Consider the following 230,686-nt stretch of genomic DNA (forward strand, 5'->3'; position numbering starts at 1 on the left):
CGACGTCGGCGCCGCGCTCCGTCGGCGTGGGCCGGTGATGATCGCGGTGACCGGGGAGCCCGGCGAGACGGCGCTGATGACCGCACCGGATGTCGTGCCCGGCTATCTTCGTTTGGTTCCCGACGGTCAGCCGTTCACCAACGCGGTCGCGGCCCGCGTGGCGCTGACGATTCCGCTGCACCATCCGGGACGGGCATTGCGCGAACTCACCTGCCCGGTGCTGGTCTGCGTGTGTGACAAGGACTCCGTCGCGCCGCCCCGACAGACCGTGCGCTACGCGCGGCAGGGACCGACGACCCAATTGATCCGCTACCCCGAGGGACACTTCGACATCTACGTCGGGGACGCCTTCGAGGAGGTCGTCGCCGACCAGGTGGACTTCCTCGATCGGGTGGTGCCGCTGCCGGAGTAGGCGTGCGTTCGCCGCCTGCTCGAGTCATGCGAGCCGCTCCACCCGGTGATCGTTTACTCCCGTGATCGCGTGGTTCGAGCCGTGTGCTTCCGGTGATCGCGTGGTTCGAGCCGTTTCCCCCGGCTGATCGAGTAGTCCGAGCCGTTTCCCCCGGTGATCGCGTGGTTCGAGCCGTTTCCCCCGGTGATCGCGTGGTTCGAGCCGTTTCCCCCGGTGATCGCGTGGGTCGAGCCGTTTCCCCCGGTGATCGCGTGGGTCGAGCCGTTTCCCCCGGTGATCGAGTAGTCCGAGCCGCTTCCCCCGGTGATCGAGTAGTCCGAGCCGCTTCCCCCGGTGATCGAGTAGTCCGAGCCGCTAGGCGAGGACGTATCGAGATCTCGTGACCTGATCTCGACACACCGCCTCGCTGACGCTCGCCGGCTGCTCGATCAGCAGTTGGGGACATAGCTGCTCGATCAGCGCGAGGTGCACGGTTACCCGATCAGCCGATGACCCGTTCGGTCGCCGCGTAGGTCTGTTCGACGGCCTGTTTGGTGGGCTGCCACCAGTCGGGGTGGTCGCGGTACCAGTCGATGGTCGCCCACAGTCCGGCGCGGAAGTCCACGTACTGCGGTCGCCAGCCGAGTTCGGTGCGCAGCCGGGTGGAGTCGATGGCGTAGCGGCGGTCGTGGCCGGGGCGGTCGGTGACGAAGTCGAACGCGTCAGCGGGCTGGCCCAGCAACTCCAGGATGGTCTCTACGACAGTTCGGTTGTTCACCTCGCCGTCGGCGCCGATCAGGTAGGTCTCGCCGATCTCGCCGCGCTCGATGATGGTCCACACGGCATCGTTGTGGTCGTCGACGTGAATCCAGTCGCGCACGTTGAGGCCGTCGCCGTAGAGCTTGGGCCGCACCCCCGACAGCACGTTGGTGATCTGACGCGGGATGAACTTCTCGATGTGCTGGAACGGGCCGTAGTTGTTCGAGCAGTTGGAGATCGTGGCGCGCAGCCCGAACGAGCGCACCCACGCCCGCACCAGCAGGTCGCTGCCTGCCTTGGTCGACGAGTAGGGGCTCGACGGGTTGTAGGCGGTCTGCTCGGTGAAGCGGGCCGGGTCGTCGAGGTCCAGGTCGCCGTACACCTCGTCGGTGCTGATGTGGTGGTAGCGCACGTCGTGGCGGCGCACCGCCTCCAGTAGCGAGAACGTGCCGACCAGGTTGGTCTGGACGAATGCGGTGGGGTCGGCCAGCGAGTTGTCGTTGTGTGACTCCGCGGCGAAATGCACCACCAGGTCGGTGCCGGCCACCAGACCGTCGACCAGGTCGGTGTCCGCGATGTCACCTTTGACCAGGTCGATGCGGTCGCCGACGGCGTCCAGTGTCGCCGGGTTGGCCGCGTAGGTCAGTTTGTCCAGCACCGTGACCTGCACGTCGGGCCGCTGCTCGAGGGTTCGCAGCACGAAGTTCGCGCCGATGAACCCGGCGCCCCCGGTGACCAGAACCCGCATGAACACACCCCTTCGCAGACGCCGATCACTGTACCGGTGGGCGCCTGACCGGGTGCGTTGCGGCGCCGCTGTCTGGACACACCACTACGCTGTGACGCATGCGCGGCATCATCCTCGCCGGCGGGACGGGCACCCGCCTGCACCCGATCACCCAGGGCGTCAGCAAACAGCTCGTACCCGTCTACGACAAGCCGATGATCTATTACCCACTGTCGACCCTCATGCTGGCCGGCATCCGGGACATCTTGATCATCACCACACCGCACGACAGCGCCGCTTTCCAGGGGCTGCTGGGCACCGGCGAGCAGTTCGGCATCAACCTCACCTATGTCACGCAGCCGTCACCTGACGGTCTTGCGCAGGCGTTCATCCTCGGCGCCGACCACATCGGAGACGAGTCGGCCGCACTTGTGTTGGGTGACAACATCTTCTACGGACCCGGATTGGGCAGCCAGCTGCAGGGATTCGAGAACGTCGACGGCGGAGCGATTTTCGCCTACTGGGTGGCCGACACGTCGGCCTATGGAGTCGTCGACTTCGATGACAACGGCACCGCGGTGGCGTTGCAGGAGAAGCCGGAACATCCGCGCTCCAACTATGCGGTGCCCGGGCTTTATTTCTACGACAACGACGTCGTGCAGATCGCCCGTGACCTCAAGCCCAGTGCCCGTGGCGAATACGAGATCACCGACATCAACGCGCACTATCTCGAGCAGGGCAAACTGGCCGTGAAGGTGTTGCCCCGCGGCACCGCCTGGCTCGACACCGGCACCTTCGACTCCCTACTCGACGCAGGCAATTTCGTTCGCACGGTGGAGCAACGGCAAGGACTCAAGATCGCGGTGCCCGAGGAGATCGCGTGGCGGCGCGGCTTCATCGGCGACGACGAACTGCGTTCGCGTGCAGAGAAACTGCGGAAATCCGGATACGGCAACTACCTCCTGGAACTGCTCGAACGCGGAAAGGGCTTCTGATGAAACTGCGCCCGCTGGCCATCGACGGTGCGTGGGAGATCACGCCGGTGCAACACGGCGACGACCGGGGGCTGTTCGCCGAGGTGTTCAAGGGTGACCTGCTGGCCGAGGCCATCGGACACCGGCTCGACCTGGCGCAGGTCAACTTGTCGGTGTCGGCGGCCGGCGTGCTGCGCGGCGTGCACTTCGCCGACGTCCCGCCCGGGCAGGCCAAGTACGTGACCTGTCCGTCCGGTGCGATCCTCGATGTCATCGTCGACATCCGGGTCGGCTCACCCACATTCGGCACCTACGACACCGTGCTCCTCGACGACGTCGACCGCCGCGCCGTCTACCTGTCCGAGGGACTGGGCCACGCATTCTGCTCGCTCGCCGACGGCTCGACGGTCACCTACCTGTGCTCCACCGGCTACAACCCCACCGCCGAACACGGCATCAACCCGCTGGATTCGGAATTGGGCATCGCCTGGCCGACGACGGCGCGCGACGGCAGCCCACTCGACTACGAACTGTCCGCGAAGGACACCGCCGCACCAGGTTTGTCGGAGGCCAAGCAGGCAGGGCTGCTCCCCGACTTCGGCGACGTCACCGAGTACGTGCGCGAGTTGGCGAGTTATCTCTCGTGATCTTCGAGACCTGGCGAGTTATGTCTCGTGATCTTCTCGGCGGGCATCTTGGAGGGCAACCGCTCTCGCCAGCCGGGCGTACTTGATCTCCAGCTCGCGGAACCGCAGGTAGGTGGACACCGTGGTGAATGCGAAGGCGATCACCAGCAGGAACAGCACCAGGTCCAGGCCGCGCTGGATACCGATCTTGTTGGCCATCCAGGTGACGTCGTTCTGGCGGAGCATCGCGTAGACGCCGAACACCACGAACGCGACGAACAGCAGCTTCACACCCGCCGATGACCGGGCGGTGCCGCGGTTGATGATGAAGAACGTGACGAGGGCCACGATGCCGAGGATCGTCAGGATCTGCAGCCAGATCATGTCGGTGTCATCTCCTCATCCGGGTGTGGAACAGCCCGTCGGCGACGATGTTGACGCCGTTGATCAGCGACTGTCCCTTCGCGCGCGAGTAATCGGTGTACAGGATGGTCACCGGCTGTTCGGCGACCCGCCAGTGGTAGTGGTCGATGAGGGCCACGAACTCCGACGCGTGGCTCATGCCGCTCATCAACAGGTCGAGTTGATCGGCCACCGTCTTGTTGAATGCACGGAGTCCGTTGTGCGCGTCGGTGAGTCCGAGCCTCCGGGTGCGCGGGCTGAGGAACACGATGACGCGCAACGCGGTCCGGCGTAGCAGCGGCACCGATTCGCTGCGGCCCTCGGCGAACCGTGTGCCGACGATGATGTCGACCGGCTCGGTGCGCAGTCGTGCGATCATCGCGACGACGTCCTCGACACGGTGCTGACCGTCTGCGTCGAAGGTCACGAAGAATCGGGCTCCCGGCTGGGCACGCGCATACTCCACGCCTGTCTGGATCGCGGCGCCCTGCCCGAGGTTCACCGGGTGCCGGACGAGGCGTGCTCCGGCTGCCGTGATCTCCTCGGCCGAACGGTCGCGGCTGCCGTCGTCGACGCAGACGATGTTCGGAAAGGTCCGCCGGGCCTCGGTGACGACCCCGCGGATAACCTCCGCCTCGTTGAAGACGGGTATCACCAGCCACACATCATCGTTGCTGGTGTCCCCGGAGGTCATGACGGTAACCCTAGCGGAGCCGCGGCGGGTCGCCGATGAGCCGTTGTCCTAGTCTGGGCGGGTGCCGATCGACGTGATGATGCCGTTCTACGGCGATGTCGGACAGTTCCGTCAGGCGGTGCGCAGCGTCCTCGATCAGCACGACGGCGACCTCCGTCTCGTCGTGGTCGACGACTGCTATCCCGACCCCGAACCCCGCGAGTGGCTCGAGTCGCTGACCGATCCTCGGGTGCACTACGTGCGCAACACCAGCAACCTCGGGGTGAACGGCAACTTCCGGCGCTGTGTCGAACTGGTGCAGGCCGACCATTTCGTCGTGATGGGATGCGACGACGTCATGCTGCCGGACTATCTCGGAACGGTCCGCTCACTGACCCGCACCCATCCCGAGGCGTCGGTCATCGCGCCGGGCGTCGAGGTGATCGACGATCGCGACCGGGTGGTCCGCCCGCTGGGTGACCGGATCAAGTCGCTGCTCGCCCCCCGCACGGGCGGCGAGGCGCGGGTGCTGCGTGGCGAGGCGATGGCGACCAGCCTCTACCACGGCAACTGGACCTACTTCCCGTCACTGCTGTGGCGCACCGATCAGGTCCGCGACATCGGGTTCCGGCCCGGCCTGGAGATCGTGCTCGACCTGGCGTTACTGGTGGACTTGGCGGCCGACGGCGGCGTGCTCGTCCACGACCCGACGGTGGTGTTCCGCTATCGACGCCACGACGCGTCGGTCAGCTCGGTCCAGGCCGTCGACGGCCGGCGATTCGCCGAGGAGAACAACTTCTTCGCCGGCGAGGCACGGCGGTGCGCCGAGCGCGGGTGGTCCACCGCCGCGCGGGCCGCGCGTCTGCACGCGACGTCGCGGCTCAACCACGCTCAATCGCGGGCGGTCGCCGCCGTCGGCCGGTTCCGGCGTCCGAGCGCCACACCGTGAACGACCATCCCGACGACGGGTCCGCCGATCAGCGCGATCGCGACCCGCGTCTCGACGTCCGCGGGTGACAGCAGCAGCGCGACCGACGCGAGCGTGGCGATCCACCACCCTGCCGCGAACCAGCGATGGGCGTGCATGGCGATCGTGGCGGCCCCGGTCACGGTCAGCAGGGCCAGTGCGGTGGCGCCCAGTGTGAACGCGGCGAGGGTCGCGCCGGCCAGGCGGAACTCGGCACCGAAGACCGCGGCGAGCAACCAGGGACCGATCAACCAGGCCGCGACCGAACCCACGACACCGATGGCGGCGACCGCCGCGGCCGGCGCCCGCAGCGCGCTCCACAGATGGTCGCGCCCGTCGACGAATCGTGTGATCAGGACACCCTGAAAGCTGTTCAGCGGAACCAGGAGCGGAGCTCGGGTCAACGTCACGGCCAGCACCACCGCGCCGACCGCCGCGGTGTCGGCATCGTCGCCGCCGGTCGCGTTGATCAGCACCGGGAATCCCATCACCAGCACCGCACTCGCCGCGGCCGCGGCCATCGCGGTCACCGTGTTGGTGCCGAATCGTCGGGACGCGACGTCGCCGGGTAGGCCGACGGCCGCGCGAGCTGCGCGCGACGTCAGCAGAAGGATCATCCACGACACCGACCCGATCACCGTGACAACCAGAAACGCGGTCACGCCGGCGTCGAGCACCACGGCCATGATCGCGCCGACGAGTCGGATCAGCGCGTCCACCGACAGCAGCGTGGCGAAGGCGCCCCAGGACACCGCGCCCGACAGGGCTCCCGCGAGATGCGCGTAGACGCCGAAGGACGCCACCCCGACGGCGAGCAGCAGCACCGACAGCCAGCGGTGCTCGGTGAACACCTGCCCGCTCCACAGCGGTGACGTCACGGCGACGGCCGCGCCCAGCGTCACCCCGATCGTCGCGTTGACCAGCCACGGACGCACGCGCGTGGTGACACCGGAGTCGATGCCGGCTCGCACTGCGCGGGTGGTCTCCTGCAGCTGACCGTTCTGCGCGCCGGTGACCATGCCGTAGGCCGCCCAGAACACCGCGAACACCGCGTAGCCCGCCGCACCGAGATGCCGGGCCGCGATCAGCAGGACCAGGTACCCCGATGCCGCGGCGATGAGCGTGGCGATGGTGACGCGGCCGATCGCGCCGATCGCGCCGGACGCGGCGGACCGCACGGGTGGTGCGTCGGTGTCGTCGGACATCGGGCTCGGACGGCCGGTCAGGACGGTCCGGGAAATGGCGGCAGCGCGGCGCTGAACAGCCAGTCGTCGAACAGACTGCCGAGCGACATCGTCGAGTAGTTGGCGGCCAGCGTGATGAAGTCCTCGGTGGTGGCCGATCCGTAGCGGTACTTGTCCGTCCAGCGTTTCAGCAGGGCGAAGAAGTTGCCGTCGCCGATGGTGAGACGCAGTGCGTGCAGGGTGAGCGCGCCCCGCTTGTAGACCCAGTCGTCGAACATCCGGCGCGGTCCCGGATCGGCCAGGGTGGCCCGCACGGGATTCGCGGCGAGTTTGTCGTAGTAATGGCGGGCCCATTCGGTGGCACTGTTACCGCCGGACCGCTGGCTCCAGAGCCATTCGGCGTAGCAGGCGAAACCTTCGTGCAGCCAGATGTCGCGCCACCGGTTGAGCGTCACCGAGTTTCCGAACCATTGATGGGCCAACTCGTGGGCGATGAGTCGTTCCGCGTGGCCGGTGCCGTCGCAGTGGTTGGCGCCGAAGGTGGACAGGCTCTGGGCCTCGACCGGGATGTCGAGTTCGTCGTCGGTGACCACGACGGTGTAGCCGGGGAACGGATAGGGCCCGAACATCTCGACGAACACCTCGATCATCTCCACCTGCCGACCGAAGTCGATGTCGAAGGTGCGCGTGAGTCGTGGCGGGAAAATGGCCGACACCGGAACGGGTTTGGTGGCCAACGTCTTCTTCTTGTACATGCCGATCTGGACCGACGCCAGGTAGGTGGGCATCGGTTCGACCTGTTCGTAGATCCAGGTGGTCTGGGCGGCGCGGGTCCGTTTCGATTGGAGGACACCGTTGGCGAGGGCGTAGTACGGGCTGTCGGTGGTGATCGAGATGCGATAGGGCGACTTGGCGCTCGGGTGGTCGTCGCACGGGAACCACGACGCGGCGCCATTGGGCTGGTTGGCGCACAGCGCGCCGTCGGTGAGTTCCTCCCAGCCGACCTCGCCCCAGGAGCCGCGGATCGGTCGCGGCGATCCCGCGTAGCGGATCACGATCGTCATCGCTCCGCCCGGTGGGATGGGGGAGTCGGGTGTGACGGCCAGTTTCCGGTTCCGATGACGGTGGCGTGCCTGTTTGCCGTTGACCGTCACTTTCGACACCGACATCGTCGACGCCAGGTCCAGCGTGAATCGCTGCAGATGGATGAACGACGTTGCAGTGAGCGTCGCCACACCGGATAGTCGGTTGGGTGACACCTTGTATTCGAGGTCGAGGTCATACCGCGAGATGCGGTAGCCGAGGTTGCCGTTGTCGGGCAGATACGGGTCGAGGGCATCCAGCGGCGCACCGAGGAGGGGCTCACGTGGACCCTTGGCCGACTTTCCCGGCACTGACCCTCCCGTCTGCTCGAACGCGGCGCGTCGTCCCACATCGACCGTATGCCGTCGCGGACACTCAGGTTACCTGTCCCGCCGGAGATGCACCGGGCGGTGTCGGTGTGAGACGCTAGGCGAAGAACCGGACCGCGGTCCGGTTATTTTGAGGGGTCGGGACGAAAGGGAAACTGATGTTCGGCATGCGCAGTGTGACGTTCTTCTTGGCACGACTGATTCTCGGTTACATCTTCATCATGCACGGCTGGCAGAAGCTACACACGAACGGAATCGGCAATACGGAGAAGAGCTTTGACGCCATGGGTGTACCGGCGCCGAATCTCGCCGCGCAATACGCGACCTGGGTCGAGTTCGTCGGCGGCATCTTGCTGATCCTCGGGCTGCTGCTCCCGTTGGTGTCGATTCTGTTGATCATCGACATGATCGGCGCGATCATCTACGCCCACTGGGATGCCGGGTTCTGGAGCGCCGACGGGGGTTACGAATTGCCGTTGGCGCTCATCGGCGGTCTGCTCGCGGTCGGCTTCGCGCAGGCCGGCAGCGCTGCCGCGGACCACTATGTGTTCCGGCGTCGGCGGCGGGCGGTCGTCGACTGAGGCTCTGCTGATCGGTACGCGGTTCATCGTTCGCTGATCGCGTGGGCGAGTCGCTAGGCCCGCTGATCGAGTAGTCCGAGCCGCCGGTCTCCGCTGATCGAGTAGTCCGAGCCGCTAGGCGAGGGCGTATCGAGATCCCGTTCGATGCAAGTGATCTCGATACGGCGCCTCGCCTAGCGGCTCGGTGCCTACTCGATCAGCGAAAAGAGCGAGTGCCTGGAGTCGCCTCGATCAGCGAATAGGGGCGAGTGCCTGGGGTCGCCTCGATCAGCGAATAGGGGCGAGTGCCTGGGGTCGCCTCGATCAGCGAATAGGGGCGAGTGCCTGGGGTCGCCTCGATCAGCGAATAGGGGCGAGTGCCTGGGGTCGCCTCGATCAGCGAATAGGGGCGAGTGCCTGGAGTCGCCTCGATCAGCGGGTGCGGCTGGTTGCCGCCTCGAGCAGCAGCAGTCGCGGCCTCACGCACTCCACGGGGCGATCGGATTGCCCTGCCACCGGGTGTGCGCGGGCACCACGTCGCCGCGCATGACCAGCGATGCCGGGCCGACCGTCGCCGATTCGCCCAGTCCGGACGCCGGCAGCGCGACGCAGTGCGGGCCGAGGGTGGCGCCGGCCTCGAGGACCACTTCGTCGATCGCCATCACCCGGTCGTGGAACAGGTGGGTCTGCACGACGCACCCGCGCTGCACCGTCGCGCCGTCGCCGAGGGTGACCAGGTCGGCCTCGGGCAGCCAGTAGGTCTCGCACCAGACACCCTTGCCGATGTGGGCGCCGAGCATCCGCAGCCACAGATTGAGGATCGGGGTGCCGGTCGCGGCATTCGCGAACCACGGTGCCGCAACGGTTTCCACAAAGGCATCGGACAGCTCGTTGCGCCACACGAACGAGCTCCACAACGGATGCTCGGAGACCCGGATCCGGCCGACGACCAACCATTTCGCGGCCGCCGCTATGCAACAGGCCGCGGTGCCCGCCACCAGCAGCAACAGGCCGCTGACCAGTGCGGCCACCCAGTAGTGAGAGTTCTGGGCGATGTACTGCAGGCCCAGCAGCATGTACAGCCCCAGCCCGAACGACACCATCACCGGGATGATGCGCAAGGTCTCGACGACCGCGCGTGCCACCTTGAGACGTAGCGGCGGATCGAAGGTGCGGGACGTGTCGGTCTCGGCGGCCGTCCGCCGCAACCGGACCGGTGGGCTGCCCAACCAACTCGACCCCGACTTGGCGCGGTCCGGCGTCGCCGACAGCACCGCGACGAGACTGTTCTTCGGCACCTTGCGACCGGGTCCGGTCATCCCCGAATTACCCAGGAACGAGCGCTTGCCCACCTTCGCCTCGTCGATGTGCAGCCACCCGCCACCGAGCTCGTAGGACGCGACCATGGTGTCGTCGGCGAGGAACGCCCCTTCGCCGATGGTGGTGAACCGCGGCAACACCAGTGCGGTCGAGATCTCGGTCCCAGGCCCCACCTTCACCCCGAGCAGCCGGAACCACCATGGCGTGAGCAGACTCGCGTACAGCGGGAAGAGGTACGTGCGCGCGGAATCGAGTAGACGCTCGGTCATCCACACCTGCCATCCGACGCGCGAGCGGACGGGGTAATAGCCCTTCGACAGCCCGATCGACAACAACCGCACCAGGCCGGCGGTGATCACCGCGAAGATCAGCAGGCTCGTCACGGTGGCGACGGGCAGCAGAGCGAGGCAGCGCAGCCCGACGCTGCCCAGCGTGTCTGCGTGGATGGCCCACGAGCCCATGACTGCCAGGCCGGCGCCTAGGGCGAACAGCGGGATCGCCGCCAGCAACATCGACGAGATGCCATAGATCGGCACCCACCAGCTGCCCCGCGGTGGCCGGTGCTCCGGCCAGGGGTGCGCCGCCTTGCCGGCCTTCACCGCGGGCGAGCCCGCCCACAGCTGTTGCGCTTTCACCCGGCCGCGCACCGCCGAACCCGGGGCGACCTCGGCCTCCCGGCCGATGACCGCGCCGGGCATCAGTGTCGACCGGGCACCGATGGATGCGCCGCGCTTGATGACGATCTCTCCGATGTGCACCATGTCGCCGTCGATCCACCATCCGGCGATGTCGACCTCCGGTTCGACCGAGGCGCCCTCGCCGATGGTCAGGAATCCGGTGACCGGCGGGATGGTGTGCAGGTCCACGCCTTTGCCGATGGTCGCGCCCAACGCCCGGGCGAGGTAGATCATCCACGGCGCACCGGACAGGTTGGCCGCGCCACTCGCGTCGAGCAGGCGCTCGGCGACCCACAGTCGGATGTGGGTGCGGCCACCACGTGGATAGGTGCCCGGTGTGACGCCGGCAAGCAGGAGCCGGGCGCCGGTCGCCGCGATCACCATCCGACCGGGCGGTGTGATGAACACGAGGAACGCGACGAGCAGGACCCACCAGTTGACCGAAACCAGCCACGGCACGTTCCGGTCGGCCTCGTCGACCACCGCGACGGCGATGTTGTTCACCACGCCCAGCCATGTGGCCCACTGCAGGCCGGTGAGGGTGGTCAGCGGCACCGACAACGCGATCTGTGCGAGACCGGCGCGGCGGGGCGTCGGGGTGACGTCGCGCGGTTGGACGACCGTCGTCGGAACCCGCCCGTCGAGCAACTCTGCCAGCGAGCCGAGACGTGGATGGTCGTAGAGGTCGGCGACGGTGATGTCGGGATAACGGGCCCGCAACGCGGTCACCAGCTGGGCAGCCGCGAGCGAGCCGCCGCCCTCGGCGAAGAAGTCGGCGGACGGGTCGTCGACGGTGACGCCGAGGACATCCGTCCAGCATTGCGCCATCCACGCCTCGGTGTCGGTGAGTTCGTCGCCGGCCTCCGACGGCCCGCTGCCCGGCAGCGGCCAGGGGAGTGCCGCGCGGTCGACCTTGCCCGAGGTCCGGGTCGGCAGTTCGTCGACCAGTGCCAGTCGCGGCACCATCGGGGCAGGCAGACGTTCGACCAGCAGGGCGTGCGCAGCGGCGACGTCGAAATCCGGACGGGGCGACACGAGATAGCCGACGAGCAGGCTGTTGCCGGCCGCGGACTTGCGCACCGCGGCCGCGGCGCCGCTGACACCCGGAAGTTGTTGCAGCGCATTGTCGATCTCACCGAGTTCGATGCGCCGACCGCCCACCTTCACCTGGTCGTCGGCACGGCCCTGGAACAGTAGACCGGCCGGGTCGAGCCGCACGAGGTCGCCGCTGCGGTAGGCCCGATCCCAGCCCAGTGTGGGCATGGGCGCGTACTTTTCGGCGTCCTTGGCCGGATCGAGATAGCGGGCGAGGCCCACCCCGCCGATCACGAGTTCACCGACCTCGCCTTCGTTGACAGGCTGCCCGTCGGCGCCGACGACGGCGAGATCCCAACCGGGAAGCGGCAATCCGATGCGGACAGGTCCCTGGCCGTCGAGCGGTGCCGCGCACGCCACCACCGTGGCCTCGGTCGGGCCGTAGGTGTTCCACACCTCGCGACCCTCCACGGCGAGCCGCTCGGCCAATTCGGGGGGACACGCCTCGCCGCCGAAGATCAACAGCCGCACGGCTTCCAGCGCCTCCGGCGGCCACAGCGACGCCAACGTCGGCACCGTGGACACCACGGTGATGTCGCGCTGGACCAGCCACGGACCGAGGTCCATGCCGCTGCGAACGAGTGAACGTGGCGCGGGGACCAGGCAGGCGCCGTGCCGCCAGGCCAGCCACATCTCCTCGCATGAGGCGTCGAATGCGACCGACAGCCCGGCCAGGACGCGATCGTCGGGGCCCAGCGGGTCGTCGAGCAGGAACATTCGCGCCTCGGCGTCGACGAATGCCGCGGCATTGCGATGGGTGACGGCCACGCCCTTGGGCGTTCCGGTGGACCCGGAGGTGAAGATGATCCAGGCGTCATCGTCGGGGGTGGGCCGATCCGGGGGTGGGAGAGCGTTACCGCGGCCGCTGCCGGGACGGATGCCGTCGGCATCGACGATGGCATCCACCTTGGCCTCGCCGAACACGAGGTCGGCGCGCTCGTCCGGATCGTCGGCGTCCACCGGGACATATGCCGCCCCCGCGTACAGGGCGGAGAGGATGGTCACGTAGAGATCACGGCCGCCTGACGGCATTCGGACGCCGACACGCCCGCCGGGCCCGACCCCCGACTCGCCCAGTCGCTCGGCGCCCCGACGTGCCAGCGCGACGAGTTCGCCGTAGGTGAGAGCTCGGTCACCATCATCGATCGCAGGCGAATCGGGGAACTCGGCGGCGGTCTTGTCGAGAACGTCGCACAGCGTTCGCGGCGCGCTGGCCTGCGACGACAACAGGAACTGGGACGGAATGACCACGTATTACCACCATCGATTCGGCACGAAGCGAGAAATATAGCCGACGAAGCCGAGCGGCGTCTGTGACGCAGGTGAACAACGCGTGGCGCAAGCCTCCACGCGCCACCATCGAGGGTTTGCGCGCGAATACACTCCGTTGAGAACCATTGCCTCGGCTAACAGGTGTATTTTTCGCACTGACGTATCTCAGCACGTCCCGGGCCGTCAGGAGTTGCACCGCGGTCCGACGCGTGTTGACGGTCGCCTGATGACGAGGATTGAGCAATGCCGATCGTGCACCACCGCAAACCGAGCCTCCTGTCGTATCCGATGTGGCTCGGCACCCGAACCGTGTTGCGGCCGGCGCTGTCGCTGTGGCCGCTGAACAGGCCCGGCATGGCGGGTCTGTTCCTGATCGACCGCGTCCTCGCGGTGGGTCCCAAGCCGAGCGGCGTCGTCCGCGAGCAGATGATGCTGGGCGGGCGTGGCGTCGAACTCATCATGCCCGTCGGGCCGTCGCGCCGCGATTCCGAGACGGCCGTGCTGTATCTGCATGGGGGAGCGTTCGTGGTCTGCGGCCTCGGGTCACACCGGTCGATCGCGAGCCGGCTGTCGCGGTCCTGCGAACTGCCCGTCTTCTCCCTCGAATACCGCCAGCTCCCGGCAGCCGGTGTGGGGACGTCGGTCGCCGACGCGATCGCCGCCTACCGCGAATTGGTCGGCGAACGCGGCTACCGGCGGGTCATCGTCGCCGGCGACTCCGCGGGAGGATTCCTCGCCGGCAAACTGGTGGAGGCCGCGGGACGCGAAGGACTGCCCACCCCGGCTGCGTTCGTCGGGATCTCGCCGCTGCTGGACCTCGACGTCGGGACCAATCCCGATCGGTCCAGCCGGTCGGACGCCTACATTCCGCGCAGCAAGATGGCGGAGCTGGCTCCGCTCTTCGAGCGAGGACCGATCCCGCTCACCGGGGCGCGACGCATAGCGCAGATCGTGGACGAGCACTTCCCGCCCACAGTGATCGTCACCGCCGAGAACGAGATGCTCGAGGCCGATGTGATCGACCTCGTCGAGACCCTGCACGAAGTCGGCGTCGACGCCGTGGCGCACAGCTACTCTTGGCAGGTGCACGCGTTTCCGGTGCTCACCACGCGTCATCCGGAGACGGTGCACGCCATCGACGTGATCGCGGCGTTCGTCACCCACGCCATCGGAAAGGCCAAGAACACTGACGACCGAGCGGACCAACGAGCCGGCTGAACCCGGAGCGGTCGATCCGACCGACTCGCCGCCGGCGGTGCCCGGGGCGATCGACGCGCGCTTTACGCTGGCTGCCGAACGCACGGTGCTGGCCTGGGTTCGGACGGCGCTGGGCTTCATGGCGGCCGGGGTCGCGGTCGTCTACGTCGCCGCCGACATCGCCCATCCCATCCTCGAGACCGCTCTGGGCCTGGTGATGGTCGCCCTCGGGTGCGCCATCGCATTGCTCGGCGCCTGGCGGTGGCGTAAGACCATGCGGGCCCTGCAGGGTGGCGGTGAGATGCCGGGGCCGTCGCACCTCACGTTCCTCATTGTTGGGATAGTGATCATTGCCGTGGCCATCGCCGTGGTGATCGTGGTCCAGACCTGAGATGAGAGCTTTTCGATGATCAACAACGACTTTGCACGCGGAGCGCAGAGCTTCTCCCGCGGGATGACCATCGTCGGGTCGGTGATCCTGATGTTGTGCGTGGCGCTGCTGACCGTCAATTGGTGGCGGGAAGGCCGGTGGGTGTGGGTGGCCATCGGCATCGCGATCGTCGTGGTCAACATCGCGTTGGTGGTCCTGCAGTTCCGCCGCCGCAAGCTGACACCGCCGAAGCGTGATGAGCCGCCGGCGTCTTCCTGAGCCGCTGGGCGCCGACAGAACCCGCAATCGCGCCGACGGAACCCGCAATCGCGCCGAGAGAACCCGAATCGCGCCGACGGAACCCGCAATCGCGCCGAGAGAACCCGCAATGGCGCCGACGGAACCCGGAATCGCGCCGACAGAACCCGCAATCGCGCCGACAGAACCCACAATGGCGCCGACGGAACCCCGAATCGCGCCGAACCGGCAATGAACGACGGGTCATCGGGCTTCCCATCGACCAGAATGCGGGCATGACTTCCGCGTCCGAACGGTTCGCATCCGCGAGGGTCGCACGGCTGGCCACGGTCGACGCAGACGGTGCCCCGCACGTCGTGCCGATCGTGTTCGCCTTCGACGATGGAATCGTCTATTCCTGCGTCGACCACAAGCCGAAGCGGACGAGCCGACTCCGGCGACTCGCGAACATCATGGCCAACCCCCGGGTGTCGTTGCTTGTCGACCACTACGCCGACGACTGGTCGGCGCTCTGGTGGGTCCGCGTGGACGGTCACGCCGAGGTCGTCGACGCCGATTCCGACATCGGGACCACCGCGATCGACCGCCTCGCCGTCAAGTACGCGCAATATCGGTCCGATCGACCCGACGGTCCGGTCATCGTGATCCGCGAATTGCGATGGCGGGAGTGGTCGGCGAGCTAGTGGGTCCGGTTCCTTGCCTTGCGAATGACGATCGGCTCGTCACAGCGTTCTGTCGGCGCGATCTCGGGTTCTGTCGGCGAGATTCGAGGTTCTCTCGGCGAGGGTCTGGGTTCTGTCGACGCGGTCAGGCGGTGAGCTCCTCGCCGTCGCGGGATTCGTCGGCGAACTGGGTGCGGTAGAGCTCGGCGTAGCGACCGTTGCGCGCGAGCAGGGTCGCGTGGTCACCGCGCTCCACGATCCGCCCGTGTTCGAGGACCGCGATCTCGTCCGCGGCGCGGATGGTCGACAGTCGATGCGCGATCACGATCGACGTCCGACCGACCAGCGCCTCGGAGAGCGCTTCCTGCACAGCGGCTTCCGATGTCGAGTCCAGATGGGCGGTCGCCTCGTCGAGGATCACCACCGACGGTTGGGCGAGCAGCAGGCGTGCGATGGTCAGACGTTGCCGCTCACCGCCGGACAACCGGTACCCGCGCTCGCCGACGACGGTGTCCAGACCGTCGGGCAGCGACGCGACCAGGTCGTCGAGACGGGCCCTCCTCAACGCATCCCAGATCTGCTGCTCGGATACTGTCGGGTTCGCGAGCGCCAGATTGGCGCGCACGGTGTCGTGGAACAGGTGACCATCCTGGGTCACGAGTCCGACGGTGCGATGGACCGACGCACTCCGCAGATCCCGCAGATCCACCCCGTTCAGCTGAACGGACCCGGCGTCGACGTCATAGAGGCGGGTCGCCAGGTTCGCGATCGTCGACTTGCCGGCGCCCGAACTGCCGACCAGCGCCGTCATGGTGCCGGCAGGCACGTCGAGGTCGATGTCGTGCAGCACTGTCGACCCGCCGCGGTTGTCCAGCTGGGCAACCTCCTCCAACGACGCGAGAGAGACCTTGTCGGCGGACGGGTAGGCGAAGGACACGTCGTCGAAGCGGACCGACACAGGTCCTTCCGGCACCGTCACCGCATCGGGCTTGTCGGCGATCAGTGGAGTCAGGTCGAGGACCTCGAAGACCCGCTCGAAGCTGACCAGCGCGCTCATGATCTCCACGCGTGCGTTTGCCAGTGCGGTCAGCGGTGCGTACATCCGGGTGAGCAGCAATGCCAACGACACGACCGCGCCCGCGGAGAGATGTCCGCCGACCGCGAGCCAGCCACCGAGTCCGTAGACCAGCGCCAACGCGAGCGCCGACACGAGGGTCAGCGCCGTCATGAAGTAGTTCTGCAGCATCGCGCGCCGAACCCCGATGTCACGCACTTGATCCGCACGCGCGGCGAACTCGGCGGACTCCATGTCGGGCCGCCCGAACAGCTTCACCAGGGTGGCGCCGGGCGCCGAGAAACGTTCGGTCATCTGGGTCGACATCCGCGCGTTGTACTCGGCGGCCTCCCGCGACAACGCTGCCATCCGTTTGCCCATCCGTCGGGCCGGCACCACGAAGATCGGCAGCAACACCAGCGCCAGCAGCGTCACCTGCCAGCTGATCGCGATCATCACGCCGAGCGTCAGGACCAGGGTCACCGCATTCGACACGACGCCGGACAACGTGTCGCTGAACGCTCGCTGCGCCCCGATGACGTCATTGTTGAGCCGGCTGACCAATGCGCCGGTGCGGGTTCGGGTGAAGAACGCGACCGGCATCTTCTGGACGTGATCGAACACGGCGCGTCGCAGATCCAGGATGAGACCTTCGCCGATGTTCGCGGAGAACCAGCGCACCGCGATGCCTGCGCCCGCCTCGACGAGTGCGATCAGCGCGATCAACACCGCCAACCCGGTGATCGCGCCACCGCTCCCACCGCCGGTGATCAGATTGACCACCCGACCTGCGAGGAGGGGAGTCACCACGGTCAGCAGGGCCATCAGCACAGACAGCACGAGGAACACCGCGATCCGCCGACGATGGGGCCTGGCGAATCCGCCGATTCGACGCATCGTGGCACGTCGGTCCCCGCGCAGGGACCGCGCCTGCGGTGCGTTCATCGACTTGTACATGGTGTCCCATGCGACCGATTGCATGCTCATGACAACCACGGTAGAACTTCAAGTTAGCTTTAGGTCTAATCGGCCGTGCATATTTCGCGACCGGCGAAACTTCTCCGGGCCTTGTCGACGCCTTGTGGTCGGTGAGGTGAGACACCCGTCACGACGCGCTCATCGTGGCTGAGTAGGTTGGTGGCAAGAGCGATCGATCGGTGAAACGCCCGCGCGAACGTACGCGGCCGGTAAGAGCGAGGTGGACACGTGGCAGAACTCAGGCTCGGTTTCAAGGCATCAGCGGAGCAGTTCGATCCCCGGGAGCTGGTGGAGATCGCGGTCGCCGCCGAGGAACACGGAATGGATTCCGTCGCGGTCAGCGACCACTTCCAGCCATGGCGGCACAACGGTGGCCATGCGCCGTTCTCGTTGGCGTGGATGGCCGCGGTCGGTGAGCGGACCAAGCGGGTGCAGATCGGGACGTCGGTGATGACCCCGACGTTCCGCTACAACCCGGCGGTGATCGCGCAGGCGTTCGCGTCGATGGGCTGCATGTATCCGGGACGGATCATGCTCGGCGTGGGGACCGGTGAGGCGCTCAACGAGTATGCGACCGGCTTCCAGGGCGAATGGCCGGAATTCAAGGAGCGCTTCGCCCGCCTGCGTGAGTCGATCAAGCTGATGCGTGAGCTGTGGACCGGCGAGGAAGTGAACTTCGACGGCGAGTACTACAAGACCCAGGGCGCCTACATGTACGACGTCCCCGACAAGCCCATCCCGGTGTATGTCGCGGCCGGTGGGCCGGTGGTGGCGCGCTACGCCGGCCGGGCCGGTGACGGTTTCATCTGCACGTCGGGCAAGGGTGCCGAGCTCTATCAGGAGAAGCTGATCCCGGCGGTCAAGGAAGGTGCGGAGAAAGCCGAACGCGACTTCGAGACCATCGACCGGATGATCGAGATCAAGATCTCCTACGATCCGGACCCGGAGTTGGCATTGGAGAACACCCGGTTCTGGGCGCCGCTGTCGCTGACCGCCGAGCAGAAGCACAGTGTCAACTCGTCGACGGAGATGGAACGGCTCGCCGACGAACTGCCGATCGAGCAGGTCGCCAAGCGCTGGATCGTGGCCTCCGATCCCGACGAGGCCGTCGAGAAGGTGAAGTTCTACACCGACTGCGGACTGAACCATCTCGTGTTCCACGCCCCCGGCCACGACCAGCGCCGGTTCCTGGAGAACTTCGAGAAGGATCTCGCGCCCCGCTTGCGCAAACTGTCGGTCTGAGGTCGGGGACGACTCTCGTTCCTGCGGAGCGCCGGGCATCTGCCTCCCGATACCTGGGGAGCCTCCGAGTTTGCGGGCGTCTGCCTCCCGGTCCGTGAGGAGCGTCCGTGTTTGCGAGGATGCTTCACGAAGGGCCCTTCGTGACGGTCCTCCGCTAGCGCTCCGGTCCTCCTCAGGGAGCGGGGTGGTCGCGGGTCCTTCTCGGCTTACGGGTGGGGGTCAGGGCGTCTGACTCCCGGTTTCTGAGGAACCTCCGTGTTTGCGGGCGTCTCCCTCCCGGTCCCTGAGGAGCCTCCGAGCTTGCGAGGATGCGTCACGAAGGGCCCTTCGTGACGGTCCTCCGCTGCCGCTCCGGTCCTCCTCATGGAGCGGGTGGACGGTCCTCCGCTGGCGCTCCGGTCCTCCTCAGGAGCGGCTGGACGCACCTTCACTGCCGCTCAGGGACCGGGTTGGACGCACCTCCGCTGCCGCTCCGGACCTCCTCAGGGAGCGGATGGATACGCTCCTATGCCGGGCGGGTCTCGGTGGCGACCGCATGGGTCCGTGCCACCGACGCCCGGAGCAACTCCACGATGCGGTCGACTGCTCGGTTGTCCGCGACGCGCTGGTGGCGACGCACCCAGATGGATCGCGTCGGGGTCGGATCCTCGACCCGAACGGCGACCACGCCGTCGGGCAGGGCAGCGAGCGCGAGTTCGGGGACCACGGTGAGGCCGACGCCGGCCGCCACGAATCGGATCGCCGTCGGGTAGTCCTGCGTCTGCACTGCGAAATCGGGCGTGAAGCCGACGGCGGTGCACGCGTCGAGCAGGGTCTGCCGGCAAGGTCCGCGCGCGATGTCGTTGTCCACCCAGGATCGGCCACTCAGGTCCGCCAGGGCCACGGTCTCCAGACGGGCCAGCGGCGATTCCGCGTGCACCACGGCGTAATAGGGCTCGGTGACCAGCGACTCGCAGTCGTAGCCGGCCAGGTCCGTGGTCGCCGCACCCTGCACGTAGACCTCGACGTCGGGTCCGGTCCGGCCCTCCTCGGTCAGCTCGATCAGACGCAGATCGAGCCGGATGTCGGGGAATTCACGCGTGATCGAGGCGACTATCGGTGGGATCCAGGTGGTGCCGGCCGAGGCGAAATAGCTCATCGACAAACGACCCGCCCGCCCTTCACGCAGGTCGTGCACCACCCCGTCGAGGTGTGCGAGACGGTCGAACACGCCCGCCGACTCCTCGGCGAGGATGCGGCCGGACTCGGTCGGCAGCACGCCACGGCCGTCCCGCTCCACCAGCGACAATCCGGTCTCGCGTTGCAGGGCGGCGATGTGCTGGCTGACCGCCGACGACGTGTAGCCGAGTGAGGTGGCCGCGCCCCCGATGGACCCCTCGGCGACGACGGCGCGGAAGACACGGAGACGATGCGGATCGATCATGATCTCACACTACAGTCACACTTAACTGTCGCCAATAAATAGTCACTTGTGCTAATCACTTGTCGCCACGCATGCTGGTCATATGCTCAAGCGTGGCACCGACCCGATGTACCGCCCGGCCATTGCCGCGACGATCACTGTCGCGCTCTGGGCCTCGGCATTCGTGGTGATCCGTGACCTCGGGCCGGTGTTCTCGCCCGGTGCACTGGCGTTCCTGCGCCTGCTCTTCGGGGTCATCGCGTTGACGGTCGTGCTCGCCGTGACGCGACGACGGACACCCCGCCCCGCCACCTCGGGCCCACGGTGGCCGCGAGGACGAGCGTTGGGGCTTGTCATCGCCTACGGCGTCGCCTGGTTCGGTGCCTACAGCGTGGTGCTCAACTGGGCCGAGCAACATCTCGATGCCGGCACCGCGGCATTGCTCGTGAATCTCGCGCCGATCATCGTCGCCGTGTTCGCCGGCTTCTTCCTCGGGGAGGGCTTCTCGCGGATGTTGGTGGTCGGGATCGCCATCTCGTTCAGCGGCGTCGTCCTGATCACCGTCGCCGGCGGCGACGCGCACGCCGACTGGCTCGGTCTGGGCCTCGGCGTGCTCAGTGCGGTCCTCTACGCCGGTGGCGTACTGCTGCAGAAGGTCTCGCTGCGTGAGGTCGATGCGGTCACCGCCACGTGGCTCGGAGCTGTGGCCGGACTGGTGGCCACGCTGCCGTTAGCACCGACAGCCATCGCGGAGTTGACCGCAGCCGATCCGGGCCAGATCGCCTGGCTGATCTACCTCGGCGTCGGTCCCACCGCGATTGCCTTCACCACCTGGGGCTACGCCTTGGCGCGCACCGATGCCGGCGCGCTGGCCGCGACGACGCTCGCGGTGCCGGCGATCGTGATCGTGCTGTCGTGGCTGTTCCTCGGCGAACTGCCGTCCGCTCTGCGGATCGTCGGCGGCGTGCTGTGTCTCACCGGCGTCGCGATCGGCCGTGGACTCCTGCGGCGACGGCGGTCGCGTCCCGTCGTCGACGCAGCTCTGTCGGGTTCGGTCGCAACTCGATAACCTGGAGGAAAGCGGCTGCGCCGAGCGGACGAATCGTCCGTTCGGCCAACCGCGGTCGAGGAGTGGTCGGATGCGAAAGTTGACGATGGCGATCGCGGGTGCGGCGATTGTCGCGACCGGGACCGGACTCACCGCGCTGGCCGTCGGGCCGCCATCGACCGAGGCGGCACCCACGTCGCAGGCCTTCTCCTGCGGCAAGTTCGAGGGCGACGGACCCGTGCCTGACTGTGTGTTCCGGGTGTTGGACCGTGTGGTGCGTGTCGAGTTGCGCAACAACGGGACTCGTCCCGACCCGGTGGTGTGCACACTCGGGCCCGTCGGGGCACAGCAGCCGACCGATTCGACGACCATGGGTCCCGGCAAACGTGGTTTCCTGAGCGCGACATCGGCGGTGACCGGTTCGCGGGCGTACGTCGTCGACTGCCAGAGCGCGGTGGCATCGGGCAAAGAGGTCTCCCGGCGGGCGGTGTTCACCGTGACCTTTGCCGCGCCCGATCGGGCGCCCTCTACGTCGAAGCCGTTCGCGGGCTCGGTGCCGACGCATCGGTCCCTCCCGAAGCCGGTGCACCCGAAGTCGGCGCCGACGATCACACCCACCGCGCCGTCCCGGTTCCTGCCGTTCGCGCCGCACGCGCCCGGGACGACGACGACCACCACGACCACGCCGGTCCGCTGACCTCGGCCGGGAGTCGGGCCACTGTCGGATACCGTGATTAGCCATGGATCGTGACCGCATGGTGGATGTCGGCGTGGCCGTGGTGTCCCGTTTCGGTGCGAAGGCGTTGAGTCTGACGTCCGTCGCGCGCCAGGCCGGAGTTGCGCGCGCGACCGCCTACCGGATGTTCGGCGGTAAGGACGCGCTGATCGCCGCCATCGTCGAACGGGAGGTCGTCACGCTCCGCGCGAAACTGCGCGAGTGGGCGGACACGGAATCCGACGCCGCGGGCAAGGTCCGTGCGCAGGTCCTGAACGTGTTGCCGTACATCCGTGAACACGAAGCGTTGCAATACGTCCTGCGCAACGAGCCGGAGGAGATCGTCCGTGCGTTGATCGCCACGAAGGATGCGCCCGAGCAGACGTTGATCCACCAGATCGTCGCCCAGGCATTGCCCGATCTGCAGCCCGAGATCGCCGCTGAACTGCGCCCGAATCCCCAAGGCGCCGCCGAATTCCTGGTGCGAACCATCTACTCGCTGATGCTGATCCCCGACAGTGCGCTCTCCGACGAGGAGATCGCGGATCTCGTCGTCCGTGCCATCGTGCAGTGAGTCACCACCATCCGGCATCCGATCAGCGGTGCTCACAGCAGCCACCCGCGTGACAGTTAGGCTGAATGTGTAACGCCGCTCCCCGAGGAGGTAGTCGATGGTGCACGAGCCGGCCGCTGGTCCTGCCGATGGTGACGATGAGACGGCACTGCCGGTGGTCGCGATGCACAGACCGCGCTGGGGCGACCCGTCGACGCCGGGCGAGCTACCGGCGGTGGCCGCCGCGCTTGTCGGTGCCGACTCCGCCGCGAATCCGGGCGTGAACCCCGACGACGTGCTGCTCGCCGAGTCCACCGTGCCCGCATCGGTGCGGGCCGCACTCGTCGACGCGCTCGGCATCGGACACGTCAGCGACGCGCACCACGACCGCGTCGACCACACACGCGGCTTCTCCACCCCCGACATCCTGGCGCTACGCGGCGGCGACGGCAGCGATGCACCTGACCTCGTGGTCACTCCCGGTTCCCACGACGACGTGCTGCGCGTTCTGCAGATCTGCTCCGAACACCACGTCGCAGTGGTGCCGTTCACCGGCGGCACGTCCGTGGTCGGCGGTCTGGCACCCGACCGTGCCGGCTTCGCCGGCGTCGTCACGGTCGACCTACGCCGCCTCGATCGTCTGGTCGAGATCGACGAGGTGTCGCGCACGGCCACCCTGCAGGCCGGACTGCGTGGGGTTCGCGCCGAAGAACTGTTGCGGGCGAAAGGGTTCACGCTCGGGCACTTTCCCCAGTCATACGAGGGCGCGGGAATCGGCGGATACGCCGCCACCCGCTCGGCCGGACAGTCGTCGGCCGGATACGGCCGTTTCGATGAGATCGTCGAGCGACTGGTGCTCGCGACACCGCGCGGCACGCTCCACGTCGGCACCGCACCGAGGTCGGCGGCCGGACCGGACCTGCGACAGCTGGTCCTCGGCTCCGAGGGTGTGCTCGGCATCATCACCGAGGTCACCGTCCGCATTCACCCCGCGCCGACACACCGTGTGTTCGAGGGCTGGCGGTTCGACGACTTCGCCGCCGGGGCCGCGGCGCTGCGCAGGCTCGCGCAAGACGGCCCGATGCCCACGGTGCTGCGGCTATCCGACGAGGGTGAGACGGCCGTCAACCTCGCCGACCCCGGCGAACTGGGCGTCGCCGCCGGGGGCTGCCTGGCCGTCGTCGGCTACGAGGGCGTGCCCGACGAGGTCGAGGGTCGCCGCGCCGCGGTGACCGCGATCCTCGAACGGGCCGGGGGAGTGTCGGCCGGGACGGCTCCGGGTGAGGCCTGGCGCGCCGGTCGGTTCCGCACACCGTACCTACGGGATCCCCTACTCGACGCCGGCGTGCTCGTGGAAACCCTCGAGACCGTCACCTACTGGTCTCGGCTCGACGAGCTGAAGGACGCGGTCACCGCTGCGCTCACCGACACCCTGACCGACCAGGGCACCCCGCCATTGGTGATGTGCCACATCAGTCACGTCTACGCGGCGGGTGCGTCCCTTTACTTCACGGTCGTGTGCCCACAGACAAACGATCCCATCGCCCAATGGTCAGCGGCGAAGGCGGCGGCGAACACGGCGATCCGGGCTGCCGGGGCGAGCATCACCCACCACCATGCGGTCGGCCGGGACCATCGCAGCGGCTATCACGACGAGATCGGTCCGCTCGCCCTGGACGCGTTGCGTGCAGTGAAACGCACACTCGATCCCGCTGCGGTGTGCAATCCCGGAATCCTGCTCTGACCATGATTGTTCGACCTCGATGCGCTGTGTCGTGCCCCGGATGACCGTTGGCCGATAGGCTGAACCCATGGGTGCAGACACCGTCACGTCGAGCAGCATCTACCTCGCCTCCGCCGAAGGCGACACCGGAAAGTCCACCGTGGCATTGGGCCTGTTGGCGTTGTTGTCCGCGCGCGGTGGGCGGGTCGGTGTGTTCCGGCCCATCTCCCGCGCATCCGCGGGCGAGCGGGATTACATCCTCGATCTGCTGATGGATCGGGACTCGCTCGACCTGCCGTACGAGGATCGCATCGGCGTCACCTACGACCAGGTGCACGCCGATCCCGAGGGCGCCATCGGCGAGATCGTCGCGCGATTCCACGTGGTCGAGGAGCGCTGCGACACGGTCCTGATCGTCGGTTCGGACTACACCGACGTCGGCAACCCGTCGGAGCTGAGTTACAACGCGCGGATCGCGGCCAACCTGTCCGCCCCGATCCTGTTGGCGATCAAGGCAACCGGGCGCACCGCGACCGACCTGCGCGCCATCGCCGAACTACTGTTGACCGAGATCTCGGCGGTCCACGCCACCACCGCCGCGATCGTCGTCAACCGCTGCATCCCTGGTGAGATGTCCCGGGTCGTCGCGGAGGTCGAGAAGGTCGGCGTGCCCACCTGGTGTCTCCCCGAGGAGCCGGTCCTGTTCGCGCCGACGATGGCAGAGCTCAGGGATGCTCTCGGCGCCGAGATGTACAGCGGTGACAAGGAACTGCTCGACCGGGAGGCCCTCAATGTGATGGCGGGCGGCATGACCGTCGAGCACATCCTGGAACGCCTGACCGAAGGCACGGTGGTGATCACCCCGGCCGATCGCTCCGACGTCCTGCTCGCCTTGGTCAACGCCAATACGGCGCAAGGTTTTCCGCGGCTGTCCGGGATCATTCTGAACGGCGGTCTGCGCCCGCATCCGATGATCCAGGCGCTCGTCACCGGATTGAAGCCGTCGCTTCCGATCATCTCCTGCGAGCAGGGCACGTACGAGACGGCACGCACGGCGGCCCACACTCGCGGGCGAGTCGGCCGGGACTCGTCGCGCAAGATCGACGCCGCGCTGGCGTTGATGGAGCGCCACATCGATTCCGAAGCCGTCGTCAAGGTTCTCGACGTCCGCACGCCGGAGGTCGTCACCCCCCAGATGTTCGAGTACGGACTCATCGCGCGGGCGCGGTCGGAGTCCAAGCACATCGTGTTGCCGGAGGGCGGCGAGGATCGCATCCTCCGCGCCGCCGCACGGCTACTGCTGCGCGGGGTGGCGCGGCTGACCCTGCTGGGCGACGAGGACCAAGTGCGCACGCGTGCACAGGAACTCGGCCTCGACATCGGCGGTGTCGACGTGATCGACCCGGCGACGTCGGAGCTGCTGGACGACTTCGCCGCGCAGTACGCAGAACTTCGCAAGCACAAGGGGATGGATACCGAACGTGCCGCCGAGGTGATGCGCGATGTCTCCTACTTCGGCACGATGATGGTGCACACCGGGATCGCCGACGGAATGGTGTCGGGGGCGGTACACACCACCGCGCACACGATCCGTCCGGCCTTCGAGATCATCAAGACGAAGCCCGGGGTCTCCACCGTGTCGAGCGTCTTCTTCATGTGTCTGGCCGACAAGGTGCTCGCCTACGGCGACTGCGCGGTGGTGCCGGACCCGACCGACGAGCAGCTGGCGGACATCGCGATCTCGTCCGCGCAGACCGCTGCGCAGTTCGGCATCGAACCACGGGTGGCGATGCTGTCGTACTCGACGGGACAGTCGGGATCAGGCGCCGACGTCGACAAGGTCCGGGTCGCCACCGACCTGGTCCGTGAGCGTGCGCCCGAGATCCTTGTCGAGGGGCCGATCCAATACGACGCGGCGGTCGAACCGAGTGTCGCGGCCACCAAGATGCCGCAGTCGTCGGTGGCGGGGCAGGCCACGGTGCTCATCTTCCCCGACCTCAACACCGGCAACAACACGTACAAGGCGGTGCAGCGCAGTGCGAACGCGATCGCCATCGGCCCGGTGCTGCAGGGTCTCAACAAGCCGATCAACGACCTGTCGAGGGGCGCGCTGGTCTCCGACATCGTGAACACGGTGGCGATCACGGCCATCCAGGCGCAGGACACACCGGCCACGACTGCGGAGGTGACCGCGTGAGCACGGTGTCCGCGGGCGGGGCGGTACTCGTGTTGAACGCCGGCTCGTCGTCGCTCAAATATCAACTCCTGCATCCCGGTACACAGCAGGTGCTGGCCGACGGGATCGCTGAGCGGATCGGTGACGATGAGTCGTCGATCACCCACGAACAGGACGGGGAGAGCGCGAGCGAGTCGCTGCCGATTCCCGACCACCGTGCGGCCATCGAACGTGCGATGCAGTTCTTCGCCGACCACGGAACCGATCTGAAGACCGTCGGCCTCTGCGCCGTTGGGCATCGTGTCGTGCACGGGGGACGGAGCTTCTACGAGCCGACCCTGATCACCGAGGACGTGATCGCCGAGATATCGCGCATCTCCAGCCTTGCGCCACTTCATAATCCGGCGAACCTGATCGGTATCGAGGCGGCGCGGGCGTTGTTGCCCGACGTGCCGTCCGTGGCGGTGTTCGACACAGCGTTCTTTCATTCACTGCCCGACGCCGCGGCCACCTACGCGATCGATCGCGATGTTGCGGGCGAGCATGCCATCCGGCGGTATGGATTTCACGGTACGAGCCATGAGTACGTGTCCGGCCAGGTCGCGCAGTTCCTCGAGCGCCCGATCGACGAGCTGAATCAGATTGTGCTGCACCTCGGTAACGGAGCGTCGGCGTCGGCGATCGAGGCGGGGCATCCGATCGACACCTCGATGGGGATGACGCCGTTGGAGGGGCTGGTGATGGGTACCCGCAGCGGGGACATCGACCCCGGTCTCGTGCTGCACCTGCATCGCGTCGCCAAGCTTCGAGTGGACGAGATCGACACGCTGCTGAACAAGCAATCAGGTCTGAAGGGTTTGTGCGGGGAGAACGATTTCCGGACCATCACGCTGAAGATGGATTCGGGCGATGAGGGTGCGCGTCGGGCCTACGAGGTTTACATCCACCGCCTCCGCCGGTACATCGGGGCATACATGATCGAACTGGGTCGCGTGGACGCGATCACCTTCACCGCAGGGGTGGGGGAGAACGCGGCGAGCGTGCGCTCCGACGCCCTCGCCGGACTCGAGAACTATGGCATTCTTGTGGACCCAGAACGAAATGCTGTGCGAGCCAAGCATCCCCGACGGATCTCCACCGACGACAGCTCCATCGACGTGCTCGTCGTCCCCACCAACGAGGAGCTCGCGATCGCACGACAGGCGGCCGAGGTGGTCGCCCCTTCGTGACGCTCGCCTTAGGGCGTCGCTTGCAGGCGTGCTTTAGGGGTTGTGCTGTGTTCTTGTCCGATCCCTGAGGAGTCTCCGAGCTTGCGAGGATGCGTCACGAAGGGTGGCCCTTCGTGACGCGTCGCTCGTTCCTCGCGAGGCTCCTCAGGGGGCGGTGGTGGCGGATTGCTTGTTGCTCGCGGCGCGCCTTGGGGGTGGGCTTTGCTTGGGGGCATGTGCTTTTGGGGGTTGTGCTGTGATTTTTCCCGATCCCTGAGGAGCCTCCGAGCTTGCGAGGATGCGTCACGAAGGGTGGCCCTTCGTGACGCGTCGCTCGTTCCTCGCGAGGCTCCTCAGGGACCGGTGGTGACGCGTCGCTCGTTCCTCGCGAGGCTCCTCAGGGACCGGTGGTGACGCGTCGCTCGTTCCTCGCGAGGCTCCTTGGGGACCGGTGGTGACGCGTCGCTCGTTCCTCGCGAGGCGCCTTGGGGGGTGGGGTTGCTTGGGGGCGTGTGCTTTTGGGGGTTGCGCCGTGACCTTTTCCGATCCCTGAGGAGCCTCCGAGCTTGCGAGGATGCGTCACGAAGGGTGGCCCTTCGTGACGCATCGCTCGTTCCTCGCGAGGCTCCTCAGCTCAGGGACCGGTGGTGACGCGTCGCTCGTTCCTCGCGAGGCTCCTCAGGGACCGGTGGTGTCGGATCAGCTCGTTCCTCGCGAGGCTCCTAAGGGGGCGGTGGTGGCGGTGGGAGCGAGGGACAGGGCCGAGCGAGGAGCGGTGGTGGCGGATCGCTCAGAAAAGCGTGTCGGGCCGGACGTAGTTCGCGAGATCGACGAGCATGAAGCGGTGTTCACGATTGGACCGTGTCTGGCGTGCCAGCAAGCGTAGCGACCGTTCGGTTCCGGCGCGCAGTCCCTGCTCGGTGAACGGATAGCCGAGCAGTGTGGTCGGTTGGCGATTCGGATCGGACTCGGGATTGTCGTGCACCCAGCCCAATGCTGTGCCGAGCACGATGAGTCGTAGCCGTTCCTTGCGGGGTTCGCCGTCCGGCATCGCGGCGACCCGGCGTGCCGCCTCCACGACCTGCTCCCGGGTCACCTCGGCCGTGGGGCGGCCGTGGACCAGGGCGAGCACGGCTGTCGCCCGCGCGGTGTTGAAGTGCCGGCTCGTCGGTGGAACCTCGTCCAAGGGGGCGATCGCGGCGTCGACATCACCGGTCGCCACCGATAGCCGCGCCAATCCGAAGGCGGCGGTCACGATGCCGTGATCGGTCAGCCATAGGTCGTGATAGTGGTGTGCCGCAACATCGAACAGGGCGGCGATCTTCTTCGCGTGGCTCTCCGAGTGCGCCGCCTCGTCGGACATCCACCGTCCGATGAGCTCGGCGGTACCCGCGACGGCAAGTTTGGGGGCGACCTCACCGGGCATCGCCTGCAACACATCGCTGAAGCGTTCATAGGCCAGTTCCGGCTCGTCGTTCATCAGTGCGCAGATGGCCAGGTACCACTGCACCCGCCAGGAGTCACCGTGATGTGCCGAGACATCGCGCAGCAGTGCGAGGGCGGTGTCCACGTCGTCGAGTTCGAGATGCGCTCGCACCTCGGCGAGGTCGATCTCCAGCGACGGATGGTGATTCTTGCTGCGCCGGCCGAGCAGTGCCGAGAAGCCGTCGGCGCGGGCCGCGTGGATCGAGTCCAGGGTTTGCCGCGGGTCGGAAAGGGCTGCGGAGGTGAGCATCCCGGCCGCCGGGTCCATCGGGTTGACGAGTGGGAGTGGCAGCGCCCGGGCGATGTCGACCGGATCGTAGAACGCGGCTTGTTCCGGGTCGAAGAACCCGTCGACGGGCGCAAGTAGCAGGTCGGTGCCGAACGTCGAGCGTTGCGGGGTGAACACGGTCGACATCGACGGCCGGGGGACGCCGGTGTGCACGGCGACGATCTCGCGCAGCACATTGAGGACCTGCGTGGTCATCTCGTCGGTCGTGGCGAACCGGTCTGCGGGATCAGGTGCCGTGGCACGTTGCAGCAGAAGGTAATACGACGGATTGTCGCGGAACACCGGGCATTTGTCCGGGTCGGGCAGACCATCGAGGTAGCGCCCGTCCTTCTTCGGCATGTCGATGGTCAGCGCTGCCAGGGTGCGGCCGATGCTGTAGATGTCGGTCACCACTTGCGGACCGGTCTTCACGATCTCGGGGGCCTGGAAACCCGGTGTGCCATACAGGTGGCCGTAGCCGTTGATCGACGACACGGCGCCCAGGTCGATCAGCTTCACCTCGTCGCTGCCGACCATGATGTTCTCCGGCTTGACGTCGTTGTAGACCAACCCGACCGAGTGTAGGTAACCCACGGCGGGCAGGACTTCCAGCATGTAAGACATCGCGTGTTCGACAGGGAGCAAACCGGTGCCGCCCTCGTCCTCGGAGGTGATCTGCTTGAGTGTCTGGCCGCCGATGTACTCCATGACGATGTAGCCGAACCGGTCGTCGTACTCGTTGACGTGCTCGACGAAGTTGTAGATCTTGACGATGCCGGGGTGGTTCACCGATGCCAGGAACTGCCGTTCGGCGACGGCCACCGCCTGCGCTTCGGAATCAGACGAATTGAGCAGGCCCTTGAGCACCACCGGACGGTCCGAGACGTTGCGGTCGATGGCGAGGTAGATCCAGCCCAGACCGCCATGGGCGATCGCACCGACGATCTCGTACTGATCGGCCACCAGTGTGCCGCTTTCCAGGCCGGGTACGAACGAGTAGCGGGCGCCGCAGTGCGGGCAATCGCCGGTCAGATCGCCTTTCCCCGGGCCGGCGGACCGGCCCACCGGTTTTCCGCATCGCCAGCAGTTACGTTTGCGCTCGGCGATGATCGGGTGGGTCAACACCGCGTCCGCGGGTTCGATGTCGGTGATCTTCGGCAGCTCGACCAACCCGCTGCCCAGACGCCGGTCGTGCACCATCGAACGATTGCGGGGCACCAGGCGCCGCCCGCTCCCCAGCGAGTTGATCACGTCGGTCGGGACCGTCGGCCCGGATCGGCCGGACACGTGGTCGGTCGGGGCGTCGTCGTCGGAGTCCTCATCCTTGACGTCGAGGTCCTCGAGGCGTGCCTTCTGGGTACCCACGTCGAGTTCCTCGAGAAGTGCCTTCTGCGTCCCGACGTCGAGGTCGTCGAGGCTTGCCTTCTGGGTGCCGATGTCGAGGTCGTCGTCGGTGGCGGCCTGCGTCCCGACGTCGGGCTCGTCGCGGGTCGACGCAGGTGTGGACTCGTCGGCTTCCGTGGAGAGCACCTCGCCCACCTCGGTCATGCCTGTTTCCGCGGGGGTCGTCGCGAGGTCGTCGGTTCGGGTGCCGTTCACATCGTCACCGCACAGTTCGTCACGACTGACCGCTTGCGTGCCCACATCGACGGCTCCCGCATCCTGCGCGGAAGTCGTCGTGTCGCTGCGGCGTTCGTGCTCGGTCATCTCACCCGGTCGATCCCTCTGTCACTCGTCTTCTGTCACTCGTCTTCTGTCACTCGGCCTCTGTCACTCGGTATCGACATCAGTCACGGCGGCTAGTCCGTGTACACCGGCTGCGGTGGTCCGTTGCCCGGGCCCAGGATCGACAGCCATCGGTCGTACATCCGCTGCCATTCGCCGCTCGTCCGTAGCTGTTGGAGCACCCCGTTCACGAACCGCACCATGTCGTCCTGGCCCTTGGGGATACCGACGCCGTAGTACTCCGCGCCGAGACTCGGGCCGACCAACTCCACCCATGGATCCTGCTCGGCGAGGCCGGCGAGGATGGCGTCGTCGGTGCTGACCGCATCGACCTGCGCTTGCTGCATCATCACCAGGCAGTCCGCCCACGTGGTGGTGGTCACCATTCTGACACGCGGTTGGATCGCCTGGATGCGTCCGATGGAGGTGGCCCCCCGGGCGGCGCACACCCGCTTACCCGCGAGCCCGTCCGGTCCGGTCACCCCGGAGCTCCGTGTCGACAGAATACGTTGGTAGGCAATGTAATACGGGCTGGAGAAGGTCACATCGCGACGTCGGTCGCAGGTGATGCTCATCGTCTTGACGACCACGTCCACGGTGTGGTCCTTGAGTGCCTGCGTGCGTTCGGCCGAGCTGAGAACTTTGTATTCGATGTTTCCGGGCTCCCCGAAGATGGCCGCCGCGATCGCCCGTGCGATGTCGACGTCGAAGCCCTGGATGTCCCCGCTGATGGGGTCGCGGAAGCTGAACAGGTTGCTGCCGATGTCGAGTCCGACGATGAGTCGACCGTGGCCGAGGATCTCGGCCATCGTGGTGCGCTGCGGCATCTGCGCGGGAGTGGGCATCGGGCCGGGTCGCAGACTGGCTGTGGCGTCGCAGTCCTGTGAGTTCGGGACGGGTTCGCGCGGCACATTCGTCTCGGCACCTTCGGGGGTGGGACGGGGGCCGAACGCGATCGGAGGTGGTGATTCGGGAGCGGGGAACGACACGCAGCCGGTCGCCCCGACAGCGACGAGGAGAGCCACGATGATCGCTCCGACAAGTCGGCGACGCGTGTGTCGAGGTGTTGCTGTCTGCGTCATCGGTACTCCCGGATACGCGGGATCAGGCCCATCACCACGGCAGCCGCCGCGAACAGCGTCAGCAGCAGGATGCCGGTGCCGGTGTAGCCGAGGACCCGCTGCGCGGTGTTGATGTCGTCACGGAAGACGTTGCGCGTGGTGGTGATGGTGTCGACGAGAGCGCGGTCGAGGTCGCGATAGGCCTGCGCTGTGGTGTCGGCGCCGTCGCCGACCGTGGTGGTGCGTGCCTGCGCGAAATTACCGCTGCTCATCATCCTCCTCACCTGTGCATCCCGCTCCTTCCACTCGTTGAGGACATAGTTGGCGTTGTACAGCTGTGACTCGGTGACCGCGCTCGAGTCGCCGCGGTTGTTCCCCACGCGTTGCAGAGTGCTCCCGATCTCCGCGGTCGTCTCGGCGAAGGACCGATCGAGGTCACCCTGATCGCCGCGCCGGACAAGTGACAGGGTCTCCGCGGAACGGGCCTGCTGGGTGAGGATGCGCGCCGTCGTCAGCTCGCGCAGCGGTGTCGCGCCGTCGACGCGGGCATTGTTGGTGGCCGCCACCGACATCAGCCCCGACGCGAGCAGCCACACCGTGCCGACCACGACGGCGAACAACGCCGACACGACACCGATGTTGAATCGGCGTCGGGTCCGTTTCGCGAGGTAGCGACTGGTCGCCGCCAGTCCGATGATGACCGCGATGAGCGCGATGTAGACCCCCCACGGCGGTTTCGTGAGGGCACTCTGCGGGTCGGCGATGGCCATCGACCGACGCTGGTAGAGGCGTTGGGCGGCAGGGAGGATCTTCTCCTGCATCATCGTCGACGCCTGCCCGAGATAGGCGGAGCCCACCGGATTACCGAGGCGGTTGTTGGTCCGCGCGACCTCGATCAGGCCGGAGTAGACGGGGATACTCACCGCGAGGGTGTTGAGGTCGGTGTTGATCTCCTTCGTCACCGCGGTGCTCTCGGTGTCGGCGCCCGGCTCCTGCGAGGTGCCGGCGGCGATGATGAGCGACGACGAAGCCGTCGCCAGCGCGTCCGAGTAGCGGGTTCGCAGCTCCGGGGACTCGAGCCCACCGGAGATGAACGCCGAGTTTGCCGAGGCGTCGGCGATGGAGAGTGAGCTGTAGAGCACCTGCGATGCCTCGGCCAGGGGTTCGGTCCGGTCGATCATCTCCCGAAGCGTCGCGGTGCGCTTCTCCAGCGTCGTCGACGCATACAGCCCGGTCGCCACGCAGCCGATCGCCAGGACCACGAGGATCAGGATCAATTTGCCGGGGCTCGTGACGGCGTAATGCCGCACCGTGGACAACGGTGATTGCGCGCGTTGCCGGGCAGCCGTGACGAGATCGCGGCGGTCCGAGAGGACCTGCCGTATCGGGGGAGCCGTCGGACCGGGCCGGATCGTCCGGCCCGCGCGGGTGAGCGCGGTCCGCATGGGCGAGACGTCGCCGGTCACGTCAGGTTCCTTCCGAACTCTCCATGGCTCCGGCGTCACTTTCCGATCGTGCCGGTTCGACCGGCGTCGGGCTCACTGTCTCCACCTTGTCTGTCGTCGAGGGCAGTCCATACGTTTCGCCCAACCAGTGGGCGAAACCCGGTGGTCGGACCGGCGCTGTCACGTGTGTTCGCCGGAAAGACCATCTGTCTCAACCCTAGACCTCAGCTGCGCGGTGGGCGCGGCGTGCGGGGCCGTGTCGTCGTCGCGGTGAACGGTCCGGTCGACCGACCCCGGGCCCGTCCTGTGGCCACTGTCGGGTGTGTCACATACCGTGGACGTCATACGGGGTCGTTCGGGGTTTTTCGAGTAGCAGGAGGCGCGGTGCGCGGAGACGGTGACGGCTGGGTGATGGATCCGGACGGTTCGCGTTACTGGGGTCGCAACGGGGCAGCGGGTCTGCTGCTGCGTGCGCCGATGGCCGATGCGTCGACGGGGATCCTGCTGCAACATCGGGCCGTGTGGTCGCACCAGGGCGGTACGTGGGGGCTGCCCGGCGGAGCGCGCGATTCCCACGAGAGCGCGATCGACACCGCCATCCGCGAGGCCGACGAGGAAGCCGGTATCGGCGGCAACGATCTGCGTGTCGTCGCCGCGGTGGTGACCCATCAGGCCCCCAGCGGATGGACGTACACGACCGTGATCGCCGAGATCGACGAGCCGATCGACACCGTCGCCAATTTCGAGTCCGCGGAATTGCGCTGGGTCCGGGAGGACGATGTCGAGACGCTTCCGCTGCACCCCGGGTTCGAGCGGGCCTGGCCTGTGCTGCGGGCGCGGATCACCGCACTTGACCTGCACGGCTGATCGGGGACGACCCGGTCGCCATCAATTCGTGCCGAGCAGACGGTTGGCGCCGGCGATGAGGGCGTTGATGTTGGCTTCGTCGCCGGTGGTCCCCGAGCCGCAGGCCCAGCACTGACGGTCGTCGCTCTCACACAGCAGGAACGTGGTGACCGATCCGTCGACCTGGTGCTGATGCAGGCCGACGATCTGCACCGATATCCCCAGGTCGTGCAGGATCGTCGTCATCGCGCCGATGGGTCCGGACGACGTCGCCTGCATCGAGCGGATGCGGTCGGCGAAGGCAATGGTGGCCCGGCAGGTGATCGTGTCGTCGCGGCCGAGGGTCGTGTTCCAGGTGCCGAGCCGCAGAGCACCCTTGGGTGCGTAGGTGTCGAGGAAGCGTTGCCAGCTCATGCCCTTCGCCTCGTCGCGCAATCCGCGCGGCAGCGGTCGGCCGAAGTGCGATGCGCAAGGGTCGGACGACGAGGCGTCGTCGCCGCTGAGGTGAGTGGTGTGCATTGGAGATTTCGATTCTCATCGGAAGGAAAGTGACCGACGAGGAAGAGAAGCGCAACGACCCGCAGCGGGGGGTCGGTCTGATTCAGACCCCGCTGCGGCGGGTTACGAGCTTGCTCTTCGTGCACAACATGATGTGTTCAACGATAGACCTGCGCCGACGACGACAGCAAACGGTTAGTGCCGGTGCTGCGACCGACCCCAGGCTTCGATAGCGTCGACGATGTGGACCGAACGAGGGCTCGGTCGTACTTTTCTGAGGGAGTGTGTGCATGACGCAGAGCGTCCAGGTCGAAGCGATGACAGTGCTCGAGGAGCTCATGGACAAGCGGTGGACCTGCCGACAGTTCCGCCACGACGCCGTGCCGCGCGACGACATCGAGCGGTTGCTGCGACTCGCGCAGCGCACGCCCTCCTGGTGCAACACACAGCCGTGGCAGGTCATCGTCACCGAGGGAGCGGGTACCGCACGGGTGCGGGAGGTGCTGCTGCGCCATGTCGACGGCGGCGGTGAGATCTCCTCCGACATCGCGTGGCCGCCCGGCTACCAGGGCGTCTACCAGGAGCGTCGGCGCGAGTGTGGAATGCAGCTCTACGAGACGCTCGGCATCACCCGCGAGGACAAGATGGGCAAGGCGCTGCAGATGCGCCGCAACTTCGAGTTGTTCGACGCACCGCATGTCGCCCTGATCACCACCACCGACACGTTGGGTACCTACGGCGCCGTCGACTGCGGTCTCTACATCGGCACCTTCCTGCTGGCCGCGGAGGCGATGGGGCTCGGCGCTGCGCCGCAGGCCGCACTCGCGTCGTACTCCGACGTCCTGCACGAGGTCCTCGACATCCCCGCCGACCGTCACGTCGTCGCCGGCATCTCGTTCGGTTACGCCGACGTCGATGCGCCGGTCAACACCTTCCGGACCACCCGTGCCGATCTCGGCGAGGCGGTGTCGTTCGTCACCGAGTGACCGGTGATCACCGATGACCGACGGCGGGTTCCTCGACCTCAGAGACGTTGACGCAGCGTTCTCGCCGCCGACTCCGGGTCGTCGGCGCCGGTGATGGCGCGAACCACGACGACGCGGTTGGCTCCCGCCGCGGTCACCGCCTCGAGGCGATCGGCATCCACGCCGCCGATCGCGAACCACGGTTTGCCGGATGGGGCCGCCGCAGCCGCCTCGACCAGCCCAAGCCCCGGCGCGGTGCGTCCGGGCTTGGTGGGTGTCGGCCAGCACGGGCCGACGCAGAAGTAGTCGACGTCGTCGTCGGCGATCGCAGACCGTAACTGTGTCGTGTCATGGGTGGAGAGCCCGATGACGATGTCCGGGCCGGCGATCCGGCGGACGAGGTCGGCGGGGAGGTCACCCTGCCCGACGTGCAGCACATCCGCGCCCGCCAGCGCTGCGATGTCGGCGCGGTCGTTCACGGCGAGCAGGGCGTCGTGATCCCGGGTCAGGTCGCGCAGCCGGGCGAGGATCTGCAGTTCGTCGCGGGCCTCCAAGGTGCCGAAGGCGGATTCGCCCGGTGAACCCTTGTCGCGCAGTTGCACGATGTCGACACCACCGGCGAGGGCGGCAGCCACGAACTCGGTCAGGTCGCCACGTTCGCGGCGGGCATCGGTGCACAGATAGAGACGGGCGTCGGCGAGACGGGCGATTCTCGACTGTCGTGAAGCGGTCACGGCGGTAACGGTAGGCTGGATCGCGAACGACACGGGAGCCCGGGGGTCCGCCGGGCTGAGAGTGCAGGTCGACCCCTGCAGACCGTTTGACCTGATCCGGGTAATGCCGGCGAAGGAAGGATGCGCTCTGGTGCGTAGTGACACTCATGATGGGATTTCGCCGACACTCGCTGTCGTCGGCGGTGGTGTGATCGGCCTGACGTGTGCGTTGGCCGCCGTCGACGCCGGATATCAGGTCCGGGTCCACGACGACGGGCCGCGGCGGCGTGCGGCGTGGGTGGCGGCCGGGATGCTCGGCTCGTTGGGTGAGGGCCACCCCGGTGAAGACGAACTGCTGCGGCTGTCGGTGTCGTCGGTGCGACGGTGGCCGGACCTGGTGGCCCGGCTCGGGGATCCGATGATCATGACGGCGAGCGAGTCGCTGTTCGTCGCCGCCTCGGCGGCAGACGCCGAACACCTGACCACCCTCGCCGAATTCGTGTGGACGCGGCAGCCGCGAGCGTCCGAGGAACTGCATCGGGTGGATTCCGCCGAGATCCGACGTATGGAGTCGGGACTGAGTTCGCGTCTGCACAGCGGATATCTGGCAGTCGGCGAGGGTGCGGTCGACAATCGGCGCCTGCTCACCCGGCTGCAGGAGGCCGTCGTCGGCGGCGGTGGTGAGGTCGTCGATCACCGTGTCACCGATCTCGACGATCTCGACGCGGACGCGATCCTGGTGTGCGCGGGACTCGGCACGCGATCGTTGCTGCCCGGTCTGTCCCTGCACGCCGCGAAGGGGGAGATCCTCCGGCTGCGACGCACCCGCTGGTCGGTGCCGCCCCCGTCCCGGGTGGTGCGGGCCCGCATGCATGGACGCTCGGTGTATCTGGTGCCGCGGACCGACGGCATCGTCGTCGGCGCAACACAATACGAGCCATTCGACGAGAAGAGCACAGATCCTGAGGTCGGTGGCGTGACCGACCTGCTTTCCGACGCAGTGGAGCTGATGCCCGGCCTGCGGACCTACGAGCTGACCGAGGCGGGCGCCGGCCTGCGTCCGTGTTCGCCTGATGGTCTGCCGATCATCCGTCGCGTGAGTGAGCGCGTCATGGTCGCCACCGGTCATGGTCGAAACGGAATCCTGCTGGCGCCCTACACTGCCGACGCGTTCCTGGCGATGATCGCCGACAGCGCGGATCTTGGACCTGCGGCCGTCGGAGCCGGCCCTGAAGGAGGGAATCGATGATGACGATCGTCGTCAACGGCGAGACAACCGACCTCGAGTCCGACGCTTCCGTCGGCGAACTGGTTGCGACCATGGGACTTCCGGATCGCGGAATCGCCGTCGCGATCGACGGGGAAGTGGTGCCACGTGGTCTGTGGGATCGTCTCCTGCACGCGAACGCCAGCGTCGAGATCGTCACGGCGGTGCAGGGTGGATAGCCGGCTGATGACGCAATCGGATGCGCCACTACGCATCGCCGACCGCGAGTTCGAGTCGCGGCTGATCATGGGTACCGGCGGCGCCGCCAATCTGGCGGTACTCGAACGTGCGTTGGTTGCGTCCGGCACCGAGTTGACGACCGTCGCTCTGCGGCGGGTCAGTCCCGAGTCACGGACCGGCATGGTCGAATTGCTGCGGCGTCTGGACATCGCGATCCTGCCCAACACGGCCGGCTGTCACACCACGGCCGAGGCGGTCCTGACCGCCCAGCTCGCGCGCGAGGCCGTGGAAACACATTGGGTGAAACTGGAAGTGGTCGCCGACGAGCGCACACTGCTGCCCGACCCCATCGAGCTGGTCGACGCGGCCCGCGCGCTGGTCGACGATGGTTTCGCCGTGCTCGCGTACACCAACGACGACCCTGTGCTCGCCGCACGGCTGCAGGATCTCGGCGTGGCGGCCGTGATGCCATTGGGTTCACCGATCGGAACCGGGCTGGGGATCGCCAATCCACACAACATCGAGATGATCGTCGAGGCGGCGCAGGTGCCGGTGGTACTCGATGCCGGGATCGGCACCGCCAGCGACGCCGCTATTGCGATGGAACTCGGTTGTGATGCAGTCCTTCTCGCGTCTGCCGTGACCCGCGCCGACGATCCCGAACGGATGGCTGCGGCCATGCGGCACGCGGTGCTGGCCGGACGGTACGCCGCCGCTTCCGGCCGGATACCGAAGCGTTTCTGGGCGCAGGCGTCGTCGCCCGGCCGCTGATCAGGCACGGCGAGAACCCGCACGCTGATCGAGGAGTGCCGAGCCGCCCGGCGAGTTGCGTATCGGGATCTGTGTCAGGGGGTTTCGATACGCGACTCACTTCGTTCGCTGCTACTCAACCGGCGAGTGGTGTAATCGCCGCTGCGACGTCAGGCGTCGGGCACCGGGGGTGCGTCGTCCACGAGTTCGTGAGTGACGCCGTAGGACGCCCGCATCCGGGTCATGGCCTCCTCGCGGAGGCGGTAGCCGCGCCGCGACACACGTTCTCGGCCGCCACCGATCGCCATCCGGGTCCGGCCTGCCACGGCCATCGCCGGTGCCGCGAAGCGGATGACGTGTTTGAGTCGCGTGTCCGGAATATGCAGCGCGTCTGCGTCGTCGTCGCCGAGGAACACCCGTTGCAGTGCACACATGACCTGCCTCGCAACAGCTTCGCGGACGTTCGGCGGACCGGGCAGCGTGTTGGCGATCTCGGGCACGAGGTAGTCATCGGTCAGCGCGGACACGAACTCACGATCTCGGTCGTCGGGCCCGGGAGAGGTCAGCCGGTAGAGCTCTTCGATGCGGACATGATCGGCTTCATCGACGGGATTGAGGCGTTCGTCCATGCCGATGACGTGGCCGACATAGCGCCAGAGATGGTAGACGGCATCGAGATCGTCGTCGCTCAGACGCACCCCGAGTCGGTACATCGCGTCGAGTGCGATGTGCCCGAACTCGGCCATCGTGAAGGCCATGTAGGGCTGCGGAATCGGGACGCCCCAGGCAGTTTCGGTCCAGTCGCCGAGCTCGTACATCGCGCGGCGGACGTGCGCGTGGATCAGCCGGACCCGCACCGTGTACGCGAAACCGTCACCGTCACGGCGCATCCCGCCCGGCGTGATCACCTGCCGTAGCCACTCGCCGACCTCGACGGACCGGATGGCCGGCATCGTGGCGTAGCGTCCGGTCAGCACCAGCGGCTTTCCGGCGATGCTGTTGCCGGCACCGCGCAGCAGCGACGCTGCGCCGAGCACGATGCCCAGCGCTGCGGTGTGCCGGATCAGCGCGTCGGCGGCCCGGTCGAGGCGCGCATGATCGACCCAGTTGGGTTCGTCGTCGAGGAATGCGAACAGCGATCGCAGCGAGTCGGGTGCGTCCTGCACCGCGTCGATGCCGTCGGCGAGCGCGGCGCGGACTGCCACCGTCGCCGACGATCCGGGGAAGGCGTCGGACACCACCGCGTCGGCCAGGTCGTCGGCCTGCCACATCGATGCCACCCAGAGTTCCCCGGCCGTCCCGTATCGAGATATCGCCCGCTCGACGTTCACGAGTGCTGTCGGAGCTTCAACTACCACGCAATCAGTCAAACACGAGGAATCCTCACTTACTATTCACTTTCATGGCCGCCGCGAATCGCCGACCTCCCCGACCGCCGACACGAGCGCGCCCGCAGCAGGTTCGCAGCGTTGAGATGCGACGACGTCTCCTCGACAGCACTGTGGAGCTTCTCCGGCGCACTCCCGGCACACGTCCGACGACGGCCGCGTTGGCCGATCATGCTCATGTCAGCATCGGGACGATCTACCGCTATTTCGCCGACATCGACTCGATCGTCGACGAGCTGCGTGCCGCCGCGATCTACGACATCACGACGGCGCTGGCAACCGGGGTGGGACGGGCGATGGACGCCGAGCCGATGTCGGCGATGGTCACCATCGTCGAGACACTCACCGGAGCCTTCGAGAAACACGACCCGGTGCTCCGGGTCTCCTACTCGACGGCGGAGGCCGAGTTCGGGGAGGCGTGGGCCGACGTGGAGGAGCCACTGATCCCGTTGGCCCGGATTCTGCCGGCCCGCCTGCGCCCCGACCTCGATGCGCAGGCGCTCGACGATCTGGTGTTCATCACCATGGGCGCGACTGCCAACCTGTGTCTACGTATCGCATTGTTGCGGCCGGCGAGGTCCGACCGTGCGGCGATGATCGCGACGGCGGCGCGAATGCTTCTGGCGGCCTTGGACCCCGGGTGAATGGAGCGCGTCATCGCGGTTGGACGTCATCGAGTTCGACCTGCCACATCTCGGTGCGCGCCACACAAGCGTCACGGCGGTCGGCCATGGCGACCCGCCGCGGATCGGCCAGGTACTGCTGTAGCGCCGCGTCATCGGCGAACTCGATGAGCTGGGTCTCGGCCGGCTGCGGGTCGGAGTCCACACTTCGTGCGCGGGCCAGAACGCGGCCGCGATGTTCGCCGACCAACCGTAGGACATCGTCCTCGTAGGCATGCAGTTCGTCGTCCTGACCTGCTACAGGCCACAGCAGGACGGTAAAGGTGACCGGCACGCGCCTCAGTCTATCGACGCCGCCCGGGGCGACGGCGTATATGGTCGAGGCGTGCTCAGAGTCGAGAATCTGACCAAGGTCTACGGCCAGGTTCGCGCCGTCGACGACCTCACCTTCGATGTCCGGCCCGGCGTCGTGACCGGATTCCTCGGTCCCAACGGCGCCGGGAAATCCACGACGATGCGGATGATGCTCGGGCTCGACAATCCAACCGGCGGTAACGCCACCATCAACGGGCAGCCCTACCGCGACCTCGATCATCCGCTGCGACAGGTCGGTGCCCTGCTCGACGCCGGATGGATCCACCCGAACCGGAGTGCGCGGTCGCACCTGCGCTGGATGGCGGCGTCCAACCGCATCCCGATGCGACGGGTTGACGAGGTTCTCGAGATCGTGGGGCTCTCGTCGGTCGCCTCCAAACGTGCCGGCGGTTTCTCGTTGGGCATGAAGCAGCGGCTCGGCCTGGCGGGCGCGATCCTGGGTGATCCACACACTCTGCTGTTCGACGAACCCGTCAACGGGCTCGATCCCGAGGGGATCGTCTGGATTCGTGGCTTCATGCGCAACCTCGCGCAGCAAGGCCGGACGGTGTTCGTCTCCAGCCATCTGCTGACCGAGATGTCGCTCACGGCCGATCACCTCGTGGTCATCGGCCAGGGCCGCCTGATCGCCGACAGCTCGGTTGGCGACTTCACTAGCCGGGCGTCGTCCAGCGTCCGCGTCCGCAGTCCGTACCTGCCCGAACTGCACCGGGTGCTGGCCGAGGCGGGACTGGCGGTCACGCCGGGTGCCGCATCCGACGGTCGACCGATGCTGACGGTCGCCGACGTGACCACCGATCAGGTCGGCGATCTCGCCGGCCGCGCCGGCATCGTCGTGCACGAACTGACCGGCACGACCGCATCACTGGAAGAGGTCTTCATGTCGATGACCGCGAACGCGGTGCAGTACCAGGGTGGTGGGCAACAGCAACAGGCTCCGTCGCAGCACCATCAGGCCGGCCCGCCACAGCAGCCCGGGTTCGGCGGTCCGGGTGGTGCGCGATGATCGGCGCGATCGATGCCGAGCGCATCAAGCTGATGTCGACGCGGTCGCCCTACTGGTGTGTCGCGATCGTCGCGATTCTCGCGATCGGCGTTGCTCTGCTCACCGGACTGACGGCGGGCGGGCCGGTGGCGTCGACACCGGGGGACTCCGCAGGTACCGCACTCGTGGGGCTCAACGCCTTCGGTGTGCTGGTCCTGATGATCATGGCCGTTCTGGCCGTCACCAGCGAATACCGGTTCGGTACCATCCGGACCTCCTTTCAGGCCGTCCCCACCCGATCGACCGTCCTCCTTGCGAAGGCGGCGGTGTTCGGTGGGTTGGCGTTCGTCGTGACGCTCGCCCTCGCGGTGATCGGGGTAGTCCTCGCCCGGGCGACCGCCGGGTCATCGAGCGGAATCGAACTCGGCGACAGCGGTGTCCTGCGACAGCTCTGGGGAACCCCGGTGATCGCCGTGCTGTACGTGCTCATCGGTCTGGGCGTGGGGGCGATCGTCCGGCACACCGCGGGTGCCATCGTCATCGTGCTGATCTGGAACCTGGCGATCGAGTCGATCTTGTCGGTCCTGCCCAAGGTGGGTTCACATATCGGCCCGTTCCTGCCGTTCGCGAATGGCACCCGATTTCTCCACGGAGCGGACGGCAGCAGCGATTTCCACTGGAACATCTACGGTTCCCTCATCTACTTCGCCGTTTTCGCGGTGATCATCCTGGTGATCGGGATCGTCGTGACCGATCGACGCGACGCCTGAGTTTCGCAGGGTGCTTGCGCAGGGCGCCCCTTCGTGACGCATCGCTCGTTCCTCGCGAGGCTCCTCAGGGAGCGGTGGAGGTGCTCGCACGCTCGCTCTCCAGGTGCAGGGGGAGCCAGGTCATGAGCCGAAGGTGACGGTTGTGGCGGCAACAGACCCGATCGCTCAGGCGCCGGGTGGAAGACCCACCACTCACGGTCTCCATACCGTTGGGTACCCCTGACCTGTGCCAGGTGAGGGGCCTACGGACTAAGATCACCGCCATGTCCTCCGACTGGCCGCTGGTCGAGCGTGAGAAAGAGTTTCGCATCATCGAAGCCGCTCTACGCGGTGAGACGGCTGCGTGCGGTGTTGTGCTGACCGGTGATTCGGGCGTCGGCAAGACCACTCTGGCCAGGCACGTCACCGCGGCCCTGGACGGCGGTGTGCGCTGGGTGGCGGGTACCGAATCGGCCCGCAGCATCCCCCTCGGCGTCTTCGCACATCTGGTCGGCCCGGCCACCTCGAGTGACCCGGTGACCTACCTGGCGGCGGCACGTGAATCGTTGCTGGCCGACGGCAATGTCGTGATCGGTGTCGACGATGCGCATCTTCTCGACGAGTTGTCGGCGACCCTGCTTCATCAGCTGGCCATCGACCGGGCCGTGCACATCGTCGCGACGGTGCGCTCCGGCGAATCGGTGCCGGACGCCGTCACCTCCCTCTGGAAGGACAATCACCTCACCCGGATCACGTTGTCGCCGTTCACCAAAGATCAGAGCGTCGAGCTGATCGAGTCGGTCCTCGGTGGTCAGCTGGAGGGTCTGTCCGCCGATCTCATGTGGGAGGCGTCCGGCGGCAACGCCTTGTTCCTACGGCATCTCGTCGAGGGCGCCCGCCAGGCAAACACACTGCGTCAGGTGAACGGCGTGTGGCAGTTGCGTGGGCGGGCGGCGATCACCTCCGAGCTCGCATCCCTGCTGGAGAGCCGGATCGAGCAGCTCGACGATTCGGTGCTCAACGTGCTCAAGTACCTGGCGCTGTGTGAACCCCTCGACATCGACATCCTGGCGGAGCTGGCGGGTGAGGAGGCGGTCGAGGAGGCCGAGATCGCCGGTCTGGTGCGTATCCTGCGCGACGGCCGCAGACTGAACGTCCAATACACTCACCCGCTGTTCGGAGAGGTCGTCCGCCACCGGCTGGGTCTGGCGTCGTCGAGACGGCTGCGCGGCCGTTTGGTCAAGGCACTGCAGTCCCGGGGAGCGCACACTCCGGCCGAACGTATCCGCCTGGCCGACCTCGCGCTCGAGAGCGATGTCGCGGTCGATGCCGCTCTGATGAGTGCCGCGGCGCGCGACGCTCTCGGTCTGGCCAATGCGCCGCTGGGTGAGCGTTTCGCACGCGCCGCCGTCGACGAGGGTTCCGCCGGGTTCGCCGCCGCCGAACCGCTGGCGCGGTCCCTCATGTGGCAGGGCTACGGGAACGAAGCGGATGCGGTGCTGGTCGGGTTCGATCCCGACGAGCTGAACGAGATCGAGCTGATCTACTGGGGTGGTTTGCGTTTCGCGACGGTGTTCTGGGCGTTGGGCGACGCCGACCGCGCCGACCAGGTGCTCGCGATGCTGCGGGAGAAGGTCACCGACCCCAACCTGGCGCTGGTCGTGAAGGGTTTCGAGTCGGCCTGTGCGATCTTCGAGAATCGGGTCGACGATGCGATTGCGCTGTCCGACGAGGTTCTCGACTCGCCGAATCCTTCCCCGTGGGCAATCGAATTCGCGGTTTTCGGCGGCAGCCTCGCCCGAGCCCTGACCGGTCGTGGGAACGAGGTCGCTGCCATGGCCACCCGCGCACGTGTGGCCGAGGCGTCGACCGACGGACTGCTCCGGTTCCCGGCGGGCCTCGGCGAGATCTTGGCCCTGACGCTCACCGGACAACTCGACGAGGCCGCCGCGCGGGCCGATCGCTATGTGCAGTTCTCCAATGTCGGGCAGTACCTCGGCTGGGCGATGTCCGGCATCCTCGTCTCGGTGGTGGAGATGTCGCGGGGAGACAGCGACTCGGTCGGCCGCCGCATGGAGCAGACACTGGCATCCCTGGACAGTGGGCGGGCCGCCGAATCGTGGAACTATCCGGCCATGTTCTACCTCGTCCAGGCGTTGAGCGCGGGTGGTCGCACCGAGCAGGCCGAGCGCGCCCTGCGGAAGGCGCAGGCCAAATACGGCCGCCACATCGCGGTGTTCGGGCCGATGCTCGCGATCGCCCAGTCGTGGCAGCAGGCGTCGGCGGGCACCGTGTCCCTGGCAGTGCAGACCGCCCAGGAGGCGGCGCGGACGGCCTGTGAAACGGCGCAATTCGCGATCGAGGCCGAGGCGTGGCACTCCGCGGCGCGGTTCGGTGATGCCTCCGGCGCGCAGCGGCTGCGTGAGCTCGCCGGGCGGATCGACGGTCCGCTCGCCGGGCTGTACGCCCGCCACGCCGCAGCCGTGGAAGCGCGAGACGCCGTCGAACTCGATTTGTGCGCAACCGAATTCGAGGCGTTGGGCTTCAAGCTCTCGGCGGCTGACGCGGCCGCTCAGGCCAGTGTGCTGCATGAGGCGGACAACAGCCGTGCGGCCACCGTCGCGTCGGCGGCGGTGGCCAACCGTCTGGCGGCCGAGTGTGGCGGCCTCCGCACACCGGCACTCGTCGAGGCCGCTCAACCGTTGCCGCTGACCACCCGGGAGCGTGAGATCGCCAACCTCGTGGCCGCCGGTCTCACGAACAAGCAGATCGCCCAGCGGCTGACGGTCTCGGTCCGCACCGTCGAGGGTCATATCTACCGGACGTGCACGAAACTCGGTGTTGCCGACCGATCCGAGATCGCCGCGCTGCTGCGCAAGGGCGGCACCGGCACCAACGGTCAGACGCCCCACTAGTGGTGTGTATCTGAATTAGTTGGCTACTCGTTCGAGTGTCGTGCGTGCGCGGGCGATTTTGGCCAGGATGGATTCGGCGGTGGCGGTCCACACGTAGGGTTTCGGATCATCGTTGTGGGCGTTGAGGAATGCCTCGATGCTGGCGATCAACTCGGGCACGCTGCCAAAAATGCCGCGGCGAATGTTCTTGTCGGTCAACTCCCGAAACCAGCGCTCGACCTGGTTGAGCCAGGACGACGATGTCGGGGTGAAGTGGAAGTGAAACCGTTTGTGCCGATCCATCCATCGCTTCACCTCGGGATGTTTGTGGGTGGCGTAGTTATCCAGAATCAGATGGACCTCCAACCCCGCCGGCACCTGCTTGTCGATCGTGTTGAGGAACTTGATGAACTCGTTGTGGCGATGACGCGGCAGGCACTGACCGATCACCGAACCGGTCAGCACATCCAACGCCGCGAACAAGGTCGTCGTGCCGTTGCGTTTGTAGTCGTGGGTCATCGTGCCGGCCCGCCCCTCCACCAGCGGCAACGACGGTTGCGTGCGATCGAGCGCCTGAATCTGGCTTTTCTCATCCATACACAACACGATCGCGTTCTCCGGCGGGTTCACATACAGTCCCACCACATCGATCAGCTTCTCCTCGAACCGCGGATCATTCGACACCTTGAACGAGTCGACCCGATGCGGTTTGAGGTCAAGATCAGACCAAATCCGTTGCACCGTTGAAGGACTCACACCCACCTTCTTCGCCATCGTGCGGCACGACCAATGCGTGTGCCCCGGCGGCGTGGTCGTCTTGGTCAACCTCACGATCTCGGCGATCTTCTCCTCACTGATCGACGAACGTCGACCGCGGCCCTTTCGGATCAACCCCAACCCCGCCAAACCGTCCTCGGCATACCGGTAGCGCCACGCCCGCACCGTGGCCGGGCGCACCCCGACCTCCTCAGCAATCCGAATGTTGGCCACCCCGTCGGCGGCCATCAACAACACCCGAGCCTGCAACACCTGCTGATGCGGCACCCGCTGGCTACGGGTCAACTTCTCCAACGTCTCTCGCTCACCGGCCGACAAAGCCAACGGTGCTGCAGGCGCGCTCATACCCAAATCATACCCAACGACTAGACGATTATTTACGATACACACCACTAGAGCACCACCGCTGAAAAGCCACCCGGTCTGTCCGAACACGACGTGGCAGGGCGCCTCCCGAGTCACAATGGTCGTGCCGGGCGCCGCTGCCCGCGATCGGTGAGATCCGATCGTGTGCGCCGGGGAACTGTCCGGTGTGAGAGGTGGTAGGCGTGAGCGACTCGTTGGTGCTGGCCGAGGTGCGCACCGGTTGTGAGCTGCAGGCGGTCACCGAATGGGCCGCGACAGCCCATCCCGAGGCGCCGGTCCGAGCACTGCGTGAGGTTGTCGTCGAGGATCTGTCCCCGGAGACCGTGCTCATCCCGGCACGGGTGGTGTGGCTGCCGGGTATCCGGCAGGGACAACGCCGAGTGTCGGTCGCCGATGTGCTGGTCCTGTCCAATCCGCGACGTCCGACCGCGATCACCCAGCCGCTCATCAAGAACCGCCGCCCCGATCGGTTGCGCATCGTGCAGGGCGAACCGGCCACGGTCGCCGATCTCCACGCCCGGTACGAGCGGGATCAGGCCGAGGGAGAGCCGTTCGGGGCCTTCGTGGCGGTGCAGGCGTCCCTGTCGGCCGAGCGTGCCGAACGACAGATCATCGGAGACCGGTACAAGGTGCCGAGACTGGTCGCCGAGCAGATCAGCGCGTCGGCGCGCTTCCAGGCCGGCGCGGCCAAGCTGGCCGCCGATCTCGGCCGTCCCGCCGCCGCGGTGGTGCAGGAGGCGACCGACAAGATGTCGTCGTTCGTGGCCACCCAGAGCCGCCTGATGGACGACGTGTTCTCGTCGATCTTCAGCACCCTGCACGAACGCACATGGACGGTCACCGTCGACCTCGACACGCTCGCCCGGTTGCGCACGATCAACAAGTCGCACGGGCTGGTGTTCCTGCCGTCGCACCGCTCGTACGTCGATCCGTTGGTCCTGTCGGAGGTGTTGCGCGATCACGACTTTCCGCCGAATCTCGTGCTCGGCGGCAACAACCTGTCCTTCTGGCCGGTCGGCCCGATCGCCCGCCGCGCCGGGATGATCTTCATCCGCCGCAAGTTCGGTGGGGACCCCGTCTACAAGTTCGCGATGCGCGCCTACCTGTCGTTCATCGTCGAGAAACGGTTCAATCTGGAGTGGTACATCGAGGGCGGCCGCAGCCGCACCGGGAAGCTGCGCAAACCGATGCTCGGCTTGCTGGCGTACGTGGTCGACGCCGTCGAGCAGATGGACAACGCCGACGTGATGGTGGTGCCCACCTCGATCGTCTACGACCAGCTCCAGGAGATCGGCGCGATGGCCGCGGAATCCGCCGGTGGGTCCAAGAAGCCGGAGGGAGTGACCTGGCTCCTCAAATACGCCAAGGCACAACGCCACTACTCCGGTCAGGCGCGGGTACGTTTCGGTGAGCCGTTCTCGCTCCAGCAGGCCATCGCCGAGTCCGGCGAGGGACGGGCCAAGCTGGAGAAGATCGCGTTCAAGGTGATGGACGAGATCAACGCGGCCACACCGATCTCGGCGACCTCGCTGGCCGGCTTCGCGTTGCTCGGCGCGCGCGATCGGGCCTACACCGTCGCAGAGATCGAGGCCATCCTCGCGCCGCTGCTCGACTACATCGACCGGCGGGGTCTACCCGGACCCGACCCGGCGTTGTGCCGCGGTGTCGGGTTGCGGCGCACGCTGCGGGTGCTGACCGACGCCGGGGTGTTGAGCCGGTTCGACGGCGGCACGGATACGGTGTGGTCGATCGCGCCGAACAGCCACGCCGTCGCCGCCTATTACCGCAACGGCGCCCTGCATCACTTCGTCGACCGGGCCATCGTCGAACTCTGCATGCTCGCGGTGGCCGAGGGCGCGGTGGGTGACGACGGCGAGTTGTTGGCGCCGGCTCAGCAAGAGGCCCTGCGGATTCGGGATCTGCTGAAGTTCGAGTTCTTCTTCCCGCCCAAGGAGCTGTTTTTGCATCGCCTCGGTGCCGAACTCGACCTCATCGACCCGGAATGGCGAGACGTGACGCCGACGCAGGCGTGGACCGACCGGGTGCTGCGTGAGCATGCCGGCGCGCTGTTCGCCCGTCGCACCCTGCAGCCGTTCTTCGACGCCCAGCTCGTCGTCGCCGAGCACCTCGTGTCCTCGGGCGGCGCCACGTGCGAGAAGGCCGACGTGCTGCGGGCCTGCCTCGGCCTGGGTCGTCAGATGTCGTTGCAGGGCATCGTGCGGAGCAAGGACTCCGTGTCCACAGAGCTCTATGACGCGGCGTATCAGCTGGCCGACAACCGGCACCTGGTCACCGTCGACGGCGAGCGGGATCTCTCGGTCGCGCGTCGGGCGTGGCTCGACGAGGTGCATCTGATGCGCGACCGGTTGGCACGCATCGCCGCGATCGAGGCCGAGCAGACGGGGGTGCCGGGGTGAGCGTTCTCGCCGACACGCTGCGCATGATCCGGTCGGCCCCGACCGGGAAGAAGGTCGCCGCGTTCTTCGACTACGACGGGACCTTGATCGAAGGTTTCTCGGCGAGCGCGATCACCCGGGCACGGTTGCGGAGCATGGAATTCGGTGTCGGCGAACTCGCGAGTTCCCTGCTCATCGCGTTGCGCGGGATCACCTCCGAGCAGGATTACGCCGAGGTCCTCGAGGTCACCAAGCCCGTCTTCGCGGGCAAGACCTACGCCGAGATGATCGAATTCGGCGACCGCCTGTTCAAGCACGAGACCGCGGCCAATCTGCGCCCGCAGATGTGGCAGATCCTGTGCGCCCACCGCGAGATGGGGCACCGGATCGTCATCGCGTCGTCGGCGACCCGCTTCCAGATCGAACCGATCGCCAGAGAGATCGAGGCCGACCATGCGTTGGCGACCGACATGGAAGTGGTCGACGGGATCGTCACCGGCCGAGTCCTCGGCCGGCCGCTGTGGGGTCCGGGGAAGGCGGCCGCGGTCCGGACACTGGCACGCGAGCACGACATCGACCTGGATGCCTCGTTCGCCTACAGCGACGGCAACGAGGACATCCCCTACCTCGAGTCGGTGGGTCATCCCACCGCCGTCTCGCCGCGACATGCGCTGCGCGCGGAGGCTCAGGCCCGCGGATGGCCGATCCTCGATCTGCGGAACCCGTCGTACAACCGGCTGGCGATGGCTGCGCGAACCGGCGCCTTCTATGGTGCGTTCATCGGAGCGGCTGCCGCCGGATCGGCCGTCGGACTCCTGCGCCGCAATCCGAATGTGCTCGTGGAGGACGCGATTCCGGCCGGCAACGACGTCGGGTTGACGCTGGCGGGCGTCGACGTGCGTGTGCTCGACGGTGCGCGACACCTCACGTCGGACCGACCCTGCGTGTTCGTGTTCAATCACCAGTCCAAACTCGATCTGCCGGTGATGATCCACCTGGTTCGCCACGATGCGACCGGGGTGGCCAAGAAAGAGGTCAAGCGCGTGCCCGTGCTCGGCCAGATCCTCGATGCGGCCGGGCTGGTCTTCATCGATCGGGCCGATCCCGGTCGCGCGATCGAGCAGTTGGCACCGGCCGTGCGCAAGCTCCGCGACGATGGGATCTCGTTGGTGGTGGCGCCCGAGGGCACCCGTTCGGCGACACCCCGGATCGGGCCGTTCAAGAAGGGGCCCTTCCACATCGCGATGCAGGCCGGGGTTCCGGTGGTTCCGGTGGTACTCCGCAACACCGGCGAGTTGATGTGGCGCGGTTCCCAACTGATCCGGCCGGGCACCGTGGAGGTGAAGGTGCTCGCACCCGTCGACACGTCGACGTGGAGTCCGGAGACGGTGGGCGAGCACGCCGAGGAAGTGCGTCAGATGTTCATCACCGCGCTCGCGGACTGGCCGGTGGACATCGAGGACAGCTGGATGGCCCCGTCGACGGAGGATCGCTGATGACCGATTCCGACCAACCGCTGGACTGGGCGAACGAGCCGCACATGAGTCCGGTCGACGCGCTGATGTGGCGCGGTGACACCGACCGTCGGCTGCGCGGCACCATCAGCATGCTGGAAATCTATGACTGCGAACCGGATTGGGACCGGTTGATCGCCGCGCACGAATGGGGGAGCAGGATGGCGCCGCGTTTCCGGCAACGCGTCGTCGACTCGCCGTTCGGTACCGGGACGCCGAGTTGGGCCGTCGACCCCGACTTCGACCTGCACTACCACGTCCGCCGGATCAGGCTGGCCGGTGACGGTTCGATGCGCGAACTGCTCGCCACCTGTGAGCAGCTCGCGATGACCGCGCTCGATCCGGCGCGCCCACCGTGGGAGGGCACCCTCATCGTGGGTCTGCCCGACGGCAGGGCGGCGTATTTCCTCAAGGCCCACCACGCGCTGACCGACGGGCTGGGTGCGATTCTCGGTCTGTCCCAGCTGCACTCGACCTCCCGGGAGCCGATCGCCGGCAAGCCTCAGCCACCCGATCCGGCACCGGTCAACATCTCCTCGATCGAGGTGCTCCGACGACAGTTCGGGGAGGAACTGGCCCGGCTGCCACATCGGGTCGACGTCGTCGCGCGCGGCGTGTGGGGTCTGGTTCGGCCGAAACGCGCGGTCAGCAACGTTCTCCGGTACGGGCGGTCGGTGCCCCGCGTGGCGGGCATGGTCAGTCCGCCCGGATCGCCGCTACTCGCGGCGCGGAGTCTGTCGTGGCGGTTCAGCGCGTTCGAGGTGCCCTTCGCGGATCTCAAAGCCGCGGCCACCGCTGCGCGTGGCTCCGTCAACGACGTCTATCTCGCGGGGCTGATCGGCGGTTTCCGGCTCTATCACGAGAAACTCGGTCACCCGGTGGACACCATCCCGGTAGCCATCCCGATCTCGGTGCGCCGGCCCGAAGATCCCGCCGGCGGCAACCGCATCGCCGTCGGCCGGTTGGCCGGGCCGGTCGGCATCGCCGACCCGTTCGAGCGGGTGCTGACGATTCGCGAGCAGGTCCGGGTGGCGCGAACCGAGCCGGCGGTGGACATCTTCAACACCCTCGGGTCCGTCCTCGCCTGGCTCCCCGGCCAGGTGCTCGCGCAGTTCAGCGGCGCGACCACGCAGAACGACCTGCAGGCCAGCAACGTCCCGGGCATCCCCTGGGACACCTACGTGGCGGGGGCGAAGGTGGAACGGATGTTTCCGTTCGGACCACTGCCCGGCTGTGCGGTGATGGCCACGATGATCACCCACAACGGCGTGGCATGTCTCGGTCTCAATCACGACGCCGCCTCGATCACCGAGCCCGAACTGTTCGCCGACTGTCTGGTCGCGGGCTTCGGCGAGGTTCTTGCACTTGCCGCGGACTCCGATGCGGACACGATTCCGGGATCGCTGCGTCGGGTGGTCTGAGGCTCGGCGACGCTGTCACCACCGCGTCACGAGGAACCCAGGCACCGGCGTACCTCGCCGTCGTCGACCTGACGGAAGTCGTCGTACGATCCACCGACCGCGTTGAACGGTTCGGGTGTCATGACACACACGGCAGCATCGACGTCCGGATCCGCGGCGAATCGGTCGAGCGTGTCGCGCGGACCCGTCGGGACCGCGATCACCACCGCTTCGGGCCGGGCGGCGAGCACCGCACGCAGCGCCACCGCCATCGTCGAACCGGTCGCCAGACCGTCGTCGACGATGATCACCGTCCGGCCGCCAAGAGCCACCGGCTCGCGGCCCGCGCGATAGCGTTCCTCCCGTTCGAGGCGAATGCGATCCTCGCGATCCGCAGCGGCCCGGAACTGTTCGTCGGACACACCCAGGCGGCGTGGGATGTCGTCGTTGACCACCGTCTGGCCGGCGGCGATGGCGCCCATCGCGAACTCCGGCTGGCCCGGCGCCCCGATCTTGCGGACCACGAGGACGTCGAGAGCTGCGCCCAACCCTGTGGCGACCTCGCGTGCGACCGGCACACCGCCGCGGGCGAGACCGAGCACGGTGATCGCCTCCGGTCTCGTGGCCCGCACGACGGGTTCGTCGCGTAGGCGGTCGGCGAGTGCGATTCCGGCCTCCCGCCGATTCGCGAATCGCTGCGCACGCCAGGACATGACGTCAGATCCGGATGGCGGGGCCGACGTCGAGGGAGAAGCTCGGCAGGTCGGCGAGGCTGAGCTTGGCCTCGTAGGTGCGGTCGTAGCCGGTTCCGCAGATCCGCCAGCCCTCATCGGTTTTGCGGTACCGGTCGCTGTAGAACGCGGCCCCGAAGAGCATGAACGAGAAGTCGGGCACGATGACGCGGTCCTGCAGATACCACCGACCGGTGGCGGTGTCGCCCTCGACGTCGATCTCGGGATGGGTCACCCGGTGTTCGGTGATCACCGCCGGCCCGACGGAACTCCGCATGTAGTCGACCAATTCGCCGCGGTTGGTGAAGTTCAGGCTCGCCCCGTACTCGCCGGTGACGTCGGCGGTCAGCGTGTCGCCGAAGACGTCCCAGTCCTTGGTGTCCAGGGCACGCAGGTAGCGGTATTTGAGCTGCTTGATCGCCTCGACGTCGTCCATGCCTCCACATCTACCGGCTCGGCCGTCGGTGCGGGCGGGATTGCGGCGGCTCGTGGCAGCCGGTTGACAGGCGTCGGTGTCGCCGCGACTGTGGAGCCATGACCTCGACCGCCGACGACGGCGCCATCCGCACTGCACGCCGAGCCTACGAAACCATCGAACCCTTCCACGTTCTCGCGTATTTCAACCGCGGACTGCGTGCGGCGCAGCAGGACACCGGGCTCGACGGGCACGGCTTCTATGTGGGTGCGCGTGGTGCGCCGATGGGCGACTGCCACTCCTCGGTGGTCGCCTCCGCGTTCTACAACTTCTCACCGGCGCTCATCGCGACCGCATGGGATGCGGCGCGCGCCGTCGGGCTCGAGCAGGTGGCCGCCCGGCGCTATCAGATGCTCGACGAGCAGCTCCGCGCCGTCCTCGACGCTCGGGTGGACGACGCCGAGATCCGGGACCTGGAGAAGCGTTACCGGGAGATCGTGTCGGGTCTGCCGCTCGGTGGACGCCCACTCGCGGCGGCCTGGGCGGCGTCGACGCCGCCGGACGAGCCGCATGTGGCCCTGTGGCACGCGATCGCGATCATTCGCGAGTGGCGCGGAGACAACCATCTTGCGGTGCTGGTCAATCACGGATTCGGACGGCTCGACGCGGTGACGTTCCACGAGGCCGAGATCGAGGACCCGACCATCCGCCGTCGGCTGCTGGGTCGCAAGCTGGTCCAGCTGACGCGTGGCTGGTCCGACGAGGACTGGGACGCATCGGTGGACCGGCTCGTCGACCGTGGCCTCGCCGTGCGTACGGACGCGGGTCACCAGCTGAACGCGTCGGGTGTCGAGCTGTACAAGACGATGGAGGACGAGACCGACGCGATCACCGCACCGGCGTGGGCCGGACCGGGCATCGACGAGCTGCTCGAAGGCACACGGCCCTATGTCAAAGCGGTGATCGACGCCGGGGTGCTGCCGGGTACGCGAAAGAAGGACTGACGGCACAGCGGATACGGCCCGGGTATCGGGACGTCGGCGGCATCAGGGGAGTGAGGACTCTCCGTCACCCGACGACCGATCCCGTGGCGCGGAACGACCCGACGACGCCCGCCGGAACAGTTCGCTCTCTTCGGGGGTGGGTTCGCGTCGTGACGGGGAATGGTCGGACGCGGCATCGAGCTCGCCGCTGTCGGTGGCCGAGTCCTCGTCGTCCTCGCGTCCGCGACGCCACCCGCCTTTCAACGGTGGTGCCTCCCCGAAGTGGTCGGGGTCGCCGGAGCCATACCAGGCGACCAGCACCGCACCGACGACGGCACCGATGAAACCGACGATGGCCAGCCATCCGAGACCGGGCTTGGCGGTGTCGTTCAAGAAGAGGACACCGACCAGGCTGGGTCCGGCGGTCTCGCCGACCACCAGCACCGCGGTCACCCCGTTCACGGCGCCGACTTGGAGCGCGACCGTCTGGACGAAGAAGCCGACGGCGCCGGCGAAGGCGATCGTCCAGGCGGCCGGGTCGGTGATCAACACCAGCGCGTCGAACGGCTGGATGCCGTCGAGGACGCGCACCCCGATCGCGATCATGCCGAACAGCAGGCCGGCCGCGGCGCCGCCGACGATCGCCGCATGTCGGCCGAGCCGGTAGACGCCGAAGAGGGCGAGCGCGCACAGGCCGAGGGTGGCCACGAAGAGTTCCCAGTGGAACACGGCACTCTCGCCGCCACCGGTGTGATGTTCGGCGGACAGACCCAGCAGGCACAGCGACAGCACAACCAGCCAGATGGCGATCCAGTCGCGGGTGTGCAATGCGATGTTCAGCATGATCGTGCCGAGCAGTGCGGTGACCACGAGGTTTGCCGAGACGATCGTCTGCGAGAGGAACAGCGGCAGGAAACGGGCGGCGAGCGCGCCGCCGGCGAAGCCGATCACCACCATCATCGTGCCGAGGATGAAGGCGGGATCCATGAAGGTGGCCGCGGTGGACTGCAACGAGGGGCCGCCGGCCGAATTGGTGTGGCTGGCCTCGGTGCCCTCTTCACGGGCCGTCGTCGCCACCCGCCGCGCTCCCAGCGCACGCAGAACGGTCGACATTCCGTAGGCGATGGCAGCAAGGCACGCGGCGATGACACCGATCAGGAACATGCCACTACCTCCCACACTCACTTCGAACACAACGGGACGTCGCCGTCCCACACCGTTGTGGGGGTCGTCGAGTGTCCCCGAGAATGACCGAAACCGCTGCTCACCCGGCTAGTGGTAAACGGACATCACACACATCAGCATTGTGCAACGCATCCGGTGATCCGACTATTCCTTTTTTCTCAGGTTTGGTCGACACCGATGAGAGAGCCTAACGACCCTCTCCTACACTCGGCACGGTGGGCACTTCCGGCAGCAGACATGTACTGATCACCTTCGGGAGATCGTTCCTCACTCTCGAACTCGCACGGTTGATGTCCGCGGGCGGGCACAAGGTCACGATCGTCGACAGCATCCCGATCGGCGTGACGAGGTTTTCGCACGCCACGACCAGATTCCACAAGGTGCCCGCGCCGAAGTTCGAGCCGCGTGCGTACTGCCACGCGTTGGCCAAGATCGTCGCCGACGAGCACATCGACATGGTGATACCGATCCATGAGGAAACCGACATCCTCTCGATGATGATCGACATCTTCCCGCCGAAGTGTGAGCTGTTTCTCTCCGATTTCGAAACCGAGAACCGGCTGCACAACAAGTTCGAGTTCCAGGAATTGCTCGTCGACATGCAGATCCCGACCCTCAAGTACGCGCAGGTGCGCGGCCCCGAGGATATGGCGACGCTGGATTTCGATGCACCGTTCGCGCTCAAGGAGTGCTATTCGAGGGGCTCACAGAAGGTGCACAAAGTGCATCCGGGTGACGCGATGGACTGGGTCGACTTCGATCCGATGAATCCGTGGATCGCGCAGGAATGGGTGTCGGGAAACAACTACTGCACCTACTCGGTCGTGCGCGAGGGGCGGATCAATGCGCACGCCACCTATCCCGTCGACTATGCGATCGGCGGGAGCTCGTGCCTGAACTTCAAGTCGGTGCACCACGACGGGATCTTCGAATGGATCTCGAAGTTCGTGGCGGAGATGAACTTCACCGGGCAGGTCGGCTTCGACTTCATCGAGGACCCCGAGCGCGGCCTGTTCTGCATCGAATGCAACCCGCGGGCCACCAGCGGGATCATGATGTTCGAGCCGGACGACGGGGTGGACCGGGCGTTCTTCGGGGAGAACGACGAGCTCATCACGCCGCCCGCCGACGCCGACAAGATGATCGGCCTGGGGATGTTGCTCTACGGATGGCGCAAGGCGTCGCGGCGGGATCGGAGCATGCGTCAGTTCTTCCGCGATTTCCGTCGGTCGAGCGACGTGATCACCTGTGCCGGGGATCAGCGCCCGGCGGTGATGCTGCCGATCGCCTACCTGGGCATCCTGCGCAGCTGCATGAAGTACAACGTCGGGTTGGCCGAGGGGTTCATGCACGACCACGAGTGGGACGGCCTGCGCATCTCGGAGTAGTCCGCACCTCGCCGACAGAACCCCAGATCTCGCCGACAGAACCCCAAACCTCGCCGACGGAACCCCAAATCCCGCCGACAGAACCCCAGATCCCGCCGACAGAACCCCAAACCTCGCCTACAGAACCCGCGAACTGACGGACCGCGAATGCCAGCGATTCTCTCGACACGATTCTGGGTTCTGCCGGCGGTTCTTCGGGTTCTCTCGGCGACGTCAGACGGGTGGCCGGTGGCGTCAGACGGGTGCCGTCAGGCGGGTGGCTTCGGGCGCACCTCGCGGGTCAGATGGTCACCCGACTTCCGCGGACATAGACCTCGGCGATGGCGGGTTCGCGTAGGCCCATCAACAGTGCGAAAAGGGTCTGATCGCGGGCGGTGATCTCATCATCGGCACGGATGCCATGGGTCAGCATCGATTCCAGCGGCGCCCACCGGTCGGGCCGGATCACCAGTAAATCGGCTTCCTTGCCGACATCGAAGTTGCCGAAACGGTCTTCCATGTCGAGGGCGCGCGCACCGGCCAGCGTCCCGGTGAACAGGAGCTCGGCCGGATGCATCGCGACGCTCGAGTCGCCGGACTCGCTCAGATGAACCTTGAACGCGTCGGACAACACTCGCGAGATCAGCCACTCGTCACCTGCCCCCACATCGGTGCCGGCCGCCACCGTGACACCGGCGGCGACGGTCCGTCGCCACGGCATGGTGCCGGACCCGAGAAACAGTTGCGAGACCGGGCAGTGGGCGATAGACGTTCCCGTCTCGGCCATCCGGGCGAGTTCGGCGTCGGTGCAGTGCACCGCGTGAGCCATGATCGTGCGGCGACCCAACAGACTGCTGCCGCCGGTGCGGCTTCCGGGCAGAAAGCGTCCGTCGTAGGTGTCGAGATATGTCTCGGTGCCGAAAGTGGCTTTCACCATGTCGATCTCGCCGGTGCCCGGACGGTTGTTCTCGTTGAGATGGGTGTGCACGTAGACACCGCGGTCCCGCACATCCTCGTAGAGTTCGCCCAGTGCGGCCAGGGTGTGGGTGGTGATCGACAGCGAGAATCTCGGCACGATCGCCGCGTGCAGCAAGGCGGTTTCCGCCGACGCGGAATCGGCCCCATGCCAACGGTCTATCTCGGCTGCGGTGAGGTCGATCGCCTCCCGCTCGGATGTGAGCAACGGCGTCGCCGACGGACCGCCGACGGTCTGGATGCCGCGGCCGCTGACCAGACGCAGACCCACCCGACGGGTTTCGCTGAACAGTGCGTCCTGCGCGTGGGGGAAGGCCGACCCGAACACCATCGCCGCGGTGGTCCCGACAGCCACTCGTCGCGCAGTGAAATCCCGAGCGATCTGCGCGGCGAACGCCGGATCGGCCAGGCGTGCCTCGGCGGGGAAGATGCAGGTGTCCAGCCACTCCAGCAGCTGCCCGCCGCCGTAGGCGTCCACCGAGTAGGTCTGCGGGAAGTGGATGTGGGTGTCGACGAAACCCGGGATGAGATAGCTGTCGCCGTGGTCACGGACGATGTCGTCGGGTCCGCTCGACGGACGAGCATCGCGCGGACCGCAATAGACGATCGTCCCGGCGTCGTCGACGACGAGGGCGCCGTCGGGAATCCAGACCAGTGCCTCGTCGGCTTCGCTCACAGTGGGCCGACCGGACACATGGAAGATCTGGCCGAGATGGGTGGTGCTCACCCGAAAACGAAAACACACGTCGGCGTGATCGGCCGGATGAGCAACCGACGACCGTCACCCCGGCGGGTTGGCGAGCCAACTCCGCGCGTCGTCATAGGCACCGTCGAGTGACCCGAAGATCCGATCGGTCGCCAAGAAGATGTTCTCCGGCCCGATGGCGTCGGCGAGGCCGCTGCGTTCCAGTCGGTGTTGCAGAGTCTCGGTCACGCCGGCAAGCATGAACCGACCGCCATGGGCACGGATCTCCTGGGCGTGGGTGCGCAGCAACTTTTGGACGGTCGCCGACGGCACGCCCGGCAGGGTGCGGACACTGAGGATCAGAACGCTGCGCCGGCTGGTGTCGGTGACCCGCGGCCACTGTCCCGATATCCGGGGGACCTCGGCGAACAGCGACACCCCCGAATAATGCAGCACCGTCACCGATTCGCCGGGCAGTGCCTCGGGCACCTCGTTGGTCTGCCATCCGTCGCCGCGGCGGGTCAGTTGGACGAGTTCGGCCGAGCGGGCGGCCTGCACGCAATAGAGCACCAGCGAGGTCGCGGCACCGACGAGGATCGCGTCCTGGAGCGGGATCTGAGTGGTCGCGATGAAGGTGGTGACCATGGCGATTGCACTGAGTGGCGCAGTGCGCCACACCAGTACCACATCGTCCCAACGCCCGGCGATCAACTCGAAGCCGATGACGAACAGCAGGCCGCCGATCACGGGCATCGGGATGATCTGCGCGGCGGATCCGACGGCGAGGACCAGCCCGAGCAGCCACAGTCCGGCGAAGATTCCGGCCCACCGGGTCTGCGCGCCCGCCGAGACGGCGACGCCTGTGCGCGACAGGGAACCGCCGGTGGCGAGCGATCCGAAGAACCCGCCGACGACATTCGCCGCGCCCTGGGCCGCGAAGTCGCCCGAGGCGCTCGGCCGCGAACCGTCCGGATTGGGGACCGCGGCCGAGATCCCGGCCGCCTGCGCGAGCCCGACCAATGCGATTGCCAGAGCACCGAGCATCAGATCCGGCAACTTCGTGATGTCGGGAACCGTGAACGGGGGCAGGCTGTTGGGGATCTCGGCAATGTCGCCGACAGATTCCACGTCGAGTCCGAGGACTGCGGATACGGCCGTCACCAACACCAGACTGATCAACGTCGCATAGGACTCGATCGGCTTCACCAGTCGGAAGATCGCCCACACCACGACGGTGGCCAGTGCGACCAGGACGGCGGCGATCGACCATGCCGAGATGTGCGTGGCGGTGTCAACGAACTTCATCACGGTGTTGTGCGATGACGGGTTGTAGCCGGTCACATCCTTGAGGACACCGCTGACGATCTGCACCGCAATCCCGAGCGTGAAGCCGGTCATCACCGCGCTCGAGACGAAATCCATGATGGCGCCGACTTTGAGCACTCCGAGGATCAGCATCACGGCACCGACCGCGACGGTCAGCATCGCGATGTTGCCGACGTCGGTCGGATCGAGTCCGGCCTGGGAGAGCACGCTCTTCGACGACAGGGCGATCGCACTCGTCAGAGTCGTGACCATGAGGACGGTGCGGGCGAACACGGAGCCGATCAGGGTCGACACCATGCCCGAGTAGAGACCGCTGACCGGATTGAATCCGCCGATACTTGCGTACGCCATGCCCTCAGGGATCGAGAACAACGCGGTGACGAGTCCGGATACGGCGTCGGCGGGTCGTGGCCGACCCAGCCGTGGACGTGCGCGACGCAGACGCTCGGTCATGCGGACCACGCCACAACCCTAAGGCGTGTCGGTGAGGCGCGGGCCGGAGCCGGTGTCATGGGCGACAGACGCTCAGCCGCTGACTTCGACGACATCGGGCAGCGTGTACTCGCGCGCGAGGACGCTCTGGCCCGGCTTGTACACACGGAACAGAAAGTTCCAGCCATCGGTGATGTCGAGCCGGTTGGGTTTGTCGCCGACGACGTCAGCGGACCCGAAGTAGACGGTGAAGGTGCCGTCGTCGTTGTAGTGCGTGGTGGCGGGGCTGAGGGTGGCGTTGCCCGAGTGGAAGAACGCGTCGTCGCCGTAGACGGCAATCGACCAGAATGCGTCGTTCTTCGGGACTGTGTACGTCGCCGAATACGCCTTGGACGCATCACGCGGACCGGTGTAGTTGATGTAGACGGCCTCGTGTTCGGGAAACAGGCCCCACGCTCCGGCGACGGCCAGATGACGAGTCGCGTCGTCGGTCTCGCCGCGGCGACCCATCCACCCGGCCGGGTACTGGGTGTAGGTGCGGAACTCCTGTTCGTACTGCGCTCGCAGCGCGAACATCGAATCGTAGTCCCAGTCGGCCGGCACGAAGGTCTTGGCGCTCTTCGCCTCGATCTCGAACTGATGTAGCACCGTGACCACACTGGCGATCTCGTCTTCGTCGCGCATGTCATGGAGTTCCACGCGCGGGACCGCCACGCAGTAGCGGGTGGGTGAGGTGATCTCGTGCCAGCCCGGCTCGTGGAAGATGTCGACGGTGTAGTGGTCGTTGTCGATCACCATCAACGAGATATACCGTCCATCGGCGACCTCCGGGACAAACACCCGTGCACCCTCGGCGGTGTCGATCACGCCGCCGCCGTAGAGCGTGTCGCGGTTCATCCGCACGACCGGCTGCTCGTCGGTCGGGACCGGTCGTGCGATCAGATAGAATTCGTTGATCTTTCCGCCGGCGCGCTGCTGGAAGACGGCGAACCGGCCGTCCACCTCCGCACGGATATACGTCTCGGGTGTCACGGTCGTGGCCATCTCTCTCCTCAACATCGGTGTCATCGTCGTCGTCGCGCACAATCGTAGCGACTCGCGACATCGGATTCGGCTGAGCCGGTGGTCCATCAGGAGGCGATCGGGTGGGTCGCGCCGCCGCGGCAGGGTAGGTTGCTTGACGGCAGTGGTCCTCGTACGAAGGGAACGACATGGGCTCGGTTATCGGTGATCTGCTGCCTCTGGCCGTCGGAGTGGCGATCTCGCCGATTCCGATCATCGGCGCGATCCTCATGCTGCTGGGCAGGCACGCCCGTACCACGAGCATCGCGTTCGCGGTCGGGTGGATTGTCGGAATCGCTGTCGCCACAACCATTTTTGTTCTCCTGGGTGGGGCGATGGGCGACTCGTCCTCGACTGCGGGCGCGTGGATCAAACTCGTCCTCGGTGTTGCACTCCTGATCGTGGGTGCCCGGCAGTGGCGTTCGAGGACGGGTGATCACGCCACACCGAAGTGGATGACCGCCATCGACGACATGAAGGTGCCGGCCGCCCTCGGTCTCGGGTTCGCTCTCTCCGCGATCAATCCGAAGAACCTGATGATGTGCATCGCGGCGGGCGTGACCATCGCGGCAGCCGGCCTGTCGGCGGGGTCGAACACCGTTCTCGTCATCATCTTCACGGTGCTCGCCGCGACGACCGTGGCCATCCCTGTCGTCGCGTATCAGGTTGCTGCGGACCGACTACGCGACCCGCTGGATCGGCTCAAGGTCTGGCTCGAGGCCAACAACTCGACGGTCATGGCGGTGCTGATCCTCGTCATCGGTGTCGTGTTGATCGGCAAAGGCATCTCGGGACTCTAGGGGCGACCAGCATTGCGACACCGCTATCAGACTCGACATCAAGATCCAAGGAGGCCTCAATGACCGCTGAGACAGTCACGTTCGACAGTTTCGTTCGTGCCGTGACTGCGTCCTACTTCTCCAAGCAACTGGGAAAGGCGCCGATCAACGAGTACTTCCACAATCGGGTCGCCCGTGAATGTGCAGAACCAGGTCATCATCCGGTCCAATGTCGACCTCATCTACTCCTACGCTGTCGTCGACGTCACCGAGGCGGCGACGTTCTCCGTTCCGGCGTCCAATACCTTTCAGATCGCGCAGACCATCGATGAGAACCACTACATCGCGGCGGTCGTCTATCCCGGTGAATCCGTCACGCTGCACCGCTCGGACCTCACCTCGGGAACACATGTCTACATCCTTGCCCGCACTGCGACCGCACGTGGCGTCGACTTGGCACACGAGCTGCAGGATGGCCTGACCGTCATGGCGACGACGGCCAACCCGTTCGACGCGCCTGAGTACGACAACGCCTCATTGGCAGAGGTCAAGGCGCAGATCGAGGCCAAGGCTGCCGACCCGGACTTCAGCAAGGGCTTTGGGACGCCTGCGACGACCGACTCCTACAACCACATGCTCGCCGCAGAGCTCGGCTGGGGCGGACTCTCTCCGGAGCACGCACAGTACTACCAGGCGCTCACGACTTGTTCGGGATGCGACGAGTGGACCTTCGACGACTACGCGAGCAACGGTTACTTCTCGGTCATCAAGTACACGGCCGACGGCTGGATCGACGTCGACAAGCCATGCCTCACCGACAACGAGATCGTCCGCAACGACGACGGAACCATCACAGTCCGTTTCGGTGATGGGACCTGCAATCCGCAGAACCTGATCGGGCCGCGAAAGGACAGTAGTACTTCTACGGTATTCGTCTCTACCGCCCAAAGGATGTCGATGAAACCCGCGCATTCATCGAGCGGCTCAGGGCGAACCCCACTGCCGGCGCGAGCATCTGATATCTGGCTGGGCGCCCCGTCGTCGGCCGACGGGGCGCCCAGCCGATCACGGTGTCACGATCGTGAAATCCGGGTCCGGCGCATCGAGGTAACTCACCAGCTCGGTGAACCGATCGATGTCACCGTCGACGGACAGCGATCCGATCTTCGTCGCCTCGTCGAGGGTGAGTTGGCCCAATAGAATTTGCATCATCGTCGGCTTGCTCAACGTGAATGTCGCGTCCGCTGCATCGATGGTGGCATCGTCGGACACGTCGTAGTGGACGAGCAGCCCGTTGCGTAACTCGGTGCGGTGTCGTCGATCCAGTCCGATGAGCACCCAGTCGATGATGATGTGCGCGTCCCAGCACGTCGGGGCGTTGACCCGCAGACTGACCGCGTCGAACAGCTGGTCCACCGAGAGGGCACCGACGATGTCGGCGGCAGCAGTGGTGGTGGGGGTACCGATGGGGCCGTTGCGCAGTTCGTAGGCGCCCATCAGGAAGAAGTTGCGCCAGGTCCCGTTCTCGGCACCGTAGCCGAGCTGTTCGAGCGTGTCCGCCTGTAACTCCTTGGCCTCCTCGTTGTCCGGATCGGCGAAGATGACGTAGTTCAGCACGGTCGCCACCCAGCGAAAGTCTCCGTCGTCGAAGGACTTGCGTGCCTTCGCGATCGCTTCGGTGGGGCCACCCATGAAGTCGACATGCCGTTTGGCCGACTCGACCGGCGGGTGCTCCCACAGGTGCGCGGGATTGCCGTCGAACCAGCCCATGTAGCGCTGGTAGATCGCTTTGACGTTGTGGCTCACCGACCCGTAGTAACCGTGGGTGTGCCAGGCGTTTTCCAGTGCGGGTGGCAGTTGGATGTCCTCCGCGATCTCCAGACCTGTTCTCCCCTTGTTCAACTGCCGCAGGGTCTGGTCGTGCAGGTAGCCATAGAGGTCGCGCTGCAGCGCGAGGAACTCGGTGAGTTCGTCGGTGCCCCAGGTGGGCCAGTGATGCGACGCGAACAGCACATCCGAGCGCGCGGCGAACATGTTGATCGCTTCGGTGAGATACCTCGACCACACGTGCGGATCGCGAACCAGTGCGCCGCGCAGGGTCAGCAGATTGTGCAATGTGTGAGTCGCGTTCTCCGCCATGCACAGTGCCCGCATCTGGGGGAAGTAGAAGTTCATCTCGGCCGGGGCCTCGGTACCCGGTGTCATCTGGAACTCGATGGTGACGCCGTCGATGGTCTCGGTCTGCCCGGTCGTCGTGATGTTGAGCGTCGGCAGGATCAACGTGGCGGTGCCCGTCGACGTCGACTGCCCCAGCCCGGCACCGACAGCGCCCTGCGGACCGCGGGGCAGCGCGGCGCCGTACATGTAGGCGGCCCGACGGCCCATCGCCGTGCCCGCGTACACGTTCTCGGCCACCGCGTGCTCGACCATGCCGATCGGTGCGACGATCACGCACTCGCCGGCGTCGACCTCCTCTTGGCTGGTCACGCCCTTGACGCCACCGAAATGATCGATGTGCGAATGCGTGTAGATGACGGCCTTGACGGGTCGGTCGCCACGGTGCTCGCGATACAGCCGCAGTCCGGCCGCTGCCGTCTCCGCCGAGATGAGCGGGTCGATGACGATGACCCCGGTGTCGCCCTCGATCACTGTCATGTTCGAGAGATCCAGGCCGCGCAGTTGATAGACGCGTTCGGTGACCTCGAAGAGTCCCTGCTGCGCGACCAGTTTCGACTGCCGCCACAGGCTGGGGTTCGCGGTGGGTGGGCAGTCCTCGGCCAGGAATCCGAATTCGTCGCAGTCCCAGACCGCGTCGCCGTTCGAACCCGTGATCATCGATGGTTCGAGCTTTGCGATCAGCCCCTGCGCGGCGCCGTCGACGTCGCGCGTGTCATCGAAGGGCAAGGTGGCCTGTGCACGCGCGTTGGCGTCGGCCACCGATTGACTTGCCTCATGGGGACTCCCCACGGAGATCACCTCTTCTGTTGTCCGAGTGACGTAGGTGGCACGACGGCTCGGTCACCCACAGGTCAATCTCTACCATCCCAGAAGCGCGCCGGGAGTCACCCGAAGTGCCCGAACCGATGATCAGTCGGCGATCTTTCGGCCACCGACGGTGTGCACGACCACCACTTCGGGGTTCCACGGCACCAGATCGTCGATGGTGTGCTGTAGGTCGTCGACGGGCGGCAGCTGTTGCGGCGCGAGTACGCTCACCGTCACGGTGTTGCCGCTGAACGACACATCGGTCACCTCGGCCGACGAATCACCGGCCTTCTGCAACCAGTTGTCGGTCGCAGTGGCGATCTGCCGGGACCACAGCGAGGTCAGCGAGTTGCCCACCATCGGGACGATGACGACGACCAGTGCGATAGCCAGGACGAGGTAGGCGCGTACCCGGGGTCGCTGATTGGCCAGACCACCGAGGGTGGCGTCGGCGGCCTCACGTCCGTAGTGGCCGATCGTCAACACGATGACGCTCGTGATGATCATCGCCACCACGTTGGAGGCGAACAACACCAACGCCCCGAAGGCGAGCGAGGGTGCACCCGATCCGAGACACACGCCGACGACACCCAGAGGTGGAACCAGCGAGATCGCGATCGCCACACCCGGCAACACATCGCCGACATCCCGGCGCGTGATGGCGATGGCGCCGACGAGTCCGGTCGCGATCGCGGCCAGCAGATCCACGAGGGTCGGCGACGTCCGGCCGAGCACCTGCGAATTCGACAGCACGTTGGTGGGATTGGGCAACAGTTGGGACATGATCACGCCCAGCGCCGTCACCAGGACGACGCCGATGAGCACGTACGCGACACTGGTCAGCACGAGCTTGGCCCGACTCGTGGCGATACCCAGACCGATGCCGAGGATCGGTGTGGACAACGGTGCGACGATCATCGCGCCGATCACCGTCGCCGTACTGTCCGCGACGATGCCGGAGACGGCGATGATCCCGGAGAGCGTCAGCATGATCCAGAATGCGGATTGTTTGGACACGCGATCGCCGGCGGCGAAGTCGAGTCGGTCGACGAGTTCGTCGAGGGTGCGTCGTTGCGAATCGGGAATGAGGACCGGCACCGTCGCAGCCTTTCTCTTCGGGGTCTTCCGCAACTCGGCAGACCGTCATTCGGTCGGGCCCGCGGCCATTGCCGGACGTCGGCCGATACCCGGGCGATCGTTAGCTTTGGTAAGCGACTGCCTCGCAGCCGATCCGATACCGTGACGGTTCGCCGGGAGGTCCGACATGCCTTCCCGATCAGAATCCTATGGGCAGTCATGGGGCAGTGGACCCCACGGCGCGAAAGACACTCCGGAGGGTGTGTGGAACGTCGAATTTTCAGGTCCCCTGCCTTGACCGCGGCTGCGTAATACGCTCAACGCGTGACAGCGACAGCTGCAGATGTAGACGACGGAACCGCACCGGCTCGCGCCCCGTGGGTACTCACGGCACTCGTCCTCGTCGCCGGGGTCGCCAACATCAACCTCGCCGTGGCGAATGTCGCGCTGCCCGACATCGGCGAGGACCTGGACGCCAGCTCGACCCAGCTCAATCTGATCGCGGTCGCCTACTCGTTGGGTCTGGCGGCGTCGGTGCTCTACTTCGGAGCGCTCGGCGACCGGTACGGCCGCAAGAAGCTGTTGGTCATCGGTATGTCCCTGTCGATCCCGGCGTCGTTGGTCGCCGGGACCGCACCCAACTTCGAGGTGTTGTTCGGGGCGCGGGTTGTCGGCGGCATCTCGGCGGGCCTCGCGTTCCCCACCACGCTCGCGGTGATCACCGCGTTGTGGTCGGGGGCCAAGCGCACCAAGGCGATTGCCGCGTGGTCGGCCTTGGGCGCAGCCATCTCGGCCTCCGGGCCGGTGTTGTCGGGCGGATTGCTGGAGGTGTTCGACTGGCATTCGGTGTTCCTGGTGACCCTGCCGCTGGCGGTCATCGCGCTCGTCGCCGCGACGTGGTTGGTCCCCAACGACGACGGAGACGCCCGGGCGGTCGTCGACAACCTCGGCGGCGTCCTGTCGATCCTGCTGGTCGGTGCGACCGTCCTCGCGCTCAACTTCGCCCCGCTCGGCGACATGCTCACCGCGGTTCTGGTGCTGACCGCGGTCGCGGTCCTGGCCGCGGTGGCGTTCGTGGTCCGTCAGCTCCGGGTCCGGATTCCGCTGTTCGACCTACGGATCGCTCGCCGTCGCACGTTCTGGGTGGCGGCGGTCGGCGGCCTCATCGTCTTCGGCACGCTCATGGGCGCGATGTTCGTCGGTCAGCAGTTCCTCCAGAATGTCCTGGGCTACTCGACCCTCGAGGCCGGCTCGATGATCGTCCCGGCCGCGCTGGCCATGGTCGTGGTGGCGCCGCGATCGGCGAAACTCGTCGAGGCCAAGGGAGCGCGTTTCACCCTGCTGGTCGGCTACGTGTTCATCGTCGCCGGTCTCGCGGTGGCGTTTTTCACCTGGGATGAGGGCACATCCATGTGGGCCGTCATCGCCGCGTACTTCTTCATCGGTGTCGGGGTGGGCTTTGCCGGCACACCCGCATCGCACTCGTTGACCGGTTCGGTGCCCGTGGAACGGGCCGGCATGGCCTCGAGCATGTCGGATCTGCAACGCGATCTCGGTGGCGCCGTGATGCAGTCGTTGCTCGGTGCCATCCTCACGGCGGGGTACGCGAAGACCCTGTCGGCGTCCATCGCGTCGTCGCCGAACGCCGACCAGGTCAGCAGTCAGACCGAGGCCGCGCTGACCAAGTCGTTCTCCAGCGCCGAGGTACTGGGGCAGCGATACCCGCAGTACGCCGAACAGATCATGGCCGCGGCCCGAGATGCGTTCGTGGACGGGGATACCCGTGCGTACGGCGCGGCGATCATCGTCGTCTGTATCGGTGCGATCGTGGTGTTCTTCGGCTATCCGAATCACGCCGACGAACGCGCCGCGATGGATCGTTACGCGGCCGAGCGCTACGGCGACTAGCGTTCGGTTCTGCTTCCCCTGTCACCCGGATCTCGCGCGGAAACCGGGGGCGCCACGTGGTCCGAAAATGTGACGACGGTCGTTGTCGCATTGCGACAATCTGCGCTCGATTCTGGACGGTTGACCCACCTCGATCATGGGTGACTTTCGCGCACAAAGCATTTGGCTTCACCAAACAGCTTGACACGGGTGTAAGGCAGGGGCTACTTTTCGAGTGGCCCAGATCACAACAATCCTGATCGGGTCCGCGGATCACCACCGGTGGTCCGGCGCACAACCCTGGAACTCGTAGGCCCTCCCGGGCTGGTTTGTCGTGCCCGGGATCGGCGGGAAAGGCATGTGAGTATGCGTAGGAGAACTGGTCGCGTCCTCGCGGCTGCCGTGGCAGCGGCATGTGTTTTCTCTGTCGTGTCGTGTAGCAGCGGCGACGACAGCGGATCGAGCGGCAGCAGCGGAGCCGTGGACGCGAGTGGCGTCAAGGCCAGCGGCGATCCGATCAAGATCGGGCTCTTCGACCCATCCAAGGGGCCGGCTCCGCAGCCGGGTGTGAGCACCGGCAAGGATGCCGCCGTCAACTACATCAACAATCAGATGGGTGGCATCAACGGCCGTCCGATCGAGATCACCGACTGCGGTATCGATCAGACCGCGCCGGAGTCCACGATCGCCTGCGCCAACCAGTTCGTCCAGGCCGGCGTTGTCGCCGCCGTCGACGGGTACAACTCGGAATCGCTCTCCGCGATGCCGATTCTGACGTCTGCCGGCATCCCGATGATCGGCCAGATCCCATTCAACACGGCGACCGGGGCCAAGGCGGACAACCGAGTGTACTTCGGCCCTCCGCCCGCGGCGTTCCTCGTCGGGTTCATGCAGTCGCTCAAGGCGGCGGGCAAGACGTCCCTCACGCTCGCCAATGCCGATCTGCCGCAGGCGCATCAGGTCTTCGACGGATTGCTCGCACCGCTCGGCAAGCAGCTGGGTATCGAGGTCAAGAGCGTCTACTACCCGCCGACCGGTCCGAACTTCACCGCGCTGGCCACCACGCTCGCCGAGGGCAACCCGGATGCTGCGGGACTGATGACATCGCCCAATGACAACACCTGCACCAAGCTGTCGCAGTCGCTGCGCTCGGTCGGCTACAAGGGCATCATGTTCATGGCGGCCTGCACCGAGTTCATCGACACCATGGGCTCGCAAGCCGTTGGTGCGCAGACGTATTCCCCCGGCTGGCAGCCGCCGGCCATCGATTCGGCACCGGAGCCGGCCAAGTCGAACCTGAAGGTGGCCGAGAAGTTCATCGATGATCAGAACGGCACCGGCGACTTCTTCGCCTACGGCACGTTCTCGATCCTGGTGGACATGGCAAACGGTCTCAATCAGGCCAAGGTCACGGACTTCACCGGAGCGAACATCCTCACCGCACTCAAGGGCCTGAGCGACTTCCAGAGCTTCCTCGGACCGAAGCTGACGTGCGGCAAGCCGACGACGCCGAACTGCACCACCGAGATGCTGCTGTTCGAGGTGACCGGAGACAAGAAGACCGAGCCGGTGGGTGGAGGGTTCATCACGCCGAATCCTGCAGTCCTCCAGCTCATCCCGGGCGCCGCGTAGGACCGCCGCCAGGGTTTCGACTCGGATCGGGCGGGCGCCGCTGCGCGCCCGCCCGACCCGGCACACCATCTGCCATACCGCGTGCCTCGGGTGCGCTTGATCGATTGGTTCAGGCATGGGTCAGTTCCTGCAATTCGTCTTCCTCGGTCTGTCGACCGGCGCCGTGTACGCGGTTCTCGCATCCTCGTTGGTGGGTGTCTATGCGGCGACCGGGATCATCAACTTCGCTCAGGGTGCCTTCGGTCTCTGGGCGGTGTACGCCGTCGCGGCACTGCGGACCGACGGGAGTCTCGTCCTGCCGATCGGGACCATCCCGCTGGGGGATGCCGACAATCCGACACCGATGGGACTCGCGATCGTCCTCGGTGTCCTGACCGCGATCGTGTGGGCGATCGTGGCCCATCTCCTGGTGTTCCGGCCCCTGCGCAGAGCTCCCATCCTGGCCCAGGTGGTCGCCTCGGTCGGTCTGATGCTGTTCGTCCAGGCCTTGGTCCAGTTGCGCTTTCACACCGAGGATCTGCTCGCTCTCGCGGTCCTGCCGGACAAGACGGTGGAGTTCGCCGGGGCGGTCGTCAATGTGTCTGACCTGATCCTGGCCGGCATCGCGATCGCCATCGCCGCCATCTTCTGGGCGTACTTCCGTCTCACGACCTCCGGCGTGGCGACACGCGCCGGTGCCGAGGACGAACTGGCTGCTCGACTGGCCGGCTATTCGCCGGACCGGCTGGCGGCCATCGTGTGGGTGCTGACCGGTGCCGCGACCGGGTTGATCGTCATCCTCGCGGCCTTCACCATCGGGTTGACCGTCACCAGCTACACCTTCTTCGTCATCCCCGCCCTCGCGGTCGCTCTGCTGGGTCGGCTCACCTCCTTCGGAATCGCCTGTGCCGGAGGACTGTTCCTCGGATCGTTTCAGGCGGTCATCACCTGGCTGACCACCAAGGACTGGTGGCCGCAGTGGGCGCAGGCCGGACTGGGCGAGGCGGTACCCTTCGTCGTCATCGTGATCGCCCTGTTCCTCATGGGCGGACGGATCCCCTCGCGCGGCGCCATCGGTGAGGTCAAGATGCCTGCGGTGCGCATCCCGCGGCTCCGGCCCATCCCGACCGTCGGCGTGCTGGCGGTCGCGGTCGCCGCGATCCTGCTCACCTCCGGCACCTGGCGATTCGGCGTGGTGACGTCGATCATCTTGTCGCTGATCGCCCTGTCGCTGGTCTTGTTGACCGGCTATCTCGGGCAGATCTCGTTGGCGTCCATGGCATTTGCCGGGACGGCCGGTTTCGCGCTGTCGAAGCTCACGGTGAACTGGCACGTGCCCTTCCCGTTCAGCATGCTCTTCGCCGCGCTCGTCGCCACCGCTCTCGGCATCCTCGTGGGTGTTCCGGCTCTGCGTATCCGTGGTGCACAACTGGCCGTCGTCACGCTCGCCGCGGCGATCGCGATCCAGGGATTCGTCTTCAACAATCCGGAGATCACCGCATACGAGGGCAACATGATCGCCGACCCGAGCCTGTTCGGGATCGACTTCGGTGTCCGCGATGGAACGAATCTGGTGACGGTGCGGTTCGCGATGATGGTGCTCGTGGTCGTGGCGATCGCGACATTGGCGGTGATGCGGTTCATGGCCGGGTCCACCGGCCGCGCGTTCCTGGCCGTGCGCTCCAACGAGCGGGCCGCGTCGTCGGTGGGGATCAACGTCGCCTCCACCAAGCTCCTCGGGTTCGGGCTCTCGGCGTTTCTCGCGGGCATCGGGGGCTGCCTGATCGGTTACAGCCGAGGACAACTGTCCGCCGGGTCGTTCACGGTGATGGTGGGCCTCGTGTTGCTCGCGATGACCTATGTCGGCGGCATCACCTCGGTGTCGGGCGCCTTCCTGGCCGGGGTCATCGGACCTCTGGGCGTCGGCTACGTGTTCCTCAACCAGACCCTGAATCTCGGTGAGTACTACGAGATCATCGCGGCCGGAGGTCTGCTGTTGATGGCCGTCCTCAATCCGGTCGGGGTGGCCGGGGCGATGGCGGAGCTGCGTGATCGGCTGATGGCACATCGACGATCCGACGGCGCGAACGGTGCGGCGTCGGCAGCACTCGTCGCACCGACGACCACGAAAGCAGGGTTCAATGTCTGAGACCGCCACCAGCACAGCGACAGCGCAACCGCTGCTCCGCACCCGCGGACTCTCCGTCCGCTACGGGGGTGTGACCGCCAACGCCGACATCGACATCACCGTCGGGGCGGGGGAGATCGTCGGTCTGATCGGACCCAACGGTGCCGGGAAGACGACCTTCGTCGACGCGGTCACCGGCTTCACCCGATCGACCGGGGAAGTGGTGCTCAACGGGGAACGGATCGACCGCGCCGGGCCCCACCGCCGTCGCCGGGCCGGGATGGCGCGGACCTGGCAGGCCGGTGAACTGTTCGCCGATCTGACCGTGGCGCAGAACCTCGCCGTCGCCGTCCAACGGGTCGGGTTGCGCGCGTTGATCTCCGATGTGTTCACCGGGTCGCGGCCACCGGCCGGGGTCGTGGAGAAGGCGCTCGATGTGGTGGGTCTGACCGAGGTCGCCGATCGCCTGCCGGATGAGCTGACGCTGGGCCAGCAGAAGCTGGTCGGCGTGGCCCGGGCACTCGTCGGCGACACCGGTCTGGTGCTGCTCGACGAACCCGCGGCCGGCCTCGACACCCACGAGAGCCGGGACTTCGGTGGCGAACTGCGCCGGATCGCGGGCACCGGCATCGGCATCCTGCTCATCGATCACGACATGTCCCTGGTCCTCGACGTGTGCGACCGGCTCTACGTCCTGGACTTCGGTCGGGTGATCGCGTCCGGCCCACCCGCGGAGATCCGGGACGACCCGGCGGTGGTCGCGGCCTACCTCGGCAGTCCCGACGTGCACGCGGATACCGCCACCGACGACTCCGGTACGACCGAACCACCCGGCCACGCGCCGGTCACTGCACCAGAAGGGGAAGCGTGATGTCGCATCCGACGGTCACCGACGATCCGGGCACCGATGCCGCCGACGTCGCACCGGTCCTGTCGTTCGACGCGGTGACGGTGGGTCACTTCGGTGTGCCGGCCGTGCGTGAGCTGTCCATGGACATCCGGCCGGGCGAGATCTGCGCGATGCTCGGGCCGAACGGAGCCGGGAAGACCACCACGCTGCTCGCGGCGGTCGGGGCCCTGCCGGTCATGTCCGGACGCATCACCGCCCTGGGTCGGCCGATCGATGAGCACGTCGAACGCAACGCCCGCCGCGGTGTCACCCTCGTGCCCGACAACCGCGGACTCTTTCACCGCCTGTCGGTGACGGACAATCTCCGGCTCGCCAGGCGCAAGGGCGGTGGCGATATCGACGAGGTCTACGAGCACTTCCCGCGCCTGCGGGACCTGCGTGGCCGCCGATGCGGGAACCTGTCGGGCGGCGAGCAGCAGATGCTGGCGCTGGCCAAGGCGCTGCTGACCAGGCCGTCGGTGCTGCTGATCGACGAACTCAGCCTCGGCCTGTCGCCGGTCGCGGTGCAGGACCTCCTACCGCGGCTGCGCACGATCGCCGACCAGCAGAACATGGCGGTCGTCCTGGTGGAACAGCACATCGACCTGGCGCTCGGGATCGCCGACACCGCGGTCGTGTTGCATCACGGTAGAGTTGCGCTCAAGGGCTCGGCACGTGACCTCATGCAGCGTCGCGACACCGTCGAGGCCGCTTACTTCGGTCGACTGGGTGAATCCGGTCCTGTGGACTGAAGTGCGTCGGGGGGCGGTAATCGTCGCCGATCCACACGATCGGAGACCGCGACGTGACATCAGGAGATCAGTGTGACGAAATCCGCACGAGCCGATGGCTCGCGCCGGCGTTCCCGGCCGCGGAACACCCGGAACCGACCGACCGATGAACAACTCCTCGACGCCGCGCGGTCGGTGATCGCGGAGGTCGGGGTGCAGCGGTCGACGATGGACATGATCGCCGAGCGTGGCGGCACCACGCGGGTCACCCTGTATGCGCATTTCGGTTCGCGGGATGCGTTGGTGGAGCAGTTGGTGGAGCGTGAACTCGCCGAGTTCACCGAGTGGATGTCGGCGGCCTACGACGTGGGCGCAGACATGCAGTACGGGGCGCGTGCCCGGCATTCGGTGGAGGCGACCTTCGAGTACGCGCGCCGCAATCCCGAAGGATTCCGGATCCTGCTCGGACACCGGCAGGAGGCCGAGGACCCGGGTAGGCGGCTCTACAAAACACTGGAACCGAGTGTGGCCGCTCGACTCCGCGAAAACTATGCGACCGGTGGCGCCCGGATAGGGGCCAGCGCGGACACTCTCGCCTCGTTGTTGATCGGGATCAGCCTCGACGTCGCCTATCGTGCGCTCATCGTCGACCGGGCCGGCATCGACGCGGCCTGCGAACTGGCGGTCGCCGCGACGATGGCGGTCCTACGCGGCGTCGATCCCGAGCTGCTGCTGGCCATCGACGCATCGATGACCGACGAGTCGGCGACCGACGGATCGATGGCCGACGCATCGGCGACCGACGCATCGGCTGTGGGCAACGGCGACGACGGTCAATCGAACTCGGCGGCCACCTCGGCAGCGCGACGCAGCTGATCGGGGTCCGAACTCGTCGGGATGAGCTGTACCTCGTCGGTGCCGATCTCGGCGAACCGTGCGAGCGTGGCCACCAGCTCCTCGTCGGTGCCCGCCCATCCCGTCGTCGGTGCGATGGCGTCGACGAAGTCGGCCGGAATCCAGTTCATGTAGTGGCGGAGATGCCGGTGGACCTGCTCGCGCGGCGCGGCGCCGGAACCGAGCGCGAACCAGAACGACGTCGCGAGGTGGGGAGCAGGTCTGCCGGCCGCGGCCCAAGCCTCACGTGCGACGTCGAACAGTTCGCGCTGTTTGCCCGCGTCCAGGTCGAGCGTCACCCCGGCGACGCCGTCCGCCCAGGTCGCCGCGCTGCGGATCGTCTTCGGTCCCATCGTCCCGACATGTACCTCCGGGCCGCCCGCCCGGTGCGGTCGGGGACCGACCGGCAGAACCGATTCGGTGATCTTCTCTCCGGCCCACACCCGCCGCATGATCTCGGCGCACTCGGCGAGCGTGCGCATCGTCTGAGTCGACGGGTCCGCTCCGACCGCGTGGTAGTCCTCATGCCGACCTCCGACCCCGAGTCCCACGACGAGCCGTCCGCCGCTGAGCATGTCACCGGTGGCCAACGCCTTCGCCAGCATCACCGGATCGTGCAGTTGCGGCACCACCACCGTGGTGACCAGCCGCACCCGCTCGGTCCACGCCGACAACGCGCCGAGCAGCGTGAGGCAGTCCGGATTGTCGAAGGCGATCCGTTCTCCCCAGCACAGGGAGGAGAACGGGCCGTCGTCGATGGCTCGCGCCCAGGAGCGGAGCAGGTCTGCGTCCAACGCCGGCTCCATCACCGGCATCGTCATTCCGATGCGCACGCAAGGATTCTGGCAGACCTGTCGCCGAACGTCGGGCGAATGCCGAACGGTCGCCTCAGGACACCGCCACGGGCCCGACGGCCGGGATCGGCGCCGGGCGCCGAATGGTGGCCGGGCGCAGGGCAAACCACGCGACGACACCACCGGATGCGACCAGCAGTCCCCCGATCGCCACGGCCAGATGGAATCCGTCGAGGAAGGCCTCGGGCGGAAATGTCCCGGCCCGGAGCGACGATTGCTGCCGAGCGGTCAGGATGGCGCCGAGCACGGTGATGCCCAGCAGCGCCGCGACCTCCCGACTCGCGTTGAACACGCCCGAACCGACACCTGCCTGCTCGGCGGGCATCTGAGAGAGGACGGTCGCGGTGAGCGAGATCGTCAGACCGCCACCCATGCCGATGACGACGAAACTCGGCATCAGCCCGGCGAATCCTGTGTTCTCGCCGAGGAAGAACACCGAACTGATGCCCGCGCCCATCAACACCAGCGCCGACGACACGGTGCGATGGGCTCCGAAACGTTCGGCGAGACGATCCGACATCGCCGCTCCGGCGACCATGCACAGCGCCATCGGCAGGAATGCGGCCCCGGCCATGGTCGGGGAGAAGCCCAGCACCCCTTGCACATACAGCGACGTGAAGAAGTAGATCCCGAACAGCCCGAAGGCAAAGAGCATCAGTGCGATGAGCCCACCCGCGTAGACGCGCCGACGGAACAGGGCGAGGTCGACCATCGGCGCACGGCTGCGCTGCTCGACGCGCACGAACCCGACGATCGCACCCGCGGCGATCGCGAAGGCCGTGACGATCGGCCACGAGGTCCAGCCGAGATCGTGCCCCTGGATGAGCGCGAAGGTCAGGGCGGTCAGCCCCACGACCGACAACGACAGGCCCGGCAGATCGATGCCGTCGGAGGCCGAGGCCCGTGATTCGTCGACGGCCATCAGCGCCAGCACGGCGGTGATGATGCCGAAGGGCACGTTGACGAAGAAGATCCACCCCCACGAAACGTACTGGGTGAAGACACCGCCGAGCAGTGGTCCGAGGGCGACGGACACGGCGCCGACCGAGCCCCACACCGCGACGGCCGCGTTGCGGGCCCGGGTGTCGGCGAAGGTGGCCGAGATGATGGCCAGGGTGGTGGGCGTGATCATCGCGGCGCCGACGCCCTGGACGGCGCGTGCGGCGATGAGCATCTCGGCGGACCCGGCGAGTCCGGCGACGAGCGACGACGCACTGAACACGGCGAGGCCGCCGAGCAGCATGCGTCGGCGGCCCAGCAGGTCGGCGAGCCGACCGCCCATGAGCATCAGCGCCGAGAACGTCAGGATGTACGCGCTGACGACCCATTCGAGGCCCGCGGTGTCGAGGTTCAGTTCCCGCTGGATGTCGGGGATGGCGACGTTGACGATGTTGTTGTCGAGGTAGGTCATGAAGGTGGCCAGGGACACCGACAGCAACGCCAGGCGCTGCCGACGGGTCATGGACGGACGGTCGGACATGAGGACTCCTATACGAAGCAAATGTACACCGTATATGTACGCCATATAGGAGAACTCTTACGGTGTATAGTTGTCAAGCGTGGGTGCGAAAACAGCAGGTAAGAAGGTCGACGAGGCGCGGTTGAACCGCGACGCCGTGGTCGATCGGGCCCTCGATATCGCCGACGTCGAGGGCTTGGACGCGGTGAGTGTGCGGCGCATGGCGCAGGAGTTCGGGGTCACGCCGATGGCGCTGTACTGGCATTTCAAGAACAAGGACGAGATGCGCGCGGCCCTTGGTGATCGGCTCATCGAGACCGTGGTCGCGCCCGACGCGGACCTGGCCGGCGAGGAGTACATCCGGCAGATCCTGGCGGCGCTGATCGAATCGCTGCGCAGGCATCCGTCGGCCGCCCAACTCGTACCGGGGCGGATCATGCAGTGCGAGACCGGTCGGGATCTGACCGAGAAGACCCTCGCGCACCTCCTCGACGCCGGTTATACGCCCGCCGCGTCCGTCGCGGTGGCCCGCAACGCCCTGCTGACCGCGGTGACCCTGGTGATCGGTATCCCGGGCGCCGAGCTCACCCTGCCGGCGGCCGATCGCGACGAGATGCGCCGCCACAAGCTCGCGGCGCTGCTGGCTCTACCGGACGACCGCTTCCCGCACCTCAAGAGCGTCGCCGACGAGATGGTGCGCTGCGACGACGAGGACGAGTACTTCCGAGTCGGTGTCGACCTGTTCATCGACGGTGTCACCGGGATGAAGGGACGTTGAACATGCTCTGCTTCAACGTTTTTCGACCAGATAGAGATGCTCGGTCACGTGCGTGCCGCGTCCGCGCAGATTTCGGCTGCCACGAAAGGCGTTGTAGCGTGCACGGAATTCGGTGACCGTACCGACGGACTCGAGGATGTCCGACATCTCTTCGGGTGCGATGAACCCCTCGTCGTTGAACGAGACGAGCAGGAAGCAGGCATCGAGTCCGGTGACGAGATCGCGTAGGAGATCGGCGGATTCGCGTCGAACGTTGTAGCGCGAGCGATTCCAGTCGACGGGGATGCCGGAGACCGGGCTGATCGATGAGGGCCGCTGGTGGTGCGTCAGCAGGTTCAGCATGAAGTAGTTGGAACCGTACGGATGTTGGTTGTACGGGGGGTCGAGATAGGCGAGATCCACCGGGCCGACGTGATCGGGCAGCGCGTTGGCGTCCATCTGAAGGACTCGCTTGGCGCTGTCATGGCGACTGAGGACCGGCGGCGCCAGGCGAATGGTGCCCAGGATGCGCAGCAGTGCATCCTGGTGCGCGCCCCCGAACCGCCCGATCCCGGTTTGCTTGTCCTTGTAGAAGCCCTTGAACACGCCGGACGTGTTGGCGTGGACCGATGCCTGGGAAAGTAACGGCGCCAACAGGAATGGCCTCATACGGTCGTCGACCCCATCGATCAGCGTGGCGTAGGCGTCGAGGCGTCGGGCGTTGTCACGTGTGAAGAAGACTCGTTCACCCGGCCGGATGTTCGTGTCGTCGCGGGGTGCGTAGAGCTCCTCGATGAATCCGTCTACCGAATGTCCGCCGTCGACCTCGGCGTTGAGTTCGTCGACAAGCGTTGTGACATCGGCGAGGTCGACGTCGCGTCGGTTCGTGAGGAAGCACTCGCTCATCACCCGCGCATAGGACTCGAGGTCGTTGGCGATCACCAGCTCGGCTCGGGACTTCAGCAGCCGCGACACCGCGCCGCTGCCGGAGAACGCATCCAGGACGGTCAGCTTCCGACCGAGCCGGGCGTGCACGGTGTCGGCGGCCGCGTCGATCAGGCCGAGCAGCGACCGCTTGTTGCCGAGATAGGTGAGCAGTTGCTCCGACAGATACCGCGGGTCCTCGGCGATGGAGTCGGATTCGTCGGTGACCGCTCGCAGGGCAGGGGTGATCGCGGATGCTGGTTCGGACGAGCGCGTCGGGGACACTGCCACGATCCTCACACGATGCCGGCCGAAACGCGGGACGATCGACCGAACTCACGCGATCCGTGAGGCTGGGGAGCGAGCTTGCGAGCGGAGGGCCGCTCCCTGAGCGTCACCACTCGGTCCCTGAGGAGCCTCCGAGCTTGCGGGCGTCCCCACCCGCTCCCTGAGGAGCCTCCGAGCTTGCGGGCGTCCCCTCCCGCCCCCTGAGGAGCCTCCGAGCCAGCGAGCGTCCCCACCCGCTCCCTGAGGAGCCTCCGAGCCTGCGAGGATGCGTCACCACTCGGTCCCTGAGGAGCCTCCGAGCTTGCGAGGATGCGTCACCACTCGGTCCCTGAGGAGCCTCCGAGCTTGCGAGGATGCGTCACCACCCGCTCCCTGAGGAGCCTCCGAGCTTGCGAGGATGCGTCACGAAGGGCGCCCCTTCGTGACGGTCCTCCGCTGGCGCTCCGGACCTCTTCAGGGGGCAGATTGGTGCGGTCCTCCGCTAGCGCTCCGGACCACCTCAGGGAGCGGTGGGTGCGGTCCTCCGCTGGCGCTCCGGACCTCCTCAGGGGGCAGATTGGTGCGGTCCTCCGGTAGCGCCCCGCTGGCGCTCCGGACCTCCTCAGGCGCCGGGGGCTGCTCGGAGCCTCACGAAGCACAGATGAATTCGATGTCCACACAAACTGTTTCGCGATATGCAACTGGACTTGTATTGTGCTGTCGAAGAATTTTGACGGCGTGCTCATCCTATGATGAAAACCCCAGGTAATAAGCCATTTTGGCGTCGACGACGGTAAGCGCACCTTGAGGGTCTCCTGAGCGCAGCCTGTGATCCGTGTTAGGTTCACAAGCGCAGAAAGCGATCTAATCGGAGAAGTTGGGCGTTGGCCCGGTGGCCGCAGTACATGACTGCGGTCTTCTCGGCGCGCGTTCCGGCTGTTTCCCGGAAGGCTGAGTTCATGGCATTGTCATTGGTCAAGAGGTTCGTCCACCGGCGATCGGTGAGTACGTTCGCGTGTGCCGCCCTGGTGGCCGCAAGTCTCGCGGCTTGTTCGTCGACCGACTCGGACAGTGATTCGAGTCTGCTCCAGCAGCTGCAGGACAAGGGGACGGTCACGGTCGGGTTCGCAGGTGAGGCGCCGTATTCGTTCGAGGAGAACGGACAGCTGACCGGTGCGACCGTGGCCCTGCACCGCGAGATCTTCAAACAACTCGGCATCGACAACGTCGAGGGTGTCAACGCCGACTTCGGAGCGCTCATCCCGGGTCTGCAGGCAAACCGCTTCGACGTGGTCAGCGCCGGGATGTCGATCCTGCCGGAACGGTGCAAGCAGGCGGCGTTCAGCGACCCCGAGTTCAATTACACGACCGCGCTGATGGTGCCCACCGGCAACCCGAAGAACCTCACGAACATGCAGTCGGTCGCCGACAGCGGAGCTCGACTGGCCACCATGACCGGCGCCATCGAGTCTGACTACGCGAAGAGCCTCGGCATCAACAACATGCAGGTCGCGACGCCGCAGGACGGGATGGATGCAGTCACCTCGGGCCGAGCGGACGTGTTCGCGTTGACCGGGATCTCGCTGAACTGGATGAAGAACAACAACCCCGACGCGCCGGTCGACGTCACGCCGTCCTTTGTCGCCGTCATCGACGGCAAACCGCAGGTGGGCGCGGGCGGTACCGTGTTCCGCACCAACGACAAAGACCTCCTCGAGGCGTATAACGCCGAGCTGAAGAAGATCACGTCGGACCCGGACAAGTACCTGTCGATCGTCGGTAAGTTCGGCTTCACAAAGGAGGAGCTGCCCGATCCCAACCTGACGACCGCCGACCTCTGCGCGGGCAACATCTGAGGCTGTCGGTAATCGCCTGTGGGTGACAACATCGATGCCTTCCTGGATGCGTGGCCGCGCATCCAGGAAGGCATACTCACCACGATCTATCTGACTCTCGGCGGGGCGACGCTGGCCTTTGTGCTCGCCCTGGTGTTGGGGGTTGCAGAAGGCGCGCGGTGGATGGTGATCCGGGGGACCGCGCGCGTCTTCGTCGAGTTCTTCCGGGGCACATCACTGCTGGTCCAACTGTTCTGGCTGTTCTATGTGCTGCCACTCTTCGGCTACCAGCTGGACCCGATGTTCTGCGGCATCCTCGCGTTGGGCCTCAATTACGGTGCCTACGGCGCCGAGGTGGTCCGCGGATCGCTCGCGGCGATCCCCGCTCCGCAGTGGGAAGCGGCAGTGGCACTGAACTTCTCTACCTGGCAGCGACTGCACCGGATCATCTTTCCGCAGGCCTGGGTGCAAATGATCCCGCCGTTGAACAACCTGCTCATCCAGTTGATGAAGGGCACCGCGCTGGCGAGCTTCATCCTGCTGCAGGACCTCACCTATGAGATCGAACAGTTGCGGCGGGGTACCGGCGACACCTTGTTCTCCTTCGGTGTCGGGCTGGTTCTGTACTTCTGCTTCGCGTACGTGTTGACCCTGATCATGAACCTGCTGGAGATGCGCGCGAAGTCCAGGATCGGCGTCGGCCCGACGTTGCGTGAGGTGCTGAGTCTGCGGCCGGAGCGCATCGATGAGAACGTGGGGGTCGGCCGATGAATGTGAACTGGAGCTGGCAGCGCGCTGCGGATTGTCTCCCGTTCCTGCTGGAGGGTTTCAAGATCACCCTGCTGGCAACGGTTCTGGGTTTCCTGATAGCCGCCGTGCTCGGCCTGGCGATCGCGGTGGCGCGGCGGGTGGGACCTGCGGTGGTGAGCATCCCCTTGCGGATGGTCTGTGAATTCATCAGACTCACACCGCTTGTCGTGCAGTTGCTCTTTGCCTACTACCTGCTGCCGCAGTTCACCGCGCTGCAGATCGGCATTGTGGTACTCGGCATTCATTACTCCACGTACATGGCGGAGGTGTACCGGGCCGGTATCGATTCCGTCCCACGCGGACAGTGGGAAGCAGCACATGCACTCTCGTTGCCTGCCGGGCGGATGTGGCGTGCCGTTGTTCTGCCGCAGGCGATTCGGAACACCACGCCCGCGCTGGGCAACTACGCGATCTCGATGTTCAAGGACACCCCGTTCCTGTTCGCCATCACGGTGGTCGAGATGGTCACCGCCGCGCAGCAATACGGTGCCCGGACGTTCCAGTATCTGGAGCCGATCACCATCGCCGGCGTCATCTTCCTGATCGCGAGCTACCCCACCTCCATTCTGATCCGAAAGCTAGAGAAGACACTTGCCTACTGACGAGAGCGCCGCCGTGTCGACCACGGAAGCCGCCGCAACCGGATCATCGATGATCGTGTTCGACAAGGTGGTCAAGCGGTTCGGCGACCACGTGGTCCTCGATCACCTCGACTTCACCGTGGCCCGTGGCGAGAGAGTCGCATTGATCGGTCCGAGTGGTTCCGGCAAGACCACCATTCTTCGGCTGCTCATGACCCTCGAGGACGCCAATGACGGAGTGATCTGGGTCGAGGGCGAACCGCTCACCCATATGTACAAGGGCGACAAGCTGGTCAAGGCGTCGCAGAAACATCTGCGTGCCGTCCGATCCAAGATCGGCATGGTGTTTCAGCAGTTCAACCTCTTCCCGAACATGACCGTGCTGGAGAACATCACCGAGGCGCCCGTTCATGTACTGGGAAAGAGCAAATCGGAGGCGGTGGCCCGCGCCCGGGAACTGCTGGCGACGGTCGGCCTGCAGGACAAGGAAGACGCTCACCCGACGAAACTTTCCGGCGGACAACAGCAGCGCGTGGCGATCGCACGTGCTCTCGCGATGGATCCCGACATCCTGTTGCTCGACGAGGTCACCTCCGCGCTCGATCCCGAACTCGTCGCCGACGTGCTCGGGGTACTCCGACGAATCGCCGAGACGACCGACATCACCATGCTCATCGTCACCCACGAGATGGGGTTCGCCCGCGACGTCGCCGACCGGGTGCTCGTCTTCGATCAGGGACGGATCGTCGAGGAGGGCGCCCCGCAGCAGATCTTCGGTGCTCCGCAGCAGGAGCGGACCCGGACCTTCCTCAAGGCGGTCGTCGAGCACTGACCACACAGCAGTCGGCCCGGTCGGGAAACTCCCGGCCGGGCCGACTGCTGTGTGTGATGGGTCAGGAGACCGCGGGTCTACGCCCCGATCCCAGCCCGATGTCGGCGGTGTTGCGCTGTCCGGCGACCACGCTCACCTGCACTGCGGCGGGCTCGTACATGTTGGCCACCACGGTGAACTGGGCATCGGTCAGACCCCCTCGATCCGGTAGCGCCCGTCCGCGTCGGTCGTCACCGACGCGACGATCGTCTGATCCGGCCCGATCGCCGACACCGTTGCGCCGGCCAGGGGACCACCGTCCGGAGTCCGCACCGTGCCCTGAACCCCGCCGGTGGCGACCAGGACCAGATCGATGTCCGCGGGTGCGGACGAATCGACGGTGACGAGCTGACTCGTGGGCTGATAGCCGGGAGCCGATGCCGTGACCGCGACGGTGTCGCCCTCCGACACGCCGTTGATGGCGAAGCTGCCGTCGGAGTCTGCGTGCGCCCGCGTGACGACCGCGCCCGACTGATCGGTGACGATCAGGCTTGCCGGCAGCGGCCGGTGCGCATCGCGGACATGGCCCTTGATCACCGATCCGCCGGCGAGGGTGAAGTCCCTCCGGAAGATCAAATCCCCGACGACCGACACGGTCAGCGCCCTGGGCAATCGGCCCGGGGCCGTGGCGATGACGGTGTACGTACCGTCCGCGAGGTCGCGGATCGCGTAGGTGCCGTCGTCGTGGATCGCCGTCGTACCGGCCTGATGCCCCCGCACATCGGTGACTGTGACGGCCGCGCCGCGCAGCGGTGCGCTGTCCGATCCGGTGATCCGTCCGGCGATCCGCGGGCGGTCCGCCGTCGGTTCGGCGTCGGCCGACCCGACGACACTCGTGGCGTCCCGCCGATGGCGCGGGCCGTACATGTGGGCTTCGTCGATCAACTCGGCCGACGACGCCATGCCGGCATCGGCGGCGACCGCCGCCAGCTCGGCGCCCACACTCTCTGGGGTGGTCGTCTTCTTCGAACCGGTGAACAGCGAGGCGATCGCACCGATCACACAGCAGATGAGTGCGAAGGTGAACGCAGCGGTCAGACCGTCGGAGAACGGATCACTGATCAGGTGGGGGAAGAAGTCCAGACCGGTCAGGTGGTCGACCGCGGACTGCGGAAGCCCCTGCAGCGCCTGGCCGCCGACCTCACGGATCGGGTTGTAGCCGAGGAACGCGGCGAACAGGATGCCGACAGTCGGTAGGTGGGCGATGCCGTTCGCGGGAGCGTCGGGCATGCCGTTGGCGGTGAGGCCGCTGAACATCGCCGTCGGCAGATGCGCGCTCAGCCCGGCGATCATCAGGGAGAAGAACAGCCCGATGGACAGCACCATGGCAGCGTTCTGGAACGTCGTCATCATGCCCGCACCCGAACCTCGGGATGTGATCGGCAGGCTGTTCATCACCTCGGCACGGTTCGGAGAGGCGAAGAGCCCCATGCCGATACCGTTGATCAACATGATCAGCGCGAAGACCCAGTAGTCGAAATCGACCGGGATCGCGATCAGCCCGGCGAAGGTGCCCGCGGTGATGAGCATGCCGATCGTGGTGAACCACTTGGTGCCCAGCTTGTCCGACAGCGCACCCGAGATGGGAGCACTGAGCAGGAAGCCGATCGTCATGGGCACCATGTAGATACCGGCCCACAGCGGTGTGCGTGAGTAGTCGAAGCCGTGCTGCGGGAGCCAGATGCCCTGCAGCCAGATGATCAGGATGAACTGCAGGCCGCCGCGGCCGATCGACGCCATGAGGTTGGCGAGGTTGCCGAATGCGAACGAGCGATTCTTGAACAGCGACAGTTCGAAGAGCGGGCTCTCGACCTTGGTCTCGATGAGCACGAAGATGGCGAGGACGATGACGCCGCCGATGAGTCCGGTGAGAACCCACGGGTTACCCCAGCCCATGTTGGACGTGCCGTAGGGCTGGATGCCGTAGGTGATCGCGATGAGGATCGCGATCAGGCCGACGGCGAACGTGATGTTGCCCCACCAGTCCATCTTGGCCTTGCGACGCTCGCCGGTGTCGTGCAGCTTCATGTACGCCCAGACAGTGCCGACCAGGCCGAACGGCACCGACACGAGAAAGATGAAGTGCCACTGGATCGGTGCCAGGAGGCCACCGATGAGCAGGCCGAGGAACGAGCCCGCGATCGCGGCCACACCGTTGATGCCCATGGCCAGTCCGCGCTGGTTGGCGGGGAATGCGTCGGTGAGGATCGCCGACGAGTTGGCCATCAGGAATGCCCCGCCGACGCCTTGGACGATGCGCCAGAAGATGAGCCAGATCGCTGCTTCGGAGCCGTCGAACCAGGTGATGGCCAGGAAGATCGACGAGATGGTGAAGATGGCGAAGCCCATGTTGTACATGCGGGCTCGGCCGAACATGTCGCCGAGGCGTCCGAAGCTGACCACGAGTACTGCGGTGACGACGAGGAAGCCCATCATCATCCACAGCAGGTAGCTGGTGTTCTGGGGCTCAAGGGGATTGAGATGGATGCCCTTGAAGATGTCGGGCAGCGCGATCAGCACGATCGAGCTGTTGATCGTGGCGATCAGCATACCCAACGTCGTGTTGGACAGGGCGATCCACTTGTAGTTGGGGCCAAGTTCGGAGAGCGAACGCTGGCGGGAGCCCCGGCTGGGCTGCCCCGCTGCGGCGCCGCCGGTGTCGGCCACGGCGTGCTGTGACATTGGTGCCTTTCGGAATTTATGAGAACAAGATCAATGCGGCCGGTGACGGACTACGGTGTCCGGGTCGCCTGGATGTCGAGATTCACGGTCGCGGTACCGCCGATCTGTGCGACCCCGCTGATCAGCTTCTCGTCGAAGCTGATCCCGAAGTCGTTGCGCCGCAACGTGCCGGTGGCGCGGAATCCTGCACGGTGTCCGCCCCAGGGGTCGTCGACCTCACCGAGGTAGGTCATCTCGAGCGTCACCGGTACCGCGGTTCCCCGCAGGGTCAGGGAGCCGGCCAGCGTCCACGTCTCATCGGTGGCGGGACGGACCTGCGTGGCCCGGAACTCGGCGATCGGATACTGCTCGACGTCGAAGAAGGCATCCGACCGGAGGTGGTCGTCGCGGGTGCGGTTGTCGGTGTCGATGCTCGAGGTCTTGATCTCGGCGACCACCCGCGATTGCTCGACGTCCTCGGGTACCTCGATCTGGCCGGTGAAGTCGGTGAATCGGCCCTTGATCGTGGCGATGCCGAAGTGGCGCACGCTGATCTCGATGGCGGAGTGGCTCGGATCGATCTCCCACCGCCCGGCCCCCGGCGTCGGTGCGCCGCCCGCGCGCGCCGCGGTGATCTCACCGAGGCTCACCGGCCCGGTGCCCGACACCACGGCGACGCGTGCGGCCGGCTGATAGCCGTCGGCGGTGATCACGACGGTGTACGTGCCGGCGTCCAGGTCTGCGGCGGCAACCGAACCATCGGTGTCGGCGCGCGCGATGGCGCGCTGTTCACCGGATTGCGACATCACGGTCATCACCGCCGCATCCAGTGGGTTGCCGCTCGACGTCGAAACGCGTGCTGTGATGGTGCTGCTCATGCTTCCCCCTTTGCGCCGAGAACGAATTCGTGGGTGACGACGTGACCGGCCTCTATGTCGATCGTCGCGGCCTGCGGGGCATAACCATTCGCGATGACCGTGTAGTCGCCGGGTGCCAGATTCGCGAACAGGTAGCGCCCGTTCTCGTCGGTGAGAGCGCTGGCCGCCATCTCCCCGGCATCGTTGAGGAGGGCGACCTGGCTGTGGGTGAAGGGTGCGACGGAGTCACCGGAGCCGATGCTGATGAGCCCGCCGAGTTCGGCTGCGGTTCTCAGCACGACATCGACCGTCGCGCCCGCGGCCGGGTCGATCGTGACCGGTTCGGCCACAGGATCGCATCCGGGAGCCGTGACGATCACGGTGTAGGTCCCTGCGGGCAATCCGCTCGCCACCCAACGGCCCTGGGCGTCGGTGACGGCCGTTGCGCTGACATGGCCGGTGTGATCGGCGATCGCGACGGTTGCGGTCGCCACGGGTTCACCGGTCGCTGACGTCGTCACGGTGCCGCCGAGTGCGGCCATCGAGGCCAGGACGACGTCCACATCGATCGGTGTGCTGCCGACGGTCATGGTCAGCGCCGACGGTTCGTATCCGGCGGCCGAGGCGACCAGGACGTAGTGCCCGCCCGCGGACACCTCGGCGACAAAGCCGCCGGCGGCATCGGCGATCGACCGCGCCGCCTGACGGCCGTTCGGGTCGATCACCGTCACCGTGGCGTCCCCGAGCGCATCTCCACCGGCCGACCGGACCTGGCCGCGGATCACGCCGCTCATCGCATCGGTCACGCCTGAGTTGATCGGATCGTGCCGGTGACCATTGGTGTCAGGCTGCATCAGGCTCCCCCCTCCGTTGTCGTGTCGTCTCCATGAGAGTTGTCTGGCTCGGCTGGTGTGAGCTCGCACATCGTGTCGGCGAGGAGCCGGATCGAACGTCGGACCGTGTCGCGCTCAGGTCCGTCGAGGCGGCGCAGTGCCACCTCGAAGAGTTCGGAACTCCGCGACGACGCGCCCTCGATGTAGCCGATCCCTGCGTCGGTCGGGGTGAGCAGGCTTACCCGGCCGTCGTGGGGATCGGTTGTGCGGGTGACCATTCCGTACCGCTCCAGGCAGGCGATCACTCGCGACACCGTCGGACCGGTGACCCCTTCGCGGTCGGCGAGTTCGGTCGCCCGGATGGGCGCGTGTTGCGAGATGGTCCACAACGCAGACATCTGCCCGGCGGACAGTGGGCCGTCGGGTGACTTCGCCCGCAGCGCGCGGCGGATGCGGATGAAGTCGCGGTGCACGGCAGCGGCGCCGCCTAGTGATGCTGTGGTTGTGAAACCCATGGTTCGACCCTCGCCCATCGAGTGAAGTCCCTCCGACAGACAACTACTTAGTAAGACTAAATTAAAATTACTTAGCCAGACTAAGTGATTGTCGGTCGCTACGCCTCATCGAAACGGTGTGAAGTGGGCTACATCCGGTCCGAGAATCCCGGCAAATCAGCCGATTTCGGACAACAATGGCCTCCCGCCGGTCGGTCGAAAGGCGGTGTGGTCCCAGATTGCCGGGATCCCGCGCGACGCCACCGCGCTGAGATTTCGCGCGATTTCGGACTTGTGGGTGACGTAGAGTTCTTCTTCGCACGCGTCCGGATGCACGTCCGGAACGTTCCGGCTTCGAGGAGGTCACCCGTGAGCAAGAAGTCGAAGGGCAAGGCGAAGAAGAAGGCGAAGGGTCACGGCCACTCGACCGCTCCGTCGCGGCCGGCCTCGTCCAGCTCGGACGAACCCGACTCCACGCGTCCGCTGATGAAGAACAAGGAATACCGCTCGGAGTTGAAGGGCCTGCACGCGGAACTCGTGGCCATGCAGGAATGGGTGCGCTCGACCGGGGCCAAGATCTGCATCGTCTTCGAGGGGCGTGACACGGCGGGCAAGGGCGGCGTCATCAAGGCGATCACCGAGCGGGTGAGCCCGCGGGTCTTCCGGGTGGTGGCGCTGCCCACACCGACAGACCGCGAGAAGTCGCAGATGTTCATGCAGCGCTACGTCCCCCACCTGCCCGCCGCCGGTGAGGTGGTGATCTTCGACCGGAGTTGGTACAACCGTGCCGGTGTGGAGCGAGTGATGGGCTTCTGCACCGAGGAGCAGTCGCTGCAGTTTCTCTCCGACACGCCCGAGTTCGAGCGCGCGATGGTGCGCTCGGGCATCATCCTGATCAAGTACTGGCTCGAAGTCAGTGAGGAGCAGCAGACCGAGCGGCTGGAGAGCCGGATCAACGACCCGCGCAAGTACTGGAAGCTCTCGCCGATGGACGTGAAGTCCTACGAGCGCTGGGACGACTACACCCGTGCCCGCGACGACATGTTCCGCTACACAGACACCGGTTGGGCGCCGTGGTATGTGGCGAACACCGACGACAAGAAGCGTGGACGACTGAACATCATCACCCACTTGCTCGACCAGGTGCCCTACACGCCGCTCGCAGCGCCCGACATCGACCTGCCCAAACGCAAGCCGAGCGACGTCGAGAGTCCGGTTCTGCCGGTGACGAGGGTTCCCGCTCGGTATTGAGACGGTCTCAGCGGGATGAATGCCGAGTGAACAGGCCATTTGGGCCGAGCGTGACGCGGGGTGAGGTCACTAGCCTTGTCCTATGGAGCCAACGAACGAGGACGAGGTGCGTCAGATCGGCGAGGTACAGGACCGGCTGATCGATGCGCACTCGGAACGCGAACCCGAGGAAGTCGTCACGGCCGTCCAGGGTGCCTACCGCCACTTCGACGGCATCAGAGTGCGGGATTTTGTCCCGCTTCTCGTCGAGCGCCGCGCGAACCGCGAATTGGACCGCGCCGGCTGATCAGCGCGGGACCACCGCCGGCGGCACGTAGGTGTTGGTCGCCGCGCTCGAACCCGGGATCACGCCGTACAGCCGCAGCATCACGTTGAACGGGCGGAACCCCACCGGCAGCCAGTTGGCCGCAGGTACCCCTGGCGGCTTGACGCGCGCGATGTGGATCGAGATGGAACCGTCGCGGTTGCGCACCAGTCCCGGTGTGTAGCCGGCCACCAGGTACTTGTCGGCGGCATTGGGAATCAGCTCGATCGAGTTCGGTGTGTAGGCCGTCAACGACCAGAACCGCGACGCCTGCGGGATCGCTCGTGCCGGGAAGGTGAGAACATATCCGCCCGGCCGGCTGCCGTCGAGCGGGGCGCCATTCCGGTCGAGGAATGCGTGGTAGTAGGCGGCCGTCGCGATTCCGTTGCCGAACTGGATGAATTCGTTGAGCGACGAACGGTCGAGGACGTTGTCACCCCACTTGCCGATGTTGGTGAAATGAATCCACTTGTTCCGGTCTCGGTGTCCGAGGTAGTTGCCGATGATCGCGGCGTGAGCCGCACGTGCGCCCGACGAGACCGCAGGCCATACGGCAGGGTCGGAGCCGCCGGCGAACACACGGTTGAAAGCGGCGGCCAGGGCTCGCTGCTTGGGGGCGAGTGGCGGAACCCGCGAGGTGTTGCCGACGGCTCGCTGCGTCTGGCGCACGAACTCGACGGGTGCGGTGTTGATCAGGCTGTCGGCCATGGTCTTGACCGGTAAGGCGAACTCGGCGACCGAACGGACCGCTGTGGCGCCTCCCTGAGGGTTGCCGCGCCAGGCGCTGATCGTCTGCATCTTGAGCCCTGCTCGGAACGTGCGGGCCTGCGCGGTCAGATCCCGGTTGTTGCTGAACCGATCGGCTCGGAAGATCAGGATCATGAACGGATGCGGCAGACGCACCATCGTGGCGCCTGCCGGCACACCGCCACGGTGATTGGGGGCGACCAGGGCGTAGAGGGTCGTCGGCGTATTGACCCCGGCCGCCTTGGACGGGATCGCGACGGGATAGGTGTTGCCGTATGGATCAAGCAGCAGGACCGAGTAGCTCACCGGTGTGCGGGGAACTGTGACCATCACCGCCCCGCCGGAGGTGTCCACCGGGGAGCTGGCATACAGGGTGTCATTGTTGATGGCGACCACACCCTGATAGAGCGGTGTGACGGTGTCGGGGCCGATCAGGCGGTTGTGGGGCGCGACGTCGAACTGGAGCTGGGTCAACCACAGTGGATAGAACGTCTCCACATAGCGCTTGGTCAGTGACTCGATGCCGGCGGCATGTGCCGGCGCGGAGACCGAGACGAATGACATGAGCACCATGGCGATCACCGATGTCAACGCCCAGAGGGTTCTTCGCACAACGGGTTTCCGGTGAGGCGCGACGTTGGTTTGCGTTGCTGACGAACTCGTGTTCGCGTGCACGGTGACCCTTTCGGTACCCCTGATGGACAGCTACGAGGGTAGGCGCCCGACCGGCATTTCACAGGAGTTTCTCAGGATTTGTCCGAATTGACCTCACTTGGATGACGGTGTGGGACCCGTCGGCAGGTGAGCGGGCCTGGTGTACGCGACAGCGTCTGGCGCCGTGTCTGTTTCACTCAATGGAGTTCTCAAGGGGCAGATGCGGTCCCGGGCGGTGGTCGCATCTGCTGGTCGAGTAGCCGCGGACGAAGTGAGTCGCGTATCGAGACCTGGGTCGCCGGTGATCTCAATACGGTCCTTCGCCTGTCGGCTCGGAACCTACTCGATCAGCAGAGGGGCCGCTGTTCAACGATTTCGAACTCCAAACGGATGTTCGGAGTCAAGGGGTGTGTTGAGGAGAGTGAGACATCTTGTTGGGACGTGAGGTTCGGGTTCATTGAGGCAGAATTGGTTGTGGGAGAGTGGATCTCGATACGTCTCCTCGCTGCCGCTCGTCGACTACTCGATCAGCGGAAGGGGTCCTCGCTGCGGCTCGTCGACTACTCGATCAGCGGAAGGGGTCCTCGCTGCGGCTCGTCGACTACTCGATCAGCGGAAGGGGTCCTCGCTGCGGCTCGTCGACTACTCGATCAGCGGAAGGGGTCCTCGCTGCGGCTCGTCGACTACTCGATCAGCGGAAGGGGTCCTCGCTGCGGCTCGTCGACTACTCGATCAGCGGAAGGGGTCCTCGCTGCGGCTCGTCGACTACTCGATCAGCGGAAGGGGTCCTCGCTGCGGCTCGTCGACTACTCGATCAGCGGAAGGGGTCCTCGCTGCGGCTCGTCGACTACTCGATCAGCGGAAGGGGTCCTCGCTGCCGCTCGTCGACTACTCGATCAGCGGAAGGGGTCCTCGCTGCCGCTCGTCGACTACTCGATCAGCGAGAGGGGGTCTGCTCGATCATCGGCGGGTGTCTCGTCGCTACCGCTCGTCTACTCGATCAGCACGGGGAGCCCCTCGCACGGATACTGATGCCTTTGGTCTCTATACCCGCCGTGCAGGTGGGTGTGTCATCGATTCATGCGTGGGTGGCAGGTCCTCGTGGCCGGAGTCGGACTGGGGTGGTTCGCCGCGAACCGTCTCGGCCATTCGTTCGGCGCGACCGTCGCGGAGCAGACGGTGCCGCTGCCCGGCGATGACCTCATCGCGACGCCGCAGTGCGTCTGCACACATGCGACCACCATCGCCGCAGCGCCGGTTCAGGTGTGGCCGTGGCTGGTTCAGATGGGCTGGCATCGAGGCGGTTGGTACACCTCTCGTTGGGTCGACCGGCTGTTGTTCCCGGCGAACCGCGCGAGTGCCGAGACGATCATGCCGGAACTGCAGGACCTTCGGGTGGGTGATTTCGTGCCCGATGGATCGCCTGAGACCCGCTGCGGGTTCACGGTCATACAGTTGCGGCCGGGTGCTGCCCTCGTCCTGAGGTCCAACTCGCACCTGCCGTTGAGCTGGCGGACAACCGGCATGGCACGGCTCGATTGGACGTGGGCTTTTGTGCTCACGCCGGTCGGCGGCGGGTCGCGCACTCGGCTCGTCTTCCGATGGCGCGCATCCATGCAGCCATGGTGGCTGCGTGTCCTGTGTGAAACGCTCGTGGTCCCCGCCGATCTCATCATGTCGCGGGACATGATGCGGGGTGTCGCCGCACGGGCCTCTCGCTCGCCCGACCCGGTCGGCCCGCCCGACCCGCCCTAGCGACAGTCAGTCGGGACTTCCCAAGCTCTCCTTGATCTTTGCGATGGCGAAGCCCCAGCCCTGTGAGACGGTCGGCCGCGGTGGTATCGAGATCTCGTTGGGATTGGTGTGAATGTCCAGCAGCACCGGGCCGTCGTCCGCCAGGCCTGCCGCGACAGCCTCGGCGACCGCGCCGGGATCCGTCACCAAACGGGACTTCAGCCCGAGCGCGGCTGCCACCGCCGAGAGATCCGGATTGTCGAGTTCGGTGCCGAACTCGGGCAGGCCGCTCTGCTCCTGCTCGAGCTTCACCATGCCGAGCCGATGATTGTTGAACACGATGAACGTGGCCGGGAGCTGATAGGTCACCGCGGTCCGTAGATCCCCGAGAAGCATCATCAGGCCACCATCGCCGCAGAAGGCAACCACCTGCCGGGACCGGTCGAGAGCCGCAGCGCCCAGCGCCTGTGGCATCGCGTTGGCCATCGAACCCAGATTGAACGAGCCCAACAGCCTTCGATCGCCACGCATCTCGACGAACCGTGACAGCCACACCGTCGACATCCCGGTGTCGGTGGTGAAGATCGCGTCGTCGTCGGCGGCCGCATCGACCGCTGCGGCGACGACCTCGGGGCGGATCAGGTCGTCGCGGTTGTCGATGTGCTTGCGGATCCTTCCGCCCACCGTGCTGCTGTCGTGATCGGGGTCGACGAGCCGACGTTGCGCGGAGTTCCAGAGCTCGTACTCCTTGCGATGACGGTCCAGGTGCGTGGTGTCGGCATTAGGTTTGAGAAGTGGAAGAAGTTGTGCCAAAGTCTCTTTGGCGTCACCCACCAGGCCCTGCCGCACCGTCAGGCGCCGCCCGATGTGTTCGGCACGATCGTCGAGTTGGATCACCGCCTTGTCGTGCGGAAGCCAGTCGCGGTACGGGAAGTCGGTGCCCACCAGAAGGAGGGTGTCAGCCTGATGTAACGCGAGATGCGCGGCCGGATTGCCGATCAGCCCGCTCTGCCCGACCTGGAAGGGGTTGTCGGCCTCGAGCCCCTCCTTGGCCTTCAGTGTGAGAACCATCGGGGCGCTCAGTGTCTCGGCCACCCCGAGTACTTCGGCTCGGGCGCTGCGGGCGCCCTGACCGACGAGCATGGTGACCTTCTCCGCCGCGTCGAGGATCTTGGCCGCTGCCGTGACATCGGCTGCCGACGCCACCGTGCAGCGGTCCGGGGCGATGAACCGGGTCTCGCTCTCGGGCACGTCGAGGTCGCCGACGTCGCCGGGGATCGTGAGCACCGCGACGCCGCGTCGCGCGAGTGCGGCATTCACCGCCTGCTCGAGGAGATACGGCATCTGGGACCCCGCGGTCACGGTGGCCTGATACACCGAGACGTCGGCGAACACGGCGTGATTGTCGACCTCCTGGAAGAAGTTGCTGCCCACTTCCGATGTCGGCACCTGACCGCAAATCGCCAGCACCGGTGCATGTGACTTCTTCGCGTCGTAGAGGCCGTTGATGAGATGCAGTGAGCCGGGACCGACGGTGCCCATGCACACGCCGAGGGTGTCGGTGAGCTGGGCCTGCGCGCCGGCAGCAAAGGCCGCTGCCTCCTCGTGTCGGACCCCGATCCACTCCATCCGATCCTCGGTGCGAATGGCGTCGGTGATGGGGTTCAGGGCATCTCCCACGACACCCCACACCTGTCGGACGCCGAGGTCGGCGAGTGCGGAGACGATGGTCTCGGCGACTGTGGTCATCTGGTTCCCTTCGATCGTGGTGATTCGAATCAGTTGTTCATGGCCAGGCCCGCGGGCGCGAACGAGTCGGGATCGGCCCGGACCCAGTCGGATAGCCAGGATTGTGGTGTCTCGGAGAGCAATTGGCCGGTCTCGAGCCATTCGTGGATTTCGGCGTAGGTGCGCTGCTCGGTGGCCGAGATCCGTTTGCGCAGTAGATGAGGCGACAGTTGCGACACGTCGGTGATGCCCATCGACGCCATCAGTCGCATCGCCTGTTCCACCGTCGATTTCTGATAGCGGTACGCGCGTTCGCTCTTGTCGGCGACGTCGAGTGCCCGCGCCCGCCTCGGATCCTGGGTGGCCACGCCGACCGGGCAATGGTTGGTGTGACAGCGTTGTGACTGGATACAGCCGACTGCCATCATCATCGCGCGGGCGGCGTTCGTGTAGTCGGCGCCCTGGATCAATCGTTTGACGATGTCGTTGCCGGAGGCCACCTTTCCGCTGGCGCCGATGCGGATTCGGTCACGGAGCCCGGTGCCCACGAGCGTGTTGTGCATCGTCATCAGGCCGTCGGTGAGGGGCAGGCCGACGTGGTCCTCGTACTCCAATGGTGCTGCGGCGGTTCCGCCCTCGGCGCCGTCGACGATGATGAAGTCCGGGGTGACGTTCTCGGCGAGCATCGCCTTGCAGATGGCGAGGACATCCACCCGCGAACCGAGACACAGCTTGATGCCGACCGGCTTGCCGTCGCTGAGCTCCCGTAGTCGGGCGATGAACGCGATCAGTTCCCGGGGCGTCGAGAACTCCGAATGCCCGGGCGGGCTCACACACTTCTCGCCCGCGGGTACACCGCGATACCGGGCGATCTCCTCGCTGACCTTTGCTGCGGGCAGCACACCGCCGATGCCCGGTTTGGCCCCTTGGCTCAGTTTGACCGAGATGCACTTGACCTGATCGTGCGCGGCCTTGTCGGCGAACTGATGCGGATCGAAATGCCCGTCGTCGGTGCGTGTGCCGAAGTAGCCCGACCCGATCTCCCAGACGACGTCGGCACCGCCGAGGTGATACGGAGTGAGTCCGCCCTCGCCGGTGTCGTGCGCGAACCCACCTTTACGGGCTCCGTTGTTCAATGCGCGCAACGCATTCGCCGACAATGCCCCAAAGCTCATCGACGATACGTTCAACAGGGCCATGTCGTACGGTTGGGTGCAGTCGGGCCCACCGACGCGGACCCGGAATGGTTCGTCGGGCGGATCGAGTGGCGCGGTCGAGTGCACGAGATATTCGTAACCGTCGACGTCGATGTCGCGTTCGGTACCGAAGGACAACTCGGCCGCGGTGCCCTTGGCGCGTTCATAGATCAGCGAACGTACATCGCGGTCGTAGGGCCGTCCGTCGAAGTTCCGTTCGATGAAGTACTGCTGCAGCTCGGGCCGCACCGCTTCCAGGAGGTAGCGCATGTGCCCGAGGATCGGGTAGTTCCGTAGCACCGAATGTCGTCGTTGGAGAAGGTCGTAGACGCCGGTCGCGGCAAGCGGGGTCAGGATGACCGCCGCGATGATCCAGCCCCAGGGGCCGAGCACGGCCGCGACTATCGATAAGACAGCCAGGACCGCGAGCAGGAACACCCCGGCTATCCGGAACACCGCGTAGAGCATCGCATACCTCCTTCTCGCGACAACTCGGACATCAGTTGTCACCGGGATGAGCTGTTACCCAGACGACGCATGGAGTCGTCTGGTCGAACGGCAGGAGGCGGCCTCGGTGTCGAGTCTACTCAGTCGCGGTGAGCGAGGATGTGGATGTGTGTGTCCGACGTGCGGGGCATCGCAAGCGTGAACGGTTGGTTAGAAAGGTTCACAAAGGATTTGGGTGATTCTCGATTGACCGCATCGGTGGTCACATTGGGATTACACTGTCGGAAAAGCCCGATTACGTGGTTGCTGTGTGGCGTCACGGATCCGCTCACGCGGCCTTCGAGGGGAGTGTCAGATGACCACGAGACGGCAGCTCGCGGGATGCCTCGCGGTGGTGGCGCTGAGCTTAGTCGGCGCCGGGTGTTCGGTGTCGGTCGGCGGCAGTGACTCGAACGGTCTGAGTGCCGAGCAGTTGCAGAGCAAACTCTCCGACGAGGCCGCTGCCAAGACCGGCGACCCGATCGACTCGATCCAATGCACCAGTGGAGTCGACGCGGAGGTCGGCGATGCCACCACCTGCAAGGTCACCGAGAAAGGCGTGGTCGCGACCTGGGACGTCAAGGTGACAGAGGTCGATGACGGGAACGACACCATCAACTTCTCGTGGACCGTGCAGGACGGCTCGCAGCGGTTGCTGGCCGATTCGATCGTCGGGTCGATCGGCGACAGTTTCGCCCAGCAGACCGGCTACACGCTGAGCGCGGTGGAGTGTCCACAGCAGGAGATAGCGGCGCAACCGGGGACCAGCGTGACCTGTCAGGTCACCACCGCTGAGGGACAGACGGGTCCGCTCCGCCTGTACATGAAGGGCGCAGACGGGATGACCGTGAACTACTCCTGGGATCTGCCCGCCGGAGAGTCGTGAGGCGACATCGTGGGGGCGTACCCACGATCGTCAGGGGTGCCATGGTCGACGATCGGTAGGCCGGCTCGGTAGACATCGCACACCCGGCCGTCCTCCACGATCACCCAGTCGGCGCGGCAGCCCGGTGCAAGATCGCCGGCGCCATCCACGCCGACGGCGCGTGCCGGCGTCGTGGACGTCATCGCCGACGCCGCGAGCAGTGCCGCATCGAGAGGGCCGGGAAATGCGGCCAGCGCGCGCTCGAACAACAATCCCATGGTCGCGGTGCTGCCGGCGATGGCGCCGGTCTCGCGCACCCTCGCGACCCCGTCGGTCACCTCCACCTCCAGAATCCCCAGCCGGTAGGAACCGTCGGTCATCCCGGCCGCCGACATCGCGTCGGTGACGAGCGCAACCCGCCGAGCGCCCACGTCTGCGACCACATGGGTGAGCAGCCCCTGATGAAGATGCACCCCGTCGCCGACCATCTCGACCGTGACCCGCTCGTCCTCGAGCAACGCCAGCACCGGGCCGGGTTCCCGATGATGAAGCGGGCGCATCGCATTGAACAGATGCGTACCGACGCGTGCCCCGGCGCCGATCGCCGCCCGGGTCTGCATGTAGGTCGCTTCGGTGTGTCCCACCGCGACCACCACACCGGCATCGGCGAACCGTTCGATCGCATCGAGCGCACCGTCGAGCTCCGGAGCGATCGTCACCATCGAGATCGCGCCGTCGGCCACCTGCAGCAGCCTATCGATCTCGGTCGGGTCGGGGTTCCGCAGCACAGTGGGATCATGTGCGCCGCAGCGTGAATGGCTCAACCACGGGCCCTCGAGATGAATGCCGGCGACGATGCCGTCGGCGACGAGTGGCCGCAGGCCGCGCACCTGGGCGAGCAGCTGGTCCGGTCCGGCGCTGACGAGGCTGGCCATGGTCGTGGTGGTGCCGTGCGAGCGATGGAACGCCGCCGCGTCGCGCGCGCCGGCGGCGTCACCGTCGGTGTAGTCGGCGCCACCGCCGCCGTGGACGTGCATGTCGACAAAGCCCGGAACGACTGTCGCGGTAAGAAAATTCAGATCCGCAGGACGCGGTGGTGTGCCCTCGCCGACGTCGACGACGCGGCCGTTCCGGCTGGTGAACCAGCCGGGTCGCAGGACTCGGCCGCCGCTGACGATCGCCGACGCCGTGACGAGAAGTGTCGCGGCACTCTCGGTGGGCCGCGTCACAGCGTCTCCGTGACCTTCCGAAGCCCGCGCGGGGTGTCGGGATCACCGCCGCGTGCGATCGCCAGGTGGAGTGACAGTTGTTGCAGCGGGATGATCTCCAGCATCGGCGAGAGCGCGTCGGGCAGTGCGTCGGGAAGCTCGATGCCTCCGGTCAGGTGGGCGATCCGTTCGGCCGACCCCACGCCGAAGACGTCGGCGTCCCGTTCGGCGAGCCGCTCGAGGACCGGCACCATCGCATCTCCGCCCGCCCCGGCCGGCACCACCGCCAGTACCGGAACCTGCGGGTCCACGGTGGCCAGTGGACCATGGAGCAGATCGGCGCCCGAGAACGCCTGTGCGGAAAGGTAAGACGTCTCCATGAGCTTCAATGCCGCCTCGCGCGCGGTCGGGTAGGAGTAGCCGCGTCCGGTGGTGATGAGGCGCTGCGCGAAGCGATAGCGCTGGGCCACCGCGCGGACCCGATCGTCGGCTTCCAGGATCTGCTCTCCGAGGTCCGGAAGTGGTGCCGCCGCGGAGCCGTCGCCGCCCGCGATGCCGTCCATCAACAGATAGAGCGAGAGCAACTCGGCCGTGTACGACTTGGTGGCCGCCACCGATTTCTCCGGCCCGGCAAAAACATTGATGTGCAGTTCGGCGGCATCCGACAGCGGCGACGACTCATTGTTGGTGACCGCGAGGGTCAGGGCGCCCTGTGCCCGGGCGACGTCGACCGACTGGACCAGATCCGGGGATCCGCCCGACTGGCTCACGGCGATGTACAACACGTCGCGCAGGTCGGGGCGGGCGCCGTACACGGTCATCGTCGACGGTGAGACCAGGCCGGCCGGTATCTGATGGATGATCTCCACCAGGTATTTGGCGTACAGCGCCGCGTGGTCGCTGGTGCCGCGGGCCACGAATTGTACGAATCGTGGTCGACGGGAGCTGATCTGGGCGGCGATCTCGGCGATGGGGGCACGGCCCTCGGCCAACAGTTGCCGCCATCGTGTCGGTTGTTCGGCGATCTCCGCCGCCATCAGGCGGCCCGGTGCGGTGTCCTGGCTCGTGGTCATGAGTGTTTCCTCGAGGTTGTCGTAAATGATCAGGTCGGTGGTCATGAGTCCTCACGCGGTTGGTCGGGTGGTCGGGGACAGTCGGCGAGCAATCGGGTCGCGAGCTCTACCGCACCACCGACCGGGTCGATGTCCAGAACTCGAGTCTGTGTCAGACCACGTTGTGCGAGTTCGGAAGCGACCGCCGCAGCGAGCAGCGGTTGGTTCACCGCCTGTCCGCCCGCGATCACGACGGGGCCGGTGAGATCGAGACGTGCCGAGACCTGGGCGGCCAACCCGGCGAGTGCCGCGGCGGCGTCGGCGACGATGCTGTGGCTGGTGGGATCTCCCGCCTTGGCCAGTTCGAACACCACCCGGCCCCGCCCGGCCCAGTAGCGCCGATCCGTCTGGGTGTAGAAGTGATTCAGCAACTCGGTGGCGTCGGGGAGGCCGCAGTCGGCGGCCAGGAGCTGACCCAGCTGGCCGGGGGCCGCGCCGCTGTCGGCGCACGCCAATGTCCGGCGCACGGCCTCGCGGGCCACCCAGTAACCGCTGCCCTCATCGCCGAGCAGGTATCCCCACCCGCCGGCGCGGGCCGTGCGCGAACCGTTGCGCCCCCACGCAACCGACCCCGTGCCCGAGATCAGTGCGATGCCGTTCTCCACACCGGCGGCCGCGAGGATCAGCTGACTGTCGTGCACGATCTGTACCCGGGCGCAGGGCAGACGGTCGGTGATCAGGTCGTGCAGTCGACGGACCGTCGCGGGGGTGTCGACACCGGCTGCCCCGGCGCACACGGCCCGGACATCCTGGTTCCCGCCGAGCCTCTCGATGGCGAGATCGAGCTGGTGGCCGGCCTCGGCGTCGCCCACCGAGGACACGTTGGCGCTGCCGACCACCGCCTCGCGCATGATCGTCCCGTCCACCGCCCGAACCGCGTGGGTCTTGGAGCCGCCGATGTCGAAGGCGATGATCGCCGTGCCGTTCGCCCCTGATCGGGTCATCGCGGATCACCAACCGGTTCGGAGACCGAGCCATCAGTCGGCCATTGTCCGCCGTTCTGCCAATAGTGCTGGATGTCCTCGAGCTTACGACCCTTCGTCTCCGGCGCGAGGGCGTAGACGAAGACCAGGCCGACGAGCGCGAAGGCGCCGAAGATGGCAAATGTTCCGGCGCCGCCGATCAGGTTGATGAGCGACAGCGTGAAGGCCGCGACGATCGCGTTGGCGACCAGATCGGAGGTCAGCATCATCGAGGAACCGTACGAGCGGAGTCGAGCGGGGAAGGCCTCTCCGGCATACACCCAGACCAGGGCGCCGAAACCGAAGGAGAAGCCCATCGTGAACACGATGAGTCCGCCGAACCCGAGGACGTGTGCGGCCGCACCGTTCCCGTGCAGCGGGCCGTAGGTGACGATCAGCATGACGGTGGCGACCACCATGGCCGCGATGCCACCGAGCAGGATGGGGCGCCGACCCATCCGGTCGACGGTGAACAGTGAGGTGATGACCGCCGCGAGGCCTGCGATCTGGACGAACGCCGGCATCATGAGGGTGCCGAAATCGCCGCTGAAGCCCATGTCCTCGAACAGTTTCGGGCTGTAGTAGACGACGGCGTTGATGCCGGTGATCTGGATCAGGAATCCCAGGCCGACGACGAAGACCGTTGCGCGCATCCAGGGTTTGCGGAACATCTCCGAGAGCCGGCCACCCGTTTCGTCGGCGAGAGCCGCGCGCATCTCACCGATCTCGAGGTCGATGTCGGCATCCGGCTCGATGCCGCGGAGCGCATCGCGAGCCTCGTCGAACCTGCCGCGCGACACGTACCAGCGCGGTGTGTCGGGCATCCGCAGGATCAGCAGCGTGACGAGCAGGGCAGGGATGGCCGCCAGACCCAGCATCCAGCGCCAGGCCGACGCCCCGGCCAAGAAGTAGCCGACGACGTAGCCGGCGATGATGCCGACGATCGTGGCGACCTGGTAGGCGACCAGCATCGCTCCGCGCCGGTGTGGAGCCGCGGACTCGGCGACGAAGACCGGCACGATCACGACCGAGAGTCCGATCGTGACGCCGAGGAGCAAGCGCGCGGTGAGCAGGGCGCCGTTGGTGGGTGCCAGTGCACTGAGCAGGGCGAACAGACAGTAGGTGGCGGCGACCGCGACCATCGACCATTTGCGGCCGATCCTGTTCGCGACCCAGCCGGCGGCGATGGCCCCGATGATCTCGCCGATCACCACCACTGTCGCGAGGGCTTGTTTCCCGCCGTCGCCGAGCCCGAAGTCCTCGGCGATGAAGTTCAGCGCAGCACCGATGTTGCTGCTGTCGTAGCCGTAGATGACGCCGACACTCGCGGCGGCGGCGCCGACGAGTGCGCCGGAGGTCGACCTGCGACTCATCACACTCATAGTCGTCATTGGTACTCCCGTTCTCGTGGCAATTGGTATACACCAATTTGTGTGACGGGGACAACATTGGCATATACCAATTGCGTTCGTCAATGGGTAGGGTCGAATTCCGTGTCCGCCACATCCGCACAGTCGTCAGCCGCGCAGCCGCAGCGCACGCCATCGGGGCCGCGATACTTCCAGGTCAAGATGGCCGTCAAGGAGCGCATCACCAGCCTGGGTCCGGGAGCGTCCCTGCCTCCGGAGCGAAAACTGGCTGCCGAGTTGGGGACGTCGCGCACCACGTTGCGCAAGGCGCTGGCCGAGCTCTCGGCCGAAGGGGTCCTGAGCAGTACGCAGGGGAGCGGCAACTTCATCGAGGCGCCGAAGCCGGTCCTGATGCGACAGCTCACCTCGTTCAGCGATGACCTGCAGGCCATGGGTATGTCAGTGGAATCCCGGGTGCTCGCGGCCACCAACGCCCCAGCAGACGCCGAGACCGCCTCGCATCTGGCCATCGACATCGGCGCGCCCGTTCTCATCCTCACCCGGCTGCGCATCGTCGGCGGAGAGCCGCTCGCGCTGGAGACCGCCCACCTGCCGGGCGATCTCACCGGACTGGCGGACCGCGTGGATGCGAACGGATCGCTGTACGCGACGCTGCGGGACGAGTTCGGGATCGCGATCAGCGACGTCGAGGACTGCGTGCAGACCGCGTTGGCGGCGCCCGAGCAGGCCGGACACCTGAACGTGCCGATCAGTGCCCCGTTGCTGCTGATCGATCGGTGCTCGCGCGACGCAGCGGGACGGATCGTCGAATGGACGCGGTCCCACTATCGCGGCGACCGGGTACGGTTCGTCGCTCGCGGCAAACTCTGACACAGCACAGGTTTCACACCGATGTCCTGCGTCCCAGATGGATTGGGGTCCCCGGTCGCTGCAGCGAACCTCGGACATCGGACCGACCACCGATCATCGTGTGACGGTTCGACATCGATGGTCGAGCAAACCCGACGCAACCCCTCGGTGATCGGGCATGATGTGCTCGAGTGTGCGTCGGACGACGCGACGCCGGTCCTTCGCCGGCCTCAGGATGTCCCTCGCCGCGAACTCCGAGAGGACGCACGCGCATGACCTCCACCAGTGACGCACCGGCATTCGGTGACCCCTATCTGCGCAGCGGGGTCGACGTCGCGGCCGCCGCCGGGGTCGACCCGGAATCGGGTCTCGGCACGGCCGACGCGGCGGCCCGGCTCGAGACCTATGGCCCGAACGAGCTGACCGCCGAGCCACCGCCGACGCTCTGGGCGGTGTCCCGCGGCCAGTTGGCCAATCCGATGAACATCATGCTGCTCATCGTCGCGGTGGCCGCCTTCGCGATCGGCCAGATCGCCACGGGGTTGGTGGTGGCGCTACTCGTCGCGTTCAACGTGGTGATGGGCACGAAGCAGGAGATCAAGGCCCAGGCCAGCGTCGACGCCCTGGCGAATCTCCAGGTTCCCCAGGCACGGGTGCGCCGGGGCGGGCAGGTGGCCGAGGTGCCGGCCGCCGATCTCGTGCCGGGCGACGTCGTGCTGGTCGAGGCGGGCGACCTCGTGCCGGCCGACGGACGGCTCGTGACGTCGGCGACCCTCGAGGTGCAGGAAGCCGCGCTCACCGGTGAGAGCGCCCCGGTGGCCAAGGATCCGGCCGTGATCTCCGGGGGCGACGTCGCGTTGGGCGATCGCACCAACATGGTGTTCCAGAACACCCAGGTCACCCGCGGCTCCGCCGTCTTCGTGGTGACATCCACCGGTGCGGCAACCCAGATGGGCCGGATCGCCGACATGGTCACGGCCACCAAGCGGACGAGATCCCCGCTGCAGCGCGAGCTCGACGGGATGACCAAGGTCTTCGGATTTCTCGCCTGGGGTGCGGTTGCCATCATCGGCGTCATCGGCCTCCTCCGCGGCCAGGACGGTGAAACCCTTGCGCTGCTCTGTATCTCGACGGCGATCGCATCGATCCCGACCGGGTTGCCGACGTTTGTGCAGACGATGCTGTCGTCGGGAGCGCAGCATCTCGCCGAGCAGAAGGCTGTGGTGAAGTCGCTGGCCGACGTCGAGACCCTCGGCGGCACAACGGTGATCAACTCCGACAAGACCGGCACCCTCACCATGAACGCGATGACGGTGGTGTCGTTGTACGCCGGCGATCAATGGTTCCGTGTCGAGGGCTCCGGATACGCGAAGCAGGGGGCGATTCTCGGCACCGCCGGGAGCCTGCCCGACTTCACGCCCCTCGCGCTGGGCCTGTCGCTGTGCTCGGATGCCACAGTCGGCGACGACGGTTCGGTGATCGGTGATCCCACCGAGGCGGCGCTGGTTGTGCTGGCGGCCAAGATGGGCGTCGACGCCGAGGCCACCCGCCGGACGATCCCGCGTGTCACCGAGGTCCCGTTCGACTCCGACTACAAGTTCATGGCCACCTTCCACGACCGTCCGTCAACGGTTCACGGCGCGGTGGTCGAGCAGCCGCACCTCGTCGTCGTCAAGGGCGGCCCGGACGTGGTTCTCGACCGATGCTCCGCGGCGCTCCGCCACGGCGAGATCGTGCCGGTGGACGAGATGCGCCAGCACATTCTGGACGCGAACCGGGAATTGTCCGAGAAGGGGCTGCGGGTCCTCGCGTTCGCCGCCAAGGGTCTCGACGACGCCGCGATGGCCGCTGCGACAGCCGATCCGATGGCCGCCGTCGGCGAGCTGGTGCTCGTGGGTCTGGTCGGGATCATCGACCCGCTGCGGACTGAGGCGACCGACGCGGTGCACACGGCACTCGGGGCGGGGATCGACGTCCGCATGATCACCGGCGACCACACCATCACCGCCCGCGCGATCGCCGATCAACTCGGCCTCGGCCCCGGGGTCATCACCGGCACCGACCTCCAGCGGAGCAGTGACGAAGAGGTGGTGAGCCGGCTGCCGCAACTGCATGTGTTCGGTCGCGTGGCGCCGGAGGACAAACTGCGACTGGCCCGGCTCATGCAGGAGAACGGGGATGTCGTCGCCATGACCGGTGACGCGGTCAACGACGCCGCTGCGCTCAAACAGGCCGACATCGGGGTGGCGATGGGTAGTGGTTCCGAGGTCACCAAGCAGGCTGCCAAGATCGTGCTCACCGACGACAACTTCGCCACCCTCGTGCGGGCAGTGGAACTCGGCCGCGACATCTATCGCCGTATCTCGTCGTACATCAGACTTCAGCTCACGATCCTGTCGGCGGTGCTGCAGTTGATGGTGTTCGCGACGATCTTCAACATCAACGGCGGTGTCGCGATGCTGCCGATGCAACTGTTGTTCTGCAAGTTCTTCGTCGTGGTGACGGTGGTGGTCGGATTTATCGTCGACGTCCCCGATCCGGGCGTCATGGAACGTCCGCCACGCGCACCGGGGACCCGGATCGTCAACGGGCCGCAGATCGTCCGCTGGGTGATCAGCGGCTTCCTGATCGCTGCAGCCGCACTCGCGCTGCTGCAGTGGGGTCCGGACGAGCCGTCGTCGAGCGGTGGGTCTGTGTCGATGACGATGGCCTTCGCGGTGGTGGCGCTCAGCGCGGTGAACCTCGGAGTGGTGATGCGCCGCGAGCGCCAGGCGCCGTGGAGTCAGCCGATGTTCCCGTACTTCGGCTGGCTGATCGCCGGCTGGGCGCTCACCTGGGCCGCGGTGGAACTCGGTATGCTCCAGCGCCTCCTGGACACGGTGTCGCTCACCGGCGGCCAGTGGCTGGTGGCGTTGGGCTTGTCCCTGATCACCCCGGCATTCGTCGGTATCGACAAGGCCATCTCGCTGCGTCGGCTACGCAAGGCGTCGGTCGACGGCGCCTGACCGGCTGCACCGAGCGCAGGGTTGCCGACGCGATGATCGTGTTTCGCGGCCAGGAGGCGGGGTCAGCCGACGAGGTGCTCCCCGAAGAACCTCTCGATGCGACGTCGGGCATCCTGCGCTGACGGATCGTGATAGGCGGCGCGGGCGAAGCGTGCCGGCAGGACCGCCCACGCCGGCATCTCGTCGGGGGTTCTGAACAGTTCGTTGGTTTGTGAGTAGACGTGATTGAAGGTGTGTATTTGTTGGCGTGTGTAGCTGGCTGTGTGGGCGCGGTCGCGGGGTGTTCATCCGTAGACGGCGTATCGGTGGTTTCGTGAGGGTCGGATGCCGGTTCCTGCTCGGCGGTTGGGGTCGGGGACGATGTGGGTGGAGACTTCGGTCACCGAGCCTGCTGGTCGGAGTGTTGTGTATGCGCGGGTGTCCTCGCATGACCAGCGGGCTGATCTGGACCGGCAGGTCGCGTGGGTGAGCGAGTGGGCCACGGTCAATGGGCACACGGTTGGCGAGGTCGTGTCCGAGGTCGGCTCGGGCTTGAATGGCAAGCGGCCGAGGATTCGGCGGGTGTTGTCGGACCCGTCTGCAACAGTGGTGATCGTGGAGCACAGGGACCGTCTGGCGCGGTTCGGGGTCGAGCACCTCGACGCTGCATTGTCGGTGCAGGGCCGTCGTATTGTGGTGGCCGACGACGGCGAGAGTGACGATGATCTGGTCCGCGACATGATCGAGGTCCTGACGTCGATGTGTGCCCGCCTGTACGGGCGGCGAGGAGCACGCAACCGGGCGATGCGGGCGGTCACCGCGGCGAAGCAACCCGACGCTGGGACTGTGTGATGGCCGTGAGGTTCCAGATCCCGGACGGGCACGTGCTACAGGCGTACCAGTACGCACTCGATCCGTCCGATGGGCAGGTCGGGGTGTTGGAGTCGCATGCTGGTGGTGCGCGGTTCGCATACAACACGATGCTGCGGGCGGTGAAGGCGAATCTGTCGCAGCGGGAGGCCGAGAAGTCCTACGGGATCGCTCCTGAGGACCTGACCCCGTCGCTGAGGTGGTCGTTCCAGTCATTGCGGAATGAGTTCAACCGCCGCAAGCACCAGGTGGCCCTCGACGAGGACGGGTTGCCGTGGTGGCCGGTGAACTCGAAGGAGGCCTACGCCGGGGCGTGCAGGAACCTATCGGAGGCGTTGGCGAACTTCGATGCCAGCCGACAAGGCGCCCGTGGTGGTGCGCGGGTGGGGTTCCCGTCGTTCAAATCGAAACGGTCGACCCGCACGTTCACCTTCACCACCGGCGCAATCCGCGTCGAGCCTGACCGCCATCACGTGACGTTGCCCAAACTCGGCGCTGTCCGGGTCCATGAGTCGACTCGCAAGCTCGCGCGGCGCCTGGAATCGGGTACGGCACGGATTCTCCGGGCCACAGTGCGATTCGAGCGCGGCCGGTGGCTGGTCAGCTTCACCTGTGTCGTCGCCCGCGCCGTGCAGCGGCCCCCACACGTCAAGCTGGTCGCACCGGTGGTCGGGATCGATCTGGGGGTGAAAGACCTTGTTGTCGCCGCGACCCCGGAGGGCAGGGAGGTGATGCGGGTTCGGGCACCGAAGGAACTCTCCCATGCCGGGCGGCGGTTGCGGGCGTTGCACCGCAAAGCGGCCCGCCAGCAGGGCCCGTGGGACGACCCCGCAGGTACGCCCCGGCAGGAGCCGTCGGCCGGGTGGCGGCGTACCCAACAGCAGCTCGCCCGCGAGCACGCGCGGGTCGCGAACCTGCGGCGTGACCGACTCCACAAACTCACCACCCGGTTGGCGCAGTCGTTCGAGGTGATCGGTACCGAGACGCTCGCGGTGAAGAACATGATGGCCGCCGGTAGTGCCCGCAAACGCGGGTTGAATCGTTCGATCGCTGATGCCGGGCTCGGTGAGTTCTTCCGGCAGCTCGACTACAAGACCGGCTGGTACGGCTCGACATGCGTGCGAGTCGATCGGTGGTATCCAAGCTCGAAGACGTGTTCTGGCTGCGGGTCAGTGAAAACCAAACTGGCCCTGTCAGAACGCCTCTACCAGTGCAGTAACGGCGACTGCGGGTTGCAGATCGATCGTGATCTCAACGCCGCAATCAACCTCGCACGCTATGCGCGAGCGGAGCACAGTGCCTGCTTCGACAATGGTGGAGCCGACCGTAAGACGACCGCTCCGGCGGCGCTGGTGGCGATGAAACCTGAATCCGGTAACGGAAGCGCCTCACCGCAAGGCGAGGCTGCCTGATGAACGAGCACACTCACGTTTGCTCACCAACAGGCAACGGAACATCGACTGTGGGCATGTGCTCTCCTCGACCACTCCGCGCGCTTCCAGCTTCTCCCCGGCCGCCGACGAACCGCCAGGGTCCTTTGTCCCACACCCAGGTGAGGAAGTGCGTGGGTGGGCCGAGCCCGCGATGATCACCGGCTTTTGTATCAAGATGGAGATTCGATGGTGGGGCCTTCAGCGCGAGCATCGGAGCTGTCCGCGTCGTTCATGAACGGCCCCGATGCCGGAGGAAGTGGGTGACCGATGGATCTGGCCGGACTGGTCGAGTTCGTACGAGCGCACCCCCTGGGGGTCGTGGCCACCGCCGACGCCCGCGGCCGGCCCGAGGCGGCGCTCGTCGGCATCGCCGCGACCGACGAAGGCGAGCTCATCTTCGACACATCGTCGAGCTCCCGCAAATACGCCAATCTCGGCCGCAACGCGGACGTCGCCCTCGTCGTCGGGTGGGACGACGAGGTGACGGTCCAATGCGAAGGCGCCGCCGACGTGTTGACCGACGGGCCCGATGCCGACCGATGCCGGGAGGCCTACTTCGGCGCCTACCCCGACGGCCGGGAGCGATCGAACTGGCCGGACATCGCCTACATCCGGATAAAGCCCACCTGGATCAGGTACTCGGACTACCGGCCCGCGTCGTTCACGATCGAGGAAGGTCCGCTGTAGTCCGCGTGGTGCCGACGAAGCGCGACTTTCATTGCGGCCGCAGGGCGTACAGGGTTTGCTCGAGGTCGTCGGGGTCGCGGTTCGGGGGAAGGACGACGGTCGGCATATCGGCGCCGGCGTCATACCACCCGTCGAGGGAGTCCGCGGCCGTGTCGGGGTCTCCGGTGAGGGTCAGCTCGCCGACCAACGGCTGTGCGGCCTCGGGCAGTCCGGTGGAACCGTCGCCTGCGGCCGCGACGACCGCGTCCACGGGCTCCTCGAATCCCAGCGACCGCAGCGTCTGGCCGTAGAGCGGACCCATCTTGGTCAGGTAGAAGGTGATCCACCAGGCCGCCACCGCCTGCGCCTGTTCAGGATCGGTGTGCACCGCGGTCGGAATCCCCGGACAGATGCGGGGTCGCGTCCGCCCGTCGACGGCCGCGACACCCTCGTCCAGCAGGCGTGTCCGTTCGGCGAGCCCTGACCGCGGCAGAAGGAACGGGTTCCAGATGTCGGCGACCTCACCACAGAGCCGGATGGCCTGCGGCCCCAGCGCGGCCAACGAGATCGGAACGTACGTGGCCGGTTGCGCGGCCAGCCGCATCGGGCGGCATCCGGGCACGCCGGAGTGCGCCCGCTCCCCGTCGAGCAGACTGCGTACCTCGGCGGTGTAGGCGCGTAGACGCGCGACCGGGGCGCGGAACTCGACGCCGTGCAGCCCTTCCGCGAGTTGCGGACTACCGGCGCCGAGTCCGAGCTCGAACCGTCCCGGGGCCAGGTCGCCGAGGCTCGTCGCGAGCATCGCCGTGGTCGCCGGGCTGCGGCCCCACACGTTCAGGACGCCGGTCCCGATCCGGATACGACTGGTCTTCAGTGCGATCTCGGTCAGCAGCACCGCGGCGTTGTGCCCCCAACCCTCGGCGACATAGACGGCGGCGTAGCCCAGCTCCTCGGCGCGTATCGCCAGTCTCACCACCAGGTCTCGTCGCGTCTCGAGTGGGGTGATCGCCACGCCGAGAGGTCGGGGCTGTGTCATCGGAGCTCCTCGGGGGCGCGATCAGTCGAGACGAACAACATGTCGGGACCTCCTGGCCCCCCGGCATCGCCGATGGCGCCGTGAGAAGGCCAGAATCTCATTCGGACGGTGCGGTCGTCACGTGGCGTGCGGCGTCGGCGGCCCGCTCGACATTGCGTTTGAGCACTGCCAGCATCCGTGCCTGCATGACCCAGACCATCGGCGGAAACACCCACGGAACGATGTATCGTCCGAACCATTGTGGACGGAACGCCTCGTAGCCGCCGATGACCAGGCGTGTACGCCCGTCCGGTAGGTCCTTCAACAGGAAACCCCACAGCCCCTCACTGTACGCCGACGGCCGGGGCCGACCGGGCTTCAGCGAACGGCCCCGCAGATCGGTGAACCCGTGCAGTCCCAGGAAGCGATTCGGCTCGAGCGCCGCAACCACCCAGGCGTCCACGAACCGCTGACTTCCCGTGCGGTACTTGATCGTGTCGCCGACCTCGAGGTCTTGCCACTCGGGGTGCACTTCCCGCGCGCTCGGGTGCCCCGCATTGTCGAGGTGATCCCAGGAGTACCACCCGGCACGGTCGCCGCCCAGTTGAACGATCCAGGGCCACACCAGATCCGGCGGAGCGTCGATCGTCACCGCCATCGTCGCTCCACGCGTGCCGCTGGGAACGAATTCAGCTCCCGGATACGGTCCGGTCACCTCCACATCGCTTGCACCCCAGTGCAGGAGTCGAGGACGCAGCCACAACCGATAGAGGACGGACGCGATGCCGACCGCCCCAGCCATCCCGGCCGCGGACCTCATGCATCAAGCCTTCGACGTGCGTTGGGCGTTCACAAGGGCACAAGGTCACGAGGTCGAGAGTCCAGCGCTGGGTACCGTGATGGCGACGGACGACGATCTCGCTTCTGCCGCAAGTTCCTTCAGCGGGACTCGGGTGGCTGCGGGGGTGCTTCCGGATCCTGGACCTCGTGGCGGTTTCGGTCGTCGTCGGGCTGATCCTCGGTGTGGCGGCGGTTCCCGTCGCGTCCCACATCGGGGTCGATCTTGTCGGCGCGAGCGAACTCGCCCTCGATCTCCTGCCGCGACTCGGTGGCCTGTCCCTGGTGGACGCGCGCTTGTTCGTTGAGTCGCTTGGCCTCTGCCGCTTTCGCGTCGGCCTCGGCCTGCGCCTTGCGTGCCCGTGCATCGGACTCCTCGGCCATCGCCTCACGATGGCGTAGGTCGGAGACCTGCTGCGTCGCGTTCTCGCGGATGTTCTGGGCTTTGACCCGTTGGCGCTCTTTACGCTGACGCGCGAGCAACAGTACGGCGGCGATCAGGACGATGACGATGACAACGATGACGATGATCCAACCTGCAGTACTCATGGGCAGCTCCTTGTAGCAGTCGGGCCGGAGCGCGAGCCTCGACCCGTTCGCTCGAATCGAACGCTCCTACGATCGAGAGTGCCTCGCGAACCTCGCCGAGGTTGCCGATTCGACGAATTGCCGCAGCAGTCGTGATGAGAAGGGGTGTCGCGCCGGCCATGGCTCGAACCCGGACGTCGCCGGGTTGCTACATGGGGCGCACAAGCGCCCCGTCGGCCCGCAGATCGGCAATCGTGGGATAGCCGTTGATCGCCATCAGCAGGTCGGCCTCGGCCAGGACCGACCGGAGGTGATGGACCAGACCGTCCTCGCCGCCGACGGCCAGCGCGTAGGCGTAGGAGCGGCCGATGCCGACCGCGGTGGCGCCGAGCGCGAGGGCGAGGACGACGTCGCTGCCGTTGCGCACCCCCGAATCGAACAGGACGGGTGTCTCACCGGCCGCGGCCACCACGTCGGGCAGGTGCTGCAATGCAGACAGTCCGCCATTGGCTTGGCGCCCACCGTGATTCGAGCAGTAGATCGCGTCGGCGCCGACGTCGATCGCGCGCCGGACGTCGTCGGGATGGCAGATCCCCTTCGGCATGACCGGCAGATCGGTCACCTCACGAATCCAGGCCAGATCGTCCCAGGTGACCGGCTGGCCGAAGTTCAACGCCCAAGCCAGCACAGCCGAGGCCATGTCCTCCTCCGGACTCTTGTCGAGCTTGCCGGTGAAGTTGGGGTCGGTGAAGTAGTTGGAGATACACATACCGCGCAGCTGCGGAAAGTTCGACGTGTTGAGGTCCCGTGGCCGCCAGCCCGGCGTCCAGGTGTCCATCGTGACGGCGATTCCCTTGTACCCGGACTGCTCCGCACGCTGGATGAAACTCAGTGCGAGGTCACGATCCTTGGGCATGTAGAGCTGGAAGAAGCCCGGTGTCTCCTGGTGGATCGCGCCGGTGGCCTCCATGGGGTCCATCGACAGCGTGGACTGTACCGCCGGGACGCCGGTGCGCTCGGCGGCCCGCGCGACGGCCAGGTCGCCGTGGAAGTCCTGGGAGCAGATCCCGATCACTCCGATGGGCGCCATGAACACCGGCGACGGCAGCGTCGTCCCGAACAACTCGACGGACAGATCACGCTCGGTCGCCCCGACACCCATGCGGGGCACGAGGCCCCACGTGTCGAAGGCGTCGACGTTCGCGCGCTGGGTTCGCTCATTCCCGCAGCCACCCGCGACGTACGACCAGATCCAGGGTGGCAGAACGTCCTGCGCCTTGTGTTCGAGCGACTCGGAGTCCACCGGGTAGCGGGGTAGCACCCCCTGGGTCCCGGCCAGATAGATCTCCAGCTGGAAGGCCCCGTAATCCGGTGTCATGTCACTGTCTCCCTTGTGCGGATCGGTCAAGTCGCGACGTTCCACCCGGCTGTCGCCGAGCCCGCCCCCGTGTGACTGCAGTCACGTGGCGACTCCCGAATGTACGGCATCGTCGTCAGAGCTCGGGCGGGATCGGCGCCCCGAGCGTTGGGGTCTATTCACGAGGATCGCTTTACCAACGCTTTACCAAGTGATGTCAGCGCGCTGGGAGATGCGGGCGCTGAAGTGCAGTTTCTCACTGTAAGTCGCGTGAATTAGGTGGTGCTCACAGCGTCATGCAAGTCACAGAAACACTTCCGGAAACATGTATCTATGTTGTGTCTATCAGCGATGTACTAGATGCGCACACCAATTGAGATGAAGGAAGTGAAGTACATGTCCACCCCGTCCAGCGAGGACAACGACGTCCCGCTGACCCAGACCGGCGAACCCTCGGGCAGCCGGAAATGGAACTACATCAAACCGTCGAAGAAGGCACTCCGCGGAGCACTCGTCGTCCTGTCCGCCGCCGCCATCGGCATGGGCGCGGCCGCACAGCCCGCGCAGGCGTCGCTCATCGGCACCATCACCCAGGGCATCAACCAGAGCGTCAACGACGCCATTGCGAACGTCACCGGCACCATCAAGGATGTCCAAGACGCTGCTCAGGGCGCCATCACCGTGATCGTTCCGACACAGCCCAACCAGCCTCTGACGATCCTCGATCAGATCGCCCAGGGCGTCCAAGACGCGCAGGAGTTCCAACGGAGCCTCGCCGAGGTGCAGCAAGCGATCAAGGACACCAACTCGGTTGACCTGAACACCGTCCTCGCTGCCGTGATCAACGGCGGCGGCTCGCAACTGGCCGACGAGTACGGCATCCAGGTGGCCGGACCGGGCGGTTCGAACGGCGGTGCCGACGGCACCCAGTCGACGGGCACCGGTATCGCGATGGTCGCCCCGGAGAACATCGAACTCGTGCCGGCGAGCATCTATCAGCTTGCCGGCGGCGCGTACACGATCGTCGAGACCGGCTACAACGCGTTGAACTTTCTCGGTATCGGCGACCAGATGCCGGCGCTGGGCCAACCGGCGCAAGCGGACGGCACCGCGACGATCAGCGGCAACGGGTACCACGTCGCGTTCGCCACCACCGGCGGTGACGCATTCGCCCACTCGAGTTCCGGCGGCCTGGCGACTGCGGGCGCCAGCGACGGACGGACAGCCTATGCCTTCACCATCGGCGGCCTTGCACACGCGTGGAACACCGACGACGTCGGCGCAACGTTGTTCGGAAACTCCCCATCGCAGTACCCTTCTGCGACTGGGCCGTTCGGCGACCTGCTCGGTCTGACGATCCAGGATCCGACGGTTCTGCCAGGAGTCCAGCAGGTCGACGCCTTCGGGGGCATCAGCTTCGCCTATGCCGATGACGTCGGCGCAGCGTTCAACGTCGGTGGACTCTTCGATGCCTCCGCGATGGTGCATCCGGATCGCTCTCTGCAGGTCGCCCTGACAGATCCAACCGCGGCCGTCTACTCACCACAGGACGTCCTCGGTACCGTGGTCAGCGATATTCTCGCCGGCCAATCTCCTGTGCTGACGAAGGATTTCGTGCGTCTGAGCACCGACGGATCGAGTTCGGTGGCGCTGACCAGCGGCTATGGATTCTCGGATTCGGTGGTCATGCACTGGCTCGGTTCCACGTTCACCTTTGCTCCCCTCGTCGAGATCAACGGACAGTGGCGGCCGAACTATCTGGCTCTGCCGGTGTATCACGCCGGCACGTTCGATCTCGGTGAGCTGATCCCGAGTTTCGATGTGCCGAGCTTCGACCTGCCGTTCGGTCTGCCTTCGATCGACCCGCAGGCGACTGGTGCAGGAGCCACCCGGGCCACCGGAACAACCGGAACCGTGGCGCCCGCGCCGACGGTGACAGCTCGCAGCGCGGTGTTGCCCGCGGCGGTGCAGGCCGATGAGCCCGACAACTCGGCCGCGCCTCAGACGGTGACCGTGGCTCCTGCGTCGGAGGTCACCTCCACCGGCCCGACACTGAGCTCCACGGAATCGGCGACGGACACCGACACCTCCGACTCCACATCGCAGGCAACCGACGCCTCGAGTGGATCGACGGCGGACACCGTGGCCTCGAACGACGTCGACTCGTCGACCGCCGGCACCGTGGCGTCGAGCGACACGCAGTCGACCGAGTCGACAAGCGATTCGGGGTCGACCGATTCGAGTGGGTCGAGCACCAGCGACTGACCCGCACCCAGATCGCGGCCCCGGACGACCGAAATGGTTGTTCGGGGCCGTTCCACGGCCGGCTGGATTTCTCTGCCCACCCCATCCCCAACTCGGCCCTTCGTGACGGCCCTCCGCTAGCGCTCCGGGCCTCCTCAGGGGCCGGGTGTGGTTGTTCCGCTAATGCTTTGGGTTCGGCGGTGCTTTGGGTCTGGTCGGGGGCCGGGTGTGGTTGTTCCGCTGGTGCTTTGAATCCGGAAGTACCGCAACCGAGATCAGGAGTCGGTCCAGATCGGATCTCGTTTGTCCAGGAACGCCGACATCCCTTCCTGGGCGTCACACTTCATCGCATTGGTCGCCATCGTCTCCTGCATCAGGGCGTAGGCATCCACTTCGCTCTCGTCGATCTGTCGGTAGAACGCCGACTTCCCGATGCCCACGGTCAGTGCACTCGATGACGCGATCCTCAACGCGAGATCTCGCACTGTGGAGGCTAATTCGTCATCGGCGACGACATCGTTCACCAGTCCCCAGTCGGCGGCGGTGGCGGCATCGATGACGTCGCCGGTCAACAACATCTTCATCGCCCGCTTGCGCCCGATCGCCCGGGTGAGCGCGACCATCGGGGTCGAACAGAACAACCCGATCTTGACTCCCGGTGTGCTGAACCTCGCCGACGTTGCGGCGACGGCGAGATCACAGGTCGCGACGAGTTGGCATCCGGCGGCAAAGGCGAACCCCGCGACCTCGGCGATGACCGGTTGCCGCACATCGTGCACCGCGGCCATCATCTCGGTGCACGCCGCGAAGACCGCGCGTTCGTCGTCGAGGGTTCGACCGACCAGCTCGGACAGGTCGTGACCGGCCGAGAAGGCGGGGCCGAGTGCGCGGATCGTGATCACCCGGACGTCGGCCGTGGAGTCGAAGGTGCGGAGGGCAGACGTGATCTCGTGCATCGTGTCGGACGACAACGGATTGCGGCGGCCCGCTTCGGTGAGCGTGACGACGCCGATCCCGGCCTCCTGGTGAACGCTGATCCCTTGCGACATGCCGATCTCCTCACCGGTCGTCGGGCATCTCAGCCCTACCGTCGGTTCTAGCACGCGAGAGAAGTGCGGGGTCCCGCTTCATCGGCGATCCCGACAGAATCAGCCTGCCCGAGAGGGGGTGCTTCGGCATCGCTCAGCGGTGAAGTCGATCGTGACCACCGCATGAGCGAATCAGCGGGTACTCGGATATATCGAGATGCAGTTCATTCCCGCGATTCTGGAGCCGATGACGGGAATCGAACCCGCGTATTCAGCTTGGGAAGCTGATGTTCTGCCATTGAACTACATCGGCGTGCGAGGCATTCACCGCGCGATCGAAAGAGTAGCAAACAGTCGCGACGCTCGGTGGGGTGGTGGTCTGTTCAGCGCGTCGAGATCTGACACCATTAAAAACCTACCAGTAGGTTTGAAAAAACCTACCAGAACGTTTACTCTCTCCGGTGTGAGTCCAGCCGAACCGTCGACCGCGAAGGGCGCCGCCACCCGGGCCCTGCTGCTCGATGTCGCGGCCCGAGTGTTCGCTGAGAAGGGCTATGGGGCAACAAAGTTCAGTGAACTGATCGCGGGGTCCGGGCTCACCAAAGGCGCCTTCTACTTCTATTTCCCGTCGAAGGCCGCGCTGGCGCTGGCCGTCATCGACGACCAGGAACGTCGCTGGGTTGACGAGGTTCAGCAGCGCGTCGTGGCGCATACGACCCCGACTGAGCAACTTGCCGACGTCATCCCGGCGATGGTCGATCTCCTCGACCGCGAACCCGGGGCGTGGAGTGTGGTGCGGCTCGTTAAGGAACTGGGCGCCGACGAAGCGTTCGCCGAGGTCGTCACCAAACCCATGGACGCGTGGATCACGCTGTTGAGCGGGATCATTCGTGCAGGCCAGGAATCCCGGGAGTTCCGCGACGACCTCGACCCGGTCGGGCTGGCCACAGTCCTGGTTGGTGCGTTCGACGGAATCAAAGGACTCGTCGACGCAACGGAATCCGACGACCGGGGTGGACAGCTGTCCCGGTACACCGACATCCTCGCCGAACTGGCCTTCGCCGGGCTGGGCATCCTCGGCCACCCCCTCACCCCCTGACCGGAACTGCCCGCGCAGAGAAAGCCGCCCACAACCGCCCACCTCGTGACCACCGTCGGCGAAATGCCGACGGCGCGTCTCGTGAGGGTGGTTTTCAGCAGCCGGTGGCGGGGTTGGGTCCCGATCACCACCTCGCCGCGGTCACCTTCACCGGCTTCTTGGCCGGCGTCGCCGGCGCGGGCCGCTTGTCCTCGGCAAGACACATCGAGCGAAGAACGTTGTGGTACACGACAAGTCCGTAGAGGTTCGGTGCCCCGACGATCCCGGTCGACTTGGGGACCATGTCCGCGGTGATCCCCGCGCCGGGGAACAGATCGTTCAGCACCGACGCGGCAGGGTCGACCCCGGCTTCGGACCAGGCCAGTTCGACCATGTGCGCGGCAAGCGCATACGCGTAGTACGCCGCGGTCAGCGTCTTGGTCACCGACAGTTCGGACAGCGGCTCGGTCGCCAACAGGTCGTCGCCCTGATTGCGGTTGTGGCTCAACCCGATACCGATGTCCAGTGGCGCGCCACCGACATAGGGGATCAGCACCCCGATCTGCGAGATCGCGTACTCGGGCAGGTTGAAGTCGGCGGGGTCGGCCGGGATCAGGTTCTGATGCACACGTGTCTGCCGCATCCAGCCCTGCAGACCGTCGGTCATTACAGCAATCCGACGGTCCGTCGCCGGATTGCTCGTGATCGACTGCAGGTAGTTCGACGTCCGCGTCACGATCCGCGACAGCGGGACACTGCCGATCGACGGGCAGGTCGTCGGGTCGGCGATGTCCACCTGCCCGGCGATGTCGCGGATGATCTCGGGCACCGCGGAGGTGAACCGGAAATCCTTGACAGCTTTGCCCGCATTCTCCTTCTCCGAGCGCGTGACCGACACGATGCACGCATCGATCAGCTTCGCGCTGACCGCCTTGTAGAGCTGGGTGGCCGCGAACACGCCGAGCAGGATCGGCAGGGTGATCAGGGTGCCGACCGTGATCGGACCGGCGATGGTGGCGATGGACGGCACGGTTCGACGAGCGATGGTGAGCGGAACCATCACCGTCACGTAGAGATAGAGCCACACGGTCTCGACGGCCTGGGCCACCGTCAGGTTCTCGACGGGGATCGCCTCGGCGGCGTGCCCGTTGCGCACGTTGATCAACTGCGTGACGATCCACTGCGAGATGGGATCCCGATACGTCATGATCGGGTCTTTGTCGTCGGCGCCCAGGTCGTACGGGTGATTGGAGACCGCGAGTTTCGCGATGCGCGTGCGCTGCATGTCCCGGTGGGCACGGGCGCGGATGGTCGACGCCTGATTCTTGATCTCGTCGGGCATCCTCGGCAGCAGCGAGTCGAAGATGGCGTCGTAGACGGCCCCGAAGGTCGCGAATCTCGAACCGACACACTCCGTGGGCTCGGCGGAGGGAGCGGTCGCCGCCGGTGTCACCGGCTTCGCAGACGCCATCGCGCCGACTCCGCGTTCACCCCCGAACGAGACCGCGACCGCGATCACCGCCCCGACGGCGACCGTCGTGAGCAGGAACCGACGGGCGGCACCTCGCGACAACGTCATCGAACGACCCGAAACAACCCCACGCGCGCCCATCCGCCCCGATTCCCCGACTCGCCCGGATCAACCGTCCGGCCCCTCTGTGCAGTGTCTCGTGCCCATCACGTACCGATCACGCGACAGTCACGGAGGTCACTGTAGGAGACGGTGTCCGTATTGACCATGTTTCGACGAAAGTCGCATCTACTTCGACGGCTCGCGGCCACACGCTGTTCACCCGAGGCGGGTCGGTTAACCTCACAGGCGTGCTGCTCTCCGATCGCGACATCCGCGCCGAGATCGCCGGTGGGCGGTTGGCGCTCGAACCGTTCGACCCGGCGCTCGTGCAGCCCTCGAGCGTCGACGTGCGACTCGACAGCTTCTTCCGGGTCTTCAACAACACGCGTTACACCCACATCGACCCGGCCCAGCGTCAGGACGAGTTGACCTCGCTGGTTCAGCCGGGCGAGGGCGAACCGTTCGTGCTACACCCCGGTGAGTTCGTGCTGGGCTCGACCCTGGAGGTGTGCACGCTGCCCGACGACCTCGCCGGCAGGCTCGAGGGCAAATCGTCGTTGGGTCGATTGGGTCTGCTCACGCACTCGACCGCTGGTTTCATCGACCCCGGGTTCTCGGGGCACATCACACTCGAACTCTCCAATGTCGCCAACCTGCCGATCACCTTGTGGCCCGGGATGAAGATCGGCCAGCTGTGCCTGATCCGGCTGTCGAGCCCGGCCGAGCACCCCTATGGCAGCGCGGCGGTGGGCTCGAAGTACCAGGGTCAGCGTGGCCCGACACCATCGAAGGCGTACCTGAACTTCGCTCAGTCGTCGGACTGACCTGCGCGCGTTGGCGCGGCGTTCACCTCCGACGATCGCTGTTCATCGGATCGATCGGGCCGGGTCATGTCGTGGTCGCGTCGCCGCCGCAAACCCCGCGTAGTCACTGAAGGCATGAAGCTGACTGTGATCGGGTGTGGTTACCTCGGGGCAACCCATGCGGCGTGCATGGCCGAACTCGGCCACGAGGTGCTCGGTGTCGATGTGGACCCGGACAAGGTCGCACGACTGCAGGCCGGAGACGTCCCCTTCTTCGAACCCGGACTCGCCGACGTGTTGCGCCGCAACCTCACCGCCGGTCGGCTCCGGTTCACCACCGACCATGCCGAGGCCGCCGAGTTCGCGTCGGTGCATTTTCTCGGGGTCGGCACACCGCAGCTGCGCCGCGGATACGGTGTCGACCTCTCCCACGTCGAATCCGCGGTCGACGCATTGACGCCGTTGCTGCGGGGTGAGCACCTCATCATCGGGAAGTCGACGGTGCCGGTGGGTACCTCGGCATCGCTGACCCAGCGGATCGCCGTGCTGAGCGTGCCCGGCTCACACGTCGAGCTGGTGTGGAGCCCGGAGTTCCTGCGCGAGGGCTTCGCCGTCGAAGACACCCTCGAACCCGACCGGCTCGTGCTGGGCACCAACCCGGACAGCGACGACGACAGTGCCGCAGTCCTGTTCGCCGACATCTATCGGTCCATCCTGGACGGCGGCGTTCCCTTCGTCCGAACGGATTGGGCCACCGCCGAGCTGGTCAAGGTCTCGGCGAATGCATTTCTGGCCACCAAGATCTCGTTCATCAACGCGATCAGCGAGATCTGCGAGAACGTCGGGGCCGACGTCTCCACCCTCGCCGACGCCATCGGCTACGACAATCGGATCGGCCGACGATTCCTCAACGCCGGACTGGGATTCGGGGGCGGATGTCTCCCCAAGGACATCCGGGGATTCGTGGCCCGCGCCGACGAGGTCGGAGCGCACCGGGCGCTGCGATTCCTGCGTGAGGTCGACGCGATCAACACGCGTCGGCGCACCGCACTCGTCGACCTGGTCGCCGACGTCGTCGGCGGTGATGTGCTCGGCGCGAACATCGCGATCCTGGGTGCGGCGTTCAAGCCGGAGAGCGACGATGTCCGCGACTCGCCCGCCCTGAACGTCGCGGGGCAACTCGCGCTGCGCGGGGCCACGGTGACCGTGTTCGATCCGAAGGCCGCCGCGAACTCGCGCCGCCTGTTTCCGATGCTGTCGTACGCCGAGAGCGCAGCACAGGCATGTGAACAGGCCGATGTGGTGGTGGTCGCGACCGAATGGGCCGAGTTCGTACACATGGCTCCCGAGGAACTGTCCGACGTGGTCCGGGGCCGCGTGATCGTCGACGGCCGCCGCTGTCTCGACGCCGGTGCGTGGCGGGCCGCCGGATGGCATTTCCACGCGCTGGGTGGGCCGATGCGCTCCACCGCGCCGGCAGCGACGGTCCGCCGTGCGTCTGTCGACGGGGGATTGTCAGAGGTCGCACGCCCGCGCACCTGATCGCCCCGTGTTACTGTCGTGACCGCATGTCAACGTGCGCCCCGTCGCGGGGACGCATGGGGGAACGTTCATGGACGCAGGGCACCGGATCGGATGACAGACGACGCGACGGATGGCGATCGCTCGGCGGAGGCCACGACCGACTTCGATGCGCGCCCACTCGCCCGCGAACTGCTCGGCGACATCGCGGCGCGCCAGTTGGCGGCGGGTGTCCCGGCCGATCTGCCGTTCATCCTCCTCGACTTCCGGCCCGGGGGACTGCGGCTGGGCCTGGCCGATCCCCGGGTCGAAACCGTGTCATCCGAGAAGGTCGTTGCCGCCATCCGCCCGGTGGTGCTGGACCGTCTGCTCGCCGATCACCTCGTCCGCACCGAACGCGTCGAGGAGCCGACCACCGAGGCCTGGGTCGCCGAGTTGCTCGACCTGGCGGCACGGGGCCGGGAACGGCTGGCCTCCGCGGACGGCACCTTCATCATGGGGCGCGAGCACGTGCGGTTCTTCCGGGTCTCGCAACGGGACCTCGACGAGGCGGTCGCACCCTTGGCGGCCGAGGTCGCCCGACTCTGTCAGGAATTGCTCGCCGGCGCTGACGACCTGGTGACCTCCGTCGTGCTCGGGCCGGGACATCAGCTGTGGCCCGGCCTGTCCCGGACACTTGCCTGGACCGACCAGATCCCCGTCATCGCAGTGGGTGCGCCCGCGCCGGCCGACGACCGGCACCGCTTGCGGCACGAGTCGGATGCGGAGGTCGCGACGGCCCCGGACGTCGTCGCCGATCGCAGCCTGATTGCAGAACCGCTTGGGGCTCAACCTGTTCCCGCCGAGTATGACGCGCACGACACTGAACCGGTTGTCATGCAGTCGATCCCGCAGCCCAACCAGTCGGGCGACTTCCCGGCGGCGTGGGTGGATTCGACGGTGCTGCCGACGACCGACCCCATCCCCGTGGCGACGCTTCCGCCGGCCGAGCTCGCGCGTGTTCCACTCGGCGAACCGGAACGCGTCGACGAGCCGGAACGCGTCGACGTGCCGGACGCTGTCGGCGCGCCGTCGTCGGGCGACCGGTCAAGTGGGGAAACCCAAGTGGGGGTGCCGCCGTCGGCGTCTCCGGTCGGCCACGAGTCACACGGGTGGGAGCTCGGCCCCACCCACGAGCATCCCGCCGCCGGCGCACGGAATCCGAGGCGGTCGCTCACCCGACTCGCCGTCATCGCGGCAGCGGCGTGTGCGGTCGTCGGGATCACGATCGGCGCGGCGTTCGCGGTCACCGGCAATGACAACGACGCCGAACAGGTGCATGCGGCACCGACGACCGCGCCGACGTCGTCACCCACGTACGCCGACCCGGCCGACTTCGCGGAGGCTCGCATTCCCGCGGTCCGCTACGTGCCGGCTCCGCCACCGCCCCCCACGACCACCGCGGACCAGCCGACACAACAAGAGCGGCAACCGAATCGTCCCGCCAACCCGCAGCGGCGCCAGCGCGTGATCCCCAACCCGATCCCGGGCCTACCGCCGATCGTCCTTCCCTGGTAGCCCTGCTCATCAGCGCGTACATGCCGGCTGCCCGCCGATCATTGCGCTGTATCCTGCATCGCCGCGTGTTACTGTCAAATTTCTGACGCCGTTGGAAGTCTCGAATGCGCAGACGCCGGTTTCGATCGTGAATCGTGTTCCGACACGTGGGCGACCGGCAGGGCGCCCGCATGTACTCGGGAAGTGTTCACGACCGCAGGGCATGAGATCGGATGAGAGATCGCGCGACGACCGTGGGCCGTGGCACACACGCCACGACCGACACTGCCGCGCGTCACGTGAGTGCGTCATTCCTCGGTGACGTCGCCGCGCGGCAGCTGGCCCGCGACATCGACCCCGATCGGCTGTTCCTCCTGGTGGACCTCGCAAGCGACGGAGTACGCATCACGACCGTCGATCCGATGACGGCGACGACGGTGGGGGAGCAGACCAGGTCGACCATCCGGCCGCCGGAGCTCGACCGTCTCCTGGCCGCACATCTCGTCGGCATCGGGCGGGTGGCATCGCCGACCACCGAGGCATCGGCCACCCAGCTGGTCGAACTCGCCGCTCGCGCACGGGCGAGGCTCTCGACCGCCGAGAACACGTTCATGGTCGGCAGGGGCCACGTGCGATTCTTCCGAGTCGGCCGCAGCGACCTCGCCGACGCGACCGCGATCCGGGCCACCGAGATGGCCCGATTGTGTCTGGATGCGGCGAACGAGGCGCCGTCCCCGGTCAGCTCGGTGGTCGTCGCACCCGGCCATGACGCCTGGCCCGGGCTGCCCGCGATGCTCGGTCAGCGTCTGGCCGCACCCGTGGTGACCGTCGAACCCCCGGGCGCGCGAGGGGCAGACCGAGCGCACGCGAACCGGATTGGTCGCAGGACGATGGCGCCGACGTCCGGACGCCGATCGGATGATGTCCCGGCGGGGCCGCACGGCTCGGACCCGGGCCGGGCCGATCCGAGTGCCGTGTCACCGAGTTTGCCTGCACCGAGTCTGCCTGCACCGAGCCGGGAGTCGGAAGGCGCGCCGGGATCTTTCGGGTCCCCTGACGCCGAGACCGACTCCGCGGATGACGCGATCACCGCGCCGATCCCACGTGTCGGCCTGTTGCTGGACTGGCCCGACGATGATCCGATCCCGGCGGATGGCCCGTTGCCGATCCCGATCGCGGCATTGTCGACGGATCAGTCGCCCGGCTGGGGGCAACACGATGCCGCGCCGCGGCTGCTCGTCGGCATCGTCGTGATGTGCGCGATCATCGGGATCGTCACCGCGGCATCCATCGCGTTGATCGGGCCGCGGGAGGACAGCGATGCTCCGCCCGCTCTCGCCGACGGCACCTCGTCGGCGTCTGCGGTGGCTCCCACCTACGCCGATCCCGCGGATCTCGCGGTGGCGCGGCTTCCCGCGGTGCGGTACGTCCCGCCGCCGCCACCGCCGGAGTCGGCATCGACGTCGGATTCGGGCTCTGGCTCGGGCTCGACAGGCTCCCCACCGGCGCGGCAACGGCCGCAGAGTCGTCAGCCCGCACCTGCGCCCGCACCGGCGCTGCCCCCTGTGCCGGCTCCGCCCGCGCTGCCGCCTCCGCGGGTCATCCCCAATCCGATCCCGGGCCTGCCGCCCATCGTGCTGCCGTTCTAGTGGGGCGAACCCGTTGTCGTGCTCACTGATTCGCGGGATGGTGGGACTCGACAGCCGACTGTCGTGCCCGGACCAGGTACTCGCTGAGCTGCCGGGACAGGTCGCGGTCGAGTGCGCGATCGAGCGCGTTGTGCGCCGAAACCGAACCGGCCCTGCGTAATTCACTGAGAAGTTCTGTGGCCCATTCGGATTCGGCCGTGCTCTGGGGGAGCCAGCCGTCCTCGTGACCCTCGGTGACCGCTCGCCGTCCAGCCGAGATCACGATCTCGGCGACCGCGGCCATCTCCCGATCGAGGCGCCCGTGAACCTCGAGGATGCCGCTCAGCGGTAGCCCCAGCCGTACCAGTCGTCCGTACGCGGAGACGGTCTCCTGGTCGAGGATGGTGTAGCGGTCGGGATGGGCGTCGCTGCCCTGCGGCTCGATCAACCCGTATTCGGCCAACCGCTCGAAGTGGGCCGGGTTCCCCGAGTTGAGCAGTTCCTTGAGGTCTTCGGCGGACACCACCGTCGATGTCGCCGTCGACCACGGCTCGGACACGACCTCTTCGAGGCCGAGTACCTCGGCGAGGTTCTCGCCACGCTGCAGGCCGGAGAAGAACTCGCCGATGTGCCGAATGGTGAAGCCGCGTTTGAGCAGGTCGTTGATCACCTTGAGGCGTGCGAGGTGCGAGTCGGTGTAGATCGCGATACGGCCCCGACGGAGCGGTCGGGGCAGCAGCCCGCGGTCCTGGTAACCACGCACATTTCGGGTGGTGGTGCCGGCGGCGCGCGCGAGATCGTCGATCCGGTATTCGGTCACCGCGACATTCTCCCAGATGGTCGGCGCTCATCGGATCGGCTCCCGGATGCCGATCGATTGTCCGCACCTTTGGGAACCGGGGGGCTCACGTGGTTTGTTCGGTGGCTTCGCCCTTCGTGACGCTTCCTCGCAGGCTCGGAGGCTCCTCAGGGATCGGGGGTTACATTCGGCCTGCGGAAACCCGCTCCCTGAGGAGCGAGCTTGCGAGTCCCTCGCTCCCTGAGGAGCGAGCTCGCGAGTCCCTCGCTCCCTGAGGAGCGAGCTCGCGAGTCCCTCGCTCCCTGAGGAGCGAGCTCGCGAGTCCCTCGCTGCCTGAGGAGCGAGCTCGCGAGTCCCTCGCTGCCTGAGGAGCGAGCTCGCGAGCGTCACGAAGGGCCTGCCCGCCGGATCAGGCTGCGATTCCCCGGGCGACCAAGGTCAGCAATTTCTCGAAGTTGGCGGCCGGATCGACGAACGGGGGATGCGCTGACGTCAACTCCAGGCTCACCGCGCCGTGCACACACGCCCAGACCTGGGCGGCGAGTTCCAGGGCGTCGCCGTCCATGATCACACCGGCGGCCTGCCCGTACCGGATGATGTCGGCGAGGACCAGGAAAGCGTCGGCGGCCACCTCGTCGTCGGGGTGGCACTCCGTGGAGAACATGAGTTCGTACAGGGTCGGGTTGGCCAGCGCGAACGCCCGGTAGTTGCGCCCGCTGGTGGTCAGTCGCACCGAGGCATCGGAATCGGTGGCCGCCACGCGCGTGGCGAACTCGCGGAAACCGTCGGTGACCACCGCGTTGAGTAGCCCGTCCTTGCCGTCGAAATGGTTGTAGACGCCCATCGGGGCGACCCCTGCCTCGGTGGCCACCGCACGCACGGTCAACGCGGCTTCGCCCTCGCGTTCGAGCAACCGTCGACCTGCGGAGATGAGGTTTGCGCGGACCTCGGTGGCGGGTGTCCGGGGATTCTTCACTGGCGACATGTTGACAAGTGTACTAGGACGGCGTTCTACTAGATTAGAACAACGTACTACAACGGTGTGACGACGTTCCAATCCACTTCATGAGGAGAAGGTCATGAGAACTCGTTGGCTCGCCCTGGCGGCCCTGTGCTTTGCGGAATTACTCGTGATGGTCGACAACACGATCGTCAACGTCGCGCTGCCGACCATGGCTCGCGACCTCGATGCCGGGATCTCCGGCCTCCAATGGATCGTTGACGCGTACACCCTGGTGTTCGCCGGGCTGTTGCTGACCGGCGGATATCTGGGCGACCGGTTCGGCCATCGACGGATGCTGCTGACCGGCATCGCCGGCTTCGCGGCGGTCTCCGCGCTGGCCGCATCGTCGCAGACCCTGGGCCAGTTGATCGCGGCCCGCGGCGGTCTGGGGCTGTTCGCGGCACTGGTCTTCCCGGCGACCCTGGCGATCATCATCTCGATCTTCGTCGAACCCAGACAGCGCGCCGCCGCGGTCGGGGTCTGGGCCGCGACGTCGGGCATCGCGGTCGCCATCGGTCCCGTGCTCGGCGGGTGGCTGCTCGAACACTATTCGTGGGCCTCGGTGTTCTGGGTGAACCTCCCGGTGGCGGCGATGGCGGTGGTCGCGATCGTGCTGGTGGTGCCCGGCACACGTCCGGAGCGGGTGTCGCGGTTCGACGCCGTCGGCCTGCTGCTGTCCATCGTCGGCCTCGGGTTGCTCACCTACTCGGTGATCGAGGGCCCGAACTTCGGGTGGGCAGATCCCCGCACCATCGGTGGACTCGTCATCGCCGCGATCGGGTTGGGATTGTTCGCGTGGCGTGAGCTGACCGTCGAGCACCCGATCCTCAACATCCGACTGTTCGCCAACCGGCATTTCGCCACCGCGGCCGGCATGATCAGCGTGGCATTCTTCGCGCTGTTCGGCTTCATCTTCCTCATCACCCAGTTCTTCCAGGCGGTCAAGGGTTACGGGCCGTTCGAGGCCGGTCTGCGGACCCTGCCCTTCGCGATCGTGATGGCGGTGTTCTCGCCGATCGCCATGGCGTGCTCGCATCGGTTCGGTCCGCGGATGGTCGCGGTCGTCGGTGCCCTGCTGATGTCGGGTGGGTTCGCACTCGTCGAGGTGTCCTCGCGATCGTCGGGTTATTGGGAACTCATCGTCTGGTCGATGTCCCTGATGGCGATGGGCCTGGCATTCATCTCGGGTCCGTGCACCCAGGTGATCATGGACGCACTGGAACCCGAACAGGCCGGCGCGGGTTCGGCGGTCAACGACACGACCCGCGAGATCGGCGGCACCCTGGGTGTCGCGGTGCTGGGTTCCGTGCTGACCTCGGTCTACACCTCGGGAGTCGGCGACCGGCTCGCGGCCATCGGGCTACCGCGGACGGTGACCGGTATCGCCGAGGAATCGGTCATGTCGGGGGTCGAGGTGGCTCACCGCGCACCCGCGTTCGTGAGCGAGCAGGTACGCGTCGCCGTGCAGGACGTGTTCGTCGACGGCCTGCACAGTGCGGTCTGGGTCGCGGTCGCGGTCACCGCGGCCGCTGCGATCGCCGCGGCATATCTGTTGCGGGGAGCGAGCGGCGGCCGCAGCGCGGCTCCCGACCCCGACGCCGATCCCGCGTTCGCGGCGGAGGTTACCTCCGCCGCCGGCTGACATGCGGATATCCCAGGGCGGTCGGGCGTGGCCCTACCCGCCCTGGGATGTCGGCGGCCGGACGATCCTGCGGCGCGCACCGAGCCGGGACACCCAGGGGGTGAACCGGTAGATGCGGTAGCCGATCTTGGCCTCGGGGGTCACCGGGACGACCGCCCGGTTGGCCACCAGGGCCCGCACGATGTCGCGGGCCACCTTGTCGGGGGTGAATCCTCGTCGGCGGTACAGGCGATCGAGTCGTTCCTGTTCGGCGGCCTCGGCCTCGGGAGCCAGACCCGCGATCGGGGAGGTGCTGACGATGTTGGTGTCCACGATCCCGGGACAGATCGCGGTCACTCCGATCCGGTGCTCGGCCAACTCCGCCCGCAGGGACTCGGAGAACAGCAGCACCCCGGCCTTCGAGGCCGAGTAGATACCGAGTCCGCGCTGCGGGGTGAACGCCGCCGCCGACGCCACGTTCACGATGTGGCCGCCCACGCCGCGGTCCACCATCTGGCGTCCGAAGGCGCGACTGCCCGAGATGACACCACGCAGGTTCACGTCCAGCAGATGATCGACCTGCTCGTCGGTGGCCTCCAGCGCATCGCCGCCCAGGCCGATCCCGGCGTTGTTGATCACGATGTCGGCCACCCCGTGCGTGGCCTTCACCTGCTCGGCGAAGTCGGTGACCGCGCCGACGTCCGACACGTCCACGCGATATCCGGTCGCCCGCGCGCCGGCTGCACGACAATGCCGCGCCGTCTCGTCCGCGGCCGCGGCATCGATGTCGGCGACGACGATCTCGCAACCCAGTTCGGCCAGCGTGTACGCGGTCTCGCGGCCGATGCCGCTGCCCGCGCCGGTCACCACGGCCAGGTGCCCGGTCACCGGCGTCGGGCCGCCGACGAGGCGCGCCCGGCCGACCGTGTCCGGCCGGGCGGCGTTGCCGTGCTCGTGCAGCTCGATGAACTCGCGGGCACACTGCGCCAGATAGTCGGGATGCGCGTACGGCAACCAGTGACCTGTCGGGGTCTGCCGGCGCCACAGCTTCGCCGCGTGCCGCCGCGTGTTCACGAAGATCGTCGGTCGCAGCGCGACGTCGCGCGTGTTGACGAGTTCCAGCACGGGCACCGACGTCGGACGGGGGTGTGGCGGCCGCCGACGTCGGCTCAGGTTGGCGCGGTAGTACCGCAGCCCCGACACCGCATCGCGACGAAACGTCGGGCCGAGGACGATCTGGTCGCGGTTGACGCCTTCGGTACGGCCGACGAACCATCGCCATCGTCGCGGCGAGAGCGCAACGCCGACCAGCACGTCGGACAGTCCCGGGATCTTGAACAGCCGCGCGTACAGGGAGCAGAGCTGCTGCGCGGTCAGGTCGCGCAGGCTGCGCGGGGTGGGTCGGCGGCGACGCTCGGTGAACCACTCGTCCAGGTAGTCGAGGTTCGGCCCGGACACCGAGACGAACGATGCGATCCGGTCCGCGATGCCGGGCGTCGTCACCGCCTCCCACGACTGGACCGACCCCCAGTCGTGCGCCACGACGTGCACGGGATGATTCGGGCTGACGGCGTCGGCGACCGCACGCAGGTCCGCCGCGAGGTGATCGAGGCGATAGGCCTCCACGTGGCCGGGGCGGTCGCTCTCCCCATAGCCGCGGGTGTCGTAGGCGTAGACGTCGAAGTGTTCGGCGAGGATCGGGGCGACGTGGGTCCACAGGTGGTGGGTGTCCGGCCAGCCGTGCACCAGCAGCACGGTCGGGCGTCGGTTGCCGATCTGGTCATCGCCGGTCGTGGGCGCGGCGCGCGGTGAGGTCGCCGCGAAGACGGCCAGACGCACCCCGTTGCCGTCGATGATCTGTCGGTGCCAGTCGTTCACTCTCGGTCCTCCCCAGGCCAGGTGTGATTTGTATTACAACGAAGCTGGTGTGTGGCGGCCGCCATTGTCCGCGCCGGCGCCCGTCGGTGCTGTTCACGGGGCCAGGACGAGGTGACGGTCAGCGCACCGATGCGTCTCGGATCGGTCTCCTCCGAATCGATTGATGCCCGAGTTCCCAGCTTCGGGTGATATGCGTATACGGGCAATGTAGATGAACGAGTTGAAGCGTTGAGAGTCAGTGCGTCGGGGGTCGCGCGTCAGCGGTAATGCAACAGCGCTAATGCAGTAGTGGAGAACACCAGCGATGTCCGACCCCAACCGCGCGGGCGATCCCGGCCCCGTGGCGATCAGGCCGCGTAATGTCACCTTCGACTTACGCGGGATCCCGTTGCACTGGATCCCCGGACATCCCGTCGCGTCGAACTTCATCAGCTCCCTCAACATGCTGCTTCCCGAGGGTGAGCGATGGTTCGTCAAAGCCTTCGGTGAAGCCCTCGAGTACGTCGACGACGACGAATTGCGCGAGCAGATGCGCGGCTTCATCGGGCAAGAGGCGAAACACGCGCATGTCCACGACGACCTGCAGTCGGGATTCCTGCGGGAGCACGGCATCGATGCCACGCCATTCCAGGAACAGATGGAGTGGGTCTTCCGTATCGTGCTCGGACCCCGTCCGGGGCTGTCGGACCGGCGGCGTCGCAAGCGCCTGATCGCCCGGCTCTGGATCATCGCGGCCGTCGAGCACTTCACCGCGGTCTTCGGCGACTTCGCCCTGAACAGCGAGTGGGACGAGGCCGGCGCGGCCCCCGAACTCTGCGAGCTGTACCGATGGCACGGGGCCGAAGAAGTCGAGCACCGGTCGGTTGCGCACGACGTCGCGACCTATTTCGGTGACAGCTATCTCCGCCGGGTGTGGGCGATGGCGGTGGCCTTCCCGCTGCTCATGTCGATCCTCGTGCGCGGCACCCACTACATCAATCACCACGATCCGGATGCGCCGACCTCGGAGATCAAGCTGTGGCGGATGGGGCTGGCCGATTCCCGGGTCGGGCTGTTGCCGGGAGCACGTCACTTCGGCTCGACGTTGCTGGCCTACCTGCGCCCCGGCTATCGACCCGAGGACATCGGTTCGACGGCCCAGGCGGTCGCATTCCTGGCCTCGTCGCCGGCTGCCCGGGCGGCGGCGTGAGGTTCGGCCGACAGTCGACGACGCCGACGACGCCGGGTCATCTCTACGGACAGGCCCGCGCCGACTACGCGATGGTGTCCACCCGGTGGTTGGTCGGCGCGTGGATGCGGTTGTGGGAGCAGACCTATCGCTACCAGACCCGCGAGACGGGCCCGTCGAGGCTCGACGTCGAGGTGGCCGCACGAACCGAGGTCGCTGACGACGGCAGCGTCGTCGAGGTGGCGTTGCGATCACGGTCCGGCGACCCACTGCCGCACTGGTCCGCCGGCGCGCACATCCGCGTACTCCTGCCGTCCGGCCGGGTCCGCGAGTACTCGCTGTGCGGCAGTCTGTCCGACACCGCGCACTACCGGATCGCCGTGCGTCGTCTGTCGGAGAACGGTGCGTCGGCCGAGGTGCACGGGCTGGACGTCGGCGATCATGTGCGCATCACCCGCCCCAGCAACGCATTTCCGCTGGCGTTGCCCGGGCACGGGTCCACCGCGTCGTCACTGCACTTCATCGCCGGCGGTATCGGCATCACGCCGATCCTCCCGATGATCGAGACCGCTGAACGCCATGGGGTGCGGTGGTCGCTGACCTACGTCGGACGCACCCGTGACTCGCTGGCCTTCCTGGACCGCCTCGCACACTACGGCGATCGCGTGGTGGTCCGCACCGACGACGAGCGCGGCGTGCCCACCCCCGCGGAACTTCTCGACGGCGTCGGCACCGACACCGCGCTCTACTGTTGCGGGCCGACCGCGCTGACCGACACGCTGCTGGCCGAGCCGGAGATGTCGGCACGCTGCGGCGAGCTGCATTTCGAACGATTCAGCCTGCCGCGCAGCGGTGGTCGCGAGTTCACCGTGACGATCGGCTCGGACGAACGCAGCGTGGCCGTGTCGGGCGACGAGTCGATGCTCGCCGCCCTGGAACGGGCCATGCCGTCGATCACCTACTCGTGCCGGCAGGGATTCTGTGGGACCTGCAAGCTGCGTGTGGTCGACGGCGACATCGAGCACGCCGATACGGTGTTGACCGATCACGAACGCGGCGACGGCTACATGCTGCCATGCGTGTCACGCGCATCCGGCGACAAGCTGGTCATCGACCTCTGAGGCGATCAGTGCCGACCCCGGCGCGGATCACTGCCGGTAGGACGACAGGAAGTTGCCGATGCGTTCGATCGCCTCGCCCAGATCGCGAGACCAGGGCAGCGTGACGATCCGGAAATGATTGTGGTCGGTGAGGTTGAACCCGGTGCCCTGCACCACCAGGATCTTCTCCTGCAGCAGTAGATCCTGGACGAAGAGTTCGTCGTTGTGGATCTCGTGCACATTCGGGTCCAGGCGGGGAAAGGCGTACAACGCTCCCATCGGTTTCACGCAGCTGACGCCGGGGATCTGATTGATCTTCTCCCACGTGACGTTGCGCTGCTCGAAGAGGCGGCCACCGGGCGCGACGAGGGCGTCGATGCTCTGATAGCCACCGAGTGCCACCTGGATCGCATGCTGGCCGGGCACGTTGGAACACAATCGCGTCGAGGCCAGTATGCCGAGGCCTTCGATGAATCCCTTGGCATGATCCTTGGGTCCGGTCAGCACGAGCCAGCCGGCGCGGTAACCGCAGACCCGATAGGCCTTCGACAGCCCGTTGAACGTCAGGCAGAGCAGATCCGGCGCCAGCGATGCGACGTTGATGTGCTCGGCGTCGTCGTAGAGGATCTTGTCGTAGATCTCGTCGGCCATGATCAGCAGTGAGTGCCGCCGGGCGAGGTCGACGAGTTGTTCGAGCACCTCGCGGGAGTAGACCGCGCCGGTCGGGTTGTTGGGGTTGATGATGACGATCGCCTTGGTGCGGTCGGTGATCTTCGACGCGATGTCGTCGACGTCGGGGTTCCAGCCGTTTTCCTCGTCGCACCGGTAGTGCACGGGACGTCCACCAGACAGCGATGTCATGGCCGTCCACAGCGGGTAGTCGGGGGCCGGGATCAGCACCTCGTCGCCGTCGTTGAGCAGCGCCTGCATCGTCATCGTGATCAGCTCGGACACGCCGTTACCGAGGATCACGTCGTCGACGTCGAAGTAGGGGAAGTCGGGGATCAGCTCATAGCGGGTCACCACGGCACGGCGGGCCGACAGCACACCCGCGGACTCCGAATAGCCCTGGGAATAAGGCAATGCGTGGATCATGTCGCGCATGATCACGTCGGGTGCCTCGAACCCGAAGAGCGCCGGATTGCCGATGTTGAGCTTGAGGATCCGGTGACCCTCGGACTCCAGGCGTGCCGCATGCGCGTGCACCGGTCCCCTGATCTCGTAGCACACGTTCTGCAGCTTCTGGGACTGCTCGAGTGGCTTGAGGTTCTGGTTCAGGTGCGATACATGCGGTCTACTCACGAGTTCAATTGTGACAGCACTGCACAAACAGGTTTTTCGCCCCCGGCCTTCGCGTCCACCGAGCGCGCTTGCGGTGTCGAGGGCGCCCGGATAGACGTCGACCGCGCCCCGGTCGGAGCGCGGTCGACGTGACGGTTGCCGGTCAGCGGTGGCCGGGCCGCTTCTTCCCGGCGGCGATGCCGAATCCCTTGGCCTTCGACGCGCCGGTCTCGCTGATGGTGCGATCCGGTGAGCCGTTGGGTGAGGATGCCGGTTCCTCTGCGGGCGCTGAGGTTTCGGACTCGCTCGACGCGTGCGCGGGTTCACTCGGCGTGGAAGCGGGCTCGCTCGACGCACTTTCGGGCTCGCTCGACACCTGCTCCGGCTCGCTCACCGGCTCCGGTTCCGGCGCGGGAGCGGCCGGAGCCGACTTACCGATGCCACCCGGCCGCTTCTTGCCGGCCGCCATGCCGAATCCCTTGGCCTTCGCGGGCTTCTCCTCGGTGACCGCCGCCGCAGACGGCTCGCTCGCCGCCGCAGCGGGCTCGGCCGGCGCGGCTTCTGGCTCCGCCGGCGCAGCTGCCGCAGGCGGTGCGGACGCAGGCGGGGCTGAGCTCGCCGGGGCCGCCGACGCGGCAGGTGCCTTCGCAGCGCCCGGCCGCTTCTTGCCCGCGGCCATGCCGAATCCCTTGGCCTTGCCGGCCTTGGCCTCGGTCGCTGCTGCGGCGGGGGCGGATTCGGTGTCGGCGGTCGGGGCGGCCTCCGGAGCGGACTCCGTTTCGGCGACCTTGTTCTCCGCCGGTGCGGTGACCCCGGCCTCGGGTGCCGCTGCATTGGACGTGGCGGCGCCGGGGCGCTTGGCCTTGCCCATGCCGAATCCCTTGGCAGCAGGCTTCTTCTCCGCTGCTGCGGATTCGACGGCCGGCGAGGATTCGGTCTCGGCGGGCGCCGGTGCGGCCGATCCGCCGTCGGCCGGCGCGGCTTCGGTCTTCGCCGCGCCCGGCTTCTTGGCCTTGCTGCCCATGCCGAATCCCTTGGCGGCAGGCTTCTTCTCTGCCGGTGCTGCTTCGGGAGTGGCCTCGGCGGGCTTCTCGGCCGGTGCGGCCGGAGCTTCGGTCTTGGCCGTGGTGCCGGGCTTCTTGCCGCCCTTCATGCCCAGCCCGACCTTCGGCTTCGGCTTGGCCTCGGTAGCGGTCGCGGTTGCGGTGGCCGCCGCCGCGGCAGCCGCCGCGGGCTCGGGTTCCGCCGCTTCGGCCGGTTCGGGCTCGGCGGAGGTCGGCACCGACGCCGGTCCGAGATAGCGTCCCCCGCGCTGGACCTGGGGAGCACCGCGCGTCACCGACTCGAGCAGCAGCTGCGCGACGTCGACGACCTCGATCTTGCCCTCGCTCTCGGTGCCGCTGGTCCGCGCGGTCACGCCGTCGGTGAGCATCACGCGGCAGAACGGACAACCCGTCGCGACCTTCTTGGGCGCATCGCCGTTGAGTGACCCGAGAGTGTCGAGCGCTTCGTCGACCCGGTCGAGGTTGATGCGTTTACCGATCTGCTCTTCCATCCACATGCGCGCACCGCCGGCGCCACAGCACATGGACCGCTCGCCGTGACGAGGCATCTCGGTCAGCTGAGATCCGGATGCGCCCATCAACTCACGCGGCGCGTCGTAGACCTTGTTGTGCCGGCCCAGGTAGCACGGGTCGTGGTAGGTGACACCCTCGCCGAGCGGCGCGACCGGAACCAGACGCTTCTCCCGGACCAGCCGGTTGAGCAGCTGCGTGTGGTGGACGACCTCGTACTTCGCGCCCAGCTGCGGGTACTCGTTGCCCAGCGCGTTGAAGCAGTGTGCGCAGGTGACGACGATCTTCTTGCGCTGGCTCGGTGCCGTGGAGAACACCTCGCCGAGCATCTCGATGTTCTGCTGCGCCAACATCTGGAACAGAAACTCGTTACCGGCGCGGCGAGCCGAGTCGCCGGTACAGGTCTCGCCCTCACCGAGAACGAGGAAGTTCACCGCGGCGATGTCGAGCAACTCGGCGACGGCCTTGGTGGTCTTCTTCGCGCGGTCCTCGTAGGCACCCGCGCAGCCGACCCAGAACAGGTACTCGAAGCCCTCGAACGTCTCGACGTCCTTGCCGAACACCGGGATGTCGATGTCCATCTCGTCGATCCAGTTGGTGCGGGCCGACGCGTTCTGTCCCCAGGGGTTGCCCTTGTTCTCCAGGTTCTTGAACATGCCGGCGAGCTCGGTCGGGAAGTCCGACTCGATCAGCACCTGGTAGCGACGCATGTCGATGATGTGGTCGACGTGTTCGATGTCGACGGGGCACTGCTCGACGCACGCACCGCAGGTCGTGCAGCTCCACAGGGTCTCGGTGTCGATGACCGCCCCGAGCGCGTCGGGATCGAACTCGCCGTCGACGGGCGTGGCGCCGTCGAGGGCGCCCTTGCTCTCCCCGACGAGCTTGCGGGCCGCCTCGGCACGGGCGGACTCGGGGATCCTGGCGAGCTTGGCCTCGTCCGGGTTGCCGTCGGCGTCGACCAGCCCGATCTCGTCCCCGCCCATGTCCTTGCGGCCGCCGGCCATCAGGTAGGGCGCCTTGGCCTGCGCGTGATCGCGCAGCGACATGATCAGCAGCTTCGGCGACAATGGCTTGCCGGTGTTCCACGCGGGGCACTGGCTCTGGCAACGCCCACACTCGGTACAGGTGGTGAAGTCCAGCCAGCCCTTCCAGGAGAAGTCCTCGGCCTTGCCGGCGCCGAACGCATCGACATCCGGGTCGGCGGTCTCCATGTCCAGGACAACGCCGTTGCTCATCATCGGCTTGGCGGCGCCGAGCGCGACGCCACCGTCCTGCTCACGCTTGAAGTAGATGTTGAAGAACGCCGCGAACCGGTGCCACGCCACGCCCCAGTCGATGTTCAGGCCGACCACGGCCAACCAGACCATGCCGCTCATCAGCTTGATCACCGCGGCGGCGGTCACCCAGTACTCCGATGACCCGTCGAAGAGCATGGCGAAGTAGTGGGTGAAGAACGACGTCCAGACCGGTGGGTCCTCGAGACCCGAAGAGATCTTGAACGTCTTGACGAAGATCATGCCCAGACCCTCGAGCAGGACGACCCACTCGACGAAGTAGGCGGCCCCGAAGCGTGAGCCGCTGAACCGGGACAGCCGTTCGGGAACGCGCGGGTGATTCAGCTGGCGGATCACCATCAGGACGAGGATGCCGATGACCGTGCCGAGACCGAGGAGTTCGTCGGCGAAGATGTAGACGTTCCACGCGCCGATGACCGGCCAGTGGAAGTCGGGGTCGAAGATCTGTCCGTATGCCTCGAACCAGAGGATGAAGCCGGCCAGGAAGCCGACCATCACCAGCCAGTGGGCCCAGCCGACCGTGCGGAACTTCACCATCCGCGTGTGCGCGATGAATTCCTTGATCATCGTCCACAGGCGCGGGAAGAACGGCCAGAAGCGGGAACTGTCGACGCGCTGCCCCTGCGCGATGGAACGGACCATCGTCCATACGCCACGCAGGAACAGAGCCCAACAGAAGAGACTGATTACAGCGGCTAGTGTGCCGATGGTGATCGTCGTGGCATTCACGGCGTCACGGCCCCTCTCTAGATCGTCGCCGACCCATTTGCGCAGGGTTGAGCGCACGTGGGCCGACGTGTACTACAGGTAACCGTAGTTCCTCGGCAGCGGATACCGCTGCCAAGGATTGCCTAACTAATGCTCGGTCCCGCAGAGTGGTCAACCCGCATCGTACCCACGAGTAACTTACTCGCCAGTCAGGAAGCGTGTCTGCGCCACCGATGTGCGCAGCATCACCTTCATTTGCTTTATGTGATCTGCGAGATTGGGCGTCTGTTTCGGTGTCGATCATTTGATGGATGAAAACCACCGAAAGGCGTCTCGTGGTAACGCGTCCGACATATTCGCGACCGTCGGGACGCCCGATGGGAAACTGACTTCAGATTCTTCTTTTGGTTCGCAAAGCGAAAATTTGCGGACCGACACCCCAGGCCCCAACATTGGCGTTGAACTGCGACGCAGGCAGTGAACCCCCGCTCAATCAGTACCCGCTGGGAGGCTGCCTTGGGTGCTACACGTCTCTTCATCGTCCGGATAATCGCCATTCTTGTCGTTTCCTTCGGTTTCGCCTACATATTCTGGCGATGGAGCGAAACGATTGCGTGGAATGCGTGGTGGATCGCCGTTCCATTGGCCATTGCCGAAACGTACAGTTTGTCCGAATCGGTGTTGTTCTCTTTTCTGGTGTGGAATGCGCGGCGTCGTGATTCTCCGCCGCCGGCGCCACCTGGCGTCACGGTCGACGTCTTCATCACCACCTACAACGAGCCCCTCGAACTCGTCACGGCAACCGCAGTCGCCGCCCGTGACATGTATCACCCGCATTCCACGTGGATCCTCGACGACGGCGACCGCGAGGAGTTCCGCCTCGCCGCGCATGAGCTCGGCGTCGGATACATCACCCGGGGCGAGGAGTGGGCGGGGCGCCAACGGTTCGCCAAGGCCGGCAACATCAACAACGCGCTGTTCCGGACGCAGGGTGAGTTCGTCGCCATCCTCGACGCCGACCAGGTTCCCACACCCGAATTCCTCGACAAGGTCCTCGGCTACTTCGCCGACGACGCGGTCGCATTCGTCCAGACTCCGCAGTATTTCTGGAACGTCCCGGACGCCGATCCGCTCGGAAGCCAGGCCGAACTCTTCTACGGCCCGATCCAGCAGGGCAAAGACGGGTGGGGAGCGGCGTTCTTCTGTGGATCGAATGCGGTACTGCGGCGCGAGGCGCTGATGGCGCTCGGTCTCAAGGCGTACTCACGCGGCGTGGACCAACACGGTCGCCGGGCGGTGCGCGAGCACCGGGCCCGCCTCGAGGACATGATCAACGACGCCGGTCCGCAGTCGCCGCTGCGCCGACCGCTCGAAGACGCCCACACGGCAGTGCGGCTGGCGCAGGGCATGTTGCGTCGCGGCCATCCCGCTGGTGAGGTCGCCTTCGAACTCCAGATGCGGGTCCATGAGGTCCTGGAGACCAACCCGTGGCTGCCCGACGAGGTGGTCGACGACATGAAGGCGCTGGCCACCGCGGTCGAGGTGACCCGAATCGATCAGGCCCTGGCGATCCAGCCGATCAACACGGCCAGCGTCACCGAGGACATGGCCACGGCCATGCACCTGCACGCGATGGGGTGGGAGAGCGTCTACCACCACGAGGTCCTCGTCGAGGGCCTGGCACCTGATGATCTGCGGACGATGTTGGTCCAGCGACAGCGCTGGGCCACGGGCTCGATGCAGGTCTTCTTCGCCAACAACCCGCTGTTCCAGCCGGGCCTGACCCTCGCGCAGCGACTGATGTACCTCGCCACGATGACGTCCTATCTCAACGGATTCGCCGCGGTGGTGTACATCGTCGCTCCGATCATCTTCCTGTGCACCGGGGTGTTCCCGATGGAGGCGCTGCCCCTGGACTTCTTCGCGCGGTTCATCCCGTTCTTCGTCGCCTGCCAGTTGCTCTTCCTGATCGCCGGGCATCGGTCGCGGGGCCTGTGGCGAGGGCAGCAGATCTCGTTCGCACTGTTCCCCACGTGGATCGCGGCCACCCTGTCCGCGGCCGCGGCGGTGTTCCTGCGCCGCCACATCACGTTCTCGGTCACCCCGAAGGTGCGTGCCGAGGCGCGTGTCGACTATCGACCCATCGCGATCCAGATCACCGCGATGATCGCGTTGGTGGTCGCGTGTGGTGTCGGGCTGCTGCGGTGGTCGGGCGGCAGTGCCGACACGTTCCCCACGTTCCTGTCCTTCGGGTGGGTTCTGCTCGACCTCCTGCTGCTCGTCGCGGTGATCCGGGCGGCCCATTACCGCCCGAGCGAGGACGCGGAGCCGGCCGAATTCGAGCCTGAAGTGAGTCATGCGACCGTCACGACTCGATGATCGAACCGGCCGAGTGGCCTCGTGAACTGCTTGCCAGAAGTGCCAAAACCATCTGATTTCAACGCCATAGGAGAACAACCATGATCGCCACGCTCGCCGAGGGTGTCTTCGCCGATCAGTCCACCCACGACATCGCACTCGTCGGTGAGGTGGACGTCTTCACCGGGCTGCACCGCCACGTCACAGATGCCTGCGGACGCGGCGCGCGGCTGATCCTGCTCGACGTGACGGAGTTGACGACGATAACGCCGTCGGGTGTCGCCGATGTGCTGCAAGCGATCCGCGCAGCACGCAGCAGTGGGGGAGACCTGCGCGCCTACGGGTACTCACCCGCACTGGCCGATGCACTCACCGCGCTCGACCTGGACAAGGTGTTGACCATCCACGTCGACCGGCAGCGAGCGATCACGCGCGCGGCGACCCGTCGAGCACCGGTCAGACGCCGGGTACTGCGGCAAGTCCTGATCGGAAGGCATTCGCGCTCTCGGGGTTCGAGTTGAATCGCCAATCGCGTTCCTTGTTGGCCTGGAACCAGACGAATCCCTCGACCTCCGGGGAATGGGATGCCAGGGAGATGAATTGAGTGACCCAGTCCGCCTTGCGATTCGGGTCGGGATCGTCGGCCGACCCCACCTCCGCGATCAGGATCGGCTTGGTGTCGTCGAGTGCCCGCAGCCGTCGGAGGCTGTCGGCGAAGATGTAGTCGGGCGACGCCCAGCCGTGCGTTCCGTCGTCTCCCCAGTTGTATCCGTCGATCCCGAACCGGTCAACGTATTCCGAACCGGGATAAGCGGATTCGAAGCCAGCGATCCCGGGGACGGCCGCCATCGGCGTCCAGACGAACGAGGCATTCTGTGCGCCGGCGGATTTGACGGTCCGATAGACGTGCTGCCATGCCGCCCGGTAGTCCTCGGCGGAATTGCCGTTGACGTCGATGCCCCAGGGATACCACGTGCCGTTCATCTCGTGCGCGAACCGGATCAGGACCGGATGGCCCCAGCTGCCCAGGTCCCGTCCCCATCGTCGAAGATCGTCATCGAATGTGCCGGAGGAGATCTCAGACAGCCGGTAGTCGGGTTGGTCGGCTCCGGCTGCGGGTTCCCAGGGCTCGATGGTCACCACCGGGGTCGCGCCGGAGGCGCTGATCCGCTGCAGGTCATTGCGGGGCACTGGATCTTTCAGCGCCACGAACGTCAGGATCAGGTCGAGCGACCGGTCGGCGAGGGTCGCCACCCCGACCACACCCGCGTCCGAGGCGACATCGGTCCCGTTGAGATCCGGGAGGTAGGCGCCCCACTGCAGCGGATGCTGAGCGTTCTCGTCCGTCGACGACCCGCATGCGGCGAGCGCCACGACCGCGGCGAGCGCCACGGCGACCATGGACGTCGTCCGTCGCTGCGGCGTCAGCTGGTGAATCGTCATCGCATCTCGTTTCGTCCGGTCCGCCCTGTGGAGAGAGTGTGACATGCCCAGTCCCCTGATCGAAAGTCCAACTGTGCGAGAGCAAGTGACCGACGGGTTCGCCGCGAGGTGGTCGCGGCGGCGGCGGAAGCGGCCATCGGTGCTGGTACCGGTGATCGCGATGCTGGTCGGCGTCGGCACCGCCGGCGCACTCTTCCACCACTACCTGCCGGCGCCGACGCCCGCGTGTGCGGTCGTCGACGCGTCGCGGGTGGTACCCCGCGACGGAGTGTTGTTCGGGGTGAACCTGGATTGGCATGCCGAGTCCCTGGGTCAGTATCGATCGGCGTTGGGGCACGCTCCCGCTGTGGCCGTTCAGTTCTCGGACATCCCATATGACAATGCGACCTGGGCGCATACCGTTGCTGCGGCAGACCAGGTGAAGGCCGACGCCGGGATCATGGTGCTGACTCTGGAGGCACACGCCGGGCTCGACTCCATCGACGACGGTGTGATCGGGCGACTCGGCGACGATCTGCGGCGCATCAACGAGGCCGGGGTGCCCGTCATCGTTCGGTTCGCCCATGAGATGAACGGCACCTGGTACTCCTGGGGTCAGCAGCCGACCAAGTACGTCAACACGTTTCGGCGCGTCGCCGCGATGGTCCATGCGAAGGCCCCTGGGACGGCGATGATGTGGGCTCCCAACTACGGCGGCGGCTACCCGTTCCTCGGCGGGAAGTACGCGGCACGCCGTAGCGCACCGGATTTCACGGTCCTCGACACCGACCACGACGGGCGGCTCACCGCGCGCGACGACCCCTACTCTCCGTACTATCCGGGTGACGACGCCGTGGATTGGGTGGGTGTCTCCTTGTACCACTGGGGAAACAAGCGACCCTGGGGCGACAACGAGATCACCGAGCCCGGCAAGTTCACCCAGATGCTCGACGGCACCTACTCCGGCACGGCCGGCGACGATCGTGCGGTCCCGAACTTCTACCAGGTGTACGGCGTCGAGCATCGGCACCCGGTCGCGATCGTGGAGACCGCCGCCATCTACACCCCCGCCCGAGCGGCCGCCGGCGCATCCGAGCGCGCGGTGAAGAGCACGTGGTGGAAGCAGGTGTTCGCCGCCGACATCCCGACCCGATACCCGATGCTGAAGATGGTCAACTGGTTCGAATGGCGCAAGTACGAGGTGGAGATCAAGGACGTCGTCGACTGGCGATCAGCCGGGTCGCCGGTCACCCATGACGAGTTCGTCCACGCGTTGCCGAGCTGGTTGCGCTACGCGGACGCCGTCACCCCATGCTGACCGGGCCGGCCGACGGTTCGCCAACCGGATGTCGCTACATCCTCCAACCGCACAGTCGGGCAACGAGTTGATACCGGGGGGAGGAACGTGGTGGGCCGCCGGCAACCCAAGGTGGTGTGACGCCGCAATCGGCGACGTCACGGGATGATGCCGGCGATCTTCTCCAACTCGTCGAGCGCGGTGTCCAGGTGGGTGAGGAGGCGCTGCAGGCTGGGTAGTTCCTTGCGGGCGCCGATGAGTCCGAAGTTGATGTGCTGGGCGGTACTCGTCACGGTGATGTTGAGCGCGAGTCCCTCCATCGGGATGGACACCGGGTAGACGCCGTCGAGCCGGGCGCCGTTCCAATAGAGTTCCTCGCGCGGCCCGGGCACATTGCTGATGATGATGTTGAACTGCGGCGGCAGATACTGGACCACGCCGGGGATGGTGGCGAACGCGAGCGGAGCGAAGTTCGCCGCGCCCAGTGCGAGGGCCGCAAGCGGGCGCAGGCCGCGAACCACCTCCTTGCTCTTGCGGGTGGAGGCGATCAGCGTCTCGACGCGGCGCTGCGGATCGGGCTGGTCGGTGGCCAGGTTGACCATGATGGCGGTGACCTTGTTGCCATCGGTCGAGTCGTCGGTGTGCATCGACACCGGCACGGCCGCGATGAGTGGCTGGTCGGGCAGCGCGTCGTGGTCGATGAGGTAGGAGCGCAGGGCGCCGGAACTCATCGCGACGATGACGTCGTTCAGAGTGATGTCGAGTTCCTTGGCAACCGCCCGCAACCGACTGATCGGCCACTGCTGAGCGGCGAAGCGGCGGGCGCTGCCGATGGCGACGTCGAGGATCGTTCGCGGAGCGACCGAACCGGGAGCCACGAAGTTGGGATCGGTGATGCCGCTCAACGCGATTCTGGCGGCGGCCGGCGCGATGCCCGCGACCTGTGCGGCGGTGTCGGCGATACCGGCGATGCGCGAGCGGAGGCCGGTGCCGCCGGCCGATTCGGGACGGGAGCGTCGGCGGCCCGTCGCCGGATCCCAGGGTGCGATCCCGGTCCGTGCATCGGGATCGGGGGTCAGGGTCCGTTCGAGAAGCCGCTGCGCCGACACCCCGTCGAGCAGAGAGTGATGGAACTTGGTGTACACCGCGATCCGGCCGTCGGTGAGTCCCTCGATGATGTGCAGTTCCCACATCGGCCGGAATCGGTCGAGCAGCGCGCCGTGGTTGAGGGACACGTACCGCAGGAGCTCCCGGACGCGGCCCGGCCGGGGCAGCACGGCTCGGCGCACGTGGTAGTCGAAATCGATCTCGTCGTCGAAGGACCAGGCGACGTTTCCGAGGATGGTGACCGGCGACGCGGGGCGCTTCCGGAACAGCGGTCGCACCTCCGTGCAGTTCTGGAAGGCCGCGAACATCTCCTCGGCCAGGTCGGTCGCGGACTGGCCATCTCTGGGCACGAACAGTTGCAGGCCGCCGACGTGCATCGGCTGCTCGCGCGTCTCGGCGATGAGGAACATGGACTCGGTGATCGGCATGTAGGGCAAGGAGACGACCTCCGGTACGGGGTGACGCGTGAGCGGATCGCACGGCGTCCACCCAGTATTGTCCTGCCGGTGGGCGCCGTCGACCGATTGGGAAACTCGTCACGGTTCGTGCTCGCCGTGCTGGTGGCCGTCGAGCTGGTCATCACCGTCGCCGCGACGTGGACGTACTGGTCGTCGTTCGGTCGCACCCTGGCCGACGATGAGGTTCCGGCGGGTTCCACGGCCGTCGTCCTGGGCTCCCTGGTCGAGGACGGCGCGCCCGGCGACTACGTCCGCGGCCGCCTGGACACCGCCCTCGAGCTGTACCGCAGCGGCCGCGTGGCGCGAATCATCAATTCGGGCAACGGGTCCGCAGCGGCGGGCGACGAGCCGGCGGTGATGCGCAGATACCTGGAGGAGCGGGGAGTGGCGGCGGATGCGATCACCGACGACCCGCTCGGGATGGACACCGAGGCCAGCTGTCGTCGTGCGCATGATGTGTTCGGCCTCGATCGGGCGGTGCTCATCACCCAGGACTTCCATGTGTCCCGTGCGATCGCGCTGTGCCGAAGCGACGGCATCGATGCAACCGGTGTTGCGGCCCGGTGCGACTGCCCGACATGGACATTGGTACGCAATCATCTCCGCGAGCTGCTGCTCGCGCAGCCGCGCGCCCTAGTGGGCCTGCTGGGCTCGCACTGACGCCGTCGGCAGCACCGGACGCCGGACGGGCAGCCGCGGTCGGCCGGTGAGGTAAAGCGAACCGGGCAGTCGGCGCAGGATCTCCACGAGCAGCAACGACCCGGCGATGGTGGCGATGTAGGTGACGATCGTGCCCCAGGGCTGTCCGAGCGTTTCGAGGATCCACGGATGGCCGGCGGACTGCGGCTTGAGCACGAAGTAGAGCACCAGTACGTGCGCGAGAAACACGCCGAACGAACGGTTCGAGGCGAACGAGACGATCCGCGCGAACCGGGGTGTGAACTCCCGCCAGTGCGTCCCCCAATGCGCGGCCGCCGCGTACAGGCAGGTGATCGCCACGATGATGAACGGGATCAGGCTCGGATGGAAGGCGCCGTCGTTGTCGTGGACGGGTTTGCCGCCGAACCAGACACCGCCCAGATACACGCCCACGGCCAGCGTCGCGGTGGCGATCAGGGCCCCGAACAGCCACCAACCCTTGCCCGCGAGCCAGTCGGCGATCGCTGTGCGATGCACGGCGGCGACCGCGCCGTAGAGGATGAAGAACTGGTAGGGGACGAACGTCGCGTAGTGGTGCCACCAATACGGCGCGAGCGATGCGGGCGGTTGCCAGTAGGTGATGACCATCGTGATCGCGACCTGGACGGCCAGGCTCGCCGCCAGCAGTGCACCGTGGTGGCGGGCCGTCGCGCGGACGAGCCAGAGGATGAGTGGGAAGAGCAGGTAGACCTGCAGCATCACGAACAAGAAGTACATCTGGAACCCGGACAGCCCCCACCCGGCCAGACGCGCGAACTCACCGACGCTGCCCAACGGATCGGACAGCACGTCCCCGACGCGGCCGCGGGCCCACACCTGCTGGACCAACCAGTAGATCGCGGACCAGATGAGGTACGGGAAGATCACGAGATTGATCCGGCGGCGCCAGAACGCCGTCGTGCTGAAGTCGCTCTTCTCGAAGTTCTGATACATCAGCACGAACCCGGTCAGGGCGAAGAACGTGTTGCGCGTGAAGTGAAACAGCAGAGACGTGGTGTTGACGCCCAGATTGTTGAACTCGTCAGTCGTCTGGGTCAGGCAGTGCACGAAGATGACCAGCGAGAACGTCGTCACCCGGATGAGGTCGAGGTGATGCAGGTAGGCACGTTTACCGGTGCGGGCAGTGGCGTCGGCCGAACCGGTGGCCGAGCTGCCGCGACCGTTCTGTTGCTCCAGGTACGTCGTCATGCGTGTACTTACGCCCCAATGTTCCTTCTGCGCGCCCCGACCTCCCGGCCCGGGTGGTCACCTCGGGCGAGAGTGTTTCGCTACACGAATTCCTCGGCGCTCAAATTAACAGTCCTACCTTGGGAGTAACTGAGTCGTCCACGTCAAAGCGGCCGAGAGGGCCGTTTCAGCACGCGGATGTGACCGATTTCACCACCAACGCAGCGACGTCGCCAGATCGGCCTCGACGGCCGGGATGAGGCTGCGCACGAAGGTCGCGGACAGGTGGTGGTAGTCGTGCCAGACCAGGATGTTCCCGACCACGGCCGGGCAATAGGTCGGATCGCACATGGCGTCGGTGTAGTCGAGGAAGTTCATGTTGGGGAACTCCGGCGCGATCGCGGTTGCCGGATCGGCGGGCGCCAGGGCCACCTCGCGGGACACCCCGCAGACGTCCGGCTTGCGACCCTCGGCAAGGCACTCGGGAGGTTTCAGCTTGCCGTGCGCCCACGGGTTGTCGCGGACGGCGACCACTCGCTGACCACGGTCCCGGAACTGGGCGAAGATGTCCTTGTAGTCCTGTGGGACGAAGTCTCCGCGGGACCCCTTCCCCTCGACCGGTCGGGTGGAGTTGGTGAACACCACGTCGGGTTTGTCCACGGCGAGCCGGTCCATGACGCGCTTGGACCAGTCGTTGCACTGGTAGTACTTCTGCCCGAACCAGATGAACACGTGACTGGTGGTCAGTGCGCACCCCACCTTGAGATAGGTCGTGACCTTGAATCCGTGGCGTTTGCCGATGTCGTCGAGCGCGGTGATCCAGTACTCCGCGTGGGAGCCGCCCACCAGTGCCACGGTGCGCGTGGCGTTCGGGTCGCCGTAGACACCGACCTTGATCGACGGGTCCTTCCACCCACTGATCATCGAGTCGTACGACGTGATCGGCCAATCCTTGTCGACGACCTCCGGGCTCGGTTGCGGCTCGACCTTCGGGACCGCCGCACCGTCGAGGAACGCGCGGGCACCGGGGTAGAGGCGCGGATCCAGGTTGGCGGTGTTGACCGTCGCGTTGGCCGCATTGCGCTGCCAGATCACCGCGGTGCTCCCGAACACGATCGTCGAGATCAGGATGAGCGCGAGCAACGTGCGAGAGTACCGTCGGCTCACGGCGGAGCCGCGGCCGCCGCGGAGCGGATTCTCGATGAAACGGGTGGTCGCCCACGCCAGCACGCCGGACACCACGAGAATGGCGGTGCCCTCGAACCAGTTGACGTCGTCCTCGTACCGCCAGGCCATGTAGAAGACGAGCAGCGGCCAGTGCCACAGGTAGAGCGCGTAGGCGATCGATCCGAGCCAGACGAGCCGCCGATGGGCGAGCCAGCGGCTCACCTCGGCTGGGCCGCCACCGGGAACGTCGGAGACCGCGGCGGACCCGATCCAGATCAGCAGGAGCGTTGCCCCGACCGGCACGAGGGCCATCGCCCCCGGATACTGCTGGACCCCGGAGATCCACCAGCCGCACGTGATGATGAGCGCCAGTGCCGCGACGCCGAGTGCGTTGCGCATCCATGGCCGCAGGGCCAGGCGCGGCATCCACACCGCCAGCAGGCCGCCGGCCAGCGGCTCCCACAGGCGCGCGATCGTGTCGTAGTAGTTGAAGGGTTGGTTGATCCCGTGCCGGTGGTTCGCCCACGCGAACGACACCAGTGCGACGGCGAGGAGTGCGACGCCGACGACGCTGCGGATCACCGCCGGGTTGGTGAGAACCGCGAACCGGCGCGACAGGGCACGCAACACCCCGCCCAAAGCCAGTGCGCACACCAGGGTCAGCAGGAAGAACTGCCCCTGCATCGACATCGACCACAGATGCTGCATCGGGCTGATGGCCGAATCCGCGGAGGCGTAGTCCTGCGAGTCGAACGCCAGGTGCCAGTTCTGGTAGTACAGCGCGCTCGCCTGGATCTCCGAGCCGAGCGGGCCCCACCGCGTCTTCGGCATCACCAGGGCGATCATCACGGTGATGAAGGCCAGCACCACCAGCAGCGCGGGCAGCAACCGCCGGACCAGGCGCCACAGCCGCGGCCACGGGTTGACCGCCGCATCCCACGACACCGACGACGGCTGTGTCGCCACGACATGTTTGAGCAGGGATGCGACGAAGAAGTAGCCCGACAGGGTGAGGAAGACGTCGACGCCGCCGGACACACGGCCGAACCAGACGTGGAAGACGGCGACGAGGGCGATCGCGATCCCGCGCAGGCCGTCGAGGTCCAACCGATACCCCGAGGTGTTGCCTGTCGCGGCATCCTCATTGGGGGTGGTGGTGGGGGTTACGGCCGTGCTCACACGCAGGGATGGTACTTGGCCCGCGCCTCGTTTCCCGCCACCGAGCGCCGTGCGGCGTCGAGAATCACAGCGGGTGGCCCCGCCGGAGGTGGCCAGGCGACCTCACACGCCCGCGGTCGTGCGCCGGTTGGAGACGGGTGGCGACCGGTCACCGCTGTGGGTCGTGGCGTCTCCGCCGGCGGGTCCACGAGAGGAGTGCGCGATATCGGCGGAGATGTTCGGCGCGCGATCGGGAGAGGCGCCGCGCGGCACCCACCAGCGCGGCCGCGCACAATGCCGTCGCGGCCGCCGCCACGGCCCACCGACTCGCGGAGGAATCGTCGGCGACGGCCAGAGCGATGAGCACGACGCCGGCGGTCAACGCCAGGTACCCGGCCCAGGTGACCGCGGTGATGAACCTCGCCGACCTCGTGCTGCGGCGCAACCGCCCCGCCAGGAGGCGGTATCGCGGATGCGCTCGGCGGCCGGCTCGGGCAGCGGTCATCGGGAATCCTGCCGCGTCGCTGGTCTCAATGCCGCCTCCGAGTGCCCATCTGTGACGAGAGGGTTCCCGAGCACACCTGATTCAAACTCGACTCGGACGTGCCTCCGCTCGCGGCGGCGGGTACGAGTCGGCACGATCTGCTCGTCGGCGTCTGCGCTCTGCGCCGAAACCGTCTGTGACCCAGGAACCCTTCTGGCGACAGAGATGGTCGCGATGCCCCACGCCCAGGCCGGTGTACTCGGGGCCGACAGCTGCACCCGCTGCCGGGGACTGACGTACCGTGCACGTGCACGTTTCGGAGTGTTCACGCGGGGGTAAGCGGGTGGATGAATCGAAACCCCCAACCCGAGGAGACGCAGTGGCCGACAACCGCGGCACCACCGACGAACGGGCGGTGATCGAGGAATTGATGCGCACCGCCGATGCGCCGGTGACGCTGTCCGTGGTTGCCCGAGCCGATCGCCTGCAGATCGTCCGATCCGTCGTGGAACGAACGATGTTCGTCGACGACTGGACGATCGACGACGTCGCCGACGTCACGTTGGGTGTCGATGAGATCTGCTCGGAACTGATCGCGGCCTCCGCGCCCGATCGATTCATCGCTTTCCAGCTGGCGACCGGGTCGGACGGACTCGCCGGCAGCGTGACCGCCATCGTCGATCACGGCGTCGAACTCGACGGCTCTGGCTTCGGGTGGCGAGTCGTGGAGACCGTGACAGACGCTCAATCGGTCGGATACGCAGACGTCGGTGACCACCGCGAGGTCACGGTCGCGTTCGCCAAGCGACGAAAGCCGGGAACAGTGCCGTGATCGTCACCGCTTCCTGAGTAGCGTGCCGAGGGCGGCTCCGGCGTCATCGACGGTGTCGTAGAGAGCCGGTGTCGTCTCCAGTCGGCATACCTCGATCGGGCGGCAGACCGCTCGGCTGCCCACCACCGCCACCGAGACGTGTGCTCTGGCGGCATCGGTGCAGAAGCGGGACAGTTCGGACAGCCCCGAGGCGCTGAGAAAGTTGACCTGCGAGAGATCGAGTACCAGGCATTCGGGACGCTGGGCCAGGACCCGGTCGAGCGCCGCGGCGAAATCGGCGACCGTCTGAAGGTCGATGTCGCCCGAAAAGCGTTGAACGCAAAACGATGTGGTCGCGGTGAGGGCTCGGGCGGAGTGGCGGGCCCCAGCTGACTTGCCGGCCGCCGTCGAGTGGAACGAAATGTCGGTGTTCAGTGTCATATGCGTGCCTCTACTCCGAGAAGGGTCGAGTGCGCAGAGACATGCTGGCGCTGTGGGCGCGGGCTGGTCAGTCTCGGACGCGTGCAGCTGCTGACTGAACCGCCTCTTCCACCGTACGGTGCGCCACCACGGTCTACAAGTGGAGTTCGGCAGAACCGGGTTTGACAGCGCGTTTGCCCGGGTAGTGCCTACTGTCGCGTATATCGGCCGCGCACAGCGGCCGTGAACCCGGAAGCGGGAAGGGAAGGGGACCTGTTGTCGATTCCGCCCGTGCGACGGGGGCCCGCCGGTCCGACGCGAGCCCGCGACGACGAGTACGCGGACGTGGTGGTGCTGTTACGACAGATGCACGCGGAGCCCGACATCGATCGCAGATCGCGGTACCGTGACGATGCCGTCCGACGATGTCTACCGTTGGCCGAACATGTGGCACGGCGATTCCGCGATCGCGGCGAGTCGTTCGACGACCTGCTCCAGGTGGCCCGGCTCGGGGTCGTCAACGCGGTCGACCGGTTCGATGCCGAACGCGGAACCGACTTCCTCGCCTTCGCCGTACCGACCGTGATGGGTGAGGTTCGGCGGCACTTTCGCGACAGCACCTGGTCGATGCGGGTGCCCCGTCGCGCCAAGGAGACGTCGCTACGGATCAACTCGGCGGCCGACGAACTGGTCCAACGACTGGGTCGGTCGCCGCGGCCGTCCGAACTCGCCGAGTACCTCGCGCTGCCGGCCGCCGAGGTCATCGACGGACTGATGGCCCGGTCGGCCTACAACGCGTCGTCCCTCGACGCGGAGACCGATGATGACGACGTGCGCTCACTGCGGGATCGGCTGGGCGAGGACGACGATCGTATCCGTCAGGTGGACGAGTTCGTGACCCTGCGTCCGGCGTTGGAACGCCTTCCCGAACGCGAACGTCGGATCCTGTCGTTGCGATTCTTCCAGGACATGTCGCAGAGTGAGATCTCCAGGGAGATCGGCATCTCGCAGATGCATGTGTCCCGGCTGCTGTCGCGGACGCTCGCGCAACTGCGGGCGGATCTGGGCGCCGATCCCGATGAGCCGCAACTTGATTGATCGGGAGTTCCCAAGCAACGGGTGAGCGCTCAAGCCGATCCCCGCGCCCGGCCGCGGTTCGGGGTCAGTCGAGGAACGAGTAAGCCACACCGGTGAGTTCTTCCGCGGTCTGCCAGAGACGAGCGCCCAAGTCGGGCTCCATGACACGGGGGCTCGGCACGACCGGGACCGGTGGTCCGCTGAATTGCATTGGGCCGGAAGGACCGAAGTACTGACCACCGAGAACGCCGAGATCGGTTGCGGCGCGCAGCGATGGCAAAGCACCCTCGGAGCCTTCCATGATGAAGGTACGGCGAATCCAGTGTAAGGAGCCGGTGGTGAAGAGCCAGTTGAGAACTCGACCCGAATCACGCATCACTCCCGAGTGGGTGGCACCTGGGTGTGCCGCCACGGATATCGGAGTCGTGCGACCGGCTGCCGAAAGCCGCCGCTGTAGTTCGACCGCGAAGACGAGTTGTGCGAACTTCGCCCGCGAGTAGGCGCGCGAAGTGCTGAAGGATCGTGTCATCGTCAGATCGTCGAAGTCGACGGTCCCGGCCCGATGCGCATTGCTCCCGACCGTCACGATCCGCGCCGAGGACGCGGCGAGCAAGGGCTCGAGCAGTAGGCCCGTCAACGCGAAGTGACCGAGGAAACTTGTCCCGAAGTCCATTTCGAATCCGTCGACGGTGAGCTGGCGTCGGCCCGCCATCACGCCGGCGTTGTTGACCAAGACCTCGACCGTCGGGCATTCGGTGGCGATCTCGGCGGCGGCTTTGCGCACCGACGCGAGATCGGACAGGTCGAGCGTGACGATGTCGACCTGTCCGTCGGGCACGGAGGCCATGATGTCGGCTCGCGCCGCCGCGGCCGCGGCCGGATTGCGGCATGCCATGATCACCCGGGCACCCAGCCGGGCCAGATGACGGGTCGTCTCCAGCCCGATGCCGGAATTCGCGCCCGTGACCACCGCGGTCTTTCCGTCCATCCGCGGTGCTTCGCCCGCAGACCACCCACTCTTCGCCATCCCTCGCCCTTCGTGAGACTCGACCCAGAGTGCCACAGGCGGTGAGCGCACCTGCACGATGGAGTGCGGGTCGCGGGTGGGACGGTCAGGCGGTCACCGCACTCAACAGGGCCAGCTTCTCGTGGCTCTCGGTGCCCGGCGTCGCGGTGTAGACGAGCAGGCACTGGATGCCGTCGGGGTCCAGGAGTGTCTGGCAGTAGACCTCGATCAGGCCCAATTCGGGGTGAAGCAGACGCTTGCGGGTGTCGGTCAGGCTGGTGGAGACGTCGTGGTGCCGCCAGAGCTCGGCGAACTCCGTGCTCTCGGCCAAGAGAGCATCCGCGATCTCGGCGGAGTGCGATGTGGGGCCCTCGCGGGTCACCGACGCGCGGAGCCGCGCGGTGTGCGCGCGGGCGTGGTGGTCGTGGTCCTCGGTGGGGAACCGCTGACGGGTGACCGGATCGGTGAACCAGCGATAGGCGATGCTGCGTCGGAGGCCGGTGAAGTGGGTCTCGTCGCCGACGAGCGCCACCGCGGGCGCCGTCTGCAGCAGCGTTTCGCCTGCGCTGTTCACGACCATCGCCGGAGTGTCGGCGAGTCGATCGACGATGCGCATCATCCCCGGCCCGACGTGATCGGAGAGGCCTCGGCGCCCCGGGGCATTGTGACCGGCGAGCCGGAACAGGTGATCGCGTTCGTCGAGCGACAGGTGCAGTCCGCGAGCGAGCGCGGTCAGCATCTGCTCCGACGGCTGCGGTCCACGCTGCTGTTCGAGTCGGCTGTAGTAGTCGGTCGACATCCCCACCAGCATCGCGACCTCCTCGCGACGCAGGCCGCGGGTGCGTCGGCGTGTCCCCGGCGGCAATCCCACGTCGGCGGGCTGCAGCGCCTCACGCCGACTACGCAGGAACTCGGCCAGTCCGGCCCTGTCGATCGCCATCCGTCCACTCTGGCCCATCGCCGTGGAGTGATCCAGGGATCGCCGGTCCTTGGATCACGGCTGCCTTGTTACCGGTCGACGGCAGCGGTGGAGTGGATGGTGCGAGAACGTCCACCGGACTGCCGACCACAGGAGACACCCCATGCGAATCAGCGGAAACACCATCTTCATCCCCGGCGCGACCTCCGGAATCGGACTCGGGCTGGCCCTCCGTCTACACGACGCGGGGAACCGCGTGATCGTCGGCGGGCGTCGCGTCGGCCTTCTCGATCAGATCGCGGCGCAACATCCCGGGATCGAGACGGTTCGCATCGACACGGCCGACGCCGACGACATCGTCCGGGTATCCGCCGACGTCCGGGCGCGGTTTCCCGAGACCAACGTCCTGATCGCGATGGCCGGCATCATGCGAGGCGAGAACCTGCGCGATCCGGGCTTTCTGGAGACCGCGATCGCCGAGGTGGAGACCAACATCCTCGGGCCCCTGCGTCTGGTGGCCGCGTTCACCCAGTTCCTTGCCGCGCAGCCGGACGCGACGATCATGACCGTGTCGTCCGGGCTGGCGTTCACGCCGATGGCCGGAACCCCCACCTACAGTGCGACCAAGGCCGCGATCCACTCCTTCACCGACAGCCTGCGACTGCAGCTGGCGGACACGTGCGTCGATGTGCTCGAACTCGTGCCGCCGGCGGTGCAGACCGACCTCATGCCGGGACAGGCCGACGCAGAGTGGGCCATGCCGCTCGACGCGTTCCTCGATGAGGTGATGCAGCTCCTGCCGACGGCTACCGGCGAGATCCTCGTCGAGCGGGTGAAGCCGTTGCGGTACTCCGAGATCGAGGGCAGCCGCAACGACCTGATGGCCGCCCTCGCCCATCAGGTGGCGTGACGGTGCGGGAGTCGGCCTGCCAAGGCGTCGGCCGCCCGGACGAGCGCCAGGTGTGAGAGTGCCTGCGGGGTGTTGCCCGCCTGGCGCCGGGCGCCGACGTCGTACTCCTCGGAGATCAGGCCGACATCGTTGGCAGTCGCGCACGCGGACTTCATCAGGGCGATCGCATCGTCGCGGCGTCCGCTCATCGCATACTGCGTGACCAGCCAGAAGGTGCATGCCATGAAGGGATGCTCGCCGCCGGCGAGCCCGTCCACGCCGCCGTCGGTGTTGTAGCGCAGCACAAGCCCGCCACGCAGCAGTGTGCGTTCGATCTCCGCGACGGTCGCGAGCATGCGCGGATCATCGGATGCGCAGAACCCGACCTGCGGAAGTAACAGCAACGAGGCGTCGACCTCGGTGGTGCCGTCGTATTGCACGAATCGCCCGGTCGCCGGATCGACACCGTTCTCGTCGATCTCGGCGCGCACCCGGTCCCGCAGTTCGCGCCAGTGGTCGGGTGAGCCGTCCAGGCCGTGCTCCTCGGTTGCCCGCACCCCCCGATCGAAGGCTGCCCAGATCATCGCGCGCGAATGCGTGAACATCTTTGGCGCGCCGCGCATCTCCCAGATCCCGTTGTCGGGTCGCTCGAGATTGGCCTCGACCTGCTCGAGCAGCGCCTTCTGCAGCGACCACGACAGCGGCGTCTCCTCCAGTCCCGCCGCGCGTGCCGAGTCCAGACCCACCAGGACCTCGCCGAGGACGTCGCCCTGATACTGATCGACGGCGCCGTTGCCGATGCGGACCGGTGCGGCGCCCTGGTATCCGGGCAGGTTCGGCAACTCCCGCTCGGGTAGTTCACGTTCGCCGGCGATGCCGTACATGATCTGTGATTGATGGGTGTTGCCTGCGATGGCACGCATCAGCCACATCCGCCAGTGCTCCGCAACGCCGAGAAAGCCATGGCGGACCAGGGCTTCCAGCGTCAGCGACGCGTCGCGCAGCCACACGTAGCGGTAGTCCCAGTTGCGCGCACCGCCGAACTGTTCGGGCAGCGACGTCGTGGCCGCCGCGACGATCCCGCCGGTGTCCATGTGGCTCAGCGCGCGCAGGACGATCAGCGAGCGGACCACCTCGTCCTTGTGCGGGCCGGAATGATCGATACGGCCGGCCCAGGTGCTCCACCAGTCGTGGGTGTGCCGCAGTGCGCGGGTGACGTCGATCGGAGCGGGTTCGGGACGATAGGAGTGATACCAGGACAGCGTCAGATCCATCGTCACGGTCGGCTCGACGGTGAAGAACCCTCGGTGCACGCTGCCGTCGGCGTGGAGTTCGACGCCGCGCACGATGACTGCGTCCGGTCCGGCGATGGCACGTAGACCCGGCCCGGTGTCGTCGCCGACCTGCAGGACCCAGGGCAAGGCGCGGGCGTAATCGAAGCGCAGCCTCAACTCGGTGACGAAGTCGACATACCCGGAGATCCCGACGACGCGGCGCACCAGGTCCACCTCTCCGCCGTCGATCGGCATGAACTCGTGCACTTCGGCGACACCCGTCGAGGTCTCCCACCGGGTGATCAGGATCAGGGTGTCGCCGTCGTAGCGACGGGACTCCCGAGCACCGTCCTCACGCGGTCGCAGCCCCCACCGTCCGTGCTTCTCGGTGCCCAGCAACGCTGCGAAGATCGATGCGGAGTCGTAGCGCGGTGCGCAGAACCAGTCGACGTCGCCGCGTCGTGACACCAGCGCGGCGGTGCGGCAGTCACCGACCATGGCGTAGTCCTCGATGTTGGTGTGCATCCCTCGATTCTCACCATTTCGTCGAGGGATTGTGCCGAGGATCTTCATATATGCCGGCCGGACGGGTTAGCGTCGGGCATGGCGCAGACCACGACTCTGTTCATCCTCGGTGCGATGGGCGACCTCACCTCCCGGTTGCTGCTCCCGGCGCTCGAGCAACTCCTCTCGCTGGAACCGGACCGTGACGTGCGGCTTGTCGGCGTCGGCCGACGCGAGGTCTCCGACGACGACTGGCGCCATCGGGTGCGCGAAGCGTTCGGTGACACATCCTCGGACACCGCCCGCAACGTCGCCGACACCACGGTGTTCGTGCAGGCCGACGTCACCACCGCAGACGGAATCCGTACGGTCCTCGGCCAGGCGCACGGCCGTTCGGTCCTGTACTTCGCGGTGCCGCCCGCGGTGGCGCAGTCGGCGTGTGACGCGATGGCCGGGGTGGATCTCCCCGACGGTCTCATGCTGGCGTTGGAGAAGCCGTTCGGAACCGACGAGGCCAGCGCGCGTGCCTTCAACGAGACGCTCGCGGGTCTACTGCCGGAGAACCAGATCTTCCGGGTCGATCACTTTCTCGGCCAGTCGATCCTGTTGGACCTGTTCGGAGTCCGGTTCGCCAACCGCGTGTTCGAGCCGGTGTGGTCGGCCGAGCACATCGAATCGGTCGTGATCCGGTATGACGAGAGTCTCGGACTCGAGGGTCGCGCCGGCTATTACGACAAGGCGGGCGCCCTCACGGACATGTTGCAGAGCCATTTGCTGGAGCTGCTCTCGGTGGTCGCCATGGATCCGCCGGCGTCGTTGAGCGAGCGGGACCTCCGTGACGCAACCGCCGCGGCATTACGCGCCACCCGGGTGTGGGAGGGCGATCCGGTTCGGTCGTCGCGCCGAGCCCGATACACCTCGGGCGAGGTCGATGGGAGAACCCTGCCGTCCTATGTCGACGAGGACGGGGTCGATCCGTCCAACAACACCGAGACCCTTGCCGAGGCCACCTTCGAAGTGCAGACCGCGCGCTGGCAGGGTGTGCCGTTCACCCTGCGCTCCGGCAAGGCGCTGGACCCGGCACCGCGGGAGATCGCTCTCGCCTTCCGGCCGGTACGTCATCTGCCGGAACAGTTTCGGGGCCAGGCCGCCCCGAACGTGCTCTGTTTCGCGTTCGGTCCCGACACGATGTCGGTACGGCTCAACGTGCACGACGGCACACACCCGTTCGACCTGAAGGCCGCCGATCTGTCCGCCGAGCTCGGCGACGGATCGCTGCGGGCCTACGCCGAGGTCCTGTCCGGGATCCTCGACGGCGACGCAACTCTCGCCGTTCGCGGTGACACCGCTGAACAGTGCTGGCACATCGTCGCCCCGATCATCGATGCGTGGAAGGCAGATCGTGTGCCGCTCGACACCTACCCGGCCGGTTCGCCCGGCCCGGCCAGGTGGCGACCACTGTGAAACGGTAAGGCTCTAAGCAGTTTTCGGCGGACGTCCCCAACTCCTGAGGTGGCGCGTGTCGCCCCCCGCTCCCTGAGGAGCCCGCGAACGGAGTGAGCGTGCGTCCCTCCGCTCCCTGAGGAGCCCGCGAACGGAGTGAGCGTGCGTCCCCCCCGCTCCCTGAGGAGCCCGCGAACGGAGTGAGCGTGCGTCCCTCCGCTCCCTGAGGAGCCCGCGAACGGAGTGAGCGTGCGTCCCCCCGCTCCCTGAGGAGCCCGCGAACGGAGTGAGCGTGCGTCACCCCCGCTCCCTGAGGAGCCCGCGAACGGAGTGAGCGTGCGTCCCCCCGCTCCCTGAGGAGCCCGCGAACGGAGTGAGCGTGCGTCACGAAGGGCCCTTCGTGACGCTCGCAAGCTCGCTCCTCAGGGATCGGGTGGGGCGCTCGCAGGCTCGCTCCTCAGAGACCGGGCGGGCTGTTGTGTGCTTGCGTACGTTGCGGTTTCGCTTCCCCCGCTCGCTGAGTCCGCGAGTTCGCGTGCGTCACCCCCCGCTCCCTGAGCCCTGTCTGTCAGGGTGAGTTGAGACCAGCGCTTCGTAGCAACCCCCCCGTTTGGCAGGGCGAGATCAGGATGAGTATCGATGTCTGTTGTGAGTGTCAGTAGCTCCGATAATGGGGTGATGGACAGTGGTAGTGAGCAGCACACTGGTGGTCAGGGGCCGCGGCGGCGCCGCAGTTTCACCGCCGAGGACAAGTTGAGGTACCTCGCGGCCTATGAGAAGGCGTGTGAGACCGGTGAGGGCGGCGCCTATCTGCGGCGTGAGGGCTTGTATTCGTCGTTTATGAGTGAGTGGCGTCGGTTGCGTGATGGTGGTGTCCTGCACGCCGATGAGGCCGCGGCCGGTCGGGTGCCCCGGTCGGGGTTGAGCGCCGAGCAGGCTGAGATCGCCCGGTTGAAAAAGGAACTGGCTCAGGCCACCAGCAGGTTGGAAACAACCCAAACCGCGCTGGAGATCATGGGAAAAGCACACGCGCTCTTGGAGCAGATCTCCAAGAGCGCGGATTCCGAGGACCCGCGCGGACAGCGTTGATGACGACGTTTACGGCGTTGACCGCGGCCGGAACCCCCCAGCGCACCGCGGCGCTGCTGACCGGGATGTCGCGGGCCACCATGGCACGACGCACCGCCACCGAGATCGCTGAGGCCGAAGGTGACGGTGGTGCCCGGACCCCGGCGACTGGCCGGCGCGCTGCTGCGGCGCGGGTGGAGCCGGCCAACAAGCTCGACCAGAGCGAACGTGTCCAGGTGCTGGCGGTGCTCGCCAGTGACCGGTTCGTGGATTGCGCACCGGCCCAGGTGTACGCCACGTTGCTCGATGAGGACTGCTACCTGTGTTCGATCTCCACGATGTATCGCATCCTGGGCGCCCACGACCAGGTCCGGGAGCGTCGCCGACAGGCCACCCATCGCGCCACCGCGATACCGGAGTTGGTGGCCACCGGCCCCCGCCAGGTCTACACCTGGGACATCACCAAACTCGCCGGCCCGCAGCGGGGGGTGTACTACGAGGCGTACGTGATGATCGACATCTACTCGCGCTACATCGTCGGGGTACACGTGCAGACCCGCGAATCCGGGCCGCTGGCCACCGCCATGATGCGTGAGGTGTTCGGGGTCCACGGCATCCCCGAGGTCGTGCACGCCGATCGGGGGACCTCGATGACCTCGAAGACCGTCACCGAACTGCTCGCCGACCTGTCGGTGACCCGCTCACATTCACGCCCACACGTCTCCAACGACAACCCGTACAGCGAATCCTGGTTCAAGACACTGAAATACGCGCCGGTGTTCCCCACCCGGTTCGGGTCCATCCAACAGGCCCGCGAGTTCATGGCCACCTTCACCGACTGGTACAACCACACCCACCGCCACAGCGGCATCGGCCTGCACACACCCGCCGATGTGCACTACGGCCACGCCGCCACCATCGCCGCCGAACGCACCCGCACTCTCGCCGCGGCCCACCGCGCTCACCCCGAACGCTTCGGACCCAGCGATCCCGCCCCGAAGATCCTCGCACTGCCCGAGGCAGCCTGGATCAACAAACCCCAAGAGGAGCAAAAACCGACAGTCGCCTAACACCCACTGGCCTCAAACCCCTTGACAAGTTCCGGAGGAGCCCGCGAACGGAGTGAGCGAGCGTCACCCCCGCTCCCTGAGGAGCCCGCGAACGGAGTGAGCGTGCGTCACGAAGGGCCCTTCGTGACGCTCGCAAGCTCGCTCCTCAGGGACCGGGCGGGCTGTTGTGTGCTTGCGTACGTTGCGGTTTCGCTTCCACCTGTTCCCTGAGTCCGCGAGTTCGCAGGCGTCACCCCCCGCTCCCTGAGGAGCCCGCGAACGGAGTGAGCGTGCGTCACGAAGGGCCCTTCGTGACGCTCGCAAGCTCGCTCCTCAGGGATCGGGTGGAGCGCTGGCAAGCTCGCTCCTCAGAGACCGGGTGGAGCGCTCGCACGCTCGCTCCTCAGGGATCGGGTGGGGCGCTGGCAGGCTCAGGGACCGGGTGGGGCGCTCGCAAGCTCGCTCCTCAGGGGCCGGGTGGAGCGCTCGCGAACTCGCTCCCATGGGGCCGCGGGTGAGACTGTGACTACAGCAGGTAGACGGCCACCACGGTCGAGATGAGCAGGCCGGCCATGACCGGGACGAAACACTTGCGGGCCAGGGTGAGAACCGGTACCCGGGCGAACCCGGCCACGGCCACCAGGGACGACCATGCCACGAGTGTTCCGCCGCCCGACCAGATGTTGCCCATCTGGCCGATCGCGGCCAGGGTTGCCGGGTCCATGTCGACGCCCGGAGCGAGCGCACCCGCCAACGCGCCGGTCAGCGGCAGCCCGGAGAACCCGGAACCATCCAGACCCGCAACGATTCCCACGAGGAGGATGCCGAGGCCGGTGAAGATCGGGACGTGGGGCAGATGCGATTGCGCGGAGCTCACCAGATCGAACAGGAACGCCGGGCCGGTCACGTCCCCGGGCAGGCCGAGGATCTGACCGGAGAAGTCCGAGTTGCCGATCAGGAAGAAGCCGGCGATCGGCAGAACGATGCCCATCGCCTTGAACGCGAAGACCAGACCGTCGACGAGGTGTTCGGCGGTGGTCTCGAGGAACTTCGTCGGCTCGTGCGCGGCGCACACCGCGAACAGGAGCAGCGCTGCGATGCCGCCGACCATGGCGGCTGCGTCGCCACCTTCCAGAGCAGGCACCACGCCGGTCTTGCCGAGGATGAGATAGACGATGAATCCCGCGTAAACGAGCGGGACCAGGACGGCGAAGATCTTGGCGGTCCGCGACGCGTCCGGTGCCGAGCCCGGCGACGACGGGTCCTCGGGATCGAGCACCGCGGTGCCGGTCGATCCGGTCGACCCCGAGGCGGGTACGTCCCCGCCCGCACCGGCTGCCACCGCCGTCCCCGATCCGCCGCGCTGGGACACCGCAGTGCCGTCGCTCTCGGCCTGCTCACCGTGCAGTTCGGATTCGACGTCGGCCGCGCCACGGTCGGCCTCGGCCTCCCACTCCACCAGCAGTTCTGCCGACGGGGCCCGCCACGTCCGACGCTGCATGACCCACGTGATCACCATGGCCACCGCGCCGACGATGAGCGACAGCACAAGCGACTTGTCGGCGACACTGTCCACATCCGCGCCGGCTGCGGTCGCGGAGATCCCTGGGGCCACCTTCATCACGTAGTCCGAGGACAGCGCCATGCCCTGGCCCGCAATGGCGATCACCATGCCGACCGAGATCGGGGACAGCCCCGCCCGGATCGCGACCGGGATCAGCACGGCGCCCACCAGCGGCACCGCCGGCGTCGGCCAGAAGAACAGCGAGATGGTGTAGGTCACGATCGCCAGCACGATGAAGCTCGTTGTCGCGCTCCGCATCACCCGTCGGAACGGGGTGATCATGAGTCGATCCGCCCCCATCTGCCTCAGGCCGCCGAGCATGGCGGTCACCAGGGCGATGATGAGGAAGATGTTGAACAGTTCCTTGGCCGCGACGAGGCTGGCGTTGAAGATCGATGCGATGGCCGTGACGATGCTGTCGCTGAAGGCGAATGCGGTCAGAAAGGTCGCGATCACGGCCGGCACCACGATGTTCTTGCGCATCACCATCGTCGCGATGATGACGAGGATGCCGGCCAGGTAAACCCAATGGGCGGCGGTGAGATTGATGGACTGCACGGTGATTCCTTAGCGGGTGGGTGAACGGAAAGGGCTGTGCTGGTGAAACCATTCACCCGCCGTCACCGGGGGTCAACCGATACGATGCACACCTGCGGTGGCTGTTCGCTGTGCACGATGTCACGGATCGACAGTCTCGTGACCTTCTGTGTCGAGCCGGTAAATCATCAGAGACCGCGATGTTTCGTCACACCCCTACGCGCACTCTGCTGCCGTCAAAGACATGGGCAGGTTGTCCAAATTCGGAGCGATTTCATGTGCACTCTGGGGCATCCCGGATATGCCGATCGGTGATGTCGGGTGGAAACATGCCGTATAGGTTTTCCGCCGCGGCCCGCCGGCCGCCGCGGTCTCGAGCAGGGGGCGGCATGGCATCTCAGAGCGATGAACGCACGACGACGTCGGCATCAGCCGGTGATTCCGGCACACCGCTGGCACTGGCGGCGCTGCTCACCGGCACCCTCGTCGGAACCGTCAGCAACAACGTCGTCAACGTCCCCCTGACCGAGATTTTGGCCGACTTCGATGCCCCGCTCGGTCGCGGAGTGCTCGTCGTCGTCGGCTTTCTGCTCACCTTCGCCGCAGCCATGCCGCTGGCCGGCTATGTCGCCGACAGGTTCGGCCGGCGTCGGGTCTACTGCGTCGCATTGGTGGCGACCGCGGTGTGTTCGGCGGGCGCGGCAACCGCGCCGACGCTGGAAATCCTCATCGCGTGGCGCGCGGTGGGCGGCCTCGCCGCAGCGGTGTTCGCCCCGGCGGTGATGGGGCTGATCGCCTGGCTGTTCGGCCCGCACCGGCGGGCCCGTGCCGTCGGAGCCTGGGCCAGCGTGAACGGCATCGGTCAGGCGGTCGGTCCGTCCGCGGGCGGCCTCATGGCCGATGCCTGGGGATGGCGCTGGGTGTTCGTCCCCCTCATCCCCGTCGCCCTGCTCGGGTGGGTGCTGACCGTGCGGACCGTGCCGCGGTTCCCGGGCCGGCTGATGCGGCTCGATGTGGTCGGGGCAGCCACCGTGACGGTCGGCTCCGGGTTGCTGATCCTCGCGGTCACCCTGGTCAGCGTCGACAGCGTGAGTACCGCGGTCGTGATCGGTCTGGCGTTGGTCGCGGTGGTTCTCCTCGGAGTTGCGGGATGGCACTGTGCCCGGGCCACCACACCGTTCATCGATGTCCGTGCCGCCGCCGAACCGCGGTTCGTGCGCAGCGCCTGCGCCGCCTTCACCCAGATGTTCGCCCTCGGCGCGACGCTGCTGGCCATCCCGCTGTATCTGGTGGACACGATCGGCGCCAGCACCAGCTTCGCGGGTGCGGTCCTGTTCGCCCTGCCGCTCACGATGGCTGTGTTGGCGCCACTGGTGGGCGGCGTCTCGGATCGGGTCGGGGCCCGTCGTGTCCTGCGTGCCGGACTGGTCGTGCTCATCGCCGGGCAGAGCGCACTGGCCGCGCTGACCGGCACCACCCAGAGCGCCGGATGGATGGTCGGCGTGCTCGTCGTCGCCGGATTCGGTGTCGCGATGGTGCAGACCCCGGCGGCCGCGGGTTCGACCCGCTCGACGGTCGGTGCACAGGGGACCGGGCTGGGGCTGTTCAACCTGATGCGCTTCGGCGGCTCCGCGGTGGGGGCGGCGTGGGTCGCCGTCGCGCTCGACCACGGTGGCTTCGGTCTGCTCTTCGGCATCTGCGCGGTGGTGGTGGCCGCCGGCCTCGCCGCATCGTTCCTGGGAAGCGATCCGCAGCCACCGCGCCTGGCCGACGTCGAACCGGGGCAAGGCGATCCCGCGGAAGGCGATCCCGCAGTAGGCGACGCCGATGACAAGCTGTCCGATGTCGAGCCGGGCGCCGGCGATCGGCCCGAGGCGCTCAGACGAAATTGACCTCTCGCTCCACCGATCCGCTCAGCTGGTCGAGCAGTTCCAGGCGCGCCGCCAGCCACACCGTGAACTGATTCTCCGGAACCTTGATGTCCAACCCGATCGTCCGGGAGATCCGGTCCAGCTTGGACAGCATGGTGTTGCGGTGCATGCTCAGCGCCCGTGCCGCGGCATTGACGTTGCCGCCGTGCTGGAGATAGGCGAGAAGGATGTCGTGCAGTTCTGTGCCTGCTCGAATCGGGCCGAGCACATCGCGTACGAGTTGTCGGCTCCGCTCGGTTTCGGCGATCGGTTCGAGCACCCCGTAGGAACGGAGGTCGCGGTAGGAGACGGCGCCGCTCAGCTGCATCCGGGATGCGATGCCGAGCGCCACACGTGCCTCGCGGTAACTCTCCCGGATCTGTGACGCGCCGACGGCCACCGCGCCGTACGCCACCGGTGATCGCGCGTCATGCCCGCGGGCGGTGAGCTCGTCGGCCATGGCGATGGCGTACTGCGCGACCTCCTCGTCGAGCTCCGCAGGCGTCGTCGACCGCAGGGTCCGAACGACCACCAGCACATCGCCCAAAACTGTGACGTAGGACCGAACATCCTTGTGCGGCAACAGACTCGCCGCGAAGCGAGCCAGCCGCAGCAGGCTGCTGCTCCCGCGCGGATCGGCCGAGTCCGGACCGCGCGCGTGATCCCGGGTGATGAAGACGGCGAACGTCGCCTCCAGGTCGATGTCGTGATAGCCTGCGCGCGTACGCATCTCGTATTCCGAGGCGAAACCCCCGTGCACGAGTGCCTGCACGAAGTCACCGCGTGCACGTTCCTCGGCCTCCTCGACGCTCCGTTGCCGCAACATCTCCGACCCGATGATCGCCGTCGCCTGGTGCGCGACCACCTCATGCTGCGCCAGATCATGCTCACCCGGTCGGTGTCCCGGACTCAGGATCACCACCCACCCCTCGAAATACTTGCCCAGCCGGATCGGACTGGCGATGCCGGTCCACACGTCCGAGTCGACGTCGAGCACGACGTCGACGGTGTCGTCGAGCTTGGTGGGTGAGCTGCCGGCTTCGGCCAGCCGGGCGCTCAGTGCGGGCGCCACCGACTCGACCACTTCGGCGGCCAGTCCGTGCTGGGCGACGAGCTCGCAGCGTGAGTCGAGGGCCACCGCGGGTGAATGCGACAGCGCGGACACCTCGCGCAGCAGCAGCGGCATGCCGGCCCCGCGGTGCAGCAGACCGGCCAGCGACTGGTGCACATGGGTGGCATAGCGCATGACATGCACTTCCTGGGTGAGTGCACGCTCGGCGAGCAGCCTGTTCAGCGCGGCGAAGCCGATCGGGAAACCCATCTCGATGACGACCAGACCCGGCGGGATCGTCTCGCCCGACAGCGCGGCCGGCAACGGCCCGTCGACGATGACCGCGGGCGCGCCCCGCGTCACCAGCGAGCCGAGGCTGGACGGCTTCGCGGCCACCGACTCCGGTCGCGCGTAGACGACGGTGGCGACGAGTTCGTCGTATCGGGTCATCACCTCGGAGAACGGCAACGCCCAGGAGACGGCCGAGTCGCCGGACGTGTCCCCGGCGACGACGCGGGCCCCCTCCATCAGGGGTTCGTCGAGCAGGCCGCTCAGTGTCAGTCGTGGGTGGGGTTCCATCGGTCCTGCTTTCGGTTGGTCGTGCGGATTGGGCTGCGCACCGCCGGACCTCTAGTCAATTACCAAGCCAATCCGCACCGCTCCATGTGCACAGTAACCCGGAGTCGGCTGGTTTTCAGGTCAACTTCGACAGCTCGTGGATCGTCGAACTCCGGTTACATGTGCAGTGCGTCAACTTCGGCGGCAACTCACACGAAAGCGAACTGACATGCATCGAATCCTGCGTATCACCCTCGACGACGCGCTTCCGGTTCTGGCGGCCGGTCGCGCGAAGGCGGAGGAGATCGGCGTCCGTCAGACCCTGTGCATCTGTGATGACGGTGGCAACGTGATTGCGCTGCACCGACTTCCCGGCGCGCGCCTCACCGGCGTCGAGATCTCGATCGCGAAGGCGTTCACCGCGGCCGGTCACGAACGCGCCACCCATCTGTTCAACGAACCGCCGAACGGCCCGGCCCTGCCCGGCAACGAGGCCTTCGGCATCAGCCACATGCTCCCCGGCAAGTTCGCCACCTTCGTGGGAGGCTTCCCGCTCGTGGTCGACGGGCAGATCGTCGGCGGGGTCGGGATCAGCGGCGGCAACGGCGAGCAGGACAAGGCCGTCGGTGCTGCGATGCTCGCCGAATTCGACGCGGTCGTCGCGGCATCCGTCGGCTGAGGGTGCACGTTGGCCAGGTTCGCGCCGGTGGTTCGGTCACAGTGACCGTGGTATCACGCCACTGCGCTACCTAGCCTGGAACCTGTCGAAACATGCTCATCGGTAACAGGTTTCGATTATCCATCTCGCAACGTCGCGAGTTCTGCGGCCGCAGACCCGGCCGAGACAGTCCATGAAGGGAACCCAAGAATGTCGACTCTGCTCGGGCGCGACGAGTTTCGCGCCGCCCTCGAAAACGCGATCAAGGGACGTGAGGCCAAGGATGCCTCGTTCAGCAAGGCATGGGCCGAGGGCAAACTCGAAAAGAAGCATTTCGCCCGCTGGGCGGAGAACCACTACCACTACGTGGGACCGTTCGCCGACTACCTGGCGAACATCTACGCCAACACCCCGGACGAGTTCACCGACGCCAAGGACTTCACTCTGCAGAACATGTACGAGGAGGAACTGGCCGACATCCGGCACACCGACCTGCTCATCAAGTTCGGCGAGGCCTGCGGCACGTCGAAGGAGCGAATCGAGAACCCCGACAACATGAGTGCGATCACCCGCGGCCTGCAGTCGTGGTGCTACGCGGTGTCTGCGCGTGAGCACTTCGTGGTCGCGACCGCAGCACTCGTGGTCGGCCTCGAGTCGCAGGTGCCCAGCATCTACAAGAAGCAGATCATCCCGCTGCGGGAGGTCTACGGGTTCACCGAGGACGAGATCGAGTTCTTCGACCTGCACATCACCTCCGACGTCGTACACGGTGAGCGTGGCTATCAGATCGTGCTCGACTGCGCCGACACACCTGCGCTGCAGCAACGCTGCCTCAAGCTCGTGCAGTGGGGTGCGGAGATGCGTTTCTCCTACACCAAGGGCCTCTACGACACCTACGTCGCACCCGACCTGGAGCTGTCCGGAGTGTGACGCCGCGGCCCATGAGGGTGCCGGACGGTACCCCTCATGGGCGAGGTGATCTGGAAGAAAGTGAGTGAGATGGCCAGCGATTCCACCGATGCGGTCGGTGTGTCCGAGGACGGATGGCTGCCCGCGGCAACCACACGTGAACTCCGTCGGCGGCGCAAACTCCGCGTGGAGATCGGCGACACCGCGATCGCACTGTTCGCGGCCGGTGAGCGCATCTACGCCTTCGCCGATCTGTGTGTGCACCAGGATCGTTCTCTGGCCAAGGGCACGATCCTGCACGGCCGGGTGATCTGCCCCGGCCATCAATGGCAGTTCGATCTGGAGGACGGCTACGAAGCCGACCAGGACATCTGCCAGCCGACCTACGACGTCCGCCTCGACGGCGACACCATCTACGTGAACCTGACCGCACCGCGGGCCGCCGCCGGCGGCGAGCAGAGGAAGATCTCATGAGGATTCAGAGCGTTGCCATCGTGGGTGGCGGTCAGGTGGCCGCGGTCACCGCCCGAACCCTGCGCCGGCGCGGCTTCGACGGCACCATCACGATCGTCGGCGACGAGCCGCATCTGCCGTACCAGCGCCCACCGCTGTCGAAAGAGTTCCTCACCGGGGACGGGGCGGTCGAGCCGCTCGCGCTGTTGGCACCGAAATGGCTGGCGAACAACGAGATCGACATCCGGACCGGGATGCGCGTGGACAGCATCGACCCACACGACCGAACGCTGGCCGGCGCCGACGGGACATCGCTGAGCGCCGACGTCATCGTCCTCGCGACCGGCGGACGCCCACGGCGGATCCCCGGCGTCGGCGACGGATCCGATCGCATCCACCACCTGCGCACCATCGACGACGCCAACCGGTTGCGTCCCCGGCTCACCGCCGGCGCGCGCATCGCCATCGTCGGCGGTGGATTCATCGGTCTCGAGATCGCCGCCACCGCAGCGGGACTAGGTGTCGAGGTGACCGTCGTCGAACGTGCCTCCACGATCCTCACCGACCGCCTCGGTGCGCAGATGGCGACCTACTGCACAGATCTGCACCGCGCCAACGGAGTGGACTTGCGGTGCGGCGTGGCCCTGGCCGGGATCGAGGAGGGATCGTCGGGCGTGCGCATGACCCCGTCCGACGGACAGACGATCGAGGTCGACGACGTGATCGTCGGGATCGGGATCGAACCGAACACCGAACTCGCGCGCACCGCCGGACTCGCGGTGGCGGACGGCATCGTCGTGGACGCGGTGGGTCGGACGTCGGTGCCCGGGATCTACGCGGCCGGCGACGTCGCGAGCCGGTACTCGGAGCGTGCCGGCGAACACGTGCGGGTCGAACACTTCGACAACGCCAACCGGCAGGCCGCTGCCGTGGCGCGATCCATTCTGGGCGACCACGTCGTCGAGGACGGCCCGCACTGGCTGTGGTCGGATCAGTACGGGATGAACCTGCAGTTCGCCGGCAACACGGCGGACGCGGACACATTGGTGATCCGCGGCGACGTCGCCGACAACGAGTTCACCGCGTTCTATCTGCGCGATGGGGTGCTCGACGGCGCGTTCGCCGTCGACCGCGGCGAAGACATCATGGCGGCCCGGGAACTCATCGGCCGTCGCATGGACGAGAGATCACTGGCCGACGAGGACCTGGACCTGTGGGAACTGGGCGAAGAGATGGTGAGCTGACATGACCGACAACATGACCGGGGTCAAGGGCGCCAACCTCGTCGATGGCGCATGGGTCGCATCCGAGACGGGACAGACGTTCACGAGCATCAACCCCGCCGATCCGACCGATGTGGTCGGGACATTCCCCGAGTCGTCAGCACGCGACGTCGGCGCCGCGGTGGACGCGCTGGAGAAGGCGGCCCCCGAGTGGGCCGCCACACCACCGGAGCGCCGTGCCGCGATCCTCGAGCGCGCCGCCGACCACCTCGAATCCCATGCCGCAGAACTGATCGCCGAACTGGTTCGCGAAGAGGGCAAGACCCGCGCCGAGGCGACCACCGAGGTCGGCCGGACACCGATGAACCTGCGCTTCTACGCCGGCGAGGCGTTGCGGTCGGGTGGGGCCACCTATCCGACGGCCGGCAAGACCCTCGTGTACACCGCCCGCGAGCCGGTCGGCGTGGTCGGGGCCATCACCCCGTGGAACTTTCCCCTCAACATCCCGTCCCGTAAACTCGGTCCGGCACTCGCAGCCGGAAATGTGGTGCTGTTCAAGCCTTCCGAGATCACCCCGCTGATGGGGCAGCGACTAGTCGAGGCACTCCTCGCCGGCGGGCTGCCCGCACAGGCGATCGCGTTGATCCACGGTGGTGCGACGGCGGGCGCCGCGGTGGTCACCGACGAGCGGGTCGCGGCGGTGACCTTCACCGGCTCCACCGATGCCGGGGCCGCCATCCACGCCGGGATCGGCCCCCACCGACGAGTCCAGTTGGAGATGGGTGGCAAGAACCCCACGGTCGTGTTGGCCGACGCCGACATCGACTTCGCGGCCGCATCAATCGTCAAGGGTGCGTTCGGGTTGTCGGGACAGGCGTGCACCGGCACGAGCCGGGTGGTGGTCGTCGACGAGATCCACGACGCACTGGTGTCGGCGGTCCTCGCCAAGGCGGGTGAACTCGTACTCGGCTCCGGGAGCGACGACGGTGTCACCATGGGCCCCCTGGCGAGTCAGGCACAACTGCGGAAGTATCAGGACTATGTCGAGATCGGTACGGCAGAGGGCGCGACCGCGCGCGTCGTCGACGTGGCGCGGCCGGAGTCGGACGGCTATTTCGCCGCACCGGTGGTGTTCACCGAGACCACGCCCGATATGCGCATCGTGCGCGAGGAGATCTTCGGTCCGGTGCTGGCCTTCCAGCGGGTGCGGGATCTCGACGACGCCATCCGCACCGCCAACGACACACGGTTCGGCATGAGTGCCGCGATCATCACGGGTGATCTGAGCCGGGCCATGTCGTTTGCCGACGCATCCCGCACCGGGCTGGTGAAGATCAACCAGCCGACGACCGGCATGGCGATGAACGCACCGTTCGGTGGTTACAAGGCATCGAGCACACAGATCTCCAAGGAGCAGGCCGGACCGTCGATGATGGCGTTCTACCAATCCGAGAAGACCGTCTACCTGACCCCCGTCGACTGACCCGCGGGTCGGATGACATCGACGACAGACACGAGGTATCACCATGGAATTCAGACGAGTTGCCCGCTCGGGCCAGGTCACCGAGGGCATCGTCCGCCGGTTCTATGCCGACGAGTACGAGTTCGCGATCTCGCGTCTCGACGGCAAGGCGTACGCGACGTCCAACTACTGCTCACATATGGACTGTCTGTTGTCCTCGGGCAAGCTCGTCCAGGACGGTATCGGATGTTCCTGTCACGGAAGCGCATTCGACCTCGCCACGGGTGAGCCGATCTGCCCGCCGGCCACCGAGCCGATCAAGACCTATCCCTGCGAGGAACGAGACGGTGAGATCTTCGTCGGCATCGACCCGGCGGAGCCACCCGAGGGGCCCCGGCGACGCAAGGCCCGCCAGGCATGACCGGGCGATCCCGACCGCCGACCATCGCCTCGCGTGGAATGGTCGCCACCAGCCATCCGCTGGCGAGCGCCGCGGGACTCGCGGTGCTCGCCGCCGGCGGCAACGCCGTCGATGCGGCGCTCGCGGCGGCGGCCACCACGTGGCTCACCCTGCCGGGGCAGTGCGGTATCGGCGGCGACGTCTTCGCGGTGGTGCGCGAACCCGACGGTCGGATCTGGACGGTCAACGGCAGCGGTTACGGACCCGACGGCGGAACACCCGACTTCTACCGCGAGCGCGGGCTGTCGGCGATTCCGCTGGACGGCGCGCTGGCGGTCGCGGTGCCCGGCGCGCCCGCGGCGCTGGCCGCGCTGCATGCCGGCGGCGGCACCCGGTCCCTGTCCGAGTTGTGGGCCGGCCCGGCCCGGCTGGCCGAACGCGGCATCCCATGCTCGGCGAAAACCCGTGACGATGTGGCCGATGCGATTCGGGCGATCCGCGACGACCCGCTGTTGCGGTCGGTGTTCACCGACGACGGGCAGGTGCCGTTGATCGGTGATCGCCGCCCTCAGCCCGAACTCGCGGCGACCATCCGCGCGCTCGCCGACGACCCACTGTCGATGTACTCGGGGGACCTCGCGCAGCGATGCGTCGAGGCCCTGGTCGCGGCCGGGGCACCGTTCTCCGGCGACGAATGGCAGGCCGGCGCAGACGTGCACCCCGAGCCGGCGATCAGCGCGCGGTATGCCGGGGCGGTCATCCACCAGACGCCGGTACCCTCGGCGGGCTGGATGGTGCTGCACCAGGCCGGACTCTGTGACGGTGACGTCGGAATGACGCCATGGCTCGGTGCCGAAGCCGTCGACCGGCTGGCCCGGGCGGCGCGAATGGCCTTCGAGGACCGATTTGCGCTCTGCGGGTCCGACAACGACGGTGCCGCAACGATCCTCGACCCCGACCGGGTGCGGTCGCAGCGCGCCTCGTTGGCCGGAAGGATCACGGCATCAACCGAATTCGCGGTGTCCGGCGGTGACACGACGTCCCTCGTGGTGGTCGACGACGAGGGCCGATCGGTCAGCTTCATCCACTCCCTGGCCTTCACCTTCGGCGCCAAGTTCAGTGTCCCCGGCACCGGCATCGTGCTGAACAACCGACTCGGCCGCGGCGCGTATCTCATCGACGGGCATCCGAACGAGATCCGCCCCCGGCGCAAGCCACTGCACACGCTCAATGCCTGGGTCGCGACCGACGAACAGGGCGAACTGCTGGCCGTCGGCAACACTCCCGGCGGCGACGGCCAGGTGCAGTGGAACATGCAGGTGATCTCCCATCTGCTCGACCATGGCCTCGATCCGCAGGAGGCGGTCGCGGCACCGCGATTCACGGTGTTCCCGGGCTCCGACGCGAATGTGATCGGCGCGCGGCACGCGTTGCGTGTGGAGAACACGATGGCACCGGCAGTGCGCTCGGCCCTCGCCGAGCGCGGCCACGACGTCGCGGTTCTCGAGGCGGAGTCGGCCGGGGGCAGCGCGCAGGTCATCTCCCGCGACCCTCGCGGATTCCTGCTCGGCGGCAGTGACCCACGACAGGAGGGGGTGGCACTTGGCCTCGAATGAGAGCACGTCGATCGCCGTACCGGTTCCGCGCGGGAACTACATCCCGGCGACCCGATCGGGAGCGACCATCCGGACGGCGGGCATGACACCCCGCCGCGGCGGTGAGCTCACGGTGGTGGGCAGGGTGGGGGCGGACGTCGGCGTCGACGAGGCGCGCGACGCGGCCGCGCTCGCGGCCACCAATGCGGTGGCCGCCGCGCGCTCGAAGGTCACTCCCGGCGAGGGCCTCACATGCCTGGAGATGACCGTGTACGTGGCGTGCGCGCCGGACTTCACCCGCCTGTCGGCGGTGGCCGATGGTGCGACGGGAGCACTCGCCGGTCTTCTCGCCGACGGGCAACTCCCCGCCCGCAGCGCCGTCGGAGTCTATGCGCTGCCGGACGGTGCGCCGGTCGAGGTCGCGCTCGTCGCGGAGGCGGTGGCCCGGTGAGCACCGAGACCACCGGCACCGGGGAGACCACCGGCACCGGGGAGACCACCGGCACCGGGGAGACCACCGGCACCGGGGAGACCACCGGCGCCGCGAAGACTGCTGCGCCCGCACGGGTTGCGCGTCGCGATGACGCCTCGCTGCATCTCGGCTTGATGCTGGCGCTCACCTTTGTCACCGGAATCGTCGACGCCGGAGGCTATCTCGGACTCGATCGGGTCTTCGTCGGGAACATGACCGGCAACGTCGTGGTCCTCGGCATGGGTGCCGCCGGGGCCGACGGGCTGCCCGTGCTCGGTCCCGTGCTGGCGTTGGCCACCTTCGTCGTCGGGGCCGGCATCGGCGGGGTGAGCCTGCGCGCCCACACCAGCGGCTGGAGCAGGTGGGTGACCGCGGTGCTGCTATCGTCGTACCTGCTGGTCGCCGCGGCTGCGGCTCTGGTGGGCCTGATCCATCCGACTCCCGGAATCCAGATCACCGCCGCGATGATGACCGCCGCCGCCATGGGTATGCAGGCGGCCGCCGCGCGCAAGGTCGGGGTCACCGACGTCACCACCGTGGTCGTGACGTCGACCATCACGGTCTGGGCGATCGAGCTGTGGGCACGTCCGAGCTGGGCGACGTTCGCCAACCGCCGATTGCTGGCCATCCTGGCGATCTTCCTCGGCGCGCTACTCGGCGCGTTTCTGCTGACCGTCGGACCGCTGTGGCTGGTCTTCGCGGCCGCGGCCGCGGTGGGCGCGTCGGTGACGGTGATCGGCGACCTGCGGACCGGGCGTACGACCTGAGCGAGCATCGGTCAGGAATCGAGAAGCGTCGAGGGTGCGCCCCGGAATAGCGTCATGGGCATGACATCAATAGCTCACATCACCCTCGAAGTTCCCGACATTGCGGCCGCACAGGTCTTCTACGACAAGGCCTTCGGCATCGGCGACCGGTTGCGTCTGCGTGCCGGTGCAGAGCCCACCTCCGGATTCCGCGGTTTCGTCCTATCCCTGGTCGCCGCCGACCCCGGCGTCGTGGACTCGTTGATCGCACCGGCACTCGACGCCGGTGCCACCGAGATCAAACCCGCGAAGAAGTCGTTCTGGGGATACGGTGGCGTCATCCAGGCCCCCGACGGTGCGTTGTGGAAGATCGCGTCATCGAGCAAGAAGGACACCGGTGCCCCAGCGCGCCAGATCGACGACGTCGTGCTCCTGATCGGCACCTCCGACATCGTGGAGAGCAAGAAGTTCTACACCGAACACGGTCTGGACGTGGCAAAGAGCTTCGGCCGCAAGTACGTCGAGTTCGCCAGTGACCCCGGCTCGGTGAAGCTCGCGCTGTACGGCCGCAAGGCCGCGGCCAAGGACGCCGGGGTCGACCCCGACGGCAGCGGAGCACATCGACTCGTCATCGGCGCTGACGCGGGTCCGTTCGTCGACCCGGACGGCTTCGCGTGGGAAGCCGTCTGACGCTCGTCGCGGTATCGGCGCCCGCCGACAGGCCTTGTAAATCGATGTCGGCGGACGATCGAGCGGCAATCACCCTCGCATTCGTTTCGCGGCGATCTGCTCGGCGGCCCCGACCAGGGCGTAGGCGACGACGCTGACGGCGATGACCGCCGCGATCGACGCCCACAACTGGTCGTAGTCGAATGCCGGGATCGCCTTGATCATCGAGGAACCCAGACCTTCGCCGGTGCCGAGCCACTCCGCGATCAACGCGCCGACGAGCGATGCCGGCACTGACATCCGTGCGGCGACGAAGATCGACGGCACAGCCGCCGGCACCGACGCCATGCGCAGTTGTTGCGATCGCGACGCACCCAAGGCCTTCGCCAGGTCGATGGCGGCCGGTGGCGCGGACGCGAGGCCGGTCGCGATGATGACCAGCGCGGGGAAGAACACCACGATGCCGCCCAGTACCGCGACGGTGGCCGTGCCTCGACCGAACACCAGGACGACCAGTGGTGCGAGTGCCACCAGCGGCACGGCTCGCAGCAGAGTCGCCACCGGCATGACGGTGTGCCGCACTGTTGGCAGGAGCAGGAAGAGCCCGGCGACCAGGCCGGCGGCAACCATGCCGGCGGTGAACCCGACGGCCGAGTCGAGCAGGGTGGTCGTCAGATTCGATGCCAGCACCGACGAGTTCGCCGTATCCGACAGATATGCGGCGACATCGGCCGGTGTGCGTCCGACGCGCCCGCTGACCTGCGGGAACAGCGCCAGAAAGCCGGACCAGATCACCAACACGACGAGGGTCGCGGTGATGATCTGGCCGACGAAGCGCACGGCGGCATGGCCACCGGCGGTGGTCGGCGGCGAGGTGGCAGCGCTCGCCAACTCGATTCCCAGCAGCCGCGTCAGAATCCTCTCCGCGCCGGCGAACGCGGCGTAGCCGACCCCGGCGAGCAGTCCCGCGGCGACCGCCATCCCCCAGGTGCGGGCGATCTCGAACGAGCCTTGTGCAGCGGTGAGCGCCACCCCGATACCCGTGTCCACGCCGCCGAGATACTCACCCAGGATCGCACCCAACACGGCCGCTGGGGCGGCGATCTTCAGCGTCGCGAACAGGAAGGGGAGCGCGGAGACGATCTGCACCCGCCAGAGCCGAGCCAATCGTCCACCGCCATAGGCGGTCACGAGTTCCAGCGACTGCCGGTCGGCGGACTTGATCCCGTTCAGCGTGCCGATCATCGTCGTGAAGTACACCGAGATGGCGGCCAGGAACACCGACGGAGTGGAGCCGCCGAACACCACGAGGACGAGCGGGCCGAGGGCGAGCAGCGGTGTGCAATAGCTGATGATCGACACCTGGGTGGCGATCACCTCGAGCGCCGGCACGAGCGTGACGACCAGTGCGGTCGCGACGGCGAGCGATGTCCCCCAGACGAAGCCCTGCAGCGCCGACATCGCCGTGACCCCGACATTCGGCCCGTACAGTGACCACCCGTCGGCAAGCATCGATGATGCGACCGCACCCGGACTCGGCACGGTTCCGGCCGCCGCGAAGACGGTCGCCGAGGCGACCCACCACAACGCGATGACCGCCACCAGACCGGTGATCCCGGACCACCGCACCGACAAGCGCACTGCCATCGGACGAGGGAGGGCGGTGCGGTTCGCCACCGTCACGGCCGTCATGACGCCACCTCGACGGAATGCGTGTCGAACAGCAGCGCGGAGATCTCGTCGCAGTAGGCATGGAATTCGTTGCTGCGCATCATCTCGACGGTGCGCGGTCGGGGCAGGTCGATCGGCAGGGTCGCGACGACACGACCCGGCCGGGCACTCATCACCACCACGGTGTCCGACAGGAACACCGCCTCGGAGATCCCATGTGTGACCATCAGAGTCGTGGCCGGCCGTTCGGTCCAGATGCGCTGCAACTCGAGATTCAACCGTTGCCGGGTCATGTCGTCGAGCGCGCCGAACGGTTCGTCGAGCAGCAGGATCTGCGGCTGGTTCACGAGCGCACGGGCGATCGACACGCGTTGGCGCATCCCACCGGACAGGTGAGCGGGTTTGGCGTCGGCGAATCCCTGCAGTCCGACGAGCTCGATGAGGTCGTCGACCACCCCCTTGTCGGGTTTCGCGCCCGCGATCTGCAGAGGCATACGAATGTTGGCGGCGACACTCCGCCAGGGCAGCAGGGCCGAGTCCTGGAATGCGATACCGAGTCGACCGGCCCCTCGGATCTCGTCGGGGGTGTGGCCGTGCACCGTCACGTCGCCCGATGTCGGGTTCTCCAGTCCGGCGAGGATGCGCAGCACGGTCGATTTGCCGCATCCCGACGGGCCGACCAGGGACGTGAACGATCCGGCCTGCGTGGCGACATCGATACCGGCCAGCGCGGTGACCGTGGATCGTCGGGTCCCAAACTCCATTCGGAGCCCGGACAATTCGATGCCGGACGAGGTCTGCAGCTGTGCTGCGGAACTGGTGTCAGTCATGTCAGATGAGGGTGGGGTCGGCGGAATAGAGTTCGGCGAGCACGGACATGTCGAACAGGTCGTCGGCCGACGACGAGATGCCGGCGCGGCCGAGGGAGGAGATGTTCGCGGCGATCTGCTCGTCGGTCAGGAGGAACAGTCCGTTGGCCGACGTCTGCGGCGTGCTGACGAGCGGGACCATTGCCTGCAGCAGCTTGGTCTGTGTGTCGAGATCGAGTTTCTGGTCCGCGCCGTACTTGCTCACCGCGTAGGCGGCTCCCTGCGCGGGATCGGCGATGGCGTCGCGCCACCCCTTGATCTCGGCGCTCAGAAACGCCTTGACCATGTCCCGCTGATTCTCGATCGCCGACACCGGCACCACGAACGTCTGCGCCGCGATGTCGAGGCCATGATCCTTGTACATGAAGTAGCTCGTCTGTAATCCCTTGGCTGCCAGAGTGATCGGCTCATTCGTGGTGAACGCCGAGAGTGCGTCGATCTCGCCGTTGGCCAGTGGTGACGGATCGTACTGCACCGGAACCACCTTGACCGACGAGGTGTCGATGTTGTTGGCCTTCAGCAACGCAGTGAAGATCGGCACGTTGTGGTCGGCGACACCCACCTTCTTGCCGACCAGGCCGGCGGGAGAGGTGATGGGCGCGCTCGCCGGCGAGAGAATGCAGTTCGGGCTGGTTTGCATGGTGGCGCCGACGATCTTGACGGGGACACCTTTGGCCACCGCTGCACCGGCATTCTGCGGTGTGGACGTGCCGACCCACACCTTTCCGGTGTCGATGCCGGCCTCGACGCCGGTGGCCGCGGCACCGCCGGCGATCAGCGACACCTCCATGCCGGCCTGTGAGTAGTACCCGCGCTCCTCGGCGAAATACTCCCCGGCGAAGTTGGCGTTCTTGATCCAGCCCAGCTGCATCGGCACCGAACCGTACTTCGTGCCATTCTGGGTGACCCCGAAGGTCGATGCGGCATTGGATGATCCGCTGCAGGCGGCCAGCGTGGCGCCGCCGGCGACGACGGCGCCGGTCATGCCGAGCAGACGCAGAAAGCCGCGACGGTCCATCGGACGGGCGGATGGCGTGGTCATCGGTGATCTCCTGAGGTGGACAGACGAGAGGTATCGGTGAGTCGATAGGACCATCCACTGCTGGGCAGGACGGTCGAGGCGTGGACGTCGTCGGTGCGTTCGTCATCCGACTTGCCCTGAGCCAGGAGTCCGTAGGGATCGACCTCGCGTTTGAAACGGGACTCGTTGTCGGTCCACGGTTTCATCCCACTCGATTTGAGAGTCGGGGTGTGCGTGTTGGCGATGACCAGGCCGGCCTCCTCGAGGCGCCGGGTCATCTCGGCCATCTGTTCCTGGTTCTCGAACTCGAAGACGGGTGAACCCTGCGCCGACAGTCCGCCGTCGATGCGTTTCATCTCGAGATGGATGGGACCGACGTCGGCGAAGTCGTCGGCGATCCGCATGATGGATTCGTAGAGATCGCGATGGGGGTAGAGCGCGAGGAGGCCGATCAACTTCTTGTTGTGTCGCTGGTAGTGCAGCATCGAGTGGCCCCAGGTGAACTCGTACAGGGGTGCGCCGTAGCTGCCCTCGCCCTCGGCGCACTCGTACCGGATGGTGCCGTCACACATCTGGGCGAGGTCGACGACGTTCGGCATGTTGTGATCGGCGACCATGAGCAGAACGGCTGCATCACCGTCGGGGACGTGATCGGCGATCTTCGGCAGATACGTCGGAAGGGGATGGGCGTGCGGGGAGACCAACTTCTTGAGCATCCCGTCGCTCTCGCAGATGTCGATGGAGAACCGCACGGCAGCAGCGAATGTCGCGAACGTGATGATCGCCTCGCGCCAGTTCCACGCGGGTGCCGTCGGCATCTCGACCTCGGTGATGATGCCGTTCGCGCCGTACGCATGATGAACGGTGTTCACATCGGCGCCGGTCAGCTCGATGAGTCGTGGCTCGTCTTCCACCGTCATGATCTCCACCGCGGTGATGTTCCCGCGGTCTCGTAGGATTCCCCACTGACAGCTTCCGATTCCCGCATGTCCGCCGGCGATGTAACCACCGATCGTGGCGTGTCGTGCGGTCGACGGATGGTGGCGCAGTTCCCAACCCGTGGGCCGTATCTCGGTGTCGATGTCGGCGATGACGGTGCCGGTGAGCGCGCGGACGGTACCCGGCCGCGCGGCGACCACGCCGCTGATGGAGGTGACATCGATGATGGCCCCGCCCGTCAGCGGCACACCTTGACCGAACTGTCCGCTGCCGGCGCCGCGGATCGTGATCGGTACCCGGTGGCGGGCGCACGCGGCAACGGTCTGCCGCAGTTCGTCTTTCGTGCGCGGCGTGATGTAGATGTCGCCGGTCTTGCCCTTGAGGACTTCACGCAGTACGGGACTCTGCGCGAAGCGGTCGCGGCTCTTGAGCTTCACCTTGCGCGGCTCTGCCGTGTGGTCGATGCCCCCGAGTGCAGCAGACAGTGCTGCGATCCCGGTGAGATCGGTGTTCGTGATGGACATGGTTTCCCTTCTCAGATGTTCTGGTAGAGGCGGGCGACGCGGTCGCCGACGTCGTGTACGAGATCCGGGGTGCGTTCGTGGACACCGCAGCTCACGCGGGTGCCATCGACGTACACGCCGGTGATGTCACTGGCCGACAACGACAACACCGCCAGCGCCCACAGGTCGGTTGGGTCGGCGTCGCGCACCGGATGTGCCGGTTTCAGTGCCACGAAGTCGGCGCGTTTGCCCACCTCGAGACTGCCGACCCGGTCGTCGACCCCGAGGACCTGGGCACTGCCGATGGTGTGCAGCCGCAGGATGTCCCGGGCACTCATGACTGAAGCCGACTGCGCGAAGGCCCGCACCAGGTAGAGCCCGGTGCGCATGTTCTGGAACGGGTCGGCGACGTCGGCGCTCGCCTGGCCGTCGACGCCGAGGCCCACCCGGATTCCGTCGGCGAGATAGCCGGCGATGTCGGGGATTCCGGACCCGAGTCGGCCGTTGGACAGCGGATTCCACACCATCGACACACCGAGTCGCGCTGCATCGGAACGGATCTTGTCCGTGGTGTGGATGAAGTGCGCGAGGATCGTGTTGTGGTCGACGCGCCCGGCAGAGACGAGGTCGTCCCAACTCGCCTGCTGGTCGGCTGCGACGCCGGGGTCCTCCAGAAGGTGCGCGTGCTGGCCGAAGCCGAGGTCGCGCAGCAGGTCGGCCTCGGCCCGCATGTCCGTGACAGCCATGAGCCCCGTGGTGTTCACCGACAGCCCGAACATCGCATCGCGGGTGTCGGCGGCGAGTGCGGCGAACTTCTCGATGTCGGAGAGGCGTTCGGCCGGCGACGCGGACCGCGTCGACGAGAAGGAGTAGACGGTGTGCTGCGGTGAGTCGAGTGCGGCCTGCCATTGTTCGTCGGGTCCGCCGCCGAAGTCGTGGGTGTGGTTGCAGACGGTCGTGATCCCGTTGCGCAGCAACTCGTCGTGACCGAAGGCGGTGAACGCGTACATGTCACCCTCGGTCAACAGCGGACCGAATCGCTTGTGCAGTCGTTCGATCCAGGCGAAGGTGCCACATCCGTCGGCGAGACCACGGAATGCGCTCTGCCAGAGGTGACTGTGCGCGGAGACGAAGCCGGGCAGCACCAGTGCCCCGTCGAGATCGACGACGCGTGCGCCACCGGGATGGTCGCCGACACCGACAGCCGTGATGACCCCGGCCTTCGTCTCGAGGTAACCGCGAAACGGATCTGCTCCCGGTTCGTGCACGGGGAACACCGTCGCGTTGATGTACGCGGTCGTCATCGTCATGCCACTCCTGTCCGCCCACCGCAGAGATGCGCAAAAACGTTTTAGCAACGCGGTCCAGAATGCCTCCCGAGCGTTACGGTCACGTGAACTCGCTTTACCCTTGCGTTGCGAAATCGTTTTTCACAGCGGTTTCGCGTACATACAAGGCATGCGGTGGATAGGAGAGGCGTGAGTCGACCGACGATCAGAGACGTCGCAACGGCGGCGGGTGTCTCGGTGACGACGGTGTCGCATGCCCTCAACGACAAGGGCCGGCTCGACAACCGCACCCGCGAACGGATCAAGGACATCGCCGCCGACCTCGGCTACTCGGCGAACCCGCGCGCCAGGGCCCTGCGGACCGGCAGCGGCAAGACGATCGGATTGGTCACGGCACTGGAGGCCGACCAGTCGCCCGATCGGGACAGTCGTTTCGACTGGTACATGCGTACTGCTTTTGCCGGTGCGACGGAGGCCTTGCGGCAGGGGTATGCCCTGGTTCTCATGCCGCCATCGGATCAGCGGACCTGGATCAGTGAGGTGTCGGTCGACGGTGTGCTGCTGATCGATCCGGACCCGGAAGGCGATCTGTTGACCACGCTGCACGCCCGTGCGATCCCCGTCGTCGTGATCGGTGGCGTGGCGGACGGGTCCGCGGTGGCTTCGGTGTCACTGGACCGGTCGAGTGCTGTGTCTCTCGTGTTCGACCACTTCACACGCAACAAACGGGGTCGTCCCGCGTTGCTTGTGGACGACAGCAGGCGGCAGATGATGGTCGGCACACTCGACGCCTACCGAGCGCTGTGCGCCGACATCGGGGTGACGCCCATCGTGGAGGTCATCGACACCAGTGCGGGTCGCACGCCGTCGGCGGCCGACGCCACCCGCCGGTTGCTCGCTGCTCACCCGGGCGTCGACGGCATCTACGCGCCCCTGGATTCCATTGCCATCGGTTGTGTTTCGGCCATTGCCGATGCCGGCGCGGATGTCGAGGTGGTGACCGCGGAGGGGATGGTCGCGCGCTTGTCCGGGCTGACCGGCGTGGATACTCGCCGCGAGGAACAGGCGGCTGCGGCCGCGCAGATGCTCATCGAACTGATCGAGACGGGAGCGGTACCCGGTAGTCGGGTCTTCGAAGCGAGCATTGTCGAGCGGTGAGTGGGGACTGGTTGACCGAGACAATGGAGGCGGCCTGACGCCTCGTCGCGGCTCCCGCGCTCGCCGACAGGCCTTGTAGATCGATGTCGGCGGGGCGCTCGAGCGGGGCTCACCCTGCCGTATCGGGATCTGTGACCGGTCCTGGAATGCGCCCAGCGGTCTCATGTCTGGCCGGCGCGCCGAAGCCAGAGTCGCTGCTGGGCAACATGTCTGATCCTGCGTCTGGTCGATTCCGCGTACGCACCTCGGCCCGGGCCATCGATGAGCTGCAGGACGGAGCGGAAGAACTCCGGCTCGGACATCCGAAAACGGTCACGGATCTCTCCGGGCGGCCCACCGCCGTAACGGGCCCACCGTTTCGCGAATTCGAGAATGTCGGATTCGGTCTGCTCGGTGTGCATCATGCCGCACCCCGCACGGGTGGGGGCGGGTCTGGTTCGCCACGTTCGGATTCGGGTGATTTGTCTGGTTCCGGTGTCATCACGGTGGTCCACCATCCCGCCAAGGGGGAGGGGTCCGGCCACACCACCTCGGTGGCGTCGTCCTCAGGTGTGGTCACGATGGGCCTCCTTCGCTCGGTTGAGAACTACCCGAGATCGCGATGTTCAAACATTTAGCACTCTCGTTGCCGGAGTGCTAGCACTCTGGGCTCGGTAGCGCTATCTTGGTGTGTGTACAGCGATGAGTTTCCCCGTCAACGGTTGGCGGGGAGCAGGATTCAGGAGGTGAGTTGCTGTGCTTCGGTTCGATCCCTTCAGCGATGTTGACACTCTTGCTCGTGGATTGATGACCGGTTCACTGGCCGGGACCCAACGAACCCCGCGTTTCATGCCGTTGGATCTCTACAAGGTGGACGACCACTACATGCTCGTCGCGGATCTGCCCGGGGCCGATCCCGGCTCCATCGATGTCGACGTCGACAGCGGGGTGCTCACGTTGTCGGCGCAACGCACCGCGCCGTCCGACGAGGGCGTGCAGTGGCTGACAAGTGAGCGGTTCTCCGGAACCTACCGCCGCCAGTTGACACTCGGCGACGGCATCGACGCGACCAGGATCAGCGCCAACTACGACAACGGGGTGCTGACCGTGACGATCCCACTCGCAGAGAGAGCGAAGCCGCGGAAGATCGCCGTCGAGAGCACCGGTCGTTCGCACGCGATAGCCGCCGGCGAGCACTGATCCGAAGGGGGCGGTCGCGAGTCTCCCCGCCTCGATCCCGGTGAGGAGCGGTCGTGCGTTGGTGACCACCCGGTCCCTGAGGAGCGAGCGTGCGTTGGTGACCACCCGGTCCCTGAGGAGCGAGCGTGCGTTGGTGACCACCCGGTCCCTGAGGAGCGAGCGTGCGTTGGCGACCACCCGGTCCCTGAGGAGCGAGCGTGCGAGCGTCACGAAGGGCCGCCCTTCGTGACACTCCGCTGTCGCTCCGTTCCTCAGAGCGTGTTTGAAAACTCGGATGTGCGGCGTGTGACGGATGGGATTTGAGTGAACTCCTGGTAGGTCAGTGAGTGCTAACAACACGTACTCACCAGGAGTTCACCATGCCATCATCACCCATCGGTGCGTGCCCGTCCTGCCCGACCCCCACCCACGGGTCTGGTCATCGGTGCGAGGTCTATCCGTCCTCCAGTGTCACCGATGCCCAGTGGGCGGTCCTCGAACCGCTCCTGCCACCGGCCGGGAACACCGCAGGACGCGGTGGCCGACCCGAGAAGTGGTGTCGCCGAACCGTTCTCGACGCCGTTTTCTATGTTGTCCGCGGCGGTATCGCCTGGCGACAACTCCCCTCGGAGTTCCCACCCGCGATGACCGTCTACGCGATCTTCCACCGCTGGGTCACCAGTGGAGCGTGGCGCCGCATCCACAACTGCCTCCGCGACATGCTGCGCGTGGCCGACGGCCGCAACCCGCTGCCGACCGCGGCAATCATCGACGCTCAATCGATCCCCGGCGCCGATACCGTGCCCGGTGCCAGTCGCAGCTACGACGCCGGCAAGAAGGTCAACGGACGCAAACGCCACATCGCCGTCGACACCACCGGTCTGCTGCTGGCGATCGTGGTCCACGTCGCCAACATCCAGGACGCCGACGGTGGTGCCCGAGTGTTGGCCGCGCTGCGCGCCCAGTTCTCCACCATCACTATGGTCTGGGCTGACGGCGGCTACCGCGGCAGACTGCTTATCTGGGCGAAAAACGTTCTGGCACTAACCGTTACGATCGTCAAACGCACCGACGACATGACTGGATTCCACGTCCTACCGCGCAGGTGGGTCGTCGAACGCACCTTCGGTTGGATCGTCAAACACCGCCGCTGCGTCCGCGACTACGAAACCCGACCCGACCACCACGAAAACATGGTGTACATCGCCCTCATCGCTACCATGTCACGACGACTGGCCAAACTTGCCTGAGTTTTCAAACACGCTCTCAGGGGTCGGTTGACACTCCGCTGTCGCTCCGTTCCTCAGGGATCGGTTGACACTCCGCTGTCGCTCCGTTCCTCAGGGATCGGGGGCGGCTCCGCTAGCGCTTCGAGTCTCCTCAGGGATCGGAGGCGGCTTCGCTCGCAGCGACGGGCCTCTTCAGGGATTGGGGACGGCTTCGCCAGCGCTTCGGTTCCCAGGGTTCGGGCGCCGCTCCGAGTGCAAACATTGCCGGTCACGTCCTCGGATCGGGGTGGTACCAACAGTCCGTGGCCCAGCATTCCCTCCCACCCGCATTGGTTGCGGCCTACGGTGGGGCCATGACCATTCCGACACTGACCCTGAACAACGGCGTTGAGATGCCCGCACTCGGATTCGGGGTGTACCAGACCCCGCCGGACGAGACCGCCACGGCCGTGTCGACCGCCTTCGACGTCGGGTACCGGCACATCGACACCGCCGCTGCGTACTTCAACGAGAGCGGCGTCGGCGCCGCGATCACCAAGTCGGGTCTCGATCGGTCCGAGGTCTTCCTCGAGACGAAGATCTGGATCACCGACTACGGCTATGACTCGACGTTGCATGCCTTCGACAAATCCGCGGGCAAGCTCGGCGTCGAACAGATCGACCTGCTGATCCTGCATCAAGCGCTGCCCGGTGAATTCGATCTGACCATCGACGCCTACCGCGCGCTGGAGAAGTTGCTCGCCGACGGCAAGGTGCGCGCGATCGGCGTCAGCAACTTCATGCCCGACCATCTGACCCGCCTGCTCGAAGCGACCTCGATCGTCCCCGCGGTCAACCAGATCGAGGTACACCCATACTTCCGGCAGTCCGACCTGCTCGCCGTCGACGCCGAACACGGCATCATCTCCCAGGCGTGGTCGCCGATCGGGGGCATCACCTTCTACCGCGACGGCTCGCACGGTTCGACGCTGGAGGACCCGGTGATCAGCGACATCGCCGCCGAGCACAGCAAGTCGCCGGCGCAGGTCATGTTGCGCTGGCATCTGGACCAAGGACGTCAGGTCATCCCGAAATCCGTCACCCCGTCGCGCATCGCAGAGAACTTCGACGTCTTCGACTTCACCCTCGATGCCGACGAACTCACGGCGATCGACGCATTGGACACCGGTGTGCGTGGTGGACCCGAACCCGAGGTGATGACGCGCGAGAAATACGGCGTCGAGATCCCCGAGGCCTGAGGCCGCAGGCGCCCAGCCGATGACAACCGAGGATGCGGCGGCCCCGGCCGGCGACGACGCGGGCGTCGCAGTCGCGTCGCCCGCGGGTCGCTGGCTGATCGCCGCCGCTGTTCTGGGGTCGGGCGTCGCATTCCTCGACAGCACGGTGGTCAACGTCGCGTTGCCCGCGATGGCACGCGATCTCGACACCGGCTTGCAGGGCCAGCAATGGGTGCTCGACGGCTATCTGCTGACCTTGAGCGCACTGCTCCTGACAGGTGGCGTCGCCGGCGATCGCTACGGCCGCCGACGGGTGTTCGTGATCGGCCTCGGTCTCTTCGCGCTCGCGTCGATGGCGTGCGGATTGGCCACCTCCGTCGAGTGGCTCATCGTTGCCCGGATCGTGCAGGGGATCGGCGCGGCGGCTGTGGTGCCGAGCAGCCTGGCGTTGATCGACGGCGGCATCGCCGCCGAGGACCGGGGACGGGCCATCGGGCTGTGGGCGGGAATGTCCGGTGCCACCACAGCATTGGGGCCGTTCGTCTGCGGTTGGCTGGTGGACTCGGTCTCCTGGCGCTGGGTCTTCTTCCTCAGCGTCCCGCTCGCCATCGGTGCGATGTGGATCGCGCTGCGGCACGTCGTCGAATCGCGTGACCCCGCCGGCACCGGCCGGCTGGACATCGCCGGAACCGTCGCGGTCACATTGGGTATCGGCGGAGTGATCTATGCATTGATCGAGGGTCCCTCGCGGGGATGGAACGCTGGGATCATCGTCTGTGCGGTGGTCGGTGTCGGCGCGCTGGTCGCCTTCGTGGTCATCGAGTCCCGGGCGCCGAATCCGCTTCTGCCGCTGGGGTTGTTTCGCTCAGGCCAGTTCACCGGTGCGAATGTGACCACGCTGCTGGTGTACGCGGCGCTGGGGGGTGCGTTGTTCCTCCTGGCGCTCCAGTTGCAGCAGAGCATGGGTTACTCGGCCCTCGAGGCCGGGCTGGCCACGCTGCCGAGCACGGTCATCATGCTCTTCGGCTCGCCCTGGTCGGGAAAGCTCGCACAGGTCACCGGGCCTCGCCTGCCGATGACCGTCGGGCCCCTCATCGCGGCGACGGGGCTGGGGTTGATGGCTCGGATCGTCCCCGGTGCCGGCTATGCCACTGCGGTCCTGCCGGCGGTGGCGGTCTTCGGACTGGGGATGACGATCACGGTCGCACCACTGACTGCGGCCGCGCTCGGCGCGGTCGATCCTGCGCGAGCCGGAACGGCGGCCGGTGTGAACAACGCGGTGGCCCGGTTCGCCGGACTGCTGGCGGTGGCCGTGTTGCCCGTGGTGGCCGGCCTCGACACCGGGCCGGGTCAGGCGCTCGGCGACGGATTCGTGACCGCGATGATCATCGCCGCCATCTGCTGTGCCGCGGGCGGACTCGTCGCCGGGATCAGTATCCGCACGGGCATCGAGTTCACCCCGCACGTCCAACCAGCGGTCAATCATGCCTGTCAACAGCCCGCTCCGGTCGCCGGGGCGCGGGGCTCATGATCGAGACCCACACCCCGACGACCGGATGGACCGGGACTACATGCGCGCGGCCGTGCGCGCCCGCTCGTCGGCCGAGCTGAGTGACTGCGCGTAGGCGACGCCCAGCGAGAGCAGCAGCAGACCGACGACGATGAACGCGATGACCCGGAACATGCCATCGAGCGCGGCCAGGTCGAAGAGGAACAGCTTGGCCACGGCGGCGGCGACGATCGCCAGGCTCACCGTCAGCGTGAGACCCCGGCCGCTGCCGCGGCGCCGACGCGTCCACAACAGCCCCGCGGCCCCCGTGACAACCCACACGATCGTGGCGGCGGCATGGCCGGCGCGGAAGCCCTCGACGGTACCGCCGCTGATCACCGCACCGAGCGCAACGCAGATCTGGGTGATGAGACCGAGGCCGATCAGGCCGCCGGCCGTGACGAGGAGATGCAGATTCGAACCAGACAGCGTCCGGCCCCACGACCAGGTCAGCTGTGCCACCGCGGCCAACGCGATCATCGCGGCGATCAGCAACATCAGTTGGTCGTCGGTGTCGACGAGGGTGGCATCCACCAGCTGCTCGACCGCACCGACGGCGAGCATCGCCAGAAGCGCGAACACCGTGAACGCTGCGGCGACGACACGCAGCGGCCGCGACATCTGCGTCGAGCCACCGGCGGCCACCGCGGTCACCAGGCCGATGCCGGCGGTACCGGCTGCGAGTCCGGCGCCGGAGAGCACCGAGCCGAGCGCCACCAGCGCGGTGACCGCAGCCGTGGCCAGCCACACGGTCCGGATCTGAATCGTCAACGCCGGGATTCGGCCACCGCCGACGGCCAGCGCTGTCAGCACCAGGGTGGCGCTGCCGAGCAGACCCGTCGCCACCGTATCCGCGGTTTCCGCGACGGCGATCATCGGCAGCACGGCTGCCGCCGACACCAGCGCCAGGATCATCGGGCGAGTCGACGAGCGCAGCAACACCAGCGCCGAGACGAGCGCGAGCAGCAGGTTCACCGACGCCGCAACGGCGAAGAACCAGCGGTCCGGGGCGGGTAACAGTGTGGTGTAGGAGAGCAGCGGCAGGGTGCCGGCCGCCGTGTTGACGGCGTACATCGCCGTCCAGTCGCGACCGACCTGGATCCACAGGGTTGCGGCCGTGAAGGACAGCAGGAACGCGACGAGCAGTGCTCCGGGACCGTCGGTGAGGAAGGGCGCGAAGGCCACCATCGGGATGCCGACCATCAACGCGAGGGGTTGACTGTTCCAGCGGTGGGCGACGACAAGACCGCCGCCGGCGAGCAACCCGGCCAGTAGCACCGCCATCCACGACGGCAGCCACTGGTAGATCGCGGTGGCGGCGAGTACGTCGAAGAGCGCCGTCGCCACGCCGGTTGCGACCAATGCGGCAGCACCGGAACGCTTCTGGGGGTGGCGGCCGAGGTAGACGCCGATACCGAACAGTGCGGTCGCCAGCACGCCGCCGCCGGCCACCCGGACCTCGGGACGCAGCAGGCCGGCCTCGGCGGCGAGGACCAGCAACAGCACAACCCCGATCAGGGTGATGGCCACCCCGACCCCGGCGAGCAGCTTGCCGATCAGACCGCGTTCGGAGGCCGCTGCGACCCGCTCCGACAGCGGCGGACGGGGCGGGATCGGTGCCATCGGCGGAAACGGTCCGGGACGATACGCGCCCGGGGAGTACGGGTGCTGCTGGACGGGCGGCGGAGACGGCCAGGGTGGTGTCTGGGGTGGCGGCGGAAAGGTGGGTGGCGGACCCATCAGGGGCGGCACGACCGGCGAGGCGATCGCTGCCGGTGCCGGCCGGAACTGTCCCGCGTCCGCGGCGTGCGGCGCGGGGCTCGACAGCAGCGTGCGCAGGGTTGCGACGTCGGCGGACACCGTGGACATGCGTCGGGTGATGTCGGCGAATTCGGTACTGAGGCGGTTGAGCACGTCGGTGGGCGAGTCGATGGGACCGGAGGTGGGGTTCATGGTTCCAGCTTCGGTTTCCCGGCGCCCGAGGACATGAGTAGATCTACGCACAACCGCTGGGTAGTGCGCCGTGGGGGCCGGTCCGGGACCGGCTCAGTCGGTGTCGAGGCCGTGCTCGATGGCGTACCGGGTCAGCTCGACGCGGTTGGCCAGTTGAAGTTTGCGAAGCGTTGCACCCACATGGTTTTCGACGGTGCGCGGGCTGATCGAGAGACGATCGGCGATCTGCCGCGACGACAGACCCTTCGCCACCTCCCGCAGCACCTGCGTCTCACGGTCGGTGAGCACAGGGGTCTCGGGCCCGGGCGAGCGTGCGATGCGCCGGTACTCGCCCAACACGAGCCCGGCCAGTCCCGGCGTGAACACCGCCTGCCCGTCAGCGGTCGCGCGCACCGCCGCCACCAGTTCGGCGCGTTGCGCACTCTTCACCAGGTAGCCGGTTGCACCCGCCTTGATGGCGTCGAGGACGTCATCGCGTTCATCGGATGCCGACAAGACCAGGACGCGGGCCGCGGGGCACACCGCAAGCAGGTCGGCGGTGGCCGACGCGCCGCTGCCGTCGGGCATCTGCATGTCCATCAGCACCACATCGGGTTGCACGGCGCCGGCGCGGCTTACCGCCGATCGTGCGCCGTCGGCGGTGGCGACCACGTCGAAACCCTCATCGGCCAGGTCGCGGGCCACGCCGTCGCGCCACATCGGGTGGTCGTCGACCACCATCACCCGCACCGGTGTCGTCATCGGATTCGCCCCTCCTGCACCGGGATCGTCAGCTCCCATTCGGTTCCCGACCCGGGCGACGATTGCAACTGCGCCTGACCGCCCAGGTCTTCGACGCGGCCGACGATCGATCGGGCGATCCCCATCCGATTCTCCGCGCGGGCCTGTTCGACCCGGCCCGGCGCGATCCCGGCACCGTCGTCGCGCACGCTGATCACCACAGCGTCGTCGAGATCTTCGAGCAGGACGAAGCTGTGTGCGCCGTCTCCGGCGTGCAGCACCGTGTTGATCAGGATGTTGTCGACCGCGGCCACGATCTCCGTGACTGTCGGGGCAGGCAGCAGAACCGGGTCGCGCGGGGTGCTCACCGAGACGGTGTCACCGGCGAGGGCCCGTAGCGCGGAGGCGAGATCCGAAGTGTCCGAACCCGTGTCAAGACCGGCGACCGTTGGCTGGTCGGCGATGAGTCGGCGCAGACGCTGCTCCTGCTGGGCGGCGAGCCGGGCGAGTTCGGCCGTGTCGCCGCCGATCTCGGCACCACGGCGCGCCACCAGGGCGAGTACCTGCAGCACACCGTCGTGCACCTCGCGGGCCAGTCGTTCGCGCTCGGCGGCGTGGGCGGCGGCTCGGATCGCGGCGCTCATCCGCTGGTGCGTGATCCGGGCACGGGAGGCCGCCAGACCGACTGCGAGACCCGTCATGAGCAACAGCAGCAGGGTGGCGTTGCGGCCGAAGTTCCAGACGATCTCGCCTTTGACGTAGAAGTTGGTGAACCCGACCGCCGCACCGGCCAGCACGCCCCAGAGCGGTCCGCCGAGCAATGCCGCCGACAGCACGCAATTGGTCATCCACAGCGTGGTCGGCCAGGTCTGGTTGGCCGTCACCCAGTCGGTGTCGGCGACGTACGACGTCGACAGCATCAGCACCACCGACACCGCGACCTCCGAGGCCACGAACCACCACTGCCGGCCGAACCCGACCAGATAGCCGGTTGCCCACCACACGTTGGCCGCGGTCATCAGACCGAACAACGCCCAGGTGAGGCCGGGTCGTGCGAGATCGGCGTTGACCACGATCTGGAAGCCCAGCGCGTACCCGAACGAGACGAGCCGGAAGATCTGCGCGGCACGCCACAACGGGCCGACCGGGTCGTCGTCGAGTCGGCGCACCGATTCCGGGAACAGCCGGTCGAAGCCCGTCGGGATGACGGCCGAGAGTTGTCCCTTCTCGGCCATCGTCAGAACTGTGCGCAGCGGTGGCCGGTCACGCAGCGGGTGGCACGGCGCATGCTGGCTCCTCGGATCGTCGGCGTTCGGATCGTACCCTCGCCGACGTCACCGGGGTGAGAACTCACCTCGTCGTGGGCTACCGGGCTCGCTGGTCGGGTCCGACGATCGTGTTGGTGAGCACGCCGAGTCGATCCACCTCGACCTCGACCTTGTCGCCGGGCTGCAGCAGCCACGCGGGTGTGCGGGCGTATCCGACGCCCGACGGCGTGCCGGTCGCGAGCAGGTCGCCCGGCCGCAGGGTGAAGGTCCGCGAGATGTGGGCCAGGGTGTCGCCGACGGTGTAGACCATCTCGTCGGTGTGGGCGTCCTGCACAGTCTCACCGTTCACGCGGGTTGTGATGTGCAGGCCATCGCGCAGATCGCCGACATCGCCGGCGGGCACCAGCGGGCCGACCGGGCCGGAACGGTCGGCGTTCTTCCCGAGAATCCACTGCGAGGTCAGTTTCTGGGCGCGACGAGCGGTCACGTCGTTGAAGGTCGAATAGCCGACCACCGTGGCCAGCGCCTCCTCCGGGGTCGCGTCGACGAGTTCGCCGCCGACCCACGCCATCACTTCACCCTCCCAGTCGAGACCGTCCTCGTTGGCGGGCACCGGGATCTCGTCGCCGTCGGCGGCCAGCGACGCCGACCAGCGGGCGAACAGCGTGGGGTACTCCGGCAGCGCTTCGCCCGCGAAGCTGCCCTCGGCGACGTGCTTGAGGTAGTTCAGCCCGATACAGATGACCCGGGCCTGCGGGAGCACCGGCGGCACGATCGTGACCTGGTCCCGTCGCAGCACCTCGCCTGCAGCGGGACGGGCCAGATAGCCTGCCGCGTCCGCCCAGAACTCCTCCAGACCTGCGACGACGGTGACCGATGCGCCGTCGTCGGCCAGGTCGGCCACCTCCACCCGATCCTCGCCCGCGCGTGTGATCCCTACGACTCGCATCCGTGTCTCCATTTCTCGATCAGGATTAAAACCCTCAAAGCCTTCTAAACCTTCGAAGGTTTATGGTTCTATGGAGACTATGCCGGATAACGCACCCCGTAAGCAAGGGTCAGATGTCGCGTCGCGGCGGATGCTGGACGCGAAGCCGGGTGCCCTCACTCAGCGCACCCGGGCCGAACAACTCGCCGCGGCCCTTGATGACCGCATCCGCGAGGGCGGACTCGCCGCCGGGGAGTCGATCGGGACGCTGGAATCGCTGCGCGCAGAGTCCGGGTTCGCCTATTCGACGGTCAGTGAAGCCGTGCGGCTGCTGCGCGACCGCGGGGTGATCGAGATCCGCCCGGGCCGGGGTGGCGGACTGTTCGTCGCCGAGGCCGGTCCGGTGGTGCGGATGCGGCATACCTTGCTCAACGTCGCCGAACATCCCGCGACGGTCGCCGATGCCATCGAGTTGCGCGACCACCTCGAGGTCCTGATCGACGTGGCCGCCGCACGCCATTGCACCCGCCGCGACATCGGTGACCTCACGACCCTGCTGTCTGCGATGGAGGCGGCCGAAACCTGGGACGACTTCCTGCATGCCAACTGGGCATTGCACGAGCGGATCGCGCAGATCTGTCCCAACGAGATGGCGCGCGCGGTGTACGTCGGCACCCTCGGTCACCTCAACGCGACGTCGCCGCACATCGACGACCATGCAGCCGACACATACCGCCGCAACCGCTTCCAGATCCATGTCGACCTCGTCGACGCCATTGCTTCGGGTGACGAACCCGCCGTGCGGGAGGTCGTCTCCCGCCACAACACCGCTGTGTGAGAGGAAGACCACGATGACCGGAGAATTCCGTCAATACATGTTCGATCACGACCATCCGCGTCTGGCCGACGTCCGCGGTATGGATGCCTACACCTACCGCAAGGCCTCGCGGGAGGAGGGCACCTTCACCGGCGGCTTGGTCGCCGGGTGGACTCCCCTGTATCTCAACGAGTTCCGCGGTGTCACCGAGGACGGGACGCTGCGCGACGTGCATCACTTCGAACCGGCACGCCCGGGGGAGGAGGCGCCGGTCGCGGCGATGGTGGCTGCCGCCCAGGACCTGCTGGATACGCTCGATGCCGACAGCCGCGACCGCATCATGCACGCGGTCGACGCACCGGAATGGCAGACCTGGGCCAACCCCGAGTTCATGCAGTTCGACACCGGGCTTCGTCTCGAGTTCCAGCCCGAGGACGTCCGCCAGAAGGCGTTGGCATTGATGGCCGCATCGTTGAGTCCCGAGGGTTACGAACTCGCGCACAACATGATGCTGATCAACGGCTTCCTCGGCGAGGTGGTCGGCCTGCAGAGCATCCTCAACGAGTTCAGCTACAACATCGCGATCTATGGCACACCGCATCTCACCGAGCCGTGGGGATGGCATGTGTTCGGACATCACATGGCGGTCAACTGTTTCGTCGTCGAGGGACGCATGGTGATCAGTCCTTCGTTCCTAGGCGCCGAGCCTAACGAGATCGACGCCGGCGAGCAGGCCGGTGTCGAGTCTTTCACTCCACGCATTGATCTCGGACTTCAGCTGATGGCGGCACTGACGCCCGAGCAACGCGCCGCGGCCATCCTCTTCGAGCAGATGGTCGATCCGGCGATGCCGCCGGGGCGCGTGCACTCCGGAGACGAGCGGCATCTCGCCGGAGCCTTCCAGGACAACCGGCAGATCCCGTTCGAGGGCATCCGCGTCGCCGAGATGTCTTCCGAAGCGCAGGAACTCGTGTTCGCCATCGTCGACGCCTTCGTCGCCCTGCTGCCCGACGGTCCGCGCGCCGCCAAGATGCGGGAGGTCCGAGAGCACCTGGCCGACACCTGGTTCAGCTGGATCGGTGGTCATGAGGCCGGCGACGTGTTCTATTACCGCATCCAGTCGCCGGTGGTCATCGTCGAACTCGATCACCACTGCGGCGTGTTCCTCGAGTACGACACCCCGAAGCCGTTCCACATCCACAACGTGCTGCGTACCCCACACGGAAACGATTACGGCCGTGCGTATCTGCGGCAGTGGCAGCGCGAGCACGCATGAGTGGCCGCTCCCTGTGAAGCTGCACGTTTCCGCTCCCCGAGGAGCTGCGAGCCGCTAGGCGAATGCAGCACCCTTTCGCTCCCTTAAGGAACGGGCGAGCATCCCACTCGGTCCCTGATGGCCCGCGAGGAACGAGCGAGGGTTACCACCCCGTCCCTGAGCTGAGGAGCCCGCGAGGGTTACCACCCGCTCCGTGAGGAGCGCGCGGGGGTTACCACCCGGTCCCTGATGGGCGCGCAAGGAACGAGCGAGGGTTACCACCCGCTCCCTGAGCTTGAGTTTTAAGCTGTGGGACGTGTGGGGCTGATGGGTTTGGTGTTACTCGGCGTGTCGTGTGTGCAAGACGGCCACCGCCTGTTCCTCTTGAGGTTCATGCGAAGAGCCTCGAGAGAACGCAGGTGGTGGCCGTGTCTTTCAGTGTGCCCGATGTGTCGGCGGTCGACCAACTCGGCGCGCGGGCGCACGCCGAACTGGCAGCGTTTCGCCACACCGTCTATCACGCGATGACCGCGCGGCGCGATGGGTTGTTCGAGGTGACCGACGCCGTGCTGTGTTCGGCGGGGCCGGTCAACACCTTCGTCGAGTTGTCCCTGGCCCGCGAACACCGCCGCAGTCACGGCGGTTTGTACGATGCCATCAATTGCGGTGCAATCGATATCGACAAGGTTCGGGATGCGTTGGCGGCCGGGCCGCTGCCCCGCGATACCGACGGGCGCCTGGTCCTGGCCGTCGATGTCAGCCCGTGGCTACGCCCGGACGCCCCCACCAGCCCCGAACGCGCGTTCTGCCACGTCTACGGACGTGGGAAGCGGGCGCAAGCGCAGATGATCCCCGGCTGGCAGTACTCGGTAGTCGCCGTCCTCGAACCCGGCCGCAGTTCCTGGACCGCGGTGCTCGACACGCAGCGACTACATCCCGACGACGATGCCACCGAAGTCACCGCCACCCAACTCCGCGCGGTGATCGCCCGGCTCCGCACCGCCGGCCAACACCGTCGGGGCGACCCCGACATCCTGATCGTCTTCGACGCCGGCTACGACCTGCCGCTGCTGGCCTTCCTGCTGGCCGACCTGCCCGTGGTGATCCTGGGCCGGATGCGCTCTGACCGGGTCCTGTTCGGGCCGCCACCACCCCCGGCCGCCGCCGGCCGCCCGGCCCGCCACGGACCCCGGCTGGCCTTCGCCGACCCCCACGACCAGCCCACACCGACGGCGGTCACCACCACCGAGACCAGCCGCTACGGCACCGCCACCGCCACCGCCTGGCACCGCCAGCACCCCCGCCTCGAGCGCCGCGGACTCTGGACCCGCCACCGCGGACTGCTGCCGATCGTCGAGGGCACCGTCATCCGCCTCACCGTCGACCATCTCCCCGGTGACCGCCACCCCCAGCCCGTCTGGCTCTGGTGTTCTGACCCCGAACTCCAAGCGGCACAACAGGATCGGTTCTGGCAACTCTACCTCCGCCGATTCGACCTCGAACACACCTTCCGACTGTTCAAACAAACCCTGGGCTGGACCGCCCCCAAAATCCGCAGCCCCCAATCCGCCGACCGCTGGACCTGGCTGATCATCATCGCCTACACCCAACTACGCCTGGCCCGACCCCTCGCCGAAGACGCCCGCCGCCCCTGGGAAAAAACCCGCCCCACCCCAACGCCTGACCCCCGCCCGCGTCCGCCGCGGGTTTCCCCGCATCCACGCCACCCTGCCCCCTCTGGCCAGCGCGCCAAAACCCAGCAAACCCGGCCCCGGACGCCCCAAAGGCACCCCCAACACCCGCCCCGCCACCCGCCACCACATCGGAAAACACCACTCCACCACCAAAAACAAACAGAAAACGACCAAACCCAAAGGATAAAACTCAAGCTGAGGAGCCCGCGAGGAACGAGCGAGCGTCACCACCCGGTCCCTGAGGAGCCCGCGAGGAACGAGCGAGCGTCACCACCCGGTCCCTGAGCCTGGATCTTTCATGTTTGTTTGGGGTGTTCGGCGTGGGAAATGCGAAAGTGCCTACCTGGCAAGGGATTATTGAATCTCCACAACACAATAATTCCTGGCAGAAAGGCACTTCGCAGGTGAAGCATAACCGCTATCCCCGTCTGGTTGTCGATGATCAACGCCGCGAGTCGCTGACGAGTTCGTCGGGGGCGTTGCTGCTGCGTGACGCGGCGCAGGTCGCGGGCCTGGACGAGGCGTTATCGGCGGCGTTGGCGCCGTGGACCTCGCCGCGGGCCACCCATGATCCGGGCCTGATGCTGCTGGATCTGGCGATCGCGTTGGCTCTGGGCGGTGACTGCGCGGCCGACGTGGCGATCGTGCGAGCCCAACCCGACCTGTTCGGGCCGGTGGCCTCGGATGCGACGTTCTCCCGGCTGATCAGCGTGTTGGCCGACGACCTGAGCACGGCGCTACCGGCGATCCGCGCCGCGCGTGCCGCGGCCCGCACCCGGGTATGGACGCGGGCGCGCCCGCTGGCCGGAACACCCGGCACCCGCGATGGGGGGCAGGTGATCGTCGATCTCGACGCCACCACCATCGGTGCGCATTCACTCAAAGAACACGCCCAACTGACCTACAAACGCCAGTTCGGGCATTCCCCGATGTGCGCGTTCGTCGATCACGGCCAGTACGGCACCGGCGAACCACTGATCATCGATCTACGCCGCGGCGGCGCCTCCCCACAAGGCGCCGACCTGCACATCAACACCACGACCGCCGCGCTGGCCCAACTGCCCGCCGCCGAACGCCCCCAGGTGCTGCTCCGCACCGACGCCGGCGGCTGTTCCAAAAAATTCCTCAGGTTCCTGCGCGCCGAGAAACTCGCGTACTCGATCGGGTTCACCCTCTACGACAACGTCAAAACCGCCATCGCCGCGCTGCCCGAGCAGGCCTGGCGCGATGCGTTCAACGGTGACGAACAACCCCGCAACGGCGCCCAGGTCGCCGAGCTCACCGACCTGATCGTCCCCGCCGCCGACCCCACCGACCCCTGGCCGGCCGGGATGCGCGTCATCGTGCGCCGCGAATACCCCGACCCCGGCGCCCAACTACGCCTGACCGACATCGACGGCCGCCGCTACACTGCGTTCGCCACCAACACCCGCGGCACCGGCTGGACCCTGCCGGTCCTGGAACTACGCCACCGCCAACGCGCCCGCGCCGAAGACCGCATCCGCAACCTCAAAGACACCGGCATGGCCAACCTGCCCTTCCACGAGTTCACCAAAAACCAGATCTGGCTCGAAATCGTCTGCCTGGCCGCCGAACTCTTGGCCTGGACCCAAACCCTATGCTGGCCCGAACACCACCCCGCGCGCCTCTTCGAACCCAAACGCATGCGCCTATGCATCCTCGCCGTGGCCGGACGCACCATCCACACCGGCCGACGCCACCTGCTACGACTACCCCGCGGCTGGCCCTACAACGACCTCATCTACCAGGGCTACACCGCCCTGCACGCCGCCTGACACACCACACAGCAGCCCCTGCCCCTCAACCCAGGACCCGAAGAACCGGCGAACACCAGCGCCGGCGATCACCCACACCCACACCACACCAACCCCACACCCAGCCGCCGAAACCCCCAACCCACCACCACATGAAAGATCGAGGCTGAGGAGCCCGCGAGGAACGAGCGAGCGTCACGAAGGGCGAGCCGAACCGCACGATCTCCGACGCAGTTTCCAAAGGGTGGAAACACCCCTGTGGGGGGCTCGCGCGCTGAGCGATGGTGATGGGCATCACGTCGTTCGAAACGGAGTAACCCATGTCCCAGCATCACGCCTATATCCGCCGCGAGACCATGATCAGCATTGCCATCAACACGGTCCTCAGCTTCCTGTTCTTCTGGGCGGTGTTCGGCATGGGTCGACCGGTGCCGGTGTGGGGTCTCGGGAACTATGTGTTCGATTTTGCGCCCCAGGGCTTCATGATCGCGCTGATGTCGACTCTCGTACCCGGTGTGATGGCCGGAAAGGCGCTGCGCGCCGGGCGGATCGCCCCGTGGACGAGGGGCAGTCGCTTGCCCGCGGGGCTCTGGCCGCGAGCTCTGGTACTGGCGGTGGGGTCAGCCCTGACCGGCGTTGTGCTCGCCGCAGTGCTGATGGCCCTCACAGGTGCCTCGGTGTTGCCTTTCGCAGCCGCGTTGGCGGGAAAGCTGGTCTTCGGTGCGGCGCTGGCCGCCGTCGTGACGCCAATCAGCCTGCGCGCGGCGCTATCCGGCGAGACATCGCCCACCGCCGCCGCGGTGCCGCGCGCACAGTCGCTGTGATTTTTCCACAAGGTGAAAACACGGCTGTGCAGCGTCTGCCAATTCCGGAACTGTGTGAGCAGTCACAGACAACGTCTGTCATAACGGGAGGTCACATGAACACCCTTCACCCTTCGCAACGATCCCGACTACCGATCTACCTGCTCTGCTGGGTGTGTCTGGTCGCCGACGGATACGACCTGATGGTGTACGGCGCCACCCTGCCCAGCCTCATCGGGCACCCACCCTTTGATCTCACCGTCAGCCAGGGCGGACACATTGCCAGTCTTGCTCTGGCCGGCATGCTCGTCGGGTCGCTCGTCGCCGGCACCCTCACCGACGTCCTGGGCCGCCGCCGCCTCTTTCTGCTCAGCGTGACCGTGTTCTCGGTCGGCATGCTGCTGACCGCCGTGGCCGCGAATCTCACCTGGTTTGTGGTGTTCCGCACCCTCACCGGATTCGGTGTCGGCGGGCTCCTCCCGTCGGCGGTGGCGTTGGCCAGCGAGTTCGCCGGCGGCGCCCGACGTTCCCGCACAATCGGCTTCGTCCTGACCGGTCCGCCCACGGGCATGGTCCTGGCCGCCTTGTTCTCGGCGTGGCTGGTGCCGCTGCACGGATTTCGGCCGGTCTACGCTCTCGGCGGCGTGATGCTGCTGATGGTGCCGGTGCTCTGGAAGTTGCTGCCCGAATCCCCGGCCTACCTCGCCGTGACCGGGCGTGCGGACGAGGCGTCGGCGCTGCGGACGCGCTACGACCTGCCCGCTGCTCCGGCCACCACCGCGGGCCGCGGCGGAGTGCGCGACCTGTTGGCGAAGTCGACCCTGCGACCGACCCTGCTGATCTGGCTGACCACGTTCTTCAGCCTGCTCACCGCTTTCGGCATCACCACCTGGCTGCCACAGGTCATGGCGAAGTCGGGCTATGGGCTGGGGTCCTCGATCACCTTCCTGCTCGTCTACTGCCTCGGCGCGGTCGTCGGTACCCTGATCGCCTCCAGGCTCGCGGATCGGATCGGTCCGAAACGCCTGGTCGTCGCCGGCTACCTGATCGCGGCGTGCGCCCTGGTCGCGATCACGTTCCGTCCGTCCACCCCGGTGCTCGTGCTGCTGGTCCTGCTGGCCGGTTACGGCGGCCTCGGCACGCAGAACATCCTCAACGACTTCATCGCCCGCTTCTACCCGGACCGCAGTCGCGCAAGCGGATTGGGTTGGGCGCTCGGCGTCGGCCGAGTCGGTGCGATCATCGGACCGACCTACGGCGCCTGGGCCATCGGTGCGTCGACGCCGTTGGTCGCCACCGGAATCGCCTTCGCCGTCACGGCGCTGCTCGGCGGCGTGGTGATGTCGACCATCCCGAACCGGGGGCATGCCGCCGAGGAATCCGAGCCGTCCGTGCCGGAGGACAGCGTCGGTGAACAACCCGATGCGCGCATCACCGGGACGGTCGACCGATGAACTCGCACAGCACATCTGCACCACAGCTCCCCGGTGAGGTCGACGTCCTCATCGCCGGCGGCGGCCCGAGTGGACTCTTCCTGGCGCTCGATCTCGCGCAGCGTGGCATCACCTCGCACGTCCTCGAGCCGCGCGCCGAGATGGACTGGACCCGCCCCCGGGCGAAGACGACCAACGCGCGGACGATGACCCACCTGCGCCGGATCGGATTGGCCGATCGACTGCGTGCGGCCTCGCCGCTGTCGGTGGACTACTCCCAGGATGTGATCTTCTGTTCGTCGCTGGACGGGCATGAACTCACCCGATTCCCGGAAGCGTTCCAGCTGGTGTCCGGCCGCTACGACCTGCAGCCCGAATGTGGCCAGCAGGTGGCGCAGCCGGTCGTCGAGGAGGTGTTGCGTGACGCCGTGATCGCCAGTGAGCGAGCGCATCTGCACCTCGGGTCGGCATATGTCGAGTCCACTCCGGTGCCCCGAGGGCGTGCGGTCGTGGTACGCGATGCGGACGGGACGAACCGCACGGTGACCTGCCGCTACCTGATCGGCGCCGACGGCGTCTCCTCCGCGGTGCGACGCAGTCTCGGGGTCCGCCTCGAAGGGAGTTCGGCCACGAAGTCCAACCTCGGCGTGCTCTTCCGCTCGGAGCAGTTGGGCGACCTCGTCGAGCTCGACCCCGCGGTGCAGTACTGGGTCGTCGGCAGCCGCTACGCCGGCATGGTGGGACCGCTTGATCGAGAAGGACTGTGGTGGAGCATCATCCAAGGCTACGATCCGGACAAGCCGCAGTTCCGTGATGTGCCTGCCGCAGAGATCGTGCGGTCACTGATCGGCGTGGACGCCGACGTGGACGTGATCGCGGAGGACCCGTGGACCGCCCGGATGCTGTTGTCGCCCACCTACCGCCAGGATCAGGTCTTCCTCGTCGGGGATGCCGCCCATGCCAATCCGCCGTGGGGTGGGCATGGCTTCAACACCTGTATCGGGGACGCAGCCAACCTCGCATGGAAACTCGCTGCGGTACTCCACGGTTGGGCGGGGCCGCACCTGCTCGACAGCTACGAAGCCGAACGGCGGCCCGTCGCCCGGCGGACGATCGACGACGCCGCGGCCAACGGGTCGACGCTGGCCGATGACGTGCAGGATCCAGACCTCGACGCCGACGGGCCGGTCGGTGCCGCCGCCCGCGCCCGCGCCGCCGAGCGGCTCGCCGTCAAGGAGTCCGAGTTCTCCTCGCTGGGTCTGGTCCTGGGCTACGACTATGCGGAATCACCCCTGGTGACCCCGGCCGGTTCCGCACCGCCGGTGGCAGATCCGATCATCTACCGGGCGTCGGCCGCACCCGGATGTCTCCTCCCGCATGCGTGGCTACCGGACGGCAGATCGCTCTATGACCTCGTCGGGCTGGGCTACAGCCTCCTCGCCACAGACGACGCCGATCCGTCCGATCTCCGATCGGTGGCGGATGCCGCCTCGACTGCCGGATTGCCCTTGCAGACACATCGAATCGCCGACCGTGAGATCACAGACACCTGGGAGGCGGGCATGGTGCTCGTGCGCCCTGATCATCACGTGGCCTGGCGGGGAGATGACATCGTGGCGGCGGTCGAGGGTCTGCGCCGCGCGGCGGGTCACCTGGCGGCAGCGCTGGTGTCCTGACGTCTGTGCGGCTGATCGAGTAGGTTCCGACCAGCGGGTGGGTGCCTTTCCGCTGATCGAGTAGGTTCCGAGCCACTGGGCGAGGGAGCGTATCGAGATCGTGGTCGGGCGTGCCGGGTCTCGATACGCGACTCACTTCGTTCGCTGCTACTCGACCGGCGGGTGGGTGCCTTTTTGCTGATCGAGTAGGTTCCGAGCCGCTGGGCGAGGGAGCGTATCGAGATCGTGGTCGGGCGCGTCGGGTCTCGATACGCGACTCACTTCGTTCGCTGCTACTCGACCAGCGGGTGGTGAGGCGCTGCTTCACGACCAGCGGGTGGTGGGGTTCGCTGCTTCTCGACCGGCGGTGGTGGGGTCGCGGGGGCTTGACCAGAGCGTGGGCGAAACACTCCGCTACGAACCAGGTCGCCTCGCGTACCTCGGTGCACCCAGGTCGCGAGAGATTGCCCGCGCCGCGGCCCGCACCGCGGGTATCAGCGGTAAGGGGCTCGACCCGGTGGCTTCGACCACGACACTGACTGCAGCGCAACATGAGTCGTCGCGATCCCAGATCGGGGCGGCGACGGTGAGGATCGGGCTTGGGGAGTCACGTCGCAGCACGGCGTACCCCTGCCTGCGGATGTCGGCGAGGTCGCGTCGCAACGCGACCGGGTCGAGCACTGTTCCTTCGGGCTCTCGAACAAGGGGGCCGTCGAGCACTGTTTCCTGAACGGCGGCATCGGCATTCGCGAGCAGCGCGAGTCCGGACCCGGTGGAGTGCAACGGCATGTGCCCGCCGACCCGATAGTGCAGGCGTGCGGCCGTCCGATGCGAGATGCGTTCGACCAACAGCGCCTCGTCGTGCTCGCGGACGGCCAGCTGGACGTGCTGATGGGTTGCCTCGGCCAGATCGCCGAGATACGGCATCGCCACCTCGCGCAAGCCATGCCCGCGTGGTGCCAGCGACGCCACCTCGAACAATCGCAGTCCGATGATGAGACGCCCGTCCGCGCGTCGCTCCAATGCTCCCCACGCCAACAACCTGCGCGTGAGGCGGTGCACTGTGCTGACCGGGAATCCGGTGGTGGTGCTCAGTTCGGTCAGCGACAGCGCGGGGCGTTCCGGACTGAAGGCAGCCAACAGTGCCAGGGCACGATCGATCACCGGCTCGGTGGTGGCCGGCCGACGATCGCCCGTCTTCGGTACCTCGCCGGGCATTGCTCCTTTGTGCTCCTGTCGTGCCCCGCGCGTCGCGTGGGTCGGATGTCGACTCTGTGCTGAGCCTACGATCCGGGCTCGTCGCCGGATCGCGAATGGCCCGGACTCGGCGCGGGGGCCACTCATACAGGTGCCGGTTGCGCGCCGACGCCCAGCTCGTACCGGCGGATTCGCCTGCTCTCCCGGTCGGCCCGGGGCGCCGCGAGCTCCGACAGCTCGGTGGCGAGGGCATCGAGGACGTCATGGCAGAACGCCTCAGGGTGGGTGGCAGCGTCCGGGTTCTCGGCGACCACGACATCCACCAGCCCCGAATCGAGCAGGCTCGGACACCCGATCTCCTGGGTGTCCGACAGTTCGGCGGCATGGTCGGCGTCGCCGTAGACGATGGCGCTGGCGCCCTCGGGCGGCAGTGGAGCCAACCAGCCGTGATCGGCGGCGATGACCCGATCGGCCGGATACAACGCCAGCGCCGCACCGCCGGTGCCTTGTCCGAGCAGCACCGACACGGTCGGGGTCGGCACCGCCAGCAGCTCGGCCAGGCACCGAGCGATCTGGCCGGCGATGCCGGATTCCTCGGCGGTTGCCGACAGTTCGGCGCCCGCGGTGTCGATGATGGTGACGAGTGGCAGATCGAGTTCAGCCGCGAGCGCCATGCCGCGTCGGGCCGCCTGGAAGCCGCGCGCAGCAATCGGAACCCCGGCCGTGCGATCCTGTCCGATCAGCACGAAGGGACGGCCGTCGAGTCGCGCGAGCGCGACGATTACCGCGTCGTCGGGAGCAGTCTGCCCGCTGCCGGACAGCCGACGGTGGCTGATGCGAGGGTTGGCGAGCAGGTCGCGCACGCCGGGACGACGCCGCTGCCGCGTGGACCGGACACAGTCCCACGCCGCGGGGCGTGAGGTGGCCGGCGGCGCGTCGTCGCGCACCTGATTCGACGATGGAGTCGCCGAGGGGGCGAGAATGTCGAGCACCGCACCGATCTCGGCGCCCAGACGAGCCACCGGGACCACGTGGTCGACCAACCCGTGCGCATGCATGTTCTCCGAGGTCTGCACCGAGGATGACAGCGATACGCCGGTGACGGCCTCGACCACCCGGGGGCCGAGGAACCCGACGAGCGCGGCGGGTTCGGCGAAGGTGAGATGGCCCAACGACCCCCAGGACGCGAGGACGCCACCGGTGGTGGGATGGCGCAGGTACACCAGATAGGGGAGGCCCGCCGCCTTGTGTTGCAGGAGCGCCGCGGTGATCCGGACCATCTGCGCGAAGGCGCGGGTGCCCTCCTGCATCCGCGTGCCACCGGAGGCGGGCAGGGCGAGGATCGGCAGGCGTTCGCGGGTGGCCGTCTCGACCGCATCGGTGATCCGCTGCGCGGTGTCGACGCCGATGGAACCGCCGAGGAAGCCGAATTCGCTGACGATCAGCATGATCCGATGCCCGCCGACGACCGCGGTGCCGGTGACCACCGCTTCGTCCACGCCCGTGGTGGCTCGTGCCCGGGCGAGTTCGTCGGCGTAGTCGGACCGATGGGCCGTGGTGATCGGCAGGTCCACGGACACCCACGTCGCGGGCGTTGCGACAGTCGCGATGACGTCGTGGGCACTGCGCCGACGAGACATCAGCGCATCCCCAGCCACGCCAGGATCTCGGCGCGATCGCCGTCCAGGGTCGGCGGCGCCAGATGATCGGTCGGCGTCGTCTCGCTGCCGTCATGGCCGAAAAACCGCAGCGGCGGACCAGGCAGCGTGACCTGCCCCAGGGTCGCGTGCTCGACGTCGAGCAGCAACCCCTGCGAGCGGGTTTGCTCCCATTCGTAGACCTCGCGCACGTTACGCACCTTGCCGGCCGGAACGCCGATCTCGGCAAGGCGCTCGAGCAGCGGGGCGGTGTCGTATTCGGAGAACACCTTCTCGACCAGTTCGATGACGACCTGCCGGTTCGCCACTCGTTCGGGATTCGTCGCCATGCCCTCGGTGGCGGGGTCGACATCGAACCCGGCGCAGAAGCGTTGCCACAAACCCTCACTACCGACAGCGATCTGTACGGCGCCGTCGGCGGTCGGGAACAGACCGTATGGGCTGATCGACGGATGATGATTGCCCATGGCCGCGCCGACCTCGCCGCCCACCGTCCACTTGGTGCCCTGGAATCCGTGGATGCCGATCACCGAGGCCAGCAGGGATGTCCGCACCACCTGGCCCCGCCCCGTCGACTGCCGCTCGTGCAGCGCAGCGAGAACGCCGTAGGCGCCGTACATGCCGGCCAGTAGATCGGCGATGGGCACCCCGACCTTCTGGAAGTCGTCGGGATTTGACCCGGTCAGCGACATCAGGCCGGCCTCACCCTGGGCGATCTGGTCGTAGCCGGACCGTCCGCCCTCCGGGCCGTCGTGGCCGAAACCGGTGATCGACAGCACCACGCAGCGCGGATTGAGCTCCGCGATCCGCTCGTGGTCGAAACCGAGTCGGTCGAGGACGCCGGTGCGGAAGTTCTCGATGAGCACGTCGCAGCGGCGTATCAACTCCTCGAGAGTCGCGCGACCATCGGGTGACTTGAGGTCGAGCGCGATCGACTTCTTGTTGCGGTTCGCGGACAGGAAGTACGTCGATTCGCGGTCGCCGGCCTCCGGAGTGACGAACGGCGGACCCCACCCGCGGGTGTCGTCGCCGCCGTTGGGTGTTTCGACCTTGATGACCTCGGCACCGAGGTCGCCGAGCATCATCGCCGCGTGTGGCCCGGCGAGGGCGCGGGTCAGATCGGCGACCACCACCCCTCCGAGCGGCTTACCGCCGCGTGCGGAAGTGGAGTCGGTGTCCGTCGGTGTCGCGGTAGGGGGCATCGTGAGACTCCGATCAGAAATGGCGCAGTGGGCTGTTGGCTCAGTGGACTAGCCACTGAGCCAAGCGTGCACTGTGGCGCCCCGGAATGTCAACAGTCGTTCGGCGGGCTTTGCGTGTGATCTCGCGCCCGGTCCGCCGGGATAGGATCGCCACAGGAGGTGGATCAGTGGCTGAGCAACTGCGCCGGGTCGCCAGGCCACGGCTGTACGAGGTGATCGTCGAGCAACTGTGCGCGCACATCATCGACAAGGATCTGCAACCCGGTGATCGTCTCGCCGCCGAACGTGACCTCGCCGCCCAACTGGGCGTCAGCCGGGCCTCCCTCAGCCAGGCGCTGGTGGCGCTCGAGGTTCAGGGCATCGTCTCGGTGCGGCACGGCGACGGAGCGGTGCTGGTTCGTCGGCCGATCGAAGACGCCGCGGTCCGGGCCCTGCGCGAGCATGCCGACCGCCTGCCCGAGGTGCTCGAGGCCCGAGAAGCGCTCGAGGTGAAGCTCGCGGAGCTGGCCGCCAAGCGTCGGGCCGACGACGAGATGGCTGCCATCGATACGGCGATCGCGCAGATGTCCGCGGAGGTCGATCGCGGCGAGCGTGGCGAAAAGGGTGACGAACTGTTTCACGAGGCCATCACCGCCGCGGCGCACTCGCCGTTGCTGGCCAAGCTCATGGCCGAGATCTCCGGCCTGATCCGCGAGACACGGATGGAGTCGCTGTCACAGGAGGGCCGGCCGGAGCTGTCGTTGACCGCGCACCGCCGCATCGCCGACGCGATTCGCAACCAGGATCCCACCGAGGCGGCGCGGGCGATGGCCGATCACATCAGCATGGTGTCGGACGTGGCGTTGCTGCGTGAGGACGATGGAGGCGCGTGAGCGCGACGGCGGCCGATGAACTCTGCGGTCGCGCGAGGTCTCACCCTTGTCCACACCGTCATGAGAGTCAGGGGAACCAATGAGCCAGCTGCTGAAAGTGCAGAACTTCACCGTGTCGAGCGACGGTTACGGCGCCGGTGAGAACCAGAGCCTCGAGCGGCCCTTCGGGCATGCCGATCCCGGAGCCCTGATGGCGTGGGCATTCCCCACCGCGAGCTGGCCGAACCGCACCGACCCCGGCGGCAGCCGCGGCCTGGACGACTTTCTGGTGCGCGACTTCGGTCACAACATCGGTGCCGAGATCATGGGGCGCAACAAGTTCGGGCCTCAGCGCGGGCCGTGGGAGGACCACGACTGGCTCGGTTGGTGGGGCGATGAGCCGCCGTTTCACACTCCGGTGTTCGTGCTCACCCATCACACGCGGCCATCGTTCAGCCTGTCCGACACCACGTTTCACTTCGTCGACGACGACCCGGCCACGGTCCTCGATCGGGCACGCGACGCGGCCGATGGCAAGGATGTACGGCTCGGCGGTGGCGCGACGATCATCCGCGAGTTCCTCGACGCCGATCTCGTCGACACGCTGCATGTCGCGGTATCACCGCAGATCGAGCTCGGATCGGGGACACGCCTGTGGGAATCACCGGAGGAACTATTCGATCGATTCCACTGCGACGTTGTGCCGAGCCCGAGCGGCGTGATCCACCATCTGTTCTGGCGGAAGTGACGGGAGCTCCGCGCGCGTCACCACCCCCGGCCTCTAAACCCTTCGTGACGGCCCTTCGCTAGCGCTCCGGGCCTCCTCAGGGGGCGGTAGTGGCGTGGGGGTGTCACCACCCGCTCCCTGAGGAGCCTCCGAGCTTGCGGGTGTCACCACCCGCTCCCTGAGGAGCCTCCGAGCTTGCGAGGATGCGTCACGAAGGGCAGCCCCTTCGTGACGGCCCTTCGCTAGCGCTCCGGGCCTCCTCAGGGGGCGGCAGTGGCGTGCGGGCGTTACCACGCGCTCCCTGAGGAGCCTCCGAGCCTGCGAGGGTGCGTCACGAAGGGCCAACGCGTGCGGCCCCTCCGCCAGTCAGGCTCGGCTCACAGATGCTGCTTCACATACCCCGCGGCATTGAGCGTCATCCCGTTGGCCGCATACAGCACGTGCAGGCCGTTGGGCTGGGCGGCCGGCGCGCCGTCGCAGATGTTGTCGCCGGGGATGCAGTAGCTGATCGTCTTGGCCCGATACTCGCGGTCGACGCGGATCGCGGGTGATCCGATGTCGCGCAGGAACCGGTCCGACGGGGGAGCGAACAGCACGACGGCCGCGACATTGTCGGCGACGTTGGCCGGCAGCGGCGGCGGCACCTGGTCGGAGTACTTGCTGTACTGCGCCGGGACGTCGATGCCGGTCGCGGTGGTGAAGCCTGCGACCACGGCCCCCTGGGAGTAGCCGCCGAGCACGATTCGGGTGTTCGGGCACGTGGCGGTCAAGTACTTGATCCGCTTCTGGGCGTCACGCACACCGGTCGTCACCGAATCGGCGATGGCGAGCCTGTCATTGAACTTGTCGCTCGCGGGATAGTTCACCCCGTAGCCGACGACGGACTTGCCGGGCAGCTGCGAACGAACCGCTTCCACCAGGGATAGGCCGGTCAGCCCCAGCGGTGGGGCGGGTTCAGCGGTGCCGCGCGCGAAGATCACCTCCACATCAGGGCAGGTGGCGGCCTTGGCCTGGGCATTCGAGAACATCAGCGAGCCCCCAAGTGCCATGGTCAGGCACGCCAGCGACACCATCAGACGGCGGGCGAATGTCGTTCCGGTCATACACGCACTCCTCGGTAGATACAGGTCGGTCCGGTGCTCACGTGTTGGATTCGAACGGCACCCTTTTCTGGATGGGTCGCTCGTCTACCGAATGTAGTGCGCATCGGACCGCTTTGGGGAGCGCTGTCTGCCAGTGTCTAGTGGATGAGCGAAGAGAACCATTCGACGATGGGGTCAATCGACGCGATGTTCGATCCGAGATGGGCGGAGCCGGCATACGACTGGTTGGGCAGTGTGACGCGCTGGACCGCGGCCTGCTGTCGGCGCAGCTGATCGATGCACCGATCGGTGTTGTCGGGTGTGACCTGCTCATCGTGCGGCACGGTGTAAAGCCGCAGCGGGATCTGCGAGTTCCAGCTATGGCACACGTCGTCGGCGACGCTCAGCGCTCGGGCAAAGCTGCCCGTTGGACGCCGCAACAGACTGAACCCGCGTGGCGTGAGCAACTCGTCCAGGGTCGCCGGCAGGCCGGCGAGCATGATCTGACCGGGGGTGGTGCCGTCGAAATAGCTGTCGACGTGGTCGGCGTACGGCTGTCGGAAGATCTCGGTCGGAGCGTCGTAGATTCCGCCGTGGAGGTGATTCCACGACGTGAAGAGGTAGGCGGTGTATGCAACTGCCAGCCGTTGGTCGACGTGCCCGTCGAGCATGGCGGGGATCTCGGCATCGCGGAACGCGTAGGCTCCGCTGACCGGTGCCACCGCGCGAAGCCGGAGGTCGGGGTCGGCGCCGTCGGCGAGTGCTCGGGCCAGCCCCAACGCCGCCGAGGCGCCTTGCGAGAACCCGGTGACCAGGACGTCTCCGGTCGTGTCGCGACCCAGCTGGTCCAGGAACCTTCGCGAGGCCTGCAGGAAGTCCAGCGAGGCCGACGTCTCCGACGGGACGTCCATCCACGGGTGGCGACCGGGCCCCTCGCCCAGACCGAGGTAGTCGGGAGCCGCGGCTGCAAAACCGCTCGCGGCGTACATGATCGCAGGGCCGGGACCCCACGCGTCCTGGGCCAGGGAAGGGGCGTCTGGTTTGTAACTCGTGGTTCCGTGCGCGTACGACACCAGCGTCAGCTCATCGCTGCTGCGGGGAACGGCCAGCAGCCCGCTGGCGGTGGTGGCCCGGCCCCGGGCGTCGACAGTCCGGTCACGATGCGATAGGTATCGACACCGAAGCGCACTGACGACGTGTCGAAGGATTCGCCGCCGAGCCAGGATCCGATCTGGGGTGCTGAGCGGGTCGCGAGTTCGGTTGTCGACACGATCGATCCGCGTCCGTCAGCGGCAGTCCCGTCCGATGCCGGGGCCGACGTCGTGCAGCCACTGAGCAGGCCGCACGACATGACCACGAGGGCTGAGGCGGTAGCCATCACTGCTGCCCGGATGGCCACGATTCGGCGAGCGCTCATGTGTTACATGTTTGGACACCCGCACGCCTCGACACATCGCTCTGCAGGGTGGGCCTCACCCCGGACTTTCGGGGGACCTGCAACGATGTCTTGCTCGTGGCGGCGGCTTGAGTTACTGCTGATCAAGCGGAGGGGCGAACCCACTCGGCCATCTTCAGCTCCTGGCGAAATATCGCAGGGAACAAACATCCGGCCACCAGGGTTGAGTCGGTCAGACTGAACTTTGGAGGTTAGATGACTGAGACATACTCAGTGCCCGTCCTGTTCGTTCCTGACCTGGTCGTCTTGCCCGGCATGGTGGTGCCGATCCCGCTCGACGACGCCGCTCAGGCGACGGTGGACGCGGCCCGGGCCAGCGAGTCCGGAAAACTGCTGGTCGCCCCGCGTCTGGACGACCGCTATCCCACCTACGGCGTGCTCGCGTCGATCGTCCAGATCGGCCGGATTCCCGGCGGCGGCACAGCCGTCGTCGTGAAGGGCGAGAAGCGGGCCCACATCGGGTCCGGCACCACCGGTCCGGGCGCGGCCCTGTGGGTCGAGATCACCGAGGTCGACGACCCCGAGATCACCGACGAGGTGAAGGCGCTGGCCGCCGAGTACAAGAAGCTGGTGCTGGCCATGCTGCAGCGTCGCGAGGCGTGGCAGATCATCGACGCGGTCAACAAGATGACCGATCCGTCCGACCTTGCCGACACCGCCGGGTACACGTCCTGGCTCACCGACGCCCAGAAGCGTCAGCTGCTGGAGACGCCGGACATCGCCGAGCGACTCACCCTGCTCACCGAGTGGACCGGCGAACACATCGCCGAGACCGAGGTCAGCGACAAGATCGCCGACGATGTGCGCAGCGGCATGGAGAAGCAGCAGAAGGAATTCCTGCTGCGTCAGCAACTCGCCGCGATCCGCAAGGAACTCGGTGAGGACGAACCCGACGGCGCCGACGACTACCGCGGTCGCGTGGAGACCGCCGACCTGCCCGACAAGGTGCGCGAGGCCGCGCTGCGTGAGGTCGGCAAGCTCGAACGCGCCAGCGACCAGTCGCCGGAGACCGGCTGGATCCGCACCTGGCTCGACACCGTGCTCGACCTGCCGTGGAACGTCAAGACCGACGACTCCACCGATATCGCCGGTGCCCGCGAGATCCTCGACGCCGACCACCACGGCCTCGAGGACGTCAAGGACCGCATCGTCGAATACCTGGCGGTGCGTGCACGTCGCGCCGAACGCGGCCTCCAGGTCGTCGGCGGCCGCGGCTCCGGGGCCGTCATGGTGCTGGCCGGCCCGCCCGGTGTCGGCAAGACGTCGCTCGGCGAGAGCGTGGCCCGCGCGTTGGGCCGCACGTTCGTGCGCGTCGCTCTCGGTGGTGTGCGCGACGAGGCCGAGATCCGTGGTCACCGCCGCACCTACGTCGGTGCTCTGCCCGGCCGGATCGTCCGCGCCATCGGCGAGGCCGGATCGATGAATCCAGTCGTGCTGCTCGACGAGATCGACAAGGTGGGCTCGGACTACCGCGGTGATCCGGCGGCGGCACTACTCGAGGTCCTCGACCCTGCGCAGAACCACACGTTCCGCGATCACTACCTGGATCTCGACCTCGACCTGTCCGACGTCCTGTTCCTGGCGACCGCCAACGTGGTGGAGAACATCCCGTCGGCGCTGCTGGACCGGATGGAGCTGGTCACGCTCGACGGCTATACCGAGGACGACAAGGTCGCCATCGCCCGCGACTACCTGCTGCCGAGGCAGGCCGAACGGGCGGCCCTGACCGCCGACGAGGTGACCGTGACCGACGCGGCGCTGCGTGAGATCGCCGCCGACTACACCCGGGAACCCGGTGTGCGGCAGTTCGAGCGGCTACTCGCCAAGGCGCTCCGCAAGGCCGCCACCAATATCGAATCAGGCAAGGCCACCACACCGGTCACGATCGACGAGCCCGACCTCAAGGAATATCTGGGGCGGCCACGGTTCACCCCGGAATCGGCCGAACGCACCGCGGTGCCCGGCGTGGCCACCGGCCTGGCGGTGACCGGAATGGGTGGCGACGTGCTGTTCATCGAGGCCAACTCGACGGACGGCAAGCCCGGACTGCAGCTCACCGGACAACTCGGCGACGTGATGAAGGAATCCGCGCAGATCGCGCTGTCCTATGTCCGGGCGCACGCCGAGCAGCTCGGTGTCGACCCGACAGCGCTGGACAAGACCATCCACGTGCACGTGCCCGCCGGCGCGGTGCCCAAGGACGGTCCGAGCGCGGGCGTCACCATGGTGACCGCGCTGGTCTCCATGGCGACCGGGCGAAAGGTGCGTGCCGAGGTGGGTATGACCGGTGAGGTCACGCTGAACGGTCGGGTGCTGCCGATCGGCGGGGTCAAGCAGAAACTGCTTGCCGCGCAACGCAACGGGCTCACGACCGTGTTCATCCCGCAGCGCAACGAGCCCGACCTCGACGATGTGCCGGCCGAGGTGCTCGACGCGTTGGAGGTCAAGCCCATGGTCGATGTCGCCGACATCATCGTGCAGGCGCTCGAGCCGGCGCAGGAGGCGAACGCTACGGCGGCCTGATCCGCACGGGCACAACGGCACACACGGCCGGGCGGTGCGTAGGAAGGTCCTACGCACCGCCCGTCTGTTGTGTTGTGCCGACTACGCGTCGCCCTGGAGCTGTGCCATCATGCCCATCGCATCCATGATGATGCGGCTCTCGCTCAGCTTGCCGTCCCGGAAACGATCCAAGGTCCAGGCCTCGACCGTCACCGATCGGCCTGTCGCCGGGATGCCGAGGAATTCTCCGCGGTGGGTGCCCGTCCACGTCGACCAGGCCGCCACGCGGTCGCCCTCGGCCACCATCTCGTGGACCGACCACCGCAGGTCGGGGAAGGCGTTGAACATCTGGGCCAAGAAGTCGCGTAGGCCGTCGCGCCCGGGGCCTTGGCCGGGCGGCGGATTCTGCTCGACGAAATCCTCGGTGACGATGTCACTGATCATCTCCAGATGCTGACCGTTGATGATCTCGTCGACGAAACGCCGGTCGGCGAGCTTGTTGGATTCGGCCAAACTGGTTGTCGCGGTGTGTGCTTCGGTTGAGGTGGACATCGATCTGCCTTTCGTGGGTTGTCAGAGCGGAAGTCTGTTGGCGAGGGCTCCGTGGCCCTCGGCACGGCCGGAGAGGGTGCGCGCGAACTCGATGGCGTCGATGCCGATCGTCGGTGCGCCGCCGTGGCCGGTGAAGCGGCCACCCGCGGGGCCCTCGAGGTCGAGTGTGAAGGGCTGGTCGTGGACTTCTGCCCACTCGGCCAGGATGTCCTCGACGATCCGTCCGTCGTGATCGGCGGTGGGCTGCAGCTCGAGGCCGGTTGCCCGCGCGAGGTCGACGCGATGCATCCAGGTGTCGCGGGTGAAGCCGATGTCGAACAGGTACCCGAGGGGCTTCCAGCCGAGGTCCACGCCGAGGGGGGTGCCGATCGGCAACAGCGGAAGTGCGCGAATGGGTGTGGGCATACGCGTTCGTGCCCGCAATGCGGCGGCGGAGTGCGTTTCCCACAGGTTCGCCAGTTCGTCTGTCTGCCAGCGGGTCCGGGCCCGTAGCTGTGCCTCGTTGAGGCCGTCGACCCAGTGTTCGCCACCGATCTCAGCGGTCAGTGGTCTCCCGGCCCGGACCTGCCGGAGGAATTCCAGCGGGTTGGCCTGCGCCTGGGCCGAGGCGATGACATGGACCACCACGTCTCGGGCCGTCCAGCCGTCACAGTCGGTGGCCTTCGCCCAGTCGTCGGGACCGAGGCGTCGAAGCAGTTCGAGCAGGCGCGCGTTCTCGGTGGCGGTGAGTTGCATCGCCTCGTCGTGGCCGATCCGCTTGATGTCTGTTGCGGGACGGGTGCTTTCGAACGAAGTCATTGTGTGGCGTCCTCTCGGGGGAAGTGGTCGACGACGAGCGCGACCATGGTCTCGACATGTCGGGTCCATCGGTCACCTCCGGGGTCGTTGGCGATCTGCTGGGCCCCGATGCCGGCTATGACGGCGGTGTAGGCATCGAGTTGGGCAGGCAGTGTCGCGCCGGCCGCGACAAGCAGGACCTGTGTGCGCCGTACCAGTTGCTCCGCCAACCGGTAGGAGGTCTCTGAGGGGACGAATCCGGGAATGGTGCGCTGGAACAGCAGCTGTTGGCGTGGCGGGTTGTCCACGACGAACTCGACGATCGTCTGCGACAGCCGCATCAGTTGCTCGCGGGCCGAACCGGCCGCGGGAACGGCATCGATCCGTGCGAGCAACTCCTCGTAGGCTTCGGCGAACATCGCGTCGAACAGATCCAGCTTCGACGACACATAGCTGTACAGCGATGGCTGCCGCATGCCCACGCGTCGGGCGACCTCGTGCAGAGTCACCGCACCCAGACCGCTCTCGTTCGCAATCGACCACGCGGCGTCGAGAATCTGCCGGCGTCGCGCGGCGCGCTTATCGAGTGTGAGTGGCGGCATCAGCGGCTCCTATCGTTGATAGGCATAGAACTATCATTGATAGACGATGCGGGAAAGTCAAGAGTCTGTGCCGTTCGGGTGGGTGCTGGATCGGCGGCTCTGATTCGGCCACATCGGCAGCAGCCGATGAGTGCGACGACGATAATCGGTACTGCGGTTTGTCAACGCTGCGCCCGGATCAGGTGAGCCTGCGACCCGCGCGGAACGGATGTCGAGGAGGTCCCATGACCGATCTACCCACCATCACCGACGAAGAAATGCAGACGAGTCTTCAGTACGCCCAGCCGTATTCCGTGGTCATCCTTCGGCCCGGCCCGAAGTACAAATCTCCCGAGGCCGAGGCGATCATCTGGGAACACGGCCGCCGCAATTTCGCGCTCCGGGCGGCCGGCGCCCTGTCCGTGGTGCTCCCGGTCCTCGACGATTCGGATGTGTGCGGTGTGGGCATCTTCGATCGCGACGTCGACACGACCACCGGACTCATGAACGACGACCCCGGGGTTCAGGCCGAAGTCTTCACCTTCGAGGTGCACCCCGCCCGGGGCTTCCCCGGGGATGCGCTGCCGCCGGAACCTGTCTGAGCCGTAGCCGTTGAACGGCGCGTATCAGATCTCGAGGTCCTCGAGAATGTTCATGAACACGGTGGCGTTCTCGTATGGCGCCCCCATCTCCGCCGGGTGGCGTCGACGAGCGCCTCACCGAATGTGTGGAAGTCACGGGTGTCCTGCTGGTCGGCCCCACGGTCATCAGCGTGTTCGGGCGATCGTCGGCTCGCGCCGCTGCCATCGCCGCCGGAGTCGTCGCGACGTCGACGGTGGTAGGCGCCGACCGCGTGGTGGCAGTCATCGCCGGTGAACATGTCACCGTGAACGTCGGCACGTATCGGGCCAACAAATCAACGAGATGCACTGTCCCGCAGGCCTTCCCGGCGCTGTATCGGTCGTCGTCGTACTCCAGGGCGCGATGGGACGCCACCGCGATCCTTCGCTACCCGTCGGCGGTAGGATCGATCAGTCGTCGCCGGTCGGGAAACCGAAGATGCGCGCGATCGCCAGGCGGATCAATTCCCGGGGGAAGTGTGTGGTCGCGATCAGTGTCTGCTGCTGGATGAGTCCGTCGATGAGCGCCACCACCAGTTCCGCCGACCGTTCCGGGCTGTCCGGTCCGAACGCCGCCACGAACGGCTCGGTGAACTCGATGAAGGCGCTGCGGTTGGCGTTCACCTGCTTGCGCAGTTCGTCGTCGAACTGGGCTTCCACGACCAGCGCGTGGCGCGCACTCACCACGCCCTGCCCTTCGGTGGACATCGCCTCGACGAAGTCGGTGGTGCAGTCGAGGATCATGTCGGTGGAGGAGTCGTTTCCGGCCGCGAGTATCGGGGTGAACGCCCGTATCGCGATGGCATACATCTGCTCGTACACCTCGGCGAGCGCGAGTGCCTGGAGTCGAGATCGGGTCGGTGCGTAGTAGTTGACCGAGCCGGCGGGCAGGCCGACCGCCTCGTCCACCGATCGATGTGTGAGTGCTCGCAGGCCGCCGGCGGCGATGACGTCGAGAGCCGCCCGCCCGAACCGCGCCTGCCGGTCAGTCATCGTCGGCTTCGATGTCACGACCCCGCCTTCCGAGGTCACAGGCCTCGCATCTGGAGACCGGGTCCATGCCCGGCTGATGCAGTCTAAACAGCGGTCGCTGGGTGTCGCATGACCGGAGCCGGGCAGTGAGATTTGACTCACATTGAGTGATATGAGCTCAACTTTGACCGCGAAATCGGGAACATTCTCCCCGATCGTCCCGTTGGACTCATCGAGAAACCTGAGTCGTGTAGACTCAACCCAGGTTGACTCCGGCTCGTTCTTTCAGTAGGACATGAGTCGGATGCACTGAGGTTCGGGTCCCGCGCGGGTTTCGAAGAACATCCGCGGTTCGTGCCAGACCGGCGCCGGACCCGGGCACGTACTTGGGTGCAGACCCATGAACTAGGAGGAACACATATGTCTCGTGCAGTTGGAATCGACCTCGGCACCACCAACTCGGTGGTCTCCGTGCTCGAAGGCGGCGAGGCCGCCGTCATCGCCAACGCCGAAGGCTCCCGCACCACGCCCTCGATCGTCGCTTTCGCACGCAACGGTGAGGTTCTGGTCGGACAGCCGGCGAAGAACCAGGCGGTCACCAACGTCGACCGCACCATCCGGTCGGTCAAGCGTCACATGGGCGAAGGCGACTGGTCCGTCGAGATCGACGACAAGAAGTACACCCCGCAGGAGATCAGCGCCCGCACCCTGCAGAAGCTGAAGCGCGACGCCGAGTCCTACCTCGGTGAGGACGTCACCGACGCGGTCATCACCGTCCCGGCTTACTTCAACGACTCGCAGCGCCAGGCCACCAAGGAAGCCGGCCAGATCGCCGGCCTCAACGTCCTGCGTATCGTCAACGAGCCCACCGCCGCCGCACTGGCCTACGGCCTGGACAAGGGCGAGAGCGAGCAGACCATCCTCGTCTTCGACCTCGGTGGCGGTACCTTCGACGTCTCGCTGCTCGAGATCGGCGACGGTGTGGTCGAGGTCCGCGCGACCTCCGGCGACAACCACCTCGGTGGCGACGACTGGGATCAGCGCATCGTCGACTGGCTCGTCGACAAGTTCAAGAGCCAGAACGGCATCGACCTGACCAAGGACAAGATGGCGATGCAGCGTCTGCGTGAGGCTGCGGAGAAGGCCAAGATCGAACTGTCTGCGTCGCAGAGCACCTCGATCAACCTGCCCTACATCACCGTCGACGCGGAGAAGAACCCGCTGTTCCTCGATGAGCAGCTGAGCCGTAGCGAGTTCCAGAAGATCACCTCGGACCTGCTCGAGCGCACCCGTGCGCCGTTCCAGGCCGTCATCAAGGACGCCGGCATCGCCGTCGGCGACATCGATCACGTGGTGCTCGTCGGCGGTTCGACCCGTATGCCCGCGGTGACCGAGCTGGTCAAGGAACTCACCGGTGGCCAGGAGCCCAACAAGGGCGTCAACCCCGATGAGGTCGTCGCCGTCGGCGCCGCCCTGCAGGCCGGCGTGCTGCGCGGCGAGGTCAAGGACGTGCTGCTGCTCGACGTGACCCCGCTGAGCCTCGGTATCGAGACCAAGGGCGGCGTGATGCACAAGCTGATCGAGCGCAACACCACGATCCCGACCAAGCGGTCGGAGACCTACACCACGGCCGAGGACAATCAGCCGTCGGTGCAGATCCAGGTCTATCAGGGTGAGCGTGAGATCGCCTCGCACAACAAGCTGCTCGGTTCGTTCGAACTCGGCGGCATCGCCCCTGCGCCGCAGGGTGTGCCGCAGATCGAGGTGACCTTCGACATCGACGCCAACGGCATCGTGCACGTCACCGCCAAGGACAAGGGCACCGGCAAGGAGAACTCGATCCGCATCCAGGAGGGCTCGGGCCTGAGCAAGGACGAGATCGACCGGATGATCAAGGACGCCGAGGCGCACGCCGACGAGGACCGTCAGCGTCGCGAGGAGGCCGAGACCCGCAACCAGGCCGAGTCGTTGGTCAACCACACCGAGAAGTTCCTCAAGGACAACGAGGACAAGGTGCCGGGCGAGGTCAAGGACAAGGTCGAGGCATCGATCGCGGAGGCTCAGGAGGCTCTGAAGGGCACCGACATCGCCGCCATCAAGGCCGCGATCGAGAAGCTGTCGACCGAGTCGCAGGAGATGGGTCAGGCGATCTATGCGGCATCGGCTGCGGAGTCGCCCAACGGTGGCGCACCGGAAGGTGAGACTGCCGGCGGCGACGACGTGGTGGACGCCGAGGTCGTCGACGAGCCGTCGAACACCGGGGACAACAAGTGACCGCTGGCGGGCCGGACGGCACGCACGCTGCCGAGGAACCGGTCACGGTGACCGATCGTCGTCGCATCGACCCGGAAACGGGTGAGGTGCGCGAGGATCCGGCCGCCGGACCGGGCCCGGCGGAAGCCGAGCCGGTTACGGATGCGGCGCCCGACGAGGGCGAGACAGCCGCCGACGTCGCCGACGAGCGGGTGGCCGAGCTGACCGCGGACCTGCAACGAGAACGGGCCCAGTTCGCCAACTTCCGGCGGCGGGCTGCCGAGGAGAAGCAGGGATCGGTCGCCTATGGCAAGCAGCTCCTCATCGACAAGTTGCTGCCGGTTCTCGACGACCTCGACCGTGCCCGTGAGCACGGCGACCTCGAGAGCGGACCGCTGCGCGGTGTCGCCGACAAACTGGCCGGCGCACTGGCCGGCGAGGGACTCGCCAAGTTCGGCGAACCGGGCGACGTGTTCGACCCCGAATTGCACGAGGCGGTCCAGCACGACGGTGAGGGCGCGGAGCCGGTCATCGGTGCCGTGTACCGCACCGGCTACCGGCTCGGCGAGAAGGTGATCCGTCACGCGATGGTCACGGTCACCGACCCGGTTGATACACCGAGCAATGCAACTGAACAGACTGGTGCACAATAAGCGCACCCTTCTCGATCCCTGAGGAGCGAGGAGCGCTGGTGACCTCCTCGCTCCCTGAGCGACCACCCGGTCCCTGAGGAGCGAGGAGCGCTAGAGCTGGCGACCACCCCGCTCCCTGAGGAGCGAGGAGCGCTAGGGCTGGCGACCACCCCGCTCCCTGAGGAGCGAGGAGCGCTAGGGCTGGCGACCACCCCGCTCCCTGAGGAGCGAGGAGCGCTAGGGCTGGCGACCACCCCGCTCCCTGAGGAGCGAGGAGCGCTAGAGCTAGCGACCACCCCGCTCCCTGAGGAGCGAGGAGCGCTAGCGACGAGCGTCACGAAGGGGCGCCCTTCGTGACGCTCGCAAGCTCGCTCCTCAGGGGGCGGGGACGCTCGGCTCGCTCCTCAGGGGGCGGGGACGCTCGGCTCGCTCCTCAGGGGGCGGGGACGCTCGGCTCGCTCCTCAGGGGGCGGGGACGCTCGGCTCGCTCCTCAGGGGGCGGGGACGCTCGGCTCGCTCCTCAGGGGGCGGGGACGCTCGGCTCGCTCCTCAGGGGGCGGGGACGCTCGGCTCGCTCCTCAGGGGGCGGGGACGCTCGGCTCGCTCCTCAGGGGGCGGGGACGCTCGCAAGCTCGCTCCTCAGGGAGGAGTGAACGACAACTGAACAAGGACAACTTCATCCAGACAATTGACATATCGAAGGAGGTGACGTCTGGTGGCTCCGCAGAGAGAGTGGTTGGAACACGACTTCTACAAGGACCTGGGCGTTGCTTCTGACGCTTCAGCTGAAGAGATCAAGAAGGCCTACCGGAAGCTCGCTCGCGAGCTGCACCCCGATGCGAATCCGGGTGACACCGCGGCCGAAGAGCGATTCAAGCGGGTGTCTGAAGCACACAGCGTGCTGTCCGATGCCGAGAAGCGCAAGGAATACGACGAGACCCGCGCCATGTTCGCCGGCGGACGATTCCGCGGCGGAGGCAACGGGTTCCCCGGGGGCTTCCCCGGAGGCGGGGGAACGACCTACACGACGTCGACCGGCGCCGACTTCAACATCGGCGACCTGTTCGGCGGGGGCGACGCGGGCGGCGCCGGCGGCGGATTCGGCGACCTGTTCGAGGGCTTGTTCAACCGCGGCCCGCGCAACTCGACGGCCACTCGGCCCAAGCGCGGCAACGACCTCGAGACCGAGACGTCGTTGTCGTTCAAGGACGCCGCGATGGGTACGACCGTCCCATTGCGGGTGACCAGCCCGGCTCCCTGTACGACCTGCCATGGCAGCGGCGCGAAGCCGGGCACCAGTCCGCGGGTCTGCCCGAACTGCAACGGTTCCGGGTTCGTGAGCCGCAACCAGGGGGCGTTCGGTTTCAGCGAACCGTGCCAGGACTGCCAGGGCACCGGGTCACGGATCGACGATCCGTGCTCGGATTGCGAGGGCACCGGCGTGAAGGTCCGCGCCCGCACCATCAATGTCCGCATTCCCGCCGGCGTGGAGGACGGCCAGCGCATTCGCTTGGCCGGCCAGGGGGAGGCGGGCCGTCGCGGAGCGCCGTCCGGCGACCTGTACGTCGTCGTGCACGTCACCGCCGACAAGGTGTTCACCCGCAGCGGCAACGACCTCAAAGTGCAGCTGCCCGTCAGCATCTCCGAGCTCGTGCTCGGTGCGACGGTGTCGGTGCCGACGCTCGACGGGACCGTCGGGGTCAAGATCCCGGCGAACACCACCGACGGCCGCACCCTGCGGGTCCGAGGACGTGGGGTGCCCAAGCGGTCCGGCGGCGCCGGTGACCTGCTCGTCACCGTCAAGGTGGCCGTACCGCCGAAACTGGACGACGCGGCCGCCGAAGCGATGCGGCAGTACGCCGCCGCGGAGAAGGCCGCCGGTTTCGATCCCCGCGCCGGGTGGGGGCGATGATGATGGCGCGCGACTTCGAGAACGAGAGTGCCGCGACGTTCCTCATCTCGGTCGCCGCCGAACTCGCCGGCATGCATGCGCAGACACTGCGCACCTATGACCGGCTCGGTCTGGTCACGCCGCAACGCACGAGCGGCGGCGGCCGGCGCTACTCCACGCGCGACGTCGAACTGCTCCGCGAGATCCAGCGCCTGTCCCAGGAGGAGGGTGTGAACCTCGCCGGGATCAAGCGGATCATCGACCTGAGCAATCAGGTCGACGCGCTCCAGCAGCGGGTTCGTGAACTCCAGGCCGACCTCGACAGCGCGTCCCAGCGGCGTGGCGGCGAACTGGTGCCGGTACCACGGACCAGCGCGCTGGTGGTGTGGCAGCCGCGGCGCAAGCGTAAAGCCGACTGATCGGCGACATCGCCCACCCGCTACCCTGACTCGGGACGAAACGTCGCCGGAGACAGGACTGAGGACATGGCCGAGACGAAGGGCGCCCATTTCGGGGGCGGCTCGCCCTCGGCCGGGTCGGTGCTCGGGATCTCCGTCGTCGAGGATCAGGTGGCCTCCATCGTCCGTGGCCCAGACGGCGAGATCATCGCCACCAACCTGGTCGAGCTGCCCGATCCGTCGGCACAGAGTTCGGAGACCGCGATCCACGAGCTCGTGGATTCCGTGCCGTACGAGATCGATCGGATCGGTATCGCCTGTGCGCGGCCGGCCACGCAAAGCTATCTGCAGTCGAATCTTTCGCCCGGGACGTCTCGGCCTGGCTGGTACGACAAGGTTCTTGTCACCGACTCGCCGAGCGCCCTTGCCGAGGCGGCCCGCGCGGTGGTCGCCGGCCGCGGCATCATCGCCGTCGTCGACCTGGACCGCGCGGCGGTCCCGTCGCCGGGATCGTCGGTGGTCACACTGGACTCGGCGACCGGCGAGGTGCTCGGCACGGCCGAGTTCGCCTACGGTTCCCCCGGTCCCGTCACCGATCCGGCCCATGCCAGTGCTGTCGCCGACGCGGTGGTGGCCGCACCCGGCGGTTCGTCGGTGACGTCGGTGGTGTGTACCGGCCCGGGGGCGGAGGTGCCCGGCGCGGCGTCGGCCCTCGAGTACGCACTGGCGCGCCCGGTCACGGTGGCCCACCAACCGGCGCTCGCCGCTGCCGTCGGTGCGGCCACACTCGCGGTGCGACCCGCTGCCGCGGTGCGCGGAGCGTCGTCGAACCGTCGCTGGTGGCTGATCGGCGCAGCGATCGTGGCGGCCTTGGCCCTCGGCGCGATCGCAGCGTCGGCCGTCTTCGCCGGGGTCGACGCTGCCGACGAAGACGCGGCCCCGACGTCCACGGTCACCGAGACCGCGCCACCGACGACCGTGACCCGCACTGCCGAACCGGTGACACAGGTCCGTACCGAGGTGGCGACCACGACGGTGCGCGCTCAGCGGGAGACCGTCACCGAGACGTCGACGGCCACCGAGACCGAAACCGAGACCGAGACCGCCACCGATGCGCCGACCGTCACCGTCACCGAGACGACGACGGAGACCGTGTTCGGCGGCGGCCCGGGCACCACCTACGGCCCGCCCTGACGCGAAGACGCTCTGTTCGTTCCCCTGGTATCGGCAGGTCCCCCGCCGGCTGGTGGAGAGTTTGGCGATACCCGGGGGAGGAAGCTCGGACCGTCAGCCGACCGGGTCGTGCTGGATCATGCTGGCCCGCGCACCGGCGATGAGCAGTCGGCGACGGGTCGTGTCGATCATCTTCGCCGACCCCGCGATCAGGACCTGATGGTCATCCCACGGGCCTGACCCGGCGACCACCTCGGCCAGGGTGCCGATCCGGTGCTCGATCCCCAATGCCTCCGGCGTCGCCATCGACGTGATCCACCACGGATCGGCAGTCTCCTCCGACACCGCGGTCACCGTCAGCCACGGATTGGTCGCCGCGATCCGACGCAGCACCGCGAGGTCATACAGCTCGCCCGGGTACCGCATCCCATAGAAGATGTGGGTGGGCGGCGAGTCGGCCCGTTTCGACATCTCGATCAACAGCGCTCGCAGCGGCGCCAGGCCCGTCCCGCCCGCGACCATCAGCACCGGCCGCTGCCGGTCGACGTGCAGCGTGCCGTGGCCCTGAGCGAAATACCAGACATCGCCGGGCCGCGTCTCACCGACGATCGCGGAGCTCACCGTTCCTCCCTGCACGGCACGGACATGGAACTCGAGTTCGCCCGCCGGGTTCGGGGGGATGGCAGGGGACAGATTGCGCCACACCTTCGGGCGTTGCGGAACCTGAACCTCGAGGTACTGGCCGACGTCGAACCGAAGCGGCGCGTCGGTGCGCAGCCGGACCACCGCCAGGTCACGGGTGATGCGGAACTTCTCCACGACCTGCGCCGACCACAACGCCGGATGGGGCGCGGTTTCGGCGGCTCCGCGCATCACCCCGGTGGTCAGCATCATCGCCTGCGTCACCGTCTGCGCCGCCTCGTCGTCCCAGTAATCGCCGAGGATCGCGGCGAACTCGGCGATCAACGCCTGGTAGATGAGGCCGTAATGCTCGGGCCGCACGCCGTACTTGCGGTGGTCACGGCCGAGTTGCGCCAGGAATTCGATCAGCTCCTGATGCCCGGCTTCGCTCGGCACGACGTCGAGCACATGGTCGATCACCCGGAAGAACGCATCGCGCTGACCCGCCATCACGGCCGGGAAGAGTTCCCGGAGGTCCGGGTCGATGGAGAACATCCGCGTGTAGATGTTGGTGGAGAAGCGGTCGGGGTCGCGATTGATCAGGTCACGGAGGTGATGCAGCGTGTGCCGAGAGTGACTGGCCACGTCGCACTCACCTCCCCGTTGATCCGTTGTTCCGCGTCGACCCGATTATCCCGAAAGACTCTAGTCACCCTAACGGTCGAGCGACGGTGACTTACGATCGATCATTCGATGTCGGGTCCGCGTCAACTGTGGCAATCTCGGGTAGGTGAGCTCGCTCGATGGCGTGATTCCGGGCATAGTCGATGCCCATCTGCACCAGTGGAATCCGCGGAGCACACCATGGGCGGCGAACCGACTCTCGCGGCTGTATCGGTTCGTCCCGTCGTTCGGGGACCGGGTGTTCCCGATGGTGGTGTCGCAGGCGGACCGCGAATACGTGCTGACCCCGAGCACGGTGGCGCGGGTCTATGAGCCGATGCAGTATCTGGCCGACGCAGTCATGGTTCCGCCGATTGCCGGCGTTCGGGTCGACACGGTGGTGCACATGGAGTCGCACTGGCGCGGCGACGACACAGCCGGCGGTTCGGAGTCCCCGGCGGGCCGCTCGGCGGTCGAGGAGACCCGTTACGTGGTCGGGCTGCCGTTCGGGCTCGGGTCGGCGCCCCGTCTCGGCGCGATCGTCGCGCATGCCGATCCGCGCTCCGAAAGGTTTCCGGAACTGCTCGACGAGCACGCCGCGCTCACCGACCGCATGCGCGGCATCCGGTGGATCACCACGCGCCACCCGGACCCCAAGATCCGCAACGGCGCGGACAGCGACGGCATTCTCGCCTCGACCGCCTTTCTGAAGGGTTTCGCCGAGGTCGCCGAGCGGAAGCTGGTCTTCGACGCCTTCGTGTACTCCCATCAGCTCTACGATGTGGTGACCCTGGCGCGCGAGTACCCGGAGGTGACCATCGTCGTCGATCACATCGGCGCGCCCGTCGGGGTGTTCGGTCCGGTCGGCGCACGGACCGGGGCGACGGCGGGGGCGCGCGCCGACATCCTGCGCCTGTGGCGCGAACGGATGATCACCGTCGCCGCCTGCCCCAACGTGATGGTCAAGCTGTCGGGTCTCGGACTGCCCGTGCTCGGCTACGGGCGCGAACGGTGGGGCAACGTCGGCAGCCGAGGCACACTCGCCGAGATGATCGGACCTCTCGTCGAGCATGTCCTCGGCCATTTCGGCGCGGACCGGGTGATCTTCGGCTCCAACTTCCCGATCGACAAACCCAACGCGTCGCTCGACATGATCATCGGTGCCCTCATCGACCTGATCTCACCCCGCGGCGACTATGTGCTGCGGAAAGTCTTCCGAGAGAATGCGTTGCGGGTGTACCGGATCGAGGAGTAGCTGCCGACCCATCCGCTGATCGAGTGGTCGACGCCCACCCGCTGATATCGAGTAGTCGACGCCCACCCGCTGATCGAGTAGCCCCACCCGCTGATCGAGTGGTCGATGCCCACCTGCTGATCGAGTAGTCCGAGCCGCCAGGCGAGGGCGTATCGAGATCCGGTGGTGGTCTCGATTCGGTGCCTCGGCTGGCGCCTCGGCGCCTACTCGACCAGCGGTTGGGCGTATCGAGATCCGGTGTGGTGGTCTCGATACGGTGCCTCGGCATTCACCCGAACGAAAGGTGGCGCGAAGCGCTCACCGCGTCCACCACCCGCGCCTCCGTGCCGGTTCGGGCACCGGGACATCCCGCAACGCACGCCGGATGATGTCGGTGAATTCCGCACAGGTGTCATAGCGATCGGCAGGGTTCTTGGCCAGCGCCTTGACGAACACCGAGTTCAACGACGACGGCAGCCACGGATGAGCCTTGGTCAGCGCGGGCACCGGATCGTGGAGATGGGCGTAGGTGATGGCGAACGCAGTCGCCCGCGGAAACGGTGGATCGCCTGTGAGCAGCTCGAACATGCTCGCGGCCAGGGCATATTGATCGGTGGCCGGGGAGAGCCGTTGTGCGGTCAGCAGTTCCGGGGCGGCATAGGCGATCGACCCCTGGACCCGGCCATTGCGTGCCAGGGGACGGGCGTCGTCGAGCAATTGGGCGATCCCGAAGTCGGTGAGCACGGCGCGCGTGTGCTCGGCGCTCGTGGAGACCATCACGTTTGCGGGTTTGACATCTCGGTGCAAGACCTCGCAACGATGGGCGTAGTCCAAGGCCGCGGCGATCTGCTCACCGATGTCCGTGATCGTCGCGACCCCGGCCTCGGTCGGGTGGTGGGTGATCAGTTCGTTCGCCGACGTTCCGTCGATGAACTCCATCGCCATCCACAGAACCGTTGCCGGCGTGCGGTTCTCGTCATCGACGTCCGCGGCGTCGATCTCGCCCCGCGAATACATGTCGACGATGTGTGGGTGATCGAGGAGCGTGGCGATGGTGAACTCCCGATCGAAGCGTTCGCGCATGCGCTGCTGGTCGTTGGGTCGCGTGTGCAGGACCTTGAGCGCGACCGGATCGGGATCATCACCCCGATGGGCGCGGTAGACCTCGGCGCTGCTGCCGCTGCCCAGGTAGCTGTCAATGGCGTAGCCGCCCACCAGGTCACCCGCCCCGAACACAACGTCAGGGTAGTCGGGCCAGGAACGATCGGCGCGGTGGCGGGTGGTCACCCCGGCGCGGCCGGTATCCCGGACCTGTGTCGAGCGCGACGGCCAGTGTTTCTCCGCGTCCTGGATGTACCCGTTCATATCGCTCACCCAACCCATTTTGCCCGGTCAGGGCGGTTGAGAACCTCAGGTTCCCGGAGGCGGCGGTCCGCCGCGCCCACCGGGTGGACTCGGCATCGGTCCTCCTGGGCCGCCGGGCATGCCCGGCCCACCCGGTGGGGGCGGACCCACCTGCTGCTGGTTGTCGGCTTTGGATGCGACCCCGACGGTGATGTCGATGGTCATGCCGTCGGCGGGTCTGCCGGTGACCGTGGCCAGCTCCGCATCCCAGCCGTCGCCGAACACATTGTCCGACGCCAACGTCACGTGCGACAGATTGGTGATGCTCTGGGCGTAGGCGCTGTCGTGGTCGAACACCGCATCACACGCATCCTGCGGCAGCGCGATCTGCGAGGTGAGTCGCGCATCCGATCCGGCCACGGCCTGCTCGAGCGAATCGAACACCTCGAAGTGAATGTGTGGCCAGCGACCCGCGTAGCAGGCCGGGAAGATCGACGTGAAACGGACCATGCCGTCGGCGTCGGCCACTTGGACTCCGCGCAGGTAGTTCTGGTCGGCGGCGGCCTGGCTGTACATCGAGTAATTGCCGTCGCGGTCGCAGTGCCAGACATAGACCGCCATGCCCTGCCCCGGTGTGCAGTTGTCGACGAGATCCTTCAGCCGAATGGTGATGGTGGCCGGCACGCCCTCCGCCGTGCCCGAGGCGTCGCCGAAGCTCGACCGGATGTCACTGCGCACGATGCCCGAGGCGATCAGGATGTTGGGTCCGTTGCTGCCGTCTCCTGGATAGGGGCCCGCGGTCTCCTCGGGAGCGGCGGGCGCGCAGCCCTGCGCCGTGCCCGACGCATCGGTACCGGCGCTCGACGTAGACGCCGACGACGTGCCCGACGAACCGCCGGACGAGTCCGATCCGCACGCCGCCGCGGTCGTGGCCACGGCACCGGTGGCGAACAGGGCGAACATGCGTCGCCGGGTCAGCGACTGCAGATCGAACCGCAGTCCCCGGTCGTGGTCAGGTGGTTCAGGCGGCATGTGAGTGACGGTACAACCCGACACTTCGGACATCGAGCAGATGAGCTGCGGGGTTGCTGTGAGTCGGTGTCGTCGCAATTTTCCGCCTGGTGAGCGTGGCGTCGTCACTCCGGCGGCCTCGCGGTGTTGAAGAATCGGGCGAACGGCGGGGCATACAGTTGGGATCATGACCGAAGTCGTCACCCCGGAATCCCTCGCCACCGAGTTGCCGGACGGAATGGTCGTCACCGATCCCGACATCCTCGCCGCCTACCGGCAGGACCGAGCGCAGGACCCGGATGCCGGTACGCCGTTCGCCCTGGTGCGTCCGACCACCACCGCCCAGGTACAGACCGTCGTCCGATGGTGCGCGCGGCACGCGGTGCCGATGGTGACGCGGGGAGCGGGCACGAGCCTCTCGGGTGGGTCGACGGCGGTCGACGGCGCGCTGATGCTCTCCACCGAGAAGATGCGCGAGCTCGTCATCGACACCGCCACCCGAACCGCCGTCGTCCAGCCGGGATTGTTCAACGCCGAGGTGAAGGCCGCCGCTGCCGCGCACAATCTCTGGTATCCGCCGGACCCGTCATCGTTCGAGATCTGCTCGATCGGCGGGAACGTCGCCACCAACGCCGGCGGCCTGTGCTGTGTGAAGTACGGCGTCACCACCGACTATGTCCTCGGGCTCGAGGTGGTGCTCGCGGACGGCCGGGCGGTGCGTCTCGGTGGCAAACAACTCAAGGACTCCGCCGGTCTGCCGTTGACCAAGCTGTTCGTCGGCAGTGAGGGGTTGCTCGGCATCGTCACCGAGATCACCTTGCGGCTGCTGCCGCCGCAGGCACCGGCGTCGACCGTCGTCGGCAGCTTCGCCACCGTGCATCAGGCGAGCGAAGCGGTGCTGGCCATCACCGCTCAGATCCGGCCGGCGATGCTGGAGTTCATGGACTCGGTGTCCATCAACGCCGTCGAGGACATGCTGCGGATGGGTCTCGACCGTGAGGCCGGGGCGCTGCTGGTCGCGCAGTCGGATGCGCCGGGGCCCGCCGGTGCCGCCGAGGTGGAGATCATCCAGCGGGCGTTCGAGGACAACGGTGCCACCGAGGTGTTCGCCACCGACGACCCGCAGGAAGGCGAGGCATTCACCGCGGCCCGGCGTGCCGCCATCCCCGCAGTGGAGAAACTCGGTTCGCTGCTGCTCGAAGACGTCGGCGTACCGCTCCCGCAGCTCCCGGCCCTGATCGACGGTGTCGCGACGATCGCCGCGGAACGTCGGGTGATGATCTCGGTGATCGCGCACGCCGGCGACGGCAACACCCACCCGCTGATCGTGTTCGACCCCTCCGACCCCGACGAGGCCGCGCGTGCCCAGGCGGCGTTCGGCGAGATCATGGACCTCGCGATCGCATTGGGCGGCACCATCACCGGCGAACACGGGGTGGGTCGGTTGAAGAAGGCGTGGTTGCCGAACCAGGTGGGCGAGGACGTCATGGAACTGACCGCGCGGATCAAGCAGGCGCTCGATCCGCAAGGCCTGCTGAATCCGGGTGTGCTGCTCTGAGCGACCCTTCGTGACGCTCACTCGTTCCTCGCGGGCTCCTCAGGGATCGGGCGGGACAATGCCCGCCCGAGCGTTATCCGCTCCCTGAGGCGGGGTCCTGAGGAGCGAGTTTGCGAGCGTCTCGAAGGAAGCGAGGCGCTAGCCGAGCGTCACGAATGGCCGCAAAACTTCAGTGCCGCAAAAGAATCGCGCCCAGGTCGGCGCCGGTGGGCAGCGCGCCGTACTCGAAGGCGCGATCCGCGCCGAGACGCGCGGCGATGAACGCATCGGAGACCGCGGCCAGGGAGTAGCGCACGAGCAGTGACGCCTCCAGCGCCAGGGCCATCGACTCGACCACACGGCGGGCATGTCCCTGTGCCGAGGCAGTGTCCATCCGGGCGAGCTCACCGAGCTGGTCACGCAGGCGCTCGAGGTGCAGGTCCAGGGTGCGGTTGGCGCCGAGCGCCTTGTTGATCTCGGCGTCGAACGCGGCGACCGACTCTGGTTCGCGGGTCATCGCGCGCAGGACGTCGAGCGCGATCACGTTGCCCGAGCCCTCCCACACGGCCATCACCGGCTGCTCGCGGTAGCGCATCGCCAACGGGAACGCCTCGGTGTAGCCGTTGCCGCCCAGGCATTCCAGTGCCTCGTAGGAGTGGTGTGGTCCGCGCTTGCAGATCCAGTACTTGGCGACGGCGGTGGCCAGCCGGCGGAAGGCCTTCTCCTGATCGCTCGCATCCTCGTCGTGGGCGCGAGCCAGCCGGATCGCGGTGACCGTGGCGGCTTCGGATTCGAGCGCGAGGTCGGCCAGCACCGCGGTCATCGCGGGTTGATCGGCCAGGGTGGCACCGAAGGCGGCGCGGTGGCGGGCGTGCCACACGGCCTCGGCCACCGACTGCCGCATCCCGGCTGCGCTGCCGAGCACGCAGTCCAGGCGGGTCTGGGCGACCATCTCGATGATGGTGCGGACACCGCGGCCCGGCTCGCCGACCATCACCGCGACGGTGCCGTCGAGCTCGATCTCCGACGACGCGTTCGACTTGTTGCCCAGCTTGTCCTTGAGGCGCTGGATGCGGAACACGTTACGGGTGCCATCTGGCAGCACGCGGGGCAGCAGGAAGCACGAAAGTCCTTCGCCGGCCGCGCCTTGCGCCTGTGCCAAGACCAGGAAGGCATCCGACATGGGTGCCGAGCAGAACCACTTGTGGCCGGTCAGCAGGTATTCGCCGCCCGGGCCGCCACCCGCGACCGGCTTGGCGACCGTGGTGTTGGCGCGCACATCCGAGCCGCCCTGCTTCTCGGTCATCGACATCCCGAAGATCGCGGACTGCTTGTCGGCGCTCAGGTCGGGGGAGTAGCTGCGCGACAGTGCTTTCGGCACCCACTGGGCGGCGACGTCGGGCTGCAGTTCAAGCGACGGGATCACCGCATGCGTCATCGACACCGGGCACGCATGCCCGGGTTCGATCTGCCCGAACAACATGAACCCGGCAGCGCGGACCACATGCGAGCCGGACTGCGGATCGGCCCAGCAGCGGGTGTGGCTGCCGTGTGCGACCGACGCCGAGATGATGCGGTGATAGGACGGGTGGTACTCGACCTCGTCGATCCGGTTGCCCCAGCGGTCATGGGTGTGCAGCACCGGCGTGATGGTGTTCGCGAGGTGGGCGTCTTGCTGGAACTGGGCGCTGCCCACGAGTTCGCCGATCTCGCGGAGTTCGTCGTCGGCCCAACCGCCGTCGTGGCGTGTGACCGCTTCGCGCAAAACGGTGTTGAGTTCATACTCGTTGATGTCGACGCGTGGCGCGGACTGGTTGAAGACGGTGTGGGTTGTGTGGGGGAGTGGGTGCGCGGTGGTCTCGGTGGAGTGGGTCATGTGGCTGCCTTTCGGGGTTTGGCTGCTGGTCGAGTTCTTTCGCTGGTCGAGTAGGTCGTGAACGAAGTGAGTGGCGGTATCGAGACCTGTTGCGCCTGGTCTCGATACGCTGTCTCGCCTAGCGGCTCGACGGCTACTCGACCATCGAAGGAGCTCCCGCTGGTCGAGTAGGTCGCGAACGGAGTGAGTGGCCGTATCGAGACCCTCCCGCGCTTGGTCTCGATACGCCGTCTCGTCTAGCGGCTCGACGGCTACTCGACCACCGGGAAAACTTCTCGCTGGTCGAGTAGGTGCGAGCCGCTAGGCGAGCACCGTATCGAGACCCGCTAGATCGCATGTTGCAGAACGCTGTCGGGGATCTGAAGATTGGTGAACACGATCGCGACCGCATCTTCGAGGCTGGAGTCGAGTTGCGAACCGGCCGCCGCCTGCTGTATCACCAGCCCGAAAATCGCCGACCAGAAGGCCTTCGCCTCCACGTCGATGGGCGCCCGCAATTCCCAGCCCGTGCGGACCAGCGTGCGCATCAGCGCCTCGGCTCCACGGTCGTGCAACACGGCGAGCGTCTCGCCGATCGGTGGGCGTAAGTCGGGTCGCCGCGACGCCATAGACATCGCTGTGGTGAACAGCTCGACGTTGCGTGCTTGTCGGCCGAGCAGTGTGGAGATCAGTGCGTGGGTGTACTCGCCGACGGTCGTCGCGGCCTGCGCGGCGTCCTCGGCGTCACGACCGGCGCGCAGCACCGCGGCGCAGGCCACCTCGACGAAGAGTTGGTCCTTGGAGCCGAAGTAGTAGGTGACCTGGTTGGGATATGTGTTGGCCTGCTTGCAGATCTGGGCCACCGATGCGGTCTCGCCGTACTCGGTGAACACCGAGGTGGCGGCGCGGAGCAGCGCCAGGCGCGTTGTTTTGCCGGCTTCGCGCGTGGCGCGTGCGGGGGTACTCACCCGAGAAGCGTCGCACATTGTTGTTTGTATGGCAAACAATGACGTCCTGTCCGCCATGACGACTGTCAGCTCCGCGACTTACATACGCGTGCCGCGATGACGCAGGCGGTTTCAATGAATAGGGATGGAGTTGATCATCTTTCGTGTACGCACCATCCGTACCGTTCCAGTGCTCGCACGCGACATGATCGATTGTGTCGTGGCATACGCTGAGCGGTAGGCAACGCCATCGAGGAGGTCCCCGCCGGTGATGCCCGTCGCAGCGAAGTGCACTTCGTCGCCACCGACGAGGTCACTGGCGTGCAGGACCTCGCCCGCGCTGCCGCCGGCGAGGCTGCCTCCGATGGCTTCGAGATCGGGTACGAGCTGTGCCTGCATCTCGCCGCCCATGCATCGAATTGCTGCGGCGGCAACTACTCCTTCGAGCGCGCCGCCGATGCCTATGAGGATGTCGGTGTCGGACTCAGGACGGGCACAGGCGACTGCGGCGACGAGATCGCCGTCGGGAATGAGCCGCACGATGGCCCCCGCGTGCCGCACGGCGGACACGAGTTCCGCGTGACGCGGGCGGTCCAAGATCGAGCATGACAAATCGGCAATCTCGGTACCTTTTGCGTTTGCCACTCGCCGGATGTTCTCGGCGATTGGTGCGTGGATATCGATGGCACCGACAGCATCTGGGCCAACCACCATCTTGTGCATGTAGGCGGCACCCTGCAGCTCGCGCATCGCGCCCCGCTCGGCGACCGCGAGTGCGCAGATGGAACCGGCTGTCCCGGTCGCCAGATGCGTGAGTCCGTCGATGGGAGCGACCGCAACATCGCACTCGGGTTCGGCGCCGTTGCCGATGGCTTCTTCGCGGGCCAAAGGTTGATGACGGCGCTTTCTCGCCACCACCGTGCCACGCATCGGTACCGTGGTCAGCAACTCGCGCATCGCACGGGCGGCGGCCTCATCGCCAGACTCGGCCTGCCCCCGCCCTATCCATCTGCCGGCCGCGAGTGCCCCGACTTCGGTAACCCGGACCAGGTCCAGGGTGAGATCTCGCCCTGGGTCCCGGACTGGTGTCGATTGTGCCGCGGTGTTGGTTGTCACGAGTGAACGTGGAGTGGCTTACCCGCGAGTGCGAGATGCGCTTCGCCGATGGCTTCGGACAAAGTTGGATGCGGGTGGATATGTTGGGCCACTTCGCCGGGCATCGCGTCCCAATTGACAATCAACTGGGCTTCCGCGAGGAGTTCACCGGCGCGATCGCCCACCATGTGCACGCCCAGGACGGGGCCGTTCTTGGCGGCCACGACCTTTACGGCACCGGACGTACCCAAGATGCGTGCCTTGCCATTGCCCGCCAGATCGTAGGTGACATCGACCACATCGTGCCCTGCTGCGTGCGCCTGCTCGGTGGTCAGGCCGACGGAGGCGACCTCGGGGTGCGAGTAGGTGATTCTGGGTATACCGGTGTAATCGATGGGTTGCGGCTCGAGGCCGGCGATCGTCTCGGCGACCAGAATGCCTTCGGCGAATCCGACGTGAGCCAACTGCAACGTCGGGATTACATCGCCCACGGCGAACACGGTGGGGATATTGGTGCGGCACGACTCATCGACCTCGATGTAGCCGCGTGTCGTGGCGATACCGAGACCCTCGAGACCGATGTCCTCGGTCGTGGGCGCCCGCCCGATGGCCACCAAGAGGATGTCCGCGGATAGGGTCGTGCCATCTTTCAGTGTCACGGTGACGCCGTCCGCGTCGGCGACCGCCGATTCGACTGTCGCCGACATGGCAGTGGTGATCTTTTGCTTCTTGAAAGCGCGTTCGAGCGCTCTGCTCGACGCCTCGTCCTCGAGGGGAACGAGGTGGGGCATCGCTTCGACAATGGTGACCTCGGCGCCGAACGAGTTCCATACGGTGGCGAACTCGCAGCCGATTGCTCCGCCACCGAGAACGATGGCGCTTTGGGGAATCGCGTCGAGGACCAGTGCGTCGTCGCTGGTGATGATCCGCACATGATCCACGTGGAGCCCAGGAATCTGTTTGGGAGTGGAACCTGTCGCGATGACGACGTTGCGCCCGGTCAGCACCTTGTCACTGTCGCCTGTCGTTACGGTGACCTGGGTCGGTGAGGTGAGGCGCCCGCTCCCTTCGACGACGTCGATGCCGCGACTGGAGATCAGACCGGAAAGACCGCGGAACAGTCCGTTGATGACGGACTCTTTGTGCTTCGCCACTCCTGCAAGATCGATGCCCTCAAGTGTTGCGGCGATACCAAAGTCGGATCCGTGCCTGACGGTGTCGGCCACTTCGGCCGATCGCAGCAACGCCTTCGTGGGAATACATCCGCGATGTAGGCATGTTCCGCCGAGTTTGTCCTTCTCCACCATTGCGACGTGGAGTCCGAGTTCAG

189 protein-coding genes, 1 tRNA gene, 2 pseudogenes and 1 riboswitch (2 of these 193 only partly in view) are annotated in these 230,686 nt (G+C 66.9%); of the genes and pseudogenes, 103 read left to right on the forward strand and 89 right to left on the reverse strand.

The window, feature by feature from the left end; all coding sequences use genetic code 11:
• Positions 1-412: the 3' end of an alpha/beta hydrolase gene (locus AC4AMJ_RS27405; RefSeq protein WP_489916068.1), read on the forward strand. Its footprint begins 515 nt before the window's first position; 412 of the gene's 927 nt are visible here — the last part of the coding sequence; its start codon lies off the left edge, out of view; its stop codon occupies positions 410-412.
• A gap of 481 nt (positions 413-893) precedes the next feature.
• On the opposite strand, the gene rfbB is transcribed toward AC4AMJ_RS27405, so the two are convergent.
• Positions 894-1,898: a dTDP-glucose 4,6-dehydratase gene (gene rfbB / locus AC4AMJ_RS27410; RefSeq protein ID WP_489916070.1), complete on the reverse strand. Its 1,005-nt coding sequence runs from the start codon at positions 1,896-1,898 to the stop codon at positions 894-896.
• 98 nt (positions 1,899-1,996) lie between these two features.
• On the opposite strand from rfbB, the gene rfbA reads away from it, so the two are divergent.
• Together rfbA and AC4AMJ_RS27420 are read left to right on the forward strand one after the other, a co-directional pair.
• Positions 1,997-2,872 carry a glucose-1-phosphate thymidylyltransferase RfbA gene (gene rfbA / locus AC4AMJ_RS27415; RefSeq protein ID WP_489916072.1) on the forward strand — a complete coding sequence of 292 codons (876 nt, stop codon included), beginning with the start codon at positions 1,997-1,999 and terminating at the stop codon, positions 2,870-2,872.
• A complete protein-coding gene (locus AC4AMJ_RS27420) occupies positions 2,872-3,498 on the forward strand; it encodes a dTDP-4-dehydrorhamnose 3,5-epimerase family protein (RefSeq protein ID WP_489916074.1) in 627 nt (208 codons plus the stop codon). The genes rfbA and AC4AMJ_RS27420 overlap by 1 nt, the downstream gene beginning before the upstream one ends.
• An 18-nt stretch (positions 3,499-3,516) precedes the next feature.
• Here the strand turns inward: AC4AMJ_RS27420 and AC4AMJ_RS27425 are convergent, their stop codons facing one another.
• A complete protein-coding gene (locus AC4AMJ_RS27425; protein WP_489916076.1) occupies positions 3,517-3,861 on the reverse strand; it encodes a DUF2304 domain-containing protein in 345 nt (114 codons plus the stop codon).
• A 7-nt stretch (positions 3,862-3,868) separates the two neighbouring features.
• Positions 3,869-4,573, reverse strand: coding sequence for a polyprenyl-phospho-N-acetylgalactosaminyl synthase PpgS (ppgS, locus tag AC4AMJ_RS27430; RefSeq protein WP_489897941.1), 705 nt, complete (start codon positions 4,571-4,573; stop codon positions 3,869-3,871).
• Positions 4,574-4,634: 61 nt separating this feature from the next.
• Here ppgS and AC4AMJ_RS27435 point away from each other — a divergent pair, with 61 nt between their 5' ends.
• Complete coding sequence (locus tag AC4AMJ_RS27435) at positions 4,635-5,501, forward strand: glycosyltransferase family 2 protein (protein ID WP_489916078.1); 867 nt, start codon at positions 4,635-4,637, stop codon at positions 5,499-5,501.
• Here the strand turns inward: AC4AMJ_RS27435 and AC4AMJ_RS27440 are convergent.
• Both AC4AMJ_RS27440 and AC4AMJ_RS27445 read right to left on the reverse strand, forming a co-directional pair.
• Positions 5,444-6,724 carry a lipopolysaccharide biosynthesis protein gene (locus AC4AMJ_RS27440; RefSeq protein WP_489916080.1) on the reverse strand — a complete coding sequence of 427 codons (1,281 nt, stop codon included), beginning with the start codon at positions 6,722-6,724 and terminating at the stop codon, positions 5,444-5,446. The two genes, AC4AMJ_RS27435 and AC4AMJ_RS27440, sit on opposite strands and share 58 nt — an antisense overlap.
• 17 nt (positions 6,725-6,741) lie before the next feature.
• Positions 6,742-8,097: a M1 family metallopeptidase gene (locus tag AC4AMJ_RS27445; RefSeq protein ID WP_489897938.1), complete on the reverse strand. Its 1,356-nt coding sequence runs from the start codon at positions 8,095-8,097 to the stop codon at positions 6,742-6,744.
• A 176-nt stretch (positions 8,098-8,273) separates the two neighbouring features.
• On the opposite strand from AC4AMJ_RS27445, the gene AC4AMJ_RS27450 reads away from it, so the two are divergent.
• Positions 8,274-8,696, forward strand: coding sequence for a DoxX family protein (locus AC4AMJ_RS27450; protein ID WP_489897937.1), 423 nt, complete (start codon positions 8,274-8,276; stop codon positions 8,694-8,696).
• Between the two features lie 458 nt (positions 8,697-9,154).
• On the opposite strand, the gene AC4AMJ_RS27455 is transcribed toward AC4AMJ_RS27450, so the two are convergent.
• The gene (locus tag AC4AMJ_RS27455; RefSeq protein ID WP_489897936.1) at positions 9,155-13,018 is read right to left on the reverse strand and encodes a Pls/PosA family non-ribosomal peptide synthetase; all 3,864 of its coding nucleotides are present in this window, start codon (positions 13,016-13,018) and stop codon (positions 9,155-9,157) included.
• Between the two features lie 264 nt (positions 13,019-13,282).
• Here AC4AMJ_RS27455 and AC4AMJ_RS27460 point away from each other — a divergent pair, with 264 nt between their 5' ends.
• The 4 genes from AC4AMJ_RS27460 to AC4AMJ_RS27475 all read left to right on the forward strand — a co-directional run bounded on the left by AC4AMJ_RS27460 (position 13,283) and on the right by AC4AMJ_RS27475 (position 15,547).
• Positions 13,283-14,257, forward strand: a complete 975-nt coding sequence (locus AC4AMJ_RS27460; RefSeq protein WP_489897935.1) for an alpha/beta hydrolase — start codon at positions 13,283-13,285, stop codon at positions 14,255-14,257.
• Between the two features lie 37 nt (positions 14,258-14,294).
• Positions 14,295-14,627 (forward strand): YidH family protein, encoded by a 333-nt coding sequence (locus AC4AMJ_RS27465; protein WP_489897934.1) that lies wholly within the window; start codon positions 14,295-14,297, stop codon positions 14,625-14,627.
• A gap of 15 nt (positions 14,628-14,642) precedes the next feature.
• Positions 14,643-14,885 carry a hypothetical protein gene (locus AC4AMJ_RS27470; protein WP_489897933.1) on the forward strand — a complete coding sequence of 81 codons (243 nt, stop codon included), beginning with the start codon at positions 14,643-14,645 and terminating at the stop codon, positions 14,883-14,885.
• A 254-nt stretch (positions 14,886-15,139) separates the two neighbouring features.
• The gene (locus AC4AMJ_RS27475; protein ID WP_489916082.1) at positions 15,140-15,547 is read left to right on the forward strand and encodes a TIGR03668 family PPOX class F420-dependent oxidoreductase; all 408 of its coding nucleotides are present in this window, start codon (positions 15,140-15,142) and stop codon (positions 15,545-15,547) included.
• A gap of 124 nt (positions 15,548-15,671) precedes the next feature.
• On the opposite strand, the gene AC4AMJ_RS27480 is transcribed toward AC4AMJ_RS27475, so the two are convergent.
• Positions 15,672-17,567: an ABC transporter ATP-binding protein gene (locus AC4AMJ_RS27480; RefSeq protein WP_489916084.1), complete on the reverse strand. Its 1,896-nt coding sequence runs from the start codon at positions 17,565-17,567 to the stop codon at positions 15,672-15,674.
• 219 nt (positions 17,568-17,786) lie between these two features.
• On the opposite strand from AC4AMJ_RS27480, the gene fgd reads away from it, so the two are divergent.
• Positions 17,787-18,800: a glucose-6-phosphate dehydrogenase (coenzyme-F420) gene (gene fgd, locus AC4AMJ_RS27485; RefSeq protein ID WP_489916086.1), complete on the forward strand. Its 1,014-nt coding sequence runs from the start codon at positions 17,787-17,789 to the stop codon at positions 18,798-18,800.
• Between the two features lie 505 nt (positions 18,801-19,305).
• Here fgd and AC4AMJ_RS27490 read toward each other — a convergent pair.
• Entirely contained in the window at positions 19,306-20,223 is a 918-nt protein-coding gene (locus AC4AMJ_RS27490; RefSeq protein ID WP_489916088.1) for a LysR family transcriptional regulator, read from the reverse strand.
• An 82-nt stretch (positions 20,224-20,305) separates the two neighbouring features.
• On the opposite strand from AC4AMJ_RS27490, the gene AC4AMJ_RS27495 reads away from it, so the two are divergent.
• From AC4AMJ_RS27495 to AC4AMJ_RS27520, 6 genes are all read left to right on the forward strand, one after another.
• A complete protein-coding gene (locus tag AC4AMJ_RS27495; RefSeq protein WP_489916090.1) occupies positions 20,306-21,271 on the forward strand; it encodes a DMT family transporter in 966 nt (321 codons plus the stop codon).
• 70 nt (positions 21,272-21,341) lie between these two features.
• On the forward strand, positions 21,342-21,947 hold the full coding sequence (locus AC4AMJ_RS27500; RefSeq protein WP_489897926.1) for a hypothetical protein: 606 nt from the start codon (positions 21,342-21,344) through the stop codon (positions 21,945-21,947).
• Positions 21,948-21,990: 43 nt separating this feature from the next.
• On the forward strand, positions 21,991-22,539 hold the full coding sequence (locus tag AC4AMJ_RS27505) for a TetR/AcrR family transcriptional regulator (protein WP_489897925.1): 549 nt from the start codon (positions 21,991-21,993) through the stop codon (positions 22,537-22,539).
• Between the two features lie 97 nt (positions 22,540-22,636).
• Entirely contained in the window at positions 22,637-24,262 is a 1,626-nt protein-coding gene (locus tag AC4AMJ_RS27510; protein ID WP_489897924.1) for an FAD-binding oxidoreductase, read from the forward strand.
• Positions 24,263-24,329: 67 nt separating this feature from the next.
• A complete protein-coding gene (pta, locus tag AC4AMJ_RS27515) occupies positions 24,330-26,438 on the forward strand; it encodes a phosphate acetyltransferase (protein ID WP_489916092.1) in 2,109 nt (702 codons plus the stop codon).
• Positions 26,439-26,443: 5 nt separating this feature from the next.
• The gene (locus AC4AMJ_RS27520; RefSeq protein WP_489918528.1) at positions 26,444-27,646 is read left to right on the forward strand and encodes an acetate kinase; all 1,203 of its coding nucleotides are present in this window, start codon (positions 26,444-26,446) and stop codon (positions 27,644-27,646) included.
• 769 nt (positions 27,647-28,415) lie between these two features.
• Here the strand turns inward: AC4AMJ_RS27520 and AC4AMJ_RS27525 are convergent.
• The 3 genes from AC4AMJ_RS27525 to AC4AMJ_RS27535 form a co-directional block, all read right to left on the reverse strand.
• On the reverse strand, positions 28,416-31,085 hold the full coding sequence (locus AC4AMJ_RS27525; RefSeq protein WP_489916094.1) for a serine/threonine-protein kinase: 2,670 nt from the start codon (positions 31,083-31,085) through the stop codon (positions 28,416-28,418).
• A gap of 92 nt (positions 31,086-31,177) precedes the next feature.
• A complete protein-coding gene (locus AC4AMJ_RS27530) occupies positions 31,178-32,185 on the reverse strand; it encodes a glutamate ABC transporter substrate-binding protein (protein ID WP_489916096.1) in 1,008 nt (335 codons plus the stop codon).
• Positions 32,182-33,630, reverse strand: a complete 1,449-nt coding sequence (locus AC4AMJ_RS27535; protein WP_489897920.1) for a GlnX family signal transduction membrane protein — start codon at positions 33,628-33,630, stop codon at positions 32,182-32,184. Before AC4AMJ_RS27535 ends, AC4AMJ_RS27530 begins: the two co-directional genes overlap by 4 nt.
• A gap of 363 nt (positions 33,631-33,993) precedes the next feature.
• Here AC4AMJ_RS27535 and AC4AMJ_RS27540 point away from each other — a divergent pair, with 363 nt between their 5' ends.
• Positions 33,994-34,476: an NUDIX hydrolase gene (locus AC4AMJ_RS27540; RefSeq protein ID WP_489897919.1), complete on the forward strand. Its 483-nt coding sequence runs from the start codon at positions 33,994-33,996 to the stop codon at positions 34,474-34,476.
• A gap of 21 nt (positions 34,477-34,497) precedes the next feature.
• Here AC4AMJ_RS27540 and AC4AMJ_RS27545 read toward each other — a convergent pair whose 3' ends face one another.
• Positions 34,498-34,974 (reverse strand): hypothetical protein, encoded by a 477-nt coding sequence (locus tag AC4AMJ_RS27545; protein ID WP_489916098.1) that lies wholly within the window; start codon positions 34,972-34,974, stop codon positions 34,498-34,500.
• Positions 34,975-35,243: 269 nt separating this feature from the next.
• Here AC4AMJ_RS27545 and AC4AMJ_RS27550 point away from each other — a divergent pair, with 269 nt between their 5' ends.
• Entirely contained in the window at positions 35,244-35,939 is a 696-nt protein-coding gene (locus tag AC4AMJ_RS27550) for a nitroreductase (protein ID WP_489916100.1), read from the forward strand.
• Between the two features lie 38 nt (positions 35,940-35,977).
• On the opposite strand, the gene thiE is transcribed toward AC4AMJ_RS27550, so the two are convergent.
• Positions 35,978-36,652, reverse strand: coding sequence for a thiamine phosphate synthase (gene thiE / locus AC4AMJ_RS27555; protein ID WP_489916102.1), 675 nt, complete (start codon positions 36,650-36,652; stop codon positions 35,978-35,980).
• A 21-nt stretch (positions 36,653-36,673) separates the two neighbouring features.
• Positions 36,674-36,788: riboswitch (TPP riboswitch) on the forward strand.
• On the opposite strand from thiE, the gene thiO reads away from it, so the two are divergent.
• The 3 genes from thiO to AC4AMJ_RS27570 all read left to right on the forward strand — a co-directional run bounded on the left by thiO (position 36,756) and on the right by AC4AMJ_RS27570 (position 38,849).
• The gene (gene thiO / locus AC4AMJ_RS27560; RefSeq protein ID WP_489916104.1) at positions 36,756-37,880 is read left to right on the forward strand and encodes a glycine oxidase ThiO; all 1,125 of its coding nucleotides are present in this window, start codon (positions 36,756-36,758) and stop codon (positions 37,878-37,880) included. Its footprint overlaps the riboswitch before it by 33 nt.
• On the forward strand, positions 37,880-38,077 hold the full coding sequence (thiS, locus tag AC4AMJ_RS27565; RefSeq protein WP_489901079.1) for a sulfur carrier protein ThiS: 198 nt from the start codon (positions 37,880-37,882) through the stop codon (positions 38,075-38,077). Before thiO ends, thiS begins: the two co-directional genes overlap by 1 nt.
• Positions 38,078-38,084: 7 nt before the next feature.
• On the forward strand, positions 38,085-38,849 hold the full coding sequence (locus AC4AMJ_RS27570) for a thiazole synthase (protein WP_489916106.1): 765 nt from the start codon (positions 38,085-38,087) through the stop codon (positions 38,847-38,849).
• Between the two features lie 149 nt (positions 38,850-38,998).
• Here the strand turns inward: AC4AMJ_RS27570 and AC4AMJ_RS27575 are convergent, their stop codons facing one another.
• Positions 38,999-40,186 (reverse strand): oxygenase MpaB family protein, encoded by a 1,188-nt coding sequence (locus AC4AMJ_RS27575; protein ID WP_489916108.1) that lies wholly within the window; start codon positions 40,184-40,186, stop codon positions 38,999-39,001.
• 116 nt (positions 40,187-40,302) lie between these two features.
• On the opposite strand from AC4AMJ_RS27575, the gene AC4AMJ_RS27580 reads away from it, so the two are divergent.
• Positions 40,303-40,860: a TetR/AcrR family transcriptional regulator gene (locus AC4AMJ_RS27580; protein ID WP_489916110.1), complete on the forward strand. Its 558-nt coding sequence runs from the start codon at positions 40,303-40,305 to the stop codon at positions 40,858-40,860.
• 10 nt (positions 40,861-40,870) lie between these two features.
• Here the strand turns inward: AC4AMJ_RS27580 and AC4AMJ_RS27585 are convergent, their stop codons facing one another.
• Positions 40,871-41,173: a DUF1330 domain-containing protein gene (locus AC4AMJ_RS27585; protein WP_489916112.1), complete on the reverse strand. Its 303-nt coding sequence runs from the start codon at positions 41,171-41,173 to the stop codon at positions 40,871-40,873.
• 51 nt (positions 41,174-41,224) lie between these two features.
• On the opposite strand from AC4AMJ_RS27585, the gene AC4AMJ_RS27590 reads away from it, so the two are divergent.
• The 3 genes from AC4AMJ_RS27590 (at position 41,225) to AC4AMJ_RS27600 (ending at position 45,863) form a co-directional block, all read left to right on the forward strand.
• On the forward strand, positions 41,225-42,220 hold the full coding sequence (locus AC4AMJ_RS27590) for an ABC transporter ATP-binding protein (RefSeq protein ID WP_489897912.1): 996 nt from the start codon (positions 41,225-41,227) through the stop codon (positions 42,218-42,220).
• Complete coding sequence (locus AC4AMJ_RS27595) at positions 42,217-42,969, forward strand: ABC transporter permease (RefSeq protein ID WP_489897911.1); 753 nt, start codon at positions 42,217-42,219, stop codon at positions 42,967-42,969. Before AC4AMJ_RS27590 ends, AC4AMJ_RS27595 begins: the two co-directional genes overlap by 4 nt.
• Positions 42,970-43,232: 263 nt before the next feature.
• The gene (locus tag AC4AMJ_RS27600) at positions 43,233-45,863 is read left to right on the forward strand and encodes a helix-turn-helix transcriptional regulator (RefSeq protein ID WP_489897910.1); all 2,631 of its coding nucleotides are present in this window, start codon (positions 43,233-43,235) and stop codon (positions 45,861-45,863) included.
• 15 nt (positions 45,864-45,878) lie between these two features.
• On the opposite strand, the gene AC4AMJ_RS27605 is transcribed toward AC4AMJ_RS27600, so the two are convergent.
• The gene (locus tag AC4AMJ_RS27605; RefSeq protein ID WP_489918529.1) at positions 45,879-46,964 is read right to left on the reverse strand and encodes an IS630 family transposase; all 1,086 of its coding nucleotides are present in this window, start codon (positions 46,962-46,964) and stop codon (positions 45,879-45,881) included.
• Positions 46,965-47,167: 203 nt separating this feature from the next.
• Between AC4AMJ_RS27605 and AC4AMJ_RS27610 the strand changes: the two genes are divergently transcribed.
• Genes AC4AMJ_RS27610 through AC4AMJ_RS27620 form a run of 3 tightly spaced genes read left to right on the forward strand, consistent with a single transcriptional unit; the run spans position 47,168 to position 52,316 of the window.
• On the forward strand, positions 47,168-49,402 hold the full coding sequence (locus tag AC4AMJ_RS27610) for a glycerol-3-phosphate 1-O-acyltransferase (protein WP_489897909.1): 2,235 nt from the start codon (positions 47,168-47,170) through the stop codon (positions 49,400-49,402).
• Positions 49,399-50,877 carry an HAD-IB family hydrolase gene (locus AC4AMJ_RS27615; protein ID WP_489916114.1) on the forward strand — a complete coding sequence of 493 codons (1,479 nt, stop codon included), beginning with the start codon at positions 49,399-49,401 and terminating at the stop codon, positions 50,875-50,877. The genes AC4AMJ_RS27610 and AC4AMJ_RS27615 overlap by 4 nt, the downstream gene beginning before the upstream one ends.
• The gene (locus AC4AMJ_RS27620) at positions 50,877-52,316 is read left to right on the forward strand and encodes a wax ester/triacylglycerol synthase domain-containing protein (RefSeq protein ID WP_489897907.1); all 1,440 of its coding nucleotides are present in this window, start codon (positions 50,877-50,879) and stop codon (positions 52,314-52,316) included. Before AC4AMJ_RS27615 ends, AC4AMJ_RS27620 begins: the two co-directional genes overlap by 1 nt.
• A gap of 26 nt (positions 52,317-52,342) precedes the next feature.
• Here the strand turns inward: AC4AMJ_RS27620 and AC4AMJ_RS27625 are convergent, their stop codons facing one another.
• Together AC4AMJ_RS27625 and AC4AMJ_RS27630 are read right to left on the reverse strand one after the other, a co-directional pair.
• Positions 52,343-53,008, reverse strand: a complete 666-nt coding sequence (locus tag AC4AMJ_RS27625; RefSeq protein WP_489916116.1) for a phosphoribosyltransferase — start codon at positions 53,006-53,008, stop codon at positions 52,343-52,345.
• A gap of 4 nt (positions 53,009-53,012) precedes the next feature.
• A complete protein-coding gene (locus AC4AMJ_RS27630) occupies positions 53,013-53,462 on the reverse strand; it encodes a nuclear transport factor 2 family protein (protein ID WP_489897905.1) in 450 nt (149 codons plus the stop codon).
• 98 nt (positions 53,463-53,560) lie between these two features.
• Here AC4AMJ_RS27630 and AC4AMJ_RS27635 point away from each other — a divergent pair, with 98 nt between their 5' ends.
• The gene (locus AC4AMJ_RS27635) at positions 53,561-54,445 is read left to right on the forward strand and encodes an SCO6745 family protein (RefSeq protein ID WP_489897904.1); all 885 of its coding nucleotides are present in this window, start codon (positions 53,561-53,563) and stop codon (positions 54,443-54,445) included.
• Between the two features lie 42 nt (positions 54,446-54,487).
• Here AC4AMJ_RS27635 and AC4AMJ_RS27640 read toward each other — a convergent pair whose 3' ends face one another.
• Positions 54,488-55,588, reverse strand: a complete 1,101-nt coding sequence (locus AC4AMJ_RS27640) for an EamA/RhaT family transporter (RefSeq protein WP_489916118.1) — start codon at positions 55,586-55,588, stop codon at positions 54,488-54,490.
• Positions 55,589-55,824: 236 nt separating this feature from the next.
• Here AC4AMJ_RS27640 and AC4AMJ_RS27645 point away from each other — a divergent pair, with 236 nt between their 5' ends.
• Positions 55,825-56,997 carry an ATP-grasp domain-containing protein gene (locus AC4AMJ_RS27645; RefSeq protein ID WP_489916120.1) on the forward strand — a complete coding sequence of 391 codons (1,173 nt, stop codon included), beginning with the start codon at positions 55,825-55,827 and terminating at the stop codon, positions 56,995-56,997.
• Between the two features lie 280 nt (positions 56,998-57,277).
• On the opposite strand, the gene AC4AMJ_RS27650 is transcribed toward AC4AMJ_RS27645, so the two are convergent.
• From AC4AMJ_RS27650 to AC4AMJ_RS27660, 3 genes are all read right to left on the reverse strand, one after another.
• Complete coding sequence (locus AC4AMJ_RS27650; RefSeq protein WP_489916122.1) at positions 57,278-58,678, reverse strand: amidohydrolase family protein; 1,401 nt, start codon at positions 58,676-58,678, stop codon at positions 57,278-57,280.
• A 54-nt stretch (positions 58,679-58,732) separates the two neighbouring features.
• Positions 58,733-60,415: a SulP family inorganic anion transporter gene (locus tag AC4AMJ_RS27655; RefSeq protein ID WP_489918530.1), complete on the reverse strand. Its 1,683-nt coding sequence runs from the start codon at positions 60,413-60,415 to the stop codon at positions 58,733-58,735.
• 72 nt (positions 60,416-60,487) lie between these two features.
• Entirely contained in the window at positions 60,488-61,438 is a 951-nt protein-coding gene (locus AC4AMJ_RS27660; protein ID WP_489916124.1) for a DUF1214 domain-containing protein, read from the reverse strand.
• Positions 61,439-61,605: 167 nt separating this feature from the next.
• Here AC4AMJ_RS27660 and AC4AMJ_RS27665 point away from each other — a divergent pair, with 167 nt between their 5' ends.
• A complete protein-coding gene (locus AC4AMJ_RS27665; RefSeq protein WP_489916126.1) occupies positions 61,606-62,256 on the forward strand; it encodes a GAP family protein in 651 nt (216 codons plus the stop codon).
• Positions 62,257-63,300: 1,044 nt separating this feature from the next.
• Here the strand turns inward: AC4AMJ_RS27665 and AC4AMJ_RS27670 are convergent.
• Positions 63,301-65,202 (reverse strand): alkyl/aryl-sulfatase, encoded by a 1,902-nt coding sequence (locus AC4AMJ_RS27670; RefSeq protein ID WP_489916128.1) that lies wholly within the window; start codon positions 65,200-65,202, stop codon positions 63,301-63,303.
• 120 nt (positions 65,203-65,322) lie between these two features.
• Positions 65,323-66,318: a TIGR00341 family protein gene (locus AC4AMJ_RS27675; RefSeq protein WP_489897896.1), complete on the reverse strand. Its 996-nt coding sequence runs from the start codon at positions 66,316-66,318 to the stop codon at positions 65,323-65,325.
• A gap of 303 nt (positions 66,319-66,621) precedes the next feature.
• Here AC4AMJ_RS27675 and AC4AMJ_RS27680 point away from each other — a divergent pair, with 303 nt between their 5' ends.
• From AC4AMJ_RS27680 to AC4AMJ_RS27705, 6 genes are all read left to right on the forward strand, one after another.
• The gene (locus tag AC4AMJ_RS27680; RefSeq protein WP_489916130.1) at positions 66,622-68,205 is read left to right on the forward strand and encodes an MFS transporter; all 1,584 of its coding nucleotides are present in this window, start codon (positions 66,622-66,624) and stop codon (positions 68,203-68,205) included.
• A gap of 345 nt (positions 68,206-68,550) precedes the next feature.
• The gene (locus AC4AMJ_RS27685; RefSeq protein WP_489916132.1) at positions 68,551-69,816 is read left to right on the forward strand and encodes an ABC transporter substrate-binding protein; all 1,266 of its coding nucleotides are present in this window, start codon (positions 68,551-68,553) and stop codon (positions 69,814-69,816) included.
• Between the two features lie 115 nt (positions 69,817-69,931).
• The gene (locus AC4AMJ_RS27690; protein WP_489916134.1) at positions 69,932-71,944 is read left to right on the forward strand and encodes an ABC transporter permease; all 2,013 of its coding nucleotides are present in this window, start codon (positions 69,932-69,934) and stop codon (positions 71,942-71,944) included.
• On the forward strand, positions 71,937-72,794 hold the full coding sequence (locus AC4AMJ_RS27695) for an ABC transporter ATP-binding protein (RefSeq protein ID WP_489916136.1): 858 nt from the start codon (positions 71,937-71,939) through the stop codon (positions 72,792-72,794). Before AC4AMJ_RS27690 ends, AC4AMJ_RS27695 begins: the two co-directional genes overlap by 8 nt.
• Positions 72,794-73,564: an ABC transporter ATP-binding protein gene (locus AC4AMJ_RS27700; protein WP_489916139.1), complete on the forward strand. Its 771-nt coding sequence runs from the start codon at positions 72,794-72,796 to the stop codon at positions 73,562-73,564. Before AC4AMJ_RS27695 ends, AC4AMJ_RS27700 begins: the two co-directional genes overlap by 1 nt.
• Before the next feature lie 72 nt (positions 73,565-73,636).
• Positions 73,637-74,419 (forward strand): TetR/AcrR family transcriptional regulator, encoded by a 783-nt coding sequence (locus AC4AMJ_RS27705; protein ID WP_489916141.1) that lies wholly within the window; start codon positions 73,637-73,639, stop codon positions 74,417-74,419.
• Here the strand turns inward: AC4AMJ_RS27705 and AC4AMJ_RS27710 are convergent.
• Together AC4AMJ_RS27710 and AC4AMJ_RS27715 are read right to left on the reverse strand one after the other, a co-directional pair.
• Positions 74,377-75,258, reverse strand: coding sequence for an LLM class flavin-dependent oxidoreductase (locus tag AC4AMJ_RS27710; protein WP_489918531.1), 882 nt, complete (start codon positions 75,256-75,258; stop codon positions 74,377-74,379). The two genes, AC4AMJ_RS27705 and AC4AMJ_RS27710, sit on opposite strands and share 43 nt — an antisense overlap.
• Positions 75,259-75,325: 67 nt before the next feature.
• A complete protein-coding gene (locus AC4AMJ_RS27715) occupies positions 75,326-76,771 on the reverse strand; it encodes an MFS transporter (RefSeq protein ID WP_489897890.1) in 1,446 nt (481 codons plus the stop codon).
• Between the two features lie 79 nt (positions 76,772-76,850).
• Here AC4AMJ_RS27715 and AC4AMJ_RS27720 point away from each other — a divergent pair, with 79 nt between their 5' ends.
• Positions 76,851-77,528 carry a TetR family transcriptional regulator gene (locus AC4AMJ_RS27720; RefSeq protein WP_489916143.1) on the forward strand — a complete coding sequence of 226 codons (678 nt, stop codon included), beginning with the start codon at positions 76,851-76,853 and terminating at the stop codon, positions 77,526-77,528.
• Positions 77,529-77,540: 12 nt separating this feature from the next.
• Here the strand turns inward: AC4AMJ_RS27720 and AC4AMJ_RS27725 are convergent, their stop codons facing one another.
• On the reverse strand, positions 77,541-78,716 hold the full coding sequence (locus tag AC4AMJ_RS27725) for a DNA adenine methylase (protein ID WP_489916145.1): 1,176 nt from the start codon (positions 78,714-78,716) through the stop codon (positions 77,541-77,543).
• Between the two features lie 941 nt (positions 78,717-79,657).
• Here AC4AMJ_RS27725 and ehuB point away from each other — a divergent pair.
• The 4 genes from ehuB to ehuA are packed head-to-tail and all read left to right on the forward strand — an operon-like array spanning position 79,658 to position 82,756.
• The gene (ehuB, locus tag AC4AMJ_RS27730) at positions 79,658-80,554 is read left to right on the forward strand and encodes an ectoine/hydroxyectoine ABC transporter substrate-binding protein EhuB (protein ID WP_489897887.1); all 897 of its coding nucleotides are present in this window, start codon (positions 79,658-79,660) and stop codon (positions 80,552-80,554) included.
• 18 nt (positions 80,555-80,572) lie between these two features.
• Complete coding sequence (ehuC, locus tag AC4AMJ_RS27735) at positions 80,573-81,304, forward strand: ectoine/hydroxyectoine ABC transporter permease subunit EhuC (protein ID WP_489897886.1); 732 nt, start codon at positions 80,573-80,575, stop codon at positions 81,302-81,304.
• On the forward strand, positions 81,301-81,945 hold the full coding sequence (gene ehuD / locus AC4AMJ_RS27740) for an ectoine/hydroxyectoine ABC transporter permease subunit EhuD (RefSeq protein WP_489916147.1): 645 nt from the start codon (positions 81,301-81,303) through the stop codon (positions 81,943-81,945). Before ehuC ends, ehuD begins: the two co-directional genes overlap by 4 nt.
• A gap of 49 nt (positions 81,946-81,994) precedes the next feature.
• Complete coding sequence (gene ehuA / locus AC4AMJ_RS27745) at positions 81,995-82,756, forward strand: ectoine/hydroxyectoine ABC transporter ATP-binding protein EhuA (RefSeq protein ID WP_489918532.1); 762 nt, start codon at positions 81,995-81,997, stop codon at positions 82,754-82,756.
• A gap of 189 nt (positions 82,757-82,945) precedes the next feature.
• Here ehuA and AC4AMJ_RS27750 read toward each other — a convergent pair whose 3' ends face one another.
• Genes AC4AMJ_RS27750 through AC4AMJ_RS27765 form a run of 4 tightly spaced genes read right to left on the reverse strand, consistent with a single transcriptional unit; the run spans position 82,946 to position 87,661 of the window.
• Positions 82,946-85,477, reverse strand: coding sequence for an MFS transporter (locus AC4AMJ_RS27750; RefSeq protein ID WP_489916149.1), 2,532 nt, complete (start codon positions 85,475-85,477; stop codon positions 82,946-82,948).
• A gap of 50 nt (positions 85,478-85,527) precedes the next feature.
• Positions 85,528-86,334 carry a YceI family protein gene (locus AC4AMJ_RS27755; protein ID WP_489897883.1) on the reverse strand — a complete coding sequence of 269 codons (807 nt, stop codon included), beginning with the start codon at positions 86,332-86,334 and terminating at the stop codon, positions 85,528-85,530.
• The gene (locus AC4AMJ_RS27760) at positions 86,331-87,167 is read right to left on the reverse strand and encodes an MSCRAMM family protein (protein WP_489916151.1); all 837 of its coding nucleotides are present in this window, start codon (positions 87,165-87,167) and stop codon (positions 86,331-86,333) included. Before AC4AMJ_RS27760 ends, AC4AMJ_RS27755 begins: the two co-directional genes overlap by 4 nt.
• Positions 87,167-87,661 carry a MarR family winged helix-turn-helix transcriptional regulator gene (locus tag AC4AMJ_RS27765; protein ID WP_489897881.1) on the reverse strand — a complete coding sequence of 165 codons (495 nt, stop codon included), beginning with the start codon at positions 87,659-87,661 and terminating at the stop codon, positions 87,167-87,169. Before AC4AMJ_RS27765 ends, AC4AMJ_RS27760 begins: the two co-directional genes overlap by 1 nt.
• A 462-nt stretch (positions 87,662-88,123) precedes the next feature.
• Here AC4AMJ_RS27765 and ppk2 point away from each other — a divergent pair, with 462 nt between their 5' ends.
• Both ppk2 and AC4AMJ_RS27775 read left to right on the forward strand, forming a co-directional pair.
• The gene (gene ppk2 / locus AC4AMJ_RS27770; protein ID WP_489901076.1) at positions 88,124-88,891 is read left to right on the forward strand and encodes a polyphosphate kinase 2; all 768 of its coding nucleotides are present in this window, start codon (positions 88,124-88,126) and stop codon (positions 88,889-88,891) included.
• A 163-nt stretch (positions 88,892-89,054) separates the two neighbouring features.
• Positions 89,055-89,177 (forward strand): annotated as a pseudogene (locus tag AC4AMJ_RS27775) (three-helix bundle dimerization domain-containing protein); the annotation flags it as partial.
• Here the strand turns inward: AC4AMJ_RS27775 and AC4AMJ_RS27780 are convergent.
• Positions 89,178-90,524 (reverse strand): DUF1214 domain-containing protein, encoded by a 1,347-nt coding sequence (locus AC4AMJ_RS27780; protein WP_489901075.1) that lies wholly within the window; start codon positions 90,522-90,524, stop codon positions 89,178-89,180.
• Between the two features lie 1,152 nt (positions 90,525-91,676).
• On the opposite strand from AC4AMJ_RS27780, the gene AC4AMJ_RS27785 reads away from it, so the two are divergent.
• A complete protein-coding gene (locus AC4AMJ_RS27785) occupies positions 91,677-92,351 on the forward strand; it encodes a hypothetical protein (RefSeq protein ID WP_489916153.1) in 675 nt (224 codons plus the stop codon).
• A 6-nt stretch (positions 92,352-92,357) separates the two neighbouring features.
• Here AC4AMJ_RS27785 and AC4AMJ_RS27790 read toward each other — a convergent pair whose 3' ends face one another.
• Both AC4AMJ_RS27790 and AC4AMJ_RS27795 read right to left on the reverse strand, forming a co-directional pair.
• The gene (locus AC4AMJ_RS27790; protein ID WP_489916155.1) at positions 92,358-94,079 is read right to left on the reverse strand and encodes a thiamine pyrophosphate-dependent enzyme; all 1,722 of its coding nucleotides are present in this window, start codon (positions 94,077-94,079) and stop codon (positions 92,358-92,360) included.
• A gap of 29 nt (positions 94,080-94,108) precedes the next feature.
• Positions 94,109-95,722, reverse strand: a complete 1,614-nt coding sequence (locus AC4AMJ_RS27795; protein ID WP_489897878.1) for an FMN-binding glutamate synthase family protein — start codon at positions 95,720-95,722, stop codon at positions 94,109-94,111.
• Positions 95,723-96,056: 334 nt separating this feature from the next.
• Between AC4AMJ_RS27795 and AC4AMJ_RS27800 the strand changes: the two genes are divergently transcribed.
• Positions 96,057-96,626 (forward strand): DUF4333 domain-containing protein, encoded by a 570-nt coding sequence (locus AC4AMJ_RS27800; RefSeq protein ID WP_489916157.1) that lies wholly within the window; start codon positions 96,057-96,059, stop codon positions 96,624-96,626.
• Here AC4AMJ_RS27800 and AC4AMJ_RS27805 read toward each other — a convergent pair.
• The 4 genes from AC4AMJ_RS27805 to AC4AMJ_RS27820 form a co-directional block, all read right to left on the reverse strand.
• A complete protein-coding gene (locus AC4AMJ_RS27805; RefSeq protein WP_489916159.1) occupies positions 96,593-97,834 on the reverse strand; it encodes an N-acetylglucosamine-6-phosphate deacetylase in 1,242 nt (413 codons plus the stop codon). The genes AC4AMJ_RS27800 and AC4AMJ_RS27805 overlap by 34 nt on opposite strands.
• Entirely contained in the window at positions 97,831-98,850 is a 1,020-nt protein-coding gene (locus AC4AMJ_RS27810; protein ID WP_489918533.1) for an SIS domain-containing protein, read from the reverse strand. Before AC4AMJ_RS27810 ends, AC4AMJ_RS27805 begins: the two co-directional genes overlap by 4 nt.
• Positions 98,851-98,927: 77 nt before the next feature.
• On the reverse strand, positions 98,928-99,869 hold the full coding sequence (locus AC4AMJ_RS27815; RefSeq protein WP_489916161.1) for an N-acetylglucosamine kinase: 942 nt from the start codon (positions 99,867-99,869) through the stop codon (positions 98,928-98,930).
• A complete protein-coding gene (locus AC4AMJ_RS27820; RefSeq protein WP_489916163.1) occupies positions 99,866-101,260 on the reverse strand; it encodes a sugar porter family MFS transporter in 1,395 nt (464 codons plus the stop codon). Before AC4AMJ_RS27820 ends, AC4AMJ_RS27815 begins: the two co-directional genes overlap by 4 nt.
• A gap of 198 nt (positions 101,261-101,458) precedes the next feature.
• Between AC4AMJ_RS27820 and AC4AMJ_RS27825 the strand changes: the two genes are divergently transcribed.
• The 5 genes and pseudogenes from AC4AMJ_RS27825 to AC4AMJ_RS27845 all read left to right on the forward strand — a co-directional run bounded on the left by AC4AMJ_RS27825 (position 101,459) and on the right by AC4AMJ_RS27845 (position 108,080).
• Positions 101,459-102,127 (forward strand): GntR family transcriptional regulator, encoded by a 669-nt coding sequence (locus tag AC4AMJ_RS27825; protein ID WP_489918534.1) that lies wholly within the window; start codon positions 101,459-101,461, stop codon positions 102,125-102,127.
• Positions 102,128-102,378: 251 nt separating this feature from the next.
• Complete coding sequence (locus AC4AMJ_RS27830) at positions 102,379-105,111, forward strand: cation-translocating P-type ATPase (protein ID WP_489897873.1); 2,733 nt, start codon at positions 102,379-102,381, stop codon at positions 105,109-105,111.
• 255 nt (positions 105,112-105,366) lie between these two features.
• A pseudogene (locus AC4AMJ_RS27835) lies at positions 105,367-105,942 on the forward strand (IS607 family transposase).
• The gene (tnpB, locus tag AC4AMJ_RS27840) at positions 105,942-107,372 is read left to right on the forward strand and encodes an IS607 family element RNA-guided endonuclease TnpB (RefSeq protein WP_489916165.1); all 1,431 of its coding nucleotides are present in this window, start codon (positions 105,942-105,944) and stop codon (positions 107,370-107,372) included. Before AC4AMJ_RS27835 ends, tnpB begins: the two are co-directional and overlap by 1 nt.
• A gap of 288 nt (positions 107,373-107,660) precedes the next feature.
• A complete protein-coding gene (locus AC4AMJ_RS27845) occupies positions 107,661-108,080 on the forward strand; it encodes a pyridoxamine 5'-phosphate oxidase family protein (protein WP_489916167.1) in 420 nt (139 codons plus the stop codon).
• 28 nt (positions 108,081-108,108) lie between these two features.
• On the opposite strand, the gene AC4AMJ_RS27850 is transcribed toward AC4AMJ_RS27845, so the two are convergent.
• The 4 genes from AC4AMJ_RS27850 to AC4AMJ_RS27865 form a co-directional block, all read right to left on the reverse strand.
• Entirely contained in the window at positions 108,109-109,095 is a 987-nt protein-coding gene (locus AC4AMJ_RS27850; RefSeq protein ID WP_489916169.1) for an LLM class flavin-dependent oxidoreductase, read from the reverse strand.
• A 97-nt stretch (positions 109,096-109,192) separates the two neighbouring features.
• Positions 109,193-109,894 (reverse strand): SRPBCC family protein, encoded by a 702-nt coding sequence (locus AC4AMJ_RS27855; protein ID WP_489916171.1) that lies wholly within the window; start codon positions 109,892-109,894, stop codon positions 109,193-109,195.
• Between the two features lie 119 nt (positions 109,895-110,013).
• A complete protein-coding gene (locus AC4AMJ_RS27860) occupies positions 110,014-110,460 on the reverse strand; it encodes a hypothetical protein (protein WP_489916173.1) in 447 nt (148 codons plus the stop codon).
• 187 nt (positions 110,461-110,647) lie between these two features.
• The gene (locus tag AC4AMJ_RS27865) at positions 110,648-111,817 is read right to left on the reverse strand and encodes an alpha-hydroxy-acid oxidizing protein (RefSeq protein WP_489897867.1); all 1,170 of its coding nucleotides are present in this window, start codon (positions 111,815-111,817) and stop codon (positions 110,648-110,650) included.
• Positions 111,818-112,192: 375 nt separating this feature from the next.
• Between AC4AMJ_RS27865 and AC4AMJ_RS27870 the strand changes: the two genes are divergently transcribed.
• Positions 112,193-114,061 (forward strand): hypothetical protein, encoded by a 1,869-nt coding sequence (locus AC4AMJ_RS27870; RefSeq protein ID WP_489916175.1) that lies wholly within the window; start codon positions 112,193-112,195, stop codon positions 114,059-114,061.
• A gap of 254 nt (positions 114,062-114,315) precedes the next feature.
• Here the strand turns inward: AC4AMJ_RS27870 and AC4AMJ_RS27875 are convergent, their stop codons facing one another.
• On the reverse strand, positions 114,316-115,089 hold the full coding sequence (locus AC4AMJ_RS27875) for an enoyl-CoA hydratase (RefSeq protein WP_489916177.1): 774 nt from the start codon (positions 115,087-115,089) through the stop codon (positions 114,316-114,318).
• A gap of 218 nt (positions 115,090-115,307) precedes the next feature.
• A tRNA-Gly gene (locus AC4AMJ_RS27880) sits at positions 115,308-115,381 on the reverse strand.
• A gap of 150 nt (positions 115,382-115,531) precedes the next feature.
• Here AC4AMJ_RS27880 and AC4AMJ_RS27885 point away from each other — a divergent pair.
• Entirely contained in the window at positions 115,532-116,167 is a 636-nt protein-coding gene (locus tag AC4AMJ_RS27885) for a TetR family transcriptional regulator (RefSeq protein WP_489897864.1), read from the forward strand.
• Between the two features lie 124 nt (positions 116,168-116,291).
• Here AC4AMJ_RS27885 and AC4AMJ_RS27890 read toward each other — a convergent pair whose 3' ends face one another.
• The gene (locus AC4AMJ_RS27890) at positions 116,292-117,725 is read right to left on the reverse strand and encodes a hypothetical protein (protein ID WP_489916179.1); all 1,434 of its coding nucleotides are present in this window, start codon (positions 117,723-117,725) and stop codon (positions 116,292-116,294) included.
• A 242-nt stretch (positions 117,726-117,967) separates the two neighbouring features.
• Between AC4AMJ_RS27890 and dcd the strand changes: the two genes are divergently transcribed.
• The 4 genes from dcd (at position 117,968) to AC4AMJ_RS27910 (ending at position 123,228) form a co-directional block, all read left to right on the forward strand.
• On the forward strand, positions 117,968-118,543 hold the full coding sequence (gene dcd / locus AC4AMJ_RS27895) for a dCTP deaminase (RefSeq protein WP_489897862.1): 576 nt from the start codon (positions 117,968-117,970) through the stop codon (positions 118,541-118,543).
• Positions 118,544-118,657: 114 nt separating this feature from the next.
• On the forward strand, positions 118,658-120,064 hold the full coding sequence (locus AC4AMJ_RS27900; RefSeq protein WP_489916181.1) for a UDP-glucose dehydrogenase family protein: 1,407 nt from the start codon (positions 118,658-118,660) through the stop codon (positions 120,062-120,064).
• 93 nt (positions 120,065-120,157) lie between these two features.
• Positions 120,158-121,600 carry a hypothetical protein gene (locus AC4AMJ_RS27905; RefSeq protein WP_489916183.1) on the forward strand — a complete coding sequence of 481 codons (1,443 nt, stop codon included), beginning with the start codon at positions 120,158-120,160 and terminating at the stop codon, positions 121,598-121,600.
• Between the two features lie 278 nt (positions 121,601-121,878).
• Positions 121,879-123,228, forward strand: coding sequence for a hypothetical protein (locus AC4AMJ_RS27910; protein WP_489916185.1), 1,350 nt, complete (start codon positions 121,879-121,881; stop codon positions 123,226-123,228).
• Positions 123,229-123,250: 22 nt separating this feature from the next.
• On the opposite strand, the gene AC4AMJ_RS27915 is transcribed toward AC4AMJ_RS27910, so the two are convergent.
• Together AC4AMJ_RS27915 and AC4AMJ_RS27920 are read right to left on the reverse strand one after the other, a co-directional pair.
• Positions 123,251-124,027, reverse strand: coding sequence for a MerR family transcriptional regulator (locus AC4AMJ_RS27915; protein ID WP_489916187.1), 777 nt, complete (start codon positions 124,025-124,027; stop codon positions 123,251-123,253).
• Positions 124,028-124,415: 388 nt separating this feature from the next.
• Positions 124,416-124,991, reverse strand: coding sequence for a TetR/AcrR family transcriptional regulator (locus AC4AMJ_RS27920; protein WP_489897857.1), 576 nt, complete (start codon positions 124,989-124,991; stop codon positions 124,416-124,418).
• A gap of 94 nt (positions 124,992-125,085) precedes the next feature.
• Between AC4AMJ_RS27920 and AC4AMJ_RS27925 the strand changes: the two genes are divergently transcribed.
• Positions 125,086-126,651: a DHA2 family efflux MFS transporter permease subunit gene (locus AC4AMJ_RS27925; protein WP_489916189.1), complete on the forward strand. Its 1,566-nt coding sequence runs from the start codon at positions 125,086-125,088 to the stop codon at positions 126,649-126,651.
• Between the two features lie 33 nt (positions 126,652-126,684).
• On the opposite strand, the gene AC4AMJ_RS27930 is transcribed toward AC4AMJ_RS27925, so the two are convergent.
• Positions 126,685-128,508, reverse strand: coding sequence for an SDR family oxidoreductase (locus AC4AMJ_RS27930; RefSeq protein ID WP_489916191.1), 1,824 nt, complete (start codon positions 128,506-128,508; stop codon positions 126,685-126,687).
• 304 nt (positions 128,509-128,812) lie between these two features.
• Between AC4AMJ_RS27930 and AC4AMJ_RS27935 the strand changes: the two genes are divergently transcribed.
• Both AC4AMJ_RS27935 and AC4AMJ_RS27940 read left to right on the forward strand, forming a co-directional pair.
• On the forward strand, positions 128,813-129,697 hold the full coding sequence (locus AC4AMJ_RS27935) for a metal-dependent hydrolase (protein ID WP_489897854.1): 885 nt from the start codon (positions 128,813-128,815) through the stop codon (positions 129,695-129,697).
• Positions 129,694-130,797: a PDR/VanB family oxidoreductase gene (locus AC4AMJ_RS27940; protein WP_489916193.1), complete on the forward strand. Its 1,104-nt coding sequence runs from the start codon at positions 129,694-129,696 to the stop codon at positions 130,795-130,797. The genes AC4AMJ_RS27935 and AC4AMJ_RS27940 overlap by 4 nt, the downstream gene beginning before the upstream one ends.
• Before the next feature lie 27 nt (positions 130,798-130,824).
• On the opposite strand, the gene AC4AMJ_RS27945 is transcribed toward AC4AMJ_RS27940, so the two are convergent.
• Together AC4AMJ_RS27945 and AC4AMJ_RS27950 are read right to left on the reverse strand one after the other, a co-directional pair.
• Complete coding sequence (locus tag AC4AMJ_RS27945; protein WP_489897852.1) at positions 130,825-132,078, reverse strand: pyridoxal phosphate-dependent aminotransferase; 1,254 nt, start codon at positions 132,076-132,078, stop codon at positions 130,825-130,827.
• Between the two features lie 142 nt (positions 132,079-132,220).
• Positions 132,221-135,658, reverse strand: coding sequence for a (Fe-S)-binding protein (locus tag AC4AMJ_RS27950; RefSeq protein ID WP_489916195.1), 3,438 nt, complete (start codon positions 135,656-135,658; stop codon positions 132,221-132,223).
• A gap of 657 nt (positions 135,659-136,315) precedes the next feature.
• Here AC4AMJ_RS27950 and AC4AMJ_RS27955 point away from each other — a divergent pair.
• Both AC4AMJ_RS27955 and AC4AMJ_RS27960 read left to right on the forward strand, forming a co-directional pair.
• Positions 136,316-138,016 (forward strand): glycosyltransferase family 2 protein, encoded by a 1,701-nt coding sequence (locus AC4AMJ_RS27955; protein WP_489916197.1) that lies wholly within the window; start codon positions 136,316-136,318, stop codon positions 138,014-138,016.
• 80 nt (positions 138,017-138,096) lie between these two features.
• Positions 138,097-138,516, forward strand: a complete 420-nt coding sequence (locus tag AC4AMJ_RS27960) for an STAS domain-containing protein (protein WP_489897849.1) — start codon at positions 138,097-138,099, stop codon at positions 138,514-138,516.
• Here the strand turns inward: AC4AMJ_RS27960 and AC4AMJ_RS27965 are convergent.
• Positions 138,452-139,438, reverse strand: a complete 987-nt coding sequence (locus AC4AMJ_RS27965; protein ID WP_489916199.1) for a glycoside hydrolase family 26 protein — start codon at positions 139,436-139,438, stop codon at positions 138,452-138,454. The genes AC4AMJ_RS27960 and AC4AMJ_RS27965 overlap by 65 nt on opposite strands.
• Before the next feature lie 73 nt (positions 139,439-139,511).
• Here AC4AMJ_RS27965 and AC4AMJ_RS27970 point away from each other — a divergent pair, with 73 nt between their 5' ends.
• A complete protein-coding gene (locus tag AC4AMJ_RS27970; protein WP_489916201.1) occupies positions 139,512-140,735 on the forward strand; it encodes a glycoside hydrolase family 26 protein in 1,224 nt (407 codons plus the stop codon).
• Positions 140,736-140,872: 137 nt separating this feature from the next.
• On the opposite strand, the gene AC4AMJ_RS27975 is transcribed toward AC4AMJ_RS27970, so the two are convergent.
• Positions 140,873-142,258 (reverse strand): WS/DGAT/MGAT family O-acyltransferase, encoded by a 1,386-nt coding sequence (locus AC4AMJ_RS27975; protein WP_489897846.1) that lies wholly within the window; start codon positions 142,256-142,258, stop codon positions 140,873-140,875.
• A 63-nt stretch (positions 142,259-142,321) separates the two neighbouring features.
• Here AC4AMJ_RS27975 and AC4AMJ_RS27980 point away from each other — a divergent pair, with 63 nt between their 5' ends.
• The gene (locus tag AC4AMJ_RS27980; protein WP_489918535.1) at positions 142,322-142,939 is read left to right on the forward strand and encodes a SanA/YdcF family protein; all 618 of its coding nucleotides are present in this window, start codon (positions 142,322-142,324) and stop codon (positions 142,937-142,939) included.
• Here the strand turns inward: AC4AMJ_RS27980 and AC4AMJ_RS27985 are convergent.
• The 3 genes from AC4AMJ_RS27985 to AC4AMJ_RS27995 all read right to left on the reverse strand — a co-directional run bounded on the left by AC4AMJ_RS27985 (position 142,913) and on the right by AC4AMJ_RS27995 (position 146,975).
• Complete coding sequence (locus AC4AMJ_RS27985; RefSeq protein WP_489916203.1) at positions 142,913-144,166, reverse strand: acyltransferase; 1,254 nt, start codon at positions 144,164-144,166, stop codon at positions 142,913-142,915. The two genes, AC4AMJ_RS27980 and AC4AMJ_RS27985, sit on opposite strands and share 27 nt — an antisense overlap.
• Before the next feature lie 189 nt (positions 144,167-144,355).
• Positions 144,356-146,491 (reverse strand): acyltransferase family protein, encoded by a 2,136-nt coding sequence (locus AC4AMJ_RS27990; protein WP_489916205.1) that lies wholly within the window; start codon positions 146,489-146,491, stop codon positions 144,356-144,358.
• A 148-nt stretch (positions 146,492-146,639) separates the two neighbouring features.
• On the reverse strand, positions 146,640-146,975 hold the full coding sequence (locus tag AC4AMJ_RS27995; protein WP_489897842.1) for a hypothetical protein: 336 nt from the start codon (positions 146,973-146,975) through the stop codon (positions 146,640-146,642).
• A 358-nt stretch (positions 146,976-147,333) separates the two neighbouring features.
• Between AC4AMJ_RS27995 and AC4AMJ_RS28000 the strand changes: the two genes are divergently transcribed.
• Positions 147,334-147,786 (forward strand): anti-sigma factor, encoded by a 453-nt coding sequence (locus AC4AMJ_RS28000; protein ID WP_489897841.1) that lies wholly within the window; start codon positions 147,334-147,336, stop codon positions 147,784-147,786.
• 3 nt (positions 147,787-147,789) lie between these two features.
• On the opposite strand, the gene AC4AMJ_RS28005 is transcribed toward AC4AMJ_RS28000, so the two are convergent.
• Entirely contained in the window at positions 147,790-148,206 is a 417-nt protein-coding gene (locus AC4AMJ_RS28005; protein ID WP_489916207.1) for an STAS domain-containing protein, read from the reverse strand.
• A 345-nt stretch (positions 148,207-148,551) separates the two neighbouring features.
• On the opposite strand from AC4AMJ_RS28005, the gene AC4AMJ_RS28010 reads away from it, so the two are divergent.
• Positions 148,552-149,283, forward strand: a complete 732-nt coding sequence (locus tag AC4AMJ_RS28010; RefSeq protein WP_489918536.1) for a SigB/SigF/SigG family RNA polymerase sigma factor — start codon at positions 148,552-148,554, stop codon at positions 149,281-149,283.
• 64 nt (positions 149,284-149,347) lie between these two features.
• On the opposite strand, the gene AC4AMJ_RS28015 is transcribed toward AC4AMJ_RS28010, so the two are convergent.
• Both AC4AMJ_RS28015 and AC4AMJ_RS28020 read right to left on the reverse strand, forming a co-directional pair.
• Positions 149,348-150,289, reverse strand: a complete 942-nt coding sequence (locus AC4AMJ_RS28015; RefSeq protein ID WP_489916209.1) for an oxidoreductase — start codon at positions 150,287-150,289, stop codon at positions 149,348-149,350.
• Positions 150,290-150,374: 85 nt separating this feature from the next.
• Positions 150,375-151,208 (reverse strand): helix-turn-helix transcriptional regulator, encoded by an 834-nt coding sequence (locus tag AC4AMJ_RS28020; RefSeq protein WP_489916211.1) that lies wholly within the window; start codon positions 151,206-151,208, stop codon positions 150,375-150,377.
• Between the two features lie 142 nt (positions 151,209-151,350).
• Here AC4AMJ_RS28020 and AC4AMJ_RS28025 point away from each other — a divergent pair, with 142 nt between their 5' ends.
• Positions 151,351-152,097, forward strand: a complete 747-nt coding sequence (locus AC4AMJ_RS28025) for an SDR family oxidoreductase (protein WP_489916213.1) — start codon at positions 151,351-151,353, stop codon at positions 152,095-152,097.
• Here AC4AMJ_RS28025 and AC4AMJ_RS28030 read toward each other — a convergent pair.
• Positions 152,085-153,875, reverse strand: coding sequence for a glycoside hydrolase family 15 protein (locus AC4AMJ_RS28030; protein WP_489916215.1), 1,791 nt, complete (start codon positions 153,873-153,875; stop codon positions 152,085-152,087). The genes AC4AMJ_RS28025 and AC4AMJ_RS28030 overlap by 13 nt on opposite strands.
• Before the next feature lie 78 nt (positions 153,876-153,953).
• Between AC4AMJ_RS28030 and AC4AMJ_RS28035 the strand changes: the two genes are divergently transcribed.
• On the forward strand, positions 153,954-155,318 hold the full coding sequence (locus AC4AMJ_RS28035) for a glucose-6-phosphate dehydrogenase (RefSeq protein ID WP_489916217.1): 1,365 nt from the start codon (positions 153,954-153,956) through the stop codon (positions 155,316-155,318).
• 618 nt (positions 155,319-155,936) lie between these two features.
• Positions 155,937-157,435, forward strand: a protein-coding gene (locus AC4AMJ_RS28040; RefSeq protein WP_489916219.1) for an IS3 family transposase whose coding sequence is annotated in 2 segments (ribosomal slippage) — positions 155,937-156,321 and positions 156,321-157,435 — 1,500 coding nt in all. Because the reading frame shifts where the segments join, the coding sequence is not laid out codon by codon here.
• A gap of 505 nt (positions 157,436-157,940) precedes the next feature.
• Here AC4AMJ_RS28040 and AC4AMJ_RS28045 read toward each other — a convergent pair.
• Complete coding sequence (locus AC4AMJ_RS28045; protein WP_489918537.1) at positions 157,941-159,467, reverse strand: hypothetical protein; 1,527 nt, start codon at positions 159,465-159,467, stop codon at positions 157,941-157,943.
• A 437-nt stretch (positions 159,468-159,904) separates the two neighbouring features.
• Between AC4AMJ_RS28045 and AC4AMJ_RS28050 the strand changes: the two genes are divergently transcribed.
• Complete coding sequence (locus AC4AMJ_RS28050) at positions 159,905-161,407, forward strand: MFS transporter (protein WP_489916221.1); 1,503 nt, start codon at positions 159,905-159,907, stop codon at positions 161,405-161,407.
• Here the strand turns inward: AC4AMJ_RS28050 and AC4AMJ_RS28055 are convergent.
• A complete protein-coding gene (locus tag AC4AMJ_RS28055; RefSeq protein ID WP_489916223.1) occupies positions 161,394-163,055 on the reverse strand; it encodes a PucR family transcriptional regulator in 1,662 nt (553 codons plus the stop codon). The two genes, AC4AMJ_RS28050 and AC4AMJ_RS28055, sit on opposite strands and share 14 nt — an antisense overlap.
• A 208-nt stretch (positions 163,056-163,263) precedes the next feature.
• Here AC4AMJ_RS28055 and AC4AMJ_RS28060 point away from each other — a divergent pair, with 208 nt between their 5' ends.
• The 10 genes from AC4AMJ_RS28060 to AC4AMJ_RS28105 all read left to right on the forward strand — a co-directional run bounded on the left by AC4AMJ_RS28060 (position 163,264) and on the right by AC4AMJ_RS28105 (position 171,642).
• On the forward strand, positions 163,264-163,713 hold the full coding sequence (locus AC4AMJ_RS28060) for a GlcG/HbpS family heme-binding protein (RefSeq protein ID WP_489897831.1): 450 nt from the start codon (positions 163,264-163,266) through the stop codon (positions 163,711-163,713).
• Between the two features lie 189 nt (positions 163,714-163,902).
• On the forward strand, positions 163,903-164,622 hold the full coding sequence (locus tag AC4AMJ_RS28065; RefSeq protein ID WP_489916225.1) for an iron-containing redox enzyme family protein: 720 nt from the start codon (positions 163,903-163,905) through the stop codon (positions 164,620-164,622).
• Between the two features lie 69 nt (positions 164,623-164,691).
• Positions 164,692-165,075, forward strand: coding sequence for a Rieske (2Fe-2S) protein (locus AC4AMJ_RS28070; protein WP_489916227.1), 384 nt, complete (start codon positions 164,692-164,694; stop codon positions 165,073-165,075).
• A complete protein-coding gene (locus AC4AMJ_RS28075; RefSeq protein WP_489916229.1) occupies positions 165,072-166,298 on the forward strand; it encodes an NAD(P)/FAD-dependent oxidoreductase in 1,227 nt (408 codons plus the stop codon). Before AC4AMJ_RS28070 ends, AC4AMJ_RS28075 begins: the two co-directional genes overlap by 4 nt.
• 1 nt (position 166,299) lies before the next feature.
• On the forward strand, positions 166,300-167,760 hold the full coding sequence (locus tag AC4AMJ_RS28080) for an aldehyde dehydrogenase family protein (protein WP_489916231.1): 1,461 nt from the start codon (positions 166,300-166,302) through the stop codon (positions 167,758-167,760).
• Positions 167,761-167,803: 43 nt separating this feature from the next.
• Entirely contained in the window at positions 167,804-168,160 is a 357-nt protein-coding gene (locus tag AC4AMJ_RS28085; RefSeq protein WP_489897826.1) for a Rieske (2Fe-2S) protein, read from the forward strand.
• Positions 168,157-169,755: a gamma-glutamyltransferase gene (locus AC4AMJ_RS28090; protein ID WP_489897825.1), complete on the forward strand. Its 1,599-nt coding sequence runs from the start codon at positions 168,157-168,159 to the stop codon at positions 169,753-169,755. The genes AC4AMJ_RS28085 and AC4AMJ_RS28090 overlap by 4 nt, the downstream gene beginning before the upstream one ends.
• The gene (locus AC4AMJ_RS28095; protein ID WP_489897824.1) at positions 169,742-170,185 is read left to right on the forward strand and encodes a RidA family protein; all 444 of its coding nucleotides are present in this window, start codon (positions 169,742-169,744) and stop codon (positions 170,183-170,185) included. The genes AC4AMJ_RS28090 and AC4AMJ_RS28095 overlap by 14 nt, the downstream gene beginning before the upstream one ends.
• Positions 170,182-170,973, forward strand: a complete 792-nt coding sequence (locus tag AC4AMJ_RS28100) for a DUF1275 family protein (protein ID WP_489897823.1) — start codon at positions 170,182-170,184, stop codon at positions 170,971-170,973. Before AC4AMJ_RS28095 ends, AC4AMJ_RS28100 begins: the two co-directional genes overlap by 4 nt.
• Before the next feature lie 60 nt (positions 170,974-171,033).
• The gene (locus AC4AMJ_RS28105) at positions 171,034-171,642 is read left to right on the forward strand and encodes a VOC family protein (RefSeq protein WP_489897822.1); all 609 of its coding nucleotides are present in this window, start codon (positions 171,034-171,036) and stop codon (positions 171,640-171,642) included.
• 69 nt (positions 171,643-171,711) lie between these two features.
• On the opposite strand, the gene AC4AMJ_RS28110 is transcribed toward AC4AMJ_RS28105, so the two are convergent.
• From AC4AMJ_RS28110 to AC4AMJ_RS28130, 5 genes are read right to left on the reverse strand one after another with little or no spacing between them, the layout of a single operon-like run.
• A complete protein-coding gene (locus AC4AMJ_RS28110) occupies positions 171,712-173,313 on the reverse strand; it encodes an ABC transporter permease (protein WP_489897821.1) in 1,602 nt (533 codons plus the stop codon).
• Complete coding sequence (locus tag AC4AMJ_RS28115) at positions 173,310-174,122, reverse strand: ABC transporter ATP-binding protein (RefSeq protein ID WP_489897820.1); 813 nt, start codon at positions 174,120-174,122, stop codon at positions 173,310-173,312. The genes AC4AMJ_RS28110 and AC4AMJ_RS28115 overlap by 4 nt, the downstream gene beginning before the upstream one ends.
• Before the next feature lies 1 nt (position 174,123).
• The gene (locus tag AC4AMJ_RS28120; protein WP_489897819.1) at positions 174,124-175,203 is read right to left on the reverse strand and encodes an ABC transporter substrate-binding protein; all 1,080 of its coding nucleotides are present in this window, start codon (positions 175,201-175,203) and stop codon (positions 174,124-174,126) included.
• A complete protein-coding gene (locus AC4AMJ_RS28125) occupies positions 175,200-176,645 on the reverse strand; it encodes an FAD-binding oxidoreductase (protein ID WP_489916233.1) in 1,446 nt (481 codons plus the stop codon). The genes AC4AMJ_RS28120 and AC4AMJ_RS28125 overlap by 4 nt, the downstream gene beginning before the upstream one ends.
• Before the next feature lie 11 nt (positions 176,646-176,656).
• Positions 176,657-177,934, reverse strand: coding sequence for an amidohydrolase family protein (locus tag AC4AMJ_RS28130; protein ID WP_489916235.1), 1,278 nt, complete (start codon positions 177,932-177,934; stop codon positions 176,657-176,659).
• A gap of 168 nt (positions 177,935-178,102) precedes the next feature.
• Between AC4AMJ_RS28130 and AC4AMJ_RS28135 the strand changes: the two genes are divergently transcribed.
• A complete protein-coding gene (locus AC4AMJ_RS28135; protein WP_489897816.1) occupies positions 178,103-179,071 on the forward strand; it encodes a LacI family DNA-binding transcriptional regulator in 969 nt (322 codons plus the stop codon).
• Positions 179,072-179,232: 161 nt separating this feature from the next.
• On the opposite strand, the gene AC4AMJ_RS28140 is transcribed toward AC4AMJ_RS28135, so the two are convergent.
• A complete protein-coding gene (locus tag AC4AMJ_RS28140) occupies positions 179,233-179,475 on the reverse strand; it encodes a DUF3263 domain-containing protein (protein ID WP_489916237.1) in 243 nt (80 codons plus the stop codon).
• Positions 179,472-179,630, reverse strand: coding sequence for a hypothetical protein (locus AC4AMJ_RS28145; protein WP_489897815.1), 159 nt, complete (start codon positions 179,628-179,630; stop codon positions 179,472-179,474). Before AC4AMJ_RS28145 ends, AC4AMJ_RS28140 begins: the two co-directional genes overlap by 4 nt.
• A 176-nt stretch (positions 179,631-179,806) precedes the next feature.
• Here AC4AMJ_RS28145 and AC4AMJ_RS28150 point away from each other — a divergent pair, with 176 nt between their 5' ends.
• The 4 genes from AC4AMJ_RS28150 (at position 179,807) to AC4AMJ_RS28165 (ending at position 184,206) form a co-directional block, all read left to right on the forward strand.
• The gene (locus tag AC4AMJ_RS28150; RefSeq protein WP_489897814.1) at positions 179,807-180,250 is read left to right on the forward strand and encodes an Hsp20/alpha crystallin family protein; all 444 of its coding nucleotides are present in this window, start codon (positions 179,807-179,809) and stop codon (positions 180,248-180,250) included.
• A 359-nt stretch (positions 180,251-180,609) separates the two neighbouring features.
• Positions 180,610-181,479, forward strand: a complete 870-nt coding sequence (locus tag AC4AMJ_RS28155; RefSeq protein ID WP_489896485.1) for an IS5 family transposase — start codon at positions 180,610-180,612, stop codon at positions 181,477-181,479.
• A gap of 332 nt (positions 181,480-181,811) precedes the next feature.
• A complete protein-coding gene (locus AC4AMJ_RS28160; protein ID WP_489897813.1) occupies positions 181,812-182,696 on the forward strand; it encodes an aldo/keto reductase in 885 nt (294 codons plus the stop codon).
• 19 nt (positions 182,697-182,715) lie between these two features.
• Positions 182,716-184,206 carry a DHA2 family efflux MFS transporter permease subunit gene (locus tag AC4AMJ_RS28165; protein ID WP_489916239.1) on the forward strand — a complete coding sequence of 497 codons (1,491 nt, stop codon included), beginning with the start codon at positions 182,716-182,718 and terminating at the stop codon, positions 184,204-184,206.
• Positions 184,207-184,242: 36 nt separating this feature from the next.
• On the opposite strand, the gene AC4AMJ_RS28170 is transcribed toward AC4AMJ_RS28165, so the two are convergent.
• The 4 genes from AC4AMJ_RS28170 to AC4AMJ_RS28185 form a co-directional block, all read right to left on the reverse strand.
• Positions 184,243-186,177 (reverse strand): DUF2339 domain-containing protein, encoded by a 1,935-nt coding sequence (locus AC4AMJ_RS28170; RefSeq protein WP_489916241.1) that lies wholly within the window; start codon positions 186,175-186,177, stop codon positions 184,243-184,245.
• Positions 186,178-186,270: 93 nt separating this feature from the next.
• Entirely contained in the window at positions 186,271-186,918 is a 648-nt protein-coding gene (locus AC4AMJ_RS28175) for a response regulator (RefSeq protein WP_489916243.1), read from the reverse strand.
• Positions 186,915-188,132, reverse strand: coding sequence for a MacS family sensor histidine kinase (macS, locus tag AC4AMJ_RS28180; RefSeq protein WP_489916245.1), 1,218 nt, complete (start codon positions 188,130-188,132; stop codon positions 186,915-186,917). The genes AC4AMJ_RS28175 and macS overlap by 4 nt, the downstream gene beginning before the upstream one ends.
• Before the next feature lie 130 nt (positions 188,133-188,262).
• A complete protein-coding gene (locus AC4AMJ_RS28185; protein ID WP_489916247.1) occupies positions 188,263-189,114 on the reverse strand; it encodes a fumarylacetoacetate hydrolase family protein in 852 nt (283 codons plus the stop codon).
• Positions 189,115-189,193: 79 nt separating this feature from the next.
• Between AC4AMJ_RS28185 and AC4AMJ_RS28190 the strand changes: the two genes are divergently transcribed.
• The 7 genes from AC4AMJ_RS28190 (at position 189,194) to AC4AMJ_RS28220 (ending at position 198,546) form a co-directional block, all read left to right on the forward strand.
• Positions 189,194-189,931: a FadR/GntR family transcriptional regulator gene (locus tag AC4AMJ_RS28190; RefSeq protein WP_489916249.1), complete on the forward strand. Its 738-nt coding sequence runs from the start codon at positions 189,194-189,196 to the stop codon at positions 189,929-189,931.
• Positions 189,932-189,944: 13 nt separating this feature from the next.
• Entirely contained in the window at positions 189,945-191,186 is a 1,242-nt protein-coding gene (locus AC4AMJ_RS28195) for a DUF3500 domain-containing protein (RefSeq protein WP_489916251.1), read from the forward strand.
• 407 nt (positions 191,187-191,593) lie between these two features.
• Positions 191,594-193,144, forward strand: a complete 1,551-nt coding sequence (locus tag AC4AMJ_RS28200) for an NF041680 family putative transposase (RefSeq protein WP_489916253.1) — start codon at positions 191,594-191,596, stop codon at positions 193,142-193,144.
• A gap of 119 nt (positions 193,145-193,263) precedes the next feature.
• On the forward strand, positions 193,264-194,655 hold the full coding sequence (locus tag AC4AMJ_RS28205; protein WP_489897037.1) for an IS1380 family transposase: 1,392 nt from the start codon (positions 193,264-193,266) through the stop codon (positions 194,653-194,655).
• 299 nt (positions 194,656-194,954) lie between these two features.
• Positions 194,955-195,458 (forward strand): hypothetical protein, encoded by a 504-nt coding sequence (locus AC4AMJ_RS28210; protein WP_489916255.1) that lies wholly within the window; start codon positions 194,955-194,957, stop codon positions 195,456-195,458.
• A 95-nt stretch (positions 195,459-195,553) separates the two neighbouring features.
• Entirely contained in the window at positions 195,554-196,891 is a 1,338-nt protein-coding gene (locus AC4AMJ_RS28215) for an MFS transporter (RefSeq protein WP_489916257.1), read from the forward strand.
• Positions 196,888-198,546: an FAD-dependent monooxygenase gene (locus tag AC4AMJ_RS28220; RefSeq protein WP_489916259.1), complete on the forward strand. Its 1,659-nt coding sequence runs from the start codon at positions 196,888-196,890 to the stop codon at positions 198,544-198,546. Before AC4AMJ_RS28215 ends, AC4AMJ_RS28220 begins: the two co-directional genes overlap by 4 nt.
• 393 nt (positions 198,547-198,939) lie before the next feature.
• On the opposite strand, the gene AC4AMJ_RS28225 is transcribed toward AC4AMJ_RS28220, so the two are convergent.
• From AC4AMJ_RS28225 to AC4AMJ_RS28235, 3 genes are all read right to left on the reverse strand, one after another.
• The gene (locus AC4AMJ_RS28225) at positions 198,940-199,743 is read right to left on the reverse strand and encodes an IclR family transcriptional regulator (RefSeq protein ID WP_489916261.1); all 804 of its coding nucleotides are present in this window, start codon (positions 199,741-199,743) and stop codon (positions 198,940-198,942) included.
• A 122-nt stretch (positions 199,744-199,865) separates the two neighbouring features.
• Entirely contained in the window at positions 199,866-201,362 is a 1,497-nt protein-coding gene (locus AC4AMJ_RS28230) for a carboxyl transferase domain-containing protein (RefSeq protein WP_489916263.1), read from the reverse strand.
• Positions 201,362-202,582 carry a CaiB/BaiF CoA transferase family protein gene (locus tag AC4AMJ_RS28235; RefSeq protein ID WP_489916265.1) on the reverse strand — a complete coding sequence of 407 codons (1,221 nt, stop codon included), beginning with the start codon at positions 202,580-202,582 and terminating at the stop codon, positions 201,362-201,364. Before AC4AMJ_RS28235 ends, AC4AMJ_RS28230 begins: the two co-directional genes overlap by 1 nt.
• A gap of 167 nt (positions 202,583-202,749) precedes the next feature.
• Between AC4AMJ_RS28235 and AC4AMJ_RS28240 the strand changes: the two genes are divergently transcribed.
• The gene (locus AC4AMJ_RS28240) at positions 202,750-203,454 is read left to right on the forward strand and encodes a FadR/GntR family transcriptional regulator (RefSeq protein WP_489897799.1); all 705 of its coding nucleotides are present in this window, start codon (positions 202,750-202,752) and stop codon (positions 203,452-203,454) included.
• 79 nt (positions 203,455-203,533) lie between these two features.
• On the forward strand, positions 203,534-204,181 hold the full coding sequence (locus AC4AMJ_RS28245; protein WP_489916267.1) for a dihydrofolate reductase family protein: 648 nt from the start codon (positions 203,534-203,536) through the stop codon (positions 204,179-204,181).
• Between the two features lie 356 nt (positions 204,182-204,537).
• Here the strand turns inward: AC4AMJ_RS28245 and AC4AMJ_RS28250 are convergent, their stop codons facing one another.
• From AC4AMJ_RS28250 to AC4AMJ_RS28260, 3 genes are all read right to left on the reverse strand, one after another.
• Positions 204,538-205,263, reverse strand: a complete 726-nt coding sequence (locus AC4AMJ_RS28250) for a cutinase family protein (protein ID WP_489916269.1) — start codon at positions 205,261-205,263, stop codon at positions 204,538-204,540.
• A gap of 137 nt (positions 205,264-205,400) precedes the next feature.
• Entirely contained in the window at positions 205,401-206,315 is a 915-nt protein-coding gene (locus tag AC4AMJ_RS28255) for a hypothetical protein (RefSeq protein ID WP_489916271.1), read from the reverse strand.
• Between the two features lie 5 nt (positions 206,316-206,320).
• Complete coding sequence (locus AC4AMJ_RS28260) at positions 206,321-206,659, reverse strand: hypothetical protein (RefSeq protein WP_489916273.1); 339 nt, start codon at positions 206,657-206,659, stop codon at positions 206,321-206,323.
• 234 nt (positions 206,660-206,893) lie between these two features.
• On the opposite strand from AC4AMJ_RS28260, the gene lon reads away from it, so the two are divergent.
• Positions 206,894-209,221, forward strand: a complete 2,328-nt coding sequence (gene lon, locus AC4AMJ_RS28265; RefSeq protein ID WP_489897794.1) for an endopeptidase La — start codon at positions 206,894-206,896, stop codon at positions 209,219-209,221.
• Positions 209,222-209,302: 81 nt separating this feature from the next.
• Here lon and AC4AMJ_RS28270 read toward each other — a convergent pair whose 3' ends face one another.
• Genes AC4AMJ_RS28270 through AC4AMJ_RS28280 form a run of 3 tightly spaced genes read right to left on the reverse strand, consistent with a single transcriptional unit; the run spans position 209,303 to position 211,131 of the window.
• Positions 209,303-209,752: an ester cyclase gene (locus AC4AMJ_RS28270; protein WP_489916274.1), complete on the reverse strand. Its 450-nt coding sequence runs from the start codon at positions 209,750-209,752 to the stop codon at positions 209,303-209,305.
• Positions 209,753-209,773: 21 nt separating this feature from the next.
• Complete coding sequence (locus tag AC4AMJ_RS28275) at positions 209,774-210,550, reverse strand: maleylpyruvate isomerase family mycothiol-dependent enzyme (protein WP_489916276.1); 777 nt, start codon at positions 210,548-210,550, stop codon at positions 209,774-209,776.
• Positions 210,547-211,131, reverse strand: coding sequence for a TetR/AcrR family transcriptional regulator (locus AC4AMJ_RS28280; protein ID WP_489897791.1), 585 nt, complete (start codon positions 211,129-211,131; stop codon positions 210,547-210,549). Before AC4AMJ_RS28280 ends, AC4AMJ_RS28275 begins: the two co-directional genes overlap by 4 nt.
• A gap of 224 nt (positions 211,132-211,355) precedes the next feature.
• On the opposite strand from AC4AMJ_RS28280, the gene AC4AMJ_RS28285 reads away from it, so the two are divergent.
• Complete coding sequence (locus tag AC4AMJ_RS28285; protein WP_489916278.1) at positions 211,356-211,712, forward strand: hypothetical protein; 357 nt, start codon at positions 211,356-211,358, stop codon at positions 211,710-211,712.
• A gap of 429 nt (positions 211,713-212,141) precedes the next feature.
• Here AC4AMJ_RS28285 and AC4AMJ_RS28290 read toward each other — a convergent pair whose 3' ends face one another.
• Complete coding sequence (locus AC4AMJ_RS28290; protein ID WP_489897788.1) at positions 212,142-212,741, reverse strand: TetR/AcrR family transcriptional regulator; 600 nt, start codon at positions 212,739-212,741, stop codon at positions 212,142-212,144.
• Positions 212,742-213,122: 381 nt separating this feature from the next.
• Between AC4AMJ_RS28290 and dnaK the strand changes: the two genes are divergently transcribed.
• From dnaK to AC4AMJ_RS28315, 5 genes are all read left to right on the forward strand, one after another.
• Entirely contained in the window at positions 213,123-214,976 is a 1,854-nt protein-coding gene (gene dnaK, locus AC4AMJ_RS28295; RefSeq protein WP_489897787.1) for a molecular chaperone DnaK, read from the forward strand.
• The gene (gene grpE / locus AC4AMJ_RS28300) at positions 214,973-215,608 is read left to right on the forward strand and encodes a nucleotide exchange factor GrpE (RefSeq protein WP_489897786.1); all 636 of its coding nucleotides are present in this window, start codon (positions 214,973-214,975) and stop codon (positions 215,606-215,608) included. Before dnaK ends, grpE begins: the two co-directional genes overlap by 4 nt.
• 694 nt (positions 215,609-216,302) lie before the next feature.
• Positions 216,303-217,499: a molecular chaperone DnaJ gene (gene dnaJ, locus AC4AMJ_RS28305; protein ID WP_489897785.1), complete on the forward strand. Its 1,197-nt coding sequence runs from the start codon at positions 216,303-216,305 to the stop codon at positions 217,497-217,499.
• Positions 217,499-217,897, forward strand: a complete 399-nt coding sequence (locus AC4AMJ_RS28310; protein ID WP_489901070.1) for a heat shock protein transcriptional repressor HspR — start codon at positions 217,499-217,501, stop codon at positions 217,895-217,897. Before dnaJ ends, AC4AMJ_RS28310 begins: the two co-directional genes overlap by 1 nt.
• A gap of 66 nt (positions 217,898-217,963) precedes the next feature.
• Entirely contained in the window at positions 217,964-219,070 is a 1,107-nt protein-coding gene (locus AC4AMJ_RS28315; RefSeq protein WP_489916280.1) for a hypothetical protein, read from the forward strand.
• A 93-nt stretch (positions 219,071-219,163) separates the two neighbouring features.
• Here AC4AMJ_RS28315 and AC4AMJ_RS28320 read toward each other — a convergent pair whose 3' ends face one another.
• Positions 219,164-220,315 (reverse strand): FAD-binding oxidoreductase, encoded by a 1,152-nt coding sequence (locus AC4AMJ_RS28320; protein WP_489916282.1) that lies wholly within the window; start codon positions 220,313-220,315, stop codon positions 219,164-219,166.
• A gap of 145 nt (positions 220,316-220,460) precedes the next feature.
• Between AC4AMJ_RS28320 and AC4AMJ_RS28325 the strand changes: the two genes are divergently transcribed.
• Complete coding sequence (locus AC4AMJ_RS28325; protein ID WP_489916284.1) at positions 220,461-221,588, forward strand: amidohydrolase family protein; 1,128 nt, start codon at positions 220,461-220,463, stop codon at positions 221,586-221,588.
• 297 nt (positions 221,589-221,885) lie between these two features.
• Here the strand turns inward: AC4AMJ_RS28325 and AC4AMJ_RS28330 are convergent, their stop codons facing one another.
• Both AC4AMJ_RS28330 and AC4AMJ_RS28335 read right to left on the reverse strand, forming a co-directional pair.
• Positions 221,886-222,803, reverse strand: a complete 918-nt coding sequence (locus AC4AMJ_RS28330) for a serine/threonine-protein kinase (RefSeq protein WP_489918538.1) — start codon at positions 222,801-222,803, stop codon at positions 221,886-221,888.
• 174 nt (positions 222,804-222,977) lie between these two features.
• On the reverse strand, positions 222,978-223,943 hold the full coding sequence (locus tag AC4AMJ_RS28335; protein WP_489916286.1) for an intradiol ring-cleavage dioxygenase: 966 nt from the start codon (positions 223,941-223,943) through the stop codon (positions 222,978-222,980).
• A 166-nt stretch (positions 223,944-224,109) separates the two neighbouring features.
• Between AC4AMJ_RS28335 and AC4AMJ_RS28340 the strand changes: the two genes are divergently transcribed.
• Positions 224,110-225,480: an FAD-binding oxidoreductase gene (locus AC4AMJ_RS28340; protein WP_489916288.1), complete on the forward strand. Its 1,371-nt coding sequence runs from the start codon at positions 224,110-224,112 to the stop codon at positions 225,478-225,480.
• Between the two features lie 169 nt (positions 225,481-225,649).
• Here AC4AMJ_RS28340 and AC4AMJ_RS28345 read toward each other — a convergent pair whose 3' ends face one another.
• The 4 genes from AC4AMJ_RS28345 to lpdA all read right to left on the reverse strand — a co-directional run.
• Positions 225,650-227,335 (reverse strand): acyl-CoA dehydrogenase family protein, encoded by a 1,686-nt coding sequence (locus AC4AMJ_RS28345; protein WP_489916290.1) that lies wholly within the window; start codon positions 227,333-227,335, stop codon positions 225,650-225,652.
• Between the two features lie 326 nt (positions 227,336-227,661).
• On the reverse strand, positions 227,662-228,282 hold the full coding sequence (locus tag AC4AMJ_RS28350; protein WP_489916292.1) for a TetR/AcrR family transcriptional regulator C-terminal domain-containing protein: 621 nt from the start codon (positions 228,280-228,282) through the stop codon (positions 227,662-227,664).
• Between the two features lie 111 nt (positions 228,283-228,393).
• A complete protein-coding gene (glpX, locus tag AC4AMJ_RS28355; protein WP_489916294.1) occupies positions 228,394-229,377 on the reverse strand; it encodes a class II fructose-bisphosphatase in 984 nt (327 codons plus the stop codon).
• Positions 229,374-230,686, reverse strand: partial view of a dihydrolipoyl dehydrogenase gene (lpdA, locus tag AC4AMJ_RS28360; protein WP_489916296.1) — the 3' portion only. Its footprint extends 73 nt past the window's final position; only the last 1,313 of its 1,386 coding nucleotides appear in the window; its start codon lies beyond the right edge, outside the window; the stop codon is at positions 229,374-229,376. Before lpdA ends, glpX begins: the two co-directional genes overlap by 4 nt.

It is taken from the genome of Gordonia sp. LMA484, from assembly GCF_058129505.1.

Bases quoted from the DNA above. Each gene is read 5' to 3' on its own strand.
- rfbB (WP_489916070.1), bottom strand. From the start codon at position 1,898: ATGCGGGTTCTGGTCACCGGGGGCGCCGGGTTCATCGGCGCGAACTTC.
- rfbA (WP_489916072.1), top strand. From the start codon at position 1,997: ATGCGCGGCATCATCCTCGCCGGCGGGACGGGCACCCGCCTGCACCCG.
- AC4AMJ_RS27420 (WP_489916074.1), top strand. From the start codon at position 2,872: ATGAAACTGCGCCCGCTGGCCATCGACGGTGCGTGGGAGATCACGCCG.
- AC4AMJ_RS27425 (WP_489916076.1), bottom strand. From the start codon at position 3,861: ATGATCTGGCTGCAGATCCTGACGATCCTCGGCATCGTGGCCCTCGTC.
- ppgS (WP_489897941.1), bottom strand. From the start codon at position 4,573: ATGACCTCCGGGGACACCAGCAACGATGATGTGTGGCTGGTGATACCC.
- AC4AMJ_RS27440 (WP_489916080.1), bottom strand. From the start codon at position 6,724: ATGTCCGACGACACCGACGCACCACCCGTGCGGTCCGCCGCGTCCGGC.
- AC4AMJ_RS27450 (WP_489897937.1), top strand. From the start codon at position 8,274: ATGTTCGGCATGCGCAGTGTGACGTTCTTCTTGGCACGACTGATTCTC.
- AC4AMJ_RS27460 (WP_489897935.1), top strand. From the start codon at position 13,283: ATGCCGATCGTGCACCACCGCAAACCGAGCCTCCTGTCGTATCCGATG.
- AC4AMJ_RS27470 (WP_489897933.1), top strand. From the start codon at position 14,643: ATGATCAACAACGACTTTGCACGCGGAGCGCAGAGCTTCTCCCGCGGG.
- AC4AMJ_RS27475 (WP_489916082.1), top strand. From the start codon at position 15,140: ATGACTTCCGCGTCCGAACGGTTCGCATCCGCGAGGGTCGCACGGCTG.
- AC4AMJ_RS27480 (WP_489916084.1), bottom strand. From the start codon at position 17,567: ATGAGCATGCAATCGGTCGCATGGGACACCATGTACAAGTCGATGAAC.
- AC4AMJ_RS27490 (WP_489916088.1), bottom strand. From the start codon at position 20,223: ATGATCGATCCGCATCGTCTCCGTGTCTTCCGCGCCGTCGTCGCCGAG.
- AC4AMJ_RS27495 (WP_489916090.1), top strand. From the start codon at position 20,306: ATGCTCAAGCGTGGCACCGACCCGATGTACCGCCCGGCCATTGCCGCG.
- AC4AMJ_RS27500 (WP_489897926.1), top strand. From the start codon at position 21,342: ATGCGAAAGTTGACGATGGCGATCGCGGGTGCGGCGATTGTCGCGACC.
- AC4AMJ_RS27505 (WP_489897925.1), top strand. From the start codon at position 21,991: ATGGATCGTGACCGCATGGTGGATGTCGGCGTGGCCGTGGTGTCCCGT.
- AC4AMJ_RS27510 (WP_489897924.1), top strand. From the start codon at position 22,637: ATGGTGCACGAGCCGGCCGCTGGTCCTGCCGATGGTGACGATGAGACG.
- pta (WP_489916092.1), top strand. From the start codon at position 24,330: ATGGGTGCAGACACCGTCACGTCGAGCAGCATCTACCTCGCCTCCGCC.
- AC4AMJ_RS27525 (WP_489916094.1), bottom strand. From the start codon at position 31,085: ATGACCGAGCACGAACGCCGCAGCGACACGACGACTTCCGCGCAGGAT.
- AC4AMJ_RS27530 (WP_489916096.1), bottom strand. From the start codon at position 32,185: ATGACGCAGACAGCAACACCTCGACACACGCGTCGCCGACTTGTCGGA.
- AC4AMJ_RS27545 (WP_489916098.1), bottom strand. From the start codon at position 34,974: ATGCACACCACTCACCTCAGCGGCGACGACGCCTCGTCGTCCGACCCT.
- AC4AMJ_RS27550 (WP_489916100.1), top strand. From the start codon at position 35,244: ATGACGCAGAGCGTCCAGGTCGAAGCGATGACAGTGCTCGAGGAGCTC.
- thiO (WP_489916104.1), top strand. From the start codon at position 36,756: ATGCCGGCGAAGGAAGGATGCGCTCTGGTGCGTAGTGACACTCATGAT.
- thiS (WP_489901079.1), top strand. From the start codon at position 37,880: ATGACGATCGTCGTCAACGGCGAGACAACCGACCTCGAGTCCGACGCT.
- AC4AMJ_RS27570 (WP_489916106.1), top strand. From the start codon at position 38,085: ATGACGCAATCGGATGCGCCACTACGCATCGCCGACCGCGAGTTCGAG.
- AC4AMJ_RS27580 (WP_489916110.1), top strand. From the start codon at position 40,303: ATGCGACGACGTCTCCTCGACAGCACTGTGGAGCTTCTCCGGCGCACT.
- AC4AMJ_RS27595 (WP_489897911.1), top strand. From the start codon at position 42,217: ATGATCGGCGCGATCGATGCCGAGCGCATCAAGCTGATGTCGACGCGG.
- AC4AMJ_RS27600 (WP_489897910.1), top strand. From the start codon at position 43,233: ATGTCCTCCGACTGGCCGCTGGTCGAGCGTGAGAAAGAGTTTCGCATC.
- AC4AMJ_RS27605 (WP_489918529.1), bottom strand. From the start codon at position 46,964: ATGAGCGCGCCTGCAGCACCGTTGGCTTTGTCGGCCGGTGAGCGAGAG.
- AC4AMJ_RS27620 (WP_489897907.1), top strand. From the start codon at position 50,877: ATGACCGATTCCGACCAACCGCTGGACTGGGCGAACGAGCCGCACATG.
- AC4AMJ_RS27625 (WP_489916116.1), bottom strand. From the start codon at position 53,008: ATGTCCTGGCGTGCGCAGCGATTCGCGAATCGGCGGGAGGCCGGAATC.
- AC4AMJ_RS27630 (WP_489897905.1), bottom strand. From the start codon at position 53,462: ATGGACGACGTCGAGGCGATCAAGCAGCTCAAATACCGCTACCTGCGT.
- AC4AMJ_RS27635 (WP_489897904.1), top strand. From the start codon at position 53,561: ATGACCTCGACCGCCGACGACGGCGCCATCCGCACTGCACGCCGAGCC.
- AC4AMJ_RS27640 (WP_489916118.1), bottom strand. From the start codon at position 55,588: ATGTTCCTGATCGGTGTCATCGCCGCGTGCCTTGCTGCCATCGCCTAC.
- AC4AMJ_RS27655 (WP_489918530.1), bottom strand. From the start codon at position 60,415: ATGACCGAGCGTCTGCGTCGCGCACGTCCACGGCTGGGTCGGCCACGA.
- AC4AMJ_RS27660 (WP_489916124.1), bottom strand. From the start codon at position 61,438: ATGGCCACGACCGTGACACCCGAGACGTATATCCGTGCGGAGGTGGAC.
- AC4AMJ_RS27665 (WP_489916126.1), top strand. From the start codon at position 61,606: ATGGGCTCGGTTATCGGTGATCTGCTGCCTCTGGCCGTCGGAGTGGCG.
- AC4AMJ_RS27685 (WP_489916132.1), top strand. From the start codon at position 68,551: ATGCGTAGGAGAACTGGTCGCGTCCTCGCGGCTGCCGTGGCAGCGGCA.
- AC4AMJ_RS27690 (WP_489916134.1), top strand. From the start codon at position 69,932: ATGGGTCAGTTCCTGCAATTCGTCTTCCTCGGTCTGTCGACCGGCGCC.
- AC4AMJ_RS27695 (WP_489916136.1), top strand. From the start codon at position 71,937: ATGTCTGAGACCGCCACCAGCACAGCGACAGCGCAACCGCTGCTCCGC.
- AC4AMJ_RS27700 (WP_489916139.1), top strand. From the start codon at position 72,794: ATGTCGCATCCGACGGTCACCGACGATCCGGGCACCGATGCCGCCGAC.
- AC4AMJ_RS27710 (WP_489918531.1), bottom strand. From the start codon at position 75,258: ATGACGATGCCGGTGATGGAGCCGGCGTTGGACGCAGACCTGCTCCGC.
- AC4AMJ_RS27715 (WP_489897890.1), bottom strand. From the start codon at position 76,771: ATGTCCGACCGTCCGTCCATGACCCGTCGGCAGCGCCTGGCGTTGCTG.
- ehuB (WP_489897887.1), top strand. From the start codon at position 79,658: ATGGCATTGTCATTGGTCAAGAGGTTCGTCCACCGGCGATCGGTGAGT.
- ehuD (WP_489916147.1), top strand. From the start codon at position 81,301: ATGAATGTGAACTGGAGCTGGCAGCGCGCTGCGGATTGTCTCCCGTTC.
- ehuA (WP_489918532.1), top strand. From the start codon at position 81,995: ATGATCGTGTTCGACAAGGTGGTCAAGCGGTTCGGCGACCACGTGGTC.
- AC4AMJ_RS27750 (WP_489916149.1), bottom strand. From the start codon at position 85,477: ATGTCACAGCACGCCGTGGCCGACACCGGCGGCGCCGCAGCGGGGCAG.
- AC4AMJ_RS27755 (WP_489897883.1), bottom strand. From the start codon at position 86,334: ATGAGCAGCACCATCACAGCACGCGTTTCGACGTCGAGCGGCAACCCA.
- AC4AMJ_RS27760 (WP_489916151.1), bottom strand. From the start codon at position 87,167: ATGCAGCCTGACACCAATGGTCACCGGCACGATCCGATCAACTCAGGC.
- AC4AMJ_RS27765 (WP_489897881.1), bottom strand. From the start codon at position 87,661: ATGGGTTTCACAACCACAGCATCACTAGGCGGCGCCGCTGCCGTGCAC.
- AC4AMJ_RS27785 (WP_489916153.1), top strand. From the start codon at position 91,677: ATGCGTGGGTGGCAGGTCCTCGTGGCCGGAGTCGGACTGGGGTGGTTC.
- AC4AMJ_RS27790 (WP_489916155.1), bottom strand. From the start codon at position 94,079: ATGACCACAGTCGCCGAGACCATCGTCTCCGCACTCGCCGACCTCGGC.
- AC4AMJ_RS27795 (WP_489897878.1), bottom strand. From the start codon at position 95,722: ATGCTCTACGCGGTGTTCCGGATAGCCGGGGTGTTCCTGCTCGCGGTC.
- AC4AMJ_RS27800 (WP_489916157.1), top strand. From the start codon at position 96,057: ATGACCACGAGACGGCAGCTCGCGGGATGCCTCGCGGTGGTGGCGCTG.
- AC4AMJ_RS27810 (WP_489918533.1), bottom strand. From the start codon at position 98,850: ATGGCGGCGGAGATCGCCGAACAACCGACACGATGGCGGCAACTGTTG.
- AC4AMJ_RS27815 (WP_489916161.1), bottom strand. From the start codon at position 99,869: ATGACCCGATCAGGGGCGAACGGCACGGCGATCATCGCCTTCGACATC.
- AC4AMJ_RS27820 (WP_489916163.1), bottom strand. From the start codon at position 101,260: ATGAGTCGCAGGTCGACCTCCGGCGCACTCGTCGGCGCCGCCGCCGCG.
- AC4AMJ_RS27825 (WP_489918534.1), top strand. From the start codon at position 101,459: ATGGCCGTCAAGGAGCGCATCACCAGCCTGGGTCCGGGAGCGTCCCTG.
- AC4AMJ_RS27830 (WP_489897873.1), top strand. From the start codon at position 102,379: ATGACCTCCACCAGTGACGCACCGGCATTCGGTGACCCCTATCTGCGC.
- tnpB (WP_489916165.1), top strand. From the start codon at position 105,942: ATGGCCGTGAGGTTCCAGATCCCGGACGGGCACGTGCTACAGGCGTAC.
- AC4AMJ_RS27845 (WP_489916167.1), top strand. From the start codon at position 107,661: ATGGATCTGGCCGGACTGGTCGAGTTCGTACGAGCGCACCCCCTGGGG.
- AC4AMJ_RS27850 (WP_489916169.1), bottom strand. From the start codon at position 109,095: ATGACACAGCCCCGACCTCTCGGCGTGGCGATCACCCCACTCGAGACG.
- AC4AMJ_RS27855 (WP_489916171.1), bottom strand. From the start codon at position 109,894: ATGAGGTCCGCGGCCGGGATGGCTGGGGCGGTCGGCATCGCGTCCGTC.
- AC4AMJ_RS27860 (WP_489916173.1), bottom strand. From the start codon at position 110,460: ATGAGTACTGCAGGTTGGATCATCGTCATCGTTGTCATCGTCATCGTC.
- AC4AMJ_RS27865 (WP_489897867.1), bottom strand. From the start codon at position 111,817: ATGACACCGGATTACGGGGCCTTCCAGCTGGAGATCTATCTGGCCGGG.
- AC4AMJ_RS27870 (WP_489916175.1), top strand. From the start codon at position 112,193: ATGTCCACCCCGTCCAGCGAGGACAACGACGTCCCGCTGACCCAGACC.
- AC4AMJ_RS27875 (WP_489916177.1), bottom strand. From the start codon at position 115,089: ATGTCGCAAGGGATCAGCGTTCACCAGGAGGCCGGGATCGGCGTCGTC.
- AC4AMJ_RS27890 (WP_489916179.1), bottom strand. From the start codon at position 117,725: ATGACGTTGTCGCGAGGTGCCGCCCGTCGGTTCCTGCTCACGACGGTC.
- AC4AMJ_RS27900 (WP_489916181.1), top strand. From the start codon at position 118,658: ATGAAGCTGACTGTGATCGGGTGTGGTTACCTCGGGGCAACCCATGCG.
- AC4AMJ_RS27905 (WP_489916183.1), top strand. From the start codon at position 120,158: ATGACAGACGACGCGACGGATGGCGATCGCTCGGCGGAGGCCACGACC.
- AC4AMJ_RS27920 (WP_489897857.1), bottom strand. From the start codon at position 124,991: ATGTCGCCAGTGAAGAATCCCCGGACACCCGCCACCGAGGTCCGCGCA.
- AC4AMJ_RS27925 (WP_489916189.1), top strand. From the start codon at position 125,086: ATGAGAACTCGTTGGCTCGCCCTGGCGGCCCTGTGCTTTGCGGAATTA.
- AC4AMJ_RS27935 (WP_489897854.1), top strand. From the start codon at position 128,813: ATGTCCGACCCCAACCGCGCGGGCGATCCCGGCCCCGTGGCGATCAGG.
- AC4AMJ_RS27960 (WP_489897849.1), top strand. From the start codon at position 138,097: ATGATCGCCACGCTCGCCGAGGGTGTCTTCGCCGATCAGTCCACCCAC.
- AC4AMJ_RS27965 (WP_489916199.1), bottom strand. From the start codon at position 139,438: ATGACGATTCACCAGCTGACGCCGCAGCGACGGACGACGTCCATGGTC.
- AC4AMJ_RS27985 (WP_489916203.1), bottom strand. From the start codon at position 144,166: ATGACGACGTACCTGGAGCAACAGAACGGTCGCGGCAGCTCGGCCACC.
- AC4AMJ_RS27995 (WP_489897842.1), bottom strand. From the start codon at position 146,975: ATGACCGCTGCCCGAGCCGGCCGCCGAGCGCATCCGCGATACCGCCTC.
- AC4AMJ_RS28005 (WP_489916207.1), bottom strand. From the start codon at position 148,206: ATGACACTGAACACCGACATTTCGTTCCACTCGACGGCGGCCGGCAAG.
- AC4AMJ_RS28010 (WP_489918536.1), top strand. From the start codon at position 148,552: ATGCACGCGGAGCCCGACATCGATCGCAGATCGCGGTACCGTGACGAT.
- AC4AMJ_RS28015 (WP_489916209.1), bottom strand. From the start codon at position 150,289: ATGGCGAAGAGTGGGTGGTCTGCGGGCGAAGCACCGCGGATGGACGGA.
- AC4AMJ_RS28020 (WP_489916211.1), bottom strand. From the start codon at position 151,208: ATGGCGATCGACAGGGCCGGACTGGCCGAGTTCCTGCGTAGTCGGCGT.
- AC4AMJ_RS28025 (WP_489916213.1), top strand. From the start codon at position 151,351: ATGCGAATCAGCGGAAACACCATCTTCATCCCCGGCGCGACCTCCGGA.
- AC4AMJ_RS28030 (WP_489916215.1), bottom strand. From the start codon at position 153,875: ATGCACACCAACATCGAGGACTACGCCATGGTCGGTGACTGCCGCACC.
- AC4AMJ_RS28035 (WP_489916217.1), top strand. From the start codon at position 153,954: ATGGCGCAGACCACGACTCTGTTCATCCTCGGTGCGATGGGCGACCTC.
- AC4AMJ_RS28045 (WP_489918537.1), bottom strand. From the start codon at position 159,467: ATGGTGATGCGCAAGAACATCGTGGTGCCGGCCGTGATCGCGACCTTT.
- AC4AMJ_RS28050 (WP_489916221.1), top strand. From the start codon at position 159,905: ATGGCATCTCAGAGCGATGAACGCACGACGACGTCGGCATCAGCCGGT.
- AC4AMJ_RS28055 (WP_489916223.1), bottom strand. From the start codon at position 163,055: ATGGAACCCCACCCACGACTGACACTGAGCGGCCTGCTCGACGAACCC.
- AC4AMJ_RS28060 (WP_489897831.1), top strand. From the start codon at position 163,264: ATGCATCGAATCCTGCGTATCACCCTCGACGACGCGCTTCCGGTTCTG.
- AC4AMJ_RS28065 (WP_489916225.1), top strand. From the start codon at position 163,903: ATGTCGACTCTGCTCGGGCGCGACGAGTTTCGCGCCGCCCTCGAAAAC.
- AC4AMJ_RS28070 (WP_489916227.1), top strand. From the start codon at position 164,692: ATGGCCAGCGATTCCACCGATGCGGTCGGTGTGTCCGAGGACGGATGG.
- AC4AMJ_RS28075 (WP_489916229.1), top strand. From the start codon at position 165,072: ATGAGGATTCAGAGCGTTGCCATCGTGGGTGGCGGTCAGGTGGCCGCG.
- AC4AMJ_RS28080 (WP_489916231.1), top strand. From the start codon at position 166,300: ATGACCGACAACATGACCGGGGTCAAGGGCGCCAACCTCGTCGATGGC.
- AC4AMJ_RS28085 (WP_489897826.1), top strand. From the start codon at position 167,804: ATGGAATTCAGACGAGTTGCCCGCTCGGGCCAGGTCACCGAGGGCATC.
- AC4AMJ_RS28090 (WP_489897825.1), top strand. From the start codon at position 168,157: ATGACCGGGCGATCCCGACCGCCGACCATCGCCTCGCGTGGAATGGTC.
- AC4AMJ_RS28105 (WP_489897822.1), top strand. From the start codon at position 171,034: ATGACATCAATAGCTCACATCACCCTCGAAGTTCCCGACATTGCGGCC.
- AC4AMJ_RS28110 (WP_489897821.1), bottom strand. From the start codon at position 173,313: ATGACGGCCGTGACGGTGGCGAACCGCACCGCCCTCCCTCGTCCGATG.
- AC4AMJ_RS28115 (WP_489897820.1), bottom strand. From the start codon at position 174,122: ATGACTGACACCAGTTCCGCAGCACAGCTGCAGACCTCGTCCGGCATC.
- AC4AMJ_RS28120 (WP_489897819.1), bottom strand. From the start codon at position 175,203: ATGACCACGCCATCCGCCCGTCCGATGGACCGTCGCGGCTTTCTGCGT.
- AC4AMJ_RS28125 (WP_489916233.1), bottom strand. From the start codon at position 176,645: ATGTCCATCACGAACACCGATCTCACCGGGATCGCAGCACTGTCTGCT.
- AC4AMJ_RS28130 (WP_489916235.1), bottom strand. From the start codon at position 177,934: ATGACGATGACGACCGCGTACATCAACGCGACGGTGTTCCCCGTGCAC.
- AC4AMJ_RS28140 (WP_489916237.1), bottom strand. From the start codon at position 179,475: ATGATGCACACCGAGCAGACCGAATCCGACATTCTCGAATTCGCGAAA.
- AC4AMJ_RS28155 (WP_489896485.1), top strand. From the start codon at position 180,610: ATGCCATCATCACCCATCGGTGCGTGCCCGTCCTGCCCGACCCCCACC.
- AC4AMJ_RS28160 (WP_489897813.1), top strand. From the start codon at position 181,812: ATGACCATTCCGACACTGACCCTGAACAACGGCGTTGAGATGCCCGCA.
- AC4AMJ_RS28165 (WP_489916239.1), top strand. From the start codon at position 182,716: ATGACAACCGAGGATGCGGCGGCCCCGGCCGGCGACGACGCGGGCGTC.
- AC4AMJ_RS28170 (WP_489916241.1), bottom strand. From the start codon at position 186,177: ATGAACCCCACCTCCGGTCCCATCGACTCGCCCACCGACGTGCTCAAC.
- AC4AMJ_RS28175 (WP_489916243.1), bottom strand. From the start codon at position 186,918: ATGACGACACCGGTGCGGGTGATGGTGGTCGACGACCACCCGATGTGG.
- macS (WP_489916245.1), bottom strand. From the start codon at position 188,132: ATGGCCGAGAAGGGACAACTCTCGGCCGTCATCCCGACGGGCTTCGAC.
- AC4AMJ_RS28185 (WP_489916247.1), bottom strand. From the start codon at position 189,114: ATGCGAGTCGTAGGGATCACACGCGCGGGCGAGGATCGGGTGGAGGTG.
- AC4AMJ_RS28190 (WP_489916249.1), top strand. From the start codon at position 189,194: ATGCCGGATAACGCACCCCGTAAGCAAGGGTCAGATGTCGCGTCGCGG.
- AC4AMJ_RS28195 (WP_489916251.1), top strand. From the start codon at position 189,945: ATGACCGGAGAATTCCGTCAATACATGTTCGATCACGACCATCCGCGT.
- AC4AMJ_RS28210 (WP_489916255.1), top strand. From the start codon at position 194,955: ATGTCCCAGCATCACGCCTATATCCGCCGCGAGACCATGATCAGCATT.
- AC4AMJ_RS28215 (WP_489916257.1), top strand. From the start codon at position 195,554: ATGAACACCCTTCACCCTTCGCAACGATCCCGACTACCGATCTACCTG.
- AC4AMJ_RS28220 (WP_489916259.1), top strand. From the start codon at position 196,888: ATGAACTCGCACAGCACATCTGCACCACAGCTCCCCGGTGAGGTCGAC.
- AC4AMJ_RS28225 (WP_489916261.1), bottom strand. From the start codon at position 199,743: ATGCCCGGCGAGGTACCGAAGACGGGCGATCGTCGGCCGGCCACCACC.
- AC4AMJ_RS28230 (WP_489916263.1), bottom strand. From the start codon at position 201,362: ATGTCTCGTCGGCGCAGTGCCCACGACGTCATCGCGACTGTCGCAACG.
- AC4AMJ_RS28235 (WP_489916265.1), bottom strand. From the start codon at position 202,582: ATGCCCCCTACCGCGACACCGACGGACACCGACTCCACTTCCGCACGC.
- AC4AMJ_RS28245 (WP_489916267.1), top strand. From the start codon at position 203,534: ATGAGCCAGCTGCTGAAAGTGCAGAACTTCACCGTGTCGAGCGACGGT.
- AC4AMJ_RS28250 (WP_489916269.1), bottom strand. From the start codon at position 205,263: ATGACCGGAACGACATTCGCCCGCCGTCTGATGGTGTCGCTGGCGTGC.
- AC4AMJ_RS28260 (WP_489916273.1), bottom strand. From the start codon at position 206,659: ATGAGCGCTCGCCGAATCGTGGCCATCCGGGCAGCAGTGATGGCTACC.
- lon (WP_489897794.1), top strand. From the start codon at position 206,894: ATGACTGAGACATACTCAGTGCCCGTCCTGTTCGTTCCTGACCTGGTC.
- AC4AMJ_RS28270 (WP_489916274.1), bottom strand. From the start codon at position 209,752: ATGTCCACCTCAACCGAAGCACACACCGCGACAACCAGTTTGGCCGAA.
- AC4AMJ_RS28275 (WP_489916276.1), bottom strand. From the start codon at position 210,550: ATGACTTCGTTCGAAAGCACCCGTCCCGCAACAGACATCAAGCGGATC.
- AC4AMJ_RS28280 (WP_489897791.1), bottom strand. From the start codon at position 211,131: ATGCCGCCACTCACACTCGATAAGCGCGCCGCGCGACGCCGGCAGATT.
- AC4AMJ_RS28285 (WP_489916278.1), top strand. From the start codon at position 211,356: ATGACCGATCTACCCACCATCACCGACGAAGAAATGCAGACGAGTCTT.
- dnaK (WP_489897787.1), top strand. From the start codon at position 213,123: ATGTCTCGTGCAGTTGGAATCGACCTCGGCACCACCAACTCGGTGGTC.
- AC4AMJ_RS28310 (WP_489901070.1), top strand. From the start codon at position 217,499: ATGATGGCGCGCGACTTCGAGAACGAGAGTGCCGCGACGTTCCTCATC.
- AC4AMJ_RS28315 (WP_489916280.1), top strand. From the start codon at position 217,964: ATGGCCGAGACGAAGGGCGCCCATTTCGGGGGCGGCTCGCCCTCGGCC.
- AC4AMJ_RS28335 (WP_489916286.1), bottom strand. From the start codon at position 223,943: ATGCCGCCTGAACCACCTGACCACGACCGGGGACTGCGGTTCGATCTG.
- AC4AMJ_RS28340 (WP_489916288.1), top strand. From the start codon at position 224,110: ATGACCGAAGTCGTCACCCCGGAATCCCTCGCCACCGAGTTGCCGGAC.
- AC4AMJ_RS28345 (WP_489916290.1), bottom strand. From the start codon at position 227,335: ATGACCCACTCCACCGAGACCACCGCGCACCCACTCCCCCACACAACC.